Below are 228,806 nucleotides of genomic sequence, written 5' to 3'. Positions count from 1 at the left end.
GTGCGCCAGGGCGGCCACGGCTTCGGTGCTGCCGCGGTACTTGATGTCCAATGCGATGCCTTGCCCGTTCAACTGCGCCACCAGCGCCGCCACCGCGAACCCGTGCGACGCGCTCAGGCGTAGCACCTGCGCATCGGCGGCCAGCACGCGCGCCAGTTCCTGCTGCAGTTCCGAGGCCAGGCTGTCCAGCAGCGGCGACAGTCTCGCGCTGATGCGGCGGTCGGCCCAGATCAGCTTGTCGGCCAGCGGCGACAGCTGCGTGCCCCGGCCGCGCACCTTGTGCACCAGCTGGGCGCCGAAGCGGTCGCCGAACTGCCGCAGCAAGCCCCAGGCATGGCGGTAGGACATGCCGCATTCCGTGGCCGCCGTGGCGATGCTACCGGTGCGGCTGAGCGCGCCCAGCAGCGCCAGCAGCGCGGGCAGGGGAATGGGCGTGCCGTGCGCATCGCGCAGGAACCAGTCGGGACGGATGTCGACCTTCAGCATATGCAAATCCATTCCTATTGAATCCATCATTTGCCGGTGCTACGCTGAATTTATAACATCAAAATACGGCCGCAAATACTGGCGTATATGTTCGAACGAACATGAAGGCAGCCCGGCGGCAGATGCCATGGGAGACACCATGCAGGCACCGCTTTCCCCGGCCGCGGCCGACACCGTCGCGGCCGCCGTCCTCGCCCGCCACGACGGCCGCCAGGACCAGTTGCTGCCGGCGCTGCACGCGCTGCAGGACGCCATCGGTTTCATTGCGCCGGCCCGGGTGCCGGCCATCGCGCGCCATTTCAACCTGTCGCGCGCCGAGGTGCATGGCGTGCTCACCTTCTACCACCATTTCCGGGCCGAAGCGCCCGCGCGCTGCAGGGTAACGCTGTGCCGCGCCGAGGCATGCCGCAGCATGGGCGCCGACCGCCTGCTGGCGCACGCGCAGCGCACGCTCGGCTGCGACCTGCACGGACGCAGCGCGGACGGCAGCGTGTCGCTCGACCCCGTGTATTGCCTGGGCCAGTGCGCCAACGCGCCCGCGATGACGCTCGACGATGCCGTGTTCGCCCGCGTGACGCCGGCGCGCTTCGATGCGCTGCTGGCGCACGCACTGGAGGCGGACCGGCCGGCGCCGACCCATCCCGGCGGCCCCAGCTTCCTGCCGGAGGCCGTATGAGCGTGCGCATCTACGTCCCCTGCGACTCGGCCGCGCTGGCGGTCGGCGCCGACGCCGTCGCCGCTGCCATCGTGCGCGAAGCGGCGCGGCGCGGCCTGGACATCGACCTCGTGCGCAACGGCACGCGCGGCCTGCTGTGGCTGGAGCCGCTGGTCGAAGTCGCCACGCCGGCGGGGCGCGCCGGCTTCGGCCCGGTCGACGCCGCCGACGTGGGCGCGCTGTTCGACGCCGGTTTCATCGACGGCGCGAACACGCACCCGCTCGCGCTCGGCCCGGTCGAGCGGATTCCCTACCTGGCGCGCCAGCAACGCGTCACCTTCGCCCGCATCGGCATTACCGATCCGCTGTCGCTGGACGACTACCGCGCCCACGGCGGCTTCGCCGGCTTGGAGAATGCGCTGGCGCTGCCGGCGGCGGACATCGTGGCGGCCGTGACCGCGTCCGGCCTGCGCGGGCGCGGCGGCGCGGCCTTTCCCACCGGCGTCAAGTGGAACACGGTGCTGCAGGCGCCGGGCGCCGACAAATACGTCGTCTGCAATGCCGACGAAGGCGATTCCGGCACCTTCGCCGACCGCATCGTGATGGAAAGCGACCCGTACATGCTGATCGAGGGCATGGCGATCGCCGCCCTGGCCGTGGGCGCCGCGCGCGGCTACCTCTACGTGCGCAGCGAATACCCGCACGCCATCGCGCAACTGCAGGCCGCCATCGGGCAGGCGCGCGCCGCCGGCTACCTGGGCGCCGACGTGCTCGGCAGCGGGCGCACGGTCGAGCTGGAAGTCAGGAAGGGCGCCGGCGCCTACATCTGCGGCGAGGAAACCGCGCTGCTGGAAAGCCTGGAAGGCAAACGCGGCATCGTGCGCAGCAAGCCGCCGCTGCCGGCACTGGCCGGCCTGTTCGGCCAGCCGACCGCGATCAACAACGTATTGTCCTTTGCCGCCGTGCCGCTCATCCTGGCCAAGGGCGCGGGGTACTATCGCGACTACGGCATGGGACGCTCGCGCGGGACGCTGCCGGTGCAACTGGCCGGCAACGTCAGGCGCGGCGGCCTGATCGAACTGGCCTTCGGCGCCACCCTGCGCGAGATCTTGTATGACTACGGCGGCGGCAGCGCCTCGGGCCGCCCGATCAAGGCGGTGCAGGTGGGCGGGCCGCTGGGCGCCTACCTGCCGGAATCGCAATGGGACACGCCGCTCGACTACGAAGCGTTCGCGGATCGATGGGCGGTGCTCGGCCACGGCGGCATCGTGGTGCACGACGACACGGCCGACATGGGCCGGCTGGCGCGCCATGCGATGGCCTTCTGCGCAGCGGAATCCTGCGGCAAGTGCACGCCCTGCCGCATCGGCGCCACGCGCGGCGTGGAAACCATCGACAAGATCCTCGACCCCGACGCGCCCGCGCCCCAACGCGAGCGGCAGGTGACGCTGCTGCGCGACCTGTGCGACACCATGCTGTACGGCTCGCTGTGCGCGATGGGCGGCATGACGCCGTATCCGGTGCTGTCGGCGCTGAACCACTTTCCGCAGGATTTTAGTCAGGCGGATATGCCCCGACCCGGGAGACTATGATGATCGAAACCATCCTCACACGCGACCTGGGCACGCCGCCACCCGCCGCCGGCGACATGGCCGTCGAGCTGGTCACGCTGGACATCGACGGCCATGCCGTCGGCGTCCCGGCCGGCACGTCGGTGATGCGCGCCGCCGCGCTGGCCGGCATCAACATCCCGAAATTGTGCGCCACCGACAGCCTGCAGCCGTTCGGCTCCTGCCGCCTGTGCCTGGTGGAGATCGACGGCCGCCGCGGCTATCCGGCCTCGTGCACCACGCCGGTAGAGCAGGGCATGACGGTGCGCACCCAGTCGCCCCGACTGCAGCAGCTGCGCCAGGGCGTGATGGAGCTTTATATCTCCGATCACCCGCTCGATTGCCTGACCTGTCCCGCCAACGGCGATTGCGAACTGCAGGACATGGCCGGCGTCACCGGCCTGCGCGAAGTGCGCTACGGCTACCAAGGTGCGCATCACCTCGATCTGGCCAAGGACGAGTCGAACCCGTATTTCAGCTTCGATTCCGCCAAGTGCATCGTCTGCAACCGCTGCGTGCGCGCCTGCGAGGAAACGCAGGGCACCTTCGCCCTGACGATTGCCGGGCGCGGCTTCGAGTCGCGCGTGGCCGCCGGGCAGAGCGAACCCTTCATGCAGTCCGAGTGCGTGTCCTGCGGCGCCTGCGTGCAGGCCTGCCCGACCGCGACCCTGCAGGAAAAGACGGTGATCCGGCTGGGGCAGGGCGAGCACAGCATCAACACGACCTGCGCCTACTGCGGCGTCGGCTGCTCGCTGAACGCCGAGATGAAGGGCAGCGAGGTGGTGCGCATGGTGCCGGCCAGGGACGGCAAGGCCAACGAAGGCCATGCGTGCGTCAAAGGGCGCTTCGCCTGGGGCTATGCCACCCACAAGGACCGCATATTAAAACCGATGATCCGGGCCAGGATCACCGATCCGTGGAGGGAAGTGAGCTGGGACGAGGCGCTCGACCACGCCGCGTCCGAGTTCAAGCGCATCCAGGCCGCACACGGCGTCGACGCCATCGGCGGCATCGTCTCCTCGCGCTGCACCAACGAGGAAGGCTACCTGGTGCAGAAACTGGTGCGCGCGGCGTTCGGCAACAACAACGTCGACACCTGCGCGCGCGTGTGCCACTCGCCCACCGGCTACGGCCTGAAGCAGACGCTGGGCGAATCGGCCGGCACCCAGAGCTTCAAGTCGGTCGAACGGTGCGACGTGGTGCTGGTAATCGGCGCCAACCCGACCGACGGCCATCCGGTATTCGCCTCGCGCCTGAAGAAGCGGCTGCGCCAGGGCGCGCGCCTGATCGTGATCGACCCGCGCCGCATCGACCTGGTCGAGACCGCGCACGTGCGTGCGGACGTCCACCTGCAGCTGCGGCCCGGCACCAACGTCGCCGTGCTGTCCGCGATGGCGCACGTGATCGTCACCGAGGGCTTGCTGGCGACGGACTTCATCGCCGCACGCTGCGAGGAGCGCGCGTTCGAACAATGGCGTGACTTCGCCGCGCGCCCCGACAATGCGCCCGAGGCGCTGGAAGCGGTTACCGGCGTGGCGGCGCCGCTGCTGCGCGCCGCCGCGCGCCTGTACGCCACCGGCGGCAACGCCGCCATCTATTACGGCCTGGGCGTGACCGAGCACGCCCAGGGTTCCACCGCCGTGATGGCGATCGCCAACCTCGCCATGGCGACCGGCAACGTGGGGCGCGAAGGCGTCGGCGTGAATCCGCTGCGCGGCCAGAACAACGTGCAGGGCTCGTGCGACATCGGCTCCTTCCCGCACGAATTGCCGGGCTACCGCCACGTGGCCGACGCCACCGTGCGCGGCGCCTTCGAACAGGCCTGGGGCGTACCCCTGCAGGCCGAGCCCGGCCTGCGCATCCCGAACATGTTCGAGGCCGCGCTGGATGGCAGCTTCCTCGGCCTGTACTGCCAGGGCGAGGACATCGTGCAGTCCGACCCCAACACCCGGCACGTGACGGCCGCGCTGCAGGCGATGGAATGCGTGGTGGTACAGGACATCTTTTTGAACGAGACGGCGAAATTCGCCCACGTACTGCTGCCCGGTTCCTCGTTCCTGGAAAAGGACGGCACCTTCACCAATGCCGAGCGGCGCATCTCGCGCGTGCGCAAGGTGATGGCGCCGCGCGCCGGCTACGCCGACTGGGAAGTGACGGTGCAGTTGTCGAAGCACCTGGGCTACCCGATGGACTACCGCCACCCGTCCGAGATCATGGACGAGATCGCGCGCCTGACACCCACCTTCGCCGGCGTCAGCTACGCGCGCCTGGATGCGCTGGGCAGCATCCAGTGGCCGTGCACCGCCGACGCGCCGGAAGGCACGCCGACCATGCACGTCGACGAATTCGTGCGCGGCAAGGGCCGCTTCATCATTACGCAATACGTCGGCACGTCGGAAAAGGTGACGCGAAAATATCCGCTGATCCTCACCACCGGCCGCATCCTGTCGCAGTACAACGTCGGCGCGCAGACGCGCCGTACCGACAACGTGCAGTGGCACGACGAGGACCGCCTGGAAATCCACCCGCACGACGCCCAGGAGCGCGGCATCGCCGACGGCGACTGGGTCGGCATCGCCAGCCGCGCCGGAGAAACGGTGCTGCGCGCACTGGTCACCGAGCGCATGCAGCCGGGCGTGGTCTACACCACCTTCCACTTTCCCGAGTCCGGGGCCAACGTGATCACCACCGAGAATTCCGACTGGGCGACGAACTGCCCCGAATACAAGGTGACGGCGGTGCAGGTGCTGCCGGTCAGCCAGCCGTCCGCGTGGCAGCAGGCATATCAACGCTTCAGCGCGGCGCAGGCGCGCCTGGCGGACGCGGGCGCCTGAGGGGAACGCGGACGATGAACATCGCGCACCTGGTTACGATGGCCAACCAGATCGGCAGCTTTTTCGCTTCGTTCCCGGACCGGGAAGAGGCGCAGGCCGGCATCGCCCAGCACCTGCAGCGCTACTGGGCGCCGCGCATGCGCGTGCGGCTCTACGACCATGTGGACGATGCGCACGGCGACGGGCTCGATCCGATCGTGCTGGAAGCCATCGCGGCGCACCGCCAGCGGCAGGATGCGGTGGCGGAGGGCACGTCGGTGCCGAAGGACGAGGATACGGGAGGGGATGCGGGCTGAGACGCCCGCCCGCCGGTGCGCCGCCGGAGAGCGGCGGCGTGTGTTTCAGGCCGCCACGCCCGCCTCGTGCGCCTGCTGGTCGGCGTGATACGACGAACGCACCATGGCGCCCACGGCCGCATGCACGAAGCCCATCTCGTACGCCTTCTGCTCGAACATTTTAAACGTGTCCGGGTGCACGTAGCGGCGCACCGGCAGGTGCGAGTTCGACGGCGCCAGGTACTGGCCGATGGTCAGCATGTCGATATCGTGCGCGCGCATATCGCGCATGACTTCCAGGATTTCCTCGTCGGTCTCGCCGAGACCCACCATCAGGCCGGACTTGGTGATCGCGTTCGGGTACTTGGCCTTGAAATCGCGCAGCAGCACCAGCGAGTGCTGGTAGTCGGCGCCCGGGCGCGCTTCCTTGTACAGGCGCGGCACGGTTTCCAGGTTGTGGTTCATCACGTCCGGCAAGCCGTCGGCAAAGATGTTCAAGGCCTTCTCTAAACGGCCGCGGAAGTCCGGCACCAGCACCTCGATCTTGGTGTTGGGCGACAATGCGCGCGTCTTGCTGATGCATTCGACGAAGTGGCCGGCGCCGCCGTCGCGCAGGTCGTCGCGGTCGACCGAGGTGATCACGACGTAGGACAGGCGCAGGTCGGCGATGGTCTTGGCCAGGTTGCCCGGCTCGTTGACGTCGAGCGGGTCCGGACGGCCGTGGCCGACGTCGCAGAACGGGCAGCGCCGGGTGCACTTGTCGCCCATGATCATGAAGGTGGCGGTGCCCTTGCCGAAGCATTCGCCGATGTTCGGGCAGCTGGCTTCCTCGCACACGGTCACCAGGTTGTTGGCGCGCAGGATCTCCTTGATCTCGTAGAAGCGCGACGAGGCCGTGGCCGCCTTGACCCGGATCCAGTCCGGCTTCTTGAGGCGCTCGTGCTGCTCGATCGGGACGATCTTGATCGGGATGCGCGACGTCTTGCTCGCGCCTTTTTGCTTGTCGCTGGCGTTGTAGACTGCTGCAGGTGTGTCCGCTACGGCGATGCCGGTATCGATTTCGGAAGTCATTTGGCTCATTGCCCCACAGGGGTGTCGGTTGGTTTGATCGTGTCGGCCGGCTCGTCCGCGGCCAGGTGCTTGACCAGCGCATGTGCCAGCGCCTGCTGGACCTCGGCCAGTGGCGCTTCCACGCCCATGGTGCGCATGTCGATCGTGGCGAGCCCGGCATACCCGCATGGGTTAATCCAGGTAAATGGAGACAGATCCATCGCCACGTTCAGCGAGACGCCGTGATAGGTGCAGCCGTTGCCGCGCACTTTCAAGCCGAGCGCGGCGATCTTGGCGCCGCGGCGCGCACCGTGCGCGATATAGATGCCGGGCGCGCCCGCGACGCGTTCGCCATCCAGATTATACGCCGCCAGCACATCGATGACCGCCTGCTCGATCTTGGTCACGAACTGGCGCGCATACAGCTTGCCGCCCGGCTTGTTGCGGCGCAGGTCCATCAACAGGTAGATCACGACCTGGCCCGGCCCGTGGTAGGTCACCTCGCCGCCGCGGTCGGTCTGCACCACCGGAATCGCGTGCGCGGGCACGCCGGGACCGCTCAGCAGGTGGCCGCGGTCGGCGCCCAGGCCCAGCGTGAACACCGGCGGATGCTCGACGATCCACAGCTCGTCGGGCATGTCCGGCGTGCGCGCATCGGTGAAGGCGCGCATCGCGGCGAACACGGTGTCGTAGTCGGCGCGGCCAAGCTCACGGATGATCGGGCCCCTGGCGGCAGGAGCGGCAGGTCGATTGGCTTGCATGGAGTGAGGGAAAATAGAGGCGGCAAATAGGCTGCTCCGACATTATAAGCCAGCCTCATGTCCCTTGTCCGCCGCCGGTTACCGGCGACGCCTTGCGGTCGCCGGCCTTACAACACCACCTTGACCATCGGATGGCCGGACAGCGCCGAGTACACGGCGTCGAGCTGTTCGCGGCTGGTGGCGCGCACGGTCGCCGTCAGGCCGGTATAGGTGCCCTTCGACGAGGGACGCACTTCCATCTTGCCTTTATGGAAAGTCGGATCGTGGGCGAGGATCACCTCGACGATGGTGTCGGCGAACGCGTCGTGCGTGGCGCCCATCACCTTGATCGGGAAATCGCTCGGGTATTCGATGAGGGAATCTTTGGGGTCCATGGCCGCTCCAGTAAAAATCGCATTGTAGCCAAACTAGCCGGGGTTCGCCGGAATGCACGAAGAGCACGATACGATCCAAATGTTGCTATATATCAAACATTTTTGAAGATGCATATAATGCACTTGTTGCGTTTATTGCGTTTATTTCTTATGATCGAGTTATCATGAGTTGATGCCCACCTGGCTCGGCGGCGACCAGGTCGCCGCCGAGCCAGGTAGCACAGTCCTTGTTTCCCGCAGTACTAAGAACCTATCCCAGTAGGGGCTCGGTCGTTGCTGACGCGCCTGGCAAGCGGGTGCTGCGTTGCTCGTCCTTGCATGGCTCGCCATGCGGCGTCCTCGCGCCTTGCCCGCGCTCGCCATGCATCGCCTACGCGCATGTCGCCAGCAACTTCCCTCTCCCTACTGGGATAGGTTCTAAGGAGAAAATAATGTCTGAAGTAAGAGACCGTCTGCACAGCAAAGAAGATGTCGAACTGGCAAAGGCAGCGCAACGCTGCATCGTCAGCGCCCTGGATCATTCGCGAGCGATCAACATCGCCATCCTGGAGGATGGCGTCGAGCGATTGGAGGATTCCCCTGTATTGAAATTGCCGCCAACAGTGCTGCGCTTGTTCGCAGACATGCTGGGTTCGCTTGCACAAGGGCATGCCATCACGATCATGCCCAAGGAGCTGTATGTTTCGACACAGGAAGCGGCCATGTTCCTGAATGTCTCCAGGCCCTACCTGATCCGGCTGCTGGAGGATGGAAAAATTCCCTATCACAAGGTTGGCACGCATCGCCGCATCAAATTCGAAGATGCCGTGGCTTACAAGGATCAAAGGCAAAAAGCATCGCGCGATGCACTGCAGGAATTGGCTGATCAGGCACAAGAGCTCGACATGGGGTATTAATGGCCGGGTACTATCGATATACGGCGGTGCTCGATGCATGTGTCCTGTATCCGGCACCGCTGCGTGACGTTCTCCTCAGTCTGGCATCGGCCGGGCTGTACGGCGCGCGCTGGACAGCCGCGATACAGGATGAGTGGATACGCAATCTGCATGCCAAACGCCCCGATCTGGACAAGGCCAGACTGTTACATACGGCAGCGCTGATGAGCAGTGCCATCGAGGACGCCGTCATCCAGCACTACGAATACCTCATTCCCACTTTGAACCTGCCGGATCCGGACGACCGGCATGTACTGGCCGCGGCAATCGTCGGCCACGCCGATGCGATCATCACCTTCAATCGCAAGGATTTTCCGGACGATAAGGTCGCCCGGCATGAGATCGACATCCTGCATCCCGATGATTTCCTGGTCGCGCAATACGACCTCGACCAGATCCGGATGCTCAGCGTTATCAAGGACTGCCGGACCAAGTTGAAGAAGCCGCCCAAGAGCGCCGACGAATACATTCTGACGCTCGAGCAGCAGGGCTTGCCGCAGATGTGCCAACTTCTGCGGCACGCGATCACCCTCATCTGAGGCGGCTGGCCCGCTGCAGGACCAATCGCATCTTGCTGATTCGCGCACGAGTCTGCGTTCCATGCGCCGACGACGTTGCCGCTATCCGATACCGGCTCAACGCTCCTGCTGCTGGCGCCCGCGCCCATCCACGTGCTGGCGCTGGCCGCCTTCGGCGCGCTGGGCCGGCGTCGGCGCCGCGGGTGCGGCCGGGCGTGGCGCCGCTGTCACCGGCGGCGGTGCCGGCATGGCGGCGCGCGCCGGTGCAGGTGCGGCGGCGGGCGCCGGCGCGGCGATCGCGGCCGGCGGCGCCGAGCGCGGCGCCGGCAGCCCGGCCGGGCGCTCCCAGCCGCGGTTGCCGCGTTCGGCACGCTCGCCGCGCTCGAAGCGCGGCTCGTTGCGCTGTTCGGCGCGTTCGGCACGCGCTTCCGGCGCGGCCTGCAGCGGCGCCGCCGCGGGCAGGGGCGCCGGCGCCGCCTGCGCACGGCGGTTGCGGCGCAGCTCTTCGAACTGTTCGCGGCGTTCGTCGCGCGACCAGCCCGGCGCCGGCAGCGGCGTCGGTACGGCAGGACCCGGGCCGGCGCTGGTCAGCGGCTGGTGCGGCGGTGGGCTGACGATGGTGCCGGGCTGCGGCGACTGCTGTGGCGGCGGACTGGCGATCGTGCCCGGCTGCGGCGACTGGCGCGGCGGCGGGCTGGTCACCGTCAAGCCCTGCGCCGCCGATCCGGTGAGCGTCAACCCCGGCGCGCGCCGTCCGGCGAAACCGTCGCGCTCGACGCCGTCGGTACCGATATGGCGGCGGTCGTCGCCGCGGCGGTCGATGCCGCTGCTGTCGATGCGGCCACTCTCGATACTCCAGCCGTCGACCCGGCGTCCCGCGCTGTCGCGGATATCGATACCGCTGCGCTCGTCGGGACGGCGCTCGACGCCGGCGCTCTCGATGCGGCGGCCGCTGCCGTCGCGGATGTCGATGCCGCGGCGGTCGTCACCGCGGCGGTCGTCACCGCGGCGGTCGTCGTCACGGCGGCCGTCGCCACGGTGCTCGAGCGCGCTGCGCTCGGCGGCGCCGGCGGCGGCCCGCTCGGCCAGGCCGCCCAGGGTGCCGTCGCGTCCCGGCCGACCGATGCCCCCGGGGCGGCCGGCACCCTCGCCGCGCGCCGGTCGTGCTTCGCGCTGCGGGCGGTTCGGCGCCGGCGGCGGCACGCCGGCAGGCACGTTCTGCGCCAGCGCCGGCGGCGCGGTCGAGATCGGCGCACGCGCGACGTTCACCCGGCCGGGCCGGCCGAAGCGGTCCTGCGGCACCACGGTCAAGCCCTGCGGGCGGTAGTCGCGGCCGCGGCGCGGATCGGGGTGCGCATCGGGACGCACCTGGCCGTTCAGCCAGCGCAAGCGATCGTCCGAAAGGCGGTAGCCCGGCACGAAGCGCTCGTGCGGCGACAGCGGATACCAGCCCAGGCCCGGGCCGTGGCTGCGGTCGCGGAAGGTCACGTTCCAGCCGGCGCCGCCGACCCAGCCGACCAGGGCCGGCGACCACACCGGATAGTCGCGGCGCACACCCGGAGGACGCCGTCCCGGCGCCCAGGCCCAGCGGCTGTTCACCTGCACCCAGCGCCCGTAGTGGAAGGGCGCGTAGCCCCAGGGGGCGTTGTCGACCCAGGTCCAGCCCCACGGATCGAGCCAGGTCCAGCTGCCGTCGCGGTATGGCACCCAGCCGGCCGCCACCGTCGGCGTCCACAGCGGGCCGTATTCGCTGTCGTCGCGCCAGCTGCCGTAGCGGTCCAGGTCTTCGTAGCCGGTCATCTCGGTGTCGACATAGCGCGCCGCCGCGGCGTTGCTTTCCAGCCGGTCGCGCTTGGCCGACCAGTCGTCGAAGGCGTCGGGGACGGCCGCCAGGGTGCGCACGTCGTCGTCGCCGATGTCGGCGCCCTTGCCGGCGCGCAGCGTCAACTGCGAACCGCCGCCGTCGACCACGGCCACGCCGTCGAACACGGCGACGCTGCTGGTGTCGCGCACGCGTTCGGCATCCACGCGCAGCAGCGCCGGCTGCTGCAGCAAGACGCGCGCCTGCGGCGTGGCCAGCTCGAAGCCGGCCACCAGGTCCGGATTCCTGACGCGCACGTTGGCGCTGCCGTAGTGCAGGCGCAGGCGCAGGGCGTTGTCGTCCAGCGCCACCACTTCCAGCGAGGAATCGCCGTCCAGGCGGATCGACGTCGAGCCGATGCGGATCTCGGTGCGGGCGCCGGCGGCGGTGCTGACGGTGTTGCCGCCGGTGACCGGCCAGTTGACCTGCGCGGTTTCCATCTCGGCGCCGACGTCGGCGCCGATGGCGACCTGCCCCTGGGTCAGCGCGATGCGGCCGACGCGCGCCGGCAGCTCGGCCGCCTGCGCCGGCGCGGCCGCCGCGGCCAGGGTGGACAGGACGGCCAGCGCCAGCGCCGCGGTTTTCAGGGTGGATCTGGACATGGGAGGTCTCCGCTCGGGTGCGTGTTCTCGTGATCGCTTCGTGCAGCGCCTGCCGCGTACGGATGCCCGGCGCCTATCCGATTACAACCCACCATGCCCGTACGGGACAACGCGGGTTACAAACAGTTGCGAAATGCGGAAGCCGGCAGGTTCAAGCGTGGCCGCGCTTGACGAAGAACAGCAGCGCGCCGACCAGCATCAGCACGCCGCCGAAGAAACGGTTCTGGGTCTTGACCGCGCGCTCGTCGCGGAAGAAGCGTTGCATGGACGAGGCCAGGAAGGCATAGCCGTGCATGACGGTGGCGTCGATGGTGACCATGGTGACGGCCAGGATCGCCAGCTGCGGCAGCACCGGCGCTCCCTTCGAAATGAATTGCGGCAGCACCGCGACCATGAAGATGATGCCTTTCGGGTTGGTCGCGTTGGTGAGAAAGCCGGTCATCACGCGCCGCCCGAACGACGGGTGCGCCGCCATGCCGGCGGTCGACACGCTGGTCGCATGGGCCTTGGCGCGCCACTGGCTGATGCCGAGCCAGATCAGGTACAGGGCGCCGACCGTCTTGACCACCGTGAACGCCAGCTCCGAGGCCAGCAGCAGCGAACCGACGCCGGCGCCGGCGATGACCAGCACCAGGATCAGGCCCAATTGAAGGCCGAGCACGGTGGCGCTGGCCTTCCGGACGCCGTAGGCCAGGCCGTGCGACATCGACAGCACCGCGCCCGAGCCGGGGGAAATGGCAATGATGATGCCGGCGATGGCAAACGCGAGCCAGGTAGCGAAACTCATGCTGGGGATGGATCTGGAGGAGTGGGAGGGTACGGCAAACTAGATAAGGCATGGCGCGCGGCGCGCGGCAGGGCCGCCGCGCCGCGCGCCAGCCCGGCAATCACGCCGCTTTCTTTTTCTTCGGATTGACGGCGGCCTTCAGGGTGGCGCCGGCGGAAAAACGCGGGGTCTTCGACGCGGCGATCTTGATCGCTTCGCCGGTGGCCGGGTTGCGGCCCTTGCGCGCGGCGCGCTTGGTGACCGAGAAGGTGCCGAAACCGGTGATGCCGACCGTGTCGCCCTTTTTCAGGCGCTCGGTGATGATCTCGATGATGGTATTGACAGCGTCGTTGGCGGCGGCGCCCGACATCTCGGTGCGCTTCGCGAATTCAGCGATCAGTTCGCCTTTTTTCATAAAATCCTCCGTATAAAAGAGCCGGAAGATTAGCATAATTAATTGCCACGTGTAATCTGCGTACAAGGCGGCAAGCCTTGTACTGGCAGGGCGTATGCGATGCGCGGCAAATGCAGAGGCCGGTTTCAGCCGGCCAGGGCAGCGCCGTCCTGGCCGTTCAGGCGCAGGCGCAGGGCGGCGTTGATCAGCGTCTGATAACCGGTGCCGGTGCGCTCGGCGCACAGGCGGAACGCGTCCAGCACTTCGTCGTCGAGGTAGATCGTGATGCGGGTCTTGCGCTTTGGCGGGCGGGCGCGGCGGCGGGGCGCGGCAGCCAGGTCGACATTCACGTTCATGGCATCTCTCATGGCATCTCCTTTGTCGGGGCGTTGCGGGTCTTTGCAAGTCGAGGCTGGCGTGGCGCAGCCGATGATCGAACTATACGTACGCGTGGGCGCCGCATCGGGCGCAAAGCGACGGGCTGCAGATTGGCAGGCTTGAAACGCAGATAGCGCGCCTGAACCGTGTGCAAAGCGCACGATCCGCTCGGTTAAGATGTGGACATATTGACATTGGGAGCAGGAACATGGCTGCAGGAAGTTTATTGGCTCTTATCGACGACATCGCCAGCGTCCTCGACGACGTCGCATTGATGAGCAAGGTGGCGGCCAAGAAGACCGCCGGGGTATTGGGCGACGACCTGGCCCTGAACGCCCAGCAGGTGAGCGGCGTGAACGCCGAGCGCGAACTGCCGGTGGTGTGGGCGGTGGCGGTCGGTTCGCTGCGCAACAAGGCGATCCTGGTGCCGGCCGCGCTGGCGATCTCGGCATTCGTGCCGCAGGCGATCACGCCGCTATTGATGGTCGGCGGCGCCTTCCTGTGCTACGAGGGCTTCGAAAAGCTGGCCCACAAGTTCCTCCACAGCGGCGCCGAGGATGCCGCCCACCAGGAAGCGCTGGCCGCGGCGCTGGCGGCGAATACCGACATGCGCGCCGTCGAGCAGGACAAGATCAAGGGCGCGGTGCGCACCGACTTTATCTTGTCGGCGGAAATCATCGTGATCGCGCTGGGCGTGGTCAACGAGCAGGACACGACCTTCGGCGCCCAGGTGGCGGCGCTGGTGGCGGTGGCGCTCGCGATGACGGTCGGCGTGTACGGCCTGGTGGCGGCGATCGTCAAGATCGACGACGCCGGTTTGTACCTGAGCCGGCGCGAGAACGGCGCCGCGCGCTCGCTCGGCAAGCTGCTGCTGGCGGCCGCGCCGCGCCTCATGAAGGCGCTGTCGGTGCTGGGCACGGCGGCCATGTTCATGGTCGGCGGCGGCATCATCGGCCATGCGGTGGAGCCGCTGCACCACCTGTCCGAACATGCCGCCCAGGCCGTGGCCGGCACGCCCGTGGTCGGCGGCCTGCTGGCGGCGCTGGCCCCGCACCTGGTCGATGCCGTGGCCGGCGTCGTCATCGGCGCCGTGGTGCTGCTGGCGGTAACGCTGGTGGGGCGCCTGCGCGGCAAGCGTGCGGCGGCGCACTGACGCCAGCGCTTGCCCGGCGCGGCCGCTGCCGGGTGCCTCCCCCTGATTTTCCGTCGGAACCTTTTAATGAATGCCGACTCGAACGCAAAAGGGGAGGCGGCGATGCAGGAAACCCGCTTGCGCCTGCACCTGGTGCTCGGTGCGGCGCGCATGTCGATCTGGGACGCCACGGTGGTCGGCAACGACGTCACCGAGGGGGTGATTACCTGGTCCGGCGACGGCGCCGCCCTGATCGGCCTGGCGCCGGTCGACCAGCAGCAATCCTTTCGCGATTTCCTGGCGCTGGTCCACCCGGCCGACCGCGACCTGCTGACCGAGCGCATGCAGCAGCGCGTCGGCAAATGCGCGCCCTATCATTTCGAATACCGCATCGTATTGCCTGACGACACCGTACGCTGGATCGGCTGCCGCGGCATGCCGGTCTGCGAGGATGGCTTGCCGGTACGTACCCTCGGCATCATCTGGGACGATACCCCGCGCAAGCTGCAGGAAGCCCAGCTGTTCGAGCAGAAGGAGCGCGCCGAGGTGACGCTCGCCTCGATCGGCGACGGTGTGGTCGCCACCGATGCGCGCGGCCGCGTGTGCTTCATGAACCGGGTGGCCGAGGAACTCACCGGCTGGATGCACCAGCAGGCCGACGGCATCGACGTCGCCCGCATCGTGCGCCTGGTCGACGAAGCCGACGGCCGTGAACTCGACAACCCGGTGCAATTGTGCCTGCGCGAACGGCGGACGGTCGGCGTCAGTGCGCGCGCGCTGCTGCTGGCGCGCGACGGCCGCCGCCTGGCGATCGAGGATTCGTCGGCGCCGATCCGCGCGCGCGACGGCGCCATCCTGGGCGCGGTGGTGGTGCTGCACGACGTCACCCACGAGCGCACGCTGACGCACCAGTTGACCTGGCAGGCGGCGCACGATTCGCTGACCGGCCTGATCAACCGGCGCGCGTTCGAGACCGCCATCGCCGAAGCGCTGCGCAACGCCAAGAACGACGGCCACCACCACGCGCTGCTGTACCTCGACCTGGACCGCTTCAAGGTGGTCAACGACACCTGCGGCCACGGCGCCGGCGATCTGCTGCTGCAGACCCTGGCGCACCTGCTGCAGCAGCGCATGCGCGAAAGCGACGTGCTGGCGCGCCTGGGCGGCGACGAACTCGGCGTGATCCTGGCGTTCTGCCCGCTGCCGCGCGCCCTGAAACTGGCCGAGGAACTGCGCCAGGCGGTCAAGGATTTCCGCTTCGTGTGGGCCGGACGCGCATTCGAGATCGGGGTGTCGATCGGCCTGGTCGAGATCAGCGAGCACAGCAAGTCGGTGACGGAACTCCTGATCGCCGCCGACCAGGCCTGCTACCTGGCCAAGGAGCAGGGCCGCAACCGCGTGCACGTATACCAGGAAAGCGACGTCGTGCTGGCGCAGCGCCTGGGCGAGATGCACTGGGTGTCGCGCCTGACCGAGGCGCTCGACAAGGACCAGTTCCGCCTGTTTTCGCAGCCGATCGTCAGCCTGAAGGATGGCGGCAACGGCCACCAGGAAGTGCTGCTGCGCATCGCCGAGGATGCACCGGACGGCGAGCAGGCGGGGGTCAAGCCGGGCAAGATGATCCTGCCCGGCGCCGCCATCCGCCGGACTCCGGCGGATGCCTTCCCGCCGCCGAGCGCTACGACCTGATGGTGCCGCTCGACCGCTGGGTGATCAGCCACGTGTGCGCCCACATCGCCATCGAGCGCGGCCGCCGCGCCGGCGGCAAGGCGGCCCCGGCGCCGATGTATTCCATCAACCTGTCCGGCATCTCGCTGGGCGACGAAGCGGTCCTCTCCCATATCACCTCGGAGATCGCGGCCTACGGCGTCGATCCCGGCCAGCTCTGCTTCGAGATCACCGAGACCGCGGTGATCGCCAACCTGCCCAAGGCGCAGGAATTCATCGGCGCCCTGCGCACGCTCGGCTGCCATTTCTCGCTCGACGATTTCGGCAGCGGCCTGTCCTCGTTCGCCTACCTGCGCGCGCTGCCGGTGGATTACCTGAAAATCGACGGCCTGTTCATCCGCGGCATCGCCGGCAACGACGTCAACCAGGCACTGGTCAAGGCCATCAACGAGGTCGGCCACGTGATGGGCATCCGCACCGTGGCGGAATATGTCGAGGATGCCGCCACGCTGGACGTGGTGTGCGGGCTCGGCATCGATTACGCCCAGGGCTATGCGGTCGGCACACTGCGCCAGCTGGCGCTGACGGCCTAGACGCCGCCCTCCTGGCAACGCTTGTTCGCGGTGCGTGCGGCGCGCGCGCCGCTCCCTGGGCAATCACGGCATGCACCATGCATGGGCAAGTGTTGCGTCTTTACATACAGTTGGTCTGAATTAATTGACAACGCTCATGGTCGCAGCCCAGACTCGAGCCGTGCTTGCTACAAGACAAGCACGAACGCACCGTGCCGCCTCCCGACCAGGAACAGAACCACGCTGTATCGATCCGTGCTGTTTACCCGCTTCGCATCGCCCCCTGCCTGCCGCCCCCAGAAGCCAGGCGCCGTCGACCAAGAATAAGGAAGCAAGAAGATGCAACAACGATTTGTACCGGAAAAAACCGCACTCGCCCTGGCCATCGCCACCGTATTCGCCAGCGGAATGGCGCAAGCCCAGGACAGCGGCGCGGCCACCGATGGCGCCGCCGCCACCGTGGTCGTGACCGGCACCCGGGTCGCCAACCGCAGCGCGCTCGACACCGCGTCGCCGGTCGACATCATCTCGGCCGAGACCCTGAAAACCAGCGGCTCGACCGAACTCAACCAGGCCCTCGCGGTGGCCTTGCCCTCGCTGAACTTCCCGCGTCCCGCGATCACCGACGGCACCGATACCGTGCGCCCGGCCACGCTGCGCGGCATGTCGCCCGACCAGAGCCTGGTGCTGGTCAATTCCAAGCGCCGCCACGCCGCCTCGCTGGTCAACCTGAACGGCAGCATCGGACGCGGCGCGGCCGCGGTCGACATGAACTCGATCCCGTCGGCGATCGTCAAGAACATCGAGGTGCTGCGCGACGGCGCCGCCGCCCAGTACGGGTCGGACGCGATCTCCGGCGTGGTCAACATCCGCCTGCGCACCGACCGCGACGGCGGAGAGGGCACGGTCTCCTTCGGCGAGCGCAAGACCGAATACGACCTGCTGAGCGCCGCCGCGCCGGCCGGCGCCGCCTGGAGCGCGCCCTCGTCGAGGAAGCGCAGCGACGGCCAGACCAAGACCGTCAGCGCCTGGAAAGGCCTGCCGTGGGGCGAAAGCGGCTACGTCACCATCGCCGCCGAGTACAAGGACCAGGAACACACCGAGCGCAGCGGCTACGACATGCGCCAGCTGTACGCGCGCGTCAACGGCGCCTACGATCCGCGCGAGCTGACCATCAACCGCTTCGACGCCTGGTACGGCGAGCCGGAGATGCAGCAAAAGACGGTGTTCGTCAACGCCGGCAACGACCTGGGCGGCGGCGCCAAGCTGTACGGCTGGAGCGGCTACCAGCGGCGCGACGCCGCCTCGGCCGGCTATTTCCGCATGCCGCAGGATGCGAGAAACGTGCAATCGATCTACCCGAACGGCTTCCTGCCGATCATCGCCCCCACCGTGGAAGACTTCAGCGCCGCCGCCGGCGTCAGCTGGACCGAAGGCGACTGGGACATGGACGCCTCGCTGGTGTACGGCCAGAACCGCATGGACTACCAGATCGAGAACACCCTGAACGCCTCGATCGGCGCCACCAGCAAGACCAGCTTCGATGCCGGCGGCTATTCGTACAACCAGCTGGTGTACAACCTGACCGGGGTGCGCAAGTTCGACGTGAACGGCCTGGCCTCGCCGCTGAATCTCGCGGTCGGCACCGAGGTGCGGCGCGAAGGCTACGAGATGCACGCCGGCGAAGCGGATTCCTACCGCAACGGCGGACGCCTGCTGACCAACGGCACCCCGGCCGCGGCCGGCGCGCAAGTGTTCCCGGGCTTCCGCCCGGCCAACAACGTCAGCACCGCGCGCACCGCGATCGGCGTGTTCGCCGACCTGGAAGCGAACGTCACCGATGCCTTCCTGGCCTCGGCGGCGGTGCGCGGCGAACGGTATTCGGACTTCGGCAACAGCCTGGCCGGTAAACTGTCCGGGCGCTACGACTTCGGCAAGAACTTCGCCTTGCGCGGCTCGGTGCAGAACGGTTTCAGGGCGCCGTCGCTGCAGCAGCAGAAGTTCACCTCGACCTCGACCAACTTCATCGACGGCGTGCCGTACGAGATCACCACCTTCCGCCCGACCGATCCGGTGGCGCTGGCGCTCGGCGCCAAGCCGCTGAAGGCGGAGAAATCGACCAACTTCTCGCTCGGTGCCGTGATGCGCTTCGCCCCGGTGAGCCTGACCGTGGACGCCTACCGCATCAACGTGCGCGACCGCATCGTGCTGTCGGAAAACCTGACCTCGGCGGCGGTGCGCAACTACATCGTGTCGCAGGGCTTCAGCGGCATCGGCGGCGGCCGCTTCTTCATCAACGGCGTCGACACCCATACCGACGGCGTCGACATCGTCGCCAACCTGCCGTGGAACGCGGGCAACGTCGGCCGCTTCGATTTCACCCTGGCCGGCAACTACAACCGCACCGAAGTGACCAGGACGCCGACCACGGCCCAGCTGGCGGCGCTGAACCCGGCACCGGTGCTGTTCGACCGCGTCAACGTACTGACGCTGGAAAAGGGCCAGCCGAGGAACAAGGTCACGGCCAGCGTCAACTGGAAGCTGGCGCAGCTCGGCCTGACCGCGCGCGCCACCCGCTACGGCGAGGTGCTGTCGCCGGGCACCACCGCCGCCTTCGACTTCGAGCTGAAACCGAAGACCATCGTCGACCTGGAAGCGCGATATGCCCTCACGCCCAAGCTGAACCTGGCGCTGGGCGCGGACAACGTGTTCGACCAGTACTCGGCGACGCTGCCGCCGGCGCTGAACACCACCAGCAACGCGCCGTTCTCGAACTACACGCCGTGGGGCAACAGCGGGCGCTACATCTACGCGCGCGGCACCTACAGCTTCTAACCACAGCACCGTCCACGGGTGCGGCGCGCCGGCGCCGCGCATCGCCGCGTGGACGGCACATCCTTCCGCGTACATTCAACGCCGGCGGTCGCGCCGCATCGCTCGCATGACGGCGCGCCGGATGCCGTCCACGCGTTCAACCGGCGTTTTCCTTCCCACTACCCACACGACCGCGCTCCTCCACGAGAATGGCGCGGTTTTGTTTCCTCAATTACAATTAGTCGCTGCGGCGCGCCAGTAGGGCGCCCAGCGCGAGGCCGGCCCCGAACACCCCGTACACCAGCGCCAGCGCCGGCTTCGACAGGCGCTCCTCGTAGCCCGGCTTGAAGCGGTCCGGCGTGAAGCGGTAGTCGACCAGGCAGGCCACGCCGGACGCCGCCAGGCCGGCGCCCAGCGTGGTCGCCGGGTCGCGCCGGTCGAGCAGGCCGGCGCAGGCGCGTTCGAACAGCACCGACCAGAACACGGCGCTGCCGTGGTGCAGGGCGTAGCCTGGCAGCGTGTAGCGCAGCGACGGCGCGTCCTGGCCGAACGCCTTGTCGCCCCAGACGATGTGGCTGACGGCATTGGTGGGCGCATACGCGCTGCCGGTCTGGCGCTGGCCGAGCGCGGCCAGCGCCACGGTCGAGCACAGGCTGGCGGCGGCGCCGCCGCCCAGGCCGCGCCGCAGGGCCGTTTTCCAGGTTTCCATGAAAGTCCTCCGGTCGATGAGTTTGCGGAACGTAGTAATCAGGTTGGTAGAAAAGGAGAATGCATGCGGATCCTGCTGACGGGCGCGAGCGGATTCATCGGACGGCACCTGCTGCACGCCTTGCTGGCCGAAGGCCACCACGTGGTGTGCGCCGAGCGCCGCGAGCATCATGTGCCGACCCGGCCAACCGCGCCGGACGATCCGCCGCACGATGCGCGCCTCGGCTACATCCATGCCGACTTCGCCAAGGATACCGACAAATCGACCTGGGCCGCGCGCCTGCAGGGCATCGACGCCGTGGTCAACACGGTCGGCATCTTCCGCGAGAGCGGCGCCCAGCGCTTCGACACCCTGCACAAGCGCACGCCGCGCGCGCTGTTCGCCGCCTGCGCCGAATCGCACGACGTGCACATGGTGGTGCAGCTGTCGGCGCTGGGCGCGGACGAGGGCGCCGACACGGCCTACCACCTGTCGAAAAAGGCGGCCGACGATTACCTGGCCTCGCTGCCGATCCGCTCCTGCATCGTCCAGCCCTCGCTGGTCTACGGCGCCGACGGCCTCAGCGCGCGCGTGTTCAAGGCCATGGCCTCGCTGCCGTTCGCGCTGCGCCTGGGCGACGCGCCGCAGCTGGTGCAGCCGGTACACGTCGACGACGTCGTCGCCGCCATCGTCGCCCTGCTGCGCCAGCGCCTGTACGTCGACCATGCGCACGCGCCGGCGGCCGGGGCCAACGCACGCCGCATCGCCCTGGCCGGGCCGCAGGCGATGTCCTTCACCGATTACCTGGCCGCGCTGCGCGCCGGCATGGGGATGAAACGCCTGCGCGTGCTGGCGCTGCCGAACGGCGCGGCGCGCCTGCTGGCGCGCGGCGGGCGCTGGCTGCCGGGCGGCCTGCTCGACCCCGACGCGCTGCGCATGCTCGACCGCGGCAACACCGCCGACGCGGCGCCGATGGCGCGCCTGCTGGGCCGCCCGCCGCGTCCCGTATCCGCGTTCGTCACCGATCCCGGCGCCGAACGCATGCGCGCCAAGCTGGACTGGCTGCTGCCGCCGCTGCGCTGGTCGATCGCGGCGGTATGGATCGTCACCGCGATCGTCTCGGCTTTTATCTATCCGGCCGCCGACAGTTTTGAACTCTTGGCGCGCAGCGGCATCCCGGACCACCTGCAGCCTTTGATGCTGTACGGCGCGGCGGCGCTGGACGCGCTGTTCGGGCTCGCCCTGCTGTTCATGAAAAAGCGGCGCTGGCTGTGGCTGGCGCAACTGCTCCTGATCGGTTTTTACACGATCGTGATCGCCATAAAACTGCCGGAGTTCCTGGCGCACCCGTATGGGCCGCTACTCAAGAACCTGCCAATGCTGGCGGCGATCTGGCTGCTGTACGAACTCGATGGAAAGGAACACTGATGGATTACGTGGTGCTCAAATGGCTGCACATCCTGTCCTCGACGCTGCTGTTCGGCACCGGCCTGGGCTCGGCCTGGTACATGTTGTTCGCCAATGTCAGCCGCGACGTGCGCGCCATCGCCGTGGTCAGCAAGTACGTGGTGATCGCCGACTGGCTGTTCACCGCCACCACCGCGGTGCTGCAGCCGGCCACCGGCTTGTACATGATCCACCTGGCCGGCTACCCGCTGCACAGCAAATGGATCATGTGGTCGATCGCGCTGTACGTGCTGGCCGGCGCCTGCTGGCTGCCGGTGGTGTGGCTGCAGATCCGCCTGCGCGACATCGCCACGCAGGCGGCGCGCGAGGGCGGCGACCTGCCGCCGCTGTACTGGACCTATTTTAAAACCTGGGTGGCGCTGGGGATTCCCGCCTTCATCGCCTTCGTCTTGATCTTCTGGTTCATGGTGTCCAAGCCGATGTGAACGGCTCGAGTCCTATCCTGCGCCGCAGCCGGCCGGTTCCGGGGTATCGTTGCCGGCACCATTGACGGATTGGAGCGAACGATGCGGGCTTACCAGATTCTTCCCGGCGAAGGCATCGACGAACTGCGCTGCGTGGACCTGCCGCGGCGCGAACTGGGCGTCGGCGAGGTGCGCATGCGCGTGCACGCGGTATCGCTCAACTACCGCGACCTGATGGTCGCCAGCGGCAACTACCTGGTCACCGTGGACGATCCCATCGTGCCCTGCTCGGACGGCGCCGGCGAGGTGCTCGAAGTCGGACCCGGCGTGACGCGGCTGCAGCCGGGCGACCGGGTGACGGCCTCGTTCTTCCCGCACTGGCACGACGGCCCGCCCACGCCGAATAAAATCCGGCATGCGCTGGGCGGCGACGTCGACGGCATGCTGGCCGAGGAAGTGGTGCTGCCGGAAGACGCGCTGGTGAAGGTGCCGGCCGCGCTGACGCTGCTGGACGCGTCGACCATGCCGTGCGCGGGCGTCACCGCCTGGAACGCCATCTTCGAATCGAGCAACCAGGTCAAGCCGGGCGACACCGTGCTGCTGCTGGGCACCGGCGGGGTGTCGGTACTGGGCCTGCAACTGGCCCATGCGGCCGGATTGAAGACCATCATCACCTCGTCCAGCGACGCCAAGCTGCAGCGGGCGAAGGAACTGGGCGCGCAGCACACCATCAATTACCGCAATGTGCCGGAATGGCAGGAAGCCGTGCTGCGCGCCACGGCGGACGCCGGCGCCGACGTGGTGCTCGAAGTCGGCGGCCAGGGTACCGTCAACCGTTCGATCGCGGCCAGCGCCATGGGCGGCACGGTCGCCATCATCGGCGGCGTCAGCGGCTTCGGCGGCGAGGTGAATCCGGCATCGCTGCTGGCCGGCGCCAAGCGCATGGTCGGCATCTTCGTCGGCAGCCGCGCCATGCTGGAAGCGGTGATGCGCTTCGCCGACGGCGCCGCCCTGCAGCCGGTGATCGACCGCGTGTTCACCTTCGAGCAGGCGCCGGAAGCGTACCGCTACATGGCAGCCGGCGCCCACTTCGGCAAGGTGGTGATCGCGCTGGCGCCATAAGGGGATCCATAAGGCACCTGGAAAAACCGGCGCCACGCCAGAAGCCACCCTCAACGCTGCATTTTCACCAGTTCGATCTCGAACAGCTTCGGCCACAGCTTGCCGGTTACGTATAGGCGGCGCTGCCTGGCGTCCCAGGCGATGCCGTTGAGGACGGCGTCGACCGAGGCGGTGCCGCGCTTGTCCGGCGGCAGCAGGCCGCTCAGGTTGATCCAGCCGACCACGTTGCCGCTGGCGGGGTCGATGCGCGCGATGACGTCGCTGCCCCAGACGTTGGCGTACAGTTCGCCGTCCACCACTTCCAGTTCGTTGAGCTGGGTGAGCGGCTTGCCGTCCGCCGTCACGCGGATGCGGCGCTGCTCGTCCAGCGTCTTCGGATCGAGCACGCGGATTTCAAAGCTGCCGTCGCTCATGTAGACGGCGCGCGCGTCGCTGGCCAGGCCCCAGCCTTCGCCCTTGTAGTTGAAACGGCTCTTGAGGGCGAAGCTGTGGGCGTCGTAAATAAAACCGACGTTCGAGGTCCAGGTCAGGCCGACGATATTGTCTCCCACCGCGGTCGAGCCTTCGCCGAAGTACTCGGGCGCCAGGTCCTTCTTTTGCAGCACCTTGCCACTCTTGAGGTCGACCCGGCGCAGCGAGGACTGGCCCTTCTGGCCGGTGGTCTCGAACAGGTGGCCGTCCTTGAAGAACAGCCCCTGCGTGAACGCCTGCGGGTCGTGCGGGTAGGTGTTCTTGACCACGAAACCATAGATCGGAATGCTCGACTGGGAAGCGGCCGATTGCGGGGCGGCGGACTGGGCCGGGGCAGTGGCCGGCAGCAGCGTGGTGGCGGCAAAGAGGGAAGCGAGGGCGAAGGAAATAAATGGTTTCATGTCGTTCCAGGAAGGGCGGACCGGCCGGCGCCGGCGCAACGCCATAGTATGCCAGCAACGCGACAACGCCGAGGCGGTTGACCCGTGCCGGCGCCGGCCGTCGACGTGCGCCTGGCGGCGGCGCATGCATGCGGCGGCACGTCCGCACGCGACCGTCAGCCGGCATTTTCCGATTTGCGTTAGGATTTGCCGGTAACGATTCGACAATATCGAGCTTTGACCGGGGAATGGGAATGGACAGTATCGATCTCGAAGTGCTGCACGCTTGCGACCAGTGGTTGCGCGCGGGCTACCGCTGCGAATACGTGACCGTGGTGCGCACCTGGGGTTCGAGTCCGCGTCCGCAGGGCGCCACCATGGCGATCCGCTCGGACGGCCTGGTGGTCGGCTCGGTCTCCGGCGGCTGCATCGAGGACGACCTGATCGCGGCGGTGCGCGAACACGGCATCGTGCGCGCCGCGCCCGAAGTGCTCACCTACGGCATCAGCGCCGACGAGGCGCATCGCTTCGGCCTGCCGTGCGGCGGCACCATCCAGCTGGTGGTCGAGCCGCTCGCCGAGCACAGCCGCATCGGCGAACTGCTGGCGCTGGCGCAGCGGCGCGTGCTGACGCGGCGGACGCTCGACCTGGCCAGCGGCGCAGTCACGCTGGAGGGCGGCGGTGCCGACGAGCAGTTGACGATGGACCGGCGCACCCTGGTCACGATCCACGGGCCGCGCCTGCGCATGCTGATCATCGGCGCCGGCCAGCTGTCGCAATTTTTGGCCCAGATCGCGGCCGGCCTGGAATACCAGGTGACCGTGTGCGACCCGCGCGAGGAATACCGCGGCAGTTGGAGCCTGCCCGGCGTGGAAGTCGTGCACGAGATGCCGGACGACGTCGTGCTGGGCATGAAGCTGGATAGCCGCAGCGCCGTCATCGCATTGACGCACGACCCGAAACTGGACGACATGGCGCTGATGGAAGCGCTCAAGACCGATGCCTTTTATATCGGCGCGATCGGCTCGCGCGTGAATAACGCGCGCCGCCGCGAGCGCCTGCGCGAATTCGACCTGAGCGACGCGCAGATCGCCAAGCTGCACGGCCCGATCGGCATCTATATCGGCAGCAAGACGCCGTACGAGATCGCGATCTCGATCCTGGCCGAGCTCACCGCCGTCAAGAACGGGGTGCCGTTGCCGCAGCAGATGACGGTGGAAGCCGGCAAGGCGGGCGCCGCCAACCTGCCGGCCAATCCGCATCCGCTGGCGCACCTGCCGGAGGGGCGCAGCGATGCGCGTGCGGCGCTGCAGGCGAATGCCGGGCTGGGCCCGCAGCAAGAGTCGCTGCGGGCGGCTTGAGCGGTTCGCGCAGCACCGGCCCGTGCAGTGCCAGCTCCTGGACGCGCCGGGTTCAATCTCGTTGGCTATCCATGTAGAAATTTGTTACAAGAAGGTGTCTGCCCGTCGGCGGCTGGCCGCGTTAACCGGGCAGGCGCCGCTGCACGGGCGCAAACATCAACACGAAATGGAGTAGCCATGAAACGCCTGTTTGCCGCTGCCGCCGTCCTGGCGGTATGTTCCCAAGCCGCCCTCGCCGGCGAGCTGACCCTGTTCACGGACAACGATTTCCGCGGCGCCCGCGTGACGGTGCAGCGCGACACGCCCGACCTGGGCCGCCTCGGCTTCAACGACCGTACCTCCAGCATCGTGGTGCGCTCGGGCGTCTGGGAAGTGTGCGAACACGCCGGCTACGGCGGCCAGTGCGCCGAGTTCGGCCCGGGCGAATACCGCGCGCTGCCGCGCTTCAACGACAGTATCTCGTCGGTGCGTGAAGTCACGCGCGGCGGCCGCGGCGATCGCGGTGACGACCGCCGCGGCGACTGGCGCGGCGACCGCGGCCCCGGCTGGCGCGGCGACCGTGACGATCGTGACGACCGCCGTGGCGCCTACCGCGACGACCGCGGCCCACGCGGCGACGCCGTCCAGATGTTTTCCGCCGCGCGTTTCGAAGGCGACCGCATCGGCCTGTCCGGCGACGCCCGCCTGCTGGGCGACTTCAACGACCGCGCCGGCTCGATCGTCATCCGCGAAGGCCGCTGGGAATTCTGCGAACACGCCGATTTCCGCGGCCAGTGCGTGGTCTACGGCCCAGGCCGCTACGCCTTCCTGGACCAGCTGGACCACCGCATCTCCTCGATGCGCCGCGTGCGCTGACACCCCAATTCGGGGTCAGAGCAGAATGCGGGGTCAGAGCGCTTTATAGAACAGTAGCCCAGCAGTATTGGGCCACCGCTTTGCAGGTCAATTTCGTCTGCAAAGCGACAAATTGGCCGATTCGATCACCGGCATTTGGCAGCATGGAGTAAAGCGTTCAAGGCAGCCATTTCCTGGCAAAGTGCTCTGACCCCGAATTGTGCTCTGACCCCGAAATGCGCGAAATGCAGCCGCTTTTCAACCCAGCAGCGCCACGCCTTTGATTTGCGCCCATACCTGGCGTCCGGGCACGATGTCGAGTTCGCGGCGCGAGCGTTCGGTGATGCGCGCCAGCAGCGGCGTGGCGCCCGCGCGCAGCTGCACCAGCACGTGGCCGGGGGTGTCGGTAGGCGTGGTGGCGCTCACGGTGGCGGGCAACAGGTTCAGGATGCTGGTGCCGGCCGGGCGTTCCAGCGCCAGGCTGACGTCGCGCGCGTGGATGCGGCAGCGCAGGCGCGTGCCCGGCGCTTCCGGGCGGCGGCCGACGTGCAGCACGCCGTCGCCGAATGCCAGGCGGGACAAGTCGTCGGCTTCGTGGCCGTCCAGGACCGTGTCCAGCACCACGCCGGCATCGTCCGTAAAGGCCGGCGGCAGGTCGGCGCGCGCCAGGGTGTCCTGCAGCGGGCCGCTCGCGACGACCTTGCCGGCGTCCAGCAGCACCAGGTGGTCGGCCAGGCGCGCCACCTCGTCCGGGGCGTGGCTGACGTAGATGATCGGGATCGACAATTCGTCGTGCAAACGCTCCAGGTAGGGCAGGATTTCCCCCTTGCGGCGCACGTCGAGCGCGGCCAGCGGCTCGTCCATCAGCAATAGGCGTGGCGACGCCAGCAGCGCGCGCGCAATCGCCACGCGCTGGCGCTCGCCGCCCGACAGGTGCGCCGGCCGGCGTTCCAGCAGGGCGGCGATGCCGAGCAACTCGGCCACCGCTTCCGGGGTATAGCGGCGTTCACGCGCCGGTACCCGCTTGCGCCCGAATTCGAGATTGGCGCGCACGCTCAGGTGAGTAAACAGGCTGGCTTCCTGGAACACGTAGCCGAGCGCGCGCCGGTGCGTGGGCACGAAGGTCGCGGCATCCTGCCAGACCTCGCTGCCGACGACGACGCGGCCGCGGGCCGAGCGCTCCAGCCCGGCGATCGCGCGCAGGCACGTGCTCTTGCCGGAACCCGACGGTCCGAACAGGGCGGTGATGCCGCATCCCGGCAGGGCCAGGTCGACATCCAGCACGAACGCACTGCGCTCGATGCGCAGCTTGACCAGTACCCCATCCGCCATCAGCGCCTTCCCTTCATCGACGAGGGATTGAAGGCATATAACGTCAGCAGCACGATGAAGCTGAACGCCAGCATGGCGCCGGACAGCCAGTGCGCCTGCGCATATTCCACCGCTTCCACGTGGTCGTAGATCTGCACCGAGACCACGCGCGTCTTGTCCGGGATGTTTCCGCCGATCATCAGCACCACGCCGAATTCGCCGACCGTGTGGGCAAAGCCGAGGATGGCGGCGGTGACGAAGCCGGGCCGGGCCAGCGGCACCGCCACCGACCAGAACGTGTCCCAGGGACCGGCGCGCAGCGTCGCCGCGACTTCCAGCGGACGCTCGCCGACCGCTTCGAAGGCATTCTGCAGCGGCTGTACCACGAACGGCATCGAGTACAGCACCGACGCCACCACCAGCCCGGCGAAGGTGAAGGGCAGCAAGCCCAGGCCGAGCGTGGAAGTGAGCTTGCCGAGGGCGCCGTTCGGCCCCAACGCCACCAGCAGGTAAAAGCCGATCACCGTCGGCGGCAATACCAGCGGCAGCGCGACCGTGGCCGCCACGATGGGTTTTAGACGCGAACGGGTGCGCGCCAGCCACCAGGCGATCGGGGTACCGGCCACCAGCAACAGCACGGTGACGGTCGACGCCAGTTTCAGCGTCAGCCAGACCGCCGCCAGGTCCGCTTCATCCATCCCTGGAACTTACAGCTCGTAGCCGTACGAACGGATGATGCCCTTGGCCTTGTCCGATTTCAGGTAATCCAGCAGGGCACGCGCGGCCGGGTTGTCCGAGCCCTTGGTCAGGATCACCGCATCCTGGCGGATCGGGCTGTGCATCGAGGCCGGCACGATCCAGCCCGAGCCGGAAGTGAACTTGCCGTCCTTCGACACCTGCGACAGCGCCACGAAGCCGAGCGGCGCATTGCCGCTGGCGACGAACTGCTGGGCTTGCGCGATATTCTCTCCTTGTACGATTTTGGGCTGCAGGCGCTCGTACAGGTTCAGCTTTTTCAGGGTCTCGACCGCAGCGGCGCCGTACGGGGCCGCCTTCGGATTGGCGATCGACAGGTGATCGAAACTGCCGGTCTGCAGCACCTTGCCCTGGCCATCGACATAGTTTTCACGCGCCGACCACAGCACCAGCTTGCCGGTGGCATACGTAAAACGGGTGCCGGGCACGGTGTGCTTTTCCTGCTCCAGGCGCGCCGGGGTTTCGTCGTCGGCCGCCAGCAGCACCTCGAACGGCGCGCCGTTGGTGATCTGCGCATAGAACTTGCCGGTGGCGCCGAACGCCAGCACCGCCTTGTTGCCGGTGTCCTGCTCGAATGCCGCCGCGATCTTTTGCATGGGCGCGGTAAAATTGGCGGCCACCGCCACTTGCACGTCGGCAGCTTGTGCCAGGCCAGGAACGCCGGCAGCCAGCGAGATAGCGGCCAGCAGGCCGGCAATGCGTTTCATCGGATTGTTCTCCATGGTGGTCCACGCGAAGGGTGGAATCAATAAACGTTATGTATCGAAGTATATAACGAATTTTTCATGATGGCATGCTGATCCCTACGGCGCGGCATGGGCTGCGGGCTGCATGCCGATGCTGGAGGATCGATGGAACAAGCTGACGAGCAGCGTGCGCAACACGGTTTCGCCCTGCAGGGCACGGTATGGATGACGGTGGGCGACGAGAATTTCGGCGGCCCGGGACGCATCGCACTGCTCGCCAAGATCGCCGAGACCGGGTCGATCAGCCAGGCAGCCAAGGCCATCAAGATGAGTTATAAAGCGGCCTGGGACGCCATCGACGCCATGAACAACCTGGCCGGCGAAGCGCTGGTGCAGCGCCTGGCCGGCGGCAAGGGCGGCGGCGGCACGCGCCTGACGCCGCGCGGCGAGCAGCTGGTCAAAAACTTCAAGGCGGTCGAGCAGGTCCACCGTGATTTCGTCCAGCAACTCAACCGCCAGGCGGCCGGTATCGCCGACGACCTCGCCCTGATCGGCCGCCTGAACATCAAGACCAGCGCCCGCAACCAGTTCTTCGGCACCGTCTGCCGCGTGGTAAAAGGCGCGGTCAACGACGAGATCGAGCTCGACATCGCCGGCGGCCAGCGCCTGGTCGCCATCGTCACCCGCGAGAGTACCGAAACCCTGGGCCTGGACATCGGCCGCCAGGCCTTCGCCCTCATCAAATCCTCGTCGGTGATCCTGGTGACCGATGCCGAAGGCGCGCGCTTTTCGGCGCGCAACCGCCTGCAGGGGACGATCTCGCGCCTGACGCCGGGCGCGGTGAATACCGAGGTCGTGCTCGACCTGCCCGGCGACGGCACCGTGGCGGCAGTCATCACCAACGACAGCGCCGCGGCGCTCGGCCTGGCCGAGGGACAGCAGGCGATGGCGATGTTCAAGGCCTCCAGCGTCATCGTCGGCGTGCCGGGCTGATCGTTCACGGGGCCGGCAGGCGTGCCGGCGCCGGCCCGGAAGCCGGCGCCGCATCGTCGAACAGCCCCGCGCCACGCCAGCGCGGCCGGTCCGGCGCAGCCTGCGCCGATACCGCCTTGGCGGCGTACCCCGGTCCCAGTCCCTTCAGCATGCGCGGAAAGGCGCGGCAATAGGTAGTGGCCACGCCGGCCAGGTGCGCCAGGTGCTTGTACTCGATCACGGCACCGGGCGGCATTGCGTCCAGTACTTGCCGCACCCGTAGCCGCCAGTCGTCGGACCAGGCCGGCAGCAGGCGGCCCAGGTCGCGCACCCGGTCGCCCGGCCGCAGGACGCCGCCGGCGAGCACCCGCGCCAGCATGCCGCGCCGCCCTCCCACTGCGCGCGCCAGGCCGGGGCGGATGGCATCCAGCCGGCCGCACGCCTCGCACTGGAACATCAGGCGCAGCCGCACGTCGGTGCCGAACTGCAGTATCGTTCCCGAGTGCAGGCGCGCGGTATCGATGTTCACCAGCAGGTTTTCGCGCAGCGCGTGCGGCGCCAAGGCCAGGTCGCGATAGGCGCCGGCATCGGCGATCAGCACTTGTCTCGGGGAAAGCGGATCGGCATGCAGGTCGCCGCGCAGGCCGTGCGCCGGCACCGCTTCGGCATACGCGACCGGATGCGGCGCCGCGCCGGCAAGGGAACGCAGGGCGATTGCTTCGATGTGTCCGATGTCCATGAAAAATAACAATTTTTGGAAATGGCAGCTTAGCAAAACCCGCTGCATTGCGCCGGCATGCGTGCATGACGCGGCCCCGGTTGCCGGCCCGATCGGCTTGCACTGCTGTTTCGATAAACCGCGATGGCCGAAGCGTCGCATAATGCAGGCAGGGTGATCCATGGAGAATGGCGATGGCGGATTTTCTGCCCGATGAATGCGATATCGTGATGGAGGGCGGGGTGACCTCGGGCGTGGTCTATCCCGCCTTTGTCGCCCGGCTGGCCAAGCGCTTTACCTTGCGCTCGATCGGCGGCGCCAGCGTGGGCGCGGTGGCGGCCATCGCCAGCGCCGCCGCCCAATACAAACGCAACCGCGTGCGCAAGAGCGGGCAGGGCAGCGACGACGGCTTTTATTTGCTGGCCAAGCTGCCGCGCCGCCTGCGCGCCACGGTCGCCGGTAAAACCCGGCTGTTTTCCCTATTCCAGCCCTGCACGGACTTGTCGGCGCATTTCCGCGTGCTCGCTGCGGCGCTGAACGCCGGCAGCAGGCCGCGCGCGGCGGCGCGCATCGTGCTGGCGCTGCCGCTGCATTTTGCGCCGGGCGCGCTGCTGGGCAGCAGCGCCTGGCTGCTCGGCGCCTTCGTCAGCAGCGGCCTGGTGGGCGGGCATTGGCCGCTCACCATGGCCGGCTGGCTGGCGGGCGGCCTGTGGTTCGGCCTGTCGATGGCGGCCGCCGCGCTGCTGGGCGCCGTGCTGCACGCGGCAATCTCCGCCTGGCGCGGGCTGCGCCACAACCGCTGCGGCATCTGCCCGGGTTTGCGCAGCGGTCCCGGACAGCCGCCGGCGCTGACCGAATGGCTGCATGCGACGGTGCAGGAGATCGCCGGCCTGCCGCTCGACCAGCCGCTGACCTTCGGCCAGCTGCGCGCTTCGGAGCCGCCGATCGAGCTGGCGCTGATGAGCACCGGCGTCAGCGAATTGCGCGCGCACCGCCTGCCCTACGCCAGCGCCGACCTGGTGTTCCGCGCTTCCGAACTGGCGCACCTGTTCCCGCCCGAGATCGTCGCCTGGCTCATTGCCCACGCCGGCGCCCCGCGCCACGGCGCACGCACGCAGGCGCTGCTGCAGGAACACAACCGGCAAGGAATGGATTACCACTTCATGCCGCCCGCCGACGACTTGCCGGTGCTGGTGGCGGCGCGCATGAGCCTGAGCTTTCCGCTGCTGCTGCAGGCGGTGCCGCTGTACCGCATCCGCGCCCTGCCGCTGCCGGGCAGCGGGGTCGAACTGCTGCGCGTCTGGTTTTCCGATGGCGGCTTGACCAGCAATTTCCCGATCCATTTCTTCGATGCCATCCTGCCGACCCGCCCCACCTTCGGCGTCACCTTGCAGGACGACCTGCAGGAAGATCGACAAAGCCGGCTGGCCGGTCCGACCGCGCGCGTCACGCTCCCGGAAAACAACAACGAAGGCATCACCACGGCGTATGTGGCGATCGACGATGCCGCCGGCGTACCGCTGCTGCCGCGCTTCCTGAGCGCCCTGCTGGCCACCGTCCGCGGCTGGCGCGACGAAGCCCTGAAACGCACGCCGGGCTACCGCGACCGCGTGGTAGTGATCCGCCATAAACGTTCGGAAGGGGGACTCAACCTGGACATGAAGCGCCAGGCGATCCGCATCATGAGCGCCAGCGGCGCCACCGCGGCGCATCAATTGATCGAGCGCTTCCTCGATCCGGTCGCCGCGCAGAACGGCTGGCTGAACCACCGCTGGGTGCGCATGCGCAGCACCGCCGCCGTGCTGCAGGACACCTTGTCGCCATTGCACCAGGCCTGGCACGATGCCCGCCTGGCGCCGTCCTACGCCGCCCTGTGGCAGGCGCAGGGGCAGCAAGCGCTGCCGGCCTACCGCTTGAGCGAAGCCAACCGCGTGGCCGGCGACATCCTGTGGAAGGGCATCGTCGCCATCCCGCCGCAGATCGGGCCGGCGAACCTGTCCGACCATGCGCCGCGCCCGCAGCCGGAATTGGTGATATCGCCGAAGCAATCCTGAGGCGCCGTGCAGGCGGCAGTCCTACGCCCACCGCGCCGGTTATCCACCACTTGTCCGACGCTTGCCCACGCCTTTTCCCAAGGCTTTAATCAGGCTTTTCCACAGCTTTCCCTAGGGCTTTTCCACTGGATAAACCGGCTTATCCGCAGCTTGCCCCAGACTTATCCACGCGCTTGTCCACAAGTGGATCGTTACTGCAGCGGCGAAGGCGGCATCAACAAGGCAACGCAGCGCCGGTACGGATCTTCATTGCCGACGCACAGCACCGGCGCCATGCGTTCGCGCGCGTGCCGGTAGGCCAGCGCCAGCGCCGTCACGAACGGCACCGCGCCGCAGGCGCCCACGGCGTCGCCGACGTGGGCGATGTCGGCGGTGGCATCGAGCTGGGGCAGCATGCTGGACGCGAATGCCGCCAGTTCCAGCTTCCGGCTGCCGGCGTGCCCGGTATCGGCGACGATCATCGCGATCTCGGAAGGCACCACGCCGGCTTGCTCCAGCACGCGCGCCGCCAGCGTGCCGAGCAGGCCGGCGGCGCCTTCGCCGGGGATCGTGTCGAACGGCCGCGCTGCAGCCGACAGGACATCATCGAGGCCCCGTCGGTCGACGCCGTCCCGGCCGGTCTGCGACCCGCACGCCACCAGCATCGCCGTCACCGGCGCCATGTCCGCGCCGCAGCCGCTTCCCGGGCCGGTGAACAGCGGCGCGGGCAGTTCCTCGATGCCATCTTGCTCCGCCAGCGCCGGCCGCGCCGCCGGCCAGCCGAAGCGCGCCAGCAGGTGTTCCAGCCACAGCGCCGCCGCGCGCCGCTGGGCGGCGCGCCATTCGAGCGGCAGCACCGGTACCAGCCGCAGCGGCGGCGCCGCGCCTTCCACGGCCATCAGGCTGGCGCTGGCGAGCATCGCCAGGTCGCTGGTGACGGCGCTGGCCAGCGCCAGTGCGCGCCATTGCGCTTCGCTGAACAGGGGTTCGTCGAGGCCCTGGCTGGCGAGCCAGGTGGCGATGTCTTCGCGCAGCGCTTCCATCCTGGCGTAGCTGCTGCGCGCGCGCATGGCGGGAAAACCGTCGTCCAGCAACGCCGGATCGAGGCCGGCGCGCGCCTTGCCGGCCGCGATCGGCGGCGCCAGCTCCCCGGCCGCGGCGCCATGGGGCGAGCGCATGGCCATGGCCAGCACCGCCAGGGCCGCGCGCGGCGCCGCAGACGATGAAGACGCCGCCTGCGCACGTGGCGGCGGCGCCGGCGCGGCGCTGCCGGCGGCCACCAGGCGCGGCAGGATCCATTTGCCGCCGGCCCACACGCACAGCGCCAGCGCCGCCGGCGCCGCCAGCAGGTGCAAGGCGATCTCGTGCAGGTCCGGCGCACTGCGGTTCAGGCGCCAGTAGGAAATCATGCCGCCCCAGCAAATGAAAAACACGAAGCCGGTCATCAGGGCGTTCTTGAACCAGGCCGGAATCTGCTGTCCCGGCAAGACGATGGTGGAGGGGGGCGTCATGGTCGCGCGATCCTCAGGCGGCCACCGCCAGCAATTCCAGTGTCAATTCCTTGATGCCGGACGGCACATAGATCGAGATCGATTGCGCCTGCAGCATGCGCTCGTACATCTGGCCTTTCGGATCGAGCGTGAAATAGCAGGTGTCGGGCCGCACCGGCACCGCGGCCGGCAATTGCGGCGCGTACTGCAGGCGCACGCCAGGCAGGGCCGACAGCACACATTTCTCGACGTCGTCCGGCGCGCCCACCTTGAAGCGCAGCGGCACCACGTCGACCAGTTCCAGCGCGGGGATGTCGGCCGAGACGGCGATATAAAACGTGGTCTTGTCGTCGATCTTGCCGGAATCGAGCATGCCGAGGTGGTACGACGGGCGCGCCTCGGACAGGGCGATGGCGAAGTACTTCGACGAGATCACGGTGTCGAGCAGTTCGCGGATGATCTGGTGCAGCTTGAAAAAGGCGGGGCCGGGGTCGTCGTGCCGGTAGGGCGGCAGGTCGGCCAGGGTCCAGCTCCTGGAAAAGGTCAGCAAGCCGCCGGCCACGGCCAGCAATTGTTCGTACAGGCGTTCCGGATGCAGGGCCGGGTGGTGGTAGTGGTGTGCCAGCGCCGCGTGGGCGGCGCTGGCGGTGTGCAGCAGCCAGAACGAGGACATGTCGCCCGAGCGGAATTCGATCACGTTGCGGCTCGGCTCGCGGTGGTGGCCGTATAGGGCGCTCACCTTGGCCTGCAGCGCGTCCAGCAGGCGCCGCAATTGCTGGAACAGCGGCGGCGCCGCTTCCACCGACAGGCTGGGCGGCACGAAGGCCGGGTCCAGTTCGAAGCCGCCGGTGGCGGCGCGCCGCAGCCGCAGCAGCGGAAAGTGGATGTACGCGTCGCGCGGCTCGAATTCCGCCACCAGGCGCACGGTCCTGGTCAGGTACGCCACCTGCACCGCGGACGCCTGCGTGTACAGGTCCGGGGTTTCCTGGTTGGCTTGCAGGAAGCGCACCGTGTTGGTCGGCTGCCCGGGCTGGGCGAAATTGCCGTTGAACGGTTTCAGGCCGGGCAGGGCGGCGTAATAGGTGACGCTCTGCTGCGCCGGCCCCAGCTGGCTCAGGTCGATGGTGGGCGGCAATTCATCGCTGCCGGGGGCGTCCACCAGTTCGCCGTCCTGGAAGCGCAGCGCCAGGTCGAGGATGCGCAGCACGTTGTCGGCCAGCGCGTCGCGGTCGAGCTGCAGCCGTTCCACGCCCCAGGCATACGGGTTGGCCGCCTTGACGCCCTTGTGCAGGCGGTGTTCGTGGTAAGCGTCCTGGCGCTGGAAGTGCTGGGGCCGCAACAGCAAGCCTTCGCCCCAGAGTACTTTGCTGCTCATATCGCTTGCCCTCCTGTCAGGATTGTTGGAAGTTGCCCTACATCAAGAAGACAAACATAGCGTTTTGACCCGGCCTCGGTAACGCAACAATGGTCGATTTTGCGGTCGCTCAAGCGCAGGTGTTGCTTGCCCAAATGAACTATTTTTTCCCGGCAGTCTATGTAAAGATGGCAGTTTGCGCCGTACGCGGCGCCGCCGGTACGCATGCCACAGGAGGGCAAATGAAAGGTTTCACGCCTGGATTTTTCGACCGGTTGCTGGGCGTACCGGTCCGCCATGACACTGGCGCCACCGTCCTGCGCATGTCGGTCGAGGATTTGAAGGATGCGGTGGCGCGCGACCTGGAAGCGCTGCTCAACACGCGCGCGGTTCTCCCCGAAGGCATGCTGAAGGACTACCCGGAATGCGGGCGCTCGATCGTGGCCTACGGGATGAACGATTTCGCCGACCTGTCCCTGTCCAGCCCGTCCGACCGCGCATATATCTGCGCGTGCATCGAGCAGGCGATCGCGCGCCATGAACCGCGCCTGCACACCGTCAAGGCCGTGCTCGACGTGTGCGAAGGCGCGATCAACCGCCTGAATTTCTCGATCACCGGCATGCTGGTGGCCAGCGCCGCGCAGGAAGCGGTCAACTTCGACGCCGTGCTGCAACCGTCGACGCTGCAGTACAGCATCAGCAAGGCGGGCCGGGCCGCAATGGCAGCGCCGCCCGCGGGAGCCTGAACGTGGAACCGTTACTGCCCTACTACGAAAGCGAACTCGGCTACCTGCGCCGCAACCTGCGCGAATTCGCCGAGCGCTACCCGAAGATCGCCGGCCGCCTGCTCATCGGCGGGGAAGTGTGCGAAGACCCGCACGTCGAGCGCATGATCGAATCGTTCGCGCTGCTCAACGCCCGCATCGCCAAGCGCCTCGACGACGATTACCCGCAATTCACCGAAGCGCTGTTCGACGTGCTGTATCCGCATTACCTGCGCCCGTTTCCGTCCTGTTCGATCGCGCGCTTCGACTTCGCCGGCGCCAAGCAGCAGACCGGCGTCGCCGTGCTGGAACGCGGCACGCAAATGACCACGCGCCCGGTACGCGGCGGCGCCTGCATCTTTCGCACCGTCTACCCGGTCGCCATCGCGCCGCTGGCCATCGGCGCGGCCGGCTTCGACGCCATCATCGATGCGCCGGAAGCGGTGCGCCTGCCGCCCGCCGCCGGCGCCTGCCTGAATCTGACCATCGTCAACCATGGCGAAGGAACGACGCTGCGCCAGCTCGGCCGGCACAAGCTGCGCCTGTTCATCGACGGCGAGCCCTCGTTCTGCGCGGCGCTGCGCGACGCCCTGTTCATGCGCACGGTGGCCGCCTATGCCGAGGCGGACGGCAGCGGCCGCTGGATCCCCCTGGCGGCCAGCCCGCTCGGCGCGGTCGGCTTCGACGAGCACGAAGCCCTGATCGACTTCCCGGCGCGCTCGCACGCCGCCTACCGCCTGCTGACCGAATACTTTTGTTTTCCCGAAAAATTCAATTTCTTCGACATCGACCTGGCCGCCGTGTGCGCCGTGCTGCCGGCGGGCGCCCGCTCGCTCACGCTGCACCTGGCGCTGTCCGGCCTGCGTCCCGATTCCGCGGCCGCGCGCATGCTCGGCACCCTGTCCACCAATAACATCCTGCTGGGGTGCACGCCGGTGATCAACCTGTTCCGCCAGCACGGCGAACCGATCCGGCTCACCCACGCCAGCGCCAGCTACCCGGTGCTGGCCGACGCCCGCCGCGCCTTCGGCTACGAGGTGTACGCCATCGATTCGGTCAACCTGGTGCGCCAGACGCCGCAGGGCGAATCGATCGTCCAATTCTGCCCCTTCTATTCGCTCCAGCACGCGCAGACGCCGGAACGCAATGGCCACTACTGGACGCTGCGGCGCGACGAACTGCTGGCCGGGCAAAGCCCGGGGTTCGAGACCCAGATCACGATCGTCGACATCGACTTCGACCCGGCCGAGGTCGAGACCGATACGCTGAACCTGGAACTGACCTGCACCAACCGCGACTTGCCGTCCCTGCTCGGCCATGGCCAGCCCGGCGGCGACCTGTTCCTGGAAGGCGGGTCCAACACCCAGCTGATCCATTTCCTGCGCAAGCCGACACCCTCGTACCGCTTCGCGCGCGGCCACGGCGCGCACTGGCGCCTGATTTCGCACCTGGCCCTGAACCACCTGTCGCTGGCCGATGGCGGCGTCGAAGCCTTGCGCGAGATGCTGGCGCTGTACGACCTGCCGCGCTCGCCCTCCTCGCAGCGCCAGATCGGCGGCATCGCTGCCATCGCCCAGCAGCCGGCCAGCGCCTGGCTGGCCGGCAATCCGTTTACCTGCCTGGTGCGCGGCGTGGAAGTGCGTCTGACCATCGACGAGCAGGCTTTCGTCGGCAGCGGCATCCACGCATTCACCCACATCATCGAACGCTTCCTGGCGCTGTATGTGCACGCCAACAGCTTTACCCAGTTGACGGTGGTATCGAACAAGAGCGGAGAGGAGTGCTGGAAATGTCCACCCAGAAGCGGCGCTTCGAGCCTGCTGTAATCGCGCGCCTGTTCCAGGAACCCTGGCGCTTCGAGTATTTTCAGGCGGTGCGCCTGCTCGAACTCTGGCTCGGGCGCAACGGCATTCCCCGGCAGGGGCTGGTGGCACGCTTCCTGCGTTTCCAGAATTCGACCGCGCTCGGCTTTCCGGCCAGCCAGCTGGAAGCGATCGCGACCGAGCCGCGTGCGCTGCAGCAGGCGCTGGCGCAGGAGCCGCGCGCGCTGGGTGCGGCGCTGCAGGCGGCCACCCTGCGCTACGTGCGCCTCACGCCGGCCTTCATGGGTTTGTTGGGCAGCAACGGCGTGCTGCCGGTGCATTACACCGAGCGCCTGGCCGAACACCAGCAGCAGCAGCGCGACGACGGCGCGCGCGCCCTGCTCGACACCTTTTCCAACCGCTCGCTGGCGCTGTTCTACGAAGCCTGGCGCAAGTACCGGCTGGCCTTGCACTACGCCCTGGACGGCCAGGATGGCTTCCTGCCGCTGCTGCTCGGCCTGGCCGGATTGGGCAGCACATCGCTGCGGCGGCGCCTGGCGGACGAACGCGACGGCGTGGTGCTGGACGAATCGATCGCTTATTTTGCCGGCGCCATCCGCCACCGCCCGGCCTGCGCGGTGCAGATCGCGCGCGTGCTGTCCGAATATTTCGGCCAGCCGATCCGCATCGACCAGTTCGTCGGCTGCTGGTACGACGTGCCGCCCGCGCAGCAGACCACGCTCGGCAGCGCACACGCGCTGCTGGGCGCGGGCGCGCTGGCCGGCGGCCGCATCTGGCAGCGCGACCTGCGCCTGCGCCTGGTGGTCGGTCCGCTCGACCATGCCGGCTTCAGCGCTTTCCTGCCGGGCGGCCGCGCGGCGCGCGCCCTGAAAAGCCTGTTGACCATGTTCACCGGCCTGACCCTGGAATACGACGTCGAACTGGTATTGCGCGCGGCCGACGTGCGCAGCGTCGCCATGACGCCGGGGCAGGGCAGGGGCCGGCTGGGCTGGGATGCCTACCTGGTCGAAGGCGTGCAAGAGCACGATCGCCATGACGTGCGCTACGGCATCAACACCCTGTGAGGGCGCCGGCGCGGCTGGATCGGCTGCCGGGTTGGCTGCTGGATCGGCTGACAAACTCGCGGACAATTGTGTCACGGAAAAACCAGCGAATTAAACATCCGCCTGCTTGCGCTTGCCCATCAGCCCGCTGTACGGAAGCGCTAGTCTGATGGGGTATGCCCGCCGGGTCGGCGCCAGTCGTGGCGCCGCCAGGGCATCCTACCTACCGGAGCACGTCATGTTCAATGCCAGCACCACGCCCCCGCGCCATGCGTTCAACCCGTCCCGCCGCAACACCCTGAAAAAAACCGCTGTTTCCCTGTGCGCCGGCATGCTGCCGCTGTCCCTTGCCGGCAGCATCGCCGGCGCCGCCACCCCGGCCGCGCGCTACCGCCGCTACAACGTGTCTTCCGGCTCCAGGATGAGCAAGCGCATGCTGGACAGTTATGCGCGCGCGGTGCGCGCGATGCTGGCGCTGCCGCCCGAGGACCCGCGCAACTGGTACCGGCATGCCGTCATCCACACCCTCGACTGCCCGCACGGCAACTGGTGGTTCCTGGTGTGGCACCGCGGCTATCTCGGCTGGTTCGAACGGATCTGCCGCGAACTGAGCAACGATCCGGAATTCGCGTTGCCGTACTGGGACTGGACCAGCGAACAAAAGGTGCCGGCCGGCCTGTTCGAAGGCGTGCTCGACCCCAACCACAACGCCTACATCCCGGCCGCCGAGGATTTCGAGCGCCGCTTCAAGGGGGCGCTCGCCGCGTCGTCCTACTGGACCTCGCCCGGCGGTACGTTCGACCCGCGCTCGCAATACGGGCAACTGTTGGCGCGTAACGTCCGCTTCGATGCCGACCTGATGTTCGACATCGTCACCGATCCGTCCGGCCGCCTGTTCTACGACCAGCCCGGCGCGCGCGGCCTGCGCCGCGAACGTCCCGGCTTTTCCGCCGCCACGGTGGAGGCGGTGGCGCCCGACACCATCCGCGCCGCGCTGGCCGCGCCGGACTTCATCACCTTCGCCAGCCCGAAGAGTTTCAATCACGCCACCATGGCCGGCTTCAGCGTACTGGAAGCCAAGCCGCACAACGCGGTGCACCGCTGCGTCGGCTCGCACGAATGCAATTTCATCGAGCCCGAAGGTTTCATGACCGACATGCTGTCCTCGGTCGACCCCTTGTTCTACCTGCACCACGCCAACCTGGACCGCCTGTGGGACGTGTGGACGCGCAAGCAGGCCCGGCTCGGCCTGCCCACGCTGCCGGACGGCGTCGAACTGCGCACCGACTTGCCCGACGAGCAGAAATCGGCGGAAGAAACGGCTACCGATTACTACCGCTGGGCGCGCGAACCGATGCTGTTCTTCGTCGATGCGCAGGGTAGACCGGTCGCGCAAACACGCGCCGGCGATTACGCGTCGACGGCGTCGTTCAGCTATGACTACGAAGCCGGCAGCGGCGAAGAAGCGGTGACCGGCCAGCCGCGCACGCAGGCGGGCGCGCGCCGCGTCTACACGGGCAGCGTGACCAGCCGCCGCGCGGATGCCGGCGGGGCCGCCGGCGCCACCGTCAAACTGCCGGCCGGGACGCTGGAACAGGCGAGAACGGCCGGCGCTACCGTGATCGCCAACATCACCCTGAACTTCCCCGAGTTCGCGCACCATCAGCCCTACGTCGTGATCCTCAACGGTCCCGACGACCCCTCCGGCGTCGATGCCGGCAGCCCATACTATCTCGCCACCATCTCGATGTTCGGCCACAAGGGCCATGGCGGTCCAGTGTCGTACGCGCTGCCGCTCGGTAACAAGCTGGCCGGGGCGGGGATGGCGCAGGCCCTGGCGGCGAACGGCACGCTGCGCGTGCGCGTGGCGCCCCTGCACGGCATGATGGGCCACCACGACATGGCGGCCGAGCCGGTGGAATTGCTGGGGGTGACGATCGAAACGTATTGACTCGTGGCGTTACCAGCCTCGTGTCAGTCATTGGACCTTTGGTACGTCGTTCCCGCCTGCGCGGGAACGACGGCAGGCTTCGGTTTTGCTTACATCAAAAAAAAGCCGGTCCACGCGGGACCGGCTTTCGATCGGCCCGGGCGGTGTCCTGCCCGGGCTGCGCCATGCGGGGTGTAAAACTTACGCGCCGGCGCCTTCCAGCGCCTGGTTGAAGGTGGCGCTCGGACGCATCACCGCCTTGACCTTGGCGTCGTCCGGCTTGTAGTAGCCGCCGATATCGACCTGCTTGCCTTGCACTTCGAGCAGTTCGGCAACGATCTTTTCTTCGTTGTCGGCCAGCTTCTGCGCCAGCGGCGCAAAGTAGGCGGCCAGTTCGGCGTCGTCCAGCTGCGCCGCCAACGCCTGCGCCCAGTACAGGGCCAGGTAGAACTGGCTGCCCCGGTTGTCGAGTTCGCCGGTCTTCGGCGACGGCGACTTGCGGTTGTCGAGCAGCTTGCCGGTGGCGGCGTCCAGGGTGCCGGCCAGCACCTTGGCCTTGGCGCTGCCGGTCTTGATGCCCAGGTCTTCCAGGCTGACGGCCAGCGCCAGGAACTCGCCCAGCGAATCCCAGCGCAGGTGGTTTTCTTCGACCAGCTGCTGCACGTGCTTCGGTGCCGAGCCGCCGGCGCCGGTCTCGTACATGCCGCCGCCGGCCATCAGCGGCACGATCGACAGCATCTTGGCGCTGGTGCCCAGCTCCATGATCGGGAACAGGTCGGTCAGGTAGTCGCGCAGGATGTTGCCGGTCACGGAAATCGTGTCCAGGCCGCGCGCCACGCGCTCCAGCGAGTAGCGCATCGCGCGCACCTGCGACATGATCTGGATATCCAGGCCGCTGGTGTCGTGGTCCTTCAGATAGACCTTGACCTTCTTGATCAGCTCGTTTTCGTGCGGACGGTACGGGTCAAGCCAGAACACCGCCGGCATGCCCGAGTTGCGCGCGCGCGTGACGGCCAGCTTGACCCAGTCGCGGATCGGTGCGTCCTTGACCTGACACATGCGCCAGATGTCGCCCTGCTCGACGTTTTGCGTCAGCAGCACTTCGCCGGTGGCGATGTCCGTGATGTTGGCGACGCCGTCTTCCGGCACTTCGAAGGTTTTATCGTGCGAGCCGTATTCTTCGGCCTGCTGCGCCATCAGGCCGACGTTCGGCACGGTGCCCATGGTGCGCGGATCGAAGGCGCCATGCCATTTGCAGAAGTTGATGACTTCCTGGTAGATGCGGGCGAAGGTGCTTTCCGGGATGACCGCCTTGACTTCCTTCAGGCGGCCGTCGGCGCCGTACATCTTGCCGCCGGCGCGGATCATCGCAGGCATCGAGGCGTCGACGATGACGTCGTTCGGCGAATGGAAATTGGTGATGCCCTTGGCCGAGTCGACCATGGCCAGCGCCGGACGGTGTTCCTGGCAGGCGTGCAGGTCGCGCTCGATCTCTTCGCGCTGCGACGCCGGCAGGGTGGCGATCTTGTTGTACAGGTCGGCCATGCCGTTGTTGACGTTCACGCCCAGGCTGTCGAACAGGGCGCCGTGCTTTTCGAACGCTTCCTTGTAAAACATGCGCACGCAGTGGCCGAACACGATCGGGTGCGACACCTTCATCATGGTCGCCTTGACGTGCAGCGAGAACATCACGCCGGTGTTCTTCGCATCTTCGATCTGCTGTTCGTAGAACGCCAGCAGCGCCTTGCGGCTCATGAACATCGAATCGATGATCTCGCCGTCCTGCAGGGCCACCTTTTGCTTGAGCACGATGGTCTGGCCGCCCTTGGTGACCAGTTCCATCTTGACGTCGCGCGCGCGGTCCAGCGTCATCGACTTTTCGCCGTGGTAAAAGTCGCCGGAGGTCATGTGCGACACGTGGGTGCGCGAGGCCGGCGACCATTCCGCCATCGAGTGCGGGTTCTTGCGCGCGTATTCCTTGACGGCGCGCGGCGCGCGGCGGTCCGAGTTGCCTTCGCGCAGGACCGGGTTCACGGCGGAACCGGTGCACTTGCCGTAGCGCGCCTTGATCGCTTTTTCCTCGTCGGTCTTCGGATCGGCCGGATAGTCGGGCAGGGCGTAACCCTTGCCCTGCAATTCCTTGATGGCCGCCTGCAGCTGGGTCACCGACGCGCTGATGTTCGGCAATTTGATGATGTTGGCGTCCGCTTCCAGGGTCTTCTTGCCCAGTTCGGCCAGCGCATCCGGCACGCGCTGTTCCGGGGTCAGGTAGTCGGCGAAGGTCGCCAGGATACGCGCCGCCACCGAGATGTCGCTCTGCTCGATATGGATGCCGGCCGGCTTGGTGAAGGTGCTGACGACCGGTAGGAAGGCGTGGGTCGCCAGCAGCGGCGCCTCGTCGGTCAGGGTATAGATGATGGTCTGATCACTGCTCATGCTGTTTCCTCAGTAAAAAATCATGGCCTGTCTGGACGCGTGGTCGCGATGGCGCATCGTCATGACCACGGAGCGCTGTATGCCGCAGGCGTCGATGCTATCCGATTCAGGTTCGCAAATACAGCGGCGCCGAAAAGTTCGAAGCGGCCGGCCCGGCGCCGGCCAGGGCCGGCAGTCATGTCCTGCCGGACAATTGCCGTGCCGGTTGCCGCCGCGGTTGCTGCATTTTCGCTTGCCGCAACACCAAGTCTTATATAAGACAGAAGACAAGCGCCATATTATGCCCGAGCTTCGCATGCGATTCCACTTTTTCGGCAGCGGCGCCCGCGCAGCCTGCCGCCTTTGCCGGCCATGCACCACAAAGAAGCATTTTTGGCGTTATTTTCTTGGCATGATTCTTGATATAAGTTAAGAGTCAACCCTGAAAGGCCGCGGCCATGAGCACCTATTTCAACGAAATGACCGGAGATACCGGAACGGTACGCGATCATTACCGCAGCTTCGACGACTGGCTGCAGCGCCAATCGCCCCAACGCATCGAACGCAAGCGCGCCGAAGCGGATTTGACCTTCCGCCGCGTCGGCATCACCTTCGCCGTGTACGGCGACGGCGCCGGCACCGAACGCCTGATCCCGTTCGACACCATCCCGCGCATCATTCCCGCGCACGAATGGGCTGCGCTGCACGCCGGGCTGGTACAGCGGGTGCAGGCCTTGAACATGTTCGTGCACGACATTTATCACGACCAGAACATCATTCATGCCGGCATCATCCCGGCGCGCCAGATCTATCAAAATGCCCAGTACCGCCCCGAAATGCAGGGGATCAAGGTGGCTTCGGACATTTATGCGCACATCGCCGGGGTCGACCTGGTGCGCGCCGGGGCCGGTGAATTCTATGTGCTGGAAGATAATTTGCGGGTGCCGTCCGGTGTCTCCTACATGCTGGAAAACCGCAAGATGATGATGCGCCTGTTCCCGGAACTGTTCGCGCACCACCGCATCGCCCCGGTCGAGCATTACCCGGACATGCTGCTCGACAATTTGCGCTCGGTGGCGCCGGCCGGCGTCAACGACCCGACCGTGGTCGTGATGACGCCCGGCATGCACAACTCCGCCTACTTCGAACATGCCTTCCTGGCCCAGCAAATGGGCGTGGAACTTGTCGAAGGAAAGGACTTGTTCGTGAACGCGAACCATGTCTACATGCGCACCATCCGCGGGCCGCAGCGGGTCGACGTGATCTACCGCCGCCTGGACGACGACTTCCTCGATCCGCTGGCGTTCCGCACCGATTCCACGCTCGGCGTGCCCGGCCTGTTGTCCGTGTACCGCGCCGGCCGGGTGACGCTGGCGAATGCGATCGGCACCGGCGTGGCCGACGACAAGTCGATCTACCCCTACGTGCCCGACATGATCCGCTTTTATTTGTCACAGGAACCGCTGTTGAACAACGTGCCGACCTGGCAATGCCGCAAGCCGGAAGATCTATCCTACACGCTGGCGCACCTGGACCAGCTGGTGGTCAAGGAGGTGCACGGCGCCGGCGACTACGGCATGCTGATCGGCCCGGCCTCCACGCGCCAGCAGATCGACGACTTCAGGCAACGCCTGATCGCCCGCCCGGACGGCTACATCGCCCAGCCGACGCTGGCGCTGTCGTCCTGCCCGACCTACGTGGAGCAGGGCATCGCGCCGCGCCACATCGACCTGCGCCCGTTCGTGCTGTCGGGTAAAACCATCGCCATGGTGCCGGGCGGCCTGACGCGCGTGGCGCTGCGCGAAGGCTCGCTGGTGGTGAACTCGTCGCAGGGCGGCGGCACCAAGGACACCTGGATCCTGGAGGAATGATGCTCAGCAGAACCGCAGACCATTTGTACTGGATGGCGCGATATACCGAACGCGCCGAAAATACCGCGCGCATGCTCGACGTGGCGGTGCAGACCGCGATGCTGCCGCAATCGGCGCGCGATACCGAACTGGCCTGGCGCGCCATGCTCGGCATGGCCGAGCTGCAGGGCGCCTTCGACGCCCGCTACGATGCGCTGAACGCCGACAACGTGCTGGCCTTCATGGTCGACGATCCGGGCAACCCCTCGTCGATCACGGCGTGCCTGACCGCGGCGCGCGAAAATGCGCGCGCCGTGCGTGGGGTACTCACCACCGAAGTCTGGGAAACCATCAACACCACCTGGATCAAGCTGCACGAGCGCAGCGCGCGCGACAGCGACCCCGGCGAATTCTTCGACTGGGTCAAGTACCGCTGCCACCTGGCGCGCGGCGTCATGCTGGGCACCATGCTGGCGGACGAAGCGATGGTGTTCATCCGCCTCGGCACCTTCCTGGAACGCGCCGACAGCACGGCGCGCATCCTCGACGTGAAGTACCACGGCGCCGGCAAGCGCGACGACACGGCGGCGGCGGACGGCATGCTGACCCAGCGCGAATTCTATTACTGGGCCGCGCTGCTGCGCTCGGTGGCCGGCTTCGAAATCTACCGCAAGGTCTACCGCGATTCGATCACCCCGGCGCGCGTGGCCGAACTCCTCATCTTGCGCGCCGACATGCCGCGCTCGCTGCTGGCCTGCATGCAGCAAGTGGTATCGAACCTGAAAACCGTGCGCAACGACGTCTCGGCCGAAACCGAACGCCTGGCCGGCAAGATGCACGCGGAGCTGCAATTCGCGCGCATCGACGACATCCTGCAAGCCGGCCTGGACGCGACCTTGAGCCGCTTCATGGAAAACATCTACGAACTGGGCAATCGCATCAGCCGCGATTTCCTCGTTCCCCTGGGAGCCTGACATGCACCTCTCGATCCGGCACGAAACCCTGTATTCCTACTCGCAATCGCAGGCCTACAGCATCGAACAACTGCATTTGACGCCGCGCGCGGAAGACCAGCAGCGCGTGCTGTCCTGGAAGATCGGCACGCCCGGCCATTGCGTGGCCTACAGCGATGCCTACGGCAACCTGTCGCACATGCTGACCCTGAACGAACCGCACGACACCGTGCGCATCCTGGTCGAGGGCTTGATCGCCACCACGCCGCTGGACGGGGGCCGCCTGCACAGCCAGGAACGGCTGTCGCCGCTGATTTTTACGGTACCGACCAAATTGACCGAACCGGCGCCGCTGCTGGCCGATATCGCCGCGCACTGCCTGCCGCCCGAAGGCAGCCGTGCCGGCACGGCCGACCTGCTGCGGCTGGCGGCGCACATTTACGGTGCAGTGTCGTACCGCACTGGTGCGACCGATGTCTTCAGCACCGCCGAGCAGGCGCTGGCGCTCGGCGCCGGCGTGTGCCAGGACCATGCGCACATCTTCCTGGCCTGTTGCCATGCCCACGGCATTCCGGCGCGCTACGTGTCCGGCTACATCGACCCGGAATCGACCGGCCACGCGGCCAGCCACGCCTGGGTCGACGCCTGGGTGCACGACGACGATTACCAGGGCTGGATCAGCATCGACGTCACCCATAACCGCCTGATGAGCGATGCCTATTGCCGCCTGGCGATCGGGCGCGATTACGAATCGGCGGCGCCGGTGCGCGGCGTGCGCCGCGGCGGCGGCGACGAAGTCATGCGTGTCGAAGCGCAGATTGTGCCCGTGTACAATGGTTTTAATATTCACGACCAATAAGGTCCGGCCATGACTTACTGCGTAGGCATCCGTTTGCACGCCGGCATGGTGTTCCTGGCCGATACCCGCACCAATGCCGGCGTCGACCAGGTCAGCACCATCCGCAAGCTGAGCGTCTTCGAAAACCCCGGCGAGCGCATGATGGTCCTCATGACGGCCGGCAACCTCTCGATTTCGCAGTCGGTGCGCCAGCTGATCGCCAATCCGCCCAGTACCGACGTGGTCAATATCTGGAACGCGCCCAACATGTACGAGGCGGCGCGCGTGGTCGGCGAAGCGGTGCGCACCGTGCACCGGCAAGACGCCGCCAAGCTGGCCGAATCCGGCATCGACTTCAACATCAGCCTGATCTTCGGCGGCCAGATCAAGGGCGAGCGCTGTCGCCTGTTCTATGTGTACTCGGCGGGAAACTTCATCGAGTCGCACGACGAAAACCCGTATTTCCAGATCGGCGAAGCGAAATATGGCAAGCCGATCATCGACCGCGTGGTCGCGCCGCAGACCTCGCTCGACGACGCCGCCAAGTGCGCGCTGATCTCGATGGATTCCACGCTGCGCTCCAACATCTCGGTCGGCTTGCCGCTCGACATGCTGGTGTACGAAGAAGGGACATTGGCGGTCACGCGCTTCGTCACCATCGACGAACAGAACCAGTATTTCCAGCAGCTGCGTAACAGCTGGGGCCAGCAACTGAAACACGTGTTCGAGGAAATCGACGCGCCGGTCTGGGATGCGGCGCCGGATGCCACGGAAAACGTGCTGTCGTCGGCCAACATGCACAGCAAGCCGGTGCGGGTCGCCCTGCCGTTCGGGATGCAGAGCGCGCCGTCGCCGGCGCCGCTGCAAGCGCTGGCCGAGCAGCCGCAGCCATTGCTGCCGCCGGGACCGCAGCATTGAGATAACTCGGTGCCGCGAGGCGCCGATGGATTTTCCGCTTATCGTGCGCCGGTTCCTACGTCGGGGCAGCGCATGCACCTATTGGCGTTCTGCTGCAGAGGTTTACCATCGGGTCACCTTATTGACTATGCCAAGGAGATCATCATGGTGGACAACAAACCCAGCAACATGTCGTCAAAGCCCATCCGCGCGGAAAACGCCGACAACCAAGGCAATCGCCAGAGCGCCGACGCTGGCCAGGACAAGGAAGGAACGGCGTCGTCGGGCGTACACAGCAATTTTGCCAGCGCTTCTCCCGAGAGCAACGTCAACCCGCCGGGCGCGCCGCAGACCAGCCATGGCAGCGTGAGCGGTGCGGTAGCGGGCGACAAGGATGGCGTTGCTGGCGCACAGCAGCAAGGTGCCGACACGACGCCGCCGCAGATTCAAACCGACAAACCATCCATGTAAGTCATCCGTACAAGCGTCACGCGGCAGTACCGGTAGCGGCCGGTACCGCCTCGTTCACCAAGCGCCGTCATACGCAGTCACCCACCGACATCTTTCCATCAGCCACACACGCATCCCTGCGTGTGCGTGCCAATCGGTTTTTCCCTCGTCAAACGCGATCACCAGATCGGCTGCACGTAGACCGGCTCGGTCCAGCCCTTGAGCGCCGTATTCAGCGCCGCGCGCGCTTCCTGTTCCTGCACGACCAGGGTTTCGAAACGGCTTTTCAGCTCGGGCGTGAATTCGTATTTGTTGCCCTGCAGCTGACGTCCCAGGTTGACCTGCGCCTGCACCACGTTCTGGTGACTGTTGGCCAGGCGCTGGATGTCCTTGCGCCGCACATCGTGCTGCATGCGTACCTCCATTTCGCGCAGCTTGATACGCGCCGCCGCCAGGAAATCCGCGTCGATATTTCCGCGAAATAGACTCTCCGCTTCCTGCGCCGTGAATTCGATGCGGATGGCCGCCCCGGCAGGCGGGTGTAGCCGGATCTCGCCGGGCGTGGCCACGATATCCAGTTCCACGTTTTCCGTAAAACCCGCGGTAGCCAGGGCATCGCGGGTAAAAGTGGTACCGAGGGAATTGCCGATCTTGCGTAACTTCATGCTTTCCTTGCTGTGATTACTTGGTAACTACAAATTATTTATGCAGATCACATGTTATCACATGTGATTACTACTATGAAAATGGATAAAAATGTCCGAATGAAAGTGCATGGCAGGTAGCGTCGAGCGACGCAAGGAGGGGCGTTGCCTGACTACCGATCCGTGCGTGAACGGTGGCGCAAGCAAGATCGTCTGTACCGGAATCAAGCCCTGTGCGACCGCCTAATAGAATTTTTACGATTTCAATATAAACGGTTTATTTTGTTTTTGGGAAAGGTGATCTCGCTTTCCTTGTCGAAAGGCCGGCGGGTCGTCCGCCGCATCCTTGACGACATCGAAGTCACCCGAGCTGGAATGGGGCAGGATATACCTTCCGGGTTGTCGCGGACGATCGCCTAGCGGATGAAACTGCGACTTCCTTACCGAAACGTCGGGTGCCGGCAAGAACAGTGGCGTGGCGCCTTCGCAAGGCGCTGTCGACCCTATCCAGGATGCAACTTCATGTCGAACGACTCCGGCACCATGGAAGCGAACTGCCTTGCAGGAATGCAGCCACCTGCTCTGGAGGCTGCGGAATGCGAGGTAGCCATCTCGTGCTACAACACCGTGCCGCCATGCCTCGAAGCGGAGCTCGAGCGCCTGTATCACCATATCCATTCCTCGCTATGCCACTATGCGGTCGCACGCAGAGCGCAGGATGCCCAAGCGTATGTGGCGCGCCGGGGCAATCGTCCGCTGGCGATTTTTTTGTTCCAGCGCGATGCGCACAGCGTCGTGGTCTTCAATGAAATGATGCAGCTCGCACCGGAAGAAATCGAACGGTTCGCCAACTACATTTTCAGCCGCTTCCCGGCTATCACGCGGATATCCTTTTCCAAGATCGGCAAGGACATCGGTGCGCTTTCACTGCCGGCGCAGCAATACGGGACATCGGAAGATATCGTGGTGAGTCTGCCCGCCACCCCTGAAGCGTATTTTTCCCGCCTGGGCGCCAAGATGCGCCACAACATCCGGCGCCAGCTGAAAGCGATTGCCGCCGATTTTCCCGGGTTTTCCTTCCACACCCATGAGAACGGCGCGATCGCCGGGCACCATGTGGCAAGCCTCGTCCATCTGAAAAAGGCCGGCATGGATGAAAAACGCATCCAGTTCGGCATCACGCCGGAAGAAAGTGCATGGATGATCGAACGGGCAAAGACCAACGGCTTGCTGATCGTTGCCCTGTTCGAGGGCAAGGTATGCGGCGGCAGCTTGAGCTTTCGCCTCGGCGATCATTACTTCGCGCACGTGAATGGCTACGATGCGCGCTTCGCGAAATACAGCCTCGGCATGCTGTGCTGCTATCTCGCCACGGAGGAACAGATCCGGCGCGGCGCGAAAGAAGCGCATCTGAGCCGGGGACGCAACCAGTACAAATTCAAGCTGCTGGGCGTCCAGCGCGACATGGCCAACCTGGACATTTACAGGTCGCGGATGACGTATTACCGGTGTGCCGGCCGCATCCTCGGGAATGCGCTGGATGATTTCATCGAAAGGCAAAAGCTGATGCTTCTGGAGAATGAGCATCGCAGCGGCTTCATGCCGTCACTCGTGGGTCGGGTCGTCAAAACCGTGAGGAGCATAAAACGGTCTAGCTTTCGTCCCACGAGTTGATTAAGAGGTGACCGACTGAAAGCGAAAGCGCCTGCAGCTGTGAACAAACAATAAAGTTTGACACACGATTTCTTTAAAAATCAATAACTTGCTATCGTTAAATGCCGCTGAAGTTTGTAAAAAAGTTTGACACGATGACCCCTTTTAATTTGTTTGTCGAATTTTTACAACAATAAAGTTTGACACTAGTGAGAGGCGAATGCGGGACGTCGCTCAGGTACTAGCACCGTCCCGGGCTGGGCAGAGCCGCAGCCAAGCAGGTGGACGATGCCTAGTTGGCTTGGTTACGCGGCTACCAAGAGCCTCCACAGGCAAGAATCTGAAACGCTAAGCGCGAAGGGAAAGATATGGCGCGCCATATAGTGGGGTGAATGATGCGCAAGGCTGGCGTGCGCGTGGTACCCGGCAAAGTTGTGCGCACCACAGTCACCGCTGACGCCGTATCTTAACCAGCCTCCACGAAAGCAGCCCACTAGTGCAAATCAAACGAGTCCGAGGCGGCTGGATAGCGAAAGGGCACGAGCATTCTGTTGTGCCACCAGCCAATCAAGAGTTCGACGAAAAGCAGTAAAGGTTTCCTTTTTGCCTCTGATTTTTTGCTCCTGCCGACTCCATGCCTCATTAAGCAACACCGCGATCCGGTCGTGCACATCAGAGGCGTCGGAAATTTGAGTAAGTCCATCGCGCTGAATCAGTACATCTAACCACAGCAAAGCTTCCAAACGCAGCGGAGTTGCGGCGGGACCGACAAGCCAAGCCGCAAAAGAAGCAATTCGCTCTCCATTAAGCGGCACTTTTTGTATCCAAAGTCGAAAAACATCTAGAAGGCTTCGGACTAGCCGCTCATGTTTGGCTTGCCACAACCCTCGGCAGCCAGAATCCAGGCCCAACAATGTATCCCAAACCGTCTCATGCACTCGCCATTTCTGCATCTCGCAAGTCGTCCCTAGTACATGCAGACAAATGCTTCGGATAGCGTCAACATAGCGCGTTGGCACGTCATTAGCTATTAGTGCATATCGATGCAATGCCGACATGAACGTGTTTGGAAAACTATGCCAAGCGCTTGGAAGATCAAACACTGGCCTCCACAACAAATGCGGCTGGTCGTTGCTTTCCGACTCCAATAAGACAGCACCAAGATTTTCAAGTACCCAAGTGTCGTCATCCATCTCATAATAATCGTCGCGTGCAACAGCCCGTTTTGCGATAAAGCTTGCCGCTTCCTTCCAGAATTGGAGAACCTCCACCCGCTCCGCCTCGTTCGCCGTTTGGTTTGGTAAAGGAAGCCACATATGCGCGGAACGAACTATATCTAGGTCAAGTGCTGGATGTCCCCATTCAATTCGCTTTTCCTCAATAACAGCGAAGTCACTTGTACCTTCGTATTCTCGCCAAGGGTCGAGTTTAGCAGGTAGTTCACCCGATATGAACGCATCAATCTTAATGGTGAGCCACCCTTCGATTTCTGACCATAGAAGCGCTAGTTGTGCGTCGTCGCATCCAAGATGTTGGGGAAACTGAAAGAACAGCTCGCAGCGCACTTTTAAAAATGCGGCATCCAACGCCAACCTCCGGAGACGATAGAAATCATCTCCTATTTCCGAGCGAAACGGCGCACATACTCTGAATAACGTCTCGCGCATCGCGGACTTACGTAACGTGAGTACCATCTGCGCGACCAACTCACGCAGTTGAAGATCCTTGATGTCTGCAATCCATAACGTGGCGACAGACTCCGCCATAAAACATTCCCACGAAAAGGGCAAAAGACTATTGTCGATGTCTATGGTTCGCTCCGGTTGGTCGCTCCATAGAATTAATAACGCGTTCGTGAGCCAGCTCTGCCTGGACGCATCTTCGGTACACCAATCAGAATGACGTAACAATAGTGCAATGCAACCAGTGATCGCATTGTCCCATTCGTCACCAAGTGCATCTTGACCTACCGAAATCGATTGTCTTCCTGCTTCAAAAAGGGACTTACAGCGTAGCCACCAATCTTCGAGCGTAGCATGGTCAAGCTTTTCGGCCGAATCAATGACTTTCCTGCATTGCAAGGCAATTGTCACAAGCCCTGCTCGCGTTATCACGTCATCATATTCAGATAGTTCACTCCGTCGGATGGCGCCTTCTCCAAGAGCATCTTGGGTAGCGCGCTCGATACCTTTGATACGCCATTCTGAATCCAGAAAACCGATAAGCTGATTTCGAATCGTAGAGACAAACGGATCTTTGTTGCTCATCTGCATCCACTGCGCTCTTACCCGAGCGAGGTATTCAGTCGGCGCCGGTTGCGCTTTGATCATAGCAGAAAAGAAAGTCAGCATATCAGTCTCTCTATGCGGGAGAGCGTTGAATGCAAACGCCATATTCATAACTAATTTTGGTGGCCGGTTCAGGCCTACCATCATGAGATGGGTCCGCCCCTGTGCCCTTTTCCAAATGTCCCAAAGGAAGACAGTTGGGCTGGATAATAAGGGGCGAAGCGCTCCAAAGAACAGTGCTGGCTGCCGTTTTCCTACGTCCGAAAGAACTCCGAGTACCGCTACACTCGAACTTCTTGCAAGAATCTCTCGCAATCTTGCCGAAATATCGTTTCCAGCATCGATGTGCATATAAAGATATTGCTCAAGCGCCATTAAGGCAATAGTCACAACCCTCGGCAAATTGCTCGCCCCCATACTGCAGAGGAATGCGGTCCTGTTACCAAAAAACTGCTTGAGGCCTTGTTCCATGACCAAGGTTAAAAGCTTCTGATCTGCCGCTCCATCTTCGTCTTCGTCTTCGTCTTTAGCATCCAGTGTCTGTTCGTCCGCTAGAGCATAGCTTGTTGCTATATCAACGAGACGAATGATTATTTCGAGGCCCTCGTCAAAGTTTAGATGAAGACACATTAAAAATGGCCCGTAGACATAAATCGTGGGCAGCCATTTCATCCGCTCAAGAACTGGGCTATCGCGCCGTCCGCGGTCAAATTCGATGATGGGCAACCTCGTGGGAAACCGCACTAGCGTGGCAAGTATTACTTCACGTGCAAGTGCCGGCCTTGCGTTGAAAAGTCCTTCAATGCCTCTTCCGTCAAGAACGACACTTCGAAACGCCTCATCAACCTCTGTACGTGGGCCGTCATGCCATGGTTGTAGCGCATCGTCAAGCAGACACTCCTCCATACGTCCGGACGCTTCTAAAGCGAGGGCTCCCACCTCATCTGGGAACTCGCGTGCAGACAATAACATGCACCGATATAACAAACGTCGAGCTTCCGGCGCCAACGCGCTCTTCCGGTCTTTAAATGCGGAAATTCCGTACCTGCCCAGCTCTATTCCAAGCTCTGCAGCTTCTCTTCGGGCTTGAGCGCCCGCAGGCGCGCTTTCAAGCCACATTACGACAATCTCGGAAATCGCTCGAATTCGCGAAGCGAAGATAGACAGCTGATGGCTGTGCAAGAATTTGATGACTTCAGGCCAAGCCGGATGATTCGGCACACGGTCAATTAAGCTAAGATCTATATTCTTTTCTATCGTAGTGGAGCGCATTGCCTCCGCAATTTTTTCTGGCCCTGCGGCGAAAGCAAGAAAGCGTGTAAGTAAGCGATTGAGCAAAGAACCATCATTCTCCTGCAAAACTGGTAACAGCGCCTCAAGATTCTCCTGAATGTTACTTGAGTATAAAGGTCCTTCGAGAAATGCATCTTTCGCTGCCACATGGCGGCTCTCGCTGAGTGACTCCAGAATGGCTATCCAATTGTTAACGCCTCCCGGTTTTTCAATTGCATCAAGCCCGAAGAGGCGCAACGCTCGCTGCCATAGCGGTGAATCACCTCGGCTTTCCAAGAAACTGGCGAGGTTGTCGCAGTGATTACGCAACGTTCGCAGCCGTACCCAGTCACCATAGAGATCATGGGAGAACGCAAGCCGGTCATTCGCAACATTTTGGCAAATCTGATCAATTTGCAAAGATGGCAATACCTCAAGATCAGAAGGCGAGAAATCGTCGACGGATACTGCGGAGATCAGTTGATCCGCCTGACGCAGCGCAAGATTGCGAACAAAATGTCCTCTGGAGACAGGATTACTCCCGCGGCTGACTTCAACGTCCCAAAACCAGCCTGCGACGCTAACCTCACTAACCCATTGAGTCTCGGAGACCGGCGCCCCTTCACGTATTTTTCGTGCAACGAGATCAAGTACTTTCAGATTGAGAAGTAGCTTTGCCACGCGCGGTTGCGCGAGCAGGCTTGCAAGGGCGGGAATTAGATCGACTACCGGGGCCAAGTCGTCGGCCACAATCGGATCTAATTGCACTATCTTTATCTGCTCCGAAATGCCTAAAGACGCAAGGCGTTCCGATACGCGCATCCACTCAGAAGATTGGCACGGAACCAAAATTCGCCATCGGGTAGTCTGATCGACTTGCCGCGAAATCCTTATTAAAGTGGCGAAATTGCGAAAGGCTGGGTCGTTATAGATACGATCTAAGCCATCCAAGATCAGGACTGGCTCAGCCGACAGTGCCTTTGAAAGCAGTTCCCTAAACGGGTAACTTAGTCTCAGCGTCGCCTCAAACGCCGCCAGATCATTACACTCCAGCGATCGAGCATCAATCCAAACTGTTTGTTTCCCACTTTGCACTCGCTTTTCAAATATCTTGCGAGCAACGACAGATTTGCCAGCACCGGACATGCCTAAGAGCGCGATAATTTCCCCATCCGAGATTGCCTCTTCAGTCATATTAAGCGCCTGAGTGCGATGAAGATCAACAATTCCGCCGATCGTATTCACAACACAGTCAGCATTTTGTGCAGATATACCATCAAGCTTAATCCAGTCAGCTACGTAGTCTGGGCTTTGAGCAAGTTCGAAGTCATTTCGTAGTTGCCCAATCAGATCCTCAATGGTTATTGTTCCCGCACCCTTCCGGTAGGTGTCGGCCATGCTGCAGAGCCTGTCCCATAGATTTTCCCCGTCGACTTTAGCACCACTTCGAACACATAACTGACAAAGCCACAAACTTTGATTGAGTGAGTTGGATATCACGCTATCGAAATCGCAACCAATGAACCGCACTTGCTTCAACAGCCTAGCAGTCTCTTCCCTAGAAGGCGATGGATTAACAGCCAATGATGACGGGCAGTGGAAGCTGGCGAATAAGTCGCGCTCATTTTTGCTGGCCCAGTTCGGCGTATCTAGGTGTCAAGACCCGCCTGGTTATACACGCGTTTCCTGAACAATTCGGGGCGTTTTTCGTGCCAGTCTTTGAGTGCTTGAACAGGTGTTTTATGGTCGAGGGCTCGCTGCGGAATGCAGTGGTTGTAAATCTTGACGTAATTACGCAGCGTCGATTCCAGTTCGGCGGCTGAGCCGAAACGTGTTTGATTGACGATGTCGCTGATACGGCCGTTGAAGCGCTCGACCATGCCATTGGTCTGCGGGTGACAAGGCGGAATAAGGCGGTGCTCGATGCCAAGCTGTTTGCACAGCCGGTCGAACGCGTGCGTGCCGCTGGGTTCCTTTTTCTTGCTGCCAGCGGTGAAGCGATCCGTGAACTGGCTGCCGTTGTCGGTCAGCAGCTTGATGATCTTGACGGGACAGGCCTGCTGCACCTTCGCCAGGAAATCGACGCTGCTGCTGTCGGTTTGGTCGGCGTACAGGCCGATGTAGACCCAGCGCGTGGCACGGTCGATGGCGACGAACAGGTAACGCCGTGACGTTTCGTCGGGCATTTGAGGCAGATACTTGATATCGATGTGTACGAAGCCTGGCTCGTAATCCTTGAAGGTCTTTTTCGTGACCGGCGCAGCGTTTTCCTGCTCGACCAGGTCGCGCAGGTCCGAGACCCCATAACGACGCAGGCAGCGTCCCAAACCAGCGCGGGAAACGGCAGGATTAACGAATTCACGCGTGATCGCCAGTAGGTCGTCGGTCGGTAACAGCAGCGTCTTGCGCAGCTCTACCACGATGAGTTCCTGTTCAGGTGAAAGTGTGGTGTACATCTTGACCGGAGCGTGCGACTTGTCTTCCGGCGAATCGCGGTTTTGCCACTTCCGGATAGTCTGGCGCGTAACGTTGTACAGCCTGGCCAGTTCGGCTTGCGGTAGCGTCGAGTTCCTAATTTCCTCGCGAATCAGGTGAGTAGTGCGGGCTTGGCTGTGCAGCGCTTGGGTCATTGAATTGTCGGCGAAAGATCAGATTGAAACAGTGTACGCAAAACGTTCCTGGCCTTGAAGAGCGGCCAGCTACGGGTGGGTACATGATCCCACGAGTCTAAACATCTAGGCGGGTTGGGAACGTCTGAACATCCGCAGGTAGCAGCTTTCGTGACAACCCTTCAAGAGACTGCCTAGCTGCTTCTGAAGGCGGCGCCGTAACAAGCACGAGGTAATCGTTCACTTGGTTGAAGACTTGTGAGCCGATATGAAGCCATTGTTCCCAAATAGATTCCACGAAATCGGTGGGTGCCGAAGCTGCCGTAAATTGAACGTTACTCTTTACTGAAAGCGCGAATTTATGAGTGGCACCAGTGCTCTGCGAGGTTACTAACGCATCGTCCAGAAACCAACCATCTGGGCGTGTCTGAAATTCAACCCTTACCGGCACGCCTAAATGGATATCCAGGAAGGGGCGCCTTGCTAACATACAGGCGAATATCCACGCTACCACTTTGCTCTCGAAAACATAGCCCCCTCCGCCAGTATTCTTCGGCGCTGCCACGTTTTTAGCCATCGTCGCTGCTTCCCTTTGGTTTGCTACTGAATTTTTGAAAATGCTCTGTCGCTTTTACCTTGGCGATGTTAAGCAAACGCCCCAAACGGTCATACGTAGCCTAATTGAATCACCATGGCTCAATAACGCGCGCGCAACCATTCCGCCGCCCCATTGGGCTTCCAAGATTTTTTAAGCCTTCCGCTTGGGAGCTCTTACGCGGAAATTTCTGACACCATTGGCCCTTCAACGCCAATTGCCTGGAAGCGGTAGAACCGTGCGGCCGACCCCATGTGACGAAACTTATGTCGAGCAAGTTGCAACAGCTTCTCGTCGCACGTTGAGATGACGAACTGCCGTTCGCCCTCGGGAGAATTCTGTAACCCAAGAATCAGGTCGAGTAGTGCATACGTGTTCAGGTCATCGAAGTGGGTAACCGGGTCGTCCATCATGATGGACGAGAAGCCCGACCAGGTCTGAGAACTGCAAGCAGTGAGGAACAGACCCAGGACGAGGGTCTGCACCTGCGACTGGCTGAAGAAGTCCGTTGGCCTCAGCGTCTCCCCCTTCCGATTAATACGGATGTCGATGGCTGAACCCTTGCTGGTAACCTCAACTTCTCCGAAGCCATAAACAGGACGGAGTCGCTGCTGAATGACGGCCGTCCTCGGCCCATACTCGGAGATAAAATGCTCCGTCGCATGGGTCTGCTGCGTGCTGAGAAGCTTCTTGACCTCAGTAAAATATCCGATCCAAGGCTGAACGTTCTGAGCACGAGCGGTAGCTTCCTGAATTACGGCCTCGTTGGCAAGAATGCGCTGCCTGATGTTCTCGAAGGCAGCGGAAGTGGCAGCGGTGTCTACGGCTACCTCGAGTTCTGCAACGCGGTCCCGCAGACCTAACGCCGAGGCCTCGCGTGCCGCGGAGACTTCTACTTGTTGACGGAGCTGCTCCTGTGATACTGCGCTGTCGAACTTTGCAGCTGTGAGTTCCGACAAGACCGACTGGATGCGCGCTTCATGCCCGGTCCAAGCTTGATTCGCCTGCTGGTGGCTCGTGCGAGCCGCAGTGACAGCTGCTTTTGCGGCCGCCTGGACTGCTTTCTGGCCGTCGACCTGCTCGTTTGCCGATTGGGCGGCAGCGCTCGTCGCTGCCCGCTGTTCTTCGGTGGCGCGCTCCGTATCGGTAAGTGCTTGTAAGCCGCTTGTCAAGTCGATGGAGCTTTGACTTGCTTGATTGAGCAATTCGGTCAGGCGCTTCTGTATATCGTTCTGCGCGGCCTCGATAGCTTGCCTTTGGTTGTCGAGCGCTTGATAGCCGGCCTGGGCGGATACCAGCGAGGCTTGGGCCGTTTGCAGCTCTTGCCTTGCTGAGCCGAGAGCCGCTGCGGCATTCAGTTCATCTTCATGAACCTGGACAGTGAGGCTCTGCATTTGCTGCAGTGTGTCGCTGTTAGCGAAATCCCAACCAAGCTCAGCGATGCCTCAAGGCCCGCACGCTGTCGCTCCAATTGCGACCGTTGCACCTGTGTCTGAGTGAGTCGCAGCTGCTCCTGCTTCATACGCTCGGCGAGTGCCAGCCGCTGACCTACAAGCGTCTGGAGTGTCGCTCGCTGTGTAGCCGCAGCCTCGGTCAGCTGGATAACGCGATCACCGTGCTGCATTCTCCGGTCGATGGCTGCCACCAGGTCTTCCGTCTTTCCATGGTCGTGCCCGCACAATTGGCAATGGGGCCCATCTACATGATTGCGTAGCTCGGAAATGAGCTCCTTGAGCCTTGAGTCACTGCTTCTAGCCTCTGCCAGCTCCCGCTCAGATTTCGCGACCAAGAGCTCCTGCGCATGTTCGGCCAACTGGAATTCACTCACTTGCCTGCGCAGCTCGTCGATGGAGGCCTGTATTTGAAGCTCAGCGGTCTGCAACTCCACGAGGGTAGGTGCCGCCTGTTCCCACGCTACGGCGGCATCCTTGACCTCTTGGAACCGGACTCGCTTCTCCGATGCAGCCTTACTCGCGGCGTCGGCTCGTTGAACCGACGCCGCGGCTTCGCGTTGAGCGGCTTGCGCTTTTTCTAACGGCATCCGATGCTGATTCAAATGCGAAAATAGTGCAGTCAGCTCTGCTGCAAGACTCTGTAACTGGCTTGTCAGCTGGTCATACTCAGGCTTGACCGATACCGCCCAAGTGAACCAGTCCCGTCGAAGTCGAAGGCCTTGTTCCTGCGTCTTCAACTTGGCCAACTGGCTAGACAAGGCGGCGAGGCGTTCCGACTCCTCTCTCTCGTGCGCTTCAGCCTGTTGCAGTTGGGCCTGACGCTCGATCAGCTTCGCTCGCATCGGTTCGAGTTGTCCGCGAAGGGTGTCCAACGTTCCGACTTGTTCAATAGCGCGCGACAAAATTGCTCGCCGAGCGACTGCCTCGGCCGCCACGGCGTCCAGCATTGCCCGCAAACCTCTGGTATCGCGTGAAGCAACTCCGGAGATGTCGAAACCGGCGGTCGTAATTGCGTCCTCTAGACCGGCGAAGCGGATGTCCAGCGCTTCTGGGGAGGTGTCCGAGGCTGCAAGTCCCTCCAGCCGTTCCAGCTCCTTGCGCTCATTTGCGATAGCTTGGCGGGCGTTGGCAATATCCGTCGTCGCCTTACTGTGTTCCTGCGCTGCGAGCTTCAGCACTTCCTCTGCCTTTTTTAGGCCGCTCGCATAGTCCTCGAAGGCGAGCATTCGTGAGACCAGCTCTGACGATAGTTCGCACTTCGATGCCACGTATTGCGTAAGTTCTTGATTCTCCTGGCTGAAGAGATGAGTTGCCCGGAAGAGATCTACCAAACTGTCTACTCGATCGGTATAGTGGACCCCGAATTTGAGACAGTGGTTTAAGCTGTCGTCCGCGAAAGGATGACAGCGAATGAGTGAAGGTAAAAAACGCAGGGTGCACAGTGCCGAGTTCAAGGGCAAGCTCGGGCTGGAAGCGGTGCGCGGGGTGAAGACGATCAACGAGATCGCGCAGGAGCACGACGTGCATCCGCAGTTGGTGACGCAGTGGAAGAAGGAGATTCTGGAGAACGCCGGCGCGCTGTTCGACGTCAAGCGCGGGCCGAAGCCGGTGGACGAAAGCAGTCCCGAGGACAAGCTGTACAGCGAGATCGGCAAGTTGAAGATGCAGGTGGATTGGCTCAAAAAAAAGCTTGGGGAATGAGTCCTGCCGAGCGGGCACGGTGGATTGCGCGGGAAGACGCGATGCCGCTGACCATGCAGTGCGAACTGGCCGGCGTGCCGCGTTCGACGGTGTATCGGCGGCTGGAAGCGGTAACACGCCAGGCATGCATGAACGAGGAAGACGACCGATTGCGCGCCCTGATCGACGAGGAATACACCGGCCGGCCGTTCTACGGTAGCCGGCGCATGGCGGTGTTCCTGCGAGGTCGAGGGCACCAGGTCAATCGCAAGCGCGTGCAGCGCTTGATGCGGGAAATGGGTCTGGCGGGCATGGCGCCGGGGCCGGCGACGAGCAAGCCGCATCCGCAGCACAAGGTCTATCCATACCTGTTGCGCGGGGTAGCAGTCACGCGACCGAACCAGGTGTGGAGTACGGATCTGACCTATATCCGCCTGGCGCGTGGCTTTGCCTACCTGGTGGCGATCATCGACTGGTACTCGCGCCGGGTACTGGCCTGGCGCATCAGCAACAGCATGGACGCGTCGTTCTGCGTGGACTGCCTGGAAGATGCGCTGCGCCACCACGGCAGGCCGGATGTATTCAACAGCGACCAGGGCGCGCAGTTCACCAGCGACGCCTTTACCGGCGTGCTCAAGCGCGAAGGTGTGGCGATCAGCATGGACGGACGCGGGCGGGCGCTGGACAACATCTTCGTCGAGCGCTTGTGGCGCAACGTGAAGTACGAAGACGTGTACCTGAAGGGTTATGCCAACATGCCCGAACTAACAGTCGGCCTGGCGCAGTACTTTGTGTTCTACAACGCCGAGCGACCGCATCAGGCGTTGAGATATGAGACGCCGGATCATGTCTACCGCGCCGGTGTCGGAGGCGGTGCGCTGATCGTCGACAGGTTCGGCGACGCGGGCCTAGAGCAAGAAAAAATCGGCAGTACGGGGCAGCGCCGGGCAGCTGCTGAAGTGGAAACGGACACAGCTTAAACTAGCCGGCTGAGTGTCTTGACTGATGGGTCCACTTTACGGTACCTGGGGCCGTGCCGCCGGTCAGCAGAGAAAGGACTTCCTTGCGGGACGTAACCTTGCCGTCAACCAGAGCGTTGTTGTGGTCAGCAAGATTGCGCGTGACGACATGCGTTTCGCCTTCCCGCTCAATCGTTAGCGTGACTTCGGTAGGATCGCTCTGGCTATCAAGATGTTTCGCCACCCGGGCTAACCCGCCGGGGGCTTTGGCTAGGCGGCCGACACCACCCGTAACTGCAAAGTCGAGGGCATCGAAGAACGAAGTCTTTCCGAAACCATTGGGACCGTAGAGGATAGTCACTGCTGAACCCAGTTCGAACACCTTCTTCGTCCGGTAGGCTCGGAAGTTTTCGATTGCTATGGACTTCAGAGTGGCTTGCGCCCGGTTTTCACCGACCGTAGTACTCGTGATGGGGCCAACGGGCGACTGAAGCGTGTCTGGAGTCCCATAGGTACCAGCAAGACAGCCAGTCAGGATTTTTGATGCGCTGCTCGTCAGCGGCACTACGAGCGCCTTAGCAAGATCCGCCTTCAGATTGCGTTGGCGAAGCAAAGTCTGAGCGGATGGTGGTCTCATCTGGACGCCAGGGGTGATAGGCGACAGAGGAAGAAATGGCAGCCGGGCCAAGCTCTCGGCCAAGTTCTCGTCAAGACGAATAACGTACTTCCTGCAGAAGTACACGTCGACCTCTACGCGTGAGTAGAAGTCCGGATCCACAGTGACGCTCGCCGGGAGACAATACACAAAGGCAATGTCCTTCGTCGACCACTGTGCCGTGTTCTGCAAGTAATACTTCTTGAAGGCTTCATACAGCGGCTGATAGTCGGTCTGGTCGCCGACTGCGAAAGCGGCCAAGGCATGCTGACGCGACATCATCACCACGGGCAAGCACTCATTCCGAAGCACCTCTTCGGAGAACGTTGCTCCCTTCATAAGGTCCGCCAGAGTGGAATGCAGTTCTCGCGGCAAGCTTACGGTTTCAGCAGAGCTTTGCATCGAGTGCCTCCTTCAACTCGTTTTCGTTCGCCGCGTTCCGGTACGCGTCAAGCAAATCGCAGTACCCGATGCGAATAATGGCGCTGGTTGGCTGCGTAAATTTTGCCTCGTTGGACGTCTCGTCTTGGCCTTGGTCAAAGATTGACTTGAAGCGCGGATCCCATGAGGTGTTGTCATCGTCGCGACTGACAACCACTAGCTGCCCTTTGTGAGCCGGCAGGCAGTCGAGAACATGCTTGTCACAGTCCTCATGACTGCCCCCATCACGGCAATGACCTCCAAACTGATTTCATCCTTCATGATGGTCGCCTGCGCGCCGTTTCCATGGAATGTCGCTGGATACTGAGCGGCCTCGAGAATTGAGAACGTATGTAGCAGATGCTGTACTGCAAGGCCTTCGCCGCCTTTCCATTCGTCTGGAGTGCTCTTCCTAGCTGTAAGGCTCGCAAAGTTCACGGTATTGCCGAGGGCTTCTGCCTTTAGCGTCCGCAACTCACTGACTGCTCGTTGGTGGGCTGCGCCGGCCATTGCCCTCAGGGGTAGGTGCGTGTACTTTGTAGCTAATGACTTTGAAGGTTCGTCCAGTTCGTCATTCACCCACTTGACGACTGCGGGTACGGCGCCGCGAGGTGCCCTTGGGTCATTCACGCCATTAAACGGGTGCACGGCAGGCTCGCGCAAGGCAATGCGACGGCCTGCTGAGCCCGGAGGCAGCGTCGACGGGTGAATGACTAAGAACGAGTGAATGCAGGCTCCGCGCTCGCGAAAAACGGCGTCCCGGAAGGTCTCCAGAAAATCTCCTCCCCGTTGAGGCGCGCCGCCATTGCCGTAAGTTGGCATGCAAGCCGGTCGTGAAAAGCGGCTCTGCGTAACGATGACGGCGGACTGGCCGAACTTCTCGGCCTTACCGGGCTTCTCCTTACCGGCGACGTTCGCCATTATCAAGCACGTATCGTCCCGCGTGACTCTTGGAAACTGAGCGGGGTCAAAGAATGGCGCTACCTGACTCATGAATGAGACATGGGATGGCGCCGGATTGCATTGCGCTACGAACAACCAGGTCAGCGGAAGCATTCCACCAAACTGCCCGGCGCGTGCTCCAATCCCTTCGAGCAGCCACTCCCACATGCGCTTAGCGTCAGCTTTACCAATCCAGTCAAAGCAAAGCAGGGTGGCGAACTGATACGGAACATCAGCGTTTGAATGAACTCCCTTGAACACGTAGATTGAACGGCCCTGGTACATTGACATGTACTCGACGTTAAGTTCAACCCAAGCAGGGGAGAGCTTCGGCTGGACCCAACTGCAAACGTCGCCCGTTGGCAGCTTCGTCCAGGTAACCACGCAGTTCACCCATTGATGGGCTTGCACGCGATCAAGGCGGTTACCGACAGCGTCATAAGTTGTGTTCGGTCTTTGAACTAGTTCAGTGAACTGAGCCTTGGTCAACCCATCCACTCCTCCGATTACGACTGTTTCGGTTGGCCAATCGGCTGCTTGCATGGCTGCCGTAATCCGGTCCACGCCCTCCAATCCTGGAAGCGTGCACTCTGGGAAAATGGTGAAGTGCGTCTTATCCGCTCCGTGCGGGCAACCGCGCGAAACCGCTAAAGTGTCATCAATGCACTCAAGTGCTCGTTGCCGCTCTTCAGGAGCCCAAGTAAAGGGCTCTTGGTGTACGAAGACCACATGAGGCTGCGCGACGACCATCGCGACTTCTCCTCGCGGAAAGCGAACGCCGAGCGCGCCCAAGTCAACCTCTACAACCTCAACCATAAAATTTCCTCAACGGTATTTTTAATGCAATTTTGACATACTTTGTAACGGTTGGGGTCATACCATCTTGCCGAGTTAAAAAGTCACGGATTGTCACGACCCGCAGCGCGTGAATGCAACTGTGCGACACATAAACTCATCCTATGTATTTAATGCAAATATATAGCTGGGTAGGTAATTTCGGGCAATACTCGCCGATACTCGTCCATTGCCGAGGCAAACAAATTCCTCAGTCATATGCCTAATATCTCCTTCTTCCCGCCTAGCCTTCCAAACGAAACTTTCAATTCAAGAATCGCACGGTATCAACTTATCGCGGGCAATAGGAGCGTCGCAACAACTTTCAAAGAACTTTTTCAACACAACAACTTTTCGTTGGCGCAGATCGTACCACCACACCTTGATGTACTTGCCGCACAACTACCAGGCGATCCAAACGCCACACTGAATAATTTTCTGGCCCAGAATACTTTGCTACCTCTGTTCCGTCCTTTTCTCGGCACGCGTGAACCGGGTGACGGCCAAAGCATCTGCTTAAACCGTCTGCCGCGCCATGTAGTAGGGAAACATGGCGATGCATACATGTGCGTTCAATGTATGGCCGAAGCTGAGCATCAATTTGGCTTCGGTTACTGGCAAAGATCACATCAGGCACCTGGTGTGACCACTTGTTGGAAGCACGGAGTTTTGCTTCTAAAGAGCTGCCCTGTTTGCCAGCTTCCGTTTCAGAGACGACTCCAGCTCCTTGAGTTCCCATGGAAGCCATGCCCGCAGTGCAAACACAAGTTCGACTCAGCCACACCACCCCAGACGGCAACGAAGGTTGCGGTGGCATACGCCCGATTTGTTCACGATTTGCTACACGCCGAGTTGCAACCAATAGCGCCGGATCTGCTCGCGAAGATATATCGCCAACGCATTCAAAAAATCGGATTTGTGTGGGGCCAGAAAAATAGCGGCGAAAAGTTAGTCAATACAGGCAAAAGATTGCAGTCAACTTCAATGACCGCATTTACTGAGGACCTTATTGAGAAGCTTGGCCACGACTTCATCGCTCAAGTCGATCCAGCCTTTGCAGCCGGCCGTACGACATTTTGGCTGCGATTTTCGATAGTCGGCGGTGTGATGGACATGCCACTGCAAAGGCATATTCTATTGATAATGCGGTTATTCGATTCGGTTATTCATTTCAAACAAAAAATTGTCTCTACGTGTTTAGACTCGTGGGATCATGTACCCACCCGTAGCTGGCCGCTCTTCAAGGCCAGGAACGTTTTGCGTACACTGTTTCAATCTGATCTTTCGCCGACAATTCAATGACCCAAGCGCTGCACAGCCAAGCCCGCACTACTCACCTGATTCGCGAGGAAATTAGGAACTCGACGCTACCGCAAGCCGAACTGGCCAGGCTGTACAACGTTACGCGCCAGACTATCCGGAAGTGGCAAAACCGCGATTCGCCGGAAGACAAGTCGCACGCTCCGGTCAAGATGTACACCACACTTTCACCTGAACAGGAACTCATCGTGGTAGAGCTGCGCAAGACGCTGCTGTTACCGACCGACGACCTACTGGCGATCACGCGTGAATTCGTTAATCCTGCCGTTTCCCGCGCTGGTTTGGGACGCTGCCTGCGTCGTTATGGGGTCTCGGACCTGCGCGACCTGGTCGAGCAGGAAAACGCTGCGCCGGTCACGAAAAAGACCTTCAAGGATTACGAGCCAGGCTTCGTACACATCGATATCAAGTATCTGCCTCAAATGCCCGACGAAACGTCACGGCGTTACCTGTTCGTCGCCATCGACCGTGCCACGCGCTGGGTCTACATCGGCCTGTACGCCGACCAAACCGACAGCAGCAGCGTCGATTTCCTGGCGAAGGTGCAGCAGGCCTGTCCCGTCAAGATCATCAAGCTGCTGACCGACAACGGCAGCCAGTTCACGGATCGCTTCACCGCTGGCAGCAAGAAAAAGGAACCCAGCGGCACGCACGCGTTCGACCGGCTGTGCAAACAGCTTGGCATCGAGCACCGCCTTATTCCGCCTTGTCACCCGCAGACCAATGGCATGGTCGAGCGCTTCAACGGCCGTATCAGCGACATCGTCAATCAAACACGTTTCGGCTCAGCCGCCGAACTGGAATCGACGCTGCGTAATTACGTCAAGATTTACAACCACTGCATTCCGCAGCGAGCCCTCGACCATAAAACACCTGTTCAAGCACTCAAAGACTGGCACGAAAAACGCCCCGAATTGTTCAGGAAACGCGTGTATAACCAGGCGGGTCTTGACATCTACGGAGCATGACCTACCTGTCACACCTAGCTTACGTTCTCGAAATGATCCTTCCACCCATACGACGATGCGCGATCAGCATCGTCAACGAATAGTCCGTGAAATTAAGATCGACCCTAACATTACACTAGAAGGGCTTTGGCGAAAAGCCTACAGACCGACAGCTTGGCTCTTTGATCATGACAAGAAATGGCTCAACTCAGCTCTAACGCACGAACTGCATACCGAAACCATACCAGAAAACACGTCAATGACGGAAGAAGACAAATTACGTGATCTCCGCTTCGCCAAAGCCGTCGAATTACGCGCAAGCCAACTTGTTAGTCAAAGCGGTAAACCTGTACGCGTAACTCGACAGCGTCTTCTTGAAGCGTTGCCGATATCCAGCAGCCATTTGAAGCTCAATTCTCATAGATACCCAATATTATCTGAAAAAATTAACTCAAATAGAGAGAGTCGTCTTGGAGCCTCAGTGCTAGACGTCTTCTATGGGCTATCGGTGAACTACAACATCTTGGTCTAAATATTGCTTGGGGAAACATCGCTACGATTGCATCGGTATCGTATTATGCACTTCGACGGATCGCACAGTTTGCTAAGTGGGACCTAGAAGACTTCGATCGCAAGGCAATCAATATTCCGAACGAACTTGCAAGAGTTGGAATAGGTCTAACTTGGCAGGGTCCGGAAACCGCATCTTGGCATGAAATTGGTGGGCGTTCTTACAAGCAGATAACGCCACGGAAATCGAACAAGGACGACAGCCTTCGCGGGTTCTAAAACATCTCGTTCACCAGCAAAGAAGTCCAGGCGGCCGTTTTCGGTAATGATCGGAAGATAAGATGCGCGCACGGCGGTTCAAAACGCAGGCAGACGTAGATCGCTACATCGGCGAAGGATATGGTGCCGGTGAAGGCGAATCTTATAAACCATGGCTGCGTGTTCAGGACGTCCCATCACGAGGACGTTCGCGAAAGGTGCCAGGCATGACGGTCAATCGGACCTATCATGTCCTTTCTGACCTTGAATACCAGTATCTGACGGTGCTCGAGTTCTCCGAACGGGTGGTAGATATACGCGAGCAATATCCACTTTTCCCGACGCAGGAAGCACAGCAGATCGCGGCGCGGCTTGGCATCGCATATCCGCGCTATCCCGGCACAACCGTTCCTTACGTTCTGACGACCGACTTCCTTATCACGGCTACTGATGCGAGCGGGCAACAACACACCGCTGCACGAACACTCAAGTATGACGACGAGCTAACGTCACCAAAAAACTTGCAACGTCGGTTGGAAAAGTTCGAGCTGGAGCGAGAACTTTGGGCCAGTAAAGGGATCGACGACTGGGCAATTGTCACGCAAAGCATGCTCGGTCGAACACTCGCACGAAATTTGGAATGGCTTCGACAAGGCGGCATACCAGCTCAGAGGCATCTTGCACAGCTCGATGTCCAGCGGCGCTTTCTCGATCATCTTGCCTACTTTGCCAGCACCGAACGCACTCTCTCATCGGTCATCCGAACGGTTGCCAATGCTGTCCGCTTGCCTTACAGCGATGGGATATTCCTCTTCAAACAGGCGGTATGGAAGAAGGCCGTCGTATTCGATGTTCGCAGCGTCGAGCTACAACTATCGAAGGCTTGCCCGTCGTTGACTTTCATAGATCTGGCCAGCGAAAAGGCGGCATGAAATGGACTTAAGTATCCGCATCAATCATGTCTTTAAGCCTCACGAGGACGCCCCCTTCAGTTCGCCTTGCCGCGTGATCTGGCTGAACGCCGATGCTGACGTAGCGGTACTCATGTCGATCGAGAAGGTGCCTAGGCAGCCGTGGCTATTTGAGCTATCGGCACTGGCCCAACTACTGCGCGAGATGAAAGTATCGCGTGTTGAGTTGAAGGTACCCGAGTTCATGATGGCATTGGAAGATGAGATCCCGCTAAAGTACAAGACGATGCGGGACGAGAACTGGGAACGCATCAGGCCATTGTTGGAGGGACTGTCTGACGGCAGCATATTTCAACCTCGGACCATGGGCGCGTTAATTCAATCCCATGCACAGCGTATCAACGTGGAGCGCCGCACTATCTATCGACTGCTCTACCGCTACTGGATGTTCGGCGCAATCCGCAACGCGTTACTTCCTCAGTACGTTAGCTGCGGTGGCAAGGGAAAAGAGAGAACGTTCTCAGGACCCCGAGGTAGGCCGCCCCGTGCTGTCGGTACCGAACAGCCACCTAGGGCCAAATCCTTGTCCGAGGATGACAAGTCGATTATTCGAATCGGCTATGCCTTGTACCGCGATAACAAAGTCAAAACCATCACAGACGCCTATACGCGCACCCTGCGCCGCTACTACTGCGAAGCGATCGCCACCCCTGAGTTTCCCGAGACCGAACCACTACTCAAACCCTTGCGGAGCTGCCGACACCACGCCAGTTCGACTACTGGGGGAAAAAGGCTTTTGACGACATCACAGTCCTGCGCAGCCGCAAGGGGGAGAGGAAATGGGCTAAAGATCATCGAGCCCTGCGGGGCCGCGCTGACGACGGCGTCCTGGGTCCCTGTCACCGCTTTGAAATCGATGCGACGATTGCTGATATCTATTTGGTAAGCCGCTACAACGCCAGTTGGATTATTGGCCGACCAGTCGTCTATGTCGTCCTTGATGTGTTCTCTCGAATGATCGTTGGTCTGTATGTCGGACTAGAAGGTCCTAGCTGGGAAGGAGCGCGCCAGGCACTGCTCAACGCATTCAGCGACAAGACCACCTTCTGCGCTTCGCATGGAATATCCATCGAGCCCGATGATTGGCCCTGCGCCCATTTGCCGCAAGAGCTCTGCGCCGACCGTGGCGAAATGCTTGGGCTTGCCGCGGAAAGTATTGTCTCTGGCCTGGGCATTACTCTGGCGATCGCACCACCATACCGCCCGGACTGGAAAGCCGTCGTGGAAAGCAGATTTCGGTTATTGAACCAACTTTCCCAGATTCACTGGACACCTGGCGGCGTTGCCGAGCGTGTCAAGGAGCGTGGCGACAGGGACTACCGGCTAGATGCAACGCTGGACTTGGGCGAATTCACCCAGATCATGATAAAGAGCGTGATCCATCACAACCATCATCGGGAACAACCCGACCTGCTCAACCAAGACATGATTCGATCCGGCATCGCGCCGACCCCGCTAGCAATGTGGAACTGGGGGATCGATCATGGTTTTGGCACTCCGAATGAGCAGGTGCGGGAACTGGTGTACCTGCACCTGATGGCCCGCTCGTCGGGAACCATGCAAGCCGGCGGCCTTTACTTCGAAGGCATGTATTACGTTTGCGTAGATGGTAACGAGGAGGCGCGGTATAGCCGGGCGCGTGCGAAGGGGAGGGAAAAAGTTGACGTCTGGTACCACCCGACTGACCCTGGGACGGTCTGGCTGCGCGCGGTGGACAAATCGCTGAAACGCTACGTGTTGCGCAATACCGAAGAGCGCTACTTTGGTCGCCGATTGGAAGAAATTCAGGACATGCTCGTCCTGACAAAGAACACACCGCCAGAACGAAAATACTCGGCAATGGCGAGCAAGGTACGACTCGACGCACACATCCAGGCCACAGTCGCCGACGCCACCGCAAGTAAGCGTGACGGCGACTTCCCCTCGACCAAGGCTGCCCGCTTAGCAGGCATTCGGCAAAACCGGACGGCTGAACGCAATGCCGAACGCTTGCGAGCGGCAGGTAAAGAACTCCCGCACGAAATAACACCGGCGCCGACACCGACCTCGACGAAGCAAACGGCTGAGATCTTCGGCGAGCGCAGCGGCGAGGTGATCAGCATCCTCAGTAGGCTCAGCCGAAACGACAATGAATAATCTCGCACAATATACCCCGTCGCCGATACCGGACTACGCGGGCAATCCGTTGATCGAAGCCTTGCCGCCAGTACTGGCCGAAATGGATGCCGCAAGGGCCATTGCCCACTTTCCAGCGCTTGCACCCGACGAGCGATTGTTCAGCAAGGAACTGCGCCTGCACTGCGTCGACAGGCTCAAGGATTTGATTCAACCGCTGCCCATTCACCTCGAACTGGAAAGCGCAGTGTCGTCGATCCTGCGGACGGGATATGTCAGCCGGAATCCGGTCAACGCCGGCACATGGCGCCATCTGCATACACTATCAACCAACCGCCGTGACCTTGCGCTTTTCCACTCTTCGGCCTCAACTTTTAGTCTGGTCGGCTTGAGCGGCATTGGCAAGACGACCGCACTCAATGCGGTGCTGAGCCTGTACCCCCAGAAGATCGTTCATTGCCGTTACGAGGGCAGGGAATTTCTACATACGCAGATTGTCTGGCTGAAGATCGAGTGTCCATTTGATGGGTCGCTGTCAGGTTTGTGCCATGCATTCTTCAAAGCGCTCGACAAGGCGCTGGACGAGCCGGGGCGGCATTCGGCGCGCTTCCGAAGCAAGGGCGGGATCATGGAAATGATCCACAGCATGGAGCAGTTGGCCAGCACCTACTTCATCGGTGCTCTCGTCATCGACGAACTGCAGCACCTGAATGCCGCCAAGACCGGCGGCAAGGAGAACCTGCTCAATTTCTTCGTCAACCTAATCAACAGCATTGGCATTCCGGTCGTGTTCGCCGGAACAAACTCGATGATCAACCTGTTTGCCGACGTACTGCGCAATGCACGTCGCGCTTGTGGTCAGGGCATGTACGACTTCCGCCAGCCATCGGAGGCGGACGCCGCATGGAACATGCTGGTCGACGTGATCTGGCGATACCAATGGATTCAAAAGCCGGCGCCGCTGACACCGGAGCTACGCAAGGTACTGTATGACCTTACCCAAGGTGTTACTGACTTCCTGGCAAAACTGATGATCCTGGGCCAGCGCTATGCGATGCAGGCCAATATTGAGACCTTAAACGAACACGTGTTCAGACACATCGCGGACACGAAGCTCAAGCTGCTGAAACCGGCGATCGCTGCGCTGCGCAGTGGCGATACCGCGGCGATGAAAAGATTTGAAGATCTGCTTCCACCAGATGAGCAGTTGGACGCGCTGATGAGAAATGAATCATCTGTGTCGATCAACCAGCTTGCTGCGCTGCATATCAACAAAGCTGTCAATGTGATCGCCGAAGTGCCGCAAGTTCGTGCTGAAAGGCCAGAACCGGATGCTGTCAGCCAAGTGTCTCGCAAGATAGCTTCGGACGCCGATCCGCACGTCGCTTTGGCTGAGCAGGGTTGGTTAGCGAAAGACGTCCTTGAGTTTTCAGACACCTATCATGCCGTCACATAGTTCAGGCCGAGGTCTACTCGGCGCTGTACCGAGAGTGCCATGGAGACGATCACCTCGCATCCTCTGCCGTTTTTTCCAACGCTCCTGCCCGATGAAAGCCTGCACAGCCTGATTTCCCGTTTTCATCGCTTGTCCGGCAATCCCCGCGAACGCCAAACGTTACAGGACGTCTTTGGCACCCACGCGCTTGTAGCAACAGCCAGTCTTCCAAGTCACCTTCCGAACCTTTGTGCTGCATTACCGGTTAACGCGGCACAGTCGTTGGATGAGCTAATCGACCAGTGGACATTACTGCCATACTTCAGACCATTTCTTCGGCCCGAACAGACGACAGCCTGCCTACAGGCAATGACCAGCCATAGCGCTGGCGGCACGAAAATCGGTATCGGCTTGGTCGCGAGCCGCATTGGTGGCCGCAACGTGTTTCGATACTGCGACCAGTGTTGTATCGAAGACGAAATGCGATACGGCTCCCCATATTGGCACCGGGCGCATAGTCTTCCAGGCGTCTTGCTGTGTCACCTGCACGGGCGCCTGCTCGCGGAAGTGCGAGCTGACCTTGTTGAATTGCGACGGCACAACTTGTTCTTACCGAGCGATAGCTGGGTCGAAACGGCGTCGTCGATTCTCCCGATGAGGGAGACGCTATGCGATGACCTGTTTGAGCTGGCCAAAGCGAGCGCGGACCTTCTTGCCATGCAGTTGCCTCCGACACCGCGATCGGTTTTGCGAAGCTTCTACCGCGAGCAAGCTGCCCGACAAGGCTGGATTGATCGAAACGGTCGCATAGAACATGCCGCAGTCACCCATGCTGCAAACTGCTTCAGTTTGGCGCAGAGCGCTGAACTGGACTTGGCATTCTGCCAGATACCGGATTGGATATTCAGGCATCTGTACAAGCATCGCACGACGATGCATCCACTAAAACACCTGGTTTTGATGATCATGCTGCAAACGTCGCCGAGAGCGTTGCAAGCTTACTGCGAGAACCTGGACAAGAGCGCTAACGTCCGGATCCTCCCATACCATGGGATAACCCCTGAGAACGAATTGAGCAGCGCTTCTTGTAATGCCCGGCGACAGCGATTTGTGGAGCAGATCAGTAGTATCCCTGCACGACGTGCCTATGACTACATGTGGCTCTACAAGCACGACAGGCAATGGCTTCGAGAAACCATCTCACGTTGCGCAAAGCCACGTGCAACAGTACGCAACAAGGTAGCTTGGCATGTGCGAGACCGCGAGTATGCTGAACAAGTCCGGCACCATGCTGCACTGCTTTATGCATCTGATGTCCGAACAAGAGTCTCGGCAGCGCAGTTAGCCAGGGCCACCGGCCGGAAACCGTTAATCGAAAAATTTTCAGCGAAGCTTCCGCTCACGATACAAGCTATCCAGGCACTAGAAGAAACTGTAGACGCCTATCAGTGCCGACGGTTGCAAGCGATTGCAAAGGCGAGCCGAGCCAAGGGTGAACCTCTCGTACGCTGGCGTCTTCTACGCACCGCCGGATTGACCTGTCCTTTGGCGCCTCAAGTTGAAAAGCTCCTGGCCGCGCTCCTCCAAGGCAGGTGACAGACCACGTCGATTCACGATAAACATTCGATGAACAAACACGATTCCTATACGTCAAAGCTCGCCAAGAGCGTGTTTCAGTTGCTGTAGCCGCTCCTGATTCTCGTAATTGAGGTAAATGTGTGATTTTAGGAGGCGATATCAATCGTCGTCGCTTGCGCTGGCACTGCGATCGTCGTTTTCACCGCAATCGGCGCATACAGGTCGACGGCCGTCGTGACGCTTTCAGACACCTCCAGCGAGACGACAAGGGCATATCGCGCGGTTGTCCTGAACTGACCAGCCTCCTTCCAGTCCTTCCACCAGCCACCGACGGGGATGACCGCAATCTGGGATTTGGTTGCCAGTTGCGCGGCAGTGCCAACCCACACATCTGAGTGAACCGAACCCTTTGCGCGAAGTTGCGCGCCCATGGTCCAGTTCTCACTGTCGGGATCCCCATGCGTATCCGTGTCATCCTCGTCGCGTTCAAGCTTGTTGATGCGTTTGAGGAACATCTCTTCGGATTCGGTGGCGCCGCGTACGGCAAAGCGCAAGGCGTAGGACTGATAGCGGAACTTGCTTTGCCAGCCCCGCCGTGCCGGATTCGGCTCGACGAAATACGACAGCGTCACTCGCATCGCGACTTCGCCATCGAGTGCGAGCAGCTCGTCCCTGGGCCAAGGCAGGTCATGTAGCTGCATCTGTCCGAGCTTGACGTTGGAACCATCGAGACGATAGGGATAAAATTCCCGTTCGATGACCATGGTTGCGCGGCGCCGGGTAGATGACCGGGAGTTCTCCGCACTGACCAAGCCATAACCAAACGTGCGCAGCAGGTTAATCTTGTCTTGCTTTCGCACGTTAACGGGCAGAAGCCCCCGCATGGCGGGCGTATACCGTGCGCCGTGGACGACAAGTGCTCGGATCGTCTCGGGCCAGTAGGCCGGATATACGGCGCTGATATGGGCGCACAGGCGGGCCACTTCCGCCGCGGCCGCGCTGGTGTCGCCGGATTCCGTCAGTGGCTCGTCGACCGGGTCTGGCGACGTGGTGAGCAGGCGCACGGATTCCGGCCCGACCGACACGTGCAAGCCGTGCTCCAGACAGCCGTTCCCTCCTTCCGCAACGACGTCCGGCTTGTAGGGCCAGGCGCCGCTCCATGCCGTGGACGTCCTTGACGAGGGACTCAATGCGCCGGCCGCGGCAATTGCCACGTAGTTGGGATAGGTCGACGCATCCACATGCGTCAGGTCGGTCATGGCGCCGACGGTGATTGCATTCCAGGATTGCGCCGGATTCTCGACGGTGCGCACTGCGTTCACGTGCGGGTATTGACTCCACTCTTGCCATGGCACATTCCCGGCGGATAGCACGAACAAACGCTGCTTCCGAACTTCCGGCTCGTCGTCGTCCTCGCTGCCAATCTCGGGGGCCGTCCTGCCGAACGAGAGCTGGTCGATCGTCGCAGACCATTCGGACGGGGCACCGAATATGTCGCCGGACGAGGTGGTCATCATAGCGAAGGTCCGCCTTCTGCCGGGCGCCTGGATCTCAACCCGGTTGGTTGCCACGGCAGTGACCGCGCCATACAGGTGCACAGGGTTTTCGCCCTCTGGTGGAAGGATTTTCACCGACTCGAGACCGTGCGGAATCGTCACCGGCTCGCCAGAGGCGAGCGGCTCGGTCAGGTCTCCATAAAGGGCGAGACCGGCCATGCCGGTGCCGTGGCCATGGTGATCAGACACACCCCAGGTCGGCTCGACAGCGTGACAGTCGTCCGTATGCAGCGCCGGCCGTAACAGAGGATGGCCGTTGTTCACGCCCGTGTCGAGGAGCGTCACGAAAGGTCCGTCGTCCTCCCTCTCATGCGTGGTGCGATCCGCCAAATCCTTAATCCAGCCGGCTTGTTCTTCTGGACTCAGGTCGGCTAGGAAGAACGCCGCGGTCGGCCGCACCGCGCGTACCTCAGCCACCAGATCCAACAGCTGCAGGGCGTTCTCGAACATCGGCCGGTTGCCCTTGGCCGCCACCACGACCCTTCCTGGGAAGGTGACGAAGCCCGGATCGACCTCGATTCCAAGACGCCCCGCCAAGTCCGCGAACCTGTCCTTGACGGCGCTGGATGACAGCTTCGACTTTCTCAACCATACCTGGCACCAGGTCGGCTCGTCGGCGGGCATAGGCGACGTGTCCGTCCAGAGCTGGGCAAACGCGGCGCGCCGGATATCGTGGATTGCGTTGACCAGGTTGGCATTGGCTGGCTTGTCGGTGTCGCGATAATTCTTGGACTGGTAGTCCTGGATGCGGCTGGCAAGTGCCGTCAGCTTTCCGTCCGGGACGAAAAGCGTGACCGTATCCGCAGCGCTGCCTTCGACCACCGAAAGCAGCTCCACGCCATCTTTCTTCCATTCGAAGGTTTTATAATCGATCGAATTTTTCGGAACAATGTCGACGGCAATCGTTAGGCCACTTTGCTGCGGAAGTTCGAGTTCCGCTCGTTGCGCATTCAGGTTCTGCTCGTGGACTTGTAGGGCGGCGACTTTGACAAGCAACTGGCGCCCGTGCTCTTCCCGATCACGCTGCGGTGGGGTTTGCCGTCGAACAGAAAGCGGGGACTGAAAATCCTGTGATTGAACGAATCCGTTAATCACAATATGCGGAAGATTCTGTTCTGCCATGCAAGGCCTTTCGAATTATCTCTTCGATAATTCTACAGGTTTCCTTGTGGATATCACAATGGTTTGCTGGCAGCTCTTTCCTGCAGATGTAGAACGACGTTATCGAACGATATTTGCTCGTCGCCGGCGATGACAGCGTCCTTTACCGCGTCCTGGCACGCGCGAACGATGTCCGCATGCGACTCACCTTGGCCGTATTTGGCCAGTTCGCGATAATCGAATGTATCTGGCGCGTATAAGGCGAGCTTATTCCGTAACAGAGCCTCGATCTGGCGTTCGTCAGGCGCATCGTAGCGAATGATGTCGTCAAAACGGCGGAACAAGGCAACGTCCAGATCTTTCGCATGGTTGGTGGCGGCGACAATTAGGCTGTCGGACCCGTCTTGCTCGATCAGCTGGAGGAACATGTTGAGCGTTCTACGCATCTCGGCGACGTCATGCTGGCTTCCTCGCTGCAGGCCAAGCGAATCGAACTCGTCGAAAAAATACACGCCCTTGGTCGACTTGAGGGCGTCGAAAACGAGGCGAAGTTTAGCGGCGCTTTCTCCCATGAACTTGGTGATCAAGCTGTCGAACCGGGCTGTAAATAGGGGAAGTCTCAGCTCTCCAGCCAATACCGCCGCCGTCATCGTTTTACCGGTGCCGGGTGGACCTACAAGGAGAAGCTTGCGTCGCGGACTGAGACCATGCGCCTTCAGTTGCGCGCCATGCCGCTGCTCCTTGAGCACCCGCTGCAATTTTCCCGAGACCCCCTCGGACAGCACCATCTGGTTAAAGTGCTCATGGGGGTACTGAACCGTCAGCAATTCCGAAAGTTCGCCTTTCGGTTGCGCCAGGGGTATCGGTTTGCCAGCCGCCTGTGTCGCTTCGATCTTGGCACGGTCGATCAGGTCGCGTAACTCAGCCGCCAACCTGACATGCCCCCGTAGCGCCTCGTCCGCAGCCACTTGCATTGCAACGGCATAGAAATGGTCGTTATCGTTGCTAGCATGCGCCTTCAACAGCGCTTTCATTTGGTCAGAACGGGCCATGGGAAACTCCGGTAATCCTAGTGTGTTCGAAGTACGAACACCAAAGTGCGACGACGTTGAGAAGCGAACCAACATGTCTCAACGGCAGAAAGACGTCCGGACAACATTGAGGTTACCAAAATGCCATGATTCAATCAAGCAATAAAAGCTTGAATTGCCTTTTGGTTCGTATGACTGCGAGTGCAGCTAGGCAGACATAGAAAAACCTATAATTGTATCATGCCACCATACGGTTGCGCGTGGCGCCATGGATCTCAAGCGATGCCAACGAGATGACAGGCGCTTACATCCTAAAGTGCTTGGCTACGGTGACATAAAAGGAGCCGCCTACGCTCGAATGAACGTTGACGGCTCTGCATACACTAGTGTCAGACTTTATTGTTTTGTGTCCGACTTTATTGTTTTGTGTCCGACTTGATTGTCTGTCCACAGCAGCAGCCGGCCACGATGGATCGCTTTACTCCACCGTCACGGACTTGGCCAAGTTCCTCGGCTTGTCCACATCCGTCCCGCGCGCCAGCGCCGTGTGATACGCCAGCAACTGCAGCGCCGCCACGTGCAGGATCGGAGACAGCAAACCATAGTGCTCCGGCAAACGGATCACGTGCAGTCCATCGCCCGAAGTGATGCGCGAATCGACGTCGGCGAACACATATAACTGGCCGCCGCGCGCGCGCACTTCCTGCATGTTCGACTTCAGCTTTTCCAGCAGGGCGTCGTTGGGGGCGATGGTCACCACCGGCATCTCTTCGGTCACCAGCGCCAGCGGACCGTGCTTCAGTTCGCCTGCCGGATAGGCTTCGGCGTGGATGTACGAGATTTCCTTGAGTTTCAGGGCGCCTTCCAGCGCGATCGGGTAGTGGATGCCGCGGCCCAGGAACAGCGCGTTTTCCTTGCGGGCGAAATCCTCGGCCCAGGCGATGATCTGCGGCTCCAGCGCCAGCACCGCGCCCAGCGCCACCGGCAGGTGACGCATCTGCTTCAGGTACCGCGCTTCCTGCTCGTCGTCCAGGCGGCCGTTGACTTGCGCCAGGGTCAGCGTCAGCAGGAACAGCGCGGCCAGCTGCGTCGTAAATGCCTTGGTGGAGGCGACGCCGACTTCGACGCCGGCGCGGGTGATGTAGGCCAGCTTGCATTCGCGCACCATGGCGCTGGTGGCGACGTTGCAGATGGTCAGCGTATTGGTCATGCCCAGGCTGCGCGCGTGTTTCAAAGCGGCCAGCGTGTCGGCGGTTTCTCCCGATTGCGAAATCGTTACCACCAGCGTATTCGGGTGCGGCACGCTGTCGCGGTAACGGTATTCGCTGGCGATCTCGACGTTGACCGGCACCTGCGCCACCGATTCGATCCAGTACTTGGCGGTCAGGCCGGCATAGTAACTGGTGCCGCAGGCCAGGATCAGTACGCGGTCGATTTCCTTGAACACGCGATACGCTTCGTCGCCGAACAGTTCCGGCATGATGCCGGTCACGCCTTCGAGCGTGTCGCCGACCACGCGCGGCTGTTCGAAGATTTCCTTCTGCATGTAGTGGCGGTACGGGCCCAGTTCGGCGGCGCCGGTGTGGGCGTGCACGGTCTTGACTTCACGCTCGGCCGCGCGGCCTTCGGCGTCGACGATCCAGACGCGCGCCAGTTGCAAGTCGACCACATCACCTTCTTCCAGGTAGATGATCTGGTCGGTGGTGCCAGCCAGCGCCATCGCATCCGATGCCACGAAATTCTCTCCCTTGCCGATGCCGACGATCAATGGCGAACCCTGGCGCGCGGCTACCACGCGGTGCGGCTCTTCACGGCAGAACACGGCGATCGCATAGGCGCCGTGCAGGCGTTTCACGGCTTGCTGGACGGTGGCGAACAGGTCGCCGTCGTACATGTGGTCGACCAGGTGGGCAATCACCTCGGTGTCGGTCTGGCTCTGGAACACGTAGCCCAGGCCGGTCAGTTCGGCGCGCAGTTCGTCGTGGTTTTCGATGATGCCGTTGTGGACCAGGGCGATGCGCGCATTGTCTTCGCTCGGCGAGAAGTGCGGGTGGGCATTCCTGGTGGCCGGCGCGCCGTGGGTGGCCCAGCGCGTGTGAGCGATGCCGGTGAACCCCTGCAGGTGGGTTTCCTGGATCTGCGATTCGAGGTCGGCCACGCGCGAGGTGCTGCGCGAACGCGCCAGGCGCCCATCCACGTGCAGGGCGACGCCGCAGGAATCGTAGCCCCGGTATTCGAGGCGTTTCAGGCCTTCGATCAGGACAGGGGTGATATTGCGCTGGGCTACAGCGCCGACGATACCGCACATGGGCAATTCTCCGGAAAATGATAAGGGTGAATCCCCACCGCCGCCAGCAATGACGACGATAATGTGAAGATTCCTGGAAGTAACTACTGTAGACGAGAGCTTATGAAATAAGCTTTCTGAGTTCAGTCATTTTTGAAACAAAATTTCATGATATGGTGACGACGAAATATTCTTTCATAAGCATCTCAAATTTTTATGAAAATTCCGAAAACCAGCGATTCCCTGGATGAAATCGATCGTCGCATCCTGAATGCGCTGCAAGTTGACGCGTCGCATACCAACGCTGAGCTGGCTACTCTTGTCCACGTTTCGCCTCCGACTTGCCTGCGCCGCGTCAAGCAGCTCCAGGAAGACGGTGTTATTGAGCGGCAAGTTGCGATCGTCGCACCGGAGCAAGTCGGTGCGCGGCTCACCGCCATCGTCGAAATCACGCTGGACGTGCAGGCGGCCGATCGCATGCAGGAATTCGAAAAGGTGGTGGCCGATGAAGCGGCGGTACTGCAGTGTTACCGCGTGTCTCCCGGCCCTGATTTCGTGCTGGTGGTGCAAGTCGCGGACATGCCGGCCTACCACGCCCTGGCGCACCGCCTGTTCACCACGCACAGTAACGTGCGCAACGTCAAAGCGTACTTTTCGACCTTCCGCAGCAAGTTCGAGACGCGTATCGCGGTATGAACGCGGCATCTGTGCGGGCAGCACCAGACTGTGGATAAATTTGTGGATGAGCCGGGAAAAAGGCGGGATAACGCTGTGCACAGCATGTGCATGACCCTGTGTACAGGCCGTGGAACAGGCTGTGACTTTCCTGTGGCCAGGCTGTGGATGACGCAGCGGAAGAAGACGTGGCCGTTGTGCAGGCGGCCACGCTCGTGACTGCATGCGGACTTATTTCTTGGTCTTGACCGGACGCTGCCAATTCTCGATGGTCAACTGCTTGGGACGCGATACGGTCAACTTGCCGGCCGGCGCATCCTTGGTCAAGGTCGTGCCGGCGCCCAGGGTCGCGCCCTTGCCGACGGTGACCGGCGCCACCAGCTGGCTGTCGCTGCCGATGAAGGCGTCGTCTTCGATGGTGGTGCGGAATTTGTTGGCGCCATCGTAGTTGCAGGTAATCACGCCGGCGCCAATGTTCACGCGCGAGCCGACGTCGGCGTCGCCCACATAGGCCAGATGGTTGGCCTTGCTGTGGTCGGCGATCGTGCTGTTCTTGACTTCGACGAAGTTGCCGATGTGGACATCCTGGCCCAGCTGTGCGCCCGGACGCAGGCGCGCGTACGGTCCGATCGCCGATTGCGCGCCGACGCTCGCGCCTTCGAGATGGCAGAACGGTTTGACCTGGGTGCCGCTGCCGACCACGCTGTCGACCAGCACGCAGTTGGCACCGACCGTCACGCCGTCTCCCAGTTCGACGCGGCCCTCGAACACGCAGCCGACATCGATGCTCACGTCGCGCCCGCACACCAGTTCGCCGCGCACGTCGATGCGGGCCGGGTCCAGCAGGGTGACGCCGCGCTCCAGCAGGGTATTCGCGATGTTCAGTTGATGGCGGCGTTCCAGCTCGGCCAGTTGCACCTTGCTGTTGACGCCCGCAACTTCCCACTCGGCGCCCGGCTGCGCCGATACCACCGGCACGCCATGGGCCACCGCCTGGGCGACGATGTCGGTCAGGTAGTACTCGCCCTGCGCATTGTTGTTTTGCAGCGCGTTCAACCAGCCGGCCAAGTAGCGCGTCGGGATCACCATGATGCCGCTGTTGATTTCCTTGATGGCGCGCTCGGTCTCATTCGCATCCTTTTCCTCGACGATGCGCACGATGTGGCCATTCTCGCGCACGATGCGGCCCAGGCCGAACGGATTGTCTTGCTCGACAGTCAATATAGCCAGCTTGTCGTCACCCGCGGCTTCGACCAGGCGCTGCAGCGAGGCGCTCGTCGTCAGCGGCACGTCGCCGTACAGCACCAGCGTCGGCGCCTGCGGATCGATCAGCGGCAGCGCCTGCATCACGGCGTGGCCGGTGCCCAGTTGGGGCTGCTGCAGGGCGGTATCGACCGGCGCATCGCCTTCTTCTATTCCCCAGGCGTGAACCGCACTCGGCACCGCTGCGCCGCCGTGTCCGTAAATCACACATAATTTACCGGGACCGAGGCTGCGCGCGGTATGGATGACATGCTGCAACAGCGGCTTCCCAGCCAATGGATGCAGGACTTTCGGCAAGGCGGATTGCATGCGCTTTCCCATGCCGGCGGCGAGGATGACTACGTTCATAAGCCGTTCTTCAATCAATTCAAGTGGTTAGTAAATATGAAAAAGTTTAACACGCACCCCCAACTGGCCCAGCGCGTGCGCCTGCTGTGCCTGGTCGCCCTGATGGCCGTCGTGACGGCCTGCAGCACCATCCGCTTCAGCTACAACCATGGCGATACCTTGCTGTACTGGTGGTTGAATGCTTACATCGATATCGACGGCGATCAAACCGATCTCGTCAAGAAAGACATCGATAACCTGTTTCAATGGCACCGTAGTACGCAGCTGCGCGACTATGCCGGCTTGATGAACAACATGCAGCGCCAGCTGGCCGGCAATCCGACCCAGGCCGACCTGCTGGCCGACTACCGCGACATCAAGGCGCGCACCGAACTGCTGGCTTTCAAGGCGCTGCCGCAGCTGGCCGACCTGGCGTTGTCGATGAAGCCGGAACAGATCGCGCAAATGGAAAAGAAGTTCGCGTCGAACAATAACGACTTCCGCAAGAAATTCATGAGCGGCAGCGTCGACGACCAGCAAAAGGCGCGTTTCAAGAAATCGATGGAGCAATTCGATCTGTGGTTCGGCAGCTTCAGCCGCGACCAGGAAGCGCAATTGCGCAAGGCGTCCGACGCGCGTCCGCTCGACAACGAGATCTGGCTGCAGGAACGGGTGCTGCGCCAGAAGAAGATCGTGGCCCTGCTGCGCCGCGTGCAACAGGATAAATTGAACAAGGAACAGACCATGTCGGCCATCCACGGTTTGTTGCGTGAATTCTTCGACCGCATGGATGCGCCCGATCGCAAGGCCTTCTTCGATGCCTATGTCGACAACACGACCAAGTTCATCCTGGCCGCGATCCGCATCGCCACCCCGGAACAGAAGGCCCACGCCCAGAAGCGCATGCAGGGCTGGATCGGCGACTTCAACGCCCTGTCCCAGGGCAAATAAGCCGCTCTAGAGGGTGGGGTGGATGGCTACACCCCGGCGCATGCGCATCGACGACGCATGCGCCATCCACGCGGTGATCGCCGCCACCCGCATCCCCGCACAGGCCCACGAAGCCCTCCCTCCGTATCCCACGAAGGCTTGTGCGCGCATGCTATAGTCCCGGCATGCAAAAGAAGTCCCCCTCTTTCCCGCGCCGCCCCGGCCCGCCGCAACAAGTCCGCATCATCGGCGGCGCCTGGAAACGCACTCCGCTCCCCGTCCTCGACGCGTTCGGCCTGCGCCCGACCCCGGACCGCGTCCGTGAAACCGTGTTCAACTGGATCGGCCACCAGATGGCGGCCGACTGGGACGCCGCCGATTGCCTCGACCTGTTCGCCGGTAGCGGCGCCCTGGGCTTCGAAGCGGCCAGCCGCGGCGCGCGTTCGGTGACCATGGTCGACACCGTCGGCGCCGTCGTACGCCAGCTGGAAACGGTCAAGGCCAAACTGCAGGCGGAACATGTCCGCGTGATGCGCGCCGACGCCTTGGGCACGGCGCGCGATGCCGCCCGTCGCGGCCAGCGTTTCGACCTGATCTTCCTGGATCCGCCCTACCAGCAGGATTTCCTGAGCCAGGCGCTGCCGCTGTGCGCCGATCTGCTCAAGGATGGCGGCCTGGTGTATGCCGAATCCGGCGCCCCATTGCCGTTCGGCGACGCCCAGGAAGAACGGGCCGATACCGTCCCCGACTGGCTGTCGCCGTGGCAGCTCGTGCGCGCCGACAAGGCGGGCATGGTGCACTTCCACCTGCTCAAGCTGCGCTGACATCGATCGGGGCCATGCGCCATCGCGGTGCAATGCAGGGCGGGTAAGGGGCATGCGGGCGCCAAACCAGGGGCAACTGCCGAATTTTCAGGCATAATGCGCGTCTATTCAGGTGCATTCTCGAGGGAGCCGCAATGGTTGTAGCCGTTTATCCAGGAACGTTCGATCCGCTGACCCGGGGTCATGAGGATTTGGTGCGCCGCGCATCGGGCCTGTTCGATACGCTGGTGGTGGGTGTTGCCGACAGCAAGAACAAGAAGCCCTTCTTTTCGCTGGAAGAACGCCTGGAAATCGCCAACGAAGTGCTGGGCCATTATCCCAACGTGCAGGTCGAGAGTTTTTCCGGCCTATTAAAAGATTTCGTGCGCAAGCACGATGCGCGCGTGATCGTGCGCGGCTTGCGCGCAGTGTCCGATTTCGAATACGAGTTCCAGATGGCCGGCATGAACCGCTATCTGTTGCCGGATGTCGAAACCCTGTTCCTGACCCCGTCGGACCAGTACCAGTTCATTTCCGGCACCATCGTCCGTGAAATCGCGATGCTGGGCGGCGATGTGTCGAAGTTCGTCTTCCCTTCGGTCGACCGCTGGCTGCAGCAGAAAATCGCCGCCCTCGCCGCCGCGCCGAAAGCGTGAAGCGGCGTTGAGTTGATAAAGGTTGCAACATGGCTTTGCTGATTACCGACGAATGCATCAATTGCGACGTGTGCGAGCCCGAGTGCCCGAACGGCGCGATCTCGATGGGCGCGGAGTTCTACCAGATCGATCCCAACAAATGCACCGAATGCGTCGGCCACTACGACGAGCCGCAGTGCCAGTTGCTGTGCCCGGTGTCCTGCATCCCCTTCGATCCGGACTGGCGTGAAACCCCGGAACAGCTGCAAGCCAAGTACGAACGCCTGACCGCCGCCAAGCCCGCCTGACCTTTTCCGATGCCGGGACCGCGCCACGGTCCGCATCGGCGCCTCTTGGTCTGCCTGCCGTGTTTACCGCTGTCCGCTTGCGCCGCCGGCCGCGCGACCCGTTTGGAACGTCATGCTATGCTCGATTCATGGGCAAGCATTCAGATCAGGACAGCGGGCTGCCGGAAAAGGTCAGCGAGAACATCGACACCATTTCCGCGTTTTACGCACGCCACGAAGACGAGGTGTCGGCCACCCAGCGTGTCGTGGAAAAGGTCGCGTTGTTCCTGGGCAGCCCGTTGTATGTGGCGGCGAACATCCTGTTCATCCTGTGCTGGATCGCCGCCAATCTGCTGGCACCGGATTTCGACCTGGACCAGATCGACGAACCGCCGTTCTTCTGGCTGCAAGGCATCATCGGCTTGAACGCCTTCATCATTTCCACCACCGTGCTGATCCGCCAGAACCGCATGTCGAAGCTGGCCGATCACCATGCCCACCTCGACTTGCAGGTGAATCTGCTGACCGAGGAAAAGACCAGCAAGATCATCGACATGCTGGAAGCGCTGCGGCGCGACATGCCGGGCGTCGCCAAGCAGCCGGATAGCGAAGCCAGCGAACTGGCCAAGCCGGCAGACGCGGAAGCGGTGCTCAGCGCGATCGAACGGGAACAGGACGAGCCGTACGGGGAAGCCGGCAACCGCGCCAGGCAATCGCGATCCGCACACCATCGATAAGACGCTTGCACCACGGCGCCGTCTGCCCAGTAAGCAATACCCCGTCTTCGCAGCAAATAATGTTGCCCAGCGGCGATTCCAGGGATACAGTGACATGCCGCCGGCATGATGCCGGCGGCGTGGCGGCAGGGAAGGGCGCCGCCGGCCACCACGTTTTCCGGAACAGACATTCATGATTTCCAGTTCATTCGGCAGCGCCAGGATGGGCGTAGGGCGCTTTGCCGTCCACGCCGCCATCGCCTGCGCATTTGCATCCTGCATCCCGGCCGGCGCCGCGGTCGACGTCAACGGTTACGCGTTCGACGACGTCAGCAAGGTCGCCGGCAAGGAATTGAAGTTGAACGGCGCCGGCATGCGCACCAAATTCGTGGTCAAGGTCTATGCGGCCGGCCTGTATGTGCCGGAAAAGAAAACCACGCTGGCCGAGATCCTGCAACAGGATGGGCCGCGCCGCATCACCCTCTTGATGGCGCGCGATATCTCGTCGGACGATTTCGGCAAGGCCTTCATGGATGGCTTGCGCGACAACGTCGACCAGGCGGAAAAGGCAAAGATCGTGTCCCAGGTCGGCAAGTTCGGCGAAGTGTTCGCCATGCTCGACGGTCTCAGAAAGGGCGACGTGCTGCACATCGACTGGTTGCCCACCAAGGGCACGCAAGTCGAACTGAATGGCAAAAAATTGATCGAGAACGTGCCCGACATCACCTTCTATAACGCCATCCTGCGGCTGTGGCTGGGCGACAAGCCGGTCGACGGCGCACTCAAACGGGCATTGCTGGGCCAGGCCAGGTAATTCCTCCGGGAGGAAAGCGCCGGCGGCACTTTTCTCCAGGCTCTCCGGCATTGCCGCGCGATTCGCCGCCGGCGCGCTCGCCGCCGTGTCGCGTCTCGACCGCTCGCGCCGGTGGGTCAGCCTTGCACCTTCTCATCCAGGCTTTCCTCGTCCGCCTCCGGTCCTCGCTGGCCGCTATCCATCCTCGAACCGGCCGTCCCAATCTCGTCCCCTGCTGCAAGGCCGGTTGTCTGCCACGCCATTCGAAGCGTGGAACCTATTTTCTACCTGAATCGCATCGAGCCAGACGCTTCAACGGCGCCAGGTGGCAGCCTGCGCCGTTAAACCAGAAAGTTTGACTGCGTGCTTGTTTTTTTCGGGATGACATCACCCTGCAATCAACAGCTGCCACGCATCAGCGAGTGCCATTGTCGATATCGTCGATAATTATCACTACTTACCATTACTGGATAACTAACCGTGAAGTTCTTTCATATTTAGCAAACTTCATCATTCTACCAAGCAAAATTCATCTTAAATTGTTACTACGTTGATTCTTCAGGTCTTCAATAACAACTATGTGCACAATCGATATTTCTTTTACTTCTTTTAAATACTACCCATCTTCTTGAATAAACCCGGTTCATCTGTTTTTTGATAGATCGATTTTATTCACATATTTTTCTTAGATACTTATTGTCAAATAAATCAGGCAACGGATTTCTAAAAGTTGCATAAATGCATTAATTTGATGATGCTGCGGTAGCGACGGCCGGGATTGGGGTCGATGGTTCCGGAAGAGGAAGCCGAGCAGAAGGACAGCGACGAATAGGGACGAAAAAAAACGGCGCCCGTTGCCGGACGCCGTTTCAAGGAGAAGTCGGGAGAATCAGTTGCGTGCGCCGATCACCCGTACATCGGCCGCCTCGGCGGTGTCGGTCACGACAGGAGCGGCGCTTGCGAGTTGCTGGGCCAGCTTGGCATCGCGCTGCTTGCGACGCGCCGCCAGTTCGTCGCGCGACGGATGCGGGCGGACGACCAGCACCAGCGCACGGGCAATGCCGACCAGGAGCGGACGGAAGAACACCAGCACGCCACCGAGCAGGGTCAACTGGACCATCACGGCCAGCAGGTGCGAGAACGGCATGGCCGTCATCGGGGTTTGCATCAGGGTATCGGTAAAGGACATGGCGCGCTTGTGGGTTGGATCGGTTCCATGTCACTATAGTGCAACGCAATATATAATTCTAATCACGTTCACTGATAGCGCTTATACTGATCGTGAATGGAAATCAGGTACACTGGCAACACTAACCAATTGCTTGTCCTGACTGGATTCCCATGAGCTTCCTCACGCTTGACCTGAACCTGCTGCGCGTCTTCGACGCCGTCATGACCGAGCAAAACCTGACCCGCGCCGCCGGCCACCTGGCGATGACGCAGCCGGCGGTATCGAACGCCATCAAGCGGCTGCGCGAAAGCCTCGGCGACGAATTGCTGATCCGCACCGCCTACGGCGTGAAGCCGACCCCGCGCGCGGAAGCGCTGTGGCCGGCGGTACGCCAGGCGCTGGCGGCGCTGGAAGCGGCGGTAATGCCGGAAACCTTCGATGTCTCCAAGGCGCAAGCCACGTTCCGCCTGGCGATGGCCGACGCCACTGCCGCCCTGTGGCTGCCCTCGCTGGTGCGTTCGATCGAAAAGGAAGCGCCCGGCGTCAACATCCGCATGGTGCCGCTGACCACGCGCGAGCCGCGTCCGATGCTGCTGCGCGGGGACATCGACCTGGCGGTCGGCTTCTTCCCCGGGGTGGCAGCGCAATTGTCGTACGAAACCGGTTCGCCGATCCGCCACGAGCGCCTGTACTCGGGAGAATACGTGGCCGTGATGCGCAAGCATCACCCGCTGGCGCAGGGCAAGCTGCAGCTCGACGATTACTGCAAGGCGGACCACCTGCTGGTGAGCTTTTCCGGCCGCGCCCACGGCTTGGTCGACGAAGCGCTGGCGCAGATCGGCCGCGAACGGCGCATCCTGCTGACCGTGAACCAGTTCTTCACCGCCGGCCGGGTGGTCGCCAATTCCGACCTGGTGACGGTGCTGCCCAAGCACCTGATCGCCTCGACCGGCGCCGCCGACACCCTGGTCTGGCGCGAACTGCCGTTCCAATTGCCGGCCGTGCACCTGGACATGCTGTGGCACGAGCGCGACGGCCGCAGCCCGGCCCACCGCTGGCTGCGCAACAACCTGGAAGCCATGTCGGCGGCGGCGCAAAAAACCCTGCCGCAAAAATCCGAGACCACCGAAGTCATGGAAAAGGTCGCCTAAATCGTCGTCCCCGCGAAGGCGGGGATCCATGCCGAGCAAAATGACGCTGGTTTGGGATACACAGCTTAGATTCCCGCCAAACCGCCCAGATAGGGCGGAAATGACGGCGCATGCCGCTTACTTGATCGGCAATCTGGTCGTGTTCTTGACCTCTTCCATCACCGCATAGGTGTGCGTCTCGCGCACCCCCTTCTGCAGCAGCGTTTTACCCAGGAACTCGCGGTAAGCCGCCATGTCCTTGACACGTGCCTTGACCAGGTAATCGAAGCCGCCGGCCACCATGTGGCATTCCAGTACTTCGGGAATCAGCTGCACGCTCTGCTTGAAGGCGTCGAACACCTCGGGTGTGGTGCGGTCAAGCACCACCTCGATGAACACCAGCAGCGACACGTCCAGCAGTTGCGGGTTCAACTGGGCCGTATAGCCCATGATGTAGCCGGATTCGTGCAGCTTGCGCACGCGCTCCAGGCAGGCGGCCGGCGACAGGTTGACGCGCGCTGCCAGTTCGACGTTGCTGATGCGTCCGTCGCTCTGCAGCTCGGCCAGGATTTTCTTGCTGATCTTGTCCAGCATGGGGTTCTCTCTCCACTATAAATATTATTTGGTGAAATTCTCTCACCAAAAACTATCTATTGCTAGCCTTCTGCAAAAACAGAATTAATCAAGAAGATTAGTCTCTACAATCGAATGATTGAACCGCATTCGAATACGCGCCGCCCGTGCCCCACGGTGCGGCGCGTTTTGCCATGCGGCGCGACCGCTGTCGCCTGCGCATCCTGTGCGCCGGCACCCTTGACCCTTACTTTTTCCAGAGCTTTCATGAACATTGCCGCCGCCCCGGCCACCACCTTCGTCCCCTTCGACGCCCTGCAGGCCGAAGCCAAGCGCACGCAGACGACGCTGCGCGCCGCGATCACCGCCGCCTACCGCCGCGACGAGACCACGGCGGTGGAATGGCTGCTGGCGCAGGGCGCCAGGGCCAATCCCGAGGCGTATCCGCTGGCGCAGCGCCTGGTGACGGCGGTGCGCGAAAAACGCACCCGCTCGTCCGGCGTGGATGCCCTGATGCACGAATTCTCGCTGTCGTCGGAAGAGGGCGTGGCCCTGATGTGCCTGGCGGAAGCGCTGCTGCGCATTCCTGACAGCGATACCGCCGACCGCCTGATCGCCGATAAAATCAGCCGCGGCGACTGGAAAAAACACCTGGGCGAATCGCCGTCGCTGTTCGTGAATGCCGCCACCTGGGGTTTATTGGTTACCGGGAAGCTGGTGTCGTCGAACAGCGAACGCGGCCTGGGCGCCGCATTGACGCGCCTGATCGCCAAGGGCGGCGAGCCGCTGATCCGCAAGGGCGTCGACCTGGCCATGCGCATGCTCGGCAACCAGTTCGTGACCGGCCAGACCATCGACGAGGCGCTGGCCAACAGCCGCGCCAACGAAGCGCGCGGCTACCGCTATTCGTACGACATGCTGGGCGAGGCCGCCCTGACGGAAGCGGACGCGCGCAACTACTACGCGTCCTACGAGGCGGCGATCCACGCGATCGGCAAGGCGTCCAACGGGCGCGGCATCAAGGACGGTCCGGGCATCTCCATCAAGTTGTCGGCGCTGCACCCGCGCTACAGCCGCGCCCAGTACGCGCGCGTGATGGGCGAATTGCTGCCGCGCGTGCGCCAGCTGGTGCTGCTGGCCAAGGGCTACGACATCGGCATCAACATCGACGCCGAGGAAGCCGACCGCCTGGAAATCTCGCTCGACATGCTGGAAGCGCTGGCATTCGACCCGGCACTGGCCGGCTTCGAAGGCATCGGCCTGGTGGTGCAGGGCTACCAGAAACGCTGCCCGTTCGTGATCGACTACGTGGTCGACCTGGCCAGGCGCAGCGGCCGCAAGTTCATGGTGCGCCTGGTGAAAGGGGCGTACTGGGATGCCGAGATCAAGCGTGCTCAGGTCGACGGCCTGCCGGGCTATCCGGTGTATACGCGCAAGGTGTACACCGACGTGTCGTATCTCACCTGTGCCCGTAAACTGCTGGCGGCGAGCGACGTCGTCTATCCGCAATTTGCCACCCACAATGCCCACACCTTGTCCGTGATCTATACCTGGGCCAAGGCAGACGGGATCCAGCACTATGAATTCCAGTGCCTGCACGGCATGGGAGAAACGCTGTACGACCAGGTCGTCGGCGCGGATAAACTGGGCAAGGCCTGCCGCATCTATGCGCCGGTCGGTTCGCACGAGACCCTGCTGGCCTACCTGGTGCGGCGCCTGCTGGAAAACGGCGCCAATTCCTCGTTCGTGAACCAGATCGTCGACGAGAACGTGCCGATCGAGACCTTGCTGACCGACCCGTTCGTGGCCGCGCGCGCCGCCAAATGCCTGCCGCATCCGCGCATTCCGCTGCCGCTGGCACTGTTCCCGGACGGCCGCAAGAATTCTGCCGGGCGCGACCTGGCCAACGAAGACGTGCTGGCCGCGCTGGCCACCGAACTGGCGATGCCGCGCCAGTACCAGGCGACGGCGCTTGTGGCTGCGTTCCTGCAGCCGGCGGCGCCGCTCGACGTCGTGAATCCGGCGCAATCGCTGGATATCGTCGGCCGCATCAGCGAAGCGGGCACGGCCGACGTCGACGCCGCCCTGGCCGCGGCGCTGGCGGCGGCGCCCGGCTGGGAAGGCATCGGCAACGGCGCGCGCGCCACCATCATCGACCGCGTGGGCGACCTGTTCGAGCAGCATTTCGGCGAACTGATGGCGCTGGCCGTGCGCGAAGCCGGCAAATCGCTGCCGAACGCGATCGCCGAGATCCGCGAAGCGGTCGATTTCCTGCGCTATTACGCGGCCGAGCTGCGCAACACCTTTGATGCGGTGCGTCCGCTCGGCCCTGTGGTGTGCATCAGCCCGTGGAATTTCCCGCTGGCGATCTTTACGGGACAAGTGGCGGCGGCGCTGGCAGCCGGCAACGTGGTGCTGGCCAAGCCGGCCGAGCAGACGCCGCTGATCGCCTGGCGCGCCGTACAATTGTTCCTGCAAGCCGGCGTGCCGCCCGGTGCGCTGCAATTGCTGCCCGGCCGCGGCGAGACCGTCGGTGCCGCCTTGACGAACGATGCGCGCGTAAAAGGCGTGATCTTCACCGGGTCGACCGAGGTGGCGCAACTGATCAACCGCGTGCTGGCGGCGCGCGCCGAACGCGAGGGGGCGGAGATCCCACTGATCGCCGAGACCGGCGGCCAGAACGCCCTGATCGTCGATTCCTCGGCCCTGCCGGAGCAGGTGGTGCAGGACGTACTGAATTCCGCCTTCGACAGCGCCGGCCAGCGCTGCTCGGCGCTGCGCGTGCTGTTCCTGCAGGAAGACATCGCCGACAAAACCATCACCATGCTGAAGGGCGCGATGCAGGAACTGCGCATCGGCGTGCCGGACCGCCTGGCCACCGACATCGGCCCGGTGATCGATGCCGAAGCCCAGCACAACCTGCTGGCCCACATCGAACGCCTCAAGAAGACCGCGAAACAGCATTTCAGCCTGCCGCTGCCGGCGGAGCTGGCGGCGCGCGGCACCTATGTCGCGCCCACCGTGCTCGAGATCGGCTCGCTGGCCGAACTCGAGCGTGAAGTGTTCGGCCCGGTGCTGCACATCGTGCGCTACCGCCGCGCCGATTTGCCGCAGGTGGTCGATGCGATCAACACCACGGGATATGGCCTGACGCTGGGCGTGCATTCGCGCATCGACGAGACCATCGATTTCATTACCCGCCGCGCCCACGTCGGCAACATCTACGTCAACCGCAACATCGTCGGCGCCGTGGTCGGGGTGCAACCGTTCGGCGGGGAAGGCAAATCCGGCACCGGTCCCAAGGCCGGCGGACCTTTGTACCTGAAGCGCCTGCAGCGCCAGGCAGCGCCATTGCCGGTCGCGGCCCCGCACGGGCGCACCGACCCGGCGCTGGAGGCGCTGTTGGGCTGGGCGCGCGCCAACGGCCACGAACAGGTCGCCAATTTGGGCCAAGGCTACCTGCAGAGCACGCTGGACGGCATCGCCGTGGCGCTGCCCGGCCCGACCGGGGAAAGCAACCGCCTCGACTTCGTGGCGCGCGGCACGCTGCTGTGCGCCGCCGGCTCCAGCGCGGCGCTGCTGAACCAGCTGGCGGCGGCGTTCGCCACCGGCAACCGGGCGCTGGTGTTGGAGGGAGAGAACGGTCTGTTGCCAGCCAAGCTGCCGGCAGCGGTGCAAGAGCGCCTGCGCCTGGTCAAAGCGGCCGCGCTGGCGCAGGTCGATTTCCCGATGGCGCTGCTGGACGTTGACCTGCCGGGCACGCTGCGCACGACGCTGGCGGCGCGTCCCGGCGCCATCGTCGGCATCGTCGATACCCGCGCCGGGGAGCCGGTGGCCCTGTGGCGGCTGGTGGCGGAACGCGCGTTGTGCGTCAACACGACCGCGGCTGGCGGTAACGCAAGCCTCATGACGCTGGGCCTGTGATCATCGCAGGCGGCATGCAGTACGGGCAGCAAGGGCAGTAGAGGCAGAAGAAGGGAGCCGCTGCGCAACCGGGCGGCGGCATCCTCGGCGTACTTGGCAGTACTTGGCAGTACTTGTGGTTCTACGACTTGGAGGAAGACATGTTAGTAGGCGTTCCCAAGGAAATCAAAAACAACGAGTTCCGGGTCGGCTTGACGCCGGCCAGCGTGCATGAACTGGTCGCCCACGGCCACCAGGTGCTGGTGCAGGCCGGTGCCGGCGCCGGGATCGGCCTGCTCGACGAGCACTACCTGGCCGCCGGTGCCGACCTGGTCGCCACGGCGGCCGACATCTTCGAGCGCGCCGAAATGATCGTCAAGGTGAAGGAGCCGCAGGCCGCCGAATGCGCCATGCTGCGTCCCGGACAGATCCTGTACACCTACCTGCACCTGGCGCCGGACCCGGAACAGACCGCGGCCCTGGTCGCTTCCGGCGCGGTGTGCATCGCCTACGAGACCATCACCGGTCCCGGCGGCGGCCTGCCGCTGCTGGCGCCGATGAGCGAGGTGGCGGGACGGATGGCGATCCAGGCCGGCGCCGCGCACCTGGAAAAATCCAGGGGCGGCATGGGGTTGCTGCTGGGCGGCGTGCCGGGCGTGGCGGCCGGCCACGTGGTCGTCATCGGCGCCGGCGTGGTCGGCACCAATGCGCTTCAAATGGCGGTCGGCAGCGGCGCCCGGGTCACGGTGCTGGACAAGAACGTCGACCGCCTGCGCCAGCTCGACCTGGTGTACGGCAACCGTATCGCCACCCTGTATTCGACCACCCACGCGCTCGAGGAAGCGGTGCTGGCGGCCGACCTGGTCATCGGCGGCGTGCTGGTGCCGGGCGCGGCAGCGCCGAAACTGGTCACGCGCGCCATGGTAGCGCGCATGCAGAAGGGCGCCGTGGTGGTGGACGTGGCGATCGACCAGGGCGGCTGCTTCGCCACGTCGCGTTCGACCACGCACGCCGATCCGACCTTCGTCGTCGACGGCGTGGTGCATTACTGTGTGGCCAACATGCCGGGCGCAGTGGCGCGGACCTCGACCTTTGCCCTGAACAACGCCACCATCGGCCACGCGCTGGCGTTGGCAAATAAAGGCTGGCGCCGGGCGCTGCGCGACGATGTCCACCTGTGCCATGGCTTGAACGTATGCCAGGGCAAGGTGACCTACCAGGCGGTGGCCGCCGCCCTCGGCCACGACTACGTGGCGGCCGAGACGCTGCTGGCCTGAACGGCGGCGCCGATGCCGGCGGCCAGGCACAGGCGGCGGACGATGTGGAACGCATACTGCGCGGCCACCGACTTCACGAAACGCATGAAGTCGGTGGCCGCGTTTTCATTGGCATTGTCGGAAATCGTGCGGATCACGCCGAACGGCACGCCCAGCTCGACACATACCTGCGCCACCGCGGCGCCTTCCATCTCCACCGCCAGCAGTCCCGGCAAGGCGCCGGACAGGGCCCGGATGCGCTCCCGGCTGCCGACGAACTGGTCGGCGCTGGCGATCAGCCCGCGGTGCAGGCGCGGCGCCTGCAATGCGAATGCGTTGCGTTCCACGCCATCGATGGCGTGCTGCAGGTCGTGCTGCAGGAACGCCTGTCCCGCTTCGGCCAGCTGCAGCGCCAGGCGGCGGTCGGACGGGAAATGCGTCAGGCCGGTCAGGGGCACCTCGTAGCGCGGGAACAGGGGACTGGCATCCATGTCGTGCTGGAGCAGCGATTCGGCCACCACGATGTCGCCCACCCGCACCGAGGGATCGGCACTGCCGGCCACGCCGGTGAAGACGATGTGGGTAACACCGAACTTCTCCACAAGCAAAGTGGCGGTCATGGCAGCGGCAACCTTGCCAATTCGCGATAGAACGCACACAGCGTCGATTTCCCACAGTTGTCCGACCCAGACCTCACGCATGGCGTGCGTGAGCTTGGTGGGGCTCTGCATGGCTTCCACGAGTCCCTGCTGTTCTTCATGCAAGGCACTGATGATTCCTAATCGCATTTTTGTTGTCCTGGAGCGGGTCGCTTCGTCGTTCTGCCGGCGTTTTACCGCGTTGCCGGCGTTTTGTTTTAGTAAACCAAAGTAGATATATAAATCTGGTAGTAGATAGTAAACGATGGCCGAGCTGTGGATAAACGGGAATTTGTCTACAACCTCAACGGTTTACGCACTTTTGCAGGCGCTGGAAAACGCCTGTATCGGTCCTGCACCGATCCGGGATAAAAAAAACGGCCAGGCAAAAGTCGTGGTTTTCACACATCCCATCCTGTGGATATGCAGGCGTTTGTCCACAGCGGCTGCCGCCAAAACGTGGATGCACGCTGGTTTTAGCGTTCTCGACAGCAAAAGCGCATGGCGAACGGCGCATTCCCACCGGCTTCCCATGGCTGACGGTGCCAGCGACGCATGTGAGCGACATGGGTCAGCCGGCATGCGGTGGATAACAAGCGGCCGGCGACAGGCGATCGATCCTGGCAGCCAGGCTGGCGCCATGAATGCGTCCCATGACAACGGTGTCGCCGGCAAATCGGCCTGGCTGTGTTTGCCGGATGGCAGAGCGACGATGGGCGAATCGCTTGCATCGTGTTTTTCTGTCGACGAACCGGCGTTGGCATGCAGCCGGCGTTGCCATGGTGCGGTCTTGCAGTATTTCCGGCTTGCCCGATTGGCTGCGCGTTGCCTGTATTAGTTAACTTGAAGAAATATATTAAGTTGGTAGTAGTAGTAAACGCGCATCGTGCTGTGGATAAAGCCGGTTTACTTCACAAGCTCAAGGGTTTACGTGTCTTACAAACGGCTGGAAAAGGGCTGGTTCTGGATAGAACGTAAACTGGACAAAAAAACCGTCGCGGTCAACTTGGCGGGTTTCGCACATTCGTTCCTGTGGATATGCAGGGCTTTATCCACAATCCATTCGCTGCGCCGGTCGGGATGCCGGCAACCATGCCGGCACCGGCGAGGGTATGTACCGGTTGCGTGCCGGGATCGTCGGCCGTCCCCCGGTTTTTGTTCGGCATCCGGCGCACCAGTCCAGTCCGATCGCGGTCGGCAACCGGTTGCATCGATGCCGGTCGGCAGAGCGTTCGCCGTTGCCGGTACCGGTTCCTGGACGAGGCCGGTTTGTTCCCTGGCCTGCAACCCGATTTCCACGAGTATCCGGTGGCGCCTTGCCGTCACGGGCTTGTCGGTCCGCTGTTCTGGCTTTTGAGGTTGACGGGCCGACGACCCATTTATTTCACACCAACTGGATTCGAATCGATTGCCGCGTTGAGGACACCGCGAAAAACCTGCTGCGCGTTGCATTTTCGGCTTGCGATGCTCGCCGTACGCTTGTACGGCTGTGCGTCTCAGCCGAAACTGCTGCCGCTCGCGACGGTTTTTCGAGGTGCCCTTGCGGCGCCATTCAGGCGTATGGCCAGCCCGATTTTTTTTGAACGCCGTTTTTCGAAGCGGTGGCTCAGGTTTACAACCAAAAGCTTGTATACAGAATAGTGGTAATAGTTAACGGTCCCATCCTTCTGTGGATAAACCCGGTTTTTTCCACAAGATCAAGCGTTTAGCACGCGTACAAGGCAGTGGGTTGGCGCTGTATGTGCCTAGTGGAAAAATTGGACAACAATTTCTGCCTGCGAGAAATCGCGCTTTTCGCACATTCCGTACCTGTGGATATGCAAAAGCTTATCCACATCGAATAAGCGGCGTTTTTGGGCAGCGTACCGGCTTGATGTTCTGGTAAGCTTGCCTGATCGAAGCACATCGCGAGGCCGTCATGGTGTTCCCGTCGCTGTCGAAACCCCTGTCTTCCGGCGCCGCCCCGGCGTCGCCAGTGCCCTGCCATCGCAGGCAGCGGTGGCCCATCTTCCCTGTCGACGAGCCATTGCACGCTTGACGGCGGCGCCATGGAATTCGCCGGAGAGTACGACTACATCATCGTGGGCGCCGGCAGCGCCGGCTGCGTGCTGGCCAACCGCCTCAGCCGCGATCCCGCCAACCGGGTCTTGCTGATCGAGGCCGGCGGCAAGGACGATTACCTGTGGATCCACATCCCGGTCGGTTACCTGCGCTGCATCGGCAATCCGCGCACCGACTGGCTGTTCCGGACCGAAGCCGATCCTGGCCTGCAGGGCCGCAGCCTGATCTACCCGCGCGGGAAAGTGCTGGGCGGCAGCTCCTCGATCAACGGCATGATCTACATGCGCGGCCAGGCCGCCGACTACGACCGTTGGGCCGCCGCCTGCGGCGATGACTCCTGGCGCTGGGAACACGTGCTGCCGCTGTTCAAGCGCAGCGAAGACCACTATCGCGGCGCCAGCGCCCTGCACGGCAGCGGCGGCGAGTGGCGCGTCGAGCGCCAGCGCCTGTCGTGGGAAATCCTGGATGCGTTTCGTATCGCGGCGGAACAAACCGGTATTCCGGCGGTCGAGGATTTCAATGGCGGCGACAACCTCGGCTGCGCATATTTCGAGGTCAACCAGCGGCGCGGCATCCGCTTGAACACCGCCAAGGCATTCTTGCGGCCGGCGGCGCAACGCCCGAATCTGACCGTCATGACCGGCTGTCATGTGGAAAAGCTGCTGCTCGGCGAGGAGGAGGGCGGACCAGCGCCGGGAAAGCGTTGCCGCGGCGTGCTGTTCACGTCGCAACGCCGTGCCGGTGAAAGCCGGCATGCCTGGTACGCGCATGCGCGCCGCGATACGCTGCTGGCGGCCGGCGCCATCGGTTCGCCGCACATCCTGCAATTGTCCGGCATCGGGTCGGCGCCGCACCTGTACCGCCATGGCATCGCGCCCCTGGTCGACTTGCCCGGCGTCGGCGAGAATCTGCAAGACCACCTGCAATTGCGCATGGTCTACCGCATCGACGGTGCGCGCTCGCTGAACACCAGCGCCGCTTCCTGGCGCGGAAAAATGAAAATCGGGCTGGAATACGCGTTGTTCCAGAGCGGCCCGATGTCGATGGCGCCGTCGCAGCTGGGTGCGTTCGCGCACTCCGGGCCGGACCAGGCCACGCCGAACCTGCAATACCACATCCAGCCGCTGTCGCTGGACAAGTTCGGCGACCCGCTGCACGGCTTTCCGGCGTTCACGGCCAGCGTCTGCAACCTCCGTCCGACGTCGCGCGGCCATGTGCGCATCGCCGGCCACGACGGCCACGCGGCTCCCAGGATCACGCTGAATTACCTGAGCACGCCGGAAGACCGGCAAGTGGCCGCTGCCGCGCTGGCCTTGACACGGCGCATCGTCGCCGCGCCGGCGCTGGCCAACTATGCACCCACGGAAGTCAAACCGGGAGCGGATTACCGCACCGAAGAACAACTGGCCGAGGCGGCCGGCCTGATCGGCACCACCATTTTCCACCCGGTCGGCACCTGCCGCATGGGACGCGCCGACGATCCGCTGGCCGTGGTCGACGCCGACTTGAACGTAAAGGGCGTGCGCGCCCTGCGCGTGGTCGACGCGTCCGTGATGCCGCACATCACATCGGGCAACACCAATGCGCCGACGCTCATGATCGCCGAAAAGGCGGCGCAGCGCATTCTGGAAGCAGGGCAGTGAGGGTGGCAGGACCGCTCATGGACAAGGAGACGCGATGGCGGACATCATTCTGGAAACGCGCAAGCTGACCAGGGATTTCAAGGGTTTTACCGCGGTCGACCGCGTCGACCTGCGCGTGCAGCGCGGCCACATCCATGCGCTGATCGGTCCGAATGGCGCCGGCAAGACCACCTGTTTCAATTTGCTGACGCGTTTCCTGTCTCCCTCGTCGGGGCAGATCCTGTTCAACGGCACCGACATCACCCGCGTGCCGCCGGCGCGGGTGGCGCGCCTGGGCATCATCCGCTCTTTCCAGATCTCGGCCGTGTTTCCGCATTTGACGGTATTGCAGAACGTGCGCATCGGCCTGCAGCGCCGGCTCGGCACCAGCTACCACTTCTGGCGCAGCGGGCGCTCGCTGCGCCGGCTCGACGAGCGCGCCATGGCCTTGCTGGAGGCCGTCGGCCTGGCCGGCCTGGCGCAGTCGCTCACCGCCGACCTGCCGTACGGCCGCAAGCGGGCGCTCGAGATCGCCACCACGCTGGGGATGGAGCCGGAACTCATGCTGCTCGACGAACCGACGCAGGGCATGGGGCATGAAGACGTGCACCGGGTGATGGAACTGATCCGCACGGTGGCGCAGGGAAGGACGGTCCTGATGGTCGAGCACAACATGAAGGTGGTGGCGGGACTGTGCGACCGCATCTCGGTACTGCAGCGCGGCGCCGTCCTGGCCGAGGGCAGCTATGCTGAGGTGGCGGCCGACCGCCGGGTGATGGAAGCCTACATGGGCAGCGCCGCGGAGGGCGCCGGCGATGCCGCCGCGCCGCTGCAAGGGACGCCCCAATGAGTGCCGCGAAGGAGGCAACGGGCGCGGCGACGAACACGGCAACCGGCGCCGCGCTCGAACTCGAGCGTCTGCACGCCTGGTACGGCGAGTCGCACATCCTGCACGACGTCAGCCTGGCGGTGCAGCCGGGCGAAGTCGTGACCTTGCTGGGCCGCAACGGCGCCGGCCGCACCACCACGCTGCGCGCGATCCTCGGCCTGACGAGTACGCGGCGCGGCTCGGTCAGGGTGCATGGCGTGGAAGCCATCCACCTGCCCACCCACCGCATCGCCCACCTCGGCATCGGCTATTGCCCGGAAGAGCGCGGCATCTTTTCTTCCTTGAGCACCGAGGAAAACCTGCTGCTGCCGCCGCTGTTGAAGGGGAACAAAGCCGGCGCGAATGGCGCCATGTCGCTCGAGGAACTGTATGCGCTGTTTCCCAACCTGTACGAACGCCGCCACAGCCAGGGCACGCGCCTGTCCGGCGGCGAACAGCAGATGCTGGCGCTGGCGCGCATCCTGCGCAGCGGCGCGCGCCTGCTGTTGCTGGATGAAATTTCGGAGGGCCTGGCGCCGGTGATCGTGCAGGCGCTGGCGCGCCTGATCGTGACGCTCAAGGCGCGCGGCTACACGATCGTCATGGTCGAACAGAATTTTCATTTCGCCGCACCGCTGGCCGACCGGTTTCACGTGATGGAGCACGGCCGCATCGTCAAGACCATCGGCGCCGCCGCGTTGCAGGCCGAAATGCCGGCGCTGACCGAATTGCTCGGCGTATGAAACAACGAGCAGCGCTATCCCCCATGTGATGTCAAAACGGAGACCCGCAATGAACCGCAATACGATGCAACGCAAGACGATGGCTGCCGCCGCCGCGGCGATGATCGGCGCACTGTCCCTTCCGGCGGAAGCGCAAATATCGGGCGACATCATCAGGATCGGCATGATCACCGACCTGTCCGGCGTGTACGCCGACATCGACGGCAACGGCGGCGCCGAAGCGGTGCGCATGGCGATTGCCGACGCGGGCGGTGCCGTCAACGGCAAGAAGATCCAGTTCCTGGTCGCCGATCACCAGAACAAGCCGGACATCGCCGCCAGCCGCGCGCGCGAGTGGTTCGACCAGCAGGGCGTCGACATGCTGATCGGCGGCACCAATTCCGGCGCCAGCCTGGCGATGGCCAAGGTCGCACAAGAAAAGAAAAAGGTGTTCATCGCGATCGGTTCCGGCACTGCCCAGCTGACCAACGAACAATGTTCTCCCTACACCGTGCATTATGCGTACGACACTGTGGCGCTGGCGCGCGGCAGCGGCGCCACGATGGTCAAGCAGGGCGGCAAGTCCTGGTATTTTCTTACTGCCGATTACGCCTTCGGGCAATCGCTGGAAAAGGACACCACGGCAGTCGTGAAAGCCAATGGCGGCAGCGTGCTGGGCAGCGTCAGGCATCCCTTGTCCGCCGCCGACTTTTCCTCGTTCCTGCTGCAGGCCCAATCCTCGCGCGCCCAGGTGCTGGGCCTGGCCAATGCCGGCGGCGATTTCATCAATGCCGTCAAGGCTGCCAACGAGTTCGGGTTGACGCGCAAGATGAAGGTGGCCGGGCTGCTGGTGTTCATCAACGACATCCACACGCTCGGCCTGAACACCACGCAGGGCCTGTACCTGACCGACGGCTGGTACTGGAACCTGAACGACGGCACCCGCGCCTGGGCCAAGCGTTATTTTGGCAAGATGAAGAAGCAGCCGTCGATGCTGCAGGCCGCCGATTACTCGGCCGCCATGAACTACCTGAACGCAGTGAAAGCGCTGGGCAGCGACGATGCCGACAGGGTGATGGCGCAGATGAAAAAGACCGGCGTCAATGACATGTTCGCCAAGAATGCCCCGATCCGCCCGGATGGCCGGCTGGTCCATGACATGTACCTGATGCAGGTCAAAACGCCGGCCGAATCGACAGCGCCCTGGGATTACTACAAGGTCGTGGCCACCATTCCGGGCGCGCAAGCCTACACCACCAGGGCAGAAACCAAGTGCGCACTGTGGAAGTGATCGAGCGGGACTGACCATGGAATCGTTCGGCATCCCGCTGCAAGCCCTGATGAGCCAGTTGCTGCTGGGACTGGTCAACGGCGCCTTCTATGCCATGCTGTCGCTCGGCCTGGCCGTCATCTTCGGCTTGCTGAACGTGATCAATTTTGCGCATGGCGCCCTGTATATGATGGGCGCCTTCGCCGCCTATGTCGGCGTGAGCAGCTTCGGCCTGGACTACTGGCTGATGCTGGTGCTGGCGCCGCTGGCGGTGGGCGCCTTCGGCGTGCTGCTGGAACGCACGATGCTGCGCCGCCTGTACCGGCTCGATCACCTGTATGGCCTGCTGCTGACCTTCGGGCTGACGCTGCTGCTGGAAGGCGCGTTCCGCTCGGTGTACGGCGTCTCCGGCCAGACCTTGCCCGTGCCCGCACTGCTGGCCGGCGCTACCGACCTCGGCTTCATGGTCTTGCCGAACTACCGCGCCTGGGTGGTGCTGGCTTCGCTGCTGGTGTGCCTGGCGACCTGGTTCGTGATCGAAAAGACGCGGCTGGGTGCCTACCTGCGCGCCGGCACCGAAAATCCGAAGCTGGTCGAGGCCTTCGGCGTCAACGTGCCGCTGATGGTGACCCTGACCTATGGCTTCGGCGTCGGACTGGCCGCCTTCGCCGGCGTGCTGGCGGCGCCGGTGGTCAACGTCACGCCCTTGATGGGGTCGAACCTCATCATCGTCGTGTTTGCAGTGGTCGTGATCGGCGGCATGGGATCGATCCTCGGCGCCATCCTCACCGGACTGGCGCTGGGCGTGATCGAGGGTGTGACGCGCGTACTGTATCCGGAAGCGTCCGAGGTGGTCGTGTTCGTGGTGATGGTGATTGTGCTGCTGCTGCGCCCGGCCGGCCTGTTCGGCAAGGAACGATGAAGCGTCGTTGTTATCGAGGAAAACCATGAACAAGTCGATCCGCGCCATCCTGGTCCCGTTCGCGATACTGGTTGCCGCATTGGCCGCGCCCTTGGTCGGCTATCCGGTATTCCTGATGAAGCTGCTGTGCTTCGGCCTGTTCGCCTGCGCCTTCAACCTGCTGATCGGCTACACCGGCTTGCTCTCCTTCGGTCATGCCGCCATGTTCGGCGGCGCCGGCTATGCCGCCGGCTACGCGCTCACCGAGCTCGGCTTGCCGTTCGAGGCTGGCATCGTCCTCGGCGTGCTGGCGGCGGCGGCGATCGGCCTGGTGATGGGCGCGCTGGCGATCCGCCGCCAAGGCATCTATTTTGCGATGATCACGCTGGCATTGGCGCAGATGGTGTATTTCGCTGCCTTGCGTGCGCCGTTCACCCACGGCGAAGATGGTTTACAGGGGGTACCGCGCGGCAAGCTGCTGGGCGTCCTGGATCTGGGGAACGACCTGGCCGCGTACTACGTGGTGCTGGCGCTTACCCTCGCCGGCTTCGCTTTGATCGTGCGCATCGTGCATTCGCCGTTTGGCCAGATACTGAAGGCGATCAAGGAAAACGAGCCGCGTGCGATTTCTCTCGGTTACGACGTCGACCGCTACAAATTGCTCGCGTTCGTCCTGTCGGCGGCGCTGGCCGGATTGGCTGGCGCCCTCAAGACGGTGGTGCTGGGTTTCGAGACCTTGACCGACGTGCACTGGACCATGTCCGGCCTGGTCATCCTGATGACGCTGGTCGGCGGCATGGGCACGCTGGCCGGACCGGTGCTCGGCGCTTTCCTCGTCGTGTCTCTCGAAAACAAGCTGGGGGATTGGGGCAACCTGCTGGCCGGCGCGACCCGGGTAGAATGGTTCGCGGGCCTGGGCGAATCGGTAGGCATCGTGACCGGATTGATCTTCGTCGCCTGCGTCCTGCTGTTCCGCCGCGGGATCGTCGGCGAAGCCGCGGCGGCGCTCGCGCGGGTGGGCAAACGGCGCGGCGCCGATACCCTGTGAACCAGGCGGTGCAATCGGAGGAGGTGGACGTGGTCGACGAATCGCTGATGCTGGACGTGAACGGTATCCGCATGCATGTCACGGCGACCGGGCAGGGTCCGGCGGTACTGCTGTTGCATGGCTTTCCGGACACCCATGCGGTCTGGCGCAAGCAGGTCGGGGTGCTGGCCGCCGCCGGCTACCGCGTGCTGGCGCCCGACCTGCGCGGCTACGGGCGCACCGATGCGCCGTCTGCCGTGGCTGCCTACACGCTGGATAAACTGCGCGCCGACGTGCTGGCGCTGCTCGACGCGTTGAAGATCGACAAGGTGCGCCTGGTCGGGCATGACTGGGGCGGCATCATCGCCTGGCAGCTGGCGGCGCTGGCGCCACAGCGCCTCGAGTGCCTGGTGGTGCTGTCGACCGGCCACCCGACGGCGATCGCGCGCGCCGGCCTGCTGCAGCGCCTGCGCATGACCTACGTGCTCGGCTTCGTGATGCCCGGTATCGCCGAACACACGCTGCGCGCCGGCGACTGGTTCCTGATGCGCCAGTTCACCGGAGAACCTGGGCAGGCCGAGCATTGGAAGCGCGCGCTGTCGGCGCCCGGCCGCCTGAGCGCGGCCTTGAATTATTACCGCGCCAATCTCGGGCTGGCGCTGCCGCACGGCTATCCGCGTGTGCGGGTGCCGGTGATGGGCATCTGGAGCGAACATGATCCGGCCCTCGGCGAAAAGCAGATGCGCGATTCCGCCCACTATGTCGAAGGCGAATTCCGCTTCGAGCGCGTGCGCGATGCCGATCACTGGCTGCAACTGACCGCGCACGAACAGGTCAACCGTTTATTGCTGGATTTTCTGGGAGCGCGCGCCAGCGTGCATTCCGCAGCGGCATAGCGTTCGCAGCGTTCAGGTCATCGCCGCCGTGCCTGCCATCGGCGGCTGGGGTGGAGATCCTTGCTTGCCGTAAAATATCGGCTTCGCTCCCTCTCGCTCTTTTCCATGTTCGATCTCGTCTTGCTGGCCTGCGCGGCCTTTGTTGCCGGTCTGGTTGATGCGGTCGTCGGTGGCGGAGGCTTGATCCAGATTCCCGCCATTTTCGCGGTGTACCCGAAGGAAGTCCCGGCAACGCTGTTGGGCACCAACAAGCTGGCCGCCGTGTTCGGCACCGCGGTGGCGGCGGTGAAGTACGCACGCCGCGTGACGGTGGCGTGGAGCACGGCGGCGCCGGCGGCATTGGCGGCGTTTGTTTTATCCTTTGTCGGCGCCTGGACCGTAACGCGGGTGCCGGGGGATTTCGTGCGCAGCCTGCTGCCCTTGATCTTGCTGGCAGTGGCCGTGTACACGTTCAAGAAGAAGGATCTCGGCGAAATCCATGCGCCGCTGCATAGCGGCATGACAGAGCGCTTGCTGGCCACCGGCGTGGGCGCCGCCATCGGCTTTTATGACGGCTTCTTCGGTCCCGGTACCGGCAGTTTCCTGATCTTCCTATTCGTGCGCTTCTTCGGTTTCGACTTCCTCAGCGCGTCCGCTGCCGCCAAGATCGTCAATGTCGCCTGCAACGTGTCTGCCTTGATTTGGTTCGGCTACAGCGGCCACCTGATCTGGCAACTCGGCCTGTTGATGGCAGTCTGCCAGATCGGCGGTTCGTTAGTCGGCACCCGCCTGGCGCTCAAGCATGGCAGTGGTTTCGTTCGCAAGTTGTTCCTGCTGGTGGTTGGTGCCCTGATCGTCAAGACTGCTTACGACACTATCCACCGTTTGGGGTTCTGACGTTTCACGTGAAACAATCAACGCTCATGCTCTCGTTTTGCTTCCTTGAGCGGGCCTAGCAGGGCTGCGCTGGCCCGAGTCCATCCTGATCATTAAGACAGATTGGGTGGGGCAGAGGCAGCAAGTCTTGCTGCTGGTGCCACAAACACTTTTCCATTTTCGAGCGATGCCGGCAATGTGGCTGACAGCGGGATGGCAGATATCTGCACTCCGAGGCATCGCTTTGGCCAATCAATTTTCAACCGTGCTTTGATCATTGGTTCCGGTACAAGGTCATCTGTCGGGTATCGCATCTCGGCCTCCATATGCTAAGAACCTATCCCAGTAGGGAACCGGTCGTTGCTGACGCGCCTGGCAAGCGGGTGCTGCGTTGCTCGTCCTTGCATGGCTCGCCATGCATCGCCTACGCGCATGTCGCCAGCAACTTCCCTCTCCCTACTGGGATAGGTTCTAAACGAGAGTGTGGCGAATGCGCACTGCCAAGTTTGGCGACCTGCAATCATGACATGCGATCCTTCGCAGCCACCGATCCGAGCATGGGTAGGCGAACGCGGCTGCAATGGCCGCGATTCGTACGCGGCTGCACAACGAGGTTTTGCTATCGATGCCGTGAAAATAGAACGGTTTATCCGAGTCAGATGCCGAGGAAATTTGAGCGGCGCATGAATGAAAACCGACGCTCCAACCATGGTTTCACGTGAAACAAAATCTGTGGTTTTCAGGGTAGGGCCGAAGCCATGCCGAAAAAAGAATCTATAATCCGAGCTTAACTCTCCTCGCAACACATTCCATCATGCTATATCCCACAGAATTCGACGTGATCGTCGTCGGTGGCGGCCATGCCGGTACCGAAGCGGCGCTCGCTTCCGCACGCATGGGGCAAACCACCCTGTTGCTTACACATAACATCGAAACCCTGGGTGCGATGTCCTGCAATCCGTCCATCGGCGGTATCGGCAAGGGCCACCTGGTCAAGGAAGTCGACGCCATGGGCGGCGCGATGGCGATCGCCACCGACGAAGCCGGCATCCAGTTCCGTATCCTGAATTCCTCGAAAGGGCCGGCGGTGCGCGCTACCCGCGCCCAGGCCGACCGCATCCTGTACAAGCACGCGATCCGCTCGCGCCTGGAAAACCAGCCGAACCTGTGGCTGTTCCAGCAGGCCGTCGACGATCTGCTGATCGAAGGCGAACGCGTGGTCGGCGCCGTGACCCAGGTCGGGCTGCAATTCCGTGCGCGCGCGGTGGTCTTGACTGCCGGCACTTTCCTCGACGGAAAGATCCACGTCGGCCTGCAGCATTACGCCGCCGGCCGCGCCGGCGATCCTCCGGCCATCTCGCTGTCGAGCCGTTTGAAGGAACTGAACTTGCCGCAAGGCCGCCTTAAAACCGGCACGCCGCCGCGCATCGACGGCCGCAGCATCGATTTTTCCGTGATGACCGAACAGCCGGGCGACCTCGATCCGGTACCGGTGTTTTCGACCATGGGCACGGCTGCCATGCACCCGAAACAAGTGCCGTGCTGGGTCACCCACACCAATGCCCAAACCCATGACATCATCCGCAACGGCCTCGATCGCAGTCCGATGTACACCGGCGTGATCGAAGGCGTCGGGCCGCGCTACTGCCCCTCGATCGAGGACAAGATCCACCGCTTCGCCGCCAAGGAATCGCACCAGATCTTCCTGGAGCCGGAAGGACTCACCACCAACGAGTTCTATCCGAACGGGATTTCCACCAGCCTGCCGTTCGACGTGCAATTGGCGCTGGTGCGCTCGATGAAAGGCCTGGAAAACGCCTTCATTTTGCGTCCTGGCTATGCCATCGAATACGATTATTTCGACCCGCGTGCATTGAAGGCGTCGCTAGAGACCAAGGCGATCGGCGGCTTGTTCTTTGCCGGCCAGATCAACGGCACCACCGGCTACGAGGAAGCCGCAGCCCAGGGCATGCTGGCCGGTATCAACGCGGCGCTGCAGACCCAGGGACGCGAGGCCTGGACCCCGGGCCGTTCGGAAGCCTATCTGGGTGTGCTGGTCGACGATCTGACCACGCAAGGTGTGGCCGAGCCGTACCGGATGTTCACCAGCCGCGCCGAATACCGCCTCAGTCTGCGCGAAGACAACGCCGACATGCGCCTGACCGAGATCGGCCGCAAGCTGGGCGTGGTCGGCGATGCGCAATGGGAAGCCTTCGAACGCAAGCGCGAGGCGGTGGCGCGCGAACTGGAGCGCCTGCGCTCGACCTGGGTCAACCCGCGCATCCTGGCCGCTGCCGAGTCCGAACGCGTGATCGGCCAGGCCATCGAACGCGAATACAACCTGGCCGACTTGCTGCGCCGGCCTGGCGTCGATTACGACAAGCTGGTGACGCTGCAGGGCAGCGAAGGGCAGGCGCTGGGTGGCCCAGGTGTGACCGATCCGGCGGTGAAGGAGCAGGTCGAGATCCAGCTGAAATACGCCGGCTATATCGACCGCCAGGCGCGTGAAGTCGAGCGTCACGATCACTACGAAAACCTGAAATTGCCCGACAACCTGAACTACCACGAGATCGCGGCGCTCTCGATCGAGGTGCGCCAGAAGCTCGACAAGCAGCGCCCGGAAACGCTGGGGCAGGCATCGCGCATTTCCGGCGTCACGCCGGCGGCGATTTCCCTGCTGTTGGTGCACCTGAAAAAGCGCGGCGCCAAGGGATTCGGCAGCAATGCCGCTTCCGAGGAGCTGGCCGGATGAAGCATTTCGATCGTGAAGCACTGCAGCGGCTGCTGGAAGAGGGCATCGGCGAACTGGATCTGCAGGTATCGACCGCCCAGCGTACCCAGCTGATGGATTACCTGGCGCTGATGTTCAAGTGGAATTCGGTGTACAACCTGACTTCGCTGCGCGATCCGCTGCAGATGGTGACGCACCATCTGCTCGATTCGCTGGCAGCGGTGCCGGCATTCGACGGCGCATCCAATATATTGGACGTGGGTTCTGGCGGCGGCCTGCCCGGTATCGTGCTCGCCATCACCCGGCCGGACGTCAAGGTGGCGATGATCGATACCGTGCACAAGAAGACCGCTTTCCTGACCCAGGTCAAGGCCGAACTCGGCCTCATGAATGCCACCGTGTACACGATGCGCGTGGAACAGTTGCAGGTGAGCGAAAAATTCGACGTCATCACCTCGCGCGCGTTTGCCGACCTGTCCGACTTCGTCGATTGGTCCGGACACTTGCTGGCCGAGGGCGGGCGCTACATCGCATTGAAAGGCGTGGCGCCCGAGGACGAGCGCCAGCGCCTGCCGGCGCAGTGGAAGGTGACCGGGGTGCAAGCGCTGCAGGTGCCCAGGTTGGAGGCCGAGCGTCACCTGGTGTTCATCGAGCGCCAGGCGTGATTTCAATGCCCTGCGCACCGCCGCAGGACAATCGCAGCGCGACAAACGGCATATGACGAAATAAAAAATAAACGATATAAATGATTTTTACGGTTTTAATCGTATTAACTAAATAAACCATATAAATCATTTTAACGATAATAACGGTATGTTTTTATCGATGCATGCAGCTTCCGTATTGCGGAGATGCATGCCAACAAGAGAGCACATGGCGAAAATTTTTTGCGTAGCAAACCAGAAGGGTGGCGTCGGCAAGACCACCACCAGCGTCAACCTGGCGGCAGGCCTCGCCAAGCTCGACCAGCGCGTGCTGCTGGTCGACCTCGACCCGCAGGGCAACGCCACCATGGGCGCCGGCATCAACAAGGCCGGCCTGGCCTCGTCGATCTATCCGGTGCTGCTGGGAGAAGCCGGCGTGGCCGAGGCGCGCCTGCGCAGCGAAGCGGGGCGCTTCGACGTGCTGCCCGCCAACCGTGAACTGGCCGGCGCCGAAGTCGAGATGGTGGAACTGGAACACCGCGAGCGCCGCCTGAAGGAAGAGCTGGCCAAGGTCGACGGCGACTACGATTTCATCCTCATCGATTGCCCGCCGGCGCTGTCGCTGCTGACCCTGAACGGCCTGGTGTCGGCGCACGGCGTCATCATCCCGATGCAGTGCGAGTACTACGCGCTGGAAGGCTTGTCCGACCTGGTCAACACCATCAAGAAGGTGCATGCCAACCTGAACCAGGATTTGCGCATCATCGGCCTGCTGCGCGTGATGTTCGATCCGCGCATGACGCTGTCGCAGCAGGTATCGGCCCAGCTCGAGCAGCATTTCGGCGACAAGGTCTTCAAGACCATCATCCCGCGCAACGTGCGCCTGGCCGAGGCGCCGTCGTACGGCATCCCGGGCGTGACCTTCGATCCTTCGTCGAAAGGCGCGCAGGCGTACATCGCCTTCGGCGCCGAGATGATCGAGCGCATCAAGACGATGTGATCCCACCGAGTCCAACCAACTGACCACTTCGCACATCATGGCAACCAAAAAACTCAAGGGCCTGGGACGCGGCCTCGACGCGCTGCTCGGCGGCGATATGTCCGATGCCGCGCCGGCGTCCGCCAACGCGCCGTCGGTACTGGCGGTGACGCAGATCCAGGCCGGCAAATACCAGCCGCGCACCCGCATGGACGACGGCTCGCTGGCGGACCTGGCGGCGTCGATCAAGAACCAGGGCATCATGCAGCCGGTGCTGGTGCGCCCGATCGTGCATGCGGCCGGCGGCGCGCGCTACGAGATCATCGCCGGCGAACGGCGTTTCCGCGCCGCCCAGCTGGCCGGTCTGGACGAGATTCCGGTGCTGGTGCGCGAGGTCGACGACCAGAACGCCGCCGCCATGGCGCTGATCGAGAACATCCAGCGCGAGGACCTGAATCCGCTGGAAGAGGCGCAGGGCATCGCGCGCCTGATCTCGGAATTCGATTTTACGCACGAGCAGGCGGCCCATGCGGTGGGGCGTTCGCGCAGCGCGGTGTCCAACCTGCTGCGCCTGGTGAACCTGGCGCAGCCGGTACAGACCATGCTGATGGCGGGCGATATCGACATGGGCCATGCGCGCGCGCTGCTGGCGGTCGACAGCGCCGGCCAGATCACGCTGGCCAGCCAGGTGGTCGCCAGGCGCCTGTCGGTGCGCGAAACGGAAAAGCTGGTGGCGCACGCGCTCGAAGAGCAGAACGCGCCGGCGGCCGCGGCACGCCAGAAGGACAAGTCGGGAGATATCGTGCGCCTGGAAGAAGAACTGTCCGACCGCCTGGCGACACCGGTCGCCTTCAAGATGGGCAACAAGGGCAGGGGACAGATGATCATCGACTTCGCCGACCTCGACGTGCTAGACGGCGTGCTGGCGCGATTGCGCGCCTGACCCGGCGCCGGCGGTCCAGGTCATTTGGTCAGTACCAGGGAAAAGAACAAGCGGGTCGGGCCGTTCGACAGCTTGAAGAACAGCTTGTTGCGCCCCTTCTTGAAATGCAGAACGCGCTTGCCCTCGCTCAGGTTCATATTGCGCACCCCGGTATTCACCGTCTCGTACACTTGGCCGAAGAACCATTGCTTGTCGACGTTGCCGCCGCGCCAGACCAGCAGGTCGTTGAGCCACAGCTGCGCATCGTCGTCGGCGCCGATCCACGCAGTCAGGTCCTGATCCGCGTCGACCATCAGTTCGGTATACCCGTAATACACGGCATCTTCGGCGCGGTCGGGCGGGATCAGCGGGTAGCTCACCGCGTCGATGTATTCCCATTTCAATAGCCGGCCATCCTTGCCGCGATACACGGCGTCCAGGGCCACCGCCTGCTCGGGCGGATGGCGATCGTTGGTGAACAGCCCCTCGCCGTGCCTGCCCTCGAATGGCCCGATCAGGTACCAGGCATTCACGTGGATGCGGTTCGCATACGGCCCGCCACGGCCGAGGATGCGTCCCGCGCCCTTGACCACGGGACCCGCGCCGACGTCGGGAATGTGCCCGATGCCGCGGTCGAAGAATGCGCGCAGGCCGCCGGCGGTGTAGGCCTCGGTCGCCCGGTCGGGCAGATCCGGGTTGGCGAATCCGGCCATGCGCTCCAGCAGTGACGATCCTTGCATGTTGCCGGTGATGCCGTTTCCCGGCCCGCTGCCCTGGCCGCTACCCGGCCCTTTACCTGGACCATTACCTGAACCGACCAGCCCGCCTTGCGCATCCGCCCCGCCATGGGAGGCAGCGCCATGTCTGCCGGCGCCGCTTGGAGACGTGCCGCCGGTGCCGCGCGCTGCGCTGGCCGTCAGCCGCGTGCCGTCTCGCTGTTCGGTCAATTGCCGGCGGCGCCGTTCCAGCACGGCGCGCGCCTGCGCTTCGAGTTGCGCGATGCGGGCCGCCGCATCGACGTCATGCAGGGTTTTGCCGGCATGTGCTTGCTGCAGCTTGCGCGCCTGCGCGATCTGTTCCAGTGCCTTGTTCTTCGGAATGCCAAGCAGCTTCACAAGGCGCTGCGCTTCGATGTCGTGTTCGATCTTGTCGATCTTGCGCGCCAGTTCGCTGGCTTGCCGGAGCAAGTCCTGCGGCGTTTTGGCGTGCGCATCGAAACGCACGTCACCTTCCTGGGCGGCGGCTGGCGCTTGGCGTGCGTCACCCGCCGCTACGCTTTGTTCGAGCATGGATTTGATTCGCGCCATGTCCTGTACGCGCCGTTCGAGACGCGCCTGTTGCGTCAGCCGGCTGCCCGTCTCGATCAGTTCCCGTTGCCGCTCGCGTTGGTCGAGCACGTTGCGATGGCCGGCCAGGCATGCCAGCGCGGCGAGCGCCATGGCATGCAGCAGCAGCGACAGGCACAGGAAGCGACGGCGCCGCAGGCTGCCGATCAGCGCATGGCCGGGCCGCGGTGCATCGTCCAGGAACATCGGTGCTGGTTCCGTCATGTCATCCCTGTCTACCGAACCGTCATGAACAGGCGTTTGGTGATTGCCAACGCGTGAACAGTATCGCAGATGTCGAATACAGTGAGCAATCAACAAGAAAATTATTTGCTATTTAAGCGTACTTTTGTTGCTATCTAAATTCTTGGAATCGGATTGGGCAGGTATTGGATTATCGAAAACGGCAACCGAAGTCCGTGTATCGGATAGAGGACGATGTCGATGGTGTCGGGAATCATCCCCCCAGTAGGCCATGTTCCAGGTCGTACAGCAGGCTCTGTTCGAGAAGTTATCCACAGGGTATAAGACGTGGCATGCAAGCTGCCTGGTTTACTCGGGCATCTACCCAGATACCTTTTATGACTGATGGTTACAAGGACTATTTTTATTATTATCGTTTTTATCGATTCAGATTCAAGCGTAGGTGAACGTTCGCGTTGCAACCGAAGCCAGGGACGATTAAGTTATTCGATTTATTGATAACAACGTGCGAGCGTGGAAGAACGCGTCTCCACTTCGTGATCATGACGAACGACATCCGTGAAAATACCAAGCCGCGACGATTCAAATGCTTATAAGGATTCGTATATATCTCCATCGTCATGGTGCAATCCTGGCCAGATGTGGCAATGAGTACCCGGACCAGGGCCCTGCCAATCGACACACATTTGCCACGTGATGCAGGCAAGCCTGTGGGAAACTACTTTCTTTTCCACAGAGGCAATTGCATTCTGGGTTTCCGGCTACCTCGGAAGCAGGCACCGGTAAGCGGGTCGCTGCTTACCGACGACAGCCGCGTCGCATCCCCGCAATGCCAGCCACAAGCAATTCCGGCTACCCGTCACCGACATTCCTGTTGACGAGATGCCGGCATATGCGCGCCTTGCCAGGCGCCAGAACGGTGCCGGCGGGTCGGTGCAGCGCACCTGTGCGGGGCGTGCCGCAGCGGGACATGCACAACCGGCAGCGCAGATGTATGTATGCTTACAAACTCTGACTTTTATCAGGGGTCTTGTGGCATAAACACCGATTTTCGTCGGATTTTTACCAGTTTTAGCAGTATTTTGTTTGTCGTTTTTACATCCCATCCTGGTGCATCCGCAGACGGAACTGTTTGACGACGGCTTCGATAAACCCTTATAATCCCGCTGATTCATGTAATTACCATCCCGTAACTCGGTTCCATCACGGCTGGCGCGAAAGAACAATAACAATGCTGCGCTTGGTCTCCCTGCAAATCCTGGCAACACTTGTGGCCGGCGTGATCGCCGCACTGCTGGGGGGATGGTCTGCGATGTTTTCGGCGGTACTCGGCGGGATGTGTTGTGTTGTTCCCAATGGCATCATGGCGTTTCGCCTGTTCGCCGGTTCACAAAAGATGGGCGGGGCGAACCCCGCCACATTTTTCATCTGGGAATTTGTAAAGATTGCTTTAACGCTGGCGCTGTTGTTCCTCACGGCGCGGCTGTACCACGGTCTGAACTGGCTGGCACTCTTGTGCGGGTTCATCGTGGCGCTGAAAAGTTACATCATCTTATTATTTAGGCACTGACAATGACGAGTCCAACCGTAGAAAGCGGAGCAGCCCACGCGCCTACCGCCGGCGAATACATCCAGCACCACTTGCATCACCTGACTGCCGGCCACCAGAGCTTCGTGGTCGATTTCCATGTGTGGAACATCGATACCATCTTCTGGTCGGTGTTCGCGGGCGTGGTGGGTTGCCTGATCATGTGGCTGGCGGCGCGCCGTGCCACCTCGGGCGTGCCGGGCCGTTTCCAGGCTGCCGTCGAAATGATCGTCGAAATGGTCGAAGACCAGTCGAAATCGATCATCCACGGTGACCGCAGCTTTATCGCCCCCCTGGCGCTGACCGTGTTCGTCTGGGTCGCCCTGATGAACTCGCTGGACTTCCTGCCGGTCGACCTGTTCTCGGCGCTGTTCCGGGTACTGGGCGTCGAACACTTGTTCCCGACCCACCGTGTGGTACCGACCGCCGACCTGAATGGCACCATGGGCATGGCCCTGGGCGTGCTGGCGGTGGTCCTGTACTACAACCTGAAAATCAAGGGCGTCGGCGGCTGGATCCACGAGCTGTTCGCCGCGCCGTTCGGCATCTGGCTGGCACCCGCCAACTTCCTGCTGAACCTGATCGAATACGCAGCCCGCACCGTGTCGCTCGGCATGCGACTGTTCGGCAATATGTATGCCGGCGAGCTGCTGTTCCTGTTGATTGCTCTGCTCGGCTCCATGGCCACTGCTTTCGGCTTTATCGGCCACGTGGTTGCCGGCTCGATCTGGGCGATCTTCCACATCCTGATCGTTATCCTGCAGGCATTCATCTTCATGATGCTGACGCTGGTTTACATCGGTCAGGCCCACGAGAGCCACTGACCGACGCGATCGCAAGAACGAACAAGATAGTGGTAGTAAAGAAGTTGTAATTCTCTAGTTTTTTTAAATTTTTAACTTTTTGGAGTAAATCTCATGACTGACGTTTCTTTTGTTGCACTGGCTTGCGGTCTGATCATCGGCCTGGGTGCTATCGGCGCATGTATCGGTATCGCGATCATGGGCGGCAAGTACCTGGAAGCTTCGGCACGTCAGCCTGAGCTGATGAACACCCTGCAAACCAAGATGTTCCTGCTGGCCGGCCTGATCGACGCGGCATTCCTGATCGGTGTTGGTATCGCCATGCTGTTCGCGTTCGCAAATCCGTTCCACGGCTAATCGAAGCAGTATTCGGTTCTGAACAGCCGAACCGACCCGGTTCGGCATCCGTTTTTGTGAGAAGGAATTTACCGTGAACTTAAACGCAACTTTGTTTGCCCAGTTCGTGGTCTTCTTCATCCTGGTCGCCTTCACGATGAAATTCGTGTGGCCGCCACTGATGAAAGCGCTCGACGAGCGCGCCGAGAGGATCGCGAGTGGCCTGGCCGCGGCTGACCGTGGCAAGGCAGAAATGGCCGCCGCCGAAAAGCGCATCGCCAGCGAGCTGTCCGCTACCCGTGACGAAAGCGCCAAGCGCATCGCCGACGCCGAAAAGCGTGCCCAGGCGATCATCGACGACGCCAAGCAGACCGCCGGCGTCGAAGCCGCGCGCATCCGCGCCGAAGCCGAAGCCGATGCGACCCAGCAGATCAACCGCGTGCGCGACGAACTGCGCGCCCAGGTGGCGACCCTGGCCGTCAAGGGCGCCGAGCAGATCCTGCAGCGCGAAGTCAATGCAGCGGCGCACGCCGACCTGCTGTCGAAACTGGCGACCGAGCTCTGATCATGGCTGAATTCGCAACCGTCGCCCGTCCCTACGCCGAAGCCCTGTTCCGTGTCGCCCAGAACGGCGACATGGCGACCTGGTCGGCCCTCGTCGCCGAACTGGCGCATATCGGCGCCAACCCGGACGTGCAGGCTTTCGCCAGCAATCCGAACGTGACGCCCGCGCAGCTGGCCGAGACGATTGCGTCGCTGGTCAAGTCGCCCATGTCCGCGGAAGCGAACAACTTCATGGCGATGCTGGCCGAAAACGGCCGCATCGCCCTGTTGCCGGAAATCGGCGCCCAGTTCGTCGTGCTCAAGAATGCACACGAAGGCGCTGCCGACGCGACTATCCACAGCGCGTTCGACATGTCGGCCGATCAAGTGTCCGCGCTGGTCGCCACGCTGGAAAAGAAATTTGGCCGCAAGCTGAATCCCACGGTCGCACTGGACCCGTCCCTGATCGGCGGCGTGCGCGTGGTCGTCGGCGACGAAGTGCTCGATACCTCGGTCCGCGCCAAGCTGCAGCAGATGCACGCCGCGCTGGTGGCCTGAGGACGCCCATTCGCACCGTCCCGCGTCCAGTCTTGCCCAACGCATCAAGAAACTATTAGGAGTTAGCACTCATGCAACTTAATTCGTCTGAAATCAGCGAACTGATCAAGAGCCGCATCCAGGGCCTGGAAGGTCAGGCTGACGTACGCAACCAAGGCACGGTGATCTCCGTCGCCGACGGTATCTGCCGCATCCATGGTCTGTCGGACGTGATGCAGGGCGAGATGCTGGAATTCCCGGGCAATACCTTCGGCCTCGCCATGAACCTCGAGCGCGACTCGGTCGGTTCCGTGATCCTGGGCGGCTACGAGCACATCTCGGAAGGCGACGTGGTCAAAACCACCGGCCGCATCCTGGAAGTGCCGATCGGTCCGGAACTGCGCGGCCGCGTGGTGAATGCGCTGGGCCAGCCGATCGACGGCAAGGGTCCGGTCACTACCGCCCTGACCGCCCCGATCGAGAAGATCGCGCCGGGCGTGATCGCGCGTGAATCGGTGTCGCAGCCGATGCAGACCGGCATCAAGTCGATCGACGCGATGGTGCCGATCGGCCGCGGCCAGCGCGAGCTGATCATCGGCGACCGCCAGACCGGCAAGTCGGCCGTGGCCGTCGACGCGATCATCAACCAGAAGGGGCAGGACGTCACCTGCGTGTACGTCGCGATCGGCCAGAAGGCATCGACCATCAAGAACATCGTGCGCTCGCTGGAAGAGCACGGCGCGATGGACTACACGATCGTGGTCGCCGCCTCCGCGTCGGAATCGGCCGCCATGCAGTACATCTCGGCATACTCCGGCTGCGCGATGGGCGAATACTTCCGTGACCGCGGCCAGGACGCCCTGATCGTGTACGACGACCTGTCGAAGCAGGCCGTGGCCTACCGCCAGATCTCGCTGCTGCTGCGCCGTCCGCCGGGCCGCGAAGCCTACCCGGGCGACGTGTTCTACCTGCACAGCCGCCTGCTGGAGCGCGCCGCACGCGTGAACGCCGACTACGTCGAGAAATTCACCAACGGCGCCGTGACCGGTAAAACCGGTTCGCTGACCGCGCTGCCGATCATCGAAACGCAAGCGGGCGACGTCTCGGCCTTCGTGCCGACCAACGTGATCTCGATTACCGACGGCCAGATCTTCCTAGAGACCTCGCTGTTCAACGCCGGCATCCGTCCTGCGATCAACGCCGGTATCTCGGTGTCGCGCGTTGGCGGCGCCGCCCAGACCAAGGTCATCAAGAACCTGTCCGGCGGTATCCGTACCGACCTGGCGCAGTACCGTGAACTGGCCGCGTTCGCGCAATTCGCCTCGGACCTGGACGAATCGACCCGCAAGCAGCTGGACCGCGGTGCGCGCGTGACCGAACTGCTGAAGCAGAAGCAGTACTCGCCGCTGCCGATCTCGCTGATGGCCGCGTCGCTGTTCGCCGTCAACAAGGGCTACATGGACGACGTCGAAGTCAAGCGCGTGCTGGACTTCGAACACGGCCTGCACAACCACCTGAAGTCGAGCCACGGCGCGCTGCTGTCGAAGATCGAGCAAGCCAAGGCGCTCGACAAGGATGGCGAAGCCGCCCTGGCGGCAGCTGTCGGCGATTTCAAGAAATCGTTCTAAGCGTTTCATCATCGAAGCGCGGGGTGGGAGAACACTTCCATCCTCAACGTGATATGACCGGGGTTCGGCTCCGGTCATGAGGAGTAAGGGCTCATGGCAGCAGGCAAAGAGATACGTGGCAAGATCAAGAGCGTAGAAAATACGAAGAAGATCACCAAGGCGATGGAAATGGTCGCCGCGTCCAAGATGCGCAAGGCGCAGGACCGGATGCGCGCCGCCCGTCCCTACAGCGAGAAAGTCCGTAACATCACGGCCAACCTCGCCACTGCGAACCCGGAATACACCCACGCGTTCATGGCGCAAGCCAGGGACGTCGAGGCGAAGGCCGTCGGCTTCATCGTCGTCACGACCGACAAGGGTCTGTGCGGCGGCATGAACACCAACGTGCTGCGCCAGGTGACGCAGAAGACCCGCGAGCTGGAAGCCGCGGGCAAGCGCATTGAAGTCGTTGCGATCGGCAACAAGGGTCTGGGCTTCCTGAACCGCATCGGCGTGAAGGTGGTGTCGAGCGTGACCCAGATCGGCGACACGCCGCACCTGGAAAAGCTGATCGGCCCGATCAAGGTGATGCTCGACGCCTACCAGGATGGACAATTGGATGCGGTGTACCTGTGCTACACCAAGTTCATCAACACCATGCGCCAGGAACCGGTGCTCGAGCAGCTGCTGCCGCTGCCGGCCCAGCACCTGCAGGCGCAAGCCGGCGCGCACGCGTGGGATTACATCTACGAGCCGGACGCGCAAGTGGTCATCGACGAGCTGCTGGTGCGCTACGTCGAGGCGCTGATCTACCAGGCGGTGGCGGAAAACCTGGCGTCCGAGCAATCGGCGCGCATGGTGGCGATGAAGGCCGCGAGCGACAACGCGGGCAGCGTCATCGGCGAACTGAAGCTGGTCTACAACAAGACCCGCCAGGCGGCGATCACCAAGGAACTGTCCGAGATCGTGGCCGGCGCGGCGGCAGTGTAAACGCCGCGGTCCAACAACTGATTTCAAGATTTGCACCGGTGTCGCAATGCGCCCGGTGCGATCGATAAAAGCTTACAACATTATCTGAAGGAACGAACATGGCTGATGGCAAAATCGTTCAGTGTATCGGCGCCGTGGTTGACGTGGAATTCCCGCGCAACGCAATGCCGAAGGTTTTCGACGCACTGAAAATGGCAGGCTCCGAACTGACCCTGGAAGTCCAGCAACAGCTGGGCGACGGCATCGTCCGTACCATCGCGCTGGGCAGCTCGGAAGGCCTGCGTCGCGGCATGATGATCCAGAACACCGGCAACCCGATCATGGTGCCGGTCGGCACCGCGACCCTGGGCCGCATCATGGACGTGCTGGGCAACCCGATCGACGAATGCGGCCCGGTCAATGCCGACCGCACCGCCTCGATCCACCGTTCGGCGCCGGTGTACGACGAGCTGTCGCCGTCGACCGACCTGCTGGAAACCGGCATCAAGGTGATCGACCTGGTGTGCCCGTTCGCCAAGGGCGGCAAGGTCGGCCTGTTCGGCGGCGCCGGCGTCGGTAAAACCGTCAACATGATGGAACTGATCAACAACATCGCCAAGGCGCACTCGGGTCTGTCCGTGTTCGCCGGCGTGGGCGAGCGTACCCGCGAAGGTAACGACTTCTACCACGAGATGGCCGATGCCAAGGTGGTCGACCTGGAAAACCCGGCCAACTCGAAAGTGGCGATGGTCTATGGCCAGATGAACGAACCGCCGGGCAACCGCCTGCGCGTGGCGCTGACCGGCCTGACCATGGCGGAAGCCTTCCGCGACGAAGGCAAGGACGTGCTGTTCTTCGTCGACAACATCTACCGCTACACCCTGGCCGGTACCGAAGTCTCGGCGCTGCTGGGCCGTATGCCGTCCGCGGTGGGCTACCAGCCGACGCTGGCCGAAGAGATGGGCCGCCTGCAGGAGCGCATCACCTCGACCAAGACCGGTTCGATCACCTCGATCCAGGCCGTGTACGTCCCTGCGGACGACTTGACCGACCCGTCGCCGGCAACCACCTTCGCCCACCTGGACTCGACCGTCGTGCTGTCGCGTGACATCGCTTCGCTGGGTATCTACCCGGCAGTCGACCCGCTGGATTCGACCTCGCGCCAGCTGGACCCGCTGGTGGTCGGCCAGGAGCACTACGAGACCGCGCGCGCCGTGCAGGGTACCCTGCAGCGCTACAAGGAACTGCGCGACATCATCGCGATTCTCGGCATGGACGAACTGGCGCCGGAAGACAAGCTGGTGGTGGCGCGCGCCCGCAAGATGCAGCGTTTCCTGTCGCAGCCGTTCCACGTCGCCGAAGTGTTCACCGGCGCGCCGGGCAAGTACGTCTCGCTGAAGGACACGATCAAGGGCTTCAAGATGATCGCATCGGGCGAGCTGGACCACCTGCCGGAGCAGGCGTTCTACATGGTCGGCACGATCGAGGAAGCCATCGAGAAGGCCAAGAAGCTGGCCGCTTAATCCGCGCCTCTTCAAAGGACACACATGGCAAACACCATCCAAGTTGACGTCGTCTCGGCCGAAGAGCAGATCTTTTCGGGCCAGGCGGAATTCGTCGCGTTGCCGGGTGAATCGGGCGAGCTGGGTATCTACCCGATGCACACCCCTCTGATCACGCGCATCCGTCCGGGCGCCGTGCGCATCAAGGTGGCCGGCCGCAGCGACGAAGAATTCGTGTTCGTCGCCGGCGGCATCCTGGAAGTCCAGCCGAAAGGCGTGACCGTGCTGGCCGACACCGCGATCCGCGGCGCCGATCTGGACGAAGCGAAAGCCCAGGAAGCCAAGCGCAAGGCCGAAGAGCTGATGCTGCACAAGGACACGCAGATCGACTACGCCAAGGCGCAAGCCGAACTGGCGGCGGCGATCGCACAACTGGCGGCGATCCACAAGCTGCGTCATAAAGGACGCTGATCGCTGTCGTCTGGCGATGCATACAATGAAGGCAGCCTGCGGGCTGCCTTTTTCATTGGCGCTGCACGGCCGGGCACGCTTGCGCCGCCCACCCATGCAAACCTGATAAGCTGGATTTCAATGCACCCTGGCGCAGCGCCAGGGTGGCGCCCATCGAACCAGCGACAGACAATCATGAAAACCATCGAACAAATTCTCCATAGCGCCAGGACCGTGGCGGTCGTCGGCCTGTCCGACAAGCCGGACCGCGCCAGCCTCGAGGTGGCCGGCTACCTGCAGCGGCACGGTTACCGGATCGTCCCGGTCAACCCGGCCTATGCCGGCAAGGAGATCCTCGGTGAAAAGGCCTACGCCACCCTGCAGGAAGCGGCCGACGCCCTGGCGCACGAGGGACAGCGCATCGACGTGGTCGACTGCTTCCGCAAACCGGAAGACATGCTGCCGATCGCCCGGGATGCCATCGCGGTGCGCGCCGGCACCCTGTGGATGCAGCTCGGGATCGAGAACCAGCAAGCGGCCGACCTGGCGCGCGCCGCCGGCCTGGACGTGGTCATGGACCACTGCATGCTGATCGAGCACCGCAAGCTGGGAGCCTCCGCATGAAGTTGCTGGAACGTTTCCGCGTACGCGGCGGCCTCGAACTGCGCGAAGAAGATGCCGGCGCCACCCCGCTGCGCGACGACGAGGGCGGCAAGCTGCGCAACGGCGCCATCAAGGCGAAGGAGCGCGCGCTGACGGACGAGCTGGCCGCGGAAGCCGGCAAGCTGCAGGAAAAGCTGTACGCCGGACGCCAGCGCAAACTGCTGCTGGTGCTGCAGGGGATGGATACCTCGGGCAAGGACGGCACCATCCGCAAGCTGTTCTCGCACATCAATCCGATGGGCTTGCGCGCCACCGGTTTCACGGCGCCGAGCACGCGCGAGCGCGCCCACGACTTCCTGTGGCGCGTGCATCCGCACGTGCCGGGCAGCGGAGAGATCGCGATCTTCAACCGCAGCCATTACGAAGACGTGCTGGTGCCGCGCGTGGCCGGCGACATCGACGGCAAGGAAGTCAAGCGGCGCCTGAACCAGATCCGCGACTTCGAGCGCATGCTGGCGGAATCCGGCACCACGATCATGAAGGTGTTCCTGCATATCTCGAAGGACGAACAGAAGAAGCGCCTGGAGGAGCGCCTGGACGACCCGGAGAAGCACTGGAAATTCGATCCGAACGACCTGGTGCAGAGAAAGCACTGGGACGCTTACCGGCACGCCTACGAGGATGCGCTGCGCGCCACCGATACCGACCACGCGCCCTGGTACGTGGTGCCGGCCGATTCGAAAACCCATCGCAACCTGATCATCGCCAACCTGCTGCTGGAAACGATGCAGGGCATGAAGCTGGACTGGCCGGCGCCGCAGGCGGACCTGTCGCAGGTGAAGGTGGAGTAGGGGGGGCGACAGCGCCGTGCGGTCTGGCGAAACGGGCGCCGGGGCGGCACCGATACGCGTCCGATTTGGCATAGAATGGCTCCCTCCAACCATTTTATTTGCGCGACTTCCTCCATGTCCAAGACCACCGCTTTCCTGCTGTCCCTCGCCGGCGCCGCCGCCATCGCCACCGCCGTGCCGGCGCCCGCACTCGCGCAAAACGCGGCGGCTGCGCCGGCCGTGAACAAGGCGCCGGCTTCCTGCCCGGCCGTGCTGCAGCACAGCTTCAAGCGCCTGCAGGATGAGGCGCCGCAGGACCTGTGCCAGTACGCCGGCAAGGTGGTGCTGGTGGTGAACACCGCCAGCTATTGCGGCTACACCAAGCAGTACGACGGCCTGGAAAAGCTGTATTCGAAATACGCGCCGCGCGGCCTGGTGGTGCTGGGCTTCCCGTCCAACGACTTCAAGCAGGAAGACGCCGACGCCAAGAAGATCGCCGACCTGTGCTACAACACCTACGGCGTGAAATTCCCGATGTTCGCCACCACCGCGGTGAGCGGCAACGGCGCCAATCCGCTGTATGCGGAACTGATCAAGGCCACCGGCAACCAGCCGAAGTGGAATTTCAACAAATACCTGATCGGCCGCGACGGCAAGGTGCTGGATTACTTCCCGAGCAAGGTGACGCCGGAAGATGCGGCGCTGGTGGGCAAGATCGAGCAGGCGCTGGGCGGATAAAAAACACGCTGCCAATTTTCCCGTCTTCCCCGCGAAGGCGGGGACCCATGCTGAGCGACTTCGATCGGCGCCCGATGGGTCCCCGCCTTCGCGGGGACGACGCAGATGCTTTAATGACCATCACTGCTTCATGGTTGTTTTGATGCACATCAATGATTTTGTTGTGCCGCATCAATAAACTTCTCTTCGCTGAACAACAACACGAAGAAAGGTCACACCATGAACAAGTCGATGCTGAAAGGGATGATTGCCGCGCTGGGTGTCTGTGCCGGCATGGCCGCCGTTTCCGCGCCCGCGCTGGCGCAAGAGTCGCCGTGGCTGGTGCGCGTGCGTGCGCTGCACATCGATCCGGCCGACAAGTCCGACCCGCTCGGCGGCACCGGCGCCGGCGACCGCCTGCACGTCAGCGACAAGTGGATTCCCGAAGTCGACATCGCCTACTTCCTGACGCCCAACTGGGCCGCCGAACTGATCCTCACCTATCCGCAAAAGCATACCGTCACCCTGGACGGCGCGGCGATCGGCACCTTCAAACACCTGCCGCCGACCTTGACCGCGCAATACCACTTCCTGCCGGGCGCGGGCATCGACCCCTACGTCGGCGCCGGCGTCAACTACACGCTGATGTCGAAGGTGAACCTGCTGAACGGCGCGGCGCGCCTGGAACACGACAGCGTCGGGCTGGCGCTGCAGGCCGGCGTCGATGTCAGGATCGACGATCGCTGGTCGGTCAACCTGGACGTCAAGAAGGTGCAGATCCGCAGCGACGTCGAGATCGCCGGCGCGCGCGTCACGCGCGTAAAGGTCGATCCGGTATTGCTGGGCGTCGGTCTCGGCTACCGTTTCTGAAGAGTTACCGCTTTCTCCAAAGCGCGCCGGCCACGCCGGCTTTCACGCCGGCCTCGCGCCGGCTTTTTTGATTCAGCCGGCCAGCACCGCTTGCAGCGGGCCGCGCAGCGCATTGCACACCACGATCGCGTCGGCACGTTGCAGCATGGCGCGCGTGATCACACCCTCGACCGCATCCCAGCCCGGATCGTCCAGCAGCACGGCGCGCAGCACGCCGGGCAGCACGCCGCACGCCAGCGCCGGCGTGATCCAGCGGCCGTCGACATGCACGAACACGTTGCTGCGCCCGCCCTCCGTCAACTCGCCGCGCTCGTTGAAGAACAGGGTGTCGAAGGCGCCGGCGCTTTCCGCGGCGCGCCAGGCGGCATCGTAGCGGCTGCGCACGCTGGTCTTGTGGCGCAGGAGCAGGTCGCCCGATCGGGTCGTTTCTGACGCCAGCAGCAGGCGCACCGGCTGGTCCTGCGCGGCCGGCAGCGGCGCCAGCACGGCGCTTTGCAGGTCGAGCACGCCATCGGGGCGCAGCGCCAGGCGCAGGCGGTGCGGCAAACCGGGCGCCAGGGCGGCGCAGGCATCCAGCACGGCGGCGCGCGTGCGGTCCGCGTCGAACGGGTAGCCGAAATAGGCGCTCGAGGCCTGCAGGCGAGACAAGTGCCGCTGCAAGTGCCGGCAACCATCCTCGCGCGTGGCGAACATGGTCTCGAACAGTTCGAACGTGTTGGCGAGACCGGTGAGAAAACCGGCCTTCAGGCGGCACTCGGCGAATTCGGCGGCGGCGTCGCTGTCGTGGACGATGCCGGCGCCGACGCCGAGTTCACCTTCGCGTACGCCGTCCCGCGGCGCCTGCAGCACCAGTGTGCGGATCGGCACCGACAGGCAGAAGTCGCCGAAGCGGGCAGCGGCCACCGGAACGGCGCCCGCCATCTGCGTGGCGGCGCCGTCAGGGTCCGCGCCGGCATCCGTGCCTGCGCACGCGGGCGGATCGATCCAGCCGATCGCGCCCGTGTAAATGCCGCGCGCGTCCGGCTCCAATTCGCGGATGATTTCCATGGTGCGGCGCTTGGGCGCCCCGGTGATCGAGCCGCACGGGTACAGCGCGTCGAATAGAGAAGCCAGCGTGACGCCGGGGCGTAGTTGCGCGTGCACGGTGGACGTCATCTGCAGCACCTTGCCGTGGCGATTGACCTCGAACAGCGCCGGCACGGCCACGCTGCCGGTGACGGCGATCTTCCCCAGGTCGTTGCGCAGCAGGTCGACGATCATGAGGTTTTCGGCGCGGTTCTTGGTATCGGCGGCCAGCGCCCGGGCGCGCTCGGCATCGATCGCGGCAGCATCGGGCGATGCGTCGGGCGCCGCAGGAGCGGTGCCCTTCATCGGCCGCGCCAGCAATCGTCCACCCGTGTGGCGCACGAACAGTTCCGGCGACAGGGACAGCACGGTGCGTCCGTCCGGCAGGCCGATCAGCGCGCCGTACGGCACCGGCTGGCGCGCGCGCAGGCGCTCGTACAAGGCGAATACCGAGCCGAAGGCGTCGAAGCGCAGGCGGTAAGTGTAGTTCACCTGGTAGGTGTCGCCGGCGGCGATCCAGGCGCGGATGGCGTCGATGGCGCGCGTGAACGCGGTTTCACCCACGTTGGCGCGCAGCGCGGCGATACCGGCCGGTGCGCTGCCCTGCGCACCGGCCGCTTGGTCCACGGCAGCGGCGCGTTCGCGCAGCCAGGCCGCGACGCCGTCGGCATCGAGCGCTTCGTAGCGTTCGAACAGCAGCACCTGCGCCAGCGGCGCCGGCGGCGTCGGCGGGTGCGCCGGGTCGGCAGACGCGGACCGGGCAGCCATGCCGAACAGGCCTTCTCCGAGTTCGTAGGCCAGCACCGGCACCGCGTACAGGCCGCGCGCCAGCGCCGCTTCCAGCTGCGCCAGCAATTGCGGCCAGGCGTGGATGTCGTGGCAGGCCAGCGTGCCGGCGTGATCGCGGTACAGGCGCGAGCGCGCCTGCGCGCGGCCATCGGCGCCGGCGTCGTCGAGCAGGGCGAATACGGGGCCTTGCATATGCGCCGTCACGCCGCCAGCAGCAGCGCCAGGTGCACCGGGCTGTGGTCGGCCGGATGCTGGCGGAAGCCGCTCTTGGCGAAGCGGTGCCAGCGCCCGGTCACGTAGGACACCAGCATGGCGGCGCGCGCCGCCACATCCTCGATGCGGCCATGGCCCTGGCCGGCGGCAGTGCTGAGCGATTGCATGAAAGCCTGCTCGACGCGCTCGTAGAAGCCGCTCATGCGCAGCTGCAGGCGCTCGTCCTCGCCGACCAGGGCTTCGCCGATCAGCACGCGCGTCATGCCCTGGTTGTCGGCAGCAAAGGCCAGCAGCATCAACAGCATCGCGTGCGCCTGCTTGACGCCGTCCGGCTCGCGCTCGGCGATCTGGCGCGTGGCGCCGAACACGCTCGCTTCGATGGTATCGATCAAGCCCTCGAACATCTGCGCCTTGCTGGCGAAATGGCGGTACAGCGCCGCCTCCGACACGGCCATGCGGGCGGCCAGCGCGGCGGTGGTGATGCGGTCGCCTTTCGGGTGCTCGAGCATGGCCGCCAGGGCGGACAGGATCTGCTGCTTTCTCTGGCCCGGCTTGCTACTACCCATGGATCGGCGATGCTCCGTAGTGAAATGAATGATCAGCGCAGCCGCTGCAGGCGCAGCGGCAACTGCAGCACGGATTTTACTTTGACATCGACATAGGCGGGGCGCTTGACCATCTTCGGCAGCGGGGCTTTGCCGATCGGGTCGGCATAGCGCAGGTATTGCGTGACCCAGGCGGTGCGCAGGCCGAGCTGCTTGGCGTGCTTCAGGTTGACCAGCGTGTCCTCGACCAGGATGCAGCGGCGCGGCACCAGGCCGTGCTTGCGCAGCAGGCGGCGCAGCATCAGTTTCGATGGCTTGGGACGCAGACGGCCATGCACGCGCATGTCCTCGATCGCGATGTGATGGGCGAAATGGCGCTGCAGGCCGAGGTGGCGCACCACGCCGCCTGAATACACGGTGGGCGCGTTGGTCAGCAGGATTTTCTGGCCGGGCAGGCGGCGCAGCAGGCGCGAGAGGCCGCGCTCGAAGCGCACCAGCTCGGACAGGGCGCCCAGGTCGTGGGTGCGGCGCAGGAAGTCGGCGGCGTCGACCTGGTGGTGGCGGATCATGCCGAGCAGGGTGGCGCCGTAGCGCTTCCAGTAGCCGACGCGCGCTGCGTTGACGGCATCCTGGCTGGCCGGCGTGGTGCCGTCGCCCAGCACGCGCGCGATGTACGTGTTCATGTTGGCGCTGATCGCCGGGAAGATCGCGTGCGAGGCGTCGTGCAGGGTGTTGTCGAGGTCGAACAGCCAGACGGGGGAAGGGAGCTTGGACACGGTCATGGAGTGAAGGAACAGCCATCTCATCGTCGTCCCCGCGCAGGCGGGGACCCATACTCAGCTGAACGAAACCACTCGGAACGTACAAATAAAAAATGCTCCACGAGGGAGCATTTTTTATTTGAATCCTGGCGGAGCGGACGGGACTCGAACCCGCGACCCCCGGCGTGACAGGCCGGTATTCTAACCAACTGAACTACCGCTCCAGGTGGTGCCCTTGACGTGGATTGAACACGTGGCCTCTCCCTTACCAAGGGAGTGCTCTACCACTGAGCTACAAGGGCATCAATTCACTTTGCTGAGGCAATTTGCCGCTGCAAAATTTCAGTGAGACCGGATCATAGTGCCAAAGGCCTGTTCGGTCAAGACCTCCAGCAATAAAGAGTGCTCGATACGGCCGTCGATGATGTGCACGGTGTTCACGCCCGACTTGGCGGCGTCGAGCGCCGACGAGATTTTCGGCAGCATGCCGCCCGAAATCGTGCCGTCCGCGAACATCTCGTCGATCTCGCGCGCCGACAGGTCGGTGACCAGGTTGCCGTTCTTGTCCTGCACGCCGGCGATGTTGGTCATCATGATCAGCTTTTCGGCTTTCAGGATTTCCGCGATCTTGCCGGCGACGACGTCGGCATTGATGTTGTAGGCTTGCCCGTCCTGGCCGAAGCCGATCGGCGAGATGATCGGAATGAAGGCGTCGTCCTGCAGGGCTTTGACTACCGCCGGGTTGATCGCCTCGATCTCACCGACGAAACCGATGTCGAGGAACTCGCCCGGTTTTTCGCGGTCCGGCATCGCCATGCGGCGCGCGCGGATCAGGCCGCCGTCCTTGCCGGTCAGGCCGACCGCCTGGCCGCCGTAGTGGTTGATCAGCATGACGATGTCTTGCTGGACCTCGCCGCCCAGCACCCACTCGACCACTTCCATGGTTTCTTCGTCGGTGATGCGCATGCCCTGCACGAAGGTGCCCTGCTTGCCGATCTTCTTGAGCGCGTTGTCGATCTGCGGACCGCCGCCGTGCACCACGACCGGGTTCATGCCGACCAGTTTGAGCAGGATGACGTCGCGCGCAAAACCGTGTTTCAGGCGCTCGTCGGTCATGGCGTTGCCGCCGTATTTGATGACGATGGTTTTGCCGTGGAAGTTGCGGATGTAGGGGAGTGCTTCGGCCAGGATCTGCGCCTTGATCTGCGGCGAGACCGCAGTCAGGTCGTTGTTCTGGTCGTCGCCCAAGGCAGACAGCGTAGCGTTCATGGGGGGTCCAAAAAGAAGTTGCGGGATTTTACAGGGCATTGGCCGGTCGCAGTGCGCATTATAAGGGCAGCTTGTTGTATTTTCCCGGCGGCCGCATTAAGGTGGGCTGTATGCCTGTTCCACAGCCCTTCACCGATTATGCGAGAAAAGCGCCATGAGCACCTGCACGCGTTGCGGCGCCCACTTTAGCTGCGCCGTGGCCGACGGCGATAGCGGCCCGTGCTGGTGCATGGCGCTGCCGCCGCTGGCCGCGCTGCCGCCCGCGCCGGCCGCGGGCGGCGCGGTGGCGCCGGGCTGCTGGTGCCCGTCCTGCCTGGCCCGGCATATCGCGCAGCAGGCCGCCGCCGCGCCGCGCGCGTCCTGACGCGTTCCGATGGCGCCGCCGCTCAACGCGCGGTGCGGAAGAAGCGCATCATTTCCTGGCTGGCGCTGGGTCCCTTGATATCGGTGTAGCTGCCGCGCGCATCGCCGCCCGACCAGGCGTGGCCGGAACCGTGCACCAGCCAGTGCTCGGCATGGATGCTGCCGTCGGGGCGGTGGTGCACGGTGCGCGTGTAGGCGTGGCCGTCCGGCACCTGGCCCGGCTCGATCACGGTCGCCTCCAGCGGATGGCGGCGGCGCCGCTGCATCAATTCGTCGCCGTTGGCCGGGTGCACGGTGGTGTCGCGGTCGCCGTGGAACACGATGATGGGCACGGCGCGTCCGGGCGCTTGCCGGCGCTGGAATTCTCCCTTCATCGCGGCGAAGGCGGAGGGCAGGTCGTGCGCGGCGGCGAACGGCAGGCCGGAGTGCACGCCCACCGCCGCGTACAGTTCCGGATACAGCGTGCCCATGATGGCGGCCATCGCGCCGCCCGCCGACAAGCCGGCCACGTAGACCCGGCGCGGGTCGACGGCATAGCGTGCCATGACATCGCGCGTGAGGCCGGCGATGATCGACGGTTCGCCCTGGCCGTGCTGCTGGTCAACCGCATTGAACCAGTTCCAGCAACGCGAAGCGTTGGCGTGCTGCGACTGGGCCGGATAGGCGACCAGGCAGCCGCACTCCTCGGCCAGCGCGTTCATGCCGGTGCCGATGGCGAAATCGTCGGCGCTCTGGGCGCAGCCGTGCAGCATCACCAGCAGCGGCGCCGGCTGGCCGGCATGGCCGCTCGGCACGTACAGTTTGTAGTCGCGGCTGCCGGCATCGTTGGCGTAGGCGGCGTCGATGAAATGGCCGGGCAGGCTGGGGGCGGCGCCGAAAGCAGGGAATACGAAGGGATTGGCGCCGAGCTGGCCGAGGCGGCCGAGATCGGCCAGCATGCTCGAAAAAGGGTCGTAGGCCGACCGACGGGGGGATGGTTGTGCATGTTGTTGGTTGTTCCGGTGTCCGCCGGGGGCGACGCGGCGGCGGGTTCGATGGCTTCGCGCATGGCGCCCCGCGCCGAGGGCGGACGCCGCAACAGCGAACGGGTGGCGTTGCGTAACTGCGCGATCAACTTATTGCTCAAGGTCATTAGCCTTCCTTTGGATCGGCTCTTGTGCGGATAGGCCTAGTCTTGGTGCCCAAGCTTGCGTCAGCCTTACAGAAAGATGCGTGAACGCGACGTTTCGGCCAGCGCGATGCGGGCCGATGAGGTAACCTGCGCGCCTCTTTTCCTTTGCCGGATGCCTTTCCATGAAGCCGGAACAACAAACCCCCGTTCCTTCTCCCTGCGTCAGCCTTTGCAAGATGTCGCCCGATACCGGCCTGTGCGAAGGCTGCATGCGCACCATCGACGAGATCATGGCCTGGAGCCAGGCCGACGACGACTATAAACGCGCGGTGTGGGCCGCCATCCGCCGGCGCGAGCAGGCGATCGATTTCGGTTGACGATGAATTAGAGCCGGTGGTCTAGCACGATCGTGCTTTTATGGTCCTATAATCGTCCGGCTGGCCCGATCAATCCACCGCGAAAGAATTTACATGGCGCTGCCCACTGTCCTGCAAGACCTGTCCTTACCCGTCATCGCCGCGCCGATGTTCATCGCCAGCGGTCCCGCGCTGGTGGCCGCGCAGTGCAAGGCGGGCATCGTCGGCGCGTTCCCGGCGCTGAACGCGCGCCCGGCCGAGCAGCTGGACGTGTGGCTGACCGACCTGCAGCGCGAGCTCGCCGATTTCCAGGCGGCGCACCCCGAGCGCAAGGTCGGGCCGATCGCCGTCAACCAGATCGTGCATCAGTCGAACGACCGCCTGGCGCACGACGTCGAGGTCTGCGTGAAACACCGGGTGCCGGTCATCATTTCCTCGCTGCGCGCGCCGCCGAAGGAAATGCTGGATGCGGTGCACGCCTACGGCGGCATCGTGCTGCACGACGTGGTCTCGATCCGCCATGCCGAAAAGGCGCTGGAAGCGGGCGTGGACGGCTTGATCCTGGTGGCGGCCGGGGCCGGCGGGCATGCGGGCGCACTGTCGCCGTTCGCGCTGGTGGGAGAAGTGCGCAAGTTCTTCGACGGCCCGGTCGCGCTGTCCGGCGCCATCGCCAGCGGCGACGCCATCCTGGCGGCGCAGGCGATGGGCGCCGACTTCGCGTACGTCGGCTCGCGCTGGCTGGCCACGCGCGAATCGAACGTCAGCGACGCCTACCGCGACGCCATCGTCGCGTCGAGCGCGGCCGACGTGGTGTACACCAACCTGTTCACGGGCGTGCACGGCAACTACCTGAAGAAATCGATCGTGGCGGCCGGCCTGGATCCGGACAACCTGCCGGTGTCGGACAAGAGCAAGATGAGTTTTGGGTCCGGCAGCGCCAAGGCCTGGCGCGATATCTGGGGCGCCGGGCAGGGCGTCGGCCTGATGGAGGACGTGCCGGCGGTGGAAGAAATGGTACTGCGCCTGAAGGCGCAGTACGATGCGGCGCGTGAGCGGCTGGGAATCAAGGGTTGATCCGCGCCGGTGCCCCGCCGTCGTCCCCGCGAAGGTGAACTGCCCTAAGGAAGTTGGACAGGAAAACCGTTCAACTTTCGAAGGATCAGATGTTCAAGTATCTAGACGAATTCAAGCACAAGGTAGTGCTGGAGTACTTCAGCGGTACCATGGGTTTCCGCCGTTTGTCGGCGCATCACGAGGTAAATATTGGATCGGTCAAACGATGGGTAGCGGCTTATCGTTTGCATGGGATGGAAGGAATCAGCCGCAAGGTAACGCGCTATGATGCCCAGTTTAAGCTGTCGGCACTACAGTACATGTGGGACAATGGATTGTCGATGAAACAGACGGCAGCCATCTTCAATGTTCGCAACCCGACCAGTATTGGGATATGGGAGAGCCGCTATAGCAGCGGTGGCTTGGAGGCATTGGCCAAGCCGCACAATCACGCTCGCCAAATGAAAGCACCTACGAAAAAACCTGCCGCCAAACCTGATGCCGAACGTACGCTTGATGAGGTGCTCAAGGAAAACGAGTACTTGCGTATGGAGGTAGAGGTTCTAAAAAAGCTGCAAGCCTTAGCTCAAGCACAAAAGCAGCCCGCGCCCAAAAAGCGCAGGTAATGCATGAATTAAGGCAAAAATACCCAATTGTTACCCTGCTCAAGATCGTCAATCTTCCCAAGAGCAATTTTTACTATTGGGACAAGGCCAGGCAAAGGCCAGATAGACACGAAGGCATCAAACAGCTTATCAAGATGACGTTTGATGCGCACAAAGGGCGTTACGGCTACCGCCGCGTAGCAAGCGCCTTGGTACAGGCAGGTAAAAAAATTCATGCCAATACCGTCCAACGGCTGATGCAGGCAGAAGGATTGAAGTCGTCACAACGAGTTAAACGATATAAATCGTATAAAGGTCAAGTAGGCATAGTCGCGCCAAATGTGCTCAAGCGGGAGTTTACTGCAGGCGAACCTAACCAGAAATGGGTCACTGACGTCACCGAGTTCAAAGTAGGGCAAGACAAGCTGTACTTCTCACCAATCAAGGATTTGTTTAACGGGGAAATCGTTGCGTATTCATTCGATACACGGCCAGTGTTCACCCTGGTAACTTCAATGCTCACGAAGGCACAGCAAAAGCTGGGCATCAATGAAAAACCAATGCTTCATTCGGACCAGGGCTGGCATTACCAGATGACTCAATACCGCAAGATGCTGAGCGACGCCGGCATGGAGCAAAGCATGTCCAACAAAGGTAACTGCTACGACAACGCGTCCATGGAAAGCTTCTTCGGCATCTTGAAGTCAGAGTGTTTCCACAATCACAAATTTGCCAGCATCGATGACCTAAAGAAGACCATCGTGGATTACGTGCAGTATTACAATCAAGACCGGATCAGGATCGGCCTTGGCGGCATGAGTCCTGTTCAATATAGACTAGCACACGCCAAGACCGCATAATCCCCCTGTCCAACTTTCTTAGGTCACTTCAAGGCGGGGACCCATACACAGCAACTGAAATCGCTATGCCGGCATTGCGGTTACATCGAGCTCAGCATGGGTCCCCGCCTGCGCGGGGAAGACGCCGATGGACTTGACCTGACGAATCATGCTGCGGCTTCGACGGCACGACCTTGCGAGCCGCGCCGTTCAAGCCGCGGGCGCCTCGACCTGCTTGTCCGTATCCCGGATCACCCACAAGCCCGGCAAGTTGCGCCAGTACCCGTGCGCATCCATGCCGAAGCCGACCACGAACCGGTTCGGGATGCTCAGGCCGACGATATCGGCCTGCACCGGTTTCGCGCGGCCCAGGTCCTTGTCGGCGAACACCGCCAGGATCACCTCGGCGGCGCCCATGTCGAGCAGGCGCTGCTTGACGTGCGCCAGCGTCTCTCCCTCGTCGAGGATGTCGTCGACCACGATGATCGTGCGCCCGGTGACGTCCTGGCGCGGGATCACTTTCCAGACGATCTCTCCACCACGGTCGAGGTCGCCGTAGCGGGTCACGTGGATGTAGTCGAATTCGAGCGGGAAATTCAATTGCGGTAGCAGGTTGCCCGTAAAAACCACGGCGCCGCCCATCACGCCGAGCACCAGCGGGAAGGCGCCGGTCTCGTCGTTGTCGAAACGCTGGTTCAGCACCGCGGCGACGTTCTTGACGGCGGCGGTGACGGTCTCGGCGCTGACGATTTCCTCGGCATTCGACAGCAGCGCGCGTGCGCGGGTATAGTGAAAATCTTGCATGGCATGTGTGAGTGAACGGATACGGCGCGATTATGCGTCAGAACGCGCAGGAATGCGTTCCGTTTGGCATCACCCGAGACCGCTCCCGGCCATGCCACCCCAAGGGCGCGCCGGCAGCGTATGATACGAATCCTGGAACAACACTCGACCACGCACCAGACCATGCCAGCCCCCGACACCACCGGCGTGCGCGCCGACCGCCTTGCCCGACTGCGCGCCGCCATGGCGCAACACGGCGTCGACGCCTATATCGTCCCGTCCAGCGACCCGCACCTGTCCGAATACCTGCCCGGCCGCTGGCAGGGCCGCGCCTGGCTGTCCGGCTTTACCGGCTCGGTCGGCACCTTCATCGCCACCGCCGATTTCGCCGGCGTCTGGACCGACGGCCGCTACTACACGCAGGCCGAACAGGAACTGGCCGGCACCGACATCCGGCTGATGAAAATCCCGTCCGGCGCCAGCCTGCTGCACATCGACTGGCTGGCCGAGACGATGAAGGCAGGGCAGACCGTGGCGGTGGATGCACGCGTACTCGGCCTGGCCGTGGCGCGCCTGCTGGCCGATGCCCTGCGCGCGCGCGGCATTACACTGCGCACCGACCTCGACCTGCTGGACGCGGTCTGGCCCGAGCGTCCGGCGCTGCCGCCGGAAGCGGTGTTCGAGTACGAGCCGCCGTATGCCGTGCTGCCGCGCGCCGATAAACTGCACGCCGTGCGCGCTGCGATGGCCAAGGCCGGCGCCCAGCGCCACTTCATGTCGACGCTGGACGACATCGCCTACCTGTTCAACCTGCGCGGCGCCGACGTCAGTTTCAACCCGGTGTTTTTGGCGCACGCGCTAGTCGAACCGGAGCGCGCCACGCTGTTCGTCGCCGACGGCAAGATCGATGACAATCTGCGTGCGCGCCTGCAGCGCGACGGCATCCGGGTGGCGCCCTACGACGACGCGGCTGGCGCGCTGCGCACGATCGAACCCGGCAGCGCACTGCTGCTCGACCCGCGCCGCGTTACCGCCGGCATGCGCGACCAGGTACAGGACGGCGTGCGCATCGTCGAAGCGGTGAACCCCACCACCTTCGCCAAGTCGCGCAAGCTGGCGCAGGAAGCCGGCCACGTGCGCGCCACCATGGAGCAGGATGGCGCGGCCCTGTGTGAATTCTTTGCCTGGCTCGAACCGGAACTGGAAAACGCCGCGCGCGCGCCGCTCACCGAACTGACGATCGACGAACGCATCACCGCCGCCCGTGCGCGCCGCCCCGGTTTCGTCAGCGCCAGCTTCGGCACCATCGCCGGCTTCAATGCCAACGGCGCCATCATGCACTACCGCGCCACGCCAGAACAGCATGCCGTCATCGAAGGCGATGGCTTGCTGCTGATCGATTCCGGCGGCCAGTACCTGGGCGGCACCACCGACATCACGCGCGTGATCCCGGTGGGCACGCCGGCGAACGAACACAAGCGCGACTTCACGCTGGTGCTGAAAGGCCTGATTGCGCTCTCGGGCGCGCGCTTCCCGGTCGGCACCCGCGGGCCGATGCTCGATGCGCTGGCGCGCGCGCCGATCTGGGCCGCCGGCATCGACTACGGCCACGGCACCGGCCACGGCGTCGGCTATTTCCTCAACGTGCACGAAGGCCCGCAGGTGATTTCTCCGGTGGCGCCGCCGGACCCGCACACGGCGATGGAAGAGGGCATGATCACCTCGATCGAGCCGGGCATCTACCGCCCGGGCCACTGGGGCATTCGCATCGAGAACCTGGTGCTGAACGTGCCCGCCGCCGCCGCCGCTGGTGCCGGATTCGGCGACTTCCTCGGCTTCGAGACCTTGACCCTGTGCCCGATCGATACCCGCTGCATCGACACGTCCCTGTTGCGCGGCGACGAGGCGGCCTGGCTGAACGACTATCACCGGCAAGTGCGCGCACGCCTGCTGCCGCACGTGGACGGCGCCGCGCGCGCCTGGCTCGAACTGCGCACGAAGGAGATCTGAGATGGCCAGCGCCCGTTCCACCCGCGCCAGCGCCGCCGTCGAGCGCCTGAAACGCCGCACCGGCGTCACCTCGTATTCGATGGCGCGCACCGGCGACGGCGCCTTTTTCCTATCCGAGCGCCCCGGTGCGCCGCCGCTGTGCGCGCCGCTCGAGCTGGACGACTTCGTGGTCTTCGTCGACGGCCTCGGCCCGCAACCCGAAAAGCGCATCACCAAGAACGACGCCGCCTTCGAAAAACAGCTGGTCAGGAAAAAACCGTAATGATGGCTGCGCCGGCCGTGCGCGAGGTGGCGCCGTCGATCCCGGAACTGCTGGAGACCTACTGGTCGAACGGCGAACTGGTGACCAACGGCCTGATCCTGCTGCACCTGGCCGGCGCGCTGCTGCTCGGCCTGATGGTCGGCTACGAGCGCTCGTACCACGGCCGCGCCGCCGGCATGCGCACCTACGGCCTGGTGTGCATGGCCTCGGCGGGCCTGACCATCATCGCCGGCTACCCGAACTTCTGGTACGGCGGCCACGGCGCCACGGTGGCGCTGGTCGACCCGACCCGCGTGATCCAGGGCGTGGTGACCGGCATCGGCTTCCTCGGCGCCGGCGTCATCATGCGCTCCGGCTTCACCATCAGCGGCTTGACGACGGCGGCCTCGATCTGGGCCTCGTCGGTGATCGGCATCATGGTCGGCGTCGGCTTCTACCTGGCGGCGATGGGCCTGGCCTTTTTTTCGGCCATGATCATGATCTACCTGAACCGCCTGGTCGGGCTGCTGCCGTCGCGCCACGCGGTGGCGATCACGCTGCAGTTCAGGCAGGGCATGCGTCCGCAGGAAGCCGTGCTGCGCCGCGTGGCGCTGGAACGCGGCTACGAGATCGCCGGTGCCACGCTGACCATCGGCAGTACGGGCGGGCGCCAGGAATGGCGCTTCGTGGCGCTGGCGCTGGCCGGCCAGAGCGGCGCGCCGCTGTCCGCGCTGGCGGCCGAGCTGGCCAACTTCGACGGCGTCGAAGGTTTCCAGCTGTCGCACGCGCGCAATTGACGCGCATCGTCGCCGGGAACGTTTCCCGGCACCCATTCAACCGATAAGGAACCCCCGACATGCAAGACCAGCGTACGGCGACCCAGCCGCAGGACGGCCCCGCGCAGGCGGTACCGGCATGGGCGCAAGAAGTGCTCGAGTTCTGGTTCGGCGCCCCCGGCAGCGCCGAGGCCGGCCAGGCACGCCGCGAATGGTTCATCAAAAGCGATGCGTTCGATGCCCTGATCCGCACGCGCTTCGGTGAGCTCATCGCCACCGCCCTGGACGGCGGGCTGGACGACTGGGAGCAAGGCAGCGCGCAGGCGCAACTGGCGCGCATCCTGGTGCTCGACCAGTTCACCCGCAACGTGTTGCGCGGCACGCCGCAAGCCTTCGCCGGCGATGCGCGGGCGCTGGCGGCGGCGCGCCGCATGGTGGATAGCGGCCTCGACCAGGCGCTGGCGCCGCTGCAGCGCGCCTTCGTCTACCTGCCGTTCGAGCATGCCGAGGATAGCGCCATGCAGGAGCGCGCGGTGGCGCTGTTCGCGGCGCTGGCGACGTCGAGCCCCGGCTTCGACGAGATGCTCGATTATGCGCGCCGCCACCGCGACGTGATCGCGCGCTTCGGCCGCTTCCCGCACCGTAACGAAATCCTGGGGCGCGACTCGACCGCGGACGAGACCGACTTCCTGCGCCAGCCCGGTTCGCGCTTCTGACGTGGTCCCGGACGTGAAGATCGTCTTGAACATCGTCGGCGCCGGCCATGTCGGGCGCGCGCTCGGGCACGTGCTGGCAGACCGGGGCGGCGTGACCGTGCAGGACGTGCTGACCCGCTCGATGGCCAGCGCCGCAGACGCCATCGCCTTCATCGGCGGCGGGCGCGCCATCGCCGCCGCGCGCGACCTGCGTCCGGCGCCGCTGTGGATGCTGGCGGTGCCGGACGACCGCATCGCACCGGCCGCCGCCATGCTGGCGGACCTGGCTCGACCGTTGTCGCTGCGCGGGGCCGTGGTGTTCCACTGCAGCGGCGCCAAGGCGTCCGGCGAACTGGCGCCGCTGGCCGCCGCCGGTGCCCATGTCGCCAGCGTGCACCCGATTCGCAGCTTCGCCGATCCGCAGGCGGTGGCGCAGGCCTTCGCCGGCACCTTCTGCGGCGTCGAGGGAGACGGGGCGGCGCTGGCGTTGCTGGCGCCGCTTCTTGCGCGCGCCGGCGCGCGCAGCGTGGCGATCGACGCCGCCGCCAAGACCGTGTACCACGCCGCCTCGGTGTTCGCCTCGAACTACCTGGTGACGGTGCTGGACGCGGCGCTGCGCGCCTACCGCGCCGCCGGCATCCCGGAGGACGTGGCGCGCGAGCTGGCCGCGCCCCTGGCCGGCGAAACCCTGGCCAACGTGCTGCGCCTGGGCGCGGAAGGCGCCTTGTCCGGGCCGATCGCGCGCGGCGATACCGTCACCGTGGCGCGCCAGCAGGCCGCCGTCGGCGCCTGGGATGCGCCCACCGGCGCCCTGTACGCCGCCCTGGCCGAGGCCACGCGCGACCTGGCGCGCCGCAAGCACGGCGCGAATGCAGATCATTGATTCATCGATGGAGACGACGATGCGCTTGACCGCATGGACTACCCTGGCCATCCTGGGTGTGTATTTCTGGACCGGCGTGATGGCCGGCTGGGCGAGGAACAAATACCAGGTGGCGGCGCCGTCGATGGACGGACCGCTGCCGTTCCAGAACGCGCAACGGGTGCACATCAATACGTTGGAACAGCTGCCGCTGGTATTGGTGCCGCTGTGGCTGTGCAGCCATTACCTGGGCGATACCTGGGCGGCCGCCGGCGGCTTGCTGTGGTGCGTCGGCCGCATCCTGTATGCGCTCGGCTACTACCGCGATCCGGCCAGGCGCGAGACCGGTTTCGTGATCGGCATGCTGGCCTGCGGCGCGCTGGTCGCGGCCAGTGCCGCCGGTTTGTTGCTGCACCAGCCTTAATTGCAGTAAAGCAAAACGGCAGAAGCGGGGCGTCGATACAGTTTTCCTTGTGCAATCGCTGCGGAATGGCAAACACAAGGAGAACGACATGCTGTTTTTGAAAAGCACCAGCGTCACCAAGGCGCCCGGCATCTATGACGTCGACGTCGCCGCCAAGCCGCCCGGTAAAACCTTCGGCATCTTCATGGCGACCGATCCCGACAATCCGCCCAGTGCGGTGCTGATGGCGCTGGCCGAGCTCGGCTTCCAGAACACCTACCAGCAACACTATGTCCACAAGGACAAGGGCAAGGTCTGCGACCTGCATTTTCACAAGGAGGGCAGCGACTTGTTCAAAGGCTGGAAGGCCGACGAGTGCGCCGGCAACCTGGCTGCCATCGGCCGCCTGTTCGGCCATGTCGGCATCAAGATCGCGCCGCGCGTGATGAGCCTAGCCGAAGCCTACGCCTGACGAGCCGTCAGCAGATGCCGGCTGCATGCGTGGCGGCATCGGCGCGGCGCAGCGCGGATTGGACGATAATGGATATTTCAGCCTGTCCGATTGTCTGAATGGATCTCTTTTCCGATGGCGCCAGCCTGCTGCCGATTCCGATCGAGGATGGCGTACTGGCATACATGGCCCGGTTCCCGCTGCCGTGCAGCAGTGCCGAGGTGCTGGCGCAACTCATCCGCGATACCCACTGGCGCGCCGACACGATCGTCGTGTACGGCAAGCGCTACCTGCAGCCGCGCCTGACGGCGTGGTATGGCGAAGCCGCTTATACCTATTCCGGCTTGACGCTGCAGCCTGCGCCCATGTCACCGCTGCTGGCGCAGTTGCGCACCACGGTCGAGGACGTTACGGGTCATCGCTACAACAGCGTGCTGTTGAATTATTATCGCGACGGTAAGGACAGCATGGGCATGCACAGCGACGACGAACCGGAACTGGGACTGCGTCCCGTCATCGCCTCGCTCAGCCTGGGGGCCGCGCGCACGTTCATCTTGCGTCACAAGACCATCAAGCGGACCGTCAAGCTGGATTTGACGGATGGCGGTTTGTTATTGATGGCAGGTGATCTGCAGAAAAATTGGTTGCATGGAATAAATAAATCCGTACGCGTAACCGGTCCGCGTATCAATTTAACTTTCCGCTACGTCGGCTAATTCCTACTTAATTTCTCCAATGACTTTTAAATACTAATGAACAACCGGTCATTAAGTTACATCTGATTACAGTTCTTACCGATTCGGCACGGACATGAAGAGGGCTGGCTGATATCTTGACTGCATCGCCATTCATGTTGAATGGCGAACCAGTCAAACAAAGGAATCACCATGAAAAAGCTGATCGTCGCCCTGCTGGCCAGCGCCGCCGCCATCTCCGCCGCCCAGGCCCAGACCACCACCGCGCCGCGCGCGTACGTCGGCGTGGGCATCGCTACCGCCGACCATGAGGATTCATACTCGGGCCTGAGCAGCTTCAACAGCGATGGCTACAAAGCCTCCGGCAAGATCTATGGCGGGTACGAGATCAACCCGATGTGGGCGGTTGAAGCCGGCTATACCGATTTCCGCAAGTCGAACTTCAACTACAGCTCGGCTGCCACCACCATCAACGGCGACACCAAGGGCTACGGCTACTACCTGGCCGCCAAGGCTAGCGCACCGATCAACGACCAGTTCTCGGTCTACGGCAAGCTGGGCGTGCAGCACAGCCAGCGCGAACTGCGCAGCGTTGCCTACAACCTGAAGGATGACGATACCGGTGCCTACGGTGCGCTGGGTCTGCAGTACAACATCAACCAGCAGGTTGCGCTGACCGCCGAGTACGAGCGCTACGGCAAGAGCAAGGATTTCGGTGCCAAGGCCGACGTCTGGACCGTGGGCGCCCATTACGCTTTCTAAGCTGCGCGCTGCAGTACCGCGAAGCAAAAGGACCTGCGGGTCCTTTTTTCGTTAACGACCGTATCAACGCAGCACGTGTTCGTGGCCGTTCTGCGGCGGTATCCAGGGCGGCAAGGGTGGCGGCGTCGTGGGCGCGCGGAAACCGGCCGCGACGAAACGGTGCAGCGACGACCAAGGCCACTCGGCCGCATTCCCGCACAGGCCATGCCGCACCGGATTGCCGTGGACGTAGTCGATCAGCGCCGTATATTCCTGGTCGTCACCGATGCGGTAATCGCGGTAATGGCGTTCCCAGATCGCCTCGCCGAGTCCCCCCAGGCGCGCGCCGGGAGCGCAGGATTTGTTCAAGGCCTTCGAAAACGCGATCTTGACGGCGCGCCAGCGCATGGCGCAATCGTGGTCGCCCGGTGGCAGGGTCCAGATCGCGTGCGCGTGGCTGGGCAGCACGACCCAGGCATCGACGTGGAAAGGTTTGCGGATCCTGGCCTGGCGCATGGCTTCGCCGAAGGCCGAAAAATGGTCGGTCAACAAAGTGCTGTGGCGGTCCAGCAGTCGTACCGTGAAAAAGAAGGTTCCACCCGGTACGCGGTTATCGCGGTAATGTGTCATGAATCCGGTCTGCCGGGCGGTAGGGCAGGGGCGCCAATGCGACGCATGCCGGCCGGGCATCAACAACTCAACGATGGGCGATTTTAAACACGTTTCGTCATCGATGAGTTTTCATTTCCGCGCAAAAACGGATCTGTAAAAACGGCAAGTGACTGTTTTTACGATAAAAAACCCTGCCAGCCTGGATGGGCTGGCAGGGTTGCAGGCAGCGGCGTCTGCGCGCGTGTCGCGCGCCAGCGACTCAGGCGGACAGCGGCTTGTAGCGGATACGCTTCGGCTTGGCGCCTTCTTCGCCCAGGCGCTTCTTCTTGTCGGCCTCGTATTCCTGGTAATTGCCGTTGAAGAAGGTGACTTGCGAGTTGCCCTCGAACGCCAGGATGTGGGTGGCGATACGGTCCAGGAACCAGCGGTCGTGCGAGATCACCATCACGCTGCCGGCAAATTCCAGCAGCGCGTCTTCGAGGGCGCGCAGGGTTTCGACGTCGAGGTCGTTCGACGGTTCGTCCAGCAGCAGCACGTTGCCGCCCATCAGCAGGGTTTTGGCCAGGTGCAGGCGGCCGCGTTCGCCGCCCGACAGGTTACCGACGATCTTTTGCTGGTCGGCGCCCTTGAAATTGAAGCGGCCGAGATAGGCACGCGACGGCATCTCGAAGCGGCCGACGCTGAGCATGTCGGCGCCGCCGGTAACGTCCTCGAACACGGTCTTGCCGTTGCTGAGGTCTTCACGGGTCTGGCCGACCAGCGACACTTTCGCGGTCTGGCCGATCACGACTTCACCGCTGTCCGGCTGCTCGAGGCCGGCGATCATCTTGAACAGGGTCGACTTGCCGGCGCCGTTCGGACCGATGATGCCGACGATCGCGCCCGGCGGTACGGTGAACGAGACATCGTCGAGCAGCAGGCGGTCACCGAACGCTTTGCTGACGTTCTTGAACTCGATGACTTCGTTGCCCAGGCGTTCCGCCACCGGAATGAAAATTTCCTGGGTCTCGTTGCGCTTCTGGTATTCGTATTCGCTCAGTTCGTTGAAGCGGGCCAGGCGCGCCTTCGATTTCGCCTGCCGCGCCTTCGGATTCTGGCGCGCCCACTCGAGTTCCTTGGCCAGCGCCTTCTGGCGCGCCGATTCGGTCGCTTCTTCCTGTTTCAGGCGCGCCTGCTTCTGGTCCAGCCAGGACGAATAATTGCCCTTCCACGGGATGCCCGAGCCGCGGTCCAGTTCCAGGATCCATTCGGCGGCATTGTCGAGGAAGTAGCGGTCGTGGGTGATGCCGACCACGGTGCCCGGGAAGCGCAGCAGGAACTGTTCCAGCCACTCGACCGATTCGGCGTCCAGGTGGTTGGTGGGTTCGTCCAGCAACAGCATGTCCGGTTTGCTGAGCAGCAGCTTGCACAGCGCCACGCGGCGCTTTTCGCCGCCGGACAGTACGCCGACCTTGGCATCCCACGGCGGCAGGCGCAGCGCATCGGCCGCCATTTCCAGCTGCAGGTTCAGGTTGCCGCCGTCGGCTGCGGCGATGATCGATTCCAGGCGCTCCTGCTCCTTGGCCAGCGCATCGAAATCGGCGTCTTCTTCCGCGTAGGCGGCGTACACCGCTTCCAGCTTGGCTTGCGCCTCGAAGGCTTCGCCCAGGCCGCTTTCCACTTCCTGGCGCACGGTCTTGTCCGGATCGAGCTGCGGTTCCTGCGGCAGGTAGCCGATGTTCAGGCCCGGCATCGGCCGCGCTTCGCCCTGGATGTCGGTATCGATGCCGGCCATGATCTTCAGCAGCGTCGACTTGCCCGAGCCGTTCAGGCCCAGCACGCCGATCTTGGCGCCCGGGAAGAACGACAGCGAAATATCCTTCAAAATCTGCCGTTTCGGTGGGACGATCTTGCCCACGCGGTTCATGGTATAGACGTAATTGGCCATGTGATGTCAGTGACTCGGTGAGAAATAAGGACGACAGGATACTGTAAAAATTCGGGGTCAGAGCACAATTCGGGGTCCGACCCCGAATTGTGCTCTGACCCCGAATTGCTCAAGCCTGCTTGGTGACGGTAGCTTGCGGGCGCTTCCATAAACCTTCGGCGGCGAACAGGGCCAGGGCCAGCCAGATCAAGACGAAGCCGACCAGGCGCTCACGCGTAAACGCTTCGTGGAACAGCCAGACGCCGAGCAGGAATTGTAGCGTCGGCGACAGATATTGCAGCAGGCCCAGCACGGATAGTGGAATCTGGCGCGCGCCCGAAGCGAACAGCAGTAGCGGGATGGCGGTGATCGGCCCGGCGGCGATCAGCAGCAGCCGGGTCGTGTTCGAGCCGGTATTGACGAAGGCGTTCTGGCCGTGCAGCGTCAGCCAGGTGACGTAGGCGGCCGCCAGCGGGAACAGCACCATGGTCTCGAACGACAAGCCCTCCAGGGCGCCCAGCCTGGCAGTCTTGCGCAGCAGGCCGTAGCCGCCGAAGGAGGCGGCCAGCGCCAGCGCGATCCAGGGCACGGTGCCGGCCTGCCAGGTCAGCCAGGCGACGCCGAGCGCCGCCACCCCGATCGCCATCCATTGGGTGCGGCGCAGGCGCTCGTGCAGCAGGACATAGCCGAACATGATGTTCACCAGCGGGTTGATGAAGTAGCCGAGGCTGGCCTCGATCACGTGGCCGTTGTTCACCGCCCAGATATAGATCAGCCAGTTGATGCTGAGCAGCAGGGCGGAGGCGATGAAGCTGCCCAGCACGCGCGGCTGGCGCACCTGGGTCAGCCAGGCCCACTGGCGGCGCAGGGTCAGCACGATCAACAGGAACAGCAGCGACCACAGCATGCGGTGCGCCAGGATCTGCAGCGGCGGTACTTCCTGGATCGCGTGAAAATACAGCGGAAACAAACCCCAGCACAGGAAGGCGAGGGCGGCGGACAGGGTGCCGGTGCGCATGGTGGACTAAAAGTATTGACGGGCAGACATTATCCCCGAACTAGACCATCCTTGCCGGTGGCTCGGCATTTCTTGCTGGCGTCCTGTATTAACGTGCGCTCGAGCGTGCCCCGATGATGCAGACTGACCACGCGAATTTTTAATTTAGCAAAAAACTCTGAGAAAATAGCCGGACTGCCGGGAGACGAACGCGCGTCTTTTCCGGCGCCTATCCTATGGTGCTTCGCACCAGAACAACAAATGGTGACATCTTGACGTCGCAACACAATAAAAGCAGCCTGGCGGCGCTGACCCTGGCGGCGGTCGGCATCGTCTACGGCGACATCGGCACGAGCCCGCTGTACACCCTGAAGACCATCTTCGACCCGGCCCATGGCTTGCCGTTAAATACGCCCAACTTGCTCGGTATCGTGTCGCTGATCTTCTGGGGCTTGACGATGATCGTCTCCCTCAAGTATGTGACCCTGGTGCTGCGCGCCGATAACCGCGGCGAAGGCGGCATCATGGCGCTGATGGCGCTGGCCCTGAATTCGGTCACGCGCCACTCGCGCTGGCATTTTCCCTTGATGCTGATCGGCGTGTTCGGCGCCACCATGTTCTACGGCGACAGCGTGATCACGCCGGCGATCTCGGTGCTGGGCGCGATCGAGGGCCTGGAGGTGGCAACGCCGGCGCTGGCGCACTACGTGGTGCCGCTGACCATCGTCGTGCTGGTGATCCTGTACAGCGTGCAGCGCCACGGCACCGCGGGGATCGGCCGCTGGTTCGCGCCGGTGATGATGATCTGGTTCCTGGCGCTGGCGATCATGGGCATCATCAATATCGTGCAGGCGCCGGTGATCCTGCAGGCGCTCAATCCCTGGCACGCCCTCGAATTCATGCTGCGCAACCGCTTCGTCGCCTTCGTCGCGCTGGGCGCGGTGGTGCTGGCCTTTACGGGCGCCGAGGCGCTGTACGCCGACATGGGCCACTTCGGCAAGACGCCGATCCGGCAAGCCTGGTTCATGGTGGTGTTCCCGGCGCTGGCGCTGAACTACCTGGGGCAGGGCGGCCTCTTGATCACGCGCCCGGACGCCATCGACAACCCGTTCTTCCACCAGCTCGGCAGCTGGAGCGTGCTGCCGCTGGTGGTGCTGTCGACCATGGCCGCGGTGATCGCCTCGCAGGCGACGATTTCCGGCACCTTTTCGATGACCAAGCAGGCGATCGCGCTCGGCCTGCTGCCGCGCATGCGCGTGATGCACACCTCGGAGAGCGAGATCGGCCAGATCTACGTGCCGGCGGTGAACTGGCTGCAGCTGACCGTGGTCCTGATCGCGGTGGTCGGCTTCGGTTCCTCGGACCGCCTGGCCGGCGCCTACGGCATCGCCGTCACCGCTACCATGTTCGCGACCACTTTTTTGACCTTCTTCGTCACGCGCTACCGCTGGCACCTGCCGCTGGCGGTGTGCCTGGGCGCTACCGGCTTTTTCATGGCGATGGACGTGATGCTGTTCTCGGCCAGTACCTTGAAATTGCTGCACGGCGGCTGGTTCCCGCTGCTGCTCGGCGCCATCCTGCTGACCATCATGCTGACCTGGAAGCGCGGCCGCGAACTGGTGTTCGAGAACCTGGAAAAGCACGCGATCCCGCTCGAAGACTTCCTGCAATCGCTGTTCGTGGCGCCGCCGGCGCGCGTGGCCGGCACCGCCATCTTCCTGCGCGGCGAGACCGACGGCGTGCCGCACGCGCTGTTGCACAACCTGCTGCACAACAAGGTGCTGCACGAGCGCGTGACCTTCTTGACGGTGCGCATCCGCGAAGAACCGTACGTGCCGTCCAGCGAACAGGTGGAAGTCGTCGCCCTCGGCCACAACTGCTACCAGCTGAACATCACCTACGGCTTCAAGGACGAGCCCAATATCCCCGACATCATGCAATTGTGCGCCGCCCAGGGCTTGAGCTTCGAGATGATGGAGACCTCGTTCTTCATCGCGCGCCAGACCGTGATCTCGGTGCCGGGCCGCGGCATGGCCCCCTGGCGCGAACATCTGTATGTGGCGATGCAGCGCAATGCCCGTACCGCCGCCGACTATTACCAGATTCCAGCCAACCGGGTGATCGAACTCGGTACCCAGGTGGAGATCTGAGCCGGCGGCGACAAGCTGTTACAAATGGACACAAATGGCCGAAAGCCATGCTCTGCGGGTTGGGGTAAGGTTGATAGTTTCCTAACCTAAACTTTACCCGCAGGAGTTCCATGAAACTGAAGCCGTCCTTCGCCGCCGTCCTCGTCGCCGCTTCCATCACCGCCCTCGGCTTGAGCGCGTGCGGCGGCGGCAGCAGTTCCGGCAGCACCAGCGTCGTCGTCGCCAATCCGGCCGCCTTCAGCGCCACCGACACCACCGTCGGCACCGGCGCCGAAGCCACCGCCGGCAAGACCGCCACCGTCACCTACACCGGCTGGCTGTACAGCACCACGGCCACCAACAACAAGGGCACCCAGTTCGACAGCGGCTCGTTCTCGTACGTGGTCGGCGGCAGTTCGGTGATCCCCGGCTTCGACCGCGGCGTGACCGGCATGAAGGTGGGCGGCAAGCGCACCGTGCTGATTCCATCGAGCCTGGGCTACGGCACCGGCGGTTCGGGCGCCATCCCGGCGAATGCCGGCCTGGTGTTCGACATCGAGCTCACCGCCGTCAAATAAAACCATTATTCGCGCAGCGCCAGCAGCGGCCGCATGCGCACCGCCGCCAGCGTGTGGCGCAGGGTCGCGCCCAGCGCCACGGCCAGGGCCACCAGCAGCGCCGCGGCGATGGTCCAGATGCCGACCGGCGCCCGTTCGGCGAAGCCGCCCAGGTAGCGCTGAAGCGCGACGTACGCCAGCGGCAGCCCGACCAGCGCACCGGCGCCGACCAGCAGGGCGAATTCGCGCAGTACCAGCCGGCCGACCGCGGCGCCGCCGGCGCCGTACAGCTTGCGCAGCACGATCTCCTTTGCGCGCCGTTGCACGTTGTAGGCCGCCAGCACGTAGATGCCGAAGGCGGCGATGCCGGTGGCGACCACGCTGGCCACGGCCAGCAGCCTGGCCAGGCGCAGGTCGTCGGCATAGAACAGGTCGGCCATCAATGCCGGCATGCGCGTGATGCCCAGCGCTTCGTTGGGAAAATAGCGCGGCCACAGCGCTTCGATGGCGCGCCGGACGGATTCCAGGTCGCCGCTGCAGCGCACCGTGAAAAAGCCGACCCGCTCGTGCAGGTAGAACACGCTCGGCTGCTGTGCCGGCCGCGCAGCCGCAGCGGGTGGCGCTGGGCGCGCTGTTCGAACGGGTGGCGGCGCTGGTGGGACCGCACTGGCGCGCGCGCGGCGGCGCCGTCGCGTTTTCGGTGGAGCCGGGCTCGCTGGAACTGGTGGTCGATCCCGGCCAGCTGGAGCAAGCCCTGATCAACCTGCTCAAGAACGCCTTCGAGGCCACCGCCGGCAGCCCCGGCCAGGCACGCGTGGCGGCGCGCCTGGTGCGCGGCAGCCGCCTGCGCATCGAGGTCAGCGACGACGGTCCCGGCATTCCCGAAGGTTTGGCGGCCCACATCTTCACGCCCTTCTTCACCACCAGGAAGCAGGGCGGCGGCATCGGCCTGGCGCTGGTGCGCCACCTGATCCACGAAAACGGCGGCACCGTGCGCCATGCCAGGCCGGTGGGGCGCGGCGCCCGCTTCATCATCACCTTCTGAAGCCGCCGGCACGAACCGCATGGCGGCGCTGCATGCGTCGGCGGCCGCATCCCTTGCCCTGCAGTCCGTGCCAGCAGCTTTTAAAGTGGCAATTTCTTGATGGATATTAAAGACATCGCACTTGCATACGCCTGATCTGGCTCAGGCCGTACCGGGCGGCGCGGCCGTATCGTGGTCGTGTCCGTTCAACGTCCGGAGCCCGCCATGTCTTTTTACTCGTCGTTTCCCGTCACCCGGATGCTGCTCCACGCCGTGCGGCGTTCTCTTGCCGCGTGGCTGGCGCTGGGGCTGGGCTGCCTGTCCTGGGCCGCGCACGCCGCGCCCGCCGACAGCGCCGCCTGGGCATATTCCATCAATTTCTTGCCGGACGGCTTTGCCCCGTCCGCCATCAACGGCAGCGGCCAGATCGTCGGCACCTACCAGGGCATGGCGGCGGTGCTGGGAGAGGGCGGCATCGCCACCTTGCCGGGCGCCAGGTCCGGCAGCTTCGGCCTGGGCATCAACGACCATGGCGGCATCGTCGGCGCCTTCGATTCCTCGTACAGCGGCATCGCCTTCTCGTATGTCGACGGCAGGCTGGTGTCGCTCGGCGAGCGCCTGCCGTCATCCTACGGCTATTCCAACGCCACCGGCATCAACGATGCCGGCATCATCATCGGCAATGCCCAGCCGCCCATCGGCGAAGCGGCGCGCGGCTACGTCTACGACGGCGCCGGCTTCCGCTTCATTCCGACCTTCGGCGGCGACTGGAGCAACGCGGCCGCCATCAATGCGTCCGGCGCCGTGGTCGGCCTCTCGACGCTGCCGGGCGGGGGCGCCCTGACCCCCCTGCGGCACGCCTACCTCGACAATGCCGCCGGCACGCTCGACCTGGGCACGCTGGGCGGCGTGAACAGCGAAGCCTACGACATCAACGACGCCGGCCTGGTGGTCGGGTGGTCGGAGACCACGGTCGATCCCGACAATCCGCCCTTGTCGCGCCCTTTCCTGTACCGCGACGGCGCCATGCGCGACCTGGGGTCGCTGGGCGGCTACTACGGTTACGCGCGCGGAATCAACAATGCCGGCGTGGTGGTCGGCGAATCCGACCTCGTCACCGACACCGGCTGGGGTTCGCACGCCTTCCTGTACCGCGACGGCGCCATGATCGACCTGAACACGCTGCTGGCGGATGCGGGCGGGTGGGAACTGGTGGACGCCTCCGACATCAACGATGCCGGCCAGATCCTGGGCCGCGCCTGCCGCGCGGGCGATTGCGTGGCGGTGCGTCTCGACCTGGTGCCGGCAGTGCCGGAGCCGGGCGCCTGGGCGCTGCTGCTGGGCGGACTCGGCCTGCTGGCAGGGCGCGGGCGGCGCCGCGGCGCGCGCGCCCTGCGTAGCACCGGCGCCGCCGTGGCGGCGGCGCTGGCGGCCAGTGCCGCCGTCATCAGCCCGGCCGCGCTGGCGGCGCCGCTCTACGGCGCCACCTTCCTGCCTGAGGGCCTGCAAGCCTACGGCATCGACAACGGCGGGCGCATCGCCGGCTGGGGCAACAACGGCACCTATACGCGCGCCTTTGTCTGGGAGGGCGGCGCCACGGCGTTCCTGCCCACGCTGGGCGGCCCCACGGCGTTCGCCACGTCGATCGCCGGCGGCGTGGTGGCCGGCGCCTCGGCCTCGGGTGACGCCGCCCGCGGCTTCGTGTATGCCGGCGGCGCGATCCAGGCGATCGGCACCCTGTACGGCGGCGACAGCTATGCCTACGGCGTGAACGCGGCCGGCCAGGCGGTCGGCGAATCCACCGACATGTCCGGCACCAGCCGCGCCTTTTTGTACAGCGGCGGCACGCTGCTCGATATCGGCGACCTGGGCGGCGGCGACGCGCGTGCGCGCGCCATCAACGAGGCCGGCGTCATCGCCGGCGGCTCGCGGCCGGGCGCCGCCTTCCCGGACGACGGCGCCCATGCCTTTTTGTACCGCGATGGCGTCATGTCCGATCTCGGGACGCTGGGCGGCGGCTTCAGCTGGGCCAATGCGCTCAACGATGCGGGGCAGGTGGCCGGCTACAGCCTGACCGCGGGCGACGCCGCCTGGCGTCCGTTCCTGTACAGCGACGGCGTGATGCGCGACCTCGGTTCCTTCGGCGGCGACTGGGGAGAGGCGCACGGCATCAATGCGGCCGGCCTGGTGGTCGGCGCCTCCAGCCTGCCGGGCTTCGGCTTTTCCCATGCGTTCGTGTATGCCGATGGCGAACTGCTCGACCTGAATGCGCTGGTCGGCGGCCTCGGCATCTTCACGCTGACCGACGCGGTCGGCATCGACGACCTCGGACAGATCGCGGCGAACGGCTGCACCGAATTCGGTTATTGCGCGCCGGTGCTGCTCACGCCGGTGCCCGAGCCGGCCTCGGTGCCGCTGCTGCTGGCGGGGCTGCTGGTGCTGGCGCTCCTGAGCGCGCCGCGCTATCCGCTCGTGCGTACGGCCTGAAAACGCACGCGGTGCTATGCTGAGGTCCGCCTGGCCATGCCGGCCAGGGCACATCCCGGAGGACGGCAATGGCAACGACGGACAGCGTGCAAGCGCAAGCGATTCACGATTTGACGCCGCGCCAGCGCATCGTCGCCATCGTCGGGGCCTCGTCCGGCAACCTGGTCGAGTGGTTCGACTTCTATATCTATTCGTTTTGCGCGCTGTACTTCTCGTCGCAGTTCTTCCCGAAAGGGGACGCCACCACCCAGCTGCTGAACACCGCCGGCATCTTCGCCGCCGGCTTCCTGATGCGTCCCATCGGCGGCTGGCTGTTCGGCCGCATCGCCGACCGCTACGGCCGCCGCAACGCGATGATGATCTCGGTGCTCATGATGTGCGGCGGTTCCCTCATGATCGCGGCGCTGCCGACCTATGCGACGATCGGCACGGCGGCGCCGGTGCTGCTGCTGGTGGCGCGTTTGTTCCAGGGGTTATCCGTGGGCGGTGAATACGGCACCAGCGCCACCTACATGAGCGAGGTGGCCGAACCGGGCCGGCGCGGCTTCTTCGCCTCGTTCCAGTACGTGACCCTGATCGGCGGCCAGCTGGCGGCGCTGCTGGTGCTAGGCGTGCTGCAACTGTTCCTGTCGCACGAGGAACTGGTGGCCTGGGGCTGGCGCATCCCGTTCGTGGTGGGTGCGGCCTCGGCGCTGGTCTCGCTGTACCTGCGCCGTTCGCTGCACGAGACCACCACCGCGGCCGGGCGCACCAGCGAGGCCGCCGGCAGCGTGCTGACGCTGCTGCGCGAGCACCGGCGCGCCTTCGTCACCGTGCTCGGCTTCACGGCGGGCGGCTCGCTGATCTTCTACGCCTTCACCACCTACATGCAGAAGTACCTGGTCAACACGGTCGGCATGAGTGCCAAGACCGCGAGCGGCGTCATGACCGTGTGCCTGCTGATCTACATGGCGCTGCAGCCGCTGTTCGGCGCGCTGTCCGACCGCATCGGCCGGCGCACCTCGATGATCGCCTTCGGCCTGCTGGCGGCGATTTTCACGGCGCCGGTGATGTTCGCGCTGCGCTCGGCCGGCAGTCCGCTGATGGCCGGCGTGCTGATCACCTGCGCGCTGGCGATCGTCAGCCTGTACACCTCGATCGGCGGTTTGATCAAGGCGGAAATGTTCCCGGTCGAGGTGCGCGCGCTGGGCGTGGGGCTGTCATACGCGGTGGCCAACGCCATTTTCGGCGGCAGCGCGGAATACGTGGCGCTGTGGTTCAAGCAGGCCGGCCACGAACCGTATTTCTACTGGTACGTCAGCTTCATGTGCCTGCTGGCCTGCATCGTGGCGATCCGCATGCCGGATCCGACCAAGTCCGGGTTGCTCAAGTAGCCCGCACTCGCACCCGTACACGTGCCGGGGCAGGGCGATGCCACGCCGTCATGGGCTCGTGGCGGCAGCTCTCAGCCTGCATCCGGCTGCGCCGGGCGCAGCATGTCGATGTGCAGGATGCCATCCTCGTCGTACGGGGCAGAGACGGTGACGAAGCCGAAGCCGGCATAGAAGCGCTCCAGGTGCGCCTGGGCGCCGATGCGGATCGCGTGGCCCGGATGCAAACGGTCGGCATGGGCGAGGCCCTGCGCCACCAGTTCGCGCCCGAGTCCGGTGCCGCGCGCGCCGGCGCTGGTGGTGACGCGGCCGATCGACATCTCCTCGTACTTGGCGCCCGGCGCCAGGCAGCGCAGCGTTGCCGCCAGTTCGCGCCTGCCGTCGGCAACCCGCCAGCCGAGCAGGTGGTGCGCGCCCGGATCGAGTCCGTCGATGTCCGGATACAGGCAGGTCTGTTCCAGCACGAATACCTGCTGGCGCAGTGCCAGCATGTCGTGCAGTTGCGCCGCGGTCAGGTCGGCGAAACTGCGCCATTGCCATTCAATCATTGTCGTTTCCATTGCGATGAAATGAGAGGAAAGCCGCGATAAAAGGAAAGCCGCGGCAAAAAGACAAGCGCGCTAAAAAGACATCCGCTTTCACGCCGCCGTCTCGAAACCTTCGAGCACGTTGACCACGGCGATGCCGAGTTCCGCGCCGGCGCCGCCGCCTTCCAGTACGAACACGGTCGGCAAGCCGAGATAGGCGAGGCGCTCGCCGGCGCGCAGGAAGTCCGCGCCGGACAAGCCGAAGTGCGGCGCAATCCGTCCCGGCGGCAGCGCGCCCGCCGGCGGTGAAACGCACGACGATGCGGATGGCTGCGCGAACGGCTGCGCCGCGCCGGCGGTATCCACCCCGAGCGACACCACCAGCGCCTGCGGCGCGAAAGCGGCCAACCTGAGGCAGGCGGTTTCCAGCGCCGCGAACCAGTGCGCCGGACCGGCGTCGCGCGCCAGCGGCAGGTTCAGGGTGCAGCCGAGCCCCGCGCCGGCGCCGGTCTCGCCGGCATGGCCGGCATAGAACGGATAGCTGGTGTGCGGATCGGCATGGATCGAGACGAACGGCACGTCGCCGCGTTCATAGAAGATGTCTTGCGTGCCGCTGCCGTGCGAATAGGCGAGGTCCAGGATGGCGACCCGCTGCAGGCCGTCGTCGAGCAGGTGCTGGGCCGCCAGCGCGGCGTTGTTGAGGAAGCAGGCGCCGCGAAAATAGTCGGCGCCCGCATGCTGGCCCGGCGGACGGGTGAGGGCGAAGGTGACGGGTTCGCCCAGGCGCAGCGCGTGCGCCGCGTTGACCGCGCAATCGGCGCCGGTCTTGGCGGCGGTCCAGGTGCCGGCCGTGAGCGGGCTGGCGCTGTCGCCGGCGTAGCAGCCGAGGCGGGCGCCGAAGTCGTCCGGTTCGGGGAAGGACGTGGCGTCGCCGCGCCGGGTGACGGTCCGCGGCCAGATCCAGGGCAGGATGTCGCGCCCGCCGTGGCGCGCGTCGAGCGCCAGCCAGGCGCTCCAGGCGCTGCGCAGGAAGTGCAGGTAGCGCGGTGCGTGGATGCGTTCCAGCGACACCAGCGGCACGCCGTGCGGCGTGACGATGCGTCCCAGGCCGCGCCGCGCCAGTTCGGCCAGCACGGCGTCGAGGCGTCCCGGCGTGTCGGCGCAGGCGACGGCCTCGCCGCCCAGAATCGCGAAGCGGCCTTCGTGCTGGGCGTGGTGCTCGTTATAAAAGGTCAGCAAGGCATCCTCGATGCGGGCAGGCGGGCGGCGCGGAAAACGCAGTCGGCGCATGTGGCCGGCGCGGCGCCGCCATCCCGTGCCGGCGGCCGCCACGCCGCCTGAAACTCAGTTATTCCCGCACAGCGTGCTGCTGTTGTAGGCCGCGACGAAGTCGTCGAAGCTGCCGCTGTCGCTGCGTTCGATCGCCGCCTGCTCGTCCAGCGACGCGCGCGCCATCTCGTCGAACAGCGCTGCCTCGGCCGGCATCAGCGGCTCGCCGCGCAGGGTGCGCGCATGCAGTTCGCTCTGCTGCAGGCCGAAGCGGGCGAACGAACCGAGGGCGCGCACGTCGGCCAGCACGCGCGCCGACGGCGTCTTGTCCGGGTCGGCGACCTTGGCGCGCTGCGCCTCGAGCGACTCGAGGTGCACGCCCTTGTAGTTGTGTTCGCTGTCCAGCAGCTCGGCCAGCGGACGGATGCGTTCGATCAGTTCGGCCGCCCATTCCGTGAGCGGCACCTCGGCGTCGTCGCGGGTCAGGGTCAAGCCGGGACGGCGGCCTTCCTTGACCGTGCGGGCGAAGTTGCGGGCGTGGACTTGCCCCTCCATCGCATTGATCAGCGGGCTTTCCTCGAGCGCGCAGAACAGCAAGAAGGCGTCCAGGAAGCGCCCGGTTTCCAGCGACACGCCGACCGGCTCGAACGGATCGATGTCGAGGCAGCGCACCTCGATGTACTGCACGCCGCGGTTGCACAGCGCCTGTACCGGGCGCTCGCCGGTGCGGATCACGCGCTTGGGGCGGATGGTCGAATAGTATTCGTTCTCGATCTGCAGGATATTGGTCGACAGCTGCACCCACTCGCCATCCTTCTTGGTGCCGACTTCCTCGTACGGCGGATAGGGGCGGTTGACCGCGTCCATCAGCGAGGTGACGTAGCTTTCCAGGCTGTTTTCGTGCGGGCGCAGGCCGGCTTGCGCATCGTTCTGGTAACCCAGGTCGCTCATGCGCAGGCTGGTGGCGTAGGGCAGGTACAAGGTGTCGTCCGACAGCGCTTCCAGGTTGTGCTCGCGGCCTTCCAGGAAGGCGCTGGCCAGCACCGGAGAAGCGCCGAACAGGTACATCAGCAGCCAGCTGTAGCGGCGGAAATTGCGGATCATCGCAATGTAGCTCTCGGACTGGAAGTCGCGCAGCGCGTTGCGGCGTTCCTCGGCGATGCCTTCGCTTCGGGCCAGCAGCTGCCAGAACGCTTCCGGCAGCGAATAATTGTAGTGGATGCCGGCGATGCACTGCATCGCCTTGCCGTAGCGTAGCGCCAGGCCGCGCCGGTACACGTGCTTGAGCATGCCGATGTTGGAGTTGCCGTACCAGCCTATCTGGATCTCGTCTTCCGGCGGCAGCGCGCACGGCATCGACTGGCTCCACAGCATCTCGCCGTCCAGCTTGGTGTAGGCGTAGCGGTGGACCGCATCCAGGCGGTTCAGGGCCAGGCCGATGTCGTGCTCGGCCGGCGTGATGAATTCGAGCAGGGCTTCCGCGTAGTCGGTGGTGATCTGCGAGTGCGTCAGGGCCGAGCCGAGTGCGGCCGGATGCGGCGTGCGCGCCAGATGGCCGTGCGCGTCCACGCGCAGGGTCTCGCGCTCGATGCCGCGCAAGCCCTGCAGCAGCAGGCCGCGGTGCGCATCGTCGTCCAGCAGGGCCAGGCGGCGGGTCAGTTGGTTCGACACGGGAATTCCTTTCTAACTTTCTAATACTGCATGAAGGTGCAGAGAGTAACCGAAAACGGCCAAGCGCGCCGGAGCACCCCGAATATGGCAATTTTATAAAAAGCGGCGCACGGCTGCAGCCGTACGGGGCCATGTTACCCGGCCAGTCTTACATGAAAAATACAGGCGGGCGGCCGGCGCGGCACCGGCCCGGCGGGCGCCGCCGGCGTGCGCCGGCCGCAGGTACCGCCTCGCCGCGGCGGTCATTTCAGCGGCGGTTTGAATGCCGCTTTCGGCGCTGCCGCCGGCGGCGGCATGGCCGGTGCGGGCGGCGTCGCCGTTCCCGCCGGCACGGCCGATCCAGGCCCCACGGCGGATCCTGCGGGCGCGGCCGATCCCGCCGGCGCGGCCGGCCCGGAGGGCGCGGCGGTTGCGGCCGGCGCCGCCACAGCGGGGGCCGTGGCCGGCGCCGGCGGCGCGGGCGGCACGCTGCGCGCGGCGATCCAGCGCTTGATCTGCTGTTCCAGGACGTCGAGCGGCAGGGCGCCGTTTTCCAGCACGGCGTCGTGGAAAGCGCGCTCGTCGAAGCGTTCCCCGAGCGCGCTTTCCGCCTTGCGCCGCAGCGCCAGGATGCGCAACTGGCCGATCTTGTAGGCCAGCACCTGGCCCGGCTGGGCGATGACGCGCTCGACTTCGAGTTCGTTGTCGGACGGCGGATTGGCGGTGTTGGCGTTCAGGTAGTCGAGCGCCTGCCGGCGCGACCAGCCCTTGGCGTGGATGCCGGTATCGATCACCAGGCGCGCGGCGCGCAGCAGTTCCTCGGACAGGCGCCCGAAGTCGGAAAACGGATCGCGGAAGAACCCGAGCTCGGCGCCCAGTCCTTCCGCGTACAGCGCCCAGCCCTCGCCGAAGGCGCCGTACCAGGCGTGGCGCTGGAACGCCGGCAGATCGGCAATCGCCTGCGCGCGCGCCACCTGTAAATGGTGGCCGGGCACGCCCTCGTGCAGCGCCAGCGTGTCGACCTGCCACATCGGCCGCGTGTTCAGGCGCGAGGTGTTCACCACCAGCGCCGCCGCGCGGCTGGCCGAACCGGCTTCGTAATAGGCGGCGCCCTGGTCGACGGCGCCGGCGTCCTGCACCGGCTTGACTGCGAGTTCGTCCGGCGGCACCGTGTTCACCAGCAGCGGCAAGCGCGACGTGGCGCGCGCCACGGTCCGGCGGTAGCGGCCCAGCAGCGCTTCCGGATCGGTATAGAACAGGCGCGCATCGCTGCGCGCGAACGCGAAGAACTGGGGCAGCGTGCCGCGAAAGCCGGTGCGCCTGACGATCGGCGTCATCTCGTCGCGGATGCGCGCCACTTCCTTCAGGCCGAGCGCGTGGATCTCGGCCGGGGACAGGTTGCCCGTGGTGGCGTTCCTGGCCAGGAAGGCATACCAGGCGGCGCCGCCGGGCTGGCTGGAGGCCGCGATGGCGGTGCGCGCCGCCGGCAGGTAATCGGTGCGGATGACATCTTCCAGCTTTTGCAGCGCCGGCGCCAGCGCCTGCAGCGCGCCCGCGCCGTCGGCTGCCAGGCGTTCGCGCACCTCCGGCGCGATGGTGGCGGGCAGGCGCCGGAAGGGTGCCGCCAGGGCGCCGTCGGACAAGTGCTCGCGCAGCGCGCGCAGCTGCGCCGGCAGCGGCGCCACGATCGCCTTCGGCGCCGTCCAGCCGGTACGCATCCCTTCGCGCAACTGCTCGATCACGCCATCGATGTGATGCGGCAGCGCCTGCAGGCGGGACAGGTAATTGCGGTAGTCCTCTTCGCTGTAGAACGGCATCTGCGCCACCAGCTGCGGGAATCGCCACTGCAAGCCGTCCTGGGCGCTGATCGGCTGCGGGTCGAAGGGGACGAAGGCGGCGCCGGCCAGCAGCCGCTCCTTGTCGTCGACGAACAGGTCGAGCGACAGGCGCTCCTGGTCGCTCAGTTGTTCGCGGTCGATCAGGCGCGCCAGTTCCAGCATGCGGCGCTCGTGCTCCAGCGCCTTGGCGGCGCCGGCCAGCGAGGTGTCCGACAACAGCGCATCGTAGCGGTGCTCGCCGACCGCGGTGGCGAATTCGGGATGAGTGCGCAGGCGCCATTGCCAGTCGCGTTCGAAGAGTGCGCGCGCCTGTTCCGATGGGGGCAAGGCCGCCGCCAAGGCGGCCGGCGTGGCGGCAATGGCCTGGGCCGGCGCCAGGGCGGGCAGCGCCAGCAAGATCAGGATCGCGCACCGACTGGGCGCGGACAGTCGACGCATCGGCGGCTCCGGGAAGTGGGCCGATAATTGTAACAAACAGCCGCCGCCGACCGCGCCCACGCTGTCCACGCGTCCATCCGCGTCCCCGCTATCCGCCGAACCTTCCCCCGCTGACCCGCTCGTTTGCTCCCAGGTCGCGCCAGCTCCGCACCTCGCCGAAACCGCCTTCCTGCAGCAGCGCGCGCACCGCCGCCGCCTGGTCGTAACCGTGTTCCAGCAACAGCCAGCCCCCCGGCGCCAGGTACGCGGGCGCGCCGGCGACGATGCGGCGCAGCGCCGACAAGCCGTCGGCGTGATCGGTCAGCGCGCCGGCCGGCTCGAAGCGCAAGTCGCCCTGCGCCAGGTGGGCGTCGCCGGCGGCGATGTAGGGCGGATTGGAGGCGATCAGGTCGAACACCGGCTGGTCCGCAACGCCGCCGTCCGCCAGCGCCTGGAACCAGTCGCTGCGCAGGAAGCGCACGCGCGCGCCGTTGGCGGCCGCATTCGCCTGCGCCACCGCCAGCGCCGCCGCGCTGACGTCGAGCGCGGTGACCAGGGCGTCCGGGCGCGTATGCGCGATGGCGACCGCGATCGCGCCGCTGCCGGTGCCCATGTCGAGCAGGCGCCCGCCCGGCGGCAGGCGTTCGAGCGCCAGTTCCACGATCAGCTCCGTGTCCGGGCGCGGAATCAGCACGGCGTCGCTGACCTGGAAATCGAGGCCGAAGAATTCGCGCCGGCCGACGATGTAGGCGATCGGTTCGCCGTCCAGGCGGCGCCGCACCAGCGCGGCCAGGCGCGCCGCCTGCGCGGCGTCGAGCGGATCGTCGGCCCGGGTGATCAGCTGGGTGCGCGACAGGCCGGTCGCATGGCACAGCAGGATGCGGTTTTCCAGCGGATCGAGCGGCAGCGCGGCTCGTACCGCACCGATGGAGGTGCCGGCGGCGATGTCCATGGATACACCGTCAGCGCGCGCGGCGCACCAGCACCCAGGCCAGGCTGAGCGTCAGCAGCGCGAACCACAGCGCCGACCATTGCGGCACCGACAGGCCGAGGACCGTGTCCTGCGCCGCCTCGCACAAGCCGTCGGCGCGGAACAGCCAGGGCAGCGCGGTGGCGGTAGGAATCTTGTTGAGCATGGTTTCCATCGGATCGATGCCGCACGAAAAGCCGGGATGCGCCAGCACGTACAGATGCTTGGCCACCACGCCCAGGCCGCCCAGGCCGCACAGCAGTGCCAGGCCCGCCAGCACCTTGATGCGCCCGGCAAACGCGCCGATCAGGCTGAACAGCGCGATGCCCAGGAACAGGTAGCGCTGGATCACGCACAGCGGGCAGGGCAGCATGTCCCTGGCGTGCTGCAGGTACAAGGCGGCGCCGACCAGCGCAATGGCGGCCAGGCCGATCGCGAGCAGGATGCGGCGCGAGGCGGCGGCAGAGGCGGCCAGGGTAGGCGACAGGGTGGAAGACGTGGGCATCTGGGCGGTCCTGTGGTGGCAATGTCGAGTAGGCGATTTTCGCACATTGCGAAACCATATGATCAATCGCCGAGGGCGGCGAGGAGTTCGGCCTGGTGTTCGGCGGACAGGGCCGTGGTCAGCTCGGCCAGGTCGCCGTCCATGATCATGTCGAGTTTATACAGCGTCAGGTTGATGCGGTGGTCGGTGAGTCGCCCCTGCGGGAAGTTGTAGGTGCGGATGCGCTCGCTGCGGTCGCCCGAGCCGATCAGGCTTTTACGCGTCGCCGCTTCCTTGCTCTGCTGTTCGCGCAACTGCACGTCCTTGATGCGCGCCGCCAGCACTTTCATCGCCTGCGCCTTGTTCTTGTGCTGGCTGCGGTCGTCCTGGCACTCGACCACGATGCCGGTCGGCAGGTGGGTCAGGCGCACCGCGGAATCGGTCTTGTTGATGTGCTGGCCGCCGGCGCCGGACGCACGGAAGGTGTCGATGCGCAGGTCGGCCGGGTTGATCTGCACGTCCTCGACCTCGTCCGCTTCCGGCATCACGGCGACGGTGCAGGCCGAGGTGTGGATGCGGCCCTGCGTCTCGGTGGCCGGCACGCGCTGCACACGGTGCCCGCCCGACTCGAATTTCAGCTTCGAATACACGCCGTTGCCGACCACGCGCACGATGACTTCGCGGTAGCCGCCCAGGTCGGATGCCGATTCCGATACCACCTCGACTTGCCAGCGGTTGCGCTCGGCATAGCGGGTGTACATGCGTAATAAATCGCCGGCGAAAAGCGCCGATTCGTCGCCGCCGGTGCCGGCGCGGATTTCCAGGAAAATGTTGCGCTCGTCGTTGGCGTCCTTCGGCAACAGCATGGTCTGCAGCGCCAGATCGAGTTCGGCCAGGCGCATCTTGGCGGCCTCGATCTCGTCCTGGGCGAATTCCTTCATCTCGGGGTCCGCCAGCATGTCCTGGGCCGCGGCGATGTCGCCTTGCGCCGTCTGGTACTGGTGGTAGACGCCCACCAGCGGCCCCAGTTCGGCATGCTCGCGGTTCATCTTGCGGAAACTATCCATGTCGGCGGTGGCGCCTTCGGACATCAGGAGTTCGTCGAGTTCGACGAGGCGGTTGGCCAGTTGGTCCAGCTTGGCCAGCATGGATGGTTTCATGGAATGCTCGATCGGAAAGTGGAACGCGCCGCAGGGCGGCAAAAGTGTCAACGGCGGCAAGAAACGGCCTGGGCGCTGCGGACGCAGGCCGGGAGATGAGCGACGCCGCTAACGGCGGCTGCGGAACAGCTGCGGCAGCAGGCTGGCCAGGCGCGCGCGCTCGTCGCCCTGGGCGCGGTGCAGCGCCTGCTGCGGGCCGTGCAGGAACTTGGCGGTGAGACCCTTCGACAGGGCTTCCAGCACGGTGTCGATGTCCTCTCCCTTGGCCAGCAGCTTGCGCGCCCGTTCCAGCTCGGCCAGGCGCAGGGTTTCGCTGGACTCGTGCAGGTCGCGGATCACCGGCACCACGGCGCGGTCGCCGATCCAGTGCATGAAGGATTGCACGCGCGTCTCGATGATCGCCTCGGCTTGCGCCACCGCGGCTTGGCGGCTTTCGACGCCGCTGCGCACCACGTCGGCCAGGTCGTCCACGGTGTACAGGAAGGCGTCGTTCAGGCGCGCGACCTCGGGCTCGATGTCGCGCGGCACCGCCAGGTCGACCATGAAGATCGGACGGTGGCGGCGCGCCTTGAGCGCGCGCTCGACCAGGCCCTTGCCGATCAGCGGCAGGGTGGAGGCGGTCGAGGAGATCACGATGTCGAACTGCGGCAGCTGCTCGGGCAGGTCCGCCAGGCGGATGGCGCGGCCGTTGAAGCGCGCGGCCAGCGCTTCGCCGCGTTCCAGCGTGCGGTTGGCGATGGTGATCGACTTCGGGTTCTGGGCCGCGAAGTGGGTGGCGCACAGCTCGATCATTTCGCCGGCGCCGATGAACAGCACGTTCTGGTCGCCGACGCGATCGAAGATGCGCTCCGACAGGCGCACCGCGGCGGCCGCCATCGACACGCTGTGGGCGCCGATCTCGGTGGTGCTGCGCACTTCCTTGGCGACCGCGAAACTGCGCTGGAACAGCTGGTGCAGGTAGGTGCCGAGGCCGCCGGCTTCGTCGGCCAGGCGCACCGCATCCTTCATCTGCCCCAGGATCTGCGCCTCTCCCAGCACCATCGAATCGAGCCCGGAAGCGACGCGGAAGGCGTGGCGCACGGCGTCGTGCTGGGGCAGCATGTACAGGTGCGGGCGTAGTTCACCGAAGTTCAGGCGGTGGTAGTCGGCCAGGAAGCGTGCCGAGGCGTCGAGCGGATCGGGAGCGCCGCTGGCGGCATACAGTTCGGTGCGGTTACAGGTCGAGAGCAGGGCCGCCTCGTCGCCGCCGCGGCCGTGCGTGTCGCAGCGTGCAAACCAGCCGCGCGCCGCGCGCACCGCCTCGCCCAGCCGGTCGGGCGGCATCGCCAGTTGCTCGCGGAGCGAGACCGGTGCGGTGGTGTGGTTGAGGCCGACGGCAAGCAGTTGCATGGGTGATCAAAAATCGGGCAGTCGATGCATTATACCCTGATGCCCGCAGGGTTTCATGCGACGGCTCGGACAGGTTGTCAGGCGCCCAGCCGCTCCAGGCGGTAGCCGTAGCTGTACACCGGCACCAGCCGGAAACCGTTTTCCGGGCGCAAGCGCAGCTTGTTGCGCACGCGCGAGACGTGGGTATCCATGGTGCGCGACGGCACCGCGGTCTCGCGCACCCAGATCGATTCGTGGATGTAGGCGCGCGACAGCGGGCGCCCCAGGTTGCGGAAAAACAGCAGGGCCAGGTTGAATTCCTTGTGGGTGACGTCGATCTGCTCGCCATCCATCATCAGGCGGCCCGGGCGGGTCTCGAACACGTAGGGGCCGAACTGCAGTTGCTCGGCGCCGTTCTGCGACGGGTAGGCGCGGCGCAGCAGCGCCTGCACGCGCGCCACCAGCTCGCCGCGGCGCAGCGGCTTGACCAGGTAGTCGTCGGCGCCCGCGGTGACGCCGGCCACGATGTCGTCCTCGGCGGCGCTGCCGGCCAGGAACATGGTCGGCGTGTTCGGCGCCATCTTTTCCTTGGCGCGGCGCAGGACTTCCTGTGCCGGCACGTCGTTCACCTGCCAATCCATGATCAAGAGATCGGTACTGTCCTTGCGCAATTGCCCCAACATATCCTTGCCATTGTCGAATGCCTGGCAATTGTGCCCCGCGCCATTCAGGACTTGGCAAATCAGGTCTGCTTGTACGTTATCGTTGTCCAGTACTGAAATTCGCATGATCAAACGGGTCTCGCCGTAGTGGGATTTTTAGAGGTAGAACTGTAGGATGCCTCCTACAATTATGATCGAAATATAGCAGACTTTTAAAATAAGGCGACTGAGCCTTACGGAAATTCACATTTTCGTTGGCAAATTACGTCACACTCGTGTCAAATTGCCAACTTAATCATGGCAACTTCAATCAATCGTGGTCGGGAGCGTTTACATGTTCAAGAAAAAGGCGAAAGGCGGCGAACTGGTCTTGCTGCCGGTATCGAGCGCGGACCTGGAGAAAGTGCGCGAGCATTGCCGCGCCATGGTGCGCAAGCGCGCCGCGATCGCCGCCGGGGTGTCGGCAATTCCGCTGCCGGGCATCGATGTGGTGTCCGACCTGTCCAGCTTCGCGATGATGGTGGAAGAGATCAACCACGCCTTCGGCCTGACGCCGGACCAGATCGAGCGCCTGCAGCCGCGCATGCGGGTGGCCGCCTACCAGGCGGTGGCGGCGCTGGGTGGGACGCTGGTGGGCAAGCTGGTGACCAAGGAACTGGTCCTGAAACTGTTGCAGAAGTCGGGCGCCAGGCTGGTCGCCAAGTCGGCCGCCAGAGTGGTGCCGCTGGCGGGGCAGATCGCCTCGGCGGCGATCGGTTTCGCGCTGTTCCGGCAGATGGGCTACCAGCACGTGGAAGCCTGCACGCGGGTGGCGCAGGAAGTGGTGCTGGAAGCAGGAAAAGACTAGCGGCGCGCCAGGGGGCGGCCGGCATGGCGCGGCGAACACCGCGGCGCAATGAACTGCGGCGCCGCAGCGCCGCACTGGAACCGTGGCGCCGCAGCGCCGCAGGCAACGCGCGCCGGCGCTCAGGCGTCCGGCAGCACCACGTTCACGTCGAGCACTTCCAGGTTGCCCTGGCGGTCGAGCGAAATCTTGATGTCCTCGGCGTTGACCTTGGTGTACTTCGAGATCACCTCGATCAACTCCTGGTGCAGGGCCGGCAGGAAATCCGGGCCGGCGCGGTTGGTGCGCTCGCGCGCGATGATGATCTGCAGCCGTTCCTTGGCCGCATTCGCGCTTTTCGGTTTCTGCGGAAACAGGAATGAAAGCAAGGCCATGTCACTTGGCTCCAAACAGGCGCTGCAGCAGGCCCGGCTTTTCGTAGCTGATGTAGCGCAGCGGAATTTCTTCGCCCAGGAAACGCGCGACCACGTCCTGGTAGGCGCGCGCGACGTCGGTTTCCTTGAAGTGGATCGCCGGGTTGCCCTGGTTGGAGGCGTGCAGCACGGCTTCCGATTCCGGGATGATGCCGATCAGCGGAATGCGCAGGATTTCCTGCACGTCCTGGTACGACAGCATCTCGTCGGCCTCGACGCGGCGCGGCGAATAGCGCGTGATGAGCAGGTGTTCCTTGACCGGTTCGCCGCCGCTCTGGGCGCGGCGCGACTTGGCCTGCAGGATGCCGAGGATGCGGTCGGAATCGCGCACCGACGACACTTCCGGGTTGGTGACGATGATGGCGTCGTCGGCGAAGGTCAGCGCCATCAGGGCGCCGTGCTCGATGCCGGCCGGCGAATCGCAGACGATGTATTCGAAGTCCATCTGCACCAGGTCGTTCAGCACGCGCTCGACGCCGTCTTCGCTGAGGGCGTCCTTGTCGCGCGTCTGCGAAGCCGGCAGGATGAACAGGTTGTCGCAGTGCTTGTCCTTGATCAGCGCCTGGGTCAGCGTGGCTTCCTTGTTGATGACGTTGATCAGGTCGTATACCACGCGCCGTTCGCAACCCATGATCAGGTCGAGGTTACGCAAGCCGACGTCGAAGTCGATCACCACGGTCTTGTGGCCGCGCAGGGCCAGGCCGGTCGAGAAGCTCGCGCTGGAAGTGGTCTTGCCCACGCCGCCCTTGCCGGACGTCACAACGATAATTCTTGCCATGAAAAATATAAATCCTTTTCAGTTCTGGTCGGTGCCGGGTGGCGGGGTGCTCAGTGGCGATTCGCCGGACCCAGCGATGATATATCGATTCGGTCGCCGACCAAACGGATTTGTACCGGTTGGCGCGACATGTCGGCCGGCAATCCTTCGTCGAAGGTACGGTAGACGCCCGCGATCGACACCAGTTCCGGCTCCAGCTGCAAGGCGAAGATGCGCGCCCCGGCATTGCCGGAAGCGCCGGCCAGCGCGCGCCCGTACAGCGGCGCATACACGTGGATGCTGCCGTCGGCGATGATTTCGGCGCCGTTGTTGACCACGGCGGTGATGATCAGGTCGGCGCCGCGCGCATAGATGCGCTGGCCGGCGCGCACCGGGGTGTCGATGATCATCGCGGGCGCGGCCGGCGGAGCAGCGGGCGCGGCGGACGCAGGTACCGCTGCCGGTGCGGGCGGCGCCGGCACCGGGACGGCCACCGGGGCCGCCGCTGCATTGTCGCGTGCGGCGTCGGCGCTGGTGCGCGCGCCACTGGAGCCGTCGTCGAGGAACAGGTCGTGGGCGCGGATGATCTCGTGCAGCGAGGCCGGCGCGCCGCGCACCGCCACCGCATTCAGGCGGTAGCGCTTGAGCAGCTTCACCAACGCTTCCCAGTCGATTTGCCCGGCTTCTTCGGCGATGCCGCCGACGTCGATCACGGCGAATTCATCCTCGAAGAAGTCCGACACGCCGCCCGTCATCTGCTTCAAGGCGGCATCGATCGCCAGCGGATCGGCCGAATGCAGGATGGTCGAAATCGCCACGACCGTGGAGATCTTGATTTCGATGGGCAAGGAAGTCGGGCTCTTGGACATGGATCGTTCTGGTTGGCACTAACCGAGCATTCTACTGTGAAATTTCGTGGAACGGAAAAGGCTTTTTGGCGTTTTGCTTATCCAGGGAAATGAATATTTCCCGATAAAAATCCGGGCGACAAAATGCTCCTCCGGAGGGACAGGTTTTCGTGAATCGGCCGTGGGTGACGGTGAATAAGCTGCTAAGATTGATTTCGCGTAAACAAACCATCCGCAGGCTCTCCAATACTGCCGGCTTTGTTGTCCAAGCCAGTGGGGGAGCCGTGTCGAGAATAACAGTGAACAGGGAATGTCCGCGCACCGCTCCAGGTGCCGGATCGATCCGTAATACTTTCGGAGATTGATATGGAAGACGTCGTTATCGTGGCCGCCGGCCGTACCGCAATCGGCAAGTTCGGCGGTACGCTCGCCAAAATTCCGGCGACGGAACTCGGTGCCCAGGTGATCAAGCAATTGCTGGCCAAGACCGGCATCGATCCGGCGGCGGTCAGCGAAGTCATCATGGGGCAAGTGCTGACCGCGGGCGCCGGCCAGAACCCGGCGCGCCAGGCGACCCTGAAGGCGGGCCTGCCGGAAGGCGTGCCGGCATCGACCCTGAACGTGGTATGCGGCAGCGGTTTGCGCGCCACCCACCTGGCGGCCCAGGCGATCGCCTGCGGCGACGCCGAGATCGTCATCGCCGGCGGCCAGGAAAACATGAGCGCCTCGCCGCACGTGCTGAACGGTTCGCGCGACGGTTTCCGCATGGGCGACGCCAAGCTCACCGACACCATGATCGTGGACGGCCTGTGGGACGTCTACAACCAGTACCACATGGGCGTGACCGCCGAGAACGTCGCGCGCAAGTACGAGATCTCGCGCGCCGAGCAGGACGAATTCGCGCAGCAGTCGCAGGCCAAGGCCGAAGCCGCGCAAAACGCCGGCCGCTTCAAGGACGAGATCATCCCGATCGAGATCCCGTCGAAGAAGGGCGCCACCATCTTCGATACCGACGAGTATCCGAAGCACGGCGCCACCGTGGAAGCCCTGGCCAGCCTGCGCCCGGCCTTCAACAAGGAAGGCTCCGTTACCGCCGGCAACGCTTCCGGCCTGAATGACGGCGCCGCCGCCGTGATCATGATGTCGGCGGCCAAGGCCAAGGAACTCGGCCTGACGCCGCTGGCGCGCATCAAGGCCTATGCCTTGTCCGGCCTCGATCCGGCCATCATGGGCATGGGCCCGGTGCCGGCGGTGCGCAAGTGCCTGGAAAAGGCGGGATGGTCGCACGAAGACGTGGACCTGATGGAAATCAACGAGGCGTTCGCCGCCCAGGCCGTGGCGGTCAACAAGGAAATGGGCTGGGATACGGCGAAGATCAACGTCAACGGCGGCGCCATCGCGCTGGGCCACCCGATCGGCGCTTCCGGCGCGCGCGTGCTGGTGACCCTGCTGCACGAAATGGTGCGGCGCGACGCCAAGAAGGGTCTGGCCAGCCTGTGCATCGGCGGCGGCATGGGCGTGGCGCTCGCGGTCGAGCGTTGAACCGACGATGAAGCAAGCGCCGCAGCGCATGAGGACATGAGCGCACGAGCGCATGCGGCGCGGTATGGGCAGTGGAACGGCGGATCGAAAGCGCATGAAGCAGTCAGATGCATGACGCAGTGACGATGTTTCCATAATAAAGATTACGAAAAACAGGAGAAGACAATGACGAACAGAGTGGCATTGGTAACCGGCGGCATGGGCGGTCTGGGCGAGGCGATCTGCATCAAGCTGGCGGCGCTCGGCTATACGGTCGTGACCACCTATTCCCCGGGTAGCAAGAAGGCCGAAGGCTGGCTGGCGTCGATGCGCGAGCAGGGCCAGGATTTCAAGGCCTACGAGTGCGACGTGGCCGACTACGAGTCGGCCCAGGCCTGCGTGAGCAAGGTGGTGCAGGAAGTCGGCCCGGTCGACGTGCTGGTCAACAATGCCGGCATCACGCGCGACATGACGTTCAAGAAGATGGATAAAGTGAATTGGGACGCGGTCATGAAGACCAACCTGGATTCCGTGTTCAACATGACCAAGCCGGTCGCCGACGGCATGGTCGAGCGCGGCTGGGGCCGCATCATCAATATTTCGTCGGTGAACGGCCAGAAGGGCGCCTTCGGCCAGACCAATTACTCGGCGGCCAAGGCCGGCATCCACGGCTTCACCAAGGCACTGGCGCTGGAAGTGGCGCGCAAGGGCGTCACCGTGAACACGATTTCTCCGGGCTACATCGGCACCAAGATGGTCACCGACATCCCGACCGAAGTCCTGGAAACCAAGATCCTGCCGCAAATTCCGATGAACCGCCTGGGCAAGCCGGAAGAAGTCGCCGGCCTGGTGGCGTACCTGTCGTCGGACGAAGCCGCCTTCGTTACCGGCGCCAACATCGCCATCAACGGCGGCCAGCACATGCAGTAATCCTGCGGATCGATTGACCTGCACGACACCGCCCACGGGCGGTGTTTTCACGTCCGGAGACGCCATGCCGCCGCTCGCCGCCAAACCCTACCTGCGCTCGGTCACGCTCGACCCCAGGGCCGAGATCGACCTCGATACGTATCCGTTCACCATTCCCGCCGTGCGCGAGCTCGGGCTCCCAACCGCCAGCTGGCGGCGCTGGGCGTGATCGACCGCCTGGCCAGGCAGGGCTGCCAGTTCATCATCGCCACCCACTCGCCGATCCTGCTGGCCTATCCGAATGCCAGGATCCTCAGCTTCGACGCCGGTGGCATCACAGAAGTCGCCTACGAGGACACCGGGCACTACGCCATCACGCGCGATTTCCTCAACCACTATCCGCGCCGCCTGGAGCAGCTATTGGGCGACGAGTAGGGACGCGGCGGCAGGCCTGGCGGTGGCGCTGGGCGGCGCCGTCGCGGCGGCAAACCGGCGTATCCTGAACGCGACGCCCGGCCCGGCTGCTGCGGCACTGACGAGGACGACGATGACGATCGATGCAAGACAGGTGGCGGCGCTGGTGATGCTGTCCGGACCGCAGCGCTACGACTATTTCATCCGCCGCGTGGCCGAGAGCGGCGTGGTGTGGGGCCTGTACCGCCAGGGCTGGGCGCTGGCGAAGAAGGAGGACGGCACCCTGATCTTTCCCCTGTGGCCGGACAGCGAGTTCGCCGCCATCTGCGCCGACTACGAATGGACCGGCTACCGGCCGCAATCCTTTACGCTCGCCGAACTCCAGGACGAACTGCTGCCGCAGCTGGCGCAGGACGGCATCGTCACCGGCGTGTTCCACACCCCGGGCGCGCGCGACGTGATGCCCGGCGCCGGCCTGCTGCGCGCCGACCTGGCCGATGCGGTGCGCAGCCGCGAGCGCGAGCGCGGCCCCGGCGCGCAGGGAGACGCGCCATGAGCCTGCTGCCCGGCGTATTGTCCCTGTCCGAACTGGAAGAACAGCGCCTGCCGCCCGGCACCAAGGGCCTGGCGATCGGCGCGCCGCTGCGCCAGGGCGCCATCGGCGTGCAGGGGTGGAACGTGCTGCGCGGCGATACCGGGCTGCCGGTGGCGGTGCTGAAGACGGCGGCCCTGCGCCACAACCTGGCATGGATGCGCGACTTTTGCGCGCGCCACGGCGCCTCGCTGGCGCCGCACGGCAAGACCACCATGTGTCCGCAACTGTTCGGCGCCCAACTGGCGCACGGCGCCTGGGGCATCACGCTGGCGACGCCTGCGCAGGTGCAGGTGGCGCACCGCTTCGGCGTACGGCGCGTGCTGCTGGCCAACCAGCTGGTCGCGCCCGGCGACCTGCGCATCGTGCTGGCGCTGCTGCGCGACGACCCGGAATTCGACTGCGTGGTGCTGGCCGATTCCCTGGCCGGCGTGGCGCGCCTGGCGGAGGCGGTGGCGGCGCAGCCGCTGACTGCTACCGCATCCGCCGCCGTCGCGCGCCCGCTGCCGGTGCTGGTCGAACTGGGTTTGCAAGGCAAGCGCGCCGGTTGCCGCACGCCGGAAGCCGCGCTGACGGTGGCGCGCGCACTGGCCGGGTCGCCCGGGCTGGTGCTGGCCGGCTTCGAGGGCTACGAGGGCCTGCTGGTGTCGCACGACCACGAGGCCGACCTGGGTGCGGTGCGCGCCTTCGTCGACGCCCTGTGCGCGCTGGTGCCGGCGGCCGACGACGAGGGGCTGTTCCAGGGCGGCGAGATCATGGTGTCGGCCGGCGGCTCCGCCTATTTCGACCTGGTGGCGCGCGGTTTCGCAAGCATGCCCGAGCTGTCGCGGCCGCTGCGCCCGATCCTGCGCAGCGGTTGCTACGTCACCAGCGACCACGGCCTGTACCGCGCCGCGCTGGCGCAACTGGACGCGCGCGAAGGCGCCGTCTCCGCAGGCGCCGCGTCCGCGGACGGCTTGCGGCCGGCACTGGAAATCTGGAGCGTGGTGCAGTCGCGTCCCGAGCCGGACCTGGCGATCCTCGGCATGGGCAAGCGCGACGCCTCGCACGACGCCGGCCTGCCGCAGCCATTGCTGTGCCACCGGCCCGGCCCGGGGCTGCCCACGGCGCTGCCGGCCGGCTGCGAGATCGTCAAGCTGAACGACCAGCATGCCTACCTGCGCCTGCCGGAAGGTCCGGTGCGCGCCGCGCTCCAGGTCGGCGACCTGGTCGGCTGCGGCATTTCGCACCCGTGCACCACCTTCGACCGCTGGCCGCTGCTGCTCGGCGTGGACGACGACTACGCCGTCCGCGGCGCCTTCAACACCTTCTTCTGAAGCAGGCCGGAAGGCCAGGGCGGCGGCGGTTTCAGGCAAGGCCAAGTAGGCTACAATCGGCTGTCGTCCTCTTCCTGCGAAACGCCATGCCCGCCACTCCGCCGTTCCTGTTCCCGCCGATCCTGCCCATCCGCCACGGCATGCTGGCGGTCGACGCGCTGCACACGATCTACTGGGAAGAGGTGGGCAATCCGAACGGCATTCCGGTCATCTTCCTGCACGGCGGACCGGGTGCGGGCCTGTCGCCGCAGCACCGCCGCTTCTTCGATCCGGCGGTCTACCGCGTGATCCTGTTCGACCAGCGCGGCGCCGGCAAATCGACGCCGCTGGGCGAGTGGAAGAACAACACCACGCAATTGCTGATCGACGACATCGAGCGCCTGCGCGTCATGTTCCACGTCGAGCGCTGGCTGGTGTTCGGCGGTTCCTGGGGCTCCACGCTGGCGCTCGCCTATGGGCAGGCGCATCCGGAACGCTGCCTCGGCTTCGTGCTGCGCGGGATCTTCCTGTGCACCCGGGCCGAGGTCGAATTCTTCCTGTACGGCGTGCAGTGGTTCTATCCCGAGCTGTACGACGATTTCGTTTCTCCGATCCCGCCCGAGGAACGCGGCGACCTGCTGCAGGCGTACGCGCGCCGGCTGCTGTGCGACGATCCGCGCCAGTACTGGCCGGCGGCGCGCGCCTGGAGCCGCTTCGAGGGACGCCGCGTGTTCCTGCTGCCGCAGGAAGAGGAGGGTTCGTCCGACACCCTCGACCTGGGCGTGGGCCGCCTCGAGGCGCACTACATGGCCCACGGCGCCTTCTTGGACGAGGGGCAGCTGCTGCGCGACTTGCCGCGCATCGCCCATCTGCCGGCGGTGATCGTGCAGGGCCGCTACGACGTGATCTGCCCGCCCCTGTCCGCCTACCGCCTGCACCAGGCCTGGCCCGGCTCGCGCCTGCACATGATCGCCGACGCCGGCCACGGCGCCCTCGAGACCGGCATCGCGCGTGCGCTGGTGGCCGCCACCGAGCAGTTCAAGCGCCACGGCCGCTTCGAATGAAGCCCGGGCCGCATGCGGGGCGGCCTGTTACACTTGTCCGGCATACCCAGAATAACGACAAGCGATAAGCGAACCCGAATGAATATCCAGACCAACGACATCGGCCACGTGATCCAGCTGGCGATCGCACCGGTGTTCCTGCTGACCGGCGTCGCCACCAAGTTGACGGTGCTGACCAACCGCCTGGCGCGCATCATCGACCGCACCCGCGACCTCAAATTGCGGCTGCAGCAGGGGCCGGACCGGGACATCCACGAAGAGCTGGACGTGCTGTACCAGCGCTGGCAGTTGATCAACTACGCGATCACGTCCAGCACCGCCTGCGGCTTCCTGATCTGCGTGATCATCGCTTGCCTGTTCCTGGGCGACACTGCCGGCCTGCCGCTCGACCGGTACATCGCCGGCATGTTCGTGGTGGCGATGATCGCCCTGATCGCCAGCTTCATCTTCCTGCTGCGCGAAGTGCTGGTCTCGTTCCGCTACATGCGCCTGCACCTGCACGACCCGTCCGGACGCTCCTGCTGACGCCACTTATCCGACATAAAACCGAAACGAAGCCGAGTCTTACCATGCACGATTACCAACGCCCCCCCACGCTGCACCGCTACGGCATGCGCACCGACCTGGAACAGGCGCTCGCCGCCGGCCAGTTCCGCCTGACGCCCGCCAACGGCTTCCTGACGCTCTCCTTTTCGCAAGCCTGGGACAAGCGCCTGTTCGACGTGCTCGGCCCGGCGGACTGCTGCCTGGTCATCCACAACACCGAGGAATTCGGCGAGCGCCTGCACCGCGCCGTGCAGCGCACGCTGCCGAACTGGGCCGGCATCGACGGTCCGGTCGAATACGGCGTGCGTTCGCGCCTGGGCCAGGCCTTTACGGCCACCGCGGACCAGGGCCGCGAACAGGAATGGAAGTTCGCCTGGCGCTCGCTGTCGCCGCAGGCCAGCATGAATCCGGTGACGGTCCGCATCGGCAACATCGAACAATTCGCCGAACTGCGCTCGCCGGAAAGTTATCCGGTATAAACGCGCAGCGAAAAGCCGCCGGCGCGCGTTCCCGGACAAAGGATGCGGCCGCCCACGCGTCGCCGAAGACAGGACGCTGGTACGGCGAGACGACGCAACCTAGTCATGAAGCTCGTGTCGGCGGCGCAAAAAAGCCGGGTAGAGGAGGGGGCTCTACCCGGCTACCACCACAACACAAACTGGTTTTTCTATCGCAGAGAACGATCTTACGATCGTCCGGCGCCAGGGTCCTTCCTGCCCGGCCGGCTGGCGCTGTCCGATACCGGCTGCGCGCTCGGATCCTGCTCGCTGCCGCCGTCGCCGGACTGGCGCGACGCATTCAAACGGTCTTCCTCGCCGCGCGCCTGCATGCGCTGGGCGCTCTGGCGCGCACTCCAGCCGGCCTGCTGGGCCGCGGCGCCGCCGCGCTGGCGATCGATAGCCGGGCTGTCGATGCCCCCTTGCAGCGAACCGCGCGCGCGCAGCGCAGCGCCTTGCTGTTCGACGTTGGCCGATTGCACGTTGGCGCCGCCCGGAGCGACCCAGCCGGGCGCCCGCGGTTGCTGGCTGCCTTCGGCCACGGTCATCGTTGTTTCCTTGCCGCGTGCGCGCGTGCCGTTCGGGCCTTTTTGCTTGGACATGATGTTCCTCCCTGCAAAGCTGCGCTCGCTGGAGCGCTGACAGGAAGATCATGCGCCGCGGGAAGCCGGTATTCCAGAGGAATACGGAGCACGGCGCTGTAGGAGTGGAACTACCAAGTAAGAGAAACCATAATTAGCTATTCGTATCTTTTACTTCTTGCGTACCACCACGCAGCCGATCGAATAGCCGGCGCCGAACGAACAGATGACGCCCTTGGCGCCGCTGGGCAAATCGTCCTGGTACGAGTGGAAGGCGATGATGGAACCGGCCGACGAAGTGTTGGCATAGGTGTCCAGGATCACCGGCGCCTCGCCCGCGACGGCGTCGCGGCCCAGCAGGGTACGCATGATCAATTGGTTCATGCTCAGGTTGGCCTGGTGCAGCCAGAAGCGCGACACGTCGGTCACCGCCAGGCCGGCGCCGGCCACGGTGTCGCGGATCATCTCGGCAGCCATCGGGCAGACTTCCTTGAACACCTTGCGGCCTTGCTGGCGGAACAGTTTGTCGGCCTGGCCGATGCCGGCTTCGTCGAAGCGGTTCATGAAACCGAAGTTGTTGCGGATATTGTTCGAGAACTTGGTCTTGAGCTTCGAGTCGAGGATCTCGAACTGGTGCTCGCCGACGGCCGTGTCGGCCGCTTCGATGACCATCGCAGTGCAGGCGTCGCCGAAGATGAAATGGCTGTCGCGGTCGCGGAAATTCAGGTGGGCGCTGGTGATTTCCGGGTTCAGCACCAGCACCGCGCGCGCCTGCCCGGTCTGCACCGCGCCGGCCGCGGTCTGGATCGCGAAGGTGGCCGACGAGCACGCCACGTTCATGTCGAAACCGAAGCCCTCGATGCCGAGTGCGTCCTGCACCTCGACCGCCATGGCCGGGTAGGCGCGCTGCATGTTGCTGGCCGCGACCAGCACCATGTCGATGTCGGCCGGGGTGCGGTTGGCGCGCGCCAGCGCCTGGCGCGCCGCCGCCACGCAGATCTCCGCCTGCAGCGACAGTTCTTCGTCGGCGCGCTCATTGATGCGCGGCGTCATGTGCGTCGCGTCCAGGATGCCCGTCTTTTCCATCACGTAGCGCGACTTGATGCCCGATGCCTTTTCGATGAAGGCGCTGCTGGACGGCTCCAGCGCGGCGACGGCGCCGGCGGCGATGCGCTCGGCGTGCTCGGCGTTGAACAGTTCGACGTAGGCGTTGAACGCCGTCACCAGCTCATCGTTCGAAATGGCATGGGGAGGCGTGAACAGGCCGGTGCCGCTGATGACGACAGGTTTCATGGTGTGACTTTCAATGGTAATAACGGGAAGCAACCCCCGCAGGGTCAGGCGATTCTACACAATCGTACCGGGCGTGGGAATCGCTGCAAGGGGCTGGAAATGGAACGGGGCAGTGTATCAAGCGATGCGTCGAAGCAGGCGCGCCGTGGCGGCGAAACGTCGCGCCAGCGCCTGCGTCAGGGTCGCTCTCGATGCGCCTGCTGTGCCAGCGGCGCCGGCGGCCCGGCGCGTTTCGACAGTTGCAAGGGCAAGCCCTGCAGCCGGCGCAGCGCCTGCGCCAATTGAAAATCGTCGCTGCTGCCGAAGTCGAGCGGCTTGCGGGTACGGGCGCGCGCCAGGATGCGCATCTGCTCGGCGAAATCGTCCTGGTGCGCCGCTTCCTCGCCGCTGCGGTCGTTCGACAGGTGGCGCTGCAGGTCGGCTTCGCGCATGCGCAGCGCGTTCCAGCCGTCGTCTTGCGCATTCTCGTCGACAGGAAAGTCGGGCACGATGCCGCGCGCCTGGATCGAGCGCCCGTTCGGGGTGTAGTAACGCGCGGTGGTGAGTTTCACGGCGCTGCCGCCGCCGAGCGGGCGGATGGTCTGCACCGAACCCTTGCCGAAGGTCGGGCTGCCGACGATCGCTGCGCGGTGCGTGTCCTGCAGCGCGCCGGCCACGATTTCCGAGGCCGAGGCCGAGCCGGTATTCACCAGCACCACCAGCGGCAGGGTTTTATATAAAGCCGGCAGCTTGCCCAGCGGGTCGATGCCCCGCCCCATCATGTAGTGTTCCGGAATGCCGTAGTAGTGCGCCTTGGATTCCTCGAGCTGGCCGTCGGTGGCCACCACTTCCGTCCCCTTCGGCAAAAAGGCGGCGGCCACGCCGATCGCGCTTTGCAGCAGGCCGCCGGGATCGTTGCGCAGGTCCAGCACCAGCCCCTTCAGTTGCGGTTCGGCGCGGGCCAGCGCCGCCAGCCGATTGGCCAGGTCCGGCACCGTCATTTCCTGGAACTGGGCGATGCGCACCCAGGCATAGCCGGGCGCCACGATCTTGCCCTTGACGCTTTTCTGCACGATCTCGGCGCGCGTGATCGTCACTTCCAGCGGCGCCGGCGCCCCGGCGCGGACGATGGTCAGCACCACCTTGCTGTCCGGTTCGCCGCGCATGCGCTTGATCGCGGCGTCGAGGTCCATGTCGCGTACGGCGGCGCCGTCGATGCGGGCGATCAAGTCGCCCGGCTTGATGCCGGCGCGCCAGGCCGGCGAATCCTCGATCGGGGCGACGATTTTCACGTAGCCCTCGTCGCTTTGCCCGATCTCGATGCCGATGCCGACGAACTTGCCTTCGGTGCCTTCGCGCAGTTCGCGGTAGGCGGCGCGGTCGAGGTAGGCCGAGTGCGGGTCGAGCGAGGCCACCATGCCGGACACGGCGTTGGTGAGCAGCTTGCGCTCGTCGACCGGCTCGACGTAGTCGGCGCGCACCACGTCGTAGGCGTGCGCCAGCTGGTGCAGGCTGTCGATGGGCATGGCGTCCTCGACCGGCTTGTGCGCCAGCGCCGAGAACTGCATGGTGACTGCGACCCCGAGGATCACGCCGAGGGTGACGAGGCCGGCATTCTTGTAATTGGCGCGCATGTGCGATCGGTATGGAAGGGGTCCAGTATAACCGCAGCGTCGACGCGCCGTGTCGCGGTGCGGCGATCCGGCCCGGGTTGGTGTCTGGCGTGTGAGGACAACCGGCAACAATGTGGTAAATTTGTCTATTTCCTAGCCTTGCGGAAAGACCCGTTGGGCTTCACCACATGGAATGGTCCTGTCTCCGTTCCATGCCAATTTGACGCTACATGATGAACATTTCAGTTATCGGCACCGGCTACGTCGGCCTGGTGTCCGGCGCCTGCTTTGCCGAAGTCGGCAACACCGTCCTGTGCCTGGACGTCGACCGGCGCAAGATCGCCATGCTCGAGGCGGGCGCGATCCCGATCCACGAGCCCGGCCTGGACAGCCTGGTGCAGCGCAATGCCGAGGCCGGCCGCTTGCTGTTTTCCTCGGACTACGACGATGCGGTGGCCGACGCCGACATCATCTTCCTGGCCGTCGGCACGCCGCCGGACGAGGACGGCAGCGCCGATTTGACCCATATCCTGTCGGCGGCGCGCAGCATCGGCCAGCGCCTGGTGAAGCCGGCGGTGATCGTCGACAAGTCGACCGTGCCGGTCGGCACCGCCGACAAGGTGCGCGCGGCGATCGCCGCGGAACTGGCCCGGCGCGGCGTCGAGGTCGCCTTCAGCGTGGTCAGCAACCCGGAATTCCTCAAGGAAGGCGCGGCGATCGAGGACTTCATGCGTCCCGACCGCATCGTGGTGGGCAGCGACGATCCCGATGCCGCGCAGCAGATGCGCAAACTGTATGCGCCGTTCAGCCGCAACCACGAGAAATTCGTCGAGATGGACGTGCGCAGCGCGGAACTGACGAAATATGCCGCCAACGCCATGCTGGCCACGCGCATCAGCTTCATGAACGAACTGGCCAACCTGTCCGAAGTGCTGGGTGCCGACATCGAGGCGGTGCGCCTGGGAATCGGCATGGATCCGCGCATCGGCCCGGATTTTCTCTATGCGGGAATGGGCTACGGCGGCTCCTGTTTTCCGAAGGACGTCAAAGCGCTGGTCAAAACCGCCAGCGACAATGGCCAGCATCTACACCTGTTGAGTGCAACCGACATGGTCAATGATGCTCAAAAAAACGTGTTATTCAGCAAGCTCGTACGCTTCTTCGGCGGCGTCGAAGGCTTGCACGGCAAGAACATCGCCTTGTGGGGCCTGTCGTTCAAGCCGGACACCGACGATATGCGTGAAGCGCCCAGCCGCATCCTGATCCGCGCCCTGTTCGCCGCCGGCGCGCGCGTGACCGCCTACGATCCGGTGGCGGCCGGCGAGGCGCGGCGCGTGCTGGCGGCGGAACACGGCGAGCGGCTGTGCGATGAACGCCTGGCGCTGGCGCCGTCGGCGCACGCTGCGCTCGAGGGCGCCGACGTACTGGTGCTGGTCACCGAGTGGAAGGAATTCCGCGCGCCCGACTTGCCGCTGCTGGCGGCGTCGCTGCGGCACAAGGCCGTGTTCGACGGCCGCAACCTCTACGACCCGGCCGCGTTCGCCGCCGCCGGCCTGGTGTATGAAGGCATCGGCCGGCGCGCCGCCGCCATGTAGCGTTGATGCCACCATGGGCGGCGCGGCCAGCGGTATCGCAGACCTTGCAGGCAGCGCGGCAGATGGCGGCCGCGGGCCGGTGCTGGTCACCGGCGCCGCCGGCTTCGTCGGCAGCGCGGTCGCGGCGCGCCTGGCCGCCATGGGGCAGCGCGTGGTCGGCTGCGACAATTTCAACGATTACTACGACCCGGCCCTGAAGCGCCACCGCGCCGCGGCGTTGCTGGAGCCGGCCGGGGTCGCCTGCCAGGCGGTCGAGCTGAGCGACGCCGGGCAGACGGCGGCGCTGTTCGAGCGCGTCGCGCCGGCCCTGGTGGTGCACCTGGCGGCCCAGGCCGGGGTGCGCCATTCGCTGCAGCACCCGGGCGCCTACGTGCAGGCCAACCTGGTCGGCTTCGCCCACGTGCTGGAATCCTGCCGCCGGCACCGGGTGGCGCACCTGCTGTACGCCAGCAGCAGCAGCGTATACGGGGCCAGCGCCCGCACCCCGTTCAGCGAGCACGACCAGACCGATGCGCCGCTGTCGCTGTACGCGGCCACCAAGAAGGCCAACGAGGTGATGGCGTACAGCTACAGCCATTTGTACGGCCTGCCCGCCACCGGGCTGCGTTTCTTCACCGTGTACGGGCCATGGGGCCGCCCGGACATGGCGTATTTCATCTTTGCGAGAAAAATGTTGGCGGGGCAGCATATTCCCGTGTTCGCGGAAGGCAAGCTGTTGCGTGACTTTACCTATATCGACGACATCGTCGAAGGGGTGGTGCGCCTGCTGTTCAAGCCGCCGCCGGCGTCGAACCAGCCGGCGCACGCGCTGTTCAACATCGGCCACGACCAGCCGGTGCGGGTGCTGGATTTCATTCATGCGCTGGAACACGCGTTCGGCGTGCGCGCCGCGCTCGATTTCCAGCCGATGCAGCCGGGCGACGTGCCGGCCACCCATGCCGATACCGGCAAGCTGCAGGCCTGGATCGGCTACAAGCCGGGCACCTCGCTCGAAGCGGGATTGGCGGCGTTTGCCCGCTGGTACGAGCTCGCGGTGCGCGAAAACGTGTCGTACCTGAAGTGAACGCGCAGGTGTTCCGCCATCGACGGCAGGCCGGGCCATCCGGTTTGCCTTCCGCCGGTCTTTACAAGTTCCCGGTTCCTGTAAATCCGTGTATCCCGCTTTGATCCTGGGGTAAGTAATTGTAAAGAGCGCGGACAGGCGGGCGGCGCGGGCCTATAGTCCATCTCAGTTTTTCTCTCTCTCCACTCTTGAAGTGGTCTTTGCCCACGGTACCCACCGTGGGCTTTTTTATGGGCAGCTTGAAAAACCGACTGCGCGTTGCCCTGGCGGTCTGCGATGCTCCCTGTACTCGTCGTACAGCTGCGCTTCTCGACCACCATGCCTGCCGCTCGCGACGGTTTTTCAAGCTGCCCATGTCCAGGATATTCAGATGACGACCACCCGGATCATGTCCCGCCTTGTTCGTGCTTCCTTGCTGGCGCTTGCCGTCGGTGCCGCTGCACCCTCGTTCGCCGTGCCGCTGATGGACATGCGCGCCGAAGACCTGCTGCCGATGGCATCGGAATTCAAGAAGTCGATGAACCTGAACGCCAACCAGCAGACGCTGTGGACGCAGGTGGAAAGCCGTTCGCGCAGCATCCTGCGCGAGCGCCAGCGCCGGCGCGAGGCGCTGCAGGAAAGAAGCAAGGCCCTGCTGGCGGCGCCGAACGCCGAGTTGCGCGAACTGAACGCCCTGGTCGACGCCGAAACCGCCGCCGCCAATGCGGAAGACAAGCAATTGCGCGAACTGTGGCTGGGCCTGAACGATGCGTTGGACGACAAGCAGCGCGCCCAGGTGGCGACTTTATTGGGCGAGCAATTGATGCGGGTGGTGCCGGAAGGGCGCCCGGGCGGCGCCGACCACGGCGGCGAGCGCGGCAACGGCGGCGGACGCCCTGGCGGCGGCCACGGGCGCGGCGCCGGCGGCATGGGCGGCGGCGGCATGGGACCGGGCGGCGGTTCCATCAATATCGGCGGCTGATACGGTCCGCGTCCACGCGGCATGAACCCGTTGTTTTACCCCATCCGGCAGCGGATGGGCATGTATCGAAAAGTAAAAAAGTGCCATTCCTTGCCTCGATGGCTGTCTGTACCCGCTAGAATTTGTTGATCTGGGCGGCAAGTTTGCTTCTCCGCTGCCGAGCAAGCGACAACGACGACAAGCCATGAGCAAACCGATCCCGACCGCCGGCCCGGCACCCCTGGGCACGGCGGTATCCGCATGGGCCCTCGCGGGCCGTCCCGGCGCCACGCCGATCTCTTTCCCGGCAAGCCTGCCGCGGTCTCGCTCCACCACTGTTTCTCCGCGGCTGTCCCGTTTTTCCGTTGCCGTTTGCCCGGTTGGTACTGTCCGATGACGGCCTTGCCACTGCCCAGCCACGGCATGGTGCCGGCCCGCCGCGCTATGTTACATTCGCCGATGGCCACAAGCCACTTTATTCCCTGCAACTAAGGACTTCCTCGTGAAACGAACCCTCCTGAGCACCTTGATCCTGTCCCTGCTGACGTCCGTCGCCGGCGCCGCGGACAATGCCGCGACACCGGGCGCACCCGCGCATCCGGTGTCCGGCATCGACACGCAGTACATCGACCAGAGCGTACGCGCGCAGGACGACTTCTTCACTTACCTGAACGGCAAGTGGCTCAAGACGACCGAGATCCCGTCGGACCGTTCGAGCTGGGGCACCTTCATCAAGCTGCGCGAAGACACCACGCCGCAGCTGCGCGGCATCATCGAGGCCGACCAGAAGGACACGCATAAAAAGGCCGGCAGCGATGCCCAGAAGATCGGCGACCTGTACACCAGCTTCATGGACGAGAAGAAGGTCGAGGCGCTCGGCACCCGGCCGCTGGCCGGCGAACTGCAGCGCATCCGCGCGCTGAAGGACAAGAAGGGCATTCCCGCCCTGGTGGCGCACCTGTCGATGATCGGCGTGGCGACGCCGTACGGCATCGGCGTGGCGCAGGACGCCAAGGAATCGACGAAATATGCAGCCTACGTGCGCCAGGGCGGCCTGGGCATGCCGGACCGCGACTATTACCTCAAGCTCGACGACAAGCGCATGGCCGACACCCGCGCCAAGTACGAGCGGCACGTGGCCAACATCCTGGGCCTGGCCGGCGACAAGGATGCCGCCGCCAAGGCGCGCGCCATCGTTGCCTTCGAAACCGAACTGGCCAAGGCGCAGTGGACCAAGGTCGAGCTGCGCGATCCGAACAAGAGCTACAACAAGACCGCGGTCGCCAGGCTGGGCGAACTGACCCCGGGCTACGACATGAAGGCGGCCCTGGCCGCCGCCGGCGTCGGCAACAAGGTCGACTACGTGATCGTCGGCCAGCCGAGCTACCTGAGCGGCCTGGACCGGATCCTGGCGGACACCGACCTCGCCACCATCAAGTCCTACTTCGAGTGGCAGCTGCTGCGCGAATACGCGCCGTACCTGTCGAAGGCCTTCGTCGACGAGAACTTCGATTTCTACGGCAAGACCCTGACCGGCGTCACCGAGAACCGTCCGCGCTGGAAGATCGGCGTGTCGGTCGTCGAGGGCGCGCTGGGCGAGGCGCTGGGCCGCGAATACGTGGCCCAGTATTTCCCGCCGGAGCGCAAGGCGCGCATGGAAGAGCTGGTCAAGAACGTGCTGGCCGCCTATAAGGAATCGATCGACGGCCTCGACTGGATGGGCGCCGACACCAAGAAGGAAGCGCAGGCCAAGCTGGCGCGCTTCACGCCGAAGATCGGCTATCCGAGCCAGTGGCGCGACTATACGAAGCTGGCGATCAAGCGGGATGACCTGGTCGGCAACGTCGAGCGCGCCGCCACCTTCGCCTACAACCGCAACCTCAACAAGCTGGGCAAGCCGATCGACCGCGTCGAGTGGGGCATGACGCCGCAGACCGTGAACGCCTACTACAACTCGCGCATGAACGAGATCGTGTTCCCGGCCGCGATCCTGCAGCCGCCGTTCTTCAATGCGCAGGCCGACGACGCCGTCAACTACGGCGCGATCGGCGCCGTGATCGGCCACGAGATCGGCCACGGCTTCGACGACAAGGGCAGCCAGTCGGATGGCGAAGGCAACCTGCGCAACTGGTGGACCGAGCAGGATCAAACCCGCTTCAAGGCCAAGACCGACATGCTGGTCAAGCAGTACGACGCGTTCAGCCCGCTGGAGGGCTACAACGTCAACGGCGCATTGACCCTGGGAGAAAACATCGGCGACAACTCCGGCCTGGCGATCGCCTACAAGGCGTACAAGATTTCGCTGCACGGCCAGCCGGCCCCGGTGATCGACGGCCTCACCGGCGACCAGCGCTTCTTCATGGGCTTCGCCCAGGTATGGCGCTCGAAGATGCGCGACGCCGCCCAGATCCAGCAGGTGAAGACCGACCCGCACTCGCCGGGCCAGTTCCGCGCCAACGGCACGCTGCGCAACCAGGCCGCGTTCTACGAGGCGTTCGGCATCAAGGAAGGCGACAAGATGTACCTGAAGCCGGAAGAGCGCGTCACGATCTGGTAATCTCGGGCATTTAGCAAAATCGCCACAAGCGGTAACGGCCGGCGCCATTGCGCCGACCGTGTTCATCCAAGACTATCCAAGGGAGAAGAGATGAAGAAGCAGTACCTGTTGAGCGCCCTGACGCTGGCCCTGATCGCCAGCCTGGGCCATGCCGCCGACGCCACCGGCGGTGCCGGCGCCGCCGCCAAGAGCAGCAGCGCCAAGAACGGCCAGACCCTGGCGTCCGGCATCGCCACCCAGTACATCGAACCGTCCGTGCGGGCGCAGGACGATTTCTTCGAGTACCTGAACGGCAAGTGGCTCAAGACGGTCGAGATCCCGGCCGACAAATCGAGCTGGGGCTCGTTCATGGAACTGCGCGAGAACACGCTGCCGCAACTGCGCGGCATCATCGAAAAGGCGTCCGCCGGCAATCCGAGCAGCGCCACCGATGCCCAACGTATCGGTGACTTCTACGCCAGCTTCATGGACGAGGCGCGCCTGGAGCAGCTGGGTGTGACCCCGCTGCGCGCGGAACTGGACAAGATCGCCGCGCTGAAGGACAAGTCGGAACTGCCGGCGCTGCTGGCGCACCTGGGCAAGATCGGCGTCAACGTGCCGTACGACTTCGGCATCCACCAGGACAACAAGGATTCGACCAAGTACGTGCCGGACATCGGCCAGGGCGGCCTGGGCATGCCGGACCGCGACTACTACCTCAAGGCGGACGACGCCAAGCTGGCCGATGCGAAGGCCAAGTACATGGCGCACGTGCAGAAGACCCTCGCCATGGCCGGCGACAAGAACGCCGCCGCCAATGCCAAGGCGATCGTCGACTTCGAGACCGAGCTGGCCAAGATCCAGTGGACCAAGGTCGAGCTGCGCGACCCGATCAAGGCCTACAACAAGGTCGACCTGGCCGACATGGACAAGCTGGCGCCGGGCTACGACTGGAAGACCTGGCTGCAGGCGTCCGGCATCGCCGCCAAGACGAGTTATGTGATCGTCGGCCAGCCGACCTACCTGAAGTCCTTCGTCGCGGTCTCCGACAAGACCCCGCTGAATACCTGGAAGGCCTACCTGTCGCTGCACCTGGTGGACGGCTATGCCAGCTACCTGTCGAAAGCCTTCGTCGACGAGCGTTTCGACTTCTACGGCAAGACCCTGTCGGGCGTGAAGGAAATCGAACCGCGCTGGAAGCGCGGCGTCGGCATCGTCGAGCGTTCGCAGGGCGAGGCGCTGGGCAAGCTGTACGTGGCCGAGTACTTCTCGCCGGAGAAAAAGGCGCGCATGGAAGCGCTGGTGCAGAACCTGTTGACCGCTTATAAACAGAGCATCGACAAGCTGGACTGGATGAGCCCGGCGACCAAGAAGGAAGCGCAAGCCAAGCTGGCCAAGTTCACCCCGAAGATCGGCTATCCGAACAAGTGGAAGGATTACTCGAAGCTGGTCGTCAAGCGTGACGACCTGGTCGGCAACGTGATGCGTTCGCGCGTGGTCGAGGCCGACCGCGAGCTGGACAAGCTGGGCCGTCCGATCGACCGCGACGAGTGGGGCATGACGCCGCAGACCATCAACGCCTACTACAACCCGGAGATGAACGAGATCGTGTTCCCGGCCGCGATCCTGCAGCCGCCGTTCTTCGATGCCAAGGCGGACGATGCGGTCAACTACGGCGGCATCGGCGCCGTGATCGGCCACGAGATCAGCCACGGCTTCGACGACCAGGGCGCGCAGTACGACGGCAACGGCAACCTGCGCGACTGGTGGACCGCCAGCGACCACAAGAACTTCAAGGCCAAGACCAAGATGCTGGTCGAGCAGTACAACGCGTTCAGCCCGCTGCCGGGCTACAACGTCAACGGCGAGCTGACCCTGGGCGAGAACATCGCCGACAACTCGGGCCTGGCGATCGCCTACAAGGCCTATAAAATCTCGTTGAACGGCAAGAAGGCGCCGGTGATCGACGGCCTCAGCGGCGAACAGCGCCTGTACATGGGCTGGGCGCAGGTATGGCGCACCAAGATGCGCGAGCAGCAGCAGATCGTGCAGGTGAAGACCGATCCGCACTCGCCGGGCCAGTTCCGCGCCAACGGCACGCTGAAGAACCAGCCGGGCTTCTACGACGCCTTCAAGGTGAAGCAGGGCGACAAGATGTACCTGGCGCCGAAGGAGCGCGTGATCATCTGGTAATGCGCATCCGATCGTCGCTACGGTGACGAGATGAAAAAAGGCCGCGAACGTCGCGGCCTTTTTTTGCGCCCGCTCCCGGTAGTCCAGGAGCGGAGATGCATGCGCCTTAGCGCGTGATGCTGGAGTAGCTGCACGACTTGGCGGTGCCGTAGACCGGGTCGCCGAACACGTCGTTGGTGCAGGCGGTCGAACCGCTGACCACCTTGCTGACGAAGGTGGTGCCGGCGCCGTAGCGCACTTCACGGGTGCCGCTGAAGGCGCAGGTCCCGCCTTCGCTGGCGCAGCTCTGCCAGGTTTCGGTGGTGGCGGTCGCGTCCGCGGTCGAATAGCTGCACGACTTGAACACGTTCGGGGTCGGGTCGCCGAACACTGCGTTCGAGCACGATACCGAGCCGCTCACGATCTTCGACACGAAGCTGGTGCCCGAACCGTAGCGCACTTCGTGGGTGCCGCTGAAGGAGCAGGTGCCGCCTTCGTCGGCGCAGCCCAGCCAGGTTGCCGCCGGCTGCGCGGCGCCGCTCGCGTCTTCGCTGGACACGCTGCACGACTTGGCCTCGTTCGGGGTCGGGTCGCCGAACACCGCGTTCGAGCAGGACACCGAGCCGGTGACGATCTTCGACACGAAGGTGATGCCCGAGCCGTAGCGCACTTCATGGGTGCCGCTGAACGAGCAGGTGCCGTTTTCGGCGGCGCACACGGTCCAGTTCACGATCGGCAGCACGGACGCCGTGTTAATGCTGCCGGCCTCGTAGGCGCCGATGTCGATCTGGCCGACGTTGGTGCGGTTTTCGCCGGCGGCCAGGTGCTTGTACTGGGCGATCGGGGCCAGCGAGAAGCCGTTGGCGGTGGAACCCGGCGCCGAGCCGGCGTTGATCACTGCCGCGTTGAGGACAGGGTGCAGGTCATAGTTAAGACGATCCACGAACGCCGGCACGAGCGAACGAAAGTTGGTCTTGTCGATGGCCTTGGCCTGGGTGGTCATGGTGCCGTTGCCTGCAAAAATATTGTTTTGCAGCAGGACCGGGGTGGTCACGGCGGAACCGACCATCACGAAGGTACCGGAGCCGGCATCGTTCAGGAAGGTGTTGTTGACCACGTACAGGTCCTGGGTCGGATTGGACGCGCCTTCCTCGCCGAACGCCAGCATGTTCGGGTTCTGGTTGGCGGCCGGCTGCTCGATGACGTTGCCGATGACGTAGGCGGTGCCGGCGTTCGGCAGGTCGATCTCGTAGCTCGGCTGGCCCAGGGCGGTGGTGCCGGCCTGGCCCGGCGCTAGGCTGGAGAAGCGGTTGTTGTAGATGGTGTTGACCTGGGCGCGCGACTTCAGGTTGTGGCCGATGTTGGCATCGTGCGAGAAGTTGTAGCGGAAGGTCAGGCTCTTGACGTTACCGATGTACAGGTTGTGGGAGTAACCGTCGCCATAGCCGTTGTGGCCGAATTCGGTGTACTCGATCAGCACGTCGCTGTTGGTGTTGGCGCCGCTCAGGATGCCGTTTTCATTGTCGTGCAGGAAGCTGTTACGCAGCGTGAAGCCGGTGCCTTCCAGGCGCAGGGCTGCGCCGTTACGGTCCGGCACTTTGGCGCCGTACATTTCGACGTTGTCGATGGTGACGTTGTCGCCGGTGACGACCCAGATCGCCTTGCCCATCGCATTGGCGCCATTGGCATTGATCTTGGCGCGGCCATTCACGCCGCGCACGGTCAGGTTGTTGCGCTGAATTTTGCACACGTCGCCACTGTAAGTATTGTTACCAGTGATTTCGACGGTATCGCCATCCTTGGCGGCACCGATGGCTGCGCAGGGCGTGGCATAGGTCTTGCCGGGACCAGCCGACAAGGTTGCTGCCGAAACGCTGCCTGCGGCGAGGAGCGAAAGCAGCATGACTGGAGCAAAACGCGTCAAGGCAAATTGTCCGTTGAGCGATGCGATATGGGACAGCTGGTGCATGTCTTTCCTCTCGAGCAAATTCTTGGTGGAAGTTATTCCTGCTGGAAAGTTTGAAGCTTACGAGATTTTAGACACGCTCTTTGTAAGTATTTGTAACAGCGAATACTGAACAGTTAATAGTGAGAATCTGTCAATAAATCATAGACTTATGCTAGTAAAAATGAATATTTGATAAATAAAACAGGGCTGAAAGGCACTGATATTTGTTAATTCATATGTAACATATACGGTAGCTTTCTCTATGAAAATCCTGAACTGAACAGTATGCAAGGAGGATAAGTGGTCTTGGTGCCGGTGAGCGGGATAGGGGCCACCGATCATGCTTTATGAACATGGTTTGATTAAGAAAATAGTTTTAAGTCAATGTTTTTAGCTGTTATTCGGACCAAACAGGCAAGAAAAAAATTCTATCGATTTGTATTTCGTTGTATTTTAACGTCAAATATTTGTCAAATATTTCAGAGATTATTTCACACAGTTACTTATAGTAATTTTTTTACAAGCTTTTCGAACTAACGATGGCACGATGGGATGGCAGAAATACCTTCTTCCTGGAATCATTCAAGGAATTTATTGCAAAATATGTAATATTGTGTAATTGAGTTGCCTTTTGGAAGGTTGTGTGCGTTGCCTTCAAATATTCCTTACATGCGTACAACAATCAGACATCGTGCGTGCATAAAATTCATGGAATGCGTATAGAATTTAATATTTAGCAACGTCGTTGCTTAAATGTAATTGCTACCTGACGAATTCGATGCAAGCACCCGCGCAGCGCCCTTCCTTTTCCTTCCTTTTCGCGGCTTACCTGTGCGCCCTTTTGTTCGGCACCCTGACGATGGTGCTGGCGCGTTCATACCAGTCGGGATTTTCCGGCGCCGATGAACCCTCCCATTTCTTGAACGGCTATTTCATCGCCGATTACCTGCGGCATCACCTGGGCGCCAATCCGATGGGCGCGGCAACCGAGTTCTATATCCACTATCCGAAGATTTCGATCGGCCACTGGCCGCCCGCCTACTACGGCTTCCTGGGTTTGCTGTTCCTAGTGCTGCCGCCGACCATGCCGGTGGCGTTCGCGATCAACGTGCTGGTGTCGGCCCTGCCGGCGCTGGGCATCGCCGCCGCGCTGGCCATGCTGTGCAACCGCCGCACCGCGATCGCCGGGATACTGGTCTACGTGCTGACGCCGCTGGTCATCGAGGGCAACCTGATGTTCATGGTCGACCAGCCCCTGGCCGCCTGCCTGGTCGCCGCCACCGCGGTGTGGATCGCCTATGCGGAACAGCCGGGCTGGGGCAGGGCGTTCGGCTTCGCGCTGCTGGCGGCGCTGGCCGTGCTCATGAAGGGCAATGGCTGGCTGGCGGTCTTCATCCCCGTGTTTCACATCGCGTTGACGGGCCGCTGGCGCCTGCTGCTGTCGGTGCGCCTGGTCGTTGCCGCGCTGCTGGCTGCCGTGCTGGTGGTGCCGTGGTACATGCTGACCGCGAAAATCGCCGCCGACGGCTTCAATTACCAGGCCGGCCCCGCCTATGCGATGAAGGCGCTGGCCGCCAACCTCGCCACTCTGTGGCACAACCTGACGCCGGTCGGCGTGCTGCTGGCCGTGTTCGCGGTGGCGGCCGAATACCGCGAGCGCGGCCAGTCGGCCCGGCGCTGGGCCATCGTCAGCGGCCTGATCAGCCTGGTGCTCGCCACGCTGACCCTGCAGTCGCTGGTGCCGGTGGACATCGTCGACCGCTACATGGCGCCGGCGCTGCCGGCGGTCGTGGTGCTGGCACTGCTCGGCGCCTGGCGCCTGCCGGCGCTGCTGCCGGCGGGCGCAACGGCGCGTACGGCCGCCATCCTGGGCGCCGTGCTGGCGGCCGTGATGGCGGTGCCGGGCGTGCTGCACCTGGCGCAGCGCGAACCCAAGGCCGATACCGGCATCGCCATGCTGTCGGCACGGCTGGCCGCGCACGATGCGCCGGTGGTGACCGTCATCGACGGTCCGGCCAGCGCCGAGGGCGCCTTCATCGCCCAGAGCGCGGTGCGCGACCGCCATTTGCGAGGCTACGTGGTGCGCGCTTCGAAACTGCTGGCCGACTCGAATTTCATGGGCAGCAGCTATGCGCTCAAGTACGCCGAGCGCGAACAGGTGCTGGCCGAACTGCGCCGGCTCGGCGTGCAATACGTGGTGGTGGTGCGCGAACACGACCGCCCTGCCTATCCGCACAGTGCGCAGCTGCGCGATGCGCTGGCCGCCGCCGGCTCCGGTTTCACCCTGCAGCAGCGCCTGGCGCACCAGTACCGCGCCGGCACCACCGAAGTCTACGCGGCCAGCGCCAGGGCGGTTCCCGACCTCGCCGCCGTGCGCAGCCTCGGCATTCCCGCCAAGGTCACTTCTCTCACCAAATTACAGTAGTTAGGAACAGCATGGAATCCATCTCCAGGACGCCGGGAAAGGTCATGCCGATCGGCGTGGCCAACCCCATGTTCGCCGGCGTCGACATCGCCGTGATTTTGCCGTGTTACAACGAAGAGGCGGCGATCGGCGCCGTGGTCGAGGGGTTCCGCAAGGAATTACCGCAAGCCCGCATCTACGTCTACGACAACAACTCGAAGGACCGCACCTCGGCGGTGGCCGCCGCCGCCGGCGCCATCGTGCGCAGCGAAACCCTGCAGGGCAAGGGCAACGTGGTGCGCCGCATGTTCGCCGACGTCGATGCCGACATCTACCTGATGTGCGACGGCGACATCACGTACGACGCCGCCAGCGCGCCGGCGCTGATCGCCAAGCTGATCGACGACAACCTGGACATGGTGGTGGGTTGCCGGGTCGATTCCGAGGTGGCCGCCTACCGCGCCGGCCACCGCTTCGGCAACGCCCTGTTCACCGGCTTCGTCGCCAACCTGTTCGGCAACCGCTTCACCGACATCCTGTCCGGCTACCGCGTGTTTTCGCGGCGCTACGTGAAATCCTTTCCGGCGCTGTCGAACGGTTTCGAGATCGAGACCGAACTGACGGTGCATGCGCTGCAGCTGCGCATGCCGATCGGCGAACTGAACACGCCGTACGGCGCGCGCCTGGAAGGTTCGCAGAGCAAGCTGTCGACCTACCGCGACGGCTGGCGCATCCTGCGCATGATCACCAGGCTGTTCAAGGACGAGCGCCCGCTGTTCTTCTACTCGATCATCTTCGCGCTGCTGGCACTGGTGTCGCTGGGCTTGTCGGTGCCGGTGGTGATGACCTACCTGGAGACCGGCCTGGTGCCGCGCCTGCCTACCGCCGTGCTGGCGGCCAGCACCATGCTGCTGGCCTGCCTGGCGCTGACCTGCGGCCTGGTCCTGGACACCGTCACCCACGGCCGGCGCGAAATGAAACGCCTGGCCTACCTGACGGTGCCGTCGGTGGGCGCCATGCTGGGTAAACGCGCTTGAAACAGTTCCTGCGCTTCGGGCTGGTCGGCGCGCTCGGCTTCGTCACCGACTTCGGCATGCTGTACGCGGCCGTCACCTGGCTCGGACTGGGGACGGTGGCCGGCCGCGTGCTGTCCTTCGTGATCGCGGCGACCGTCACCTGGAAGGTCAACCGCCATTTCACGTTCGTGCAGCAGGGCAGGGGATCGGTGCGCGAGTGGCTCAGCTATCTGCTGCTCACCAGCGTCGGCGGCGCCATCAACGTGGCGGTATATCAAACCTGGCTGTGGCTGACGGACCACCGCACCTTGAACCTGTTCCTGGGGGTGGCGGCGGGATCCGCGGTGGCGATGCTGTTCAACTTCGCCATTTCCAAGCGCGCCGTGTTTACGGGAAACCGCCAGCCTTCTTGACCGGCGGTCTGAAGCGGCGCAGGACACGCCGCCCTGGCCATGCGTCTATTTGGCGGCCGCCACCATGTAATCGACGGCGGCGCGGACGTCGCCATCCGGTGCCGACGAGCCGCCCTTGGGCGGCATGACGCCGTTCTTGCCCTGGAAACCCTTGATGGCATGCTCGTACAGCACGTTGCTGCCCTGGGCGATGCGCGCCGCCCACGCGCCCTTGTCGCCGAACTTCGGCGCACCCGCGATGCCGGCGCCATGGCAGGCGATGCAGGCGGAGCTGTACAAGGCCTTGCCGGTCGCGGCGCCTGCGGCCGGCACCGCGGCCGGCGTCGTGGCGGCGACATTGGTGGCTGGCGGCGTCACCGTTGGGGAGGTGGGCGTGGCCGCGGCCAGCGCCGGGGCGGATGGCGCCGCAGCCTGGGCCGGCGCAGCGCCGGCGGGCGCCGCGCCTGCCTCCGTGGTACCTGCGGCTGCAGCACCGGCGGCCGGCACTTCCGGTTCCTTGAATTTGGCGCCAGACTGGTTGGCCATGTAGACCACCGCCCGCGCTACTTCGACGTCGTCGAGGTCCGGATTGCCGCCCTTGGCCGGCATGGCGCGGATGCCCTGGACCGCATGCTGCACCAGCGTGTCGTAGCCTTGCGCCAGGCGCGCACCCCAGGCGCCGTTGTCGCCCACCTTGGGCGCGCCGGCGATGCCGGCGCCATGGCAGGCCGCGCACACGGCGGTGAACACCGCGTTACCGGCCTGCAGCACCTTGGGCGCATTGATGTCCTTCAGCACGAATCCTTCTTCGGCCACCGGCCGCACGCGCACGGCAACGGCTTCTTCGCTCGTTTGCGCGCCGGCACCTTGAAGGGGTTTATTGGTGACGAAGATGACCAGCAGGATGATGCCGATGACGATCACCAGGAAGAAACCGGCGACCGCAGCGATCAATTGTTTGGGAGTCTGAATCAGGGATTGCTGCTGATTGTGTGCGTCGCTCATGATTTCCTTAATACAATTAAAAAAACCCGTCCTTGGCGCTGCGCTGGCGAAGTTCGTTTGCAATGCTCAATTGCAACGGACTAGCGCCCGATTATAGACCCAAAAATCGTTAGTGGAAACGCAATTCCTTGCCGGCACGCGTCGTTCCCATGGACGACGCTCGTGAAAGACTGTATGCTTCGGCATCTTCCCAGCGCGGCTGTAGCTCAGTGGATAGAGTATTGGCCTCCGAAGCCAAGGGTCGCTGGTTCGATCCCAGCCAGCCGCGCCATTCCCCGTTTTTTTGTCTCCCTATCGTTCGTACGCGCGGCCCTTACCGGCCATACCGTCCCCCCGTGTTGGCCGCCGATAAGCGCGGCTTCAGCACCGCCTTTTACTTGCCGGTTGCTCTTCGGAGTGACATGCCGTGCCCCAAAGTGCCACCTCGCGCTTTAGAACATGTTTAGAAGAAATGTCGCGCACGATAGATACCTGTCGGAGTTGGCAACTTCGAAAGTGATAGTATTGCGGACTCATGCATAGAAATTGCCTGTTGGTTACGGTAATTGCAGAGTTCCGCAACATCACGGTGATTTCTTGATACAAGAGGTACCGCATGCCGCCTGCCGTAACGATGCAAAAAGTTCAAACCAGCGGTTACGCCCGATTGTAATCTGTTGTTTCTGCTTGACAACCAGATGCTTTTGCTGGGTAAGTAATATGTTTCCGTGGTATATTAAATGTTAAATAATTTGCAAAAAGCAGGAAGCCGACGACGTTGGCTGAGGGCGACGCCGTGAACCAAGTCCGCAACATCGCAGCCAGGGATCGTATCATCGACAGCAGCCTCTACGGTATTATGGGCGTGCCCTTGTCCACAGGCCTCTTGCAGGCCGACATTTCATGGCGGTGCGCGTCGGCCCGCCGCATCTCCGACCTGCCGCACGCAAGTGCAAACCACGTTTTCCAAATGATCAAGAAGAGTACCGGGAGCTATCGTGTTTAGAATTTCTAACCACTATGTGTCGAAGATCGTGTTCGTCCTGCTGTTCGTCGAAGTGTTGGTGCTGATCGGCGCCGCCTACGCCGGCGCGGCGGTGCGCTTCATGGAGCTGGGCCAGCCGGCGTCGTTCGCCAGCATGGAACATCCGGACCACTTCCTCACCTCGGCCATCGCCTTTGCCGCCGCCATCATCTTCAGCATGAGCGCGATGGGCATGTACCAGCTCAACTTCAACGAAGGCTTGCGCAATCCGTTCTTCATGAAGCTGATGCCCTCGTTCGTGATGGGCTTCCTGATCCTGACCCTGGTGTTCTACATCGCTCCGGACCTGTATTTCGGCCGCGGCATCCTGGCGCTGGTGTTCGCCATCGCCGGCGCCGGCATCTTTACCGCGCGCATGGTGTTCTTCAAGACCTCGGAGCTGCGCTTCCTGGAAACCCGCGTGCTGTTCGTCGGCAGCGGTCCGCTGGCCAAGGAGTGCAGCGACCTGGCGCAAAACAACGTCAGCTACCACCGCTACAACATCGCCGGCTTCATCCCGTCGCCGACCGAGGAACTGTGCGTGCCTTCGAACAAGCTGATGGCGTCGCGCGAAGGCGAGTCGCTGCTGTCGGTGGCGAGAAAGCACGGCGTCCAGGAAATCGTGGTGTCGGTGCAGAACCGGCGCGGCGGCTTCCCGATCAAGGAATTGCTCGACTGCAAGCTGCAGGGCTTGAAGGTCACCGACGCGAATACCTTCTTCGAGCGCGAAACCTACCAGATCCGGGTCGACTCGCTGCAGCCGTCGTGGCTGGTGTTCGGCGGCGGTTTCGACCAGAGCTTCGTGCGCTCCTTCATGAAGCGCGCCTTCGACATCATCTGCAGCACCATCATCCTGGCGCTGACCTTCCCGCTGATGCTAGGCGCCGCGCTGGCGGTCTGGCTGGGCGACCGCGGCCCGGTGTTCTACTCGCAGGAACGGGTCGGCGAAGACGGCAAGATCTTCCGCGTGCACAAATTCCGCAGCATGCGCACCGACGCCGAAAAGAGCGGCAAGCCGCAGTGGGCACAGCAGAACGACCCGCGCATCACCCGCGTCGGCAACTTCATGCGCAAGACCCGTATCGACGAACTGCCGCAGATCCTCAACGTGTTCAAGGGCGAGATGTCGTTCGTCGGCCCGCGTCCGGAGCGCCAGTACTTCGTCGAGCAGCTGATCGAAGTGGTGCCGTATTACAACGTGCGTCACAGCGTCAAGCCGGGCATCACCGGTTGGGCGCAGGTGCGCTACGGCTACGGTTCCTCGGCCGAGGACGCGCTGCAAAAGCTGCAGTACGACCTGTACTACGTGAAGAACAACAGCCTGTTCCTGGACGTCCTGATCCTGATCGATACCCTGAAAGTCGTCCTGTTCCGCAGCGGCCGCTGATGCCCGAGCGCCGCCGCAGGATGCGCCGGACGCCGCATGGAGCGGCGTTCTTTCACGCCAGTCCAGCTTCGTGATCAATATCGCCGCCACTAGTTACGCGCTGGCCGCCGCCGGCTTCCTGGCGCTCGGACTGCCGGTGCTGTCGGGTTGGCGCGGGCGCGCCCAGCGCGTTCCCCTTTCCCTGGCTTGCCTGACCTCGGCCGCCTGGGCCGCGGCGCTGGCCTGGGAAGCCTCCAGCCATGTCTTGTTGACGCCGCTGGCCGGCTTGTTCGAAGTGGCGCGCGACGGCGCCTGGTCGCTGTTCCTGGTCGCGCTGCTGGGCCACTGGCAGGGCGAGAACGGGCGCCCCCGGCGTTCGCTGGTGGCCGCCGCCAGCGCCTATGCCTGTCTGATGGGCGTGATGCTGGCCTGCCACCTGGCCGGCATGCCGTCGGCCTTCGCCAGCCTGTCGATCCTGTTCGCCTTCGTCGGCATGCCGGTGTACGGCATGCTGCTGGTGGAACAGGTGTACCGCAACAAGACCATCGAGGAACGCTGGGCGATCAAGTTCGCCTGCCTCGGCGTGGGCGCCATCTTCGCCTACGATTTTTATATGTACAGCAACACGATGCTGTTCCGCGAACTGAATCCCGATCTGTGGATCGCGCGCGGCGTCGTGAATGCGGTGACGGTGCCACTGCTGGGCGCGTCGCTGGCACGGCGCGGCGCCTGGAGCACTTCCTTTTCCGTGTCGCGCCGCGTGGTATTCCACTCGGCGGCGCTGTTCGGCTCGGCGGTCTACCTGCTGGCCATGGGCTCGGTCGGCTATTACCTGCGCTACGTCGGCGGGCGCTGGGGCACGGTGCTGCAGACGGCGTTCCTGTTCGGTGCGGTGTGCCTGCTGGGCGTCATCCTGTTTTCCGGTACCGCGCGCTCGTGGCTGAAGGTCACCATCAGCAAGCATTTCTATCGCTACAACTACGACTACCGCGAGGAATGGATGCGCTTTACGCGCACCCTGTCCGAGCGCGGCCCGGGCCTGGGCGAGCGCACCATCCAGGCACTGGCGGTGCTGGTCGAAAGCCCGGGCGGCGTGCTGTGGCAGCGCAGCGAGGGCGGCAAGTTCGAATCGCACGCCCGTTGGCAGGCGCCCGGCGCCGGCGCGGCCGAGCCGCAGCGTTCGCCGTTCTGCCAGTTCCTGGAAAGTACGCAATGGGTGGTCGACCTCGACGAATACGTCGCCAGCCCCGACAAGTACGAGGGCCTGGCCGTGCCCGACTGGCTGCTCGATTACCCGCGCCGCTGGCTGGTGGTGCCGCTGATGCTGCACGAAAAGCTGTTCGGCTTCGTGGTGCTGCAGCGTCCGCGCAGTCCGCTCAAGCTGAACTGGGAAGTGTACGATTTGCTGGAAATCGCCGGCAGCCAGGCGGCCAGCTACCTGGCCCAGGAAGACGCCGCCAACGCGCTGATGGTGGCGCGCCAATTCGAGTCGTTCAACCGCATGTCGACCTTCGTCGTGCACGACCTCAAGAATCTGGTGGCGCAGCTGTCGCTGATGAACGCCAATGCCGAGAAGCACAAGGACAATCCGGAATTCCAGAAAGACATGCTGGAAACCCTGAACCATTCGGTACAGAAGATGAAGCTCTTGCTGCAAAAGCTCAGTCGCACTGAAAACGCCGCCAACCCCTTGCCGCTGGCGATCGACCAGGTGGTGCGCCAGGCCATGGCTCTCAAGAGCGCCTTCGAGCCGCATCCGCAATTGCTGGTCGAGGAGTCCGGCCTGACCGTGGTGGCCGACCGCGAACGCCTGGAGCGCGTGGTCGGCCACCTGATCCAGAACGCGATCGAGGCCACGCCGCGCGACGGCCATGTCATGATACGGGTCGGACGCCGCGCCGGCGCCGCGCTGGAGGACGATGCGGTCGAGATCGAGATCACCGATACCGGCGAGGGCATGACCGAGGAATTCATCCGCGAGCGCCTGTTCAAGCCGTTCGATTCGACCAAGTCGGCCGGCATGGGCATCGGCGTGTTCGAAAGCCGCGAATACATCACCGAGCTGGGCGGCATGCTGGAAGTGGCCAGCCGTCCTGCGCTCGGCACCACCTTCAAGGTCGTGCTGCCGCCGCACCGCGAGGCGGCAGTCGCAGCCACTTGAGACATACCTGAGCGACACCTGAGCGACAGAGGAAACCCGTGACCCAAAGCAAACCGAAACTGCTCATCATCGAAGACGATCCGGGCCTGCAGAAGCAGCTGCGCTGGAGCCTGGATGCCTACGACGTGGTCGTGGCCGGCGACCGCGAGGCGGCGCTGGCGCAAGTGCGCCGCCACGAGCCGGCCGTGTGCACGATGGACCTGGGCCTGCCGCCCGATCCGGACGGCTCGACCGAGGGACTGGCCACGCTGCAGCAGATCCTGGCGCTGGCGCCGGACACGCGCGTGATCGTCCTGACCGGCAACCAGGACCATGCCAACGCCGTCAAGGCGATCGGCATGGGCGCCTACGATTTCCACCAGAAGCCGGTCGACGCCGAAGTGCTGAACCTGGTGATCCAGCGCGCCTTTTACTTGCACGACCTGCAGCAGCAAAACCGCCGCATGCAGCAGTCGCAGGCCGATTCCCCGTTGTCCGGCGTGATCTCGCGCGACCCCGGCATGCTGAAGGTGTGCCGCACCGTGGAAAAAGTCGCGCCGACCTCGGCCTCGGTGATGCTGCTGGGGGAATCCGGCACCGGCAAGGAAGTGCTGGCGCGCGCGGTGCACGCGCTGTCGCCGCGCGCCAAGGAACGCTTCATGGCGATCAATTGCGCGGCGATCCCGGAAAACCTGCTGGAAAGCGAGCTGTTCGGCTACGAGAAGGGCGCCTTTACCGGCGCCGCCAAGCAGACCAAGGGTAAGGTCGAGTTGGCGCACGGCGGCACCTTCTTCCTGGACGAGGTCGGCGACCTGCCGATGGCGCTGCAAGCGAAACTGCTGCGCTTCCTGCAGGAGCGCGTGATCGAACGCATCGGCGGCCATGAAGAGATTCCGGTCGATGTGCGCATCGTCTGCGCGACCCACCAGAAGCTGAAGGAATTGTGCACCCAAGGCCGCTTCCGCGAAGACTTGTATTACCGCCTGTCGGAAATCGTGGTCAACATCCCGCCGATGCGCCTGCGCGAGGGCGATGCGGCGTTGCTGGCGCATCACTTCAAGAATAAATTCTGCGCGCAGGAATCGCGCTCGTCGCTGCACTTCGCCCCGGACGCGCTGGCGGCGATCGAGGCCTATGCCTGGCCGGGCAACGTGCGCGAGATGGAAAACTGCATCAAGCGCGCCGTCATCATGGCGGACGGCAACACCATCGTCGCTGACGATCTCGGCCTGCCCGAGACCGGCGCCGAGGAATCACCGCTGAACCTGCGCCAGGTGCGCGACGAAGCCGAATACAAGGCCATCGTGAAGGCGCTGGCGCGCGTCGACGGCAACATCGTCAAGGCGTCGGAAATGCTGGGCATCAGCCGTCCAACCATGTACGACCTGATGAACCGGCACGCGATCAAGGTTAACGCTTGACCAGGGCCATGAACGAGCAGGCGCGCCGCAGCGCGCCTGGAACCCTCCACAACATGCCTGCCGCTTCCGGCAGGGCACACCAGAACCCGTCTTAGGTCGAACTGCGCGCCAGCTCGGCGCGCACGCGTTCGTCGCGCAGGCGCTCGCGTTCGAGGACCGCCGCCGGTTTTTCGATCGGCGTCAGCTTGGCGTCGGCGCGGCTGCGCAGCAGGCGGTCGTTCAGCCATTGGGCAAAGCCGTACAGGTGGCTCAGCTGGCGCTTGAGCGGGGTCAGGCGGATGATCGAGGCGGTCTGCAGCGAATAGTGGCCCTTGAACACCTTGACGTGGCCCTGGTCGCCGTCGATCACGTTGTATTCGAGGCCGAGCGCGGCGCGCGAATCGACCACGCGGTGCGGATAGCGTTCGCGGATGCGTTCGATCGCCAGCGTGTACGGCACCGGGCCCGTCACGCGCAGGGTGCCGCGCTTGCCGGTCTGGTGCAGGTGCGGGTCGTAGTGGTCGATGTTGAAGAACACTTGTTCCAGCACCGCTTTCAGGAAAGGATGGCCGGGCGAGCACACGATGTGCCATTGCTGGTATTCGCCGCCGTGCAGGTGGCGCAGGTCGAACACCAGTCCCCAGTGCTCGAAGCCGCCATCTTCGCTGTGCCATTTGGACAAAATGAAACAGTCGTCCGGCTTCAGCACCGAATCCAGCGGGCGCAGGGCGCCGCTCTTGATGTCGAGATACACACCGCCGACCTTGTACATCAGCAGGTAGCGGAAAAAGTCGGCGCGCGCGGCGCCGTAGCGCTTGTCGATGCGTTCGTAGTAATCCCACACGAAGGCCGGATAGTTCTGCTTGATGAAGGCTTCGATATCGGCATCGTCGTAGAAACGGTATTCCCAGCCCGGATTCAGCGCCTTCATGCGTTCCACGTTCGCCTTCAGGGGACCCGGCAGGTTCCGGTCATAAAAGGTCTGGTGGATGATGCGCGGGATGGCCGCGCCCTGCTCGAACTCGGGCAGTCGAACCTGCTCAGGCGGGCGGTTCAGGGAAGGAATCAGCAGGGCTTTGATCGACATAGGCTTTAGGGAGAAAACGCTCACGACGGCATCGAATGCAACAATGTTGATGTCAGAGCAATAAATAGAAAAAAATTTTATAATCAGCTTAACATCAAACAAATCCTTGCACGATTGGATGTTAAAGAAAAGATACGAAGAATATTGGCTGATACGCCTGTGTGCGTGACAAAGTGCTCAAGCTTTACGCAAAAACTGTTCTTGTGGCTACATCAGTTGATATTGTGAAACAGACCTTCAATGCGATGAATGAAGGTGTGGCTGACGGGTTGCTGTGCAGGGGCTAGAGAATGGAAGCACTGCGGCAAAGCGGCATCGGGCAGGACGCGTGGACGGGCGACCCGTCCATCCTACGGTCTTTCAATTGGGATATTTCCAAAAATCGGGCTCTGACCCCGGTTTGATGGAAATCAGGGATGGGTTACCAGGAACGCAGCCAGGTGCCGGTCCAGTCGGCGACCTGGTCGCGCCAGGCACGGCGCGAGAAGGTGTGGTCGGCCTGGTCGAGCTGGCGGCGGGTCACGTGCGACGCTGCCAGCAGGCGCTGCCAGGCCGGATCGGCGCCGGCCAGGTCGCAGAATTCGCGGGCGACCAGGTCGGCGCCGCTGAAGATCAGCAGCACCGGGCCGCGGAAGGATTGCATGCCGCTGCGCATGCGTTCGGGAAAGGCGGCAGGTGCAGCGGCGCCGGCGGCCGGCCTGGCGCGTCCGCGCAGGGCGGTGCGGGCCAGGCCGAGCATCGATCTCAGGGACGCGGCAACATCGAAGCGGCCGCGCAGCAGCTTGCGCCAGAAGGCGGGGTCCAGCAGGCGCGCCCGGTAGTAATGCTTGAGGGTGGCGCGCGCCATGCCGTCGTCGCTGCGCACCCAGGGATTGAGCAGCACCACGCCGGCCACGCGCGCATCGGTGGCGGCATACATGGCGATCGCCGAGGCGGCGTCGCACAAACCCCACAGCACCACTTCGCGCAGGCCGGGAACGGCGTTCATGAAGGCATCGATGGCGGCGCGCAAATCGTCGGCGACCGCCTCGAAGTCGCGCGCTTCTCCCTCGCTGTCGCCCATGCCGCGGTAGTCGAAGCGCAGGACGGCGGCGCCGTCGTCGGCCAGGTGGCGCGCCAGCAGCGTGAACTGGCGGTGGCTGCCGGCCCGGTACTGCGGCCCGCCGACCACGACCAGCACGCCGCGCGCGCAGGCCTGCTGCGGCAGGCTGAGGATGCCGTACAGGCGGTCGGTGCCGCAGTCGAAGGCCAGGGCACGGTCGTCAGACGCCATCGTGCTGCTCCGTTTCGCGGCGTTCCATCGCGGCGCAGGTCGCGGCCAGCCAGTCGGCGTTGACGGTGGTTTCGGGCGTGGCCCAGAACGGCGCGCCGGGCAGCGCATGCAGGTGCAGGTCGACGCCGCGTTCGCGCCAGGCCGCGGCAACGCGCGCGGCGCCGGCCGGCAGCGCACCGCCGGCGCCACCGGTCGCAGATGCGCCGCCGGCGGCGCTCACGGCCTCGAACCAATGCACTGGGCAGGACGGCGCCATTGCTTCGAGCGCGGGCAGGCCGTCGAGGGCGGCCGCCAGTTGCGGCGCCAGGTCGTAGCCGGCGATCTCGACCGTTTCCCCGGCGCGCAGCGCCTGGCGCAAGGCATCGGTGCCGCCCTGCGCGGCGCCACTGTCAAGCAATTCGCCGGCCAGGCGCAGGCGTAGGAACTGGGTCAGGTAGGACGTGCCCTTGGTGACCGGCTGCCACAGCAGCATGGAAGTGATAGGGTGCGCGATGGGGTGCGCGACCGGATGCGCCGCGGCGCGCGCATAGTCGAGCGCCAGCAGGGCGCCCAGGCGCAGGCCCCACAGGGTCAAGGGCTGGCCGCAGTGCGCCGCCAGCCAGGCGGCGCCGCGCGCCAGGTCATCCTTCCAGATGTCCCAGCGCGCATCGCCGAAGTCGCCGCTGCTGTCGCCGCAGCCATACAGGTCGATCTGCAGCACGCCGTAGCCTTGCTGCGCCAGCGCACGCGCCTGCAGCGCCGCCATGCGGCGCGAGCGGTTCATTTCCTCGGCAAACGGGTGCACGTACAGCAGCGCGCCGCGGCAGGTGCCGGCGGGCGGGTGGAACAGGCAGAAGCGCCGGCCCGGTGCGCCGTCCAGGAAGAACGGCTCGGCCTGCGCAGCGGGGCGCACCGGCGCGCTGCTCATCCGGCCTGTTTTTCGGCGACGAAGGCGGCCAGGCTGCCCAGCGTGGCGAAGGTGCTGGCGCTGAGGTCGTCGTCGCCGATCTCGATGTCGAAATGCGTCTCGAGCGCGCCGATCAGGGTGACCACCGCCATCGAATCGAGTTCCGGCAGGCTGCCCAGCAAAGGCGAATCCGCCTCCAGGGCGCGGCCGGCCTCGCCCAGGCCCAGCACGTCAATCAGGATCGTTTTTACTTCTTCGAGATACATGGTTCGGTCTTCATGAAAAGGGCACGGTCGGGTCATTATACCTGCGTGCTTTGGCTACGCTGAGCTACTACCAAGGGAACGTTTCTTCAGCGAATGTTTGACAAAATCCCTCGATTTTGACTACAAGAAAGAAACAATGTATTCGTGTGCTGCATCTTGCAGCATATAATAATGAGTTACAGCAAATTGTAGCCAAGCTTGCATCGTTCGATGTGGCGATCGACACAGCGCAACACGGATCGTGATAGGGAGTCATTCAGGATGTCGTTAGTTCACAGGATTAGGTATCGCGCCGAGCGAGACTATTTCCGATGGAAATACAACCGCGTCGCGCGCCGCGTCCTGGCGACGCGTCCGCTCGCGCGCGGCACCCTGCCTTTCATCCTGCTGTCGATGGTGCAGAAGCGCGACGTCGCTCCTTACCTGGTGGCATTGAAGTCGTTCGCCCACTTCGTCAATCCGGCACGCGTCGTGGTCGTCTGCGATCCGTCGATCGACCAGGAAGACCGCGCCATGTTCAAGCGCCACGTGCCGCACATCGAGCTGCGCGACGCGCACGAGTTCACCCACCAGGACATCCCGCGCGGCGGCACCTGGGAACGCCTGTTCGCCATCAGCGGCTACGCCGAAGAAAGCTACGTGATCCAGCTCGACGCCGACACGGTGACCGTGCATGCGATTCCGGAAGTGCTGGATGCGGTGCGCGCCAACGCCGGCTTCGTGATCAGCGAAATGGCGGACGCGCCGGCGCGCACGCTGCAGGCGACCCACGAAAACGCCAAGCAGTGGATGGGCGAGTCGTCTCCCCACATCCAGGCGCTGGCCGAATTCAACATGGTGCATGCGGGTCTGCCGGACACGGCGCGCTACATCCGCGGGTGCTCGGGGTTCACGGGTTTTCCGCGCGGTAGCGGCATGCGCGACACCATGACCGATTATTCGCGCCGCATGACCGCCAAGCTGGGCGAGGGCTGGAAACGCTGGGGTACCGAGCAGGTGACCTCGAACTACCTGATCAGTAACATGCCGGGCACGCGCCCGCTGCCGTTCCCGAAATACGGCACGCCGGACGATGCGACCGCCGACACCGCGTTCTATCACTTCATCGGATCGATGCGCTTCAATAACAATCGTTATGAAATGGCCACGCGCCATGCCCTCGGCCTGATCAACGGCGCCGCGGCGTAACGTTCCACTTTCCTATTCGTCGCACATGGCAGATCTACGTCGCTCGCTGGTCATCAATTTTTTCTCCACCTCCGGTGCGTCGTTCCTGCAATTCATCGTCAGCGTGATCCTGGCGCGCATCCTGACGCCCAGCGAAATCGGTATCTATTCGATGACGGTGGTACTGGTCAACCTGGCGCACGTATTCCGTGATTTCGGCGTCACCTCGTATATCCAGCGCGAAAAGGAACTCACGTCCGACAAGATCCGCTCGGTCAACGGCGTGGCGATCGCCACCTCGTGGCTGATCGCCATCCTGCTGCTGGCGGCCAGTTCGTGGATCGGCGTCTGGTTCAAGGAGCCGAAGCTGGTGCCGGTGATCCGCGTGCTGGGCATCGGCTTCTTCTTCATCCCGTTCGGCGCCATCACCAACGCCCTGCTGGTGCGTAACTTCGAAGCGGAAAAGGAAGCCGTGCTGTACGCGGTCGGCACCTCCAGCTTCTGCATCAGCTGCATCGTGTTCGCCAAGATGGGCCTGGGCAGCATGGCGCTGGCCTACGCCAACCTGGTCAACATCATCGTTTGCGGCCTGGCCTGCATTCCGATGCGTCCGAAGAGCCTGCCGTGGTTGCCGTCGTTCCGCCACTGGCGCGACGTGACCAGCTTCGGCGTCGGCTCGCTGGTCTCGAGCTGCACTGCGTCGATCAACAATGCGATCCCGGACATGTTGCTGGGTAAACTCGGCTCGGCGCGCCACGTCGGCCTGCTCAGCCGCGCCAACTCGACCGTCGGCATCTTCAGCTACATCGCCGGCGCCACCGTCAGCTACGGCGCGGTGTCCTACCTGGCGCAGGCGCACCACCGCGGCGAATCGCTGGTGCCGACGCTGTCGCGCGCCACCTCGCTGCTGACCGGTCTCGGCTGGCCGGCGCTGGCGATGACCGTCGTGCTGGGCAAGCAGATCATCCTGGCCCTGTACGGCCCGACCTGGCTGGCATCGGTGCCGGCGATCGCGCCGCTGGCGCTGGCCGCGGCGGTGTCGATGCTGTTCCACTACATCCCGATGGCGGTCACGGCGATCGGCCGGCCCTACCTGAGCGCGGTGCCGATCCTGATCTCGGCGCTGACCCGCATCGGCTTCGGCGTGCTGCTGTTCGACGGCAGCCTGAGCCGCTTCGCCTGGGCGCTGTGCCTGGCCACCATCGCCACCACCCCGTTCATCAGCATCCAGCAGAAGCGCCACCTGGGCTACGGCACCGGCACCATGCTGCGCGCCATGGTCCCGAGCGCCATCGTGACGGCCGGCACCGCCGCGGCCGGCATCGCCTTCGACTTCCTGCTGCCGTCCTCGCTGCCGCCGCTGGCGCGCCTGCTGATCATGCTGCTGCCGCTGGCCGCCGTCTGGTACGTCATGATCCGCCTGACCAAACACGCGCTGGTGGAAGAAGTGCACCGCCTGGCGGTGTCGTTGCGAGCGCGCGTGCCGTTCCTGCGTCCGAGCGCTTGATCCTTGTGACGGCGCGCCCGCGCCGTCACAAAGATCAGGCTTAAACCTGCTTCAGACCAGCACTTCGGCCGGCGCCGGATGCCCGAGAAAGGCGGTCGGGCTGGCCGACAGCCCGTAGGCACCCGACTGGAACACCACGACCAGGTCGCCGACCTCGGCGCGTACGAGGTCCATGCGCTCGGCCAGCACGTCCAGCGGCGTGCACAGCGGCCCCACCACCGACACGTTTTCCCTGTCCTCGCCGCCCATGCGGTTTCCCACCGCGGCCGGGTAGTTCTTGCGGATCACCTGGCCGAAATTGCCGGACGCCGCCAAATGGTGGTGCAGGCCGCCGTCGGTGACGAGGAACACCTGGCCGCGCGAGACCTTGCGGTCGATGACGCGCGCCACGTACACGCCGGCTTCGCCGACCAGGTAGCGGCCCGATTCCACCGACACCCGCGTGCCGGGCAGGGCAGCGTCGAACCGGCGCAGGCAGTCTGCCAGGTTGTCGCCGATCGGCGCCAGGTCCAGTCTCTGCTCGCCGGCGAAATACGGGATGCCGAAGCCGGCGCCCAGGTACAGGCCGGGGAGCGTTTGCTGCGCTGCGTCGGCCAGGCGCAGCGCCAGCTCGACGCTGCGCGTATGCGATTCGGCGATCGCCTCGGCTTTCAGGCTCTGCGAACCGCTGAAGATGTGCAGCCCCTGCGCCGCCATGCCCAGCGCCTGCAGGCGGCGCAAGCAATCCGGCACGCGTTCGGCGTCGATGCCGAACGGCTTGGCGCCGCCGCCCATGCGCATGCCGGATCCCTTCAGTTCAAAATCCGGGTTGACCCGCACCACCACGCGCGGCGCGATGCCAATCCGGTCGGCGATGCGTGCGGCGCGTTCGATCTCGCCTTCCGACTCGACGTTCAGCGAGACGCCGGCGGCGATCGCCCGGGTCAGTTCGGCGTCGGTCTTGCCCGGTCCGGCGAAGCTGATGTGGGCGGGATTGAAACCGGTGTCGAGCGCGGTGGCGAGTTCGCCGGCGGAAGCGACGTCGAGGCCGTCGACCAGCCCCGCCATGTGCTGCACCAGCGCCGGCATCGGATTGGCCTTGATAGAATAGTGCAGGCGCAAATCCGGCGGCATGCAGGCGCGCACGTGGCGCACGCGCTGCGTCAGCAGCGCGCGGTCGTAGGCATAGAAGGGCGTGCTGCCGACGCGCTGCGCCAGACGCGACAGGGGAATCGTGCCGACTAGGAGTTCGCCGCCGGCGACGGCGAACTGGTCCATGCCGGCGTGGACGGGCTTGGTGGTGCTCATGGTGCGGTGCTCGCGTCGGTGAACAGGGTGAGGAAGGGCAGCGCCAGGCGCTTGCGGTCGATCTTGCCGTTCGGGTTGCGCGGGAAGGGTTCGGCGTGCAGGTCGACGTGGGCCGGCACCATGTAGGCCGGCAGGCGCTGCTGGCAAGCCTTGCGCAGCGCGGCGGCGTCCAGGCTGGAGCCCGTTACCAAGAGCACGATCGCCTGGCCCAGTTCCGGGTGCGGCACGCCGAAGGCGACCGCCTCGTCGACCGCGCCGCTGGCGTACACCGCTTCCTCCAGCTCGGTCGGGCTGACGCGGTAGCCGGACACCTTGATGAGATCGTCGCCGCGGCCGATAAAGTACAGGTAGCCGTCGGCATCGCGGCGCACGGTGTCGCCCGACCACACCGCCATCTCGACCAGCGGCAGCGCCGGGTCCTGCCCCGGCGCCGGCTTGAAGCGTTCCGCGGTCTTAACGGGATCGTTCCAGTAGCCGAGCGCCACCAGGGCGCCGCGGTGCACCAGCTCGCCCGGTTCGTCGGCATCGCACAGGCTGCCGTCGGGGCGCACCACCAGGATCTCGGCGTTCGGGATGGCGCGCCCCATCGAGCCGGGGCGGCGGTCGATCTCGGCCGGCGGCAGGTAAGTCGAGCGGAACGCCTCGGTCAAGCCGTACATCAGGAAAGGCTGGACGCGCGGCAGCGCGCGCCGCAGCGCCGCCAGGGTGGCGCCGGGCAGGGCGCCGCCGGAATTGGTGATATAGCGCAGCGGACAATCGGCCGGCCAGGGCAGGCGCGCCAGCTGGTTCCACAGCGGCGGCACGGCCGCCAGGCCGGTGACGCCGTGTTTTACCACCGCGTCGAGCACGTCGCGCGCGAACAGGTGGTTCAGCAGCACCGCGCTGGCGCCGGCGAGAAACGCGCAGGTCAGCTGGCTCAGGCCATAGTCGAAGCTGAGCGGCAGCACCGCCAGCAGGCGGTCGGATGGCGCCAGTTCGAGGTAGCTGGCCACGCTGCGCGCGCCGGCCACCATGTTGCGGTGCGACAGCACCACGCCCTTCGGCTTGCCGGTGCTACCCGAGGTGTACAGGATGGCGGAGACGTCGGTGTCGATGCGCCGGTGCGGCGGCAGGCTCATGTCGGCGGCGGCCAGCGCCGCGTCCCAGGCCAGCAGCGCCGGTGCCGGCGCCGGTGCCGGCACGAGCGATGCGGCCGCATCGGCATCCGCCTGGCCGGTCGCCAGCACCAGGCGCAGGCCGGGACAGTGCGCCAGCTGCGGCGCCAGTTGCTTCAAGCGCTCGGGCGAGGTGACCAGCACGCGCACGTCGCAGTCGGCCAGGATGTGCGCCACCTGCTCCGGCTTCAACAGTGGATTGACCGGCACGAACACGCCGCCGGCCAGCGATGCGCCGAACAGGGCGGCCACGTTCTCCACGCGTTTTTCCAGGTACACCGCGACCCGTTCGCCGCGCCCCAGGCCGGCGCCCAGCAGCGCCTGCGCCGCGCGCCGCACCAGGTCCGCCAGCGCGGCATAGTCGAAGCGGGCCGCGCCATGGACGAGGGCCGGCGCCGCCGGCGCGCGCTGCGCCGAACTGAAGATGAAATCGTGGATCAGGTCGCTCATCGGAAGGCTGTGCCGAACGTCATGCTCGGGAAAAACAAAGCGCAATGTTACCATTCCGCTTTATTCCGTACGACAGCCAGCAGGAAGCCCCACCCGAACGATGTCCAACACGCCCGTATCGCCTATCTTGCCGGTGACGCAGTCCGGTCCACGCGTGCCGCTGGTGCCGCCGCTGTCGGGCGCTTCCTTGCGCCATGGCGGCGCGGTGGACCGCCATCCGCCCTCCGTGCTGGACGCGGCCCACGTGCGCCTGGTGACCAGCGGACGTATCGCAATTGGTCTGGCGCTGCGCGAACTCGGCGTGCGCGAAGGCGACAGCGTGCTGTTGCCGGCCTACCACAGCCTGTCGATGGTGCCGCCGGTGCTGTGGCGCGGGGCCACGCCGCGCTTCTACCGCGTCGACGCGCAGGCGCGCATCGATCTGGTTGATGTGGCGGCGCTGTGCGACCCCAGCGTCAAGGTACTGGTGGCCACCCATTACTTCGGCTTCCCGCAAGACGTGAGCGCGTTGCGCGCCTTTTGCGATGCGCGCGGGATCACCCTGGTCGAGGATTGCGCGCATGCGTTTTTCGGGGAATCCGCCGGCAAGCCGCTCGGCAGCCACGGCGACTACGCCATCGCCAGCAGCATGAAGTTCTTCCCGATGTACGAGGGCGGCGCGCTGGTGTCGAACCGGCATGCGCTGGATGGGGTGGCGCTGCGCTCGGCCGGTAAAGGCTTCGAGGCCAAGGCGGTGCTGGCGACGCTCGAATACAGTTTCCGCTACGGCCGCCTGGCGCCGATCCAGGCGTTATTGGCGTTGCCGATGCGCGCCAAGGATGCCGTCTGGCGCCGCATCAAGGCCGCGCGTCCGGCCACTGCCGCGACGGCGCTGGCGCCCGGCTCGTCCGACAGCGACGCCAGCTTCGATACGCGCTGGCTCGATAAACGCTCGTCGCTGTTCGCGCGCCAGCTGCTGAAACGGGTTTCTCACGCGCGCATCGTCGCGCTGCGCCGCCGCCACTACCTGCGCCTGCAGGAAGCGCTGGCCGGCCAGCCCGGTTGCCGCCCGCTGTTCGAGCGCTTGCCGGACGGCGTCTGCCCGTGGCTGTTCCCGTTGCTGGTCGATGATGCCGACGCCGTGTTCGAGCGGATTAAAGCGCTCGGCGTGCCTGTGGTGCGCTTCGCCGAAACGCTATGGCCGGGCGTGGACGCGGCGCGCTGTCCGCACAGCGCCTACCTGTCGCGCCACGTGCTGGCCTTTCCCTGCCACCAGGAGTTGCGCGAGTCCGAATTCGCGTGGATGTGCAGCCACATCGTCAAGGCGCTGGCCGCATGAAGTGGACCCTGCTGCCGGCCGCCGACAATCTCGAAGCCCAAGCGGCGCGCTGGAATGCGCTGCGCGCGCTGGGTCCGGCGGCGCCAGTGCTCGACCCGCTCTTCATCGGCGCGCTGCTGGAAACGTTCGGCGCCGGCGACGAGCTGCTGGCGCTGTGCGAGCAGGACGGCGCGCTGCTGGCCGCGGCCGTGCTGGTGCCGCAGGGCCGCGCGCGCTGGGCCACCTTCCAGCCGGCGCAGGCGCCGGTCGGTGCGTGGGTCCAGCAAACCGGCCTCGATACGGGCGCGCTGCTGGACGGCCTGGCGCGCGCGCTGCCAGGTCTGGCGCTGCTGGTGGGGCTGACCCAATGCGACCCGTTCCTGCTGCCGCGCCCGCCGGATGCGGACAAGCAGGCCGGCGCCGACTACATCGATACCGCGCGCATCAGCGTCGAAGGCAGCTTCGACGCCTGGTGGGAAGGGCGCGGCAAGAACCTCAAAAGCAACCTGAAGAAGCAGCGCAATCGCCTGGCCGGCGCCGGCACCGCCACGCGCATGGAAGTCTGGCGCGATGCCGGACGGATGGCGCAGGCGGTGGCGGACTACGGGCGCCTGGAAAGCACCGGCTGGAAGGGCCGCGCCGGCACCGCGGTGGCTGCAAACAACGAACAGGGCGAATTCTACCGGCGCATGCTGGAAGCCTTTTGCGGCGCGGGACGCGGCAGCGTGTATCGCTACTATTTCGGCGACGAGCTGGTGGCGATGGACCTGTGCATCGAGGAAGGCGACTGCATCGTGATCCTCAAGACGGCCTACGACGAGACCGTGCCGAAACAGTATTCGCCGGCCTTTTTGATGCGTGAGGAAGCCTGCCGCCAGCTGTTCGAAGGCGGTGCCATCCGCCGCATCGAATTCTACGGGCGGGTGATGGAATGGCACACGCGCTGGACCGACGAGGTACGCACCATGTACCACCTGAACCATTATCGCTGGACGCTGCTGGGGCGCCTGCACGCGTGGCGCCGGCGCCGCGCCGGCCCTTGAACAGCGTCAGCGCTGGGTCAGGCGCCACAGGGGCCAGCGCAAGGGCGCCGGCAGCGAGGCGATCAACACTTTCAGTTGGAACCCGCGGCCGGCCGGGCGTTGGCGCATGTGCTTGTGCATCTCGAGCGCAGTAGTAAAACTGCCGCGCGCAAAGGCGCCGTTGAACACGTCCAGGCGGCGCTCGTCGATGCTGCGCAGGATCGCCTCGCGGTGCGGCGCGGCGAACGGGTGTTCCCGCAACGCGAATTCGAGGATACGCACGCAGCCGCTGACGGTACGGATGGTGTCGCCCGAGTCGTTGCTGGCGTGCTTGCGGATGCGCACCAGCGGCCTGGCGCACAGCGCCATCTTCGCCTGCGCCACCAAACGCAAGGTGAATTCCCAGTCCTCGCCGCCGACGCCGTTGAAACGCACGTCGTAGCCGCCGATGCGCTCATAAAACGCCTTGCGGATCACGCTGCCCGATGGGAACAGCGGCTGGTAATCCACGGTGCGCCGGTACAGGTCCGGCACGTCGCGCCAGAAGCCGTCGTCCAGCACGGCGCCGTCGAAGAAGCCGGGCGGCGCCAGGGAAAATTTGTCGGCATGGACGCCGCGCTCGTCGAAGGTCACGAAGTTGCTGTACACCGCATCATAGTCCGGGTGCGCCGCCAGCCAGGCCGCCATGGTGGCGGCGAAATCCGGTTCCAGCAGGTCGTCCGAATCGCACAGCACGATGTAGTCGCCGCGCGCCGCCGCCACGCCGGTGTTGCGGGCGTTCTGCACGCCGGCGTTGGCCAGCGTCATGACCGTGATGCGGCCGGCGTAGCGCGCCAGGACGTCGGCCGTATGGTCGGTCGAGCCGTCGTCGACCACGATGATTTCCAGGAAAGGCAGGTGCTGGGCCAGTGCGCTGTCGAGGGTGGCGCCGATCAGGTCGGCGCGGTTGTAGGACGGGATGACGAGGCTGAAGGTGGGAGCGGACATGGAGGCTTGATAGGGGAATAAGATCAACCGCGCACGCCGAGCAGGCGTTCGCAGGTGCGCAGGAACTGGCTGGCGACCGCCGCCGTGCTGTGCCGGCGCGCCAGCGCCAGGCCGCCTTCGCTGAGCTGCTGCGCCAGGGCCGGGTCGCCCAGGATGCGCTCGACCGCGGCGGCGATCTGGTCCGGCTGGGTGCCGTCCACCAGCAGGCCGCTGACGCCGTCTTCCACCGCTTCCACCACGCCGCCGGCGCGTCCGCCGATCACCGGCTTGCGGCAGGCGTTGGCTTCGCGGAAGACCAGGCCGAAACCTTCGGTGTCGCCGTCGGGCAGGGTGCGGTTCGGCATCAGGAACAGATCGCACAGGCGCAGGTAGCGCAGCAGGTCGGCGTCCGACACCTTGCCGACCAGGGTCACCGACCGTTCCAGGCCTTCGGCGGCGATCAGGCGTTCCAGCTCGGGGCGCAGTTCGCCGTCGCCGACGATCAGGTAATGCACGCCGGGGCGGCGCGCCACCACCTGCTTCATGGCGCGCACCGCCATGTCGGCGCCCTTGCGCGCCACCAGGCGGCCCACGGTCAGCACGATCTGCTTGCCCTGCAGGCCGTGGCGCGCGACCAGTTCCGGGTCGCGTTCGCCGGGCGTGAAGTAATCGATGTCGACCCCGTTCTGGATCAGCACCATCGATTCGGACGGCACCCCCAGCGTGCGCATGGCGTCGCAGGTGAACGAGCTGACCGAGACGATGCGGTCGGCCGCCATCAGGAACTGCTTGCGCTTCTGGCCCAGGCGGCCATCGGTGCGGGTGGTGATTTCCTCGCCGTGCACGTAGATGATCAGCTTGCAGCCGAACATCTTCTTGAGCGCGATGCCGAGCCAGCTGCCGGTCACCAGTTCGCCGATGCAGACCAGGTTGATGTCGTGCTTGCGCACCAGCTGGGCGGCCTTGTACAGCACCTTGGCGTACAGCGGCAGGTCGCAGGTCAGCATGCGCCACAGCGACACCAGTTTATTCGCCGGCGGCGGCATGCTCGCCGGGCGCAGCAGGCGGATGCGGTCGACCGGGAAGTTTTGCCGGGCGTCGTGTTCGCGCCAGCCCGGGATGTCCTCGCGCGTGTGGTAGTTGGTGCTGGCGGTCAGCACGCGGATGCTGCCGGGCGGCATGTGGCGGCACAGGTTTTCATACACCACCGCCGAGCCGCCGTGGATCGGGGCGAACACGCTGGCCACCATCAGGCAGCGCAGGTCGGTGCCGGCATGGGCATCGGCATCGGCGCCATTGGCGGCAGCGGTGCGGCGGGAAGGGGTCAAGGGAGTCGGTTTGGTGAGCATGTTGCGCGCCAGTTGGAAGGTGATGCGTTCCTCGCTGAGGCCCCAGGGGGTAAAGCGCGGCAACTGCAAGGGATCGGTGGCGGCGCTGGCAACGCCGATGCTGGTCGTGACCGCGGTGTGGTAGCCGGCCGCCTTGACCATCTGCACGTGGTCGCGGTGGAAGTCCTGGTTCGGCCGGCCGTTCGGGTAGGCGAAGGAATGCACGGCGCCGCCGATGATGGCTTCCAGCTGCGCCTTGCAGTCGCCGATCTCGGCGCGCGCCTGCGCGGCCGTGCATTCGTTCAGGATCGGATGGTGCACCGTGTGGGCGCCGATCTCGAAGCCTTGGCCGTGCAGGGTGCGCACCGAGGCGGCGTCGAAGCCGGGCGGCAGGATCAGCGGGCGGCAGGCCTGGCTTTCCAGCTGTTCGATCGCGTCCAGGCGCTGGCCCAGCGGCGCGTATTTCAGGTGCGCCTGCAGGCGCTCGACCAGGCGTTCGCGGCAGCCGGGCGCGTCCAGGTCCGGGTAGGGACCGAGCACCTTCGGCAAGTGCGCGCCGTGCGCCGGCAGCGCGCGCACCGCGGCCAGGATGCGCTCGTGCCACAGCACGCCGCCCTCGATGTGGCCGGTGGTGACGAAGAAGGTGGCCGGCAGCTTGCGCCGCAACAGCGCGGGCGCCACGTTGTCGATCCATTCGGCGTAGCCGTCGTCGAAGGTCAGCGCCACCGCGCGCGCCGGCAGCGTGCCGCGCTTGAGGGCGGCGCTGGCTTCCGACAGCGGCAGCACGTTGGCGTTGGCGGCCACCACGTCCAGCATGTGCTCGAAACGTTCCAGGTTCAGTTCGCTGGAGGCGAGCGGATCGGCCAGCGTCGGCACCTTGTGGAACAGCAGCAGCGACAGGCGCGCCGACGGGCCGGCCGGCGACAGCATCGACAGCGCGCCGCGCATGATGGCCGGTTTCAGCAGGCCGCCGCCGGCCGGGCGCATGCGCGGCGCGTTCATGGCACCGTCTGCGGTGGCGTCTGCGCCTGCGAAGGGATGGGCACCGTGCGTTTCGAGGGAAGCAGGATCTTTTCCAGGCATACCAGGATGATGATGATGTCGTAGTACAGGTCGAAATAGGCCAGCGACAGGAAGCTGCCGCTGATGGCGTAGCCGATGATGCACACTTGGCACATGCGTGACAAGTCTTCCGCCCATTTCAGGTCGGGCCGGGTCATGCAATATTTACGCACCCGGGTGCCGGTGCGCCAGGCGCAGACCATCAGCGTGATGAACATGAACAGGCCGATCCAGCCATGGTCGCCGAGTACCTGGAACCAGATGCTGTGGGCCACGTGGTAGCCGAGCGGGTCCGGCGCGTACATCAGGAACATGCGCGGGGTGAACACGTTGTAGCCGCCGCCCAGCGGGAAGGTGGAGGCGATGTTGATGGCGAAGCGCCAGGCGTTGAAGCGGCCTTGCGCCGAGTCGTCCTGGTGGTATTCGTTGATGCTGTCCATGCGCTCGAACCAGGCGGACGGCATCACCGCCGCGATCAGGATCGCCACGCCGATCAGCACCACCGCCGTCTGCGCCTTCTTGCGGCTGTGGAACCACAGGAAACCCATCATCGCCATGCCGCCGACCAGCGCGCCGCGCGAATACGAGGCCACCGCCGACACCGCCGTCATGGCCAGCATCAGCGTCAGGCCGCGGCTGACCCATTTGTTGGTGGCCTGGGTGCGCAGGTACCAGATCAGCGGCAGCACCGTGACCAGCGCCAGCGCCATGCCGTTGTTTTCCGAGATGTAGCTGCCGTCCGGCCCGTAGACGCGGAAATGGCCGCCGGAGGCCAGCGTAAACAGGCCGCCCTTCAGGCCGAACACGCCCAGCGACAGGGCGACGATCCAGACGAAGATCTTGAGGTCTTTCGGCTTCTGGATCAGGGTCATGGTCACCAGCACCATGAAGAAGGTCTTCATCACCCGGTTCCACTCGAGCCAGACGATGTTCGGCTCGAGCGCGAAGAAACTGGTCAATGTCATCCAGGCGGCGAAGATCAGCATCGTCGCCGTCACCGGCGTCAGCGGGAATTTCTTCGGCTCGCGGCTGGTGAACATGAACAGCGTGGTCAGGCCGGCGATCGCGGCCGCGAACGGGAAGTTGTAGGCGAAGCCGTAGGTCAGCCGGTGCGGATTCATCAGGCTGACCCAGGTGAACAGCAGGGCGCCGATCACCGGCCGCTTGAACGACAGCGACAGCAGGCCGAAGATGACCAGGGTGATGATGACGTCACGCATGTGCGCGCAGGGCTCCGAACAGGTTGACGACCTTGCGCGCGTTGGCGCCCCAGGTCAGTTGCAGCTCGTCGATGGTGCGCTGGGCGTTGGCGGCCACCTTGGTGCGCAGCGCCGCATCGTCGCACAGGCGGCTGACGGCGCCGGCCAGGCCGTTCGGATCGGCCGGGTCGAACAGCACCGCGTTGTCGTCCTGGCGCAGGATCTCTTCGATGTTCGGTTGCGCGGGGCCGACAATGGCCTTGCCCAGCGCCAGGTATTCGAACAGCTTCAAGGGCGAGGCGTAGGCCACCACCGCCGGCTGCAGCGCGATGTCGAACGCGGCCACGTGGCGCGCCACGTCGTCGCGGCCGACGATGCCGGTGAAGGTGACGCGGTTCTCGATGCCGAGTTCGCGCGCCTGCTTTTCCAGCGGAGCGCGCGCCGGGCCGTCGCCCACCACCAGCAAATGGCGGCGCGATGCCGGCGGATCGGCGGCGATCAGCGTGAGGACCTTGTCGAGACCGTGCCATTCGCGCACGAAGCCGGTGAAGCCGAGCACCAGGCGGCCTTCCAGCCCGAGCGCGCGCTTGGCGGCGTCGACGTCCGGGGCGCGGTCGAAGCGCTCGCCGTTGATGCCGTTGTGGATCACTGTAATGCGTTCGCGCCGCACGCCGTACGAGGCCACGATGTCGGCCAGCACCTCGGTGACCGGCAGCACGCCGTCGGCGTTGCGCCAGGCGTAGGCTTGCGACCAGCGCGCCAGCCGCGTCAGCGACAGGCCGTCGTAGCGGGTGCGCTCTTCCAGGATCGGCGCGTTCACTTCCAGCAGCAGCGGCAGCTTGAAGCGGCGCGCCGCCCAGATGCCGGCCGGCAGGAACAGGTTGTAGCGCTCGTAGATGCAATCCGGCTTGTGTGCGCGGATCGCCTTGGCCATGCGCCGGTAGGCGACCAGCGAATACCCCAGCTCCATCAGTTCGTAGAACCATTTCGGCAGCCAGCGCTTGAGCAGGGCGACCGCGCCGGCGTCGGACCCGAACGATTCGGTCTCGGCGCTGGGCGGCGCCACGATCACGATCTCGTGGCCTTGCGCACGCAGCGCATGGATCATTTCTTCGATGTGGACGTATTGGCCGTCCTTGGAACGGGTGCGGTGGTGATAGAGGATGCGCAAGGGGATTGCTCCGCGTGGGGTGACTGCTCGCGTGCCGGCCGGTCGTGTGGCCGCGAGTCTGATGTAAAGGTAGATATTACTCTAAAAAAATAAAATTTCTGGGACTGCTGCGCCACAAACGGCACCCGCCATCGCCCTGCCGGGGTAGCCGGGCGGATGCACGGGAGGGCTGGGGGACGATGCGCGCGCGGACGCCGGAAGGCGCCGCGCGCCGCGGGCGCAGCTGGCTGCGCTCAGTGCGCTGCCGCCGGCGCGGCGTGCGCCCGTTGCAGCGCCGCGTCCAGCGCCGCACCCTGCTGCGCCAGGAAGCGGCGCAGGGCGGCGCGCGCCGCTTCCGGCGCGTCGTCGTACGGCGCCGACAGCAGCACGGCGGCGCCGTCGTCACCGCGCAGCAGGGCCTTGGCGCCGGCCTGCCACAGCTTGCCCTTCATGTCGCTGTCGGTGTAATGGCCGCCGACCCACTTGAAGGACCATACCAGCAGCGTGCCGCGCGGACCGCGCAGCAGCGACTCGCGCAGCGCCAGCGGACGGTCGAGGAAGGTTTCGGTGCGCGCGCCGGCGAACGTCTCATGCCATGCATCCTGGTAGCCGGCCAGGCGGTTGCCCGAGCTGATCAGCGATTTGTCGCGGTGCTGGTTGCGGTAGTACAGCAGGTCCAGCGCCACCGGCACGGCGGGCGCGGCGCTGTCCTGATAGACGCGTTCGAAACGCGCATCCGGCGTCAGGTAGGCCGGCTTCCAGTCGGCGAAGGGCGCAACTTGCGGCCAGCCGACCGCGACTTCGTCCAGGCGAACCGGCGCCGGGTTGTGGTTGGCGCGCTCGCCCAGCAGCGCCGCGGCCGGCCACAGTGCGGCCACTGCCAGCACGGCCGCCGTCATCGGCGCGAAGCGGCGCGCGTGCAGCATCGGCACCGTGCTGGCGGCACCTGCAGCACCGGCGGTACCCGCGGCAGCCGGCACCGCGGCCGGCGCCGCGCTGTCTTCGCGCCAGTAGCTGCCGACCCAGAACATCAGGAACATCACCAGGCCGAAGAACAGCCAGCCGTAGATCAGGTGGTCGACGCCGGTGGCCAGCTCCATGCCGGACAGGTGGCCGATCATCACGATCATGTAGGCGCGCAAGCCGTTGGCGATGATCGGCACGATCACCGCCAGGGCGACGAACAGCAGGCGTCGCAGGTTCGAGCGGTAGGTCAGGTAGGCGTACAGGCAGCCCAGCGTGACCGAGGAAATCAGGTAGCGCACGCCGCTGCAGGCTTCCACCACCGACCAGTTACCGGTCGGCAGTTCGAAGCGGGTGCCGCTGCGCAGCACCGGGATGCCGGTGGCGCGCACCGCCCACACCGTGAAATCGGCGGTGAACTGGATCAGCGGCGCCACGAACACTTCGCCGAAGGGCACCGCGAACAGCACGAACAGCAGCGGGAAGGTGAGCGAACCGGCCAGGCGCGGGCCGAACAGGGCCAGGGCGATCGCCGGCAGCATCGCCACGAAGGCATACTGCGACACCACCTGCACCTCGCCCAGCTGGGCTGCCAGCCAGCCGGCGCCCAGCAGCGCCAGCAGCGCCAGCGCCGGCGCGTACGGCGTGGCCGGATGCAGGTTGAAGCGCGTGCGCTCGCGCCAGATCAGCCACAGGCTGATCGGCAGGATCACGTAGCCGTGGGCGAAGGTCTCGGAACGGTTCCAGATCGCGACGATCGAATCCATCGTGCCGAAGTACAGGACGAACGGCGCCAGCAGCGCCAGCGCCATCAGGGCGATGGCGCCGCGCGACAGCGCGACATCGGGCACGACGGCGTCCGGGCCGTCCACGCCGGGAGGCGGTTTCAGGAACATTCCAGGTTCTCTCCAATGCAAGCCAGGTTGCTCGACCAGCTGTAGCGGCTTTGCACCTTGGCGCGCGCCGCGCGGCCGATGGCGGCGGCGGCGTCGGCGTGCCCGTCCAGCAGCGCGGCGACCGCGTCGGCGAAAGCCGCGGCGTCATCGGCCGCCAGCACCAGTTCGCTGTCCGGCACCGCGTCGATGCCTTCCAGCGCCTGCGGCGTGACCACCACCGGGGTCGCCATCGCCATCGCTTCCAATACCTTGTTCTGGATGCCGCGCGCGATGCGCAGCGGCGCCACCGCCACCGCGGCATGCGCGATATAGGGACGCACGTCGGGCACGGTGCCGGTCACCACCACGCCGGGCTGCTGGGCCAGCGCCTGCACCGCAGGCGAAGGGCGTGAGCCGACGATGTAGAAGCGCAGGTCCGTGAAGCGTTGGCGCAGCGCCGGGAACACCGCGCCGGCGAACCACTGCACCGCGTCGACGTTGGGCCAGTAATCCATGGCGCCGGTGAACACCAGCGCACGCTCCCCGGCGCCGAACGGATTCGCGTGCGCCTCGTGCGGCGAAAAGTAATCGGTGTCGACGCCGTTGCTGAAATGGCCGATCTTGGCGCTGCTTTCCGGCGCCAGGCTGCGGAACAGCTGCGCTTCCGGGGCCGACACGAACAGCGAAGCGTCGTAGTCGCGCGCCACCTGCCGCTCGTAGCGCAGCAACCGATCGGCCTCGTACCGGTACAGCCAGCTCATCGGAAAGGATTTCTTGTCGGCGTACTGGCGCCACTTGTCGGAATCGACGTCGACGAAATCGACCACGCGGCGGGCGCCGCGGTACGGGTCGGCGTACTGCGCCATCGCCGAGGAAAACACCAGCACGCGCTCGATCCTGTTGGCGGCCACGGTGTCCTGCACCCAGCGTGCCAGGCCGGCGTCGCGATAGTATGCCAGCGACAGCGAGCCGTTCTTCAGCAGCGCCGTCAGGCTTTTTACGCGCGCCACCAGGGGTTGCATGGCGGCGAAGTGGCTGCTGGCGCACAGCGCCTCGACATGCGGCACGTACTGCCAGTCGTCCGCATCGTCGACGAAGGTCGCCAGGTGCACCCGGTAGTGGCGCGCCAGGTGCTTCAGCAGGTGGTACGAGCGGATCTTGTCGCCCTTGTTGGGCGGGTACGGGATACGGTGGATCAGCAGCAGCAAGTCTTGCACGATGTGGTCCCCGCCATCAGCCCAGGTTGCGCACGATGTACGGTCCCATGAAGTTCGCCAGCGGCAGCGGCAGCTTCTTCCACATCTTGATGAACAGCTGGTACTTCGGGTTCAGCGGATTGTTGTCCGGCAGGCTGTCGGCCGCGTACAGCTTGTATTCGTAGGGCAGGTGCTGGGCGGTGAAACCCCAGTTCTTCTTGAAGTCGTAGGCGCCGGTGCCCAGCTTGCTGCGGCCGAAGTCGAACAGGCGGCAGCCGCGCGCCGCGGCGGCCTGCATCAGGTTCCAGTACATGAAGTCGTTGCCGGCCACGCTGCGCGCCAGGTCCATGCCGCCGCCGTAATAGGGCACCACCTCGTCGCGCCAGTAGAACGACAGCACCGCCGCCACCAGCTTGCCGTCCTCGGTAACGATGGTGCGCACCTCGCATTCGTCGCCGAAGGTCTGCTGCAGCAGGGCGAAATACTTTTTCGGGAATACCGGGGTGCCCAAACGGTGCACGCTGTTGGCATAGGCCTCGAACATGCGGTCGACGTTGTCGTCCACCTCGCCGCGCAGGCCGAGCTTGATGCCCTTGCGGACCATCGCGCGCTGCTTGCGCGGGATCGCGTTCAGGTTGATTTCGTCGTCGCCGGAGATCTCCTTGCGGAAGGTGACGTACAGTTCCTTGGTGTGCCAGCTGGCGTCGTCCGGGTGTGCGCGCTGCATGCCGCGGTATTCGAGGTGGCCGGCGCCGAGTTCGCGCGCCAGTTTATCGGCCGCTTCGTCCAGCAGCGCCTGCGCGGCCGGGCTGGTCGCGGCCGGGCCGCCGTACACGCAGAACGGCATCGCGCCCAGCGAGTGGCCGAACAGCCGGCTTTTCACTTGGGCCAGCGGCAGCACGCCCTGGATTTGCCCGTCCTGCTCGACATAATAAAACCAGGTCTTGATGCCGAACGAGCGCTCGATCACCGGCTGCCAGCCGGACAGGTGGAAGAAGGTGGCCTCGGGCAGGGCGCGCACGAAGGCGTCCCAGCGCGCGTAGTCCTGCGGCTGCAGCAGGTGCAGGGTCAAAGGACCGGCGGCGCGCGCGGGCGCCGTAGGAGCAGGAGCGGCTGCGGCCGGCGCGGCCGGCTGTGCGGCCGGCGTGGCCACGGCTTCGACAGGCGTTGCCACGGCCTCGACCGGCGCTGCGGCGGCTTGCACCGGCGCTGCTACGACTGCGGCGGCGACCGGCACTGCGTCGACGATGTCGGCATGTACCGCGTCGGCGCCGGCTGGCGCCGCGTCGAGGACGGCAGGCGCCGTTCCGGCTGGTGCCGGTGCGTTGGCGGGTACGGCGACGGGCGCGCCGTCCACCGGCGCACCGGCCGTCTTGTCGGCGCCGGCGCGCCTGGCTTGCGCCGCTTCGATGATCGAATTCATGCTTGGTTACTTGTTCAGGAAGATGCGGTCCATGCGGTCCCACGCGAAATCGCGCGCCAGGGCTTCGATGCGACCTTCCATGCGGTCGATGTTGACGTAGTGGCGGAAGCGCGACTTGGCGCCCACGCCTTCGGGACGCGGCTGGTCCGGGTCGATTTCCCAGGGGGGGAAGTAGAACAGCGCCGGCTGGCAGTCGTCCTTATTCACCTTGGCCATCATCCAGCGCGACAGCGCGTACGGCAGCAGGCGGAAATAGCCGCCGCCGCCGGCCGGCAGGTTACGGCCCATCATGTGCACCGTGGTGATCGGCACTTCGAGCAAGCCGTCGGTGCCGTTCGGATAAAAGGCGAAGCGCGGCGCTTCCGGCATGCCGTAGTGGTCGTGCGCCACCGGGTAGATGCTGGAGCTGTAGCGGTAGCCGGCTTCCAGCAGCACGTCCAGCGCCCACAGGTTGTCGCGGCCGATCGAAAAGCTCGGCGCCCGGTAGCCCAGCACGGCCTGGCCGCCGATGTCTTCCAGCAGCGCTTTCGAGGAACGCACGTCGTTGGCGAATTCGGCGCGGCTCTGGTCCGAGGCGCGCAGGTGGCCGTAGCCGTGGCTGGCCAGTTCGTGGCCGCCGGCGACGATGCGTTTCACCACGTTCGGGTAGCGCTCGGCGATCCAGCCCAGGGTGAAGAAGGTCGCGCGCACGCCGTGGCGCTCGAACAGCGCCAGGATGCGGTCCATGTTGGCTTCGACGCGGCATTCGCGCGTCGGCCAGCTGGCGCGGTCGATGTAGGGCGCGAAGGCCGAGACCTGGAAGTAGTCCTCGACGTCGCAGGTCATCGCGTTGGCGATGCGTTGTCCCGGGGCCGGCGCCGGCCGCGGGGCGAGTTCGTACATGTTCATTCTTGGTTGTCCACGGGATGGGTCGCTGCGCCCTGCGGCGTGGCGACGATCTTCTTGAGGATCGACAGCACGGAGACGATCGATTTTTCCAGGCGCATCATACGCTCGTCGAGCATTTCGACGCTGCTGGCGCGCCGGTCTCCGGTGCGCTGGTCGATGGTGCGCATGCCGCCGGTGCGCAGTTCGCCTTCCAGGCCCGGCACCGCCGGCTGCGTGTCCAGTGCCGGCGCGCCGGGCTGGACGCCGCCTTCCGGCAGCGTGTATTCGTCGTTGATGTCGTGGATGACGGTGTTGATGTCCTGCTCGCCGAGCGCATGCAGCTCTTCCAGGTAACCCATCAGCAGCACGCGGTCCATCAGCGTGTTGACCTTGCGCGGGATGCCGCCGCTGTAGGCGTAGATGGCGGCATGGGCGCCGTCGTCGAAGGCCGGGTCGCCCTGCCAGCCGACCGTTGCCAGGCGGTGCTCGATGTAGGCGCGGGTTTCCTGCGCATCCATCGGGCCCAGGTGGTAGCTGGCGATCACGCGCTGGCGCAGCTGCTGCATGCCGGGGCTGTGCAGGGTGGCGCGGAATTCCGGCTGGCCGAGCAGGAAGGTCTGCAGCAGCGATTTGTCGTCGGTCTGGAAGTTGGACAGCATGCGCAATTCTTCCACGGTGCGCGCCGACAGGTTCTGCGCCTCGTCGATGACCAGCAGGGCGCGCTTGCCCTGCAGGTCGACGTCGCACAGGAAGCGCTCCAGGCGCGTCAGCAGGTCGGTCTTGCTGGCGCCTCCGTACGGCAGGCCGAAGGCCGACACCACCATGCGCAGCGTGTCGTCCGGATCCAGGTGGGTGTTGACGATGTGGGCGGCGACGATCTGGTCGGACGGCAGCTTGTTGAACAAGTTGCGCACCAGCGTGGTCTTGCCGGCGCCGACGTCGCCGGTGATGACGATGAAGCCCTCGCCTTGCGACAGGCCGTATTCGAGGTAGGCCATGGCGCGCTTGTGGCCCTTGCTGCCGAAGAAGAAGTGCGGGTCCGGGCGCAGCTGGAACGGCTTGGCGGACAATCCGTAATAGGTCTCGTACATCTGAATGGCTCCGCTCAATACACGAAGGACAGCGTCGCGATGATCGCGTTCTCGTGGTAGCTGTCGTTGTTGATCAGGTCCTGGCGCCCGGTGCTGCGGCGCAGGTCGATGCTGCCGCGCGTGTGGGCGTCGAAGCGGCGCGTCAGGCTCAGGCGCGCCTCGCGGTTGTTGCTGGTCAGGCCGGTGGTCAGCGATTCCACGTTGATCGCGGACAGGTTGGCGCTGGCCTGGGTGCGCGACGACAGGCGGTAGGCGAAGTTGGCGGTGGCGCCGCGCTGGCGCGTGTTGTCGTTCAGCGAGGACAGCTGGTTGCCGGTCAGCGGGCTGTCGCTTTCCTGCAGCGACAGCGCGGTGCGCTCGTCGCGAAACACGGTCAGCACCAGGTCGCTGTGGGCGCCGCGGAACGCGACCGCGCCCTGCAGGCGCTTTACACGGATGTAGCGGTTGGTCAGGTAGTTGATGCTGTTGGCCAGGCTGGCCGGCAGGCCGGCGGAAGCGATGTAGGCCTGTACCGCCTGCTGGCGCTGCACCGGGTCCGGGTAGCTCGAGGAAAACAGGTTGTCCAGCATGGCCGCGGTGTTGACCGTGGCCGGCAACAGGAATTGCGAGCGGGTGGTGGTGACCGCGTCGGTGTAGTCGGCGGTCCAGACGCTGCGCCGCATGCGGTGGCTGAATGCCAGCGAACCGGTCTTGCCGAAGTAGCGGCGGCCGAACGAGGCCTGCAGGCTGGTGCGCGCGGACGGGGTCCAGACGAAGCCGCCGGTCCAGCTCTTGCCGCTGGTGCTTTCGTTGAGCGACGGGTATTCGTAGTCGTCGTAGCCGACGGTCGCGGTCAGGCCGAAGCGCGGGATGATGTTCCAGCGTCCGCCCAGGGTGGCGGTCTCGTACGAGGAGTCGCCGATCGAGCCGACCGCGCCGGCGCCGGTGTCCTGGGTCATGCTCAGGTCCTGGCGTACGTACGAGGCGTTCCAGGCGAGCGTGGTGAAGGCGCTGCCGCTGACCACGTCGGCGCTCTTGGTGGTGGCCTTGCTGTCGCCGTAGCCGTTGACGTTGCCGTCCACCGAGTCGCGCGTCAGGCGCAGCGTCGCCACCGCGTTGGAACCGAAGCGGTGGCGCAGGTAGGGGCTGATGCGCCAGATGTTGATGTCGGCGTTGTTGGCCGCCGAATAGCCGTTGTCGGTCAATTGGCCGAAGGCCGACACCGACTGGCGCGAACGGCTGGCGCTGCCGTCCAGGTACAGCAGCTGGTCGACCAGCACCGATTGCGCGTCGACGTTGTAGCGGCGTTCGCTGTTGTGCAGGTTGGCGTTGCCGTTGTTGCCGTCGTTGCCGTCGTTGCTGTCGCTGAAGGCGAACTGGCGCCACTGTGCCTCGCCGGTCAGTTTCAGGCGCGGGCCGTTGACCAGCACCGAGATGCGCGGCGCCGCTTCGCTGACGAAGCCGCCGTGGGCCAGGTCGTCGTTCTGCAGGCCCAGGTTGTCGGAATAGGTTTCGCGCAGGTCGATCGAGGGCGTGACCTTCCAGTCCGCATGGCACTCTGCCGACAGCAGCATGGCGGCCACGGCCAGCGGCGCCAGCCGCAGGAACGGCCGGCGCGAGGGTACGGCCTCCGGCGTCTTAGCCGTAGTGATAGTCATACGTTTCTTCGATGCCCGGGAATTCCCTGGTCTTGTTATAGATCAGATTCACGTTGGGGAAACCTTCCAGGCGCTGCAGCGCTTCCTTGACCGCATGCTGGGTCGTGGTTTGCGCCTCGACCACCATCACGATCTGGCCCATGTGCGAAGCCAGCACGCGCGATTCGCTGGTCAGCAGCAGCGGCGGCGAATCGAAGATCACGATACGGTCCGAATAGCGGTTGGCGATCTCGTGGACCAGGTTGGTCATGGCGGAGCTGGCCAGGAATTCGGTGGCGTGCGGCGTGCTGGTGCCGGCCGGCAGGATGGTCAGGGTGTCGACGTTGGTACGCAGCATGACGTCGGCCATGTCGACCGAGTCGTCCACCAGCATGTCCATCAGGCCGCGCTGCTGCGGCAGGCCGAGCGTGCGCAGCACCGAGGGGCGGGCGACGTCGGCGTCGACCAGCAGCACGGTGTGGTCCAGTTCCATGGCGATGCTCATCGCCAGGTTGATCGACGTGTAGGTCTTGCCTTCGCCCGGCAGCGAGCTGGTGACCATGATCAGGTTGGCCGGCTTGTCGCCGGGGGCGCGCTTGACGAACGCGCGCTGCAGCAGCGGGCGCTTGATGACGCGGAAGTCTTCCAGCAGGCGGGTGCGGCCGCCGGCGGCGGTGACCATACCCTGGTCGCGCATGCGCGCCAGGTCCAGTTCGATGCGCCGGGTCGAGGATTTCTGCGGCGCGCGTTCGGCATGGATGGCCGCCGGGGCGGCCGGCGCCGCGTGCGCGGCTGCCGGGGCAGCGCTGACGGATGCCTCGGGATGGGCAGGGATGGCGCGCACGTTGTCGGCGTCCGCGAGCGCACGCGCAGTGTCGCTGTTGGGCAGGGCGGTGGCGTTGCGCTCGATCCGGCTGGCCGCTTTTTCGATAATGCTCACGGTGTACTCCTTGTGATCGTCGCGTTGGTCAAAGCGTGGGGCGGACCAGGATCGCGGCCACGCCGGCGCCATAGGCGCCGAACAGCAGCAGCACCGAGACCCCGACGGCAATCAGGCGACGCTTGCGGCGGACGGTTTGTTCGTTGGTCCAGTTCATGCCGATCGCGCCCAGCACCGGCAGGCCGGTGACGTCGCGCAGCGCGACCTGGCTCATGAAGGTCGGACGCACCTGGCTCATCAGGAAAGCCGCGGCGATGCCGGCCACCAGCGCGCCGGCAAACACCAGCGAGAACAGGCGCAGGCGGTTCGGGCCGCTCGGCTGGCCGGGCACGGTCGGCGGATCGATGATGCGGAAGCTCAGCATGTCGGTGGCCGACGACAGGTCGCCCGACAGGCGCGCCGATTCGCGGCGCTCGACCAGCTTCTGGTAGTTGTCGCGGTTGACCTGGTAGTCGCGGTTCAGCTGGGCCAGCTGGGCTTCGATCTCGGGCGCTTCGGTGCTCTGGGCGCGCAGGCGCGCCACGCGGGTTTCATACTCGCCGACGCGGGCGCGCATCGACGCCACGCGCGCCTCGGCCTGCGACAGCGCCACGTTCATCTGCTGCAGCATCGGGCTGTAGCCGGCGCCCGGGTCCAGGCTGCGGGTGCCGTTCTTGGCCAGGTCGGCGCGCTGCGCCAGCAACTGGTCGAGCAGGCGGCGGTTGGCGATGATGTCCGGATGCTGTTCGGTGTATTGCAGGCGCAGCGTATCCAGGTTCTTCTGGGCGGCGCCGATGCGCGCTTCCAGTTCCGGGTCGAGCATGGCCGGATCGATCTTCTTGGCGCCCGGCTTGGCCGGCTCGCCGGCGATCTGGCGCTTGATGGCGTTGCGCGCCTGCTCGGCTTCCGACAGTTCCAGGCGCGCCTGGTTGAGGGCGTCGCCCGCACCCATCAGCTGGCCGCCGAAATCGCCGCCGTCGCCGCGCGGCAGCATGCCCATGTTCTTGATCTTGAATTCCTTGAGGGTGTTCTCGGCCGCAGCCAGCTTCTCTTCGTAATTCTTGATCTGGTCGTCGATGAATTGCACCGCCTTTTCCGAATCCTGCTTCTTGCCGCCGTAGCTGCCTTCGAAAAAGATGGTCAGCAGCGACTGCACCACGTCCTTGCCCAGCTTCGGATTGTCGGACACGTAGGTGATGGTATAGATGTCGTCGCGCTCGGTGCCGCCGATGCGGATCTGCGACATCAGGTCATCCACGATCTTTTCGTGCTGCTTGCTGTCCTTGGCCTTCACGTCCAGGTCGACCATGCGCATCAGGCGCTCGACGTTCGGGCGGCTGATCAGGGTGCGGCGCATGAACATCACCTGCTGGTCCAGGTTCGGCATCGTCGTCATGCCCGACAGCAGTGGCTTGAGGATGCTCTGGGTATCGACATATACCCGCGCCGATGCTTCGTATTGGTTGGGAAGACGCAACACGACGGCCCAGCCGATGACGGCCACGGTCCAGGTGATCACGATCGCGTACCAGCGATATTTGCCGATAGCTTTCAGGAAGTTAAGAAGTGCGGCTGTGATTTCTGCCATCTCGTCAGTCTCGCCAATAAAGCGACCCAAATCATTTTGAATTGGGTCAATAAATAATCAAATACCTCGCATGATCGCTTGTACTGGAAGCAATTGCAATTACGCACGAGAAAAATATGAGCAGTGTGGCCAGGCGTGCCCTGCCTACAACACTTCATCCATGGTTTAAACGGAAACGTGGATATTTGGCATTAGTTTTCAGCAATTTTTTGTGCTGAATCCATAGAGTTTGCTTACTTTGTTGCAGAAAATCAATGCATGGAGCATGCAATCGTGGGCTTTCTGGCGTAGACTTGCGTCGGCAATTATATGCGTAAGATCAAATGCTTATTGTAATGTTTAAAACAAAGACTGGGGTGCACGGTTGGTGCCTGATCGAAACATCGGTTTCTGCCGAAGAGGGTAGGGCATGAGTTGCGCAAGCCGCTCCAAGCGGGTTGTTTCGTGCCTACTGGTGTCCTGCCTGCTGGCGCTGGTCGTGCCGGCGGTGCCGCAAGCGGCCGACTTGACCACGCTGATCCCGGCCGTCAAACGCTCGGTGGTCGGCATCGGCACCTTCGAGCGCACCCGCAGTCCCTCCACCGTCTTCGTCGGCACCGGTTTCGTGGTGGGCGACGGCCTCAGCGTCATCACCAATGCCCACGTAATCCAGGACAAGCCGGACGGCGTCAACATCGAGCAGCTCGGCATCGTCACCGCGGATGGCGACATGGTGCGCTTCCGCCAGGCCCAGCTGGTGGCGCGCGATACCCAGCACGACCTGGCGCACCTGCGCTTGACCGGGACGCCGTTGCCGGCGCTCGACCTTGGCGACGCCGACGCCGGGCGCGAAGGACAATCGCTGGCCTTTACCGGCTATCCGCTGGGGATGGTGCTGGGCCTGCATGCCGCCACCCACCGCGCCACGCTGGCGGCGATCACGCCGGTGGTCATGCCGGCGCTCGGATCGAACAAGCTCGATGCGCGCCAGATCGCCCAGTTGCAGCGCTCCCCCTTCAATATCTTCCAGCTCGACGCGACGGCCTATCCGGGCAACAGCGGCAGCCCTTTGTATGATCCGGACAGCGGCAAGGTGATCGGCGTGATCAACGCCGTGTTCGTCAAAGGATTGAAGGAAAATGCGATCAGTACGCCCAGCGGCATCACCTATGCGATTCCGGTGAAATATGTACGTGAAATTTTGCAACAAAAATAAGTACCAAGAAACAATTTCTATCGTGCGCTGTCTGCTAAATAGGCAGATGAGATACAATAGCTGCCTGTTGATGGCTTAATAACACTTATTTAGGGATGTCGGCACGTGGCGCCATCGAGGCTGCGGCTGGACGAAAGGGATCTGACGTGGGCAAGTACAAGGCGAACCTGATCAAATATTCGGCAATCGCACTGGTCGCCGCGAGCACGCTGGCGCTGGGCGGTTGTGCGACGCGCCTGCCGGCGCCGCCGGCTGTGCAGGCCAGCAATCCGGATTACCTGATCGGCCCGGGCGACAGCATCAACATCATCGTCTGGCGCAATCCGGAAGTGTCGATGGCGGTGCCGGTGCGCCCGGATGGCAAGATCACCACGCCGCTGGTCGAAGACTTGCCGGCATCCGGCAAGACCTCGACCGAACTGGCGCGCGACATCGAAAAGGCACTGGCGAAGTTCATCCAGCAGCCGGTGGTCACCGTCGTGGTATCGAATTTCGTCGGCACCTACGACGAGCAGATCCGCGTGATCGGCCAGGCCGCCAAGCCGCAATCGCTGCCGTATCGCCGCGACATGAGCCTGATGGACGTCATGATCGCCGTCGGCGGCACCACGGAGTTCGCGGCCGGCAATCGCGCCAGCCTGGTGCGTAACATCGAAGGCAAGCAGCAGAAGTACAATGTACGTTTGGACGACCTGATCAAGGATGGCGACATTTCGGCAAATGTGCCGATGCGTCCGGGTGACGTATTGATCATTCCCGAAACTTTCTTTTGATTTTTGTCAGGTTTTTTTACAGCAACGACAGTTGTAATGTCGAAACGATAAGTGCAATTCAGCTAAGCGCTTGATTTTAAAGAGTTGCTCTTGAATATCTTATCGTTGGCACAAGGATTGCTTGCTTCAGCAGGATCTGGCATTGTCCATTGCCCGACTGTTTAAAGAACCGAGTGAGGATTCAAGTGGCAAACGACGAGCGCGACGCACAACAAACTGAACATCCTGTCCCCGGCAACGACGGGCAAGCGCCCGTGGCGCCCGCGCTGTCGGCCAAGGGCCGGTCGCGGCGCCGCTTCGCACGGGCCGGCGCCGGCGCCACCGGTGTGCTGCTGACCCTGCACAGCCAGCCGGGCATGGCCTGTACCTATTGCGGCATTTCGCCGTCGGCCGCACTGTCGGCCTATGGCCAGAACAAGACCGTCACCCAGATGAGCCACCGCGCCCAGAACGCGGTCTGCATGGGCTTGCCGCCGGACCGCTGGTGCTCGACCTCGAACTGGCCGAGCGGCTGCAAGCCGACCGATTTGTTCAGCAGCCATTTCCCGTGCGTACGCGGCAGCGCTTATGCAAGTGTTACCTGCCGCAACATCCTGGAAGGCGCATCGTGCGATTCGACCAAGATGGCGCAATACATGCTGGCCGCCTACCTGAACGTGCTGTCCAGGCGCGTCGACTTCCTGAACATCGAAAACCTGCGCAGCGTCTGGAGCGAGTGGGTCACCAAGGGCTATTACGCCCCGATGGCCGGGCAACGCTGGTACGCCAACGACATCGTCGGCTATCTGTACGGAACCATGGACTAATCTGTGTCGGCCGGGGATACGTGGCGTCTGCGGCCGGGCCAGGCCGTGCGGTACCGGCACTGGGACGAGGAATGCGTGCTGTACAACGACCTGTCCGGCGACACCCACCTGCTCGGCGATGCCGCCCTCGAACTGTTGCTAACGCTGCAACACGGTCCCACCACCGAGGCGATGCTGGCCGCTGTCCTGAAGGCGCAATTCGACATCGCCGACGACGAACTGGCCGCTGAAACCGCCGCCCTGCTGCAGCACATGAATCACTTGTACCTGATCGAAACGCTGGCATGCTGACGGTTGCATCGCTCACCCGCAGCCAGCTGCAAACGCGCCTGGCGGGTCACGGACTGGCCGTGCGTACCGGTCCCTTCACCAGCCTGATCCGTTCGCCCATCGCGTACATCGCCGATGGCATCGCCCTGCTGTACGGCGATTATCCGCTCGAGGATGCGCAAGGGTTCGCCGATTTCCACGTGCACCTGCGCCGTTCCGGCGGGGTGCGCCGCTGGTACCGGCCGCAAGTCCATTTCGACGTCGACGGCCTGGTGCCGTTCGAGCCCTTGCCGGAAGCCCACGCGTTCCCGATGCTCGAATGGGCCTTGAACTGGTGTATCTCCACGCGCGCCCACGCCTTTTTGATGATCCACGCCGCCGTGGTCGAGCGCAACGGCCTGGCGGTGATGCTGCCGGCGCCGCCGGGTTCCGGCAAGAGCACGCTGTGCGCGGCGCTGGTCAGCCGCGGTTGGCGCCTGCTGTCCGACGAACTGGCGCTGTTCCGCCCGCATGACGGCGCGCTGGTGCCGGTACCGCGTCCGGTCAGCCTGAAAAACCGCTCGATCGAGGTGATCCGCGACTTTGCCCCGGACGCCGTGCTCAGCCAGCCGGTCAGCAATACCACCAAGGGCACGGTGGCGCATTTGAAGGCGCCGTCCGCCAGCGTGGCGCGCGCGCACGAGACCACGCGCGCCGCCTGGATCGTGTTTCCCAAGTACGAAGCCGGCGCCGCCACCGAGCTGACGCCGATCGCGCGCGCGCGCGCCTTCCTGCGTGTGGCCGACAACGCTTTCAATTACAGCCAGCTGGGGGCGCTCGGTTTCGACACGCTGGCCGGCATCATCGAACAATGCGACAGCTACGATTTCCGCTACAGCGACCTCGACCAGGCGATGGAAGCGTTCGCGGCGCTGGAGCCGCCGCGATGACGCATTTGCCGCTGCTGGTGCGCGCCCTGCGCGATCCGGCGCAGACCGCCGGGTTCACGCTGGCCGACTGGGACCTGGTGCTGCGCCAGGCCACCAGCGCCAACCTGACGCCGATGCTGCTGGCACTGATCGAAGAGCATGGGTTGCTGGCGCAGGTGCCGCAGCAGGCGCGCGCCCACTTCGAATGGGTGCGCATCCTGGCCACGCGCCACCGCCAGGCGGTGCGTTTCGAAGTCGCCTGCATCCTGGAAGCGCTGCAGCCGACCGGCGTGCCGCTGCTGCTGCTGAAAGGCGCGGCCTACACGATGGCCGGCCTGCGCGCCGGGGCAGGGCGCCTGTTTTCCGATATCGACATCATGGTGCCCAAGGCGCGCCTGGACGACGTCGAATCGGCGCTGATGCTGCACGGCTGGGTCAGCACCCACCACGACGCCTACGACCAGCGTTACTATCGCCAGTGGATGCACGAATTGCCGCCGATGCAGAACATGCGGCGCGGCAGCAGCATCGACGTGCACCACGCGATCGTGCCGGAAACGATGGCGGTGCGTCCGGATCCGCAACGCTTGCGCGCCGCCGCCCGCCCGGTGGCGGACCATCCCGGCCTGGCCACCCTGGCGCCGTGCGACATGGTGCTGCACAGCGCCGTGCACCTGTTCTTCGATGGCGAATTCGACAAGGGATTGCGCGACCTGCTCGACCTGCACCGCCTGCTCGGGGAGTTCGGCGCGCAGCCGGGATTCTGGGAAACGCTGCCGGTGCGCGCCGCCGAGCTGGAGCTGGGGCGGCCGCTGTTCTATGCGCTGCGCTACGCCGCTCTCCTGCTCGGCACGCCGGTGCCGCCGGCGGTACAGCAGGCGGTGCAGGCGTTCCGTCCCAACCCGGCACTGCTGTGGCTGATGGACCGCCTGTTCGGGCGCGCCTTGCTGCCGGCGCACGCCAGTTGCCAGGATGCGCTCACCGCGCCGGCGCGCTTCGCGCTGTACGTACGCGGCAACTGGCTGCGCATGCCGCCACTGCTGCTGGCGCGCCACCTGTTCCATAAAGCCTTCCTGACGCCGCGCACTGCAGATTGAGTGGTGGACCGTGCTGGTCACGCGCCCCCGAATTGCATACCGTGCATTTCCGCTATTAAAATTAATGCAATCCATGGATGACCAGGCTGGCGTGGCCGAAGCGCGATCTGCTGTTGCGGTTGCAGAACCACATCGTTTCGTGGCTGGCGCGGCCAGTTGCTCGATGATGTTGCTGGGCAGCGCCGCTGGCGAGGAAACGCGCATGAGCGTGGTGGTGCGCCATGGCCGCCTGCTCCGCAGGAAGTGGCGCGCTTTCTTGCGCGTTCTTTCTATCGTAAACTGACCAGGGCAGGGTTCGAATCGACGCACATCGTCGGTGCTGCCTCGGAGCTGATCGATCAATTAAATTTGCATCTGCATCAATCCAAATCAAAAAGTATTTGAAGAAATAATGCGCTGGCCTGTTTCAATCTGTCACAAAAGTATGGTTGCCATGCAACGAACAGCGAGATAGATTTGATCCAATAGGCATTCTCCAAGTCAATTTATTGATTGTATGAAACATTGGGTGCTATGATGCATTGCAGGGTGAGCGGTGCATGCGTCACCTGTCCTGCCTGGAGAATGGAAATGACCGACATGTTAGCGCCTGAGCTGGCCGACATCGGCGCGACCTACCGCGCGGATG

The 228,806-nt window shown here is 64.3% G+C and carries 200 protein-coding genes, 3 tRNA genes and 3 pseudogenes (2 of these 206 only partly in view); 125 read left to right on the top strand and 81 right to left on the bottom strand.

The window, feature by feature from the left end; all coding sequences use genetic code 11:
• Window positions 1–498, bottom strand: partial view of a substrate-binding domain-containing protein gene (locus HH212_RS08470; protein WP_229217633.1) — the 5' portion only. The gene continues 570 nt to the left of window position 1, outside the view; only the first 498 of its 1,068 coding nucleotides appear in the window; it begins with the start codon at window positions 496–498; its stop codon lies off the left edge, out of view.
• A 127-nt stretch (window positions 499–625) separates the two neighbouring features.
• Here HH212_RS08470 and HH212_RS08465 point away from each other — a divergent pair, with 127 nt between their 5' ends.
• The 4 genes from HH212_RS08465 to HH212_RS08450 are packed head-to-tail and all read left to right on the top strand — an operon-like array spanning window position 626 to window position 5,881.
• Complete coding sequence (locus HH212_RS08465; protein ID WP_169435004.1) at window positions 626–1,162, top strand: NAD(P)H-dependent oxidoreductase subunit E; 537 nt, start codon at window positions 626–628, stop codon at window positions 1,160–1,162.
• Window positions 1,159–2,733 (top strand): formate dehydrogenase beta subunit, encoded by a 1,575-nt coding sequence (locus HH212_RS08460; protein WP_169435003.1) that lies wholly within the window; start codon window positions 1,159–1,161, stop codon window positions 2,731–2,733. Before HH212_RS08465 ends, HH212_RS08460 begins: the two co-directional genes overlap by 4 nt.
• Window positions 2,734–2,789: 56 nt before the next feature.
• Window positions 2,790–5,585 carry a formate dehydrogenase subunit alpha gene (fdhF, locus tag HH212_RS08455; RefSeq protein WP_229217724.1) on the top strand — a complete coding sequence of 932 codons (2,796 nt, stop codon included), beginning with the start codon at window positions 2,790–2,792 and terminating at the stop codon, window positions 5,583–5,585.
• A 14-nt stretch (window positions 5,586–5,599) separates the two neighbouring features.
• A complete protein-coding gene (locus HH212_RS08450; RefSeq protein WP_169435002.1) occupies window positions 5,600–5,881 on the top strand; it encodes a formate dehydrogenase subunit delta in 282 nt (93 codons plus the stop codon).
• A 45-nt stretch (window positions 5,882–5,926) separates the two neighbouring features.
• On the opposite strand, the gene lipA is transcribed toward HH212_RS08450, so the two are convergent.
• From lipA to HH212_RS08435, 3 genes are all read right to left on the bottom strand, one after another.
• Complete coding sequence (gene lipA / locus HH212_RS08445) at window positions 5,927–6,931, bottom strand: lipoyl synthase (RefSeq protein ID WP_169435001.1); 1,005 nt, start codon at window positions 6,929–6,931, stop codon at window positions 5,927–5,929.
• A 5-nt stretch (window positions 6,932–6,936) separates the two neighbouring features.
• The gene (gene lipB, locus HH212_RS08440) at window positions 6,937–7,671 is read right to left on the bottom strand and encodes a lipoyl(octanoyl) transferase LipB (protein WP_169435000.1); all 735 of its coding nucleotides are present in this window, start codon (window positions 7,669–7,671) and stop codon (window positions 6,937–6,939) included.
• Window positions 7,672–7,778: 107 nt separating this feature from the next.
• Window positions 7,779–8,045, bottom strand: a complete 267-nt coding sequence (locus tag HH212_RS08435) for a DUF493 family protein (protein ID WP_169434999.1) — start codon at window positions 8,043–8,045, stop codon at window positions 7,779–7,781.
• 431 nt (window positions 8,046–8,476) lie between these two features.
• Here HH212_RS08435 and HH212_RS08430 point away from each other — a divergent pair, with 431 nt between their 5' ends.
• Both HH212_RS08430 and HH212_RS08425 read left to right on the top strand, forming a co-directional pair.
• Window positions 8,477–8,941: a helix-turn-helix domain-containing protein gene (locus tag HH212_RS08430; RefSeq protein WP_169434998.1), complete on the top strand. Its 465-nt coding sequence runs from the start codon at window positions 8,477–8,479 to the stop codon at window positions 8,939–8,941.
• Entirely contained in the window at window positions 8,941–9,519 is a 579-nt protein-coding gene (locus HH212_RS08425; protein WP_169434997.1) for a PIN domain-containing protein, read from the top strand. Before HH212_RS08430 ends, HH212_RS08425 begins: the two co-directional genes overlap by 1 nt.
• Window positions 9,520–9,615: 96 nt before the next feature.
• On the opposite strand, the gene HH212_RS08420 is transcribed toward HH212_RS08425, so the two are convergent.
• From HH212_RS08420 to HH212_RS08405, 4 genes are all read right to left on the bottom strand, one after another.
• Window positions 9,616–11,961 carry a DUF6600 domain-containing protein gene (locus tag HH212_RS08420; RefSeq protein ID WP_169434996.1) on the bottom strand — a complete coding sequence of 782 codons (2,346 nt, stop codon included), beginning with the start codon at window positions 11,959–11,961 and terminating at the stop codon, window positions 9,616–9,618.
• A gap of 151 nt (window positions 11,962–12,112) precedes the next feature.
• Window positions 12,113–12,748 carry a LysE family transporter gene (locus HH212_RS08415; RefSeq protein ID WP_169434995.1) on the bottom strand — a complete coding sequence of 212 codons (636 nt, stop codon included), beginning with the start codon at window positions 12,746–12,748 and terminating at the stop codon, window positions 12,113–12,115.
• A gap of 100 nt (window positions 12,749–12,848) precedes the next feature.
• Window positions 12,849–13,142, bottom strand: a complete 294-nt coding sequence (locus tag HH212_RS08410) for an HU family DNA-binding protein (RefSeq protein WP_169434994.1) — start codon at window positions 13,140–13,142, stop codon at window positions 12,849–12,851.
• Between the two features lie 125 nt (window positions 13,143–13,267).
• Window positions 13,268–13,489: a BrnA antitoxin family protein gene (locus HH212_RS08405; protein ID WP_370663914.1), complete on the bottom strand. Its 222-nt coding sequence runs from the start codon at window positions 13,487–13,489 to the stop codon at window positions 13,268–13,270.
• Window positions 13,490–13,707: 218 nt separating this feature from the next.
• Here HH212_RS08405 and HH212_RS08400 point away from each other — a divergent pair, with 218 nt between their 5' ends.
• From HH212_RS08400 to HH212_RS08390, 4 genes are all read left to right on the top strand, one after another.
• Entirely contained in the window at window positions 13,708–14,652 is a 945-nt protein-coding gene (locus HH212_RS08400) for a DUF808 domain-containing protein (RefSeq protein WP_169434993.1), read from the top strand.
• A 66-nt stretch (window positions 14,653–14,718) separates the two neighbouring features.
• Complete coding sequence (locus HH212_RS08395) at window positions 14,719–16,320, top strand: diguanylate cyclase (RefSeq protein WP_229217632.1); 1,602 nt, start codon at window positions 14,719–14,721, stop codon at window positions 16,318–16,320.
• Window positions 16,320–16,892 carry an EAL domain-containing protein gene (locus tag HH212_RS27265; protein WP_229217631.1) on the top strand — a complete coding sequence of 191 codons (573 nt, stop codon included), beginning with the start codon at window positions 16,320–16,322 and terminating at the stop codon, window positions 16,890–16,892. The genes HH212_RS08395 and HH212_RS27265 overlap by 1 nt, the downstream gene beginning before the upstream one ends.
• Before the next feature lie 318 nt (window positions 16,893–17,210).
• Window positions 17,211–19,706 (top strand): TonB-dependent receptor plug domain-containing protein, encoded by a 2,496-nt coding sequence (locus HH212_RS08390; protein WP_169434992.1) that lies wholly within the window; start codon window positions 17,211–17,213, stop codon window positions 19,704–19,706.
• Window positions 19,707–19,923: 217 nt separating this feature from the next.
• Here HH212_RS08390 and HH212_RS08385 read toward each other — a convergent pair whose 3' ends face one another.
• Complete coding sequence (locus HH212_RS08385; RefSeq protein ID WP_169434991.1) at window positions 19,924–20,394, bottom strand: hypothetical protein; 471 nt, start codon at window positions 20,392–20,394, stop codon at window positions 19,924–19,926.
• 63 nt (window positions 20,395–20,457) lie between these two features.
• Between HH212_RS08385 and HH212_RS08380 the strand changes: the two genes are divergently transcribed.
• The 3 genes from HH212_RS08380 to HH212_RS08370 all read left to right on the top strand — a co-directional run bounded on the left by HH212_RS08380 (window position 20,458) and on the right by HH212_RS08370 (window position 23,366).
• Entirely contained in the window at window positions 20,458–21,801 is a 1,344-nt protein-coding gene (locus tag HH212_RS08380; RefSeq protein WP_169434990.1) for an SDR family oxidoreductase, read from the top strand.
• Entirely contained in the window at window positions 21,801–22,265 is a 465-nt protein-coding gene (locus HH212_RS08375) for a DUF2269 family protein (RefSeq protein ID WP_169434989.1), read from the top strand. Before HH212_RS08380 ends, HH212_RS08375 begins: the two co-directional genes overlap by 1 nt.
• Before the next feature lie 81 nt (window positions 22,266–22,346).
• A complete protein-coding gene (locus HH212_RS08370; protein ID WP_169434988.1) occupies window positions 22,347–23,366 on the top strand; it encodes a zinc-dependent alcohol dehydrogenase family protein in 1,020 nt (339 codons plus the stop codon).
• Window positions 23,367–23,416: 50 nt separating this feature from the next.
• Here the strand turns inward: HH212_RS08370 and HH212_RS08365 are convergent, their stop codons facing one another.
• Window positions 23,417–24,238: a glutaminyl-peptide cyclotransferase gene (locus HH212_RS08365; RefSeq protein WP_169434987.1), complete on the bottom strand. Its 822-nt coding sequence runs from the start codon at window positions 24,236–24,238 to the stop codon at window positions 23,417–23,419.
• Window positions 24,239–24,471: 233 nt separating this feature from the next.
• Between HH212_RS08365 and HH212_RS08360 the strand changes: the two genes are divergently transcribed.
• A complete protein-coding gene (locus tag HH212_RS08360) occupies window positions 24,472–25,578 on the top strand; it encodes an XdhC family protein (protein ID WP_169434986.1) in 1,107 nt (368 codons plus the stop codon).
• A gap of 177 nt (window positions 25,579–25,755) precedes the next feature.
• Window positions 25,756–26,433: a beta/gamma crystallin family protein gene (locus HH212_RS08355; RefSeq protein ID WP_169434985.1), complete on the top strand. Its 678-nt coding sequence runs from the start codon at window positions 25,756–25,758 to the stop codon at window positions 26,431–26,433.
• A gap of 237 nt (window positions 26,434–26,670) precedes the next feature.
• Here HH212_RS08355 and modC read toward each other — a convergent pair whose 3' ends face one another.
• The 3 genes from modC to modA are packed head-to-tail and all read right to left on the bottom strand — an operon-like array spanning window position 26,671 to window position 29,186.
• Window positions 26,671–27,744, bottom strand: a complete 1,074-nt coding sequence (gene modC / locus HH212_RS08350) for a molybdenum ABC transporter ATP-binding protein (RefSeq protein ID WP_169434984.1) — start codon at window positions 27,742–27,744, stop codon at window positions 26,671–26,673.
• Window positions 27,744–28,421 (bottom strand): molybdate ABC transporter permease subunit, encoded by a 678-nt coding sequence (modB, locus tag HH212_RS08345; protein WP_169434983.1) that lies wholly within the window; start codon window positions 28,419–28,421, stop codon window positions 27,744–27,746. Before modB ends, modC begins: the two co-directional genes overlap by 1 nt.
• Before the next feature lie 9 nt (window positions 28,422–28,430).
• On the bottom strand, window positions 28,431–29,186 hold the full coding sequence (gene modA / locus HH212_RS08340; RefSeq protein ID WP_169434982.1) for a molybdate ABC transporter substrate-binding protein: 756 nt from the start codon (window positions 29,184–29,186) through the stop codon (window positions 28,431–28,433).
• A 144-nt stretch (window positions 29,187–29,330) separates the two neighbouring features.
• On the opposite strand from modA, the gene HH212_RS08335 reads away from it, so the two are divergent.
• The gene (locus HH212_RS08335) at window positions 29,331–30,158 is read left to right on the top strand and encodes a TOBE domain-containing protein (protein WP_169434981.1); all 828 of its coding nucleotides are present in this window, start codon (window positions 29,331–29,333) and stop codon (window positions 30,156–30,158) included.
• A 4-nt stretch (window positions 30,159–30,162) separates the two neighbouring features.
• Here the strand turns inward: HH212_RS08335 and HH212_RS08330 are convergent, their stop codons facing one another.
• Entirely contained in the window at window positions 30,163–30,876 is a 714-nt protein-coding gene (locus tag HH212_RS08330; protein WP_169434980.1) for an MOSC domain-containing protein, read from the bottom strand.
• A 173-nt stretch (window positions 30,877–31,049) separates the two neighbouring features.
• Here HH212_RS08330 and HH212_RS08325 point away from each other — a divergent pair, with 173 nt between their 5' ends.
• Window positions 31,050–32,909: a patatin-like phospholipase domain-containing protein gene (locus HH212_RS08325; protein WP_169434979.1), complete on the top strand. Its 1,860-nt coding sequence runs from the start codon at window positions 31,050–31,052 to the stop codon at window positions 32,907–32,909.
• A 191-nt stretch (window positions 32,910–33,100) separates the two neighbouring features.
• On the opposite strand, the gene HH212_RS08320 is transcribed toward HH212_RS08325, so the two are convergent.
• On the bottom strand, window positions 33,101–34,399 hold the full coding sequence (locus HH212_RS08320; protein WP_169434978.1) for a hypothetical protein: 1,299 nt from the start codon (window positions 34,397–34,399) through the stop codon (window positions 33,101–33,103).
• A 13-nt stretch (window positions 34,400–34,412) separates the two neighbouring features.
• Window positions 34,413–35,753 carry a type VI secretion system baseplate subunit TssK gene (gene tssK, locus HH212_RS08315; protein WP_169434977.1) on the bottom strand — a complete coding sequence of 447 codons (1,341 nt, stop codon included), beginning with the start codon at window positions 35,751–35,753 and terminating at the stop codon, window positions 34,413–34,415.
• Between the two features lie 221 nt (window positions 35,754–35,974).
• Between tssK and tssE the strand changes: the two genes are divergently transcribed.
• The 4 genes from tssE (at window position 35,975) to HH212_RS08295 (ending at window position 41,313) form a co-directional block, all read left to right on the top strand.
• Window positions 35,975–36,478: a type VI secretion system baseplate subunit TssE gene (tssE, locus tag HH212_RS08310; protein ID WP_169434976.1), complete on the top strand. Its 504-nt coding sequence runs from the start codon at window positions 35,975–35,977 to the stop codon at window positions 36,476–36,478.
• Between the two features lie 2 nt (window positions 36,479–36,480).
• On the top strand, window positions 36,481–38,322 hold the full coding sequence (gene tssF / locus HH212_RS08305; protein WP_169434975.1) for a type VI secretion system baseplate subunit TssF: 1,842 nt from the start codon (window positions 36,481–36,483) through the stop codon (window positions 38,320–38,322).
• On the top strand, window positions 38,286–39,383 hold the full coding sequence (gene tssG, locus HH212_RS08300; RefSeq protein WP_169434974.1) for a type VI secretion system baseplate subunit TssG: 1,098 nt from the start codon (window positions 38,286–38,288) through the stop codon (window positions 39,381–39,383). The genes tssF and tssG overlap by 37 nt, the downstream gene beginning before the upstream one ends.
• 217 nt (window positions 39,384–39,600) lie before the next feature.
• Entirely contained in the window at window positions 39,601–41,313 is a 1,713-nt protein-coding gene (locus HH212_RS08295) for a tyrosinase family protein (RefSeq protein ID WP_169434973.1), read from the top strand.
• A gap of 180 nt (window positions 41,314–41,493) precedes the next feature.
• Here the strand turns inward: HH212_RS08295 and HH212_RS08290 are convergent, their stop codons facing one another.
• Window positions 41,494–43,728, bottom strand: a complete 2,235-nt coding sequence (locus tag HH212_RS08290; protein ID WP_169434972.1) for an NADP-dependent isocitrate dehydrogenase — start codon at window positions 43,726–43,728, stop codon at window positions 41,494–41,496.
• Between the two features lie 437 nt (window positions 43,729–44,165).
• Here HH212_RS08290 and HH212_RS08285 point away from each other — a divergent pair, with 437 nt between their 5' ends.
• The 5 genes from HH212_RS08285 to HH212_RS08265 all read left to right on the top strand — a co-directional run bounded on the left by HH212_RS08285 (window position 44,166) and on the right by HH212_RS08265 (window position 48,716).
• Window positions 44,166–45,578, top strand: a complete 1,413-nt coding sequence (locus HH212_RS08285; RefSeq protein WP_169434971.1) for a circularly permuted type 2 ATP-grasp protein — start codon at window positions 44,166–44,168, stop codon at window positions 45,576–45,578.
• Window positions 45,578–46,531 (top strand): alpha-E domain-containing protein, encoded by a 954-nt coding sequence (locus tag HH212_RS08280; RefSeq protein ID WP_170205332.1) that lies wholly within the window; start codon window positions 45,578–45,580, stop codon window positions 46,529–46,531. The genes HH212_RS08285 and HH212_RS08280 overlap by 1 nt, the downstream gene beginning before the upstream one ends.
• A 1-nt stretch (window position 46,532) precedes the next feature.
• Window positions 46,533–47,369: a transglutaminase family protein gene (locus tag HH212_RS08275; protein ID WP_169434970.1), complete on the top strand. Its 837-nt coding sequence runs from the start codon at window positions 46,533–46,535 to the stop codon at window positions 47,367–47,369.
• Window positions 47,370–47,378: 9 nt separating this feature from the next.
• Entirely contained in the window at window positions 47,379–48,266 is an 888-nt protein-coding gene (locus HH212_RS08270; RefSeq protein ID WP_169434969.1) for a proteasome-type protease, read from the top strand.
• A gap of 144 nt (window positions 48,267–48,410) precedes the next feature.
• Window positions 48,411–48,716 (top strand): hypothetical protein, encoded by a 306-nt coding sequence (locus tag HH212_RS08265; protein ID WP_169434968.1) that lies wholly within the window; start codon window positions 48,411–48,413, stop codon window positions 48,714–48,716.
• 158 nt (window positions 48,717–48,874) lie between these two features.
• Here HH212_RS08265 and HH212_RS08260 read toward each other — a convergent pair whose 3' ends face one another.
• On the bottom strand, window positions 48,875–49,360 hold the full coding sequence (locus HH212_RS08260) for an AbrB/MazE/SpoVT family DNA-binding domain-containing protein (protein ID WP_169434967.1): 486 nt from the start codon (window positions 49,358–49,360) through the stop codon (window positions 48,875–48,877).
• Between the two features lie 501 nt (window positions 49,361–49,861).
• Here HH212_RS08260 and HH212_RS08255 point away from each other — a divergent pair.
• Window positions 49,862–51,013 carry a GNAT family N-acetyltransferase gene (locus HH212_RS08255; RefSeq protein WP_169434966.1) on the top strand — a complete coding sequence of 384 codons (1,152 nt, stop codon included), beginning with the start codon at window positions 49,862–49,864 and terminating at the stop codon, window positions 51,011–51,013.
• A 482-nt stretch (window positions 51,014–51,495) separates the two neighbouring features.
• Here the strand turns inward: HH212_RS08255 and HH212_RS08250 are convergent, their stop codons facing one another.
• The 5 genes from HH212_RS08250 to HH212_RS08230 form a co-directional block, all read right to left on the bottom strand.
• Window positions 51,496–55,950, bottom strand: a complete 4,455-nt coding sequence (locus HH212_RS08250) for a P-loop NTPase family protein (protein ID WP_169434965.1) — start codon at window positions 55,948–55,950, stop codon at window positions 51,496–51,498.
• Window positions 55,951–56,201: 251 nt separating this feature from the next.
• On the bottom strand, window positions 56,202–57,182 hold the full coding sequence (locus tag HH212_RS08245; protein ID WP_169434964.1) for an IS481 family transposase: 981 nt from the start codon (window positions 57,180–57,182) through the stop codon (window positions 56,202–56,204).
• A 97-nt stretch (window positions 57,183–57,279) separates the two neighbouring features.
• Entirely contained in the window at window positions 57,280–57,738 is a 459-nt protein-coding gene (locus HH212_RS08240) for a hypothetical protein (RefSeq protein ID WP_169434963.1), read from the bottom strand.
• A gap of 194 nt (window positions 57,739–57,932) precedes the next feature.
• Complete coding sequence (locus tag HH212_RS08235) at window positions 57,933–59,150, bottom strand: coiled-coil domain-containing protein (RefSeq protein ID WP_169434962.1); 1,218 nt, start codon at window positions 59,148–59,150, stop codon at window positions 57,933–57,935.
• On the bottom strand, window positions 59,111–60,664 hold the full coding sequence (locus HH212_RS08230; RefSeq protein WP_169434961.1) for a coiled-coil domain-containing protein: 1,554 nt from the start codon (window positions 60,662–60,664) through the stop codon (window positions 59,111–59,113). The genes HH212_RS08235 and HH212_RS08230 overlap by 40 nt, the downstream gene beginning before the upstream one ends.
• Here HH212_RS08230 and HH212_RS08225 point away from each other — a divergent pair.
• Window positions 60,621–61,870, top strand: a protein-coding gene (locus HH212_RS08225) for an IS3 family transposase (RefSeq protein WP_229217358.1) whose coding sequence is annotated in 2 segments (ribosomal slippage) — window positions 60,621–60,906 and window positions 60,906–61,870 — 1,251 coding nt in all. Because the reading frame shifts where the segments join, the coding sequence is not laid out codon by codon here. The genes HH212_RS08230 and HH212_RS08225 overlap by 44 nt on opposite strands.
• A 1-nt stretch (window position 61,871) precedes the next feature.
• Here HH212_RS08225 and HH212_RS27260 read toward each other — a convergent pair.
• Both HH212_RS27260 and HH212_RS08215 read right to left on the bottom strand, forming a co-directional pair.
• Complete coding sequence (locus HH212_RS27260; protein ID WP_169434960.1) at window positions 61,872–62,906, bottom strand: ABC-three component system middle component 1; 1,035 nt, start codon at window positions 62,904–62,906, stop codon at window positions 61,872–61,874.
• Between the two features lie 195 nt (window positions 62,907–63,101).
• Entirely contained in the window at window positions 63,102–64,682 is a 1,581-nt protein-coding gene (locus HH212_RS08215; protein WP_169434959.1) for a hypothetical protein, read from the bottom strand.
• A 237-nt stretch (window positions 64,683–64,919) separates the two neighbouring features.
• Between HH212_RS08215 and HH212_RS08210 the strand changes: the two genes are divergently transcribed.
• The 9 genes and pseudogenes from HH212_RS08210 (at window position 64,920) to HH212_RS08175 (ending at window position 73,852) form a co-directional block, all read left to right on the top strand.
• The gene (locus HH212_RS08210; RefSeq protein ID WP_169434958.1) at window positions 64,920–66,002 is read left to right on the top strand and encodes a TniQ family protein; all 1,083 of its coding nucleotides are present in this window, start codon (window positions 64,920–64,922) and stop codon (window positions 66,000–66,002) included.
• Window positions 65,999–66,988: an IS481 family transposase gene (locus tag HH212_RS08205; protein ID WP_169434957.1), complete on the top strand. Its 990-nt coding sequence runs from the start codon at window positions 65,999–66,001 to the stop codon at window positions 66,986–66,988. Before HH212_RS08210 ends, HH212_RS08205 begins: the two co-directional genes overlap by 4 nt.
• Before the next feature lie 55 nt (window positions 66,989–67,043).
• A complete protein-coding gene (locus tag HH212_RS08200) occupies window positions 67,044–67,499 on the top strand; it encodes a TnsD family Tn7-like transposition protein (RefSeq protein WP_169434956.1) in 456 nt (151 codons plus the stop codon).
• Between the two features lie 319 nt (window positions 67,500–67,818).
• A complete protein-coding gene (locus tag HH212_RS08195) occupies window positions 67,819–68,667 on the top strand; it encodes a TnsA endonuclease N-terminal domain-containing protein (protein WP_169434955.1) in 849 nt (282 codons plus the stop codon).
• A gap of 1 nt (window position 68,668) precedes the next feature.
• A pseudogene (locus HH212_RS27890) lies at window positions 68,669–69,070 on the top strand (hypothetical protein); the annotation flags it as partial.
• A gap of 329 nt (window positions 69,071–69,399) precedes the next feature.
• A pseudogene (locus tag HH212_RS27885) lies at window positions 69,400–69,444 on the top strand (hypothetical protein); the annotation flags it as partial.
• A gap of 141 nt (window positions 69,445–69,585) precedes the next feature.
• Window positions 69,586–70,842 (top strand): TnsB C-terminal domain-containing protein, encoded by a 1,257-nt coding sequence (locus HH212_RS08185; RefSeq protein WP_169434953.1) that lies wholly within the window; start codon window positions 69,586–69,588, stop codon window positions 70,840–70,842.
• Entirely contained in the window at window positions 70,835–72,277 is a 1,443-nt protein-coding gene (locus HH212_RS08180) for an ATP-binding protein (protein WP_169434952.1), read from the top strand. The genes HH212_RS08185 and HH212_RS08180 overlap by 8 nt, the downstream gene beginning before the upstream one ends.
• A 39-nt stretch (window positions 72,278–72,316) precedes the next feature.
• Window positions 72,317–73,852 carry a TnsD family Tn7-like transposition protein gene (locus HH212_RS08175; RefSeq protein WP_169434951.1) on the top strand — a complete coding sequence of 512 codons (1,536 nt, stop codon included), beginning with the start codon at window positions 72,317–72,319 and terminating at the stop codon, window positions 73,850–73,852.
• Between the two features lie 128 nt (window positions 73,853–73,980).
• On the opposite strand, the gene HH212_RS08170 is transcribed toward HH212_RS08175, so the two are convergent.
• The 3 genes from HH212_RS08170 to glmS all read right to left on the bottom strand — a co-directional run bounded on the left by HH212_RS08170 (window position 73,981) and on the right by glmS (window position 79,830).
• The gene (locus tag HH212_RS08170) at window positions 73,981–76,512 is read right to left on the bottom strand and encodes a S8 family peptidase (RefSeq protein ID WP_169434950.1); all 2,532 of its coding nucleotides are present in this window, start codon (window positions 76,510–76,512) and stop codon (window positions 73,981–73,983) included.
• A 53-nt stretch (window positions 76,513–76,565) separates the two neighbouring features.
• Complete coding sequence (locus tag HH212_RS08165) at window positions 76,566–77,543, bottom strand: AAA family ATPase (protein WP_169434949.1); 978 nt, start codon at window positions 77,541–77,543, stop codon at window positions 76,566–76,568.
• Between the two features lie 457 nt (window positions 77,544–78,000).
• Window positions 78,001–79,830, bottom strand: a complete 1,830-nt coding sequence (gene glmS, locus HH212_RS08160) for a glutamine--fructose-6-phosphate transaminase (isomerizing) (RefSeq protein WP_169434948.1) — start codon at window positions 79,828–79,830, stop codon at window positions 78,001–78,003.
• 195 nt (window positions 79,831–80,025) lie between these two features.
• Between glmS and HH212_RS08155 the strand changes: the two genes are divergently transcribed.
• Window positions 80,026–80,505 (top strand): Lrp/AsnC family transcriptional regulator, encoded by a 480-nt coding sequence (locus HH212_RS08155; protein ID WP_169434947.1) that lies wholly within the window; start codon window positions 80,026–80,028, stop codon window positions 80,503–80,505.
• 210 nt (window positions 80,506–80,715) lie between these two features.
• Here the strand turns inward: HH212_RS08155 and glmU are convergent, their stop codons facing one another.
• On the bottom strand, window positions 80,716–82,095 hold the full coding sequence (gene glmU / locus HH212_RS08150; RefSeq protein ID WP_169434946.1) for a bifunctional UDP-N-acetylglucosamine diphosphorylase/glucosamine-1-phosphate N-acetyltransferase GlmU: 1,380 nt from the start codon (window positions 82,093–82,095) through the stop codon (window positions 80,716–80,718).
• A 36-nt stretch (window positions 82,096–82,131) separates the two neighbouring features.
• On the opposite strand from glmU, the gene HH212_RS08145 reads away from it, so the two are divergent.
• The 6 genes from HH212_RS08145 (at window position 82,132) to HH212_RS08120 (ending at window position 86,259) form a co-directional block, all read left to right on the top strand.
• Complete coding sequence (locus HH212_RS08145; protein WP_169434945.1) at window positions 82,132–83,025, top strand: DUF6279 family lipoprotein; 894 nt, start codon at window positions 82,132–82,134, stop codon at window positions 83,023–83,025.
• 164 nt (window positions 83,026–83,189) lie between these two features.
• The gene (gene rsmD / locus HH212_RS08140) at window positions 83,190–83,828 is read left to right on the top strand and encodes a 16S rRNA (guanine(966)-N(2))-methyltransferase RsmD (protein WP_169434944.1); all 639 of its coding nucleotides are present in this window, start codon (window positions 83,190–83,192) and stop codon (window positions 83,826–83,828) included.
• Window positions 83,829–83,962: 134 nt separating this feature from the next.
• Window positions 83,963–84,463, top strand: a complete 501-nt coding sequence (gene coaD / locus HH212_RS08135) for a pantetheine-phosphate adenylyltransferase (protein ID WP_169434943.1) — start codon at window positions 83,963–83,965, stop codon at window positions 84,461–84,463.
• 29 nt (window positions 84,464–84,492) lie between these two features.
• A complete protein-coding gene (locus tag HH212_RS08130) occupies window positions 84,493–84,750 on the top strand; it encodes a YfhL family 4Fe-4S dicluster ferredoxin (protein WP_169434942.1) in 258 nt (85 codons plus the stop codon).
• Window positions 84,751–84,878: 128 nt separating this feature from the next.
• On the top strand, window positions 84,879–85,466 hold the full coding sequence (locus HH212_RS08125) for a DUF1003 domain-containing protein (protein ID WP_169434941.1): 588 nt from the start codon (window positions 84,879–84,881) through the stop codon (window positions 85,464–85,466).
• A 172-nt stretch (window positions 85,467–85,638) separates the two neighbouring features.
• Complete coding sequence (locus HH212_RS08120) at window positions 85,639–86,259, top strand: chalcone isomerase family protein (RefSeq protein ID WP_229217630.1); 621 nt, start codon at window positions 85,639–85,641, stop codon at window positions 86,257–86,259.
• Between the two features lie 868 nt (window positions 86,260–87,127).
• Here HH212_RS08120 and HH212_RS08115 read toward each other — a convergent pair.
• The gene (locus HH212_RS08115) at window positions 87,128–87,427 is read right to left on the bottom strand and encodes a hypothetical protein (RefSeq protein ID WP_169434940.1); all 300 of its coding nucleotides are present in this window, start codon (window positions 87,425–87,427) and stop codon (window positions 87,128–87,130) included.
• 152 nt (window positions 87,428–87,579) lie between these two features.
• Between HH212_RS08115 and HH212_RS08110 the strand changes: the two genes are divergently transcribed.
• Window positions 87,580–88,560, top strand: coding sequence for a LysR family transcriptional regulator (locus tag HH212_RS08110; RefSeq protein WP_169434939.1), 981 nt, complete (start codon window positions 87,580–87,582; stop codon window positions 88,558–88,560).
• Window positions 88,561–88,677: 117 nt separating this feature from the next.
• Here the strand turns inward: HH212_RS08110 and HH212_RS08105 are convergent, their stop codons facing one another.
• Both HH212_RS08105 and HH212_RS08100 read right to left on the bottom strand, forming a co-directional pair.
• Window positions 88,678–89,133: an Lrp/AsnC ligand binding domain-containing protein gene (locus HH212_RS08105; protein ID WP_169434938.1), complete on the bottom strand. Its 456-nt coding sequence runs from the start codon at window positions 89,131–89,133 to the stop codon at window positions 88,678–88,680.
• Window positions 89,134–89,237: 104 nt separating this feature from the next.
• Window positions 89,238–89,381, bottom strand: a complete 144-nt coding sequence (locus HH212_RS08100) for a hypothetical protein (RefSeq protein WP_169434937.1) — start codon at window positions 89,379–89,381, stop codon at window positions 89,238–89,240.
• Here HH212_RS08100 and putA point away from each other — a divergent pair.
• Together putA and ald are read left to right on the top strand one after the other, a co-directional pair.
• On the top strand, window positions 89,380–93,036 hold the full coding sequence (gene putA, locus HH212_RS08095) for a trifunctional transcriptional regulator/proline dehydrogenase/L-glutamate gamma-semialdehyde dehydrogenase (protein WP_169434936.1): 3,657 nt from the start codon (window positions 89,380–89,382) through the stop codon (window positions 93,034–93,036). The two genes, HH212_RS08100 and putA, sit on opposite strands and share 2 nt — an antisense overlap.
• A 140-nt stretch (window positions 93,037–93,176) precedes the next feature.
• Complete coding sequence (gene ald, locus HH212_RS08090) at window positions 93,177–94,292, top strand: alanine dehydrogenase (protein WP_169434935.1); 1,116 nt, start codon at window positions 93,177–93,179, stop codon at window positions 94,290–94,292.
• Here the strand turns inward: ald and HH212_RS08085 are convergent.
• Complete coding sequence (locus HH212_RS08085) at window positions 94,262–95,059, bottom strand: 5'-methylthioadenosine/adenosylhomocysteine nucleosidase (RefSeq protein ID WP_169434934.1); 798 nt, start codon at window positions 95,057–95,059, stop codon at window positions 94,262–94,264. The two genes, ald and HH212_RS08085, sit on opposite strands and share 31 nt — an antisense overlap.
• Before the next feature lie 115 nt (window positions 95,060–95,174).
• On the opposite strand from HH212_RS08085, the gene HH212_RS08080 reads away from it, so the two are divergent.
• The 13 genes from HH212_RS08080 (at window position 95,175) to HH212_RS08020 (ending at window position 110,428) form a co-directional block, all read left to right on the top strand.
• Window positions 95,175–95,747, top strand: a complete 573-nt coding sequence (locus HH212_RS08080) for a hypothetical protein (protein WP_169434933.1) — start codon at window positions 95,175–95,177, stop codon at window positions 95,745–95,747.
• A gap of 1,210 nt (window positions 95,748–96,957) precedes the next feature.
• Window positions 96,958–98,613 (top strand): GMC family oxidoreductase, encoded by a 1,656-nt coding sequence (locus HH212_RS08075; protein WP_169434932.1) that lies wholly within the window; start codon window positions 96,958–96,960, stop codon window positions 98,611–98,613.
• 34 nt (window positions 98,614–98,647) lie between these two features.
• Window positions 98,648–99,442: an ABC transporter ATP-binding protein gene (locus HH212_RS08070; RefSeq protein ID WP_169434931.1), complete on the top strand. Its 795-nt coding sequence runs from the start codon at window positions 98,648–98,650 to the stop codon at window positions 99,440–99,442.
• Entirely contained in the window at window positions 99,439–100,203 is a 765-nt protein-coding gene (locus tag HH212_RS08065; RefSeq protein WP_169434930.1) for an ABC transporter ATP-binding protein, read from the top strand. Before HH212_RS08070 ends, HH212_RS08065 begins: the two co-directional genes overlap by 4 nt.
• Before the next feature lie 64 nt (window positions 100,204–100,267).
• Window positions 100,268–101,473 carry an ABC transporter substrate-binding protein gene (locus HH212_RS08060; RefSeq protein WP_170205330.1) on the top strand — a complete coding sequence of 402 codons (1,206 nt, stop codon included), beginning with the start codon at window positions 100,268–100,270 and terminating at the stop codon, window positions 101,471–101,473.
• Window positions 101,474–101,489: 16 nt separating this feature from the next.
• The gene (locus HH212_RS08055; protein ID WP_169434929.1) at window positions 101,490–102,374 is read left to right on the top strand and encodes a branched-chain amino acid ABC transporter permease; all 885 of its coding nucleotides are present in this window, start codon (window positions 101,490–101,492) and stop codon (window positions 102,372–102,374) included.
• A gap of 25 nt (window positions 102,375–102,399) precedes the next feature.
• Window positions 102,400–103,401, top strand: a complete 1,002-nt coding sequence (locus HH212_RS08050; RefSeq protein ID WP_169434928.1) for a branched-chain amino acid ABC transporter permease — start codon at window positions 102,400–102,402, stop codon at window positions 103,399–103,401.
• 29 nt (window positions 103,402–103,430) lie between these two features.
• A complete protein-coding gene (locus tag HH212_RS08045) occupies window positions 103,431–104,276 on the top strand; it encodes an alpha/beta fold hydrolase (RefSeq protein ID WP_169434927.1) in 846 nt (281 codons plus the stop codon).
• A gap of 105 nt (window positions 104,277–104,381) precedes the next feature.
• Window positions 104,382–105,152, top strand: coding sequence for a TSUP family transporter (locus tag HH212_RS08040; protein WP_169434926.1), 771 nt, complete (start codon window positions 104,382–104,384; stop codon window positions 105,150–105,152).
• Window positions 105,153–105,945: 793 nt separating this feature from the next.
• Window positions 105,946–107,883 carry a tRNA uridine-5-carboxymethylaminomethyl(34) synthesis enzyme MnmG gene (gene mnmG / locus HH212_RS08035; RefSeq protein WP_169434925.1) on the top strand — a complete coding sequence of 646 codons (1,938 nt, stop codon included), beginning with the start codon at window positions 105,946–105,948 and terminating at the stop codon, window positions 107,881–107,883.
• Window positions 107,880–108,527: a 16S rRNA (guanine(527)-N(7))-methyltransferase RsmG gene (gene rsmG, locus HH212_RS08030; RefSeq protein ID WP_169434924.1), complete on the top strand. Its 648-nt coding sequence runs from the start codon at window positions 107,880–107,882 to the stop codon at window positions 108,525–108,527. The genes mnmG and rsmG overlap by 4 nt, the downstream gene beginning before the upstream one ends.
• A 208-nt stretch (window positions 108,528–108,735) precedes the next feature.
• Window positions 108,736–109,506 (top strand): ParA family protein, encoded by a 771-nt coding sequence (locus tag HH212_RS08025; RefSeq protein WP_169434923.1) that lies wholly within the window; start codon window positions 108,736–108,738, stop codon window positions 109,504–109,506.
• Between the two features lie 37 nt (window positions 109,507–109,543).
• Complete coding sequence (locus tag HH212_RS08020) at window positions 109,544–110,428, top strand: ParB/RepB/Spo0J family partition protein (protein WP_169434922.1); 885 nt, start codon at window positions 109,544–109,546, stop codon at window positions 110,426–110,428.
• A 20-nt stretch (window positions 110,429–110,448) separates the two neighbouring features.
• Here HH212_RS08020 and HH212_RS08015 read toward each other — a convergent pair whose 3' ends face one another.
• Complete coding sequence (locus tag HH212_RS08015) at window positions 110,449–111,939, bottom strand: cell envelope integrity TolA family protein (RefSeq protein ID WP_169434921.1); 1,491 nt, start codon at window positions 111,937–111,939, stop codon at window positions 110,449–110,451.
• 1,228 nt (window positions 111,940–113,167) lie between these two features.
• Here HH212_RS08015 and HH212_RS08010 point away from each other — a divergent pair.
• From HH212_RS08010 to HH212_RS07950, 13 genes are all read left to right on the top strand, one after another.
• Window positions 113,168–113,506: an ATP synthase subunit I gene (locus HH212_RS08010; RefSeq protein ID WP_169434920.1), complete on the top strand. Its 339-nt coding sequence runs from the start codon at window positions 113,168–113,170 to the stop codon at window positions 113,504–113,506.
• A 2-nt stretch (window positions 113,507–113,508) separates the two neighbouring features.
• On the top strand, window positions 113,509–114,348 hold the full coding sequence (gene atpB, locus HH212_RS08005) for a F0F1 ATP synthase subunit A (protein WP_169434919.1): 840 nt from the start codon (window positions 113,509–113,511) through the stop codon (window positions 114,346–114,348).
• Window positions 114,349–114,441: 93 nt separating this feature from the next.
• Window positions 114,442–114,684 carry a F0F1 ATP synthase subunit C gene (gene atpE, locus HH212_RS08000; protein ID WP_036171449.1) on the top strand — a complete coding sequence of 81 codons (243 nt, stop codon included), beginning with the start codon at window positions 114,442–114,444 and terminating at the stop codon, window positions 114,682–114,684.
• A gap of 73 nt (window positions 114,685–114,757) precedes the next feature.
• Window positions 114,758–115,228, top strand: coding sequence for a F0F1 ATP synthase subunit B (locus HH212_RS07995; RefSeq protein WP_169434918.1), 471 nt, complete (start codon window positions 114,758–114,760; stop codon window positions 115,226–115,228).
• A 2-nt stretch (window positions 115,229–115,230) separates the two neighbouring features.
• A complete protein-coding gene (locus tag HH212_RS07990; RefSeq protein WP_169434917.1) occupies window positions 115,231–115,764 on the top strand; it encodes a F0F1 ATP synthase subunit delta in 534 nt (177 codons plus the stop codon).
• Between the two features lie 71 nt (window positions 115,765–115,835).
• Window positions 115,836–117,371: a F0F1 ATP synthase subunit alpha gene (gene atpA, locus HH212_RS07985; RefSeq protein ID WP_169434916.1), complete on the top strand. Its 1,536-nt coding sequence runs from the start codon at window positions 115,836–115,838 to the stop codon at window positions 117,369–117,371.
• A gap of 93 nt (window positions 117,372–117,464) precedes the next feature.
• Entirely contained in the window at window positions 117,465–118,340 is an 876-nt protein-coding gene (atpG, locus tag HH212_RS07980) for a F0F1 ATP synthase subunit gamma (protein ID WP_169434915.1), read from the top strand.
• Window positions 118,341–118,438: 98 nt separating this feature from the next.
• A complete protein-coding gene (gene atpD, locus HH212_RS07975) occupies window positions 118,439–119,842 on the top strand; it encodes a F0F1 ATP synthase subunit beta (RefSeq protein ID WP_169434914.1) in 1,404 nt (467 codons plus the stop codon).
• Window positions 119,843–119,866: 24 nt separating this feature from the next.
• Window positions 119,867–120,292, top strand: a complete 426-nt coding sequence (locus HH212_RS07970) for a F0F1 ATP synthase subunit epsilon (protein WP_169434913.1) — start codon at window positions 119,867–119,869, stop codon at window positions 120,290–120,292.
• A gap of 174 nt (window positions 120,293–120,466) precedes the next feature.
• A complete protein-coding gene (locus HH212_RS07965; protein WP_169434912.1) occupies window positions 120,467–120,895 on the top strand; it encodes a CoA-binding protein in 429 nt (142 codons plus the stop codon).
• Entirely contained in the window at window positions 120,892–121,725 is an 834-nt protein-coding gene (locus HH212_RS07960) for a PPK2 family polyphosphate kinase (RefSeq protein ID WP_169434911.1), read from the top strand. The genes HH212_RS07965 and HH212_RS07960 overlap by 4 nt, the downstream gene beginning before the upstream one ends.
• A 114-nt stretch (window positions 121,726–121,839) precedes the next feature.
• Window positions 121,840–122,442 (top strand): glutathione peroxidase, encoded by a 603-nt coding sequence (locus HH212_RS07955; protein WP_169434910.1) that lies wholly within the window; start codon window positions 121,840–121,842, stop codon window positions 122,440–122,442.
• 219 nt (window positions 122,443–122,661) lie between these two features.
• The gene (locus tag HH212_RS07950; RefSeq protein WP_211172473.1) at window positions 122,662–123,291 is read left to right on the top strand and encodes an OmpW/AlkL family protein; all 630 of its coding nucleotides are present in this window, start codon (window positions 122,662–122,664) and stop codon (window positions 123,289–123,291) included.
• Window positions 123,292–123,363: 72 nt separating this feature from the next.
• Here HH212_RS07950 and HH212_RS07945 read toward each other — a convergent pair whose 3' ends face one another.
• The 6 genes from HH212_RS07945 to argB all read right to left on the bottom strand — a co-directional run bounded on the left by HH212_RS07945 (window position 123,364) and on the right by argB (window position 127,933).
• Window positions 123,364–125,337 carry a chorismate-binding protein gene (locus HH212_RS07945; RefSeq protein WP_169434909.1) on the bottom strand — a complete coding sequence of 658 codons (1,974 nt, stop codon included), beginning with the start codon at window positions 125,335–125,337 and terminating at the stop codon, window positions 123,364–123,366.
• Window positions 125,338–125,345: 8 nt separating this feature from the next.
• Window positions 125,346–125,924, bottom strand: a complete 579-nt coding sequence (slmA, locus tag HH212_RS07940) for a nucleoid occlusion factor SlmA (protein ID WP_169434908.1) — start codon at window positions 125,922–125,924, stop codon at window positions 125,346–125,348.
• Window positions 125,925–125,956: 32 nt separating this feature from the next.
• Window positions 125,957–126,685, bottom strand: coding sequence for an HAD-IA family hydrolase (locus HH212_RS07935; RefSeq protein ID WP_169434907.1), 729 nt, complete (start codon window positions 126,683–126,685; stop codon window positions 125,957–125,959).
• A gap of 126 nt (window positions 126,686–126,811) precedes the next feature.
• Window positions 126,812–126,888 (bottom strand) — tRNA-Asp (locus HH212_RS07930).
• A gap of 3 nt (window positions 126,889–126,891) precedes the next feature.
• A tRNA-Thr gene (locus HH212_RS07925) sits at window positions 126,892–126,966 on the bottom strand.
• 40 nt (window positions 126,967–127,006) lie between these two features.
• Entirely contained in the window at window positions 127,007–127,933 is a 927-nt protein-coding gene (gene argB, locus HH212_RS07920; protein ID WP_169434906.1) for an acetylglutamate kinase, read from the bottom strand.
• A 154-nt stretch (window positions 127,934–128,087) separates the two neighbouring features.
• On the opposite strand from argB, the gene HH212_RS07915 reads away from it, so the two are divergent.
• Complete coding sequence (locus tag HH212_RS07915) at window positions 128,088–128,297, top strand: cysteine-rich CWC family protein (protein WP_169434905.1); 210 nt, start codon at window positions 128,088–128,090, stop codon at window positions 128,295–128,297.
• 22 nt (window positions 128,298–128,319) lie between these two features.
• On the opposite strand, the gene HH212_RS07910 is transcribed toward HH212_RS07915, so the two are convergent.
• A complete protein-coding gene (locus tag HH212_RS07910) occupies window positions 128,320–129,234 on the bottom strand; it encodes an extracellular catalytic domain type 1 short-chain-length polyhydroxyalkanoate depolymerase (protein ID WP_169434904.1) in 915 nt (304 codons plus the stop codon).
• A gap of 355 nt (window positions 129,235–129,589) precedes the next feature.
• Here HH212_RS07910 and HH212_RS07905 point away from each other — a divergent pair, with 355 nt between their 5' ends.
• From HH212_RS07905 to HH212_RS07895, 3 genes are all read left to right on the top strand, one after another.
• Complete coding sequence (locus tag HH212_RS07905) at window positions 129,590–129,784, top strand: DUF1289 domain-containing protein (RefSeq protein ID WP_169434903.1); 195 nt, start codon at window positions 129,590–129,592, stop codon at window positions 129,782–129,784.
• Window positions 129,785–129,877: 93 nt separating this feature from the next.
• Window positions 129,878–130,837 (top strand): NAD(P)H-dependent flavin oxidoreductase, encoded by a 960-nt coding sequence (locus tag HH212_RS07900; protein ID WP_169434902.1) that lies wholly within the window; start codon window positions 129,878–129,880, stop codon window positions 130,835–130,837.
• An 89-nt stretch (window positions 130,838–130,926) separates the two neighbouring features.
• A protein-coding gene (locus tag HH212_RS07895; protein WP_370663913.1) for an IS3 family transposase occupies window positions 130,927–132,281 on the top strand; the annotation gives its coding sequence in 2 pieces (ribosomal slippage) (window positions 130,927–131,413 and window positions 131,413–132,281; 1,356 coding nt in all).
• Window positions 132,282–132,470: 189 nt separating this feature from the next.
• On the opposite strand, the gene HH212_RS07890 is transcribed toward HH212_RS07895, so the two are convergent.
• Window positions 132,471–133,064, bottom strand: coding sequence for a hypoxanthine-guanine phosphoribosyltransferase (locus HH212_RS07890; protein WP_169434901.1), 594 nt, complete (start codon window positions 133,062–133,064; stop codon window positions 132,471–132,473).
• 162 nt (window positions 133,065–133,226) lie between these two features.
• Between HH212_RS07890 and HH212_RS07885 the strand changes: the two genes are divergently transcribed.
• The 9 genes from HH212_RS07885 to HH212_RS07845 all read left to right on the top strand — a co-directional run bounded on the left by HH212_RS07885 (window position 133,227) and on the right by HH212_RS07845 (window position 139,938).
• Window positions 133,227–135,053, top strand: coding sequence for an aminopeptidase P family protein (locus HH212_RS07885; protein WP_169434900.1), 1,827 nt, complete (start codon window positions 133,227–133,229; stop codon window positions 135,051–135,053).
• 1 nt (window position 135,054) lies between these two features.
• On the top strand, window positions 135,055–135,315 hold the full coding sequence (locus tag HH212_RS07880) for a hypothetical protein (protein ID WP_169434899.1): 261 nt from the start codon (window positions 135,055–135,057) through the stop codon (window positions 135,313–135,315).
• A complete protein-coding gene (locus tag HH212_RS07875; RefSeq protein ID WP_229217627.1) occupies window positions 135,315–136,091 on the top strand; it encodes an MgtC/SapB family protein in 777 nt (258 codons plus the stop codon). The genes HH212_RS07880 and HH212_RS07875 overlap by 1 nt, the downstream gene beginning before the upstream one ends.
• Before the next feature lie 59 nt (window positions 136,092–136,150).
• A complete protein-coding gene (locus HH212_RS07870; RefSeq protein ID WP_169434898.1) occupies window positions 136,151–136,786 on the top strand; it encodes a DUF924 family protein in 636 nt (211 codons plus the stop codon).
• 13 nt (window positions 136,787–136,799) lie between these two features.
• Complete coding sequence (locus HH212_RS07865) at window positions 136,800–137,648, top strand: Rossmann-like and DUF2520 domain-containing protein (RefSeq protein WP_169434897.1); 849 nt, start codon at window positions 136,800–136,802, stop codon at window positions 137,646–137,648.
• A 19-nt stretch (window positions 137,649–137,667) separates the two neighbouring features.
• Window positions 137,668–138,051, top strand: a complete 384-nt coding sequence (locus HH212_RS07860) for an MAPEG family protein (protein ID WP_169434896.1) — start codon at window positions 137,668–137,670, stop codon at window positions 138,049–138,051.
• An 88-nt stretch (window positions 138,052–138,139) separates the two neighbouring features.
• Window positions 138,140–138,502, top strand: a complete 363-nt coding sequence (locus HH212_RS07855) for a hypothetical protein (protein WP_169434895.1) — start codon at window positions 138,140–138,142, stop codon at window positions 138,500–138,502.
• A gap of 98 nt (window positions 138,503–138,600) precedes the next feature.
• Complete coding sequence (locus tag HH212_RS07850) at window positions 138,601–139,197, top strand: alpha-ketoglutarate-dependent dioxygenase AlkB family protein (protein ID WP_169434894.1); 597 nt, start codon at window positions 138,601–138,603, stop codon at window positions 139,195–139,197.
• A 171-nt stretch (window positions 139,198–139,368) separates the two neighbouring features.
• Window positions 139,369–139,938, top strand: coding sequence for a porin family protein (locus HH212_RS07845; protein WP_169434893.1), 570 nt, complete (start codon window positions 139,369–139,371; stop codon window positions 139,936–139,938).
• 63 nt (window positions 139,939–140,001) lie between these two features.
• Here HH212_RS07845 and HH212_RS07840 read toward each other — a convergent pair whose 3' ends face one another.
• From HH212_RS07840 to rarD, 3 genes are all read right to left on the bottom strand, one after another.
• Entirely contained in the window at window positions 140,002–140,547 is a 546-nt protein-coding gene (locus tag HH212_RS07840; protein ID WP_169434892.1) for an REP-associated tyrosine transposase, read from the bottom strand.
• A gap of 241 nt (window positions 140,548–140,788) precedes the next feature.
• Window positions 140,789–142,456 (bottom strand): energy-dependent translational throttle protein EttA, encoded by a 1,668-nt coding sequence (gene ettA / locus HH212_RS07835; RefSeq protein WP_169434891.1) that lies wholly within the window; start codon window positions 142,454–142,456, stop codon window positions 140,789–140,791.
• 109 nt (window positions 142,457–142,565) lie between these two features.
• Complete coding sequence (gene rarD / locus HH212_RS07830) at window positions 142,566–143,453, bottom strand: EamA family transporter RarD (RefSeq protein WP_169434890.1); 888 nt, start codon at window positions 143,451–143,453, stop codon at window positions 142,566–142,568.
• Between the two features lie 251 nt (window positions 143,454–143,704).
• Here rarD and HH212_RS07825 point away from each other — a divergent pair, with 251 nt between their 5' ends.
• Window positions 143,705–145,582, top strand: coding sequence for a potassium transporter Kup (locus HH212_RS07825; protein WP_169434889.1), 1,878 nt, complete (start codon window positions 143,705–143,707; stop codon window positions 145,580–145,582).
• Between the two features lie 110 nt (window positions 145,583–145,692).
• Complete coding sequence (locus HH212_RS07820) at window positions 145,693–146,139, top strand: FKBP-type peptidyl-prolyl cis-trans isomerase (RefSeq protein ID WP_169434888.1); 447 nt, start codon at window positions 145,693–145,695, stop codon at window positions 146,137–146,139.
• A 5-nt stretch (window positions 146,140–146,144) separates the two neighbouring features.
• On the opposite strand, the gene HH212_RS07815 is transcribed toward HH212_RS07820, so the two are convergent.
• Window positions 146,145–146,699, bottom strand: coding sequence for an ABC transporter permease (locus tag HH212_RS07815; protein ID WP_169434887.1), 555 nt, complete (start codon window positions 146,697–146,699; stop codon window positions 146,145–146,147).
• A gap of 11 nt (window positions 146,700–146,710) precedes the next feature.
• Here HH212_RS07815 and HH212_RS07810 point away from each other — a divergent pair, with 11 nt between their 5' ends.
• From HH212_RS07810 to HH212_RS07800, 3 genes are all read left to right on the top strand, one after another.
• Complete coding sequence (locus HH212_RS07810; RefSeq protein WP_169434886.1) at window positions 146,711–147,163, top strand: sensor histidine kinase; 453 nt, start codon at window positions 146,711–146,713, stop codon at window positions 147,161–147,163.
• Window positions 147,164–147,367: 204 nt separating this feature from the next.
• Window positions 147,368–149,629 carry a DUF3466 family protein gene (locus HH212_RS07805; protein ID WP_169434885.1) on the top strand — a complete coding sequence of 754 codons (2,262 nt, stop codon included), beginning with the start codon at window positions 147,368–147,370 and terminating at the stop codon, window positions 149,627–149,629.
• Window positions 149,630–149,697: 68 nt separating this feature from the next.
• Complete coding sequence (locus HH212_RS07800) at window positions 149,698–151,002, top strand: MFS family transporter (RefSeq protein ID WP_169434884.1); 1,305 nt, start codon at window positions 149,698–149,700, stop codon at window positions 151,000–151,002.
• A 71-nt stretch (window positions 151,003–151,073) separates the two neighbouring features.
• Here HH212_RS07800 and HH212_RS07795 read toward each other — a convergent pair whose 3' ends face one another.
• The 9 genes from HH212_RS07795 to HH212_RS07755 all read right to left on the bottom strand — a co-directional run bounded on the left by HH212_RS07795 (window position 151,074) and on the right by HH212_RS07755 (window position 161,470).
• A complete protein-coding gene (locus HH212_RS07795; RefSeq protein WP_169434883.1) occupies window positions 151,074–151,547 on the bottom strand; it encodes a GNAT family N-acetyltransferase in 474 nt (157 codons plus the stop codon).
• 90 nt (window positions 151,548–151,637) lie between these two features.
• A complete protein-coding gene (locus tag HH212_RS07790; RefSeq protein WP_170205327.1) occupies window positions 151,638–152,765 on the bottom strand; it encodes a histone deacetylase family protein in 1,128 nt (375 codons plus the stop codon).
• A 105-nt stretch (window positions 152,766–152,870) separates the two neighbouring features.
• Window positions 152,871–154,466 carry a glutamate--cysteine ligase gene (gene gshA, locus HH212_RS07785; RefSeq protein WP_169434882.1) on the bottom strand — a complete coding sequence of 532 codons (1,596 nt, stop codon included), beginning with the start codon at window positions 154,464–154,466 and terminating at the stop codon, window positions 152,871–152,873.
• A 242-nt stretch (window positions 154,467–154,708) separates the two neighbouring features.
• Entirely contained in the window at window positions 154,709–156,721 is a 2,013-nt protein-coding gene (locus tag HH212_RS07780) for a DUF885 domain-containing protein (RefSeq protein WP_169434881.1), read from the bottom strand.
• A gap of 88 nt (window positions 156,722–156,809) precedes the next feature.
• Entirely contained in the window at window positions 156,810–157,652 is an 843-nt protein-coding gene (prmC, locus tag HH212_RS07775; protein WP_169434880.1) for a peptide chain release factor N(5)-glutamine methyltransferase, read from the bottom strand.
• A gap of 10 nt (window positions 157,653–157,662) precedes the next feature.
• Window positions 157,663–158,175, bottom strand: a complete 513-nt coding sequence (locus HH212_RS07770; protein ID WP_169434879.1) for a disulfide bond formation protein B — start codon at window positions 158,173–158,175, stop codon at window positions 157,663–157,665.
• Window positions 158,176–158,237: 62 nt separating this feature from the next.
• The gene (gene prfA / locus HH212_RS07765; RefSeq protein ID WP_169434878.1) at window positions 158,238–159,314 is read right to left on the bottom strand and encodes a peptide chain release factor 1; all 1,077 of its coding nucleotides are present in this window, start codon (window positions 159,312–159,314) and stop codon (window positions 158,238–158,240) included.
• 108 nt (window positions 159,315–159,422) lie between these two features.
• Entirely contained in the window at window positions 159,423–160,703 is a 1,281-nt protein-coding gene (gene hemA / locus HH212_RS07760; protein ID WP_169434877.1) for a glutamyl-tRNA reductase, read from the bottom strand.
• A gap of 77 nt (window positions 160,704–160,780) precedes the next feature.
• Window positions 160,781–161,470: a response regulator transcription factor gene (locus HH212_RS07755; protein ID WP_169434876.1), complete on the bottom strand. Its 690-nt coding sequence runs from the start codon at window positions 161,468–161,470 to the stop codon at window positions 160,781–160,783.
• 208 nt (window positions 161,471–161,678) lie between these two features.
• Between HH212_RS07755 and HH212_RS07750 the strand changes: the two genes are divergently transcribed.
• Window positions 161,679–162,191: a hypothetical protein gene (locus HH212_RS07750; protein ID WP_169434875.1), complete on the top strand. Its 513-nt coding sequence runs from the start codon at window positions 161,679–161,681 to the stop codon at window positions 162,189–162,191.
• Between the two features lie 119 nt (window positions 162,192–162,310).
• Here the strand turns inward: HH212_RS07750 and minE are convergent, their stop codons facing one another.
• From minE to minC, 3 genes are read right to left on the bottom strand one after another with little or no spacing between them, the layout of a single operon-like run.
• On the bottom strand, window positions 162,311–162,562 hold the full coding sequence (gene minE / locus HH212_RS07745) for a cell division topological specificity factor MinE (protein WP_169434874.1): 252 nt from the start codon (window positions 162,560–162,562) through the stop codon (window positions 162,311–162,313).
• A 1-nt stretch (window position 162,563) separates the two neighbouring features.
• The gene (gene minD, locus HH212_RS07740; RefSeq protein ID WP_169434873.1) at window positions 162,564–163,379 is read right to left on the bottom strand and encodes a septum site-determining protein MinD; all 816 of its coding nucleotides are present in this window, start codon (window positions 163,377–163,379) and stop codon (window positions 162,564–162,566) included.
• Between the two features lie 50 nt (window positions 163,380–163,429).
• The gene (gene minC, locus HH212_RS07735; protein ID WP_169434872.1) at window positions 163,430–164,227 is read right to left on the bottom strand and encodes a septum site-determining protein MinC; all 798 of its coding nucleotides are present in this window, start codon (window positions 164,225–164,227) and stop codon (window positions 163,430–163,432) included.
• A 345-nt stretch (window positions 164,228–164,572) separates the two neighbouring features.
• On the opposite strand from minC, the gene HH212_RS07730 reads away from it, so the two are divergent.
• The 9 genes and pseudogenes from HH212_RS07730 to HH212_RS07690 all read left to right on the top strand — a co-directional run bounded on the left by HH212_RS07730 (window position 164,573) and on the right by HH212_RS07690 (window position 171,026).
• The gene (locus HH212_RS07730) at window positions 164,573–165,748 is read left to right on the top strand and encodes an acetyl-CoA C-acetyltransferase (RefSeq protein ID WP_169434871.1); all 1,176 of its coding nucleotides are present in this window, start codon (window positions 164,573–164,575) and stop codon (window positions 165,746–165,748) included.
• A gap of 165 nt (window positions 165,749–165,913) precedes the next feature.
• Complete coding sequence (gene phbB / locus HH212_RS07725) at window positions 165,914–166,657, top strand: acetoacetyl-CoA reductase (RefSeq protein ID WP_169434870.1); 744 nt, start codon at window positions 165,914–165,916, stop codon at window positions 166,655–166,657.
• 64 nt (window positions 166,658–166,721) lie between these two features.
• Window positions 166,722–166,865, top strand: coding sequence for a hypothetical protein (locus HH212_RS07720; RefSeq protein ID WP_169434869.1), 144 nt, complete (start codon window positions 166,722–166,724; stop codon window positions 166,863–166,865).
• A pseudogene (locus tag HH212_RS07715) lies at window positions 166,826–167,071 on the top strand (AAA family ATPase); the annotation flags it as partial. The gene HH212_RS07720 and the pseudogene HH212_RS07715, both read left to right, overlap by 40 nt.
• A gap of 112 nt (window positions 167,072–167,183) precedes the next feature.
• A complete protein-coding gene (locus tag HH212_RS07710; RefSeq protein WP_169434868.1) occupies window positions 167,184–167,606 on the top strand; it encodes a DUF2750 domain-containing protein in 423 nt (140 codons plus the stop codon).
• Entirely contained in the window at window positions 167,603–168,958 is a 1,356-nt protein-coding gene (locus tag HH212_RS07705) for an amino acid deaminase (RefSeq protein ID WP_169434867.1), read from the top strand. The genes HH212_RS07710 and HH212_RS07705 overlap by 4 nt, the downstream gene beginning before the upstream one ends.
• Window positions 168,959–169,044: 86 nt before the next feature.
• Window positions 169,045–170,001 carry a prolyl aminopeptidase gene (pip, locus tag HH212_RS07700; protein WP_169434866.1) on the top strand — a complete coding sequence of 319 codons (957 nt, stop codon included), beginning with the start codon at window positions 169,045–169,047 and terminating at the stop codon, window positions 169,999–170,001.
• Between the two features lie 78 nt (window positions 170,002–170,079).
• Window positions 170,080–170,526, top strand: coding sequence for a DUF2721 domain-containing protein (locus HH212_RS07695; protein WP_169434865.1), 447 nt, complete (start codon window positions 170,080–170,082; stop codon window positions 170,524–170,526).
• Window positions 170,527–170,570: 44 nt separating this feature from the next.
• Window positions 170,571–171,026: a hypothetical protein gene (locus HH212_RS07690; protein WP_169434864.1), complete on the top strand. Its 456-nt coding sequence runs from the start codon at window positions 170,571–170,573 to the stop codon at window positions 171,024–171,026.
• 206 nt (window positions 171,027–171,232) lie between these two features.
• Here the strand turns inward: HH212_RS07690 and HH212_RS07685 are convergent, their stop codons facing one another.
• The 3 genes from HH212_RS07685 to HH212_RS07675 all read right to left on the bottom strand — a co-directional run bounded on the left by HH212_RS07685 (window position 171,233) and on the right by HH212_RS07675 (window position 174,531).
• Window positions 171,233–171,646 carry a hypothetical protein gene (locus tag HH212_RS07685; protein WP_169434863.1) on the bottom strand — a complete coding sequence of 138 codons (414 nt, stop codon included), beginning with the start codon at window positions 171,644–171,646 and terminating at the stop codon, window positions 171,233–171,235.
• Between the two features lie 150 nt (window positions 171,647–171,796).
• Window positions 171,797–172,918: a beta-ketoacyl-ACP synthase III gene (locus HH212_RS07680; RefSeq protein ID WP_169434862.1), complete on the bottom strand. Its 1,122-nt coding sequence runs from the start codon at window positions 172,916–172,918 to the stop codon at window positions 171,797–171,799.
• Window positions 172,919–173,094: 176 nt separating this feature from the next.
• Window positions 173,095–174,531: a S41 family peptidase gene (locus HH212_RS07675; RefSeq protein ID WP_169434861.1), complete on the bottom strand. Its 1,437-nt coding sequence runs from the start codon at window positions 174,529–174,531 to the stop codon at window positions 173,095–173,097.
• Between the two features lie 212 nt (window positions 174,532–174,743).
• Between HH212_RS07675 and HH212_RS07670 the strand changes: the two genes are divergently transcribed.
• The 5 genes from HH212_RS07670 (at window position 174,744) to HH212_RS07645 (ending at window position 182,837) form a co-directional block, all read left to right on the top strand.
• The gene (locus HH212_RS07670; RefSeq protein WP_170205326.1) at window positions 174,744–176,105 is read left to right on the top strand and encodes a UDP-glucose dehydrogenase family protein; all 1,362 of its coding nucleotides are present in this window, start codon (window positions 174,744–174,746) and stop codon (window positions 176,103–176,105) included.
• Window positions 176,071–177,168 (top strand): NAD-dependent epimerase/dehydratase family protein, encoded by a 1,098-nt coding sequence (locus HH212_RS07665; protein WP_229217626.1) that lies wholly within the window; start codon window positions 176,071–176,073, stop codon window positions 177,166–177,168. Before HH212_RS07670 ends, HH212_RS07665 begins: the two co-directional genes overlap by 35 nt.
• Before the next feature lie 370 nt (window positions 177,169–177,538).
• Window positions 177,539–178,129 (top strand): hypothetical protein, encoded by a 591-nt coding sequence (locus HH212_RS27060; protein WP_229217625.1) that lies wholly within the window; start codon window positions 177,539–177,541, stop codon window positions 178,127–178,129.
• A 481-nt stretch (window positions 178,130–178,610) separates the two neighbouring features.
• Window positions 178,611–180,665: a M13 family metallopeptidase gene (locus HH212_RS07650; RefSeq protein ID WP_169434859.1), complete on the top strand. Its 2,055-nt coding sequence runs from the start codon at window positions 178,611–178,613 to the stop codon at window positions 180,663–180,665.
• A 90-nt stretch (window positions 180,666–180,755) separates the two neighbouring features.
• Window positions 180,756–182,837: a M13 family metallopeptidase gene (locus HH212_RS07645; RefSeq protein WP_169434858.1), complete on the top strand. Its 2,082-nt coding sequence runs from the start codon at window positions 180,756–180,758 to the stop codon at window positions 182,835–182,837.
• A gap of 106 nt (window positions 182,838–182,943) precedes the next feature.
• Here the strand turns inward: HH212_RS07645 and HH212_RS27255 are convergent, their stop codons facing one another.
• Entirely contained in the window at window positions 182,944–184,674 is a 1,731-nt protein-coding gene (locus tag HH212_RS27255) for a right-handed parallel beta-helix repeat-containing protein (RefSeq protein WP_229217624.1), read from the bottom strand.
• Window positions 184,675–185,542: 868 nt separating this feature from the next.
• Here HH212_RS27255 and HH212_RS07635 point away from each other — a divergent pair.
• The 3 genes from HH212_RS07635 (at window position 185,543) to HH212_RS07625 (ending at window position 188,597) form a co-directional block, all read left to right on the top strand.
• Window positions 185,543–187,189, top strand: coding sequence for a glycosyltransferase family 39 protein (locus HH212_RS07635; protein WP_169434857.1), 1,647 nt, complete (start codon window positions 185,543–185,545; stop codon window positions 187,187–187,189).
• Window positions 187,190–187,257: 68 nt separating this feature from the next.
• Complete coding sequence (locus HH212_RS07630) at window positions 187,258–188,205, top strand: glycosyltransferase family 2 protein (protein WP_211172511.1); 948 nt, start codon at window positions 187,258–187,260, stop codon at window positions 188,203–188,205.
• Window positions 188,202–188,597, top strand: coding sequence for a GtrA family protein (locus tag HH212_RS07625; RefSeq protein WP_169434856.1), 396 nt, complete (start codon window positions 188,202–188,204; stop codon window positions 188,595–188,597). The genes HH212_RS07630 and HH212_RS07625 overlap by 4 nt, the downstream gene beginning before the upstream one ends.
• A 45-nt stretch (window positions 188,598–188,642) precedes the next feature.
• Here HH212_RS07625 and HH212_RS07620 read toward each other — a convergent pair whose 3' ends face one another.
• On the bottom strand, window positions 188,643–189,581 hold the full coding sequence (locus HH212_RS07620) for a c-type cytochrome (protein WP_169434855.1): 939 nt from the start codon (window positions 189,579–189,581) through the stop codon (window positions 188,643–188,645).
• Between the two features lie 195 nt (window positions 189,582–189,776).
• Here HH212_RS07620 and HH212_RS07615 point away from each other — a divergent pair.
• The 4 genes from HH212_RS07615 to prsR all read left to right on the top strand — a co-directional run bounded on the left by HH212_RS07615 (window position 189,777) and on the right by prsR (window position 195,511).
• Window positions 189,777–189,852: transfer RNA gene (locus HH212_RS07615), tRNA-Arg, on the top strand.
• 706 nt (window positions 189,853–190,558) lie between these two features.
• The gene (locus HH212_RS07610; protein WP_169434854.1) at window positions 190,559–191,971 is read left to right on the top strand and encodes a TIGR03013 family XrtA/PEP-CTERM system glycosyltransferase; all 1,413 of its coding nucleotides are present in this window, start codon (window positions 190,559–190,561) and stop codon (window positions 191,969–191,971) included.
• Window positions 191,972–192,041: 70 nt separating this feature from the next.
• Window positions 192,042–194,111 carry an XrtA/PEP-CTERM system histidine kinase PrsK gene (gene prsK, locus HH212_RS07605; protein WP_169434853.1) on the top strand — a complete coding sequence of 690 codons (2,070 nt, stop codon included), beginning with the start codon at window positions 192,042–192,044 and terminating at the stop codon, window positions 194,109–194,111.
• A 38-nt stretch (window positions 194,112–194,149) separates the two neighbouring features.
• Window positions 194,150–195,511, top strand: coding sequence for a PEP-CTERM-box response regulator transcription factor (gene prsR / locus HH212_RS07600; protein ID WP_169434852.1), 1,362 nt, complete (start codon window positions 194,150–194,152; stop codon window positions 195,509–195,511).
• A 91-nt stretch (window positions 195,512–195,602) separates the two neighbouring features.
• Here the strand turns inward: prsR and HH212_RS07595 are convergent, their stop codons facing one another.
• From HH212_RS07595 to HH212_RS07580, 4 genes are all read right to left on the bottom strand, one after another.
• Window positions 195,603–196,577, bottom strand: coding sequence for a glycosyltransferase family 32 protein (locus tag HH212_RS07595; RefSeq protein ID WP_169434851.1), 975 nt, complete (start codon window positions 196,575–196,577; stop codon window positions 195,603–195,605).
• Window positions 196,578–196,998: 421 nt separating this feature from the next.
• Window positions 196,999–197,850, bottom strand: a complete 852-nt coding sequence (locus HH212_RS07590; RefSeq protein ID WP_169434850.1) for a hydrolase 1, exosortase A system-associated — start codon at window positions 197,848–197,850, stop codon at window positions 196,999–197,001.
• Window positions 197,840–198,757: a hydrolase 2, exosortase A system-associated gene (locus tag HH212_RS07585; protein WP_169434849.1), complete on the bottom strand. Its 918-nt coding sequence runs from the start codon at window positions 198,755–198,757 to the stop codon at window positions 197,840–197,842. Before HH212_RS07585 ends, HH212_RS07590 begins: the two co-directional genes overlap by 11 nt.
• Window positions 198,754–199,002: an acyl carrier protein gene (locus HH212_RS07580; protein WP_169434848.1), complete on the bottom strand. Its 249-nt coding sequence runs from the start codon at window positions 199,000–199,002 to the stop codon at window positions 198,754–198,756. Before HH212_RS07580 ends, HH212_RS07585 begins: the two co-directional genes overlap by 4 nt.
• A 261-nt stretch (window positions 199,003–199,263) precedes the next feature.
• On the opposite strand from HH212_RS07580, the gene HH212_RS07575 reads away from it, so the two are divergent.
• Together HH212_RS07575 and HH212_RS07570 are read left to right on the top strand one after the other, a co-directional pair.
• Window positions 199,264–200,190, top strand: a complete 927-nt coding sequence (locus HH212_RS07575; protein ID WP_169434847.1) for a hypothetical protein — start codon at window positions 199,264–199,266, stop codon at window positions 200,188–200,190.
• A 25-nt stretch (window positions 200,191–200,215) separates the two neighbouring features.
• Entirely contained in the window at window positions 200,216–201,676 is a 1,461-nt protein-coding gene (locus HH212_RS07570) for an oligosaccharide flippase family protein (protein ID WP_169434846.1), read from the top strand.
• A 51-nt stretch (window positions 201,677–201,727) separates the two neighbouring features.
• Here HH212_RS07570 and HH212_RS07565 read toward each other — a convergent pair whose 3' ends face one another.
• Together HH212_RS07565 and HH212_RS07560 are read right to left on the bottom strand one after the other, a co-directional pair.
• Window positions 201,728–202,963: a pyridoxal-dependent decarboxylase, exosortase A system-associated gene (locus tag HH212_RS07565; protein WP_169434845.1), complete on the bottom strand. Its 1,236-nt coding sequence runs from the start codon at window positions 202,961–202,963 to the stop codon at window positions 201,728–201,730.
• Window positions 202,960–204,567, bottom strand: a complete 1,608-nt coding sequence (locus HH212_RS07560) for an acyl-CoA ligase (AMP-forming), exosortase A system-associated (protein WP_169434844.1) — start codon at window positions 204,565–204,567, stop codon at window positions 202,960–202,962. Before HH212_RS07560 ends, HH212_RS07565 begins: the two co-directional genes overlap by 4 nt.
• 100 nt (window positions 204,568–204,667) lie before the next feature.
• On the opposite strand from HH212_RS07560, the gene HH212_RS07555 reads away from it, so the two are divergent.
• Entirely contained in the window at window positions 204,668–205,885 is a 1,218-nt protein-coding gene (locus tag HH212_RS07555; protein ID WP_169434843.1) for a DegT/DnrJ/EryC1/StrS family aminotransferase, read from the top strand.
• A complete protein-coding gene (locus HH212_RS07550) occupies window positions 205,882–206,907 on the top strand; it encodes a GNAT family N-acetyltransferase (protein ID WP_169434842.1) in 1,026 nt (341 codons plus the stop codon). The genes HH212_RS07555 and HH212_RS07550 overlap by 4 nt, the downstream gene beginning before the upstream one ends.
• A 6-nt stretch (window positions 206,908–206,913) precedes the next feature.
• Here HH212_RS07550 and HH212_RS07545 read toward each other — a convergent pair whose 3' ends face one another.
• The 12 genes from HH212_RS07545 to HH212_RS07490 all read right to left on the bottom strand — a co-directional run bounded on the left by HH212_RS07545 (window position 206,914) and on the right by HH212_RS07490 (window position 223,129).
• Window positions 206,914–207,873, bottom strand: a complete 960-nt coding sequence (locus HH212_RS07545; RefSeq protein WP_169434841.1) for a glycosyltransferase family 2 protein — start codon at window positions 207,871–207,873, stop codon at window positions 206,914–206,916.
• A gap of 23 nt (window positions 207,874–207,896) precedes the next feature.
• Entirely contained in the window at window positions 207,897–210,182 is a 2,286-nt protein-coding gene (locus HH212_RS07540; protein ID WP_169434840.1) for a glycosyltransferase, read from the bottom strand.
• Entirely contained in the window at window positions 210,179–211,462 is a 1,284-nt protein-coding gene (locus HH212_RS07535) for a putative O-glycosylation ligase, exosortase A system-associated (RefSeq protein WP_169434839.1), read from the bottom strand. Before HH212_RS07535 ends, HH212_RS07540 begins: the two co-directional genes overlap by 4 nt.
• Window positions 211,455–212,612 (bottom strand): glycosyltransferase family 4 protein, encoded by a 1,158-nt coding sequence (locus HH212_RS07530; protein WP_169434838.1) that lies wholly within the window; start codon window positions 212,610–212,612, stop codon window positions 211,455–211,457. The genes HH212_RS07535 and HH212_RS07530 overlap by 8 nt, the downstream gene beginning before the upstream one ends.
• A 233-nt stretch (window positions 212,613–212,845) precedes the next feature.
• Window positions 212,846–214,450, bottom strand: a complete 1,605-nt coding sequence (xrtA, locus tag HH212_RS07525) for an exosortase A (protein WP_169434837.1) — start codon at window positions 214,448–214,450, stop codon at window positions 212,846–212,848.
• Complete coding sequence (locus HH212_RS07520; RefSeq protein ID WP_169434836.1) at window positions 214,441–215,646, bottom strand: TIGR03087 family PEP-CTERM/XrtA system glycosyltransferase; 1,206 nt, start codon at window positions 215,644–215,646, stop codon at window positions 214,441–214,443. The genes xrtA and HH212_RS07520 overlap by 10 nt, the downstream gene beginning before the upstream one ends.
• 16 nt (window positions 215,647–215,662) lie before the next feature.
• The gene (locus HH212_RS07515) at window positions 215,663–216,691 is read right to left on the bottom strand and encodes a FemAB family XrtA/PEP-CTERM system-associated protein (protein WP_229217723.1); all 1,029 of its coding nucleotides are present in this window, start codon (window positions 216,689–216,691) and stop codon (window positions 215,663–215,665) included.
• Window positions 216,692–217,054: 363 nt separating this feature from the next.
• Entirely contained in the window at window positions 217,055–217,930 is an 876-nt protein-coding gene (locus HH212_RS07510; RefSeq protein ID WP_211172472.1) for an XrtA system polysaccharide deacetylase, read from the bottom strand.
• 2 nt (window positions 217,931–217,932) lie between these two features.
• The gene (locus HH212_RS07505) at window positions 217,933–219,006 is read right to left on the bottom strand and encodes an XrtA/PEP-CTERM system-associated ATPase (RefSeq protein WP_169434835.1); all 1,074 of its coding nucleotides are present in this window, start codon (window positions 219,004–219,006) and stop codon (window positions 217,933–217,935) included.
• Window positions 219,007–219,020: 14 nt separating this feature from the next.
• Complete coding sequence (locus HH212_RS07500; RefSeq protein WP_169434834.1) at window positions 219,021–220,643, bottom strand: TIGR03016 family PEP-CTERM system-associated outer membrane protein; 1,623 nt, start codon at window positions 220,641–220,643, stop codon at window positions 219,021–219,023.
• Window positions 220,624–221,562 carry an XrtA-associated tyrosine autokinase gene (locus tag HH212_RS07495; RefSeq protein ID WP_229217623.1) on the bottom strand — a complete coding sequence of 313 codons (939 nt, stop codon included), beginning with the start codon at window positions 221,560–221,562 and terminating at the stop codon, window positions 220,624–220,626. The genes HH212_RS07500 and HH212_RS07495 overlap by 20 nt, the downstream gene beginning before the upstream one ends.
• Window positions 221,563–221,590: 28 nt before the next feature.
• Complete coding sequence (locus HH212_RS07490; protein WP_169434832.1) at window positions 221,591–223,129, bottom strand: XrtA system polysaccharide chain length determinant; 1,539 nt, start codon at window positions 223,127–223,129, stop codon at window positions 221,591–221,593.
• A 409-nt stretch (window positions 223,130–223,538) separates the two neighbouring features.
• On the opposite strand from HH212_RS07490, the gene HH212_RS07485 reads away from it, so the two are divergent.
• The 8 genes from HH212_RS07485 to HH212_RS07450 all read left to right on the top strand — a co-directional run.
• Entirely contained in the window at window positions 223,539–224,324 is a 786-nt protein-coding gene (locus HH212_RS07485) for a S1 family peptidase (protein WP_169434831.1), read from the top strand.
• A 146-nt stretch (window positions 224,325–224,470) separates the two neighbouring features.
• Window positions 224,471–225,097, top strand: a complete 627-nt coding sequence (locus HH212_RS07480) for an XrtA/PEP-CTERM system exopolysaccharide export protein (RefSeq protein ID WP_229217622.1) — start codon at window positions 224,471–224,473, stop codon at window positions 225,095–225,097.
• 185 nt (window positions 225,098–225,282) lie between these two features.
• Window positions 225,283–225,903, top strand: coding sequence for a hypothetical protein (locus HH212_RS07475; RefSeq protein ID WP_169434829.1), 621 nt, complete (start codon window positions 225,283–225,285; stop codon window positions 225,901–225,903).
• Window positions 225,904–225,906: 3 nt separating this feature from the next.
• Window positions 225,907–226,194, top strand: coding sequence for an HPr-rel-A system PqqD family peptide chaperone (locus HH212_RS07470; RefSeq protein WP_308633250.1), 288 nt, complete (start codon window positions 225,907–225,909; stop codon window positions 226,192–226,194).
• Window positions 226,188–227,102 carry an HprK-related kinase A gene (locus HH212_RS07465; RefSeq protein ID WP_211172471.1) on the top strand — a complete coding sequence of 305 codons (915 nt, stop codon included), beginning with the start codon at window positions 226,188–226,190 and terminating at the stop codon, window positions 227,100–227,102. The genes HH212_RS07470 and HH212_RS07465 overlap by 7 nt, the downstream gene beginning before the upstream one ends.
• Window positions 227,099–228,178, top strand: a complete 1,080-nt coding sequence (locus HH212_RS07460; protein ID WP_169434827.1) for a nucleotidyltransferase domain-containing protein — start codon at window positions 227,099–227,101, stop codon at window positions 228,176–228,178. The genes HH212_RS07465 and HH212_RS07460 overlap by 4 nt, the downstream gene beginning before the upstream one ends.
• 156 nt (window positions 228,179–228,334) lie before the next feature.
• The gene (locus HH212_RS07455) at window positions 228,335–228,562 is read left to right on the top strand and encodes a hypothetical protein (RefSeq protein WP_169434826.1); all 228 of its coding nucleotides are present in this window, start codon (window positions 228,335–228,337) and stop codon (window positions 228,560–228,562) included.
• Between the two features lie 186 nt (window positions 228,563–228,748).
• Window positions 228,749–228,806, top strand: the 5' end (the start) of a protein-coding gene (locus tag HH212_RS07450; RefSeq protein WP_229217621.1) for an N-acyl amino acid synthase FeeM domain-containing protein. The gene runs 680 nt beyond the window's last position; only the first 58 of its 738 coding nucleotides appear in the window; its start codon is at window positions 228,749–228,751; its stop codon lies off the right edge, out of view.

The organism is Massilia forsythiae (genome assembly GCF_012849555.1).
Lineage (GTDB): Bacteria > Pseudomonadota > Gammaproteobacteria > Burkholderiales > Burkholderiaceae_D > Telluria > Telluria forsythiae.
This window is presented reverse-complemented; position numbering and strand designations above follow the sequence as displayed.

Excerpts from the sequence above, each read along its gene's own strand:
- HH212_RS08465 (WP_169435004.1), top strand. The coding sequence starts at position 626 with ATGCAGGCACCGCTTTCCCCGGCCGCGGCCGACACCGTCGCGGCCGCC.
- HH212_RS08460 (WP_169435003.1), top strand. The coding sequence starts at position 1,159 with ATGAGCGTGCGCATCTACGTCCCCTGCGACTCGGCCGCGCTGGCGGTC.
- fdhF (WP_229217724.1), top strand. The coding sequence starts at position 2,790 with ATGGCCGTCGAGCTGGTCACGCTGGACATCGACGGCCATGCCGTCGGC.
- HH212_RS08450 (WP_169435002.1), top strand. The coding sequence starts at position 5,600 with ATGAACATCGCGCACCTGGTTACGATGGCCAACCAGATCGGCAGCTTT.
- lipA (WP_169435001.1), bottom strand. The coding sequence starts at position 6,931 with ATGACTTCCGAAATCGATACCGGCATCGCCGTAGCGGACACACCTGCA.
- lipB (WP_169435000.1), bottom strand. The coding sequence starts at position 7,671 with ATGCAAGCCAATCGACCTGCCGCTCCTGCCGCCAGGGGCCCGATCATC.
- HH212_RS08435 (WP_169434999.1), bottom strand. The coding sequence starts at position 8,045 with ATGGACCCCAAAGATTCCCTCATCGAATACCCGAGCGATTTCCCGATC.
- HH212_RS08430 (WP_169434998.1), top strand. The coding sequence starts at position 8,477 with ATGTCTGAAGTAAGAGACCGTCTGCACAGCAAAGAAGATGTCGAACTG.
- HH212_RS08425 (WP_169434997.1), top strand. The coding sequence starts at position 8,941 with ATGGCCGGGTACTATCGATATACGGCGGTGCTCGATGCATGTGTCCTG.
- HH212_RS08420 (WP_169434996.1), bottom strand. The coding sequence starts at position 11,961 with ATGTCCAGATCCACCCTGAAAACCGCGGCGCTGGCGCTGGCCGTCCTG.
- HH212_RS08415 (WP_169434995.1), bottom strand. The coding sequence starts at position 12,748 with ATGAGTTTCGCTACCTGGCTCGCGTTTGCCATCGCCGGCATCATCATT.
- HH212_RS08410 (WP_169434994.1), bottom strand. The coding sequence starts at position 13,142 with ATGAAAAAAGGCGAACTGATCGCTGAATTCGCGAAGCGCACCGAGATG.
- HH212_RS08405 (WP_370663914.1), bottom strand. The coding sequence starts at position 13,489 with ATGAGAGATGCCATGAACGTGAATGTCGACCTGGCTGCCGCGCCCCGC.
- HH212_RS08400 (WP_169434993.1), top strand. The coding sequence starts at position 13,708 with ATGGCTGCAGGAAGTTTATTGGCTCTTATCGACGACATCGCCAGCGTC.
- HH212_RS08395 (WP_229217632.1), top strand. The coding sequence starts at position 14,719 with ATGAATGCCGACTCGAACGCAAAAGGGGAGGCGGCGATGCAGGAAACC.
- HH212_RS27265 (WP_229217631.1), top strand. The coding sequence starts at position 16,320 with ATGGTGCCGCTCGACCGCTGGGTGATCAGCCACGTGTGCGCCCACATC.
- HH212_RS08390 (WP_169434992.1), top strand. The coding sequence starts at position 17,211 with ATGCAACAACGATTTGTACCGGAAAAAACCGCACTCGCCCTGGCCATC.
- HH212_RS08385 (WP_169434991.1), bottom strand. The coding sequence starts at position 20,394 with ATGGAAACCTGGAAAACGGCCCTGCGGCGCGGCCTGGGCGGCGGCGCC.
- HH212_RS08380 (WP_169434990.1), top strand. The coding sequence starts at position 20,458 with ATGCGGATCCTGCTGACGGGCGCGAGCGGATTCATCGGACGGCACCTG.
- HH212_RS08375 (WP_169434989.1), top strand. The coding sequence starts at position 21,801 with ATGGATTACGTGGTGCTCAAATGGCTGCACATCCTGTCCTCGACGCTG.
- HH212_RS08370 (WP_169434988.1), top strand. The coding sequence starts at position 22,347 with ATGCGGGCTTACCAGATTCTTCCCGGCGAAGGCATCGACGAACTGCGC.
- HH212_RS08365 (WP_169434987.1), bottom strand. The coding sequence starts at position 24,238 with ATGAAACCATTTATTTCCTTCGCCCTCGCTTCCCTCTTTGCCGCCACC.
- HH212_RS08360 (WP_169434986.1), top strand. The coding sequence starts at position 24,472 with ATGGACAGTATCGATCTCGAAGTGCTGCACGCTTGCGACCAGTGGTTG.
- HH212_RS08355 (WP_169434985.1), top strand. The coding sequence starts at position 25,756 with ATGAAACGCCTGTTTGCCGCTGCCGCCGTCCTGGCGGTATGTTCCCAA.
- modC (WP_169434984.1), bottom strand. The coding sequence starts at position 27,744 with ATGGCGGATGGGGTACTGGTCAAGCTGCGCATCGAGCGCAGTGCGTTC.
- modB (WP_169434983.1), bottom strand. The coding sequence starts at position 28,421 with ATGGATGAAGCGGACCTGGCGGCGGTCTGGCTGACGCTGAAACTGGCG.
- modA (WP_169434982.1), bottom strand. The coding sequence starts at position 29,186 with ATGAAACGCATTGCCGGCCTGCTGGCCGCTATCTCGCTGGCTGCCGGC.
- HH212_RS08335 (WP_169434981.1), top strand. The coding sequence starts at position 29,331 with ATGGAACAAGCTGACGAGCAGCGTGCGCAACACGGTTTCGCCCTGCAG.
- HH212_RS08330 (WP_169434980.1), bottom strand. The coding sequence starts at position 30,876 with ATGGACATCGGACACATCGAAGCAATCGCCCTGCGTTCCCTTGCCGGC.
- HH212_RS08325 (WP_169434979.1), top strand. The coding sequence starts at position 31,050 with ATGGCGGATTTTCTGCCCGATGAATGCGATATCGTGATGGAGGGCGGG.
- HH212_RS08320 (WP_169434978.1), bottom strand. The coding sequence starts at position 34,399 with ATGACGCCCCCCTCCACCATCGTCTTGCCGGGACAGCAGATTCCGGCC.
- tssK (WP_169434977.1), bottom strand. The coding sequence starts at position 35,753 with ATGAGCAGCAAAGTACTCTGGGGCGAAGGCTTGCTGTTGCGGCCCCAG.
- tssE (WP_169434976.1), top strand. The coding sequence starts at position 35,975 with ATGAAAGGTTTCACGCCTGGATTTTTCGACCGGTTGCTGGGCGTACCG.
- tssG (WP_169434974.1), top strand. The coding sequence starts at position 38,286 with ATGTCCACCCAGAAGCGGCGCTTCGAGCCTGCTGTAATCGCGCGCCTG.
- HH212_RS08295 (WP_169434973.1), top strand. The coding sequence starts at position 39,601 with ATGTTCAATGCCAGCACCACGCCCCCGCGCCATGCGTTCAACCCGTCC.
- HH212_RS08290 (WP_169434972.1), bottom strand. The coding sequence starts at position 43,728 with ATGAGCAGTGATCAGACCATCATCTATACCCTGACCGACGAGGCGCCG.
- HH212_RS08285 (WP_169434971.1), top strand. The coding sequence starts at position 44,166 with ATGAGCACCTATTTCAACGAAATGACCGGAGATACCGGAACGGTACGC.
- HH212_RS08280 (WP_170205332.1), top strand. The coding sequence starts at position 45,578 with ATGCTCAGCAGAACCGCAGACCATTTGTACTGGATGGCGCGATATACC.
- HH212_RS08275 (WP_169434970.1), top strand. The coding sequence starts at position 46,533 with ATGCACCTCTCGATCCGGCACGAAACCCTGTATTCCTACTCGCAATCG.
- HH212_RS08270 (WP_169434969.1), top strand. The coding sequence starts at position 47,379 with ATGACTTACTGCGTAGGCATCCGTTTGCACGCCGGCATGGTGTTCCTG.
- HH212_RS08265 (WP_169434968.1), top strand. The coding sequence starts at position 48,411 with ATGGTGGACAACAAACCCAGCAACATGTCGTCAAAGCCCATCCGCGCG.
- HH212_RS08260 (WP_169434967.1), bottom strand. The coding sequence starts at position 49,360 with ATGAAGTTACGCAAGATCGGCAATTCCCTCGGTACCACTTTTACCCGC.
- HH212_RS08255 (WP_169434966.1), top strand. The coding sequence starts at position 49,862 with ATGTCGAACGACTCCGGCACCATGGAAGCGAACTGCCTTGCAGGAATG.
- HH212_RS08250 (WP_169434965.1), bottom strand. The coding sequence starts at position 55,950 with ATGGCCGACACCTACCGGAAGGGTGCGGGAACAATAACCATTGAGGAT.
- HH212_RS08245 (WP_169434964.1), bottom strand. The coding sequence starts at position 57,182 with ATGACCCAAGCGCTGCACAGCCAAGCCCGCACTACTCACCTGATTCGC.
- HH212_RS08240 (WP_169434963.1), bottom strand. The coding sequence starts at position 57,738 with ATGGCTAAAAACGTGGCAGCGCCGAAGAATACTGGCGGAGGGGGCTAT.
- HH212_RS08235 (WP_169434962.1), bottom strand. The coding sequence starts at position 59,150 with ATGCAGAGCCTCACTGTCCAGGTTCATGAAGATGAACTGAATGCCGCA.
- HH212_RS27260 (WP_169434960.1), bottom strand. The coding sequence starts at position 62,906 with ATGCAAAGCTCTGCTGAAACCGTAAGCTTGCCGCGAGAACTGCATTCC.
- HH212_RS08215 (WP_169434959.1), bottom strand. The coding sequence starts at position 64,682 with ATGGTTGAGGTTGTAGAGGTTGACTTGGGCGCGCTCGGCGTTCGCTTT.
- HH212_RS08210 (WP_169434958.1), top strand. The coding sequence starts at position 64,920 with ATGCCTAATATCTCCTTCTTCCCGCCTAGCCTTCCAAACGAAACTTTC.
- HH212_RS08205 (WP_169434957.1), top strand. The coding sequence starts at position 65,999 with ATGACCCAAGCGCTGCACAGCCAAGCCCGCACTACTCACCTGATTCGC.
- HH212_RS08200 (WP_169434956.1), top strand. The coding sequence starts at position 67,044 with ATGCGCGATCAGCATCGTCAACGAATAGTCCGTGAAATTAAGATCGAC.
- HH212_RS08195 (WP_169434955.1), top strand. The coding sequence starts at position 67,819 with ATGCGCGCACGGCGGTTCAAAACGCAGGCAGACGTAGATCGCTACATC.
- HH212_RS08180 (WP_169434952.1), top strand. The coding sequence starts at position 70,835 with ATGAATAATCTCGCACAATATACCCCGTCGCCGATACCGGACTACGCG.
- HH212_RS08175 (WP_169434951.1), top strand. The coding sequence starts at position 72,317 with ATGGAGACGATCACCTCGCATCCTCTGCCGTTTTTTCCAACGCTCCTG.
- HH212_RS08170 (WP_169434950.1), bottom strand. The coding sequence starts at position 76,512 with ATGGCAGAACAGAATCTTCCGCATATTGTGATTAACGGATTCGTTCAA.
- HH212_RS08165 (WP_169434949.1), bottom strand. The coding sequence starts at position 77,543 with ATGGCCCGTTCTGACCAAATGAAAGCGCTGTTGAAGGCGCATGCTAGC.
- glmS (WP_169434948.1), bottom strand. The coding sequence starts at position 79,830 with ATGTGCGGTATCGTCGGCGCTGTAGCCCAGCGCAATATCACCCCTGTC.
- HH212_RS08155 (WP_169434947.1), top strand. The coding sequence starts at position 80,026 with ATGAAAATTCCGAAAACCAGCGATTCCCTGGATGAAATCGATCGTCGC.
- glmU (WP_169434946.1), bottom strand. The coding sequence starts at position 82,095 with ATGAACGTAGTCATCCTCGCCGCCGGCATGGGAAAGCGCATGCAATCC.
- HH212_RS08145 (WP_169434945.1), top strand. The coding sequence starts at position 82,132 with ATGAAAAAGTTTAACACGCACCCCCAACTGGCCCAGCGCGTGCGCCTG.
- rsmD (WP_169434944.1), top strand. The coding sequence starts at position 83,190 with ATGCAAAAGAAGTCCCCCTCTTTCCCGCGCCGCCCCGGCCCGCCGCAA.
- coaD (WP_169434943.1), top strand. The coding sequence starts at position 83,963 with ATGGTTGTAGCCGTTTATCCAGGAACGTTCGATCCGCTGACCCGGGGT.
- HH212_RS08130 (WP_169434942.1), top strand. The coding sequence starts at position 84,493 with ATGGCTTTGCTGATTACCGACGAATGCATCAATTGCGACGTGTGCGAG.
- HH212_RS08125 (WP_169434941.1), top strand. The coding sequence starts at position 84,879 with ATGGGCAAGCATTCAGATCAGGACAGCGGGCTGCCGGAAAAGGTCAGC.
- HH212_RS08120 (WP_229217630.1), top strand. The coding sequence starts at position 85,639 with ATGATTTCCAGTTCATTCGGCAGCGCCAGGATGGGCGTAGGGCGCTTT.
- HH212_RS08115 (WP_169434940.1), bottom strand. The coding sequence starts at position 87,427 with ATGTCCTTTACCGATACCCTGATGCAAACCCCGATGACGGCCATGCCG.
- HH212_RS08110 (WP_169434939.1), top strand. The coding sequence starts at position 87,580 with ATGAGCTTCCTCACGCTTGACCTGAACCTGCTGCGCGTCTTCGACGCC.
- HH212_RS08105 (WP_169434938.1), bottom strand. The coding sequence starts at position 89,133 with ATGCTGGACAAGATCAGCAAGAAAATCCTGGCCGAGCTGCAGAGCGAC.
- putA (WP_169434936.1), top strand. The coding sequence starts at position 89,380 with ATGAACATTGCCGCCGCCCCGGCCACCACCTTCGTCCCCTTCGACGCC.
- HH212_RS08100 (WP_169434937.1), bottom strand. The coding sequence starts at position 89,381 with ATGAAAGCTCTGGAAAAAGTAAGGGTCAAGGGTGCCGGCGCACAGGAT.
- ald (WP_169434935.1), top strand. The coding sequence starts at position 93,177 with ATGTTAGTAGGCGTTCCCAAGGAAATCAAAAACAACGAGTTCCGGGTC.
- HH212_RS08085 (WP_169434934.1), bottom strand. The coding sequence starts at position 95,059 with ATGCGATTAGGAATCATCAGTGCCTTGCATGAAGAACAGCAGGGACTC.
- HH212_RS08080 (WP_169434933.1), top strand. The coding sequence starts at position 95,175 with ATGGCCGAGCTGTGGATAAACGGGAATTTGTCTACAACCTCAACGGTT.
- HH212_RS08075 (WP_169434932.1), top strand. The coding sequence starts at position 96,958 with ATGGAATTCGCCGGAGAGTACGACTACATCATCGTGGGCGCCGGCAGC.
- HH212_RS08070 (WP_169434931.1), top strand. The coding sequence starts at position 98,648 with ATGGCGGACATCATTCTGGAAACGCGCAAGCTGACCAGGGATTTCAAG.
- HH212_RS08065 (WP_169434930.1), top strand. The coding sequence starts at position 99,439 with ATGAGTGCCGCGAAGGAGGCAACGGGCGCGGCGACGAACACGGCAACC.
- HH212_RS08060 (WP_170205330.1), top strand. The coding sequence starts at position 100,268 with ATGCAACGCAAGACGATGGCTGCCGCCGCCGCGGCGATGATCGGCGCA.
- HH212_RS08055 (WP_169434929.1), top strand. The coding sequence starts at position 101,490 with ATGGAATCGTTCGGCATCCCGCTGCAAGCCCTGATGAGCCAGTTGCTG.
- HH212_RS08050 (WP_169434928.1), top strand. The coding sequence starts at position 102,400 with ATGAACAAGTCGATCCGCGCCATCCTGGTCCCGTTCGCGATACTGGTT.
- HH212_RS08040 (WP_169434926.1), top strand. The coding sequence starts at position 104,382 with ATGTTCGATCTCGTCTTGCTGGCCTGCGCGGCCTTTGTTGCCGGTCTG.
- mnmG (WP_169434925.1), top strand. The coding sequence starts at position 105,946 with ATGCTATATCCCACAGAATTCGACGTGATCGTCGTCGGTGGCGGCCAT.
- rsmG (WP_169434924.1), top strand. The coding sequence starts at position 107,880 with ATGAAGCATTTCGATCGTGAAGCACTGCAGCGGCTGCTGGAAGAGGGC.
- HH212_RS08025 (WP_169434923.1), top strand. The coding sequence starts at position 108,736 with ATGGCGAAAATTTTTTGCGTAGCAAACCAGAAGGGTGGCGTCGGCAAG.
- HH212_RS08020 (WP_169434922.1), top strand. The coding sequence starts at position 109,544 with ATGGCAACCAAAAAACTCAAGGGCCTGGGACGCGGCCTCGACGCGCTG.
- HH212_RS08015 (WP_169434921.1), bottom strand. The coding sequence starts at position 111,939 with ATGTTCCTGGACGATGCACCGCGGCCCGGCCATGCGCTGATCGGCAGC.
- HH212_RS08010 (WP_169434920.1), top strand. The coding sequence starts at position 113,168 with ATGCTGCGCTTGGTCTCCCTGCAAATCCTGGCAACACTTGTGGCCGGC.
- atpB (WP_169434919.1), top strand. The coding sequence starts at position 113,509 with ATGACGAGTCCAACCGTAGAAAGCGGAGCAGCCCACGCGCCTACCGCC.
- atpE (WP_036171449.1), top strand. The coding sequence starts at position 114,442 with ATGACTGACGTTTCTTTTGTTGCACTGGCTTGCGGTCTGATCATCGGC.
- HH212_RS07990 (WP_169434917.1), top strand. The coding sequence starts at position 115,231 with ATGGCTGAATTCGCAACCGTCGCCCGTCCCTACGCCGAAGCCCTGTTC.
- atpA (WP_169434916.1), top strand. The coding sequence starts at position 115,836 with ATGCAACTTAATTCGTCTGAAATCAGCGAACTGATCAAGAGCCGCATC.
- atpG (WP_169434915.1), top strand. The coding sequence starts at position 117,465 with ATGGCAGCAGGCAAAGAGATACGTGGCAAGATCAAGAGCGTAGAAAAT.
- atpD (WP_169434914.1), top strand. The coding sequence starts at position 118,439 with ATGGCTGATGGCAAAATCGTTCAGTGTATCGGCGCCGTGGTTGACGTG.
- HH212_RS07970 (WP_169434913.1), top strand. The coding sequence starts at position 119,867 with ATGGCAAACACCATCCAAGTTGACGTCGTCTCGGCCGAAGAGCAGATC.
- HH212_RS07965 (WP_169434912.1), top strand. The coding sequence starts at position 120,467 with ATGAAAACCATCGAACAAATTCTCCATAGCGCCAGGACCGTGGCGGTC.
- HH212_RS07960 (WP_169434911.1), top strand. The coding sequence starts at position 120,892 with ATGAAGTTGCTGGAACGTTTCCGCGTACGCGGCGGCCTCGAACTGCGC.
- HH212_RS07955 (WP_169434910.1), top strand. The coding sequence starts at position 121,840 with ATGTCCAAGACCACCGCTTTCCTGCTGTCCCTCGCCGGCGCCGCCGCC.
- HH212_RS07950 (WP_211172473.1), top strand. The coding sequence starts at position 122,662 with ATGAACAAGTCGATGCTGAAAGGGATGATTGCCGCGCTGGGTGTCTGT.
- HH212_RS07945 (WP_169434909.1), bottom strand. The coding sequence starts at position 125,337 with ATGCAAGGCCCCGTATTCGCCCTGCTCGACGACGCCGGCGCCGATGGC.
- slmA (WP_169434908.1), bottom strand. The coding sequence starts at position 125,924 with ATGGGTAGTAGCAAGCCGGGCCAGAGAAAGCAGCAGATCCTGTCCGCC.
- HH212_RS07935 (WP_169434907.1), bottom strand. The coding sequence starts at position 126,685 with ATGACCGTGTCCAAGCTCCCTTCCCCCGTCTGGCTGTTCGACCTCGAC.
- argB (WP_169434906.1), bottom strand. The coding sequence starts at position 127,933 with ATGAACGCTACGCTGTCTGCCTTGGGCGACGACCAGAACAACGACCTG.
- HH212_RS07915 (WP_169434905.1), top strand. The coding sequence starts at position 128,088 with ATGAGCACCTGCACGCGTTGCGGCGCCCACTTTAGCTGCGCCGTGGCC.
- HH212_RS07910 (WP_169434904.1), bottom strand. The coding sequence starts at position 129,234 with ATGCTGGCCGATCTCGGCCGCCTCGGCCAGCTCGGCGCCAATCCCTTC.
- HH212_RS07905 (WP_169434903.1), top strand. The coding sequence starts at position 129,590 with ATGAAGCCGGAACAACAAACCCCCGTTCCTTCTCCCTGCGTCAGCCTT.
- HH212_RS07900 (WP_169434902.1), top strand. The coding sequence starts at position 129,878 with ATGGCGCTGCCCACTGTCCTGCAAGACCTGTCCTTACCCGTCATCGCC.
- HH212_RS07890 (WP_169434901.1), bottom strand. The coding sequence starts at position 133,064 with ATGCAAGATTTTCACTATACCCGCGCACGCGCGCTGCTGTCGAATGCC.
- HH212_RS07885 (WP_169434900.1), top strand. The coding sequence starts at position 133,227 with ATGCCAGCCCCCGACACCACCGGCGTGCGCGCCGACCGCCTTGCCCGA.
- HH212_RS07880 (WP_169434899.1), top strand. The coding sequence starts at position 135,055 with ATGGCCAGCGCCCGTTCCACCCGCGCCAGCGCCGCCGTCGAGCGCCTG.
- HH212_RS07875 (WP_229217627.1), top strand. The coding sequence starts at position 135,315 with ATGATGGCTGCGCCGGCCGTGCGCGAGGTGGCGCCGTCGATCCCGGAA.
- HH212_RS07870 (WP_169434898.1), top strand. The coding sequence starts at position 136,151 with ATGCAAGACCAGCGTACGGCGACCCAGCCGCAGGACGGCCCCGCGCAG.
- HH212_RS07860 (WP_169434896.1), top strand. The coding sequence starts at position 137,668 with ATGCGCTTGACCGCATGGACTACCCTGGCCATCCTGGGTGTGTATTTC.
- HH212_RS07855 (WP_169434895.1), top strand. The coding sequence starts at position 138,140 with ATGCTGTTTTTGAAAAGCACCAGCGTCACCAAGGCGCCCGGCATCTAT.
- HH212_RS07850 (WP_169434894.1), top strand. The coding sequence starts at position 138,601 with ATGGATCTCTTTTCCGATGGCGCCAGCCTGCTGCCGATTCCGATCGAG.
- HH212_RS07845 (WP_169434893.1), top strand. The coding sequence starts at position 139,369 with ATGAAAAAGCTGATCGTCGCCCTGCTGGCCAGCGCCGCCGCCATCTCC.
- HH212_RS07840 (WP_169434892.1), bottom strand. The coding sequence starts at position 140,547 with ATGACACATTACCGCGATAACCGCGTACCGGGTGGAACCTTCTTTTTC.
- ettA (WP_169434891.1), bottom strand. The coding sequence starts at position 142,456 with ATGGCCAATTACGTCTATACCATGAACCGCGTGGGCAAGATCGTCCCA.
- rarD (WP_169434890.1), bottom strand. The coding sequence starts at position 143,453 with ATGCGCACCGGCACCCTGTCCGCCGCCCTCGCCTTCCTGTGCTGGGGT.
- HH212_RS07820 (WP_169434888.1), top strand. The coding sequence starts at position 145,693 with ATGAAACTGAAGCCGTCCTTCGCCGCCGTCCTCGTCGCCGCTTCCATC.
- HH212_RS07805 (WP_169434885.1), top strand. The coding sequence starts at position 147,368 with ATGTCTTTTTACTCGTCGTTTCCCGTCACCCGGATGCTGCTCCACGCC.
- HH212_RS07800 (WP_169434884.1), top strand. The coding sequence starts at position 149,698 with ATGGCAACGACGGACAGCGTGCAAGCGCAAGCGATTCACGATTTGACG.
- HH212_RS07795 (WP_169434883.1), bottom strand. The coding sequence starts at position 151,547 with ATGATTGAATGGCAATGGCGCAGTTTCGCCGACCTGACCGCGGCGCAA.
- HH212_RS07780 (WP_169434881.1), bottom strand. The coding sequence starts at position 156,721 with ATGCGTCGACTGTCCGCGCCCAGTCGGTGCGCGATCCTGATCTTGCTG.
- prmC (WP_169434880.1), bottom strand. The coding sequence starts at position 157,652 with ATGGACATCGCCGCCGGCACCTCCATCGGTGCGGTACGAGCCGCGCTG.
- HH212_RS07770 (WP_169434879.1), bottom strand. The coding sequence starts at position 158,175 with ATGCCCACGTCTTCCACCCTGTCGCCTACCCTGGCCGCCTCTGCCGCC.
- prfA (WP_169434878.1), bottom strand. The coding sequence starts at position 159,314 with ATGAAACCATCCATGCTGGCCAAGCTGGACCAACTGGCCAACCGCCTC.
- hemA (WP_169434877.1), bottom strand. The coding sequence starts at position 160,703 with ATGCAACTGCTTGCCGTCGGCCTCAACCACACCACCGCACCGGTCTCG.
- HH212_RS07755 (WP_169434876.1), bottom strand. The coding sequence starts at position 161,470 with ATGCGAATTTCAGTACTGGACAACGATAACGTACAAGCAGACCTGATT.
- HH212_RS07750 (WP_169434875.1), top strand. The coding sequence starts at position 161,679 with ATGTTCAAGAAAAAGGCGAAAGGCGGCGAACTGGTCTTGCTGCCGGTA.
- minE (WP_169434874.1), bottom strand. The coding sequence starts at position 162,562 with ATGGCCTTGCTTTCATTCCTGTTTCCGCAGAAACCGAAAAGCGCGAAT.
- minD (WP_169434873.1), bottom strand. The coding sequence starts at position 163,379 with ATGGCAAGAATTATCGTTGTGACGTCCGGCAAGGGCGGCGTGGGCAAG.
- minC (WP_169434872.1), bottom strand. The coding sequence starts at position 164,227 with ATGTCCAAGAGCCCGACTTCCTTGCCCATCGAAATCAAGATCTCCACG.
- HH212_RS07730 (WP_169434871.1), top strand. The coding sequence starts at position 164,573 with ATGGAAGACGTCGTTATCGTGGCCGCCGGCCGTACCGCAATCGGCAAG.
- phbB (WP_169434870.1), top strand. The coding sequence starts at position 165,914 with ATGACGAACAGAGTGGCATTGGTAACCGGCGGCATGGGCGGTCTGGGC.
- HH212_RS07720 (WP_169434869.1), top strand. The coding sequence starts at position 166,722 with ATGCCGCCGCTCGCCGCCAAACCCTACCTGCGCTCGGTCACGCTCGAC.
- HH212_RS07710 (WP_169434868.1), top strand. The coding sequence starts at position 167,184 with ATGACGATCGATGCAAGACAGGTGGCGGCGCTGGTGATGCTGTCCGGA.
- HH212_RS07705 (WP_169434867.1), top strand. The coding sequence starts at position 167,603 with ATGAGCCTGCTGCCCGGCGTATTGTCCCTGTCCGAACTGGAAGAACAG.
- pip (WP_169434866.1), top strand. The coding sequence starts at position 169,045 with ATGCCCGCCACTCCGCCGTTCCTGTTCCCGCCGATCCTGCCCATCCGC.
- HH212_RS07695 (WP_169434865.1), top strand. The coding sequence starts at position 170,080 with ATGAATATCCAGACCAACGACATCGGCCACGTGATCCAGCTGGCGATC.
- HH212_RS07690 (WP_169434864.1), top strand. The coding sequence starts at position 170,571 with ATGCACGATTACCAACGCCCCCCCACGCTGCACCGCTACGGCATGCGC.
- HH212_RS07685 (WP_169434863.1), bottom strand. The coding sequence starts at position 171,646 with ATGTCCAAGCAAAAAGGCCCGAACGGCACGCGCGCACGCGGCAAGGAA.
- HH212_RS07680 (WP_169434862.1), bottom strand. The coding sequence starts at position 172,918 with ATGAAACCTGTCGTCATCAGCGGCACCGGCCTGTTCACGCCTCCCCAT.
- HH212_RS07675 (WP_169434861.1), bottom strand. The coding sequence starts at position 174,531 with ATGCGCGCCAATTACAAGAATGCCGGCCTCGTCACCCTCGGCGTGATC.
- HH212_RS07670 (WP_170205326.1), top strand. The coding sequence starts at position 174,744 with ATGAACATTTCAGTTATCGGCACCGGCTACGTCGGCCTGGTGTCCGGC.
- HH212_RS07665 (WP_229217626.1), top strand. The coding sequence starts at position 176,071 with ATGAAGGCATCGGCCGGCGCGCCGCCGCCATGTAGCGTTGATGCCACC.
- HH212_RS27060 (WP_229217625.1), top strand. The coding sequence starts at position 177,539 with ATGACGACCACCCGGATCATGTCCCGCCTTGTTCGTGCTTCCTTGCTG.
- HH212_RS07645 (WP_169434858.1), top strand. The coding sequence starts at position 180,756 with ATGAAGAAGCAGTACCTGTTGAGCGCCCTGACGCTGGCCCTGATCGCC.
- HH212_RS07635 (WP_169434857.1), top strand. The coding sequence starts at position 185,543 with ATGCAAGCACCCGCGCAGCGCCCTTCCTTTTCCTTCCTTTTCGCGGCT.
- HH212_RS07630 (WP_211172511.1), top strand. The coding sequence starts at position 187,258 with ATGTTCGCCGGCGTCGACATCGCCGTGATTTTGCCGTGTTACAACGAA.
- HH212_RS07620 (WP_169434855.1), bottom strand. The coding sequence starts at position 189,581 with ATGAGCGACGCACACAATCAGCAGCAATCCCTGATTCAGACTCCCAAA.
- HH212_RS07595 (WP_169434851.1), bottom strand. The coding sequence starts at position 196,577 with ATGTCGATCAAAGCCCTGCTGATTCCTTCCCTGAACCGCCCGCCTGAG.
- HH212_RS07590 (WP_169434850.1), bottom strand. The coding sequence starts at position 197,850 with ATGGCGTCTGACGACCGTGCCCTGGCCTTCGACTGCGGCACCGACCGC.
- HH212_RS07585 (WP_169434849.1), bottom strand. The coding sequence starts at position 198,757 with ATGAGCAGCGCGCCGGTGCGCCCCGCTGCGCAGGCCGAGCCGTTCTTC.
- HH212_RS07580 (WP_169434848.1), bottom strand. The coding sequence starts at position 199,002 with ATGTATCTCGAAGAAGTAAAAACGATCCTGATTGACGTGCTGGGCCTG.
- HH212_RS07575 (WP_169434847.1), top strand. The coding sequence starts at position 199,264 with ATGTCGTTAGTTCACAGGATTAGGTATCGCGCCGAGCGAGACTATTTC.
- HH212_RS07570 (WP_169434846.1), top strand. The coding sequence starts at position 200,216 with ATGGCAGATCTACGTCGCTCGCTGGTCATCAATTTTTTCTCCACCTCC.
- HH212_RS07565 (WP_169434845.1), bottom strand. The coding sequence starts at position 202,963 with ATGAGCACCACCAAGCCCGTCCACGCCGGCATGGACCAGTTCGCCGTC.
- HH212_RS07560 (WP_169434844.1), bottom strand. The coding sequence starts at position 204,567 with ATGAGCGACCTGATCCACGATTTCATCTTCAGTTCGGCGCAGCGCGCG.
- HH212_RS07555 (WP_169434843.1), top strand. The coding sequence starts at position 204,668 with ATGTCCAACACGCCCGTATCGCCTATCTTGCCGGTGACGCAGTCCGGT.
- HH212_RS07550 (WP_169434842.1), top strand. The coding sequence starts at position 205,882 with ATGAAGTGGACCCTGCTGCCGGCCGCCGACAATCTCGAAGCCCAAGCG.
- HH212_RS07545 (WP_169434841.1), bottom strand. The coding sequence starts at position 207,873 with ATGTCCGCTCCCACCTTCAGCCTCGTCATCCCGTCCTACAACCGCGCC.
- HH212_RS07540 (WP_169434840.1), bottom strand. The coding sequence starts at position 210,182 with ATGAACGCGCCGCGCATGCGCCCGGCCGGCGGCGGCCTGCTGAAACCG.
- HH212_RS07535 (WP_169434839.1), bottom strand. The coding sequence starts at position 211,462 with ATGCGTGACGTCATCATCACCCTGGTCATCTTCGGCCTGCTGTCGCTG.
- xrtA (WP_169434837.1), bottom strand. The coding sequence starts at position 214,450 with ATGTTCCTGAAACCGCCTCCCGGCGTGGACGGCCCGGACGCCGTCGTG.
- HH212_RS07510 (WP_211172472.1), bottom strand. The coding sequence starts at position 217,930 with ATGTACGAACTCGCCCCGCGGCCGGCGCCGGCCCCGGGACAACGCATC.
- HH212_RS07505 (WP_169434835.1), bottom strand. The coding sequence starts at position 219,006 with ATGTACGAGACCTATTACGGATTGTCCGCCAAGCCGTTCCAGCTGCGC.
- HH212_RS07500 (WP_169434834.1), bottom strand. The coding sequence starts at position 220,643 with ATGACTATCACTACGGCTAAGACGCCGGAGGCCGTACCCTCGCGCCGG.
- HH212_RS07490 (WP_169434832.1), bottom strand. The coding sequence starts at position 223,129 with ATGGCAGAAATCACAGCCGCACTTCTTAACTTCCTGAAAGCTATCGGC.
- HH212_RS07485 (WP_169434831.1), top strand. The coding sequence starts at position 223,539 with ATGAGTTGCGCAAGCCGCTCCAAGCGGGTTGTTTCGTGCCTACTGGTG.
- HH212_RS07465 (WP_211172471.1), top strand. The coding sequence starts at position 226,188 with ATGCTGACGGTTGCATCGCTCACCCGCAGCCAGCTGCAAACGCGCCTG.
- HH212_RS07460 (WP_169434827.1), top strand. The coding sequence starts at position 227,099 with ATGACGCATTTGCCGCTGCTGGTGCGCGCCCTGCGCGATCCGGCGCAG.